The sequence below is a fragment of the Paenibacillus lutimineralis genome, assembly GCF_003991425.1.
GTDB classification, from domain to species: Bacteria; Bacillota; Bacilli; order Paenibacillales; family Paenibacillaceae; genus Fontibacillus; species Fontibacillus lutimineralis.
Window position 1 is genome coordinate 5988186 of record NZ_CP034346.1, and the last position, 230686, is coordinate 6218871.

Here is a 230686-nt window from a genome sequence, read left to right on the forward strand (position 1 = left end):
CTGCTCCTCCCAATCCCAGGCATCGGATAAATACGGAGCATATGTCATGATGAACAGATTGCTATGTCCCTCCGGGGCGGCCCCTTTCTCGGAATAAGAGGAATTGCATATGTATACGGACGGCTTGGAAGGCGGCCTCCGCTGATTGAATATTTCGGTGAATTCTTGCTCATATCGGTCTGAGAAGAAGACGGTATGGTGAAGCAAACGATCATATAATGAGGGGACCCCGGCTAATTGAACGAATGCGGATAATGATGGTTCCATGGAGGCGATCCTGCGATCATTAAGAGAAGGCCTGAGCTTTTCGCTCAACAGCTGTTGTGTAGTAGACAATAAATCCCCGTTAATGACGATCAGCGGTGCTTCATAATATCCCTCACTCGTCTCTACCCCACGGGCTCGTCCTCCCTGAACGTGAATCTGCCTTGCTTCGACCCCCGTTTTAATCTCAACGCCCAATTCCTCCGCAAGTATCCGCAGCGCTTCAACCAAGGCATAAGTACCTCCGCGAATGCTATAAGTACCATGATCTACCTCGCAGCTGTGCATCATCCCATATAGCGAAGGAGCGAGGAAAGGAGAAGAGCCGACCCGAGCCGCATACCTTCCGAACAAGGCCAGCGAATTGGGATGTGTGAAGAAGTGGCGCAGCTCCCGGTTCAGTGATCTCCTGAATAGAGGGACGACGCTTAACAGCTCCATCACCACGCTGAAGTTCCACTTCTCCCTGTGCCCGATCGGCAGTTGATTCATCAATCTTCCCTTGATGCTCTGGAACATCATCCGCGATTCCTGTAGAAATGCTGGATAATGAAGTGCATCTACCGGACTGTAGGTATCAATCTGATGCTGCATCGCCTCAACATCACCGGTCATATCAACAACGCTTCCGTCTGTAAATATGCTCCGTGACCTAGGTTCCAACGGAATCAGAGTTACATAATCCTCCATTCTGCGCCCCACGCTGCGAAACACATTTCGGAACACATAAGGGAGCTCTATCGTGTTCGGCCCGCAATCGAAGCGATAACCGTCGATGGCAATTCGCTGTAACTTGCCACCTACATGTTCCTTACGTTCCAATATAGTCACCTGATAGCCCCGACCCGCCAGACCTATTGCGCAAGCCAGTCCCCCGAAGCCCGATCCAACAATCAAGACCTTACCCTTCGCCGACATGATACCTGCCTCCTCTTGTATCTCTGCTTCAATAAGCCGCAAGCTATAGAAGTTGTTCAAGTCCACTTTTGATAAGAAAACCTGATCGAGGTCCGTTCAAGGATGAGCGACCGCGATTCAAAGGTAGGTTTTCTTGCGATATAGAATTTCATCAGCTACGCTGATAACTTATAAATTCTATATCTAACACAAAGTAAATCATGAAGCTATTCGACATCGAATCTTGAATTCAGCCGGGCCTAAGCAAATGCTTACGAAGCCATGTTTCCTACGGAAACATCTCAGGTGCTCACGTACAAACAAAACGTACGCTACGCTCCTCATGCCCTAGCTTCATCCAACCTTCTTGGTGCTGAAAACCGGCCTTTTTGAACAGGCACTTATAGCAATGGTGACATTAATCTAGCTGCCGATTCCATAAATCGTACATATATTTTTTTGTTCATGAAGGACTTCTTCTCAATCAGCTTGGTAGAGAACAAATCCCGCTCGAAATCCTTCACCATTTTGGCTACACTATCGCTCTGAACGAGCAGCGCATTTACTTCAAAGTTCAAGTGGAAGCTGCGCATATCCATATTGGCTGTGCCTACTGTTGCCACTTCTCCATCGATGATGAGCAGCTTGGAATGAAGGAAGCCCTTCTCATACTCGTAGATCTTTACCCCAACCTCAAGCAGAGCTGGGAAATAGGAGTGGGAAGCGAGAAATGGCAGCCATTTATCCGGTCGTGCCGGGAACAGGATGCGTACATCGATCCCTGACATCGCCGCAACTCGCAGAGCCGAGAGAATATCATCATCCGGTATGAAATATGGGGTGGCCAGCCACACCGATTTCTTTGCCGAAGTAATCATAGCGAAGAACAGGTTTCTCAATGTCTGACTTTCATTATCCGGGCCACTCGGAATAATCTGAATCGCCCCGCCACAGCCGGGAACCAAATTGGGCGATAAATACTGCTGATCCATAATTCGTTCACCATACACGTAATGCCAATCCTGCAGAAATATAATTTGTAGAGACCTTACGGCCTCCCCCTTGACCAGCATATGCGTATCGCGCCAGAAGCCATAGTTCTTATTGCGGCTTAAGTATTCGTCTCCCACGTTAAGCCCGCCAATAAACCCCGTCGTCCCGTCAATGACTACGATTTTACGATGGTTGCGATAGTTCACCCGGCTCGATAGCGCCAAAAAGCGCATCGGACCGAATACACCGACTTTGACTCCAGCAGCCCGCAGTTCATTAATAAATGACTTCGACAGCCCAATGCTGCCAACAGCATCATACATGAAGCGTACCTCAACACCTTCGCGAGCCTTATCGATTAATGTCTTCTGAATCTCCCGACCAATTGCATCGGCGCGGTAGATATAATATTCCATATGGATATGGTGCTTTGCCTGCTTCAGTTCCCTGAGCAGTGTCGAGAACGTCTCGTCCCCATTCGTCAGCACTCTCGTTCTGGAAGCCATGGAGAACGGTGTGCGGGCCAACCGCTGCGACAATTGCAGCATTCTTTGCTGGGCAGGTGTGAACTGGGATAGATCACGGGGCAGCATGCTGCCCCTATTATCAATCCGATCGTGGCTCAATTGATCCTGCTCCGCCTTGCGGTCGAATTTCCTTCTCTTGAAATAATTTTGGCCAAGCAAGAAATAGAGCACCAGGCCGACTACCGGCAGCAGTGCCAACACCAGGATCCAGGCTAAGGTACTGGAAGGATTGCGATTCTCCATGAATATAGCCAGACTGATCGTAATTACCGTCAGCGTCTGAAAAATACTGACTAACATTCCTCCAAATTTACCAAAAATGCCAAATCCGAAAAAATAGAACGCAAATAATATGATTGCGATCAATATGATCTGTAATCCACGTCTCATAACGTACCTCTCTTTAAAAATGCATGATTCTATTGTACATGAAGCTTGTCTTTCTTCCCACAGAATTTATGGTAATCCCTTGTACACCGCCAGTTCCGGCTCATGGGTACAACGAATTTGTATCCGTCATTTTTTTATACTATAATTGGTCTGACCCAAGAGTCATAATGAGTACTTACAAGTCACATTGGGAAGGAGGTCACTCATTGTCTAGCAAAACCGACGACAAAAAACAGTTAATCTTGAGAACCGCCATGCAATTGTTCGCCGCAAAAGGTTCATCTGCAACATCAATGCAAGAAATTGCAGAATTATGTGGAATGTCCAAGGGGAGTCTCTATTTACATTTCAAATCCAAAGATGAGCTGGAACTTAGCCTCTTTGACTACTGCTTCCAGATGCTACAAGCTGAGTTGCTTCAAGTTGAACAAGACGCCGATTTGTCTTCGCGGGACAAATTAGTTCGTGCGGTCGAAGTTCTGCTTGAGCTCGTTCTTGAGCTAAGGGAGTTCTTGCTCATGCAATTTAAGGAATGGATCATTAAAGGAAACATCTACAAGAATCCCAACATCATGAATAAAAATAACGTCAAGTTACTTCATTATACCAAAAAAATACTAATATCCGCCTATGGAGATGTAATTGACCCTTATATGGCTGATCTTATCATCTTCTCGCAAGGCATGATTGGTACTTACGCTAAGCTGGTATTCGATCATAACATGACCACAGACACGCACCGAATTTCCACCTACCTGATCGATATACTGGATTCAACCGTAGAACATCTACTTAAGACCCGGCCTACACCGTTAATACCAGAAGCGCTTATATACGATTATGGAAAATGCGGAGAGAACAGCCGCGAGCCGGATAAGCATCCCCTGCTCACCATTAAAGAGATGAAGGAGCTTCTGGAAAAAGAAAGCGGAATCGCCAGCGAGCGTGGGCAAGGGATTGAAGCGCTGCAAATTCTTGAAGAAGAATTGCTCCGCCCTCGGCCCCGTCGAGTCATTCTCAAGGGTATGGTCGCCACGCTGGAAGATCTTGATCTCCCTCAGATAGAGAGCAGCCTAGACGAGCTGCAAAGATTGCTGCGGCCTTATTATACCCAAGCGTAATAGAAACGACTATTTAAATAGGAGAAACAGAGAGGAGCAGAACCCTGTTTATGAAGAGTGTCATTAATTTCTCAATTCGCAATAAATTTGCGATTTGGCTGTTAACCATTATCGTTACGGTTACCGGTTTATATAGCGGCTTGACTATGAAGCAAGAGAGCATTCCTAATATTGACGTTCCTTTCCTTAGTATTACGACCGTCTACCCAGGGGCAGCGCCAGAAGGTGTTGTTCAGGATGTAAGCAAACCGTTGGAACAGCGATTGCGTAATGTCGACGGTGTTAAGACGATCACTTCAACCTCGATGGAGAATGCATCCTCCCTCTTCGTTGAATTTGACTATGGCAAGAATCTCGATAACGCTACAGCCGCTGTTCGTGAAGCACTGAACGATGTCCAACTGCCGGATGGTGTTCGCAAGCCACAAATTACAAGATTCAGCCTGAGCTCCATGCCAGTCGTGTCACTTAGCGTGTCCGATACGGAATCAGGCAATCTGGAGTCGCTGACCCGACTGATCAACAATGAGATTGGTCCCGCTCTGGAGGATCTTGACGGCGTTGCCTCCGTGCAAATTGCCGGACAATATATCAAAGAAGTCAGCCTGAAGTTCAATGAGGCAAAAATGAAAGAACTTGGCCTTAGCGAGGATACCGTTAAGGGAATCGTACAAGGCTCGGCATTACGTGTTCCGCTCGGTCTGTTCAATATGGAACAGTCACAGAAGGCTGTCGTTGTCGATGGCAACATCACTACCGTGGATGACCTGAAGAATCTGGCCATTCCAGTCATACCAAGCGCATCAGGCGCTCCAGTTGGAAGCGAAGCCGTTGGTGGACAGGGCAATATGCCTGCAGGCGCTCCTGGGGCCGACGCAACTCCACAGGGTGCCATGGGAGCTATCCCAATGGGGATACCAACAGTGAAGCTCGGCGATATCGCTGAGATCAAGACGATCGGCAAGGCCGAATCGATCTCTCGTACGAACGGCAAGGAATCGATAGGCATTCAGATTGTCAAAGATAACGATGCCAATACGGTAGATGTCGTGAACCGTGTTAAGGACAAAGCGGATGAACTGCAGAAGGAATACGGTCATATTAGCTTCTCCGTGATGCTCGACCAAGGACAGCCGATTACAGATTCGGTAAATACGATGCTGATGAAGGCAGTCTTCGGCGCTCTGTTCGCCGTGCTGATTATCCTGATCTTCCTGCGGAACTTCCGTTCAACGATCATCTCGATTATTTCCATCCCGCTCTCGCTGTTGATTGCGGTACTGCTGCTGAAGCAGATGGATATTACGCTGAATATGATGACGCTCGGTGCGATGACCGTCGCCATCGGTCGGGTTGTCGATGACTCAATCGTCGTCATCGAGAATATATACCGCAGAATGTCGCTTACCGGCGAGACGCTCAAGGGCGGCAAGCTGATCGTAGCGGCAACGCGTGAAATGTTCGTTCCGATTATGTCTTCTACGATCGTAACAATCGCCGTCTTCCTGCCAATGGCATTCGTGAGTGGCATGGTTGGCGAACTGTTCAAGCCATTCGCCCTGACGATGGTATTCTCACTAATGGCGTCCTTGCTGGTAGCTATCACTCTTGTTCCGGCGTTGGCCCATACCTTGTTCCGTAAGGGCTTGAAGAGCACTCATGACCATGACAGTAATCCAAAAGGCCTGGCGCTATATTATAAGAAAGCTCTTAATTGGTGCCTGTCCCACAAATGGATCACCTTCGGCTCAGCTATCCTGCTGCTCGTCGGCAGCTTGTTCCTGACCCCGCTGGTCGGCGTAAGCTTCCTTCCTGAGCAAAGTGATAAATATGTGATGGTAACTTATTCCCCAGCTCCTGGCGAGCTGCTTGAAGATGTAGAAGCTAAAATGCTGAAGGCCGAGAAATATGTCCTTGATCAACAAGGAGTAGAGAAAATGCAGTACTCCATCGGCGGAAGCAATCCGCTAGGCATGGGATCATCTAACTCGGCTCTCTTCTACATCGGATATGATAAAGATACGAAGAAATTTGATAAAGCGAAGAATGAATTGATCGAAGGTTTGAAGAAAGAAGTGCCTGAGGGCAGCTGGTCGGATATGTCAGAAGCGATGATGGGTGGCATGGGTGGAAGCTCACTCAGCGTTAACGTATTCGGTGACAGTCTGGAGCAGATCAAGCCAGTCTCTGACCAGATCCTGAAGTGGATTGGGGAAGACACGAAGCAGTTCGAGAAAGGCAAGACCAGCCTCTCCGAGACCTATGATCAATATACATTGGTAGCGGATCAACAAAAGCTGAGCTCGCTCGGGCTTACCGCAGGTCAGATCGCTATGAAGCTTAGCCCAGTTCACGAACGTCCGGTATTAACGGAAGTGGATATTGACGGCAAGAATTATAATGTCTACATTGAAGCGGACAGCAATACCTACTCCAGCGTAGCGGACATCGAGAACGAGACCATTACATCACCGCTGGGTATGCAAGTACCAATCAAGGAAGTAGCAAAAGTCGAGAAAGGAACTTCTCCGAACTCGATCACGCGTACGGATGGCAAGATGGTCGTAGAAGTCAGCGCTAAGGTCCTGACCACTGACGTACAGAAGGCATCTACATCCTTACAGGACAAAATCGATAAGTTGGATTTGCCAGAAGGCGTAAGTGTTAATTTCGGTGGTGTCACCGAGCAAATTAACGACACCTTCGGTCAGCTTGGTATCGCCATGCTTGCAGCGATTGCTATTGTATACTTCGTTCTGGTCGTAACCTTCGGCGGCGGCCTAGCACCGTTCACCATCCTGTTCTCCCTGCCATTTATCGTTATCGGCGCCATTGTCGGTCTGCTGATTGGTGGCGAGACGTTGAACGTATCCGCCTTGATGGGCGTATTGATGCTCATTGGCATTGTCGTCACGAATGCAATCGTATTGATCGACCGTGTTATTCATAAAGAACGCGAAGGTCTTACGACCCGCGAAGCGTTGCTGGAAGCCGGCGCTACCCGTCTGCGTCCGATTCTCATGACAGCTCTCGCTACGATCGGCGCCCTGTTGCCTCTCGTAACAGGACTGGAGAACAGTGCGGGCATTATATCACGCGGCCTCGGCATTACCGTTATCGGCGGCCTCATCAGTTCCACACTACTGACGCTCGTGATCGTGCCAGTCGTCTACGAATTCCTGATGAAATTCCGTCGGCGTGGCCCAGTAACCCACGACTTGGATTAATTCGAATTATTCAGCATAAACAAAGAAGACCACAGCAGCGAATAACTGAACTGTAACCCGTAAGATGGACACTTGAAAAAAGTGACCTCTTACGGGTTTTTGTGTTTTAATCATACTATCGAGAAAACACGGGGAATGAACATCATGAGGAAAATCAGAACAGGATATACTGAAGTAGAGATCAGGCTGTTGGAGTCCAATCCGAACGTAAGCCGCGTATCGGGGAGGAACATCTCGTATGCCCCAGCTTTTAAGCTCGCAGCGGTGCAAGCTAACCAAGCGGGAGAGCCACCAATGGAAATTTTTCTGAAAGCAGGCTTTAATATCGAACTTATCGGTCAGAGGACACCTACAGAGAGCCTATACCGTTGGAGAGAGACCTATGCTAAGTACGGTGAGGCTGGCTTGCTAGCGGAGCGCAGAGGTATAGGAAGTACAGGTAGACGATCAAAACGTGAATCGTCAGCAGAAGAGAAGCTGAAACAAGCAGAAGCTCGGATTAAACTCCTCGAAGCGGAGAACGAGCTTTTAAAAAAGCTAGAAGCGCTCGAAAGGCGAAACAGTAAGGAGTTGACGCCTTCCGAGCGCTTTCAGCTCATTAATCAAACGGTTCGTAAGCATGCGTTACGACGTTTAACACGTTACCTTTGTCGAATTGCTGAAGTTAGTTCGAGCGGCTATTATCGTTGGTGCAGCGCTGAAGAAACACGTCAGCTGCGAGAGACAGCCGATCAATACGACTTCCAGCTTATTAAGGGGCATTTTGAAGCCTTGAACGGAAAAGCAGGCGCATTGGTCATCAAAATGAGGCTGGAGAAATTGAATGGCATAGTAATGAATCATAAAAAGATTCGTCGTATCATGCGCAAGTTCGGATTAGTAGCTACGATCCGTCAAGCCAATCCTTATCGCAAGATGGCTAAAGCGACGCAAGAACATCGTACATGTCCTAACCTTTTGGAGCGCAAGTTTGATCAGGGAGAACCAGAGAAGGTCTTCCTTACAGACATCACATACATGCGCTATGGTAGCGGTCAGTGGGCGTATCTTTCTTGTGTGAAGGATGGTGCTACGAAGCAAATATTGGCGCACTATCTCTCTTCAACTTTGGAGTTAACGTTGGTTGAACGGACCATGGCTCGCTTACTCAAACGATTGGACGGTAATATTCATCCAGACGCCATCTTCCATTCCGACCAGGGGACACACTATACACACCCTAAAACCCGTCTCCTCATCGCCAAGGCTGGGTTTAAGCAGTCGATGTCTCGTAAAGGAAACTGCTGGGATAATGCGTCCATGGAGTCGTTCTTTGGTCATATGAAGGACGAACTTAACTACAAAGATTGTCAATCTCTTAAAGAACTGCGTCTACAGGTTAATGAGTATATGGCCCATTACAATTCAGAACGCTATCAATGGACATTAAAAAAGATGACTCCTGATGAATTCAGAAGCCATCTCTTAGCTGCCTAAGACCATAGTCGCTTTTTCAATGCTGTCCACAAAGGGGGTTACAGTTCAAACGCTGCTGTGGTCTTCTTCTATATTGCCAGAAAATTATTGAAGCTGCGCACGCCAAGCTTGCAGTCTATGCAAATCTTCATTCAGAAATTCATTCATCATCTCAGCCAGCCCGATATACAATGGACTGGTGGTGGCCGCAATCAATCTGGATGTAAATCCTTCCGTCCATTTCAACAAATGGGACTCCAGGAACCTGATTTGCAGATCTAGTCCTTCAAGCAGACTTTCACGCAGATTTAGCTTATCCAGCATCTCCTCGGACATGACAGCCATATACTCCAGCTCCAGGGCGATATGATCATCCCGTTCCCCGTTCAGCTTATTGAAGGCGATACTGCTCTCCATATAGAATGTTCTGATATCCAAAGCACACTCAGAGGCCTCAATGCCTTCCTCTTTAGCCCGATACAAGCTCTCGCAGGTTGGCACCTTCGCGGTTGGACCCATGAACAAGCGTTCAAATTCTTCGACTTCATTATAGCAAACCCGGCGAATCTCATTCTCTGGTATGCTCTCTAAATAGTTAATCAATCTACGACCGCCCTTACTCATAGGTACAGTGTTGTTCAACTCCACTTGTCTATGCCACTGCGCAATCAAAGACATGCGAGGCGGTCTGCCTAAGAAATCCACCAGCAATCGGTATCCCCAGCCTCTAAGCTTCAGCCACTTAGCCTGCTCCTGCGATATGACAGCCTGTTCATTGAACAACATAGCCATTTCGGTCATCTCCCTGTTCTATTCTGCGAAATATATATACAAGTCCAACTTCATTTATGCCAGTTTAAAAAAAGATGACTTCCTTAATCGTTGTCGGAAATCATCTCTCTTCCATATACCGACACATGATTAAGGGGTATCATGTATCCAATTCCATTATATCCTAATGAAAACGCTTTAATCATGATGTTTGTCACAACATTGTTACAGCTCAGAACTGGACATCCTCATTGTGGGAAGTCCCTCCTCGGCTTCTCTCCAGAGAGCATGGCTCTCGCCCATTCATAATCCTCAATATCATTCATATTAAATTGCAACATTCCCTCCGTGTCATCAAACTTATCCGCCAGATCAGCTCCATCAATATATTCAACATGGATGCTTGCCACCCACTCGCTCATTCGGAGTCTGCCACCCTCGAGAGCAAGCTGCAGTCCAGGCAGCACTCCCTGCCTATATGCAGCCAGTAAAGGCTGAATTCTTCCGCCGGCCTTCACAATAATGGCCTGAACACGTTCCTCTTTCTCAATAGAAGCATTCTCCTCCTCTATTCGTGTTACTCGCTCTCTTATCTCTGCAAAGACACCCCTATGAACAAAAGGCAAATCACAGGCCACTACCAGACTCCACTCCGTTGTTGCAGCCGATAATCCGGCATACAGCCCAGCAAGTGGACCCATGTCCGGATATTGATCCATAACAACCTCTGGTCCAAGATGGTTATAATCATGATGCTGGCCGCCTGCGATCAATATCCGCTGCGATACCGACTCTAGCTCCCCGATCATCTTCTCGATCACCGCCATGCCATTCAGCGGGAGCAATGCTTTATTGGTCCCCATCCGGCTTGAACGCCCGCCAGCTATAATAATTGATGTGATATCCACAGATTATCCACCTCCGATTTATAAATAATTGTAAGATTAAAGAAAACTTGGTTTGTATCCCTTTTCATCTGTGTGTTAAATTGATGCTATAGGACTTTTGGAACAAGGTCGATAAGTACCCTCTTCGAACTACCATCAATAGAAAGGAATGGCGCTTTTGCGGGACAATCCACATCATTCGTCCTCTTTGCTATCATTGGGACTACTGAATTTTTTCATCTATGGGACAACGGTTATCTTTGCCGCCTTCTTTCAATTATATTTGCAGGATATTGGAATGAACAAGCTGGAGATTGGTATTCTGATCTCAGCCGGACCGCTCGTTTCTCTACTGGCTCATCCCTTCTGGAGATTGATGAGTGATCGGTTCCACAACATCCGGCTCATCCTGCTTGTCATGCTGATCGGCTTACTGGCGATCGGTCATTTATTGTTCAGAGTAGATACTTTTCAAATGCTATATATTGTAGTGCTGCTGGTCTTCTTCTTCCAAAGCCCCTTGCTCTCACAGAGCAACAGCTTGACTCTGGGATATGCGACCAATAGCAATCAGAGATTTGAGACCTATCGGTTATGGGGCTCCCTCGGCTGGGCAACCGCGGCTCTCGCGGCAGGAATTACGATCGATGCAACAGGGAAGAATGGCTTCTCCTTGCTGTTCAGCATTATGCTTATCCTGTCCATCAGTTCGACTCTAATTCTTCCGTCATCCCGATATACGGCGGACATGCCTTGGGTCAGCGCCAGACAATTTCGACAGGTACTGAAGAACAAATATTTTGTCCTCTTCATCGTACTCGGACTATTTATAGCTATACCTAACTCAATTAATGCGCTGTTTATGCCTTTATATATTAGTGATCTCGGAGGCGATCGGCTTTCGGTCGGAATAGCGGTATTTCTATCTACACTGCTTGAGATGGCGGCTTTCGTTCTGCTAAATCGTTACCTCAAGAATAAAATGACTTATTTTATCGGCACCTTGACGATTGTTAGCATTCTGTTCGCCATACGCTGGGATATGATGGCCGACGCAGCGCTCCCGGTTCAGGTAATTATCATTCAGCTTCTACATGCGATCACCTTCGGCGGGTTCTTCTATGTCGGTACACGGTTGATCGGATTGTTCCTGCCCAGCTCATTACGTGCTGCAGGACAGGCAGTATACAGCTTCATGCTCAGTGGGGTTACCGGCATCGTCGCAGGTCTCCTCGGCGGATTCACCTTCCAGGATTTCGGACCTGTGATCATGTATCAGATGGGGGTGATGATGACCCTCTTCGCAGCGATTGGCTACGGGGCATTATGGTACCATTTTCATAAGAATGGCTATCCGCCAGCGATCTCACAGCCTAAATCATAGCTACGGCCAAAAAAAAGAAAACATCCCTCCGATTGTCACGCCCTTGAACAAGGTAACGCCGGTCGGAGGTTTGTTTTCTTTCTTGCAATTTCAGTTTACACTATGAAATGCATACCAGAGCAAGCCTTTTTTGAAATCGATTTGCGAGGAGATAGCCCATCATGCCGAATATCAAACAAATTGCCGAAGCCGCCGGTGTATCTGTATCTACCGTCTCGCGCGTACTCAATAAACATCCTTATGTGAGTGAAGCGAAGCGAAAAGCGGTAGAGGAAGCGATCGAACGTTTGCAATATGCACGAAATATGAACGCCGTTCACCTTATTAAGGGTATAACACAGACGGTTGCCGTCATTCTCCCTCACATTAACCATCCATACTTCATGCGGCTGATGGAGGGCATCGCGAGTGAAGCTCTTAAATATAACTACCAGTTGATACTGTGCCAATCCCGATATAGTCTCGATGAAGAAATGAAAGTGCTGGAAATGCTAAAGAACAAGCAGATCGATGGGATCATCATCACTTCCCGCTCCGCTTCGCTCGATCAAATCGAGCCTTATTCGGCATACGGTCCTATTCTATTATGCGAGGACGTGAAGGATCGCCGCCTATCCTCCGTCTATTATGATCATTACCTAAGTTTCCAGACCGCTATAACCTTCCTATGGGAGAAGGGGCACCGAAACATCGGATTCGCCTTAAATCGCCTGAACAATTCCAGCGGCCGCAAACGGATAAGTGCTTACTATGACACTCTACAAACATTGGGAGGTAACGGACGTGCAGAATGGATGCTGGATGGTTATCGGGACATGAAGGACAGCGCCGCGATCTTTCCTTGGTTGCACAGCTTGGATGAGAGGCCTACCGCCCTACTGATTGCTGGGGATGAAGTCGCCGCCGGCGTACTGCTCACCGCTCCGCAGTATGGATTCCGGGTACCGGAGGATATTGCCATCATCGGCTTTGATAATCAGCCTATATCTGAATTGCTTGGCATCACGACGATCGATATCCAACTGAGTAATATCGGCGCTCGCGCCTTTGCAATCATTTATAAGCAAATTACGGATCGGACGTTAGAACCTGCATCTGAGAACCTCCAATTCAAATTGATTGAACGTAAGACTGTATGAGGCTTTTAATGTTCAATGTCAGGTTGATTCTGCTGCTGCTTACCAAGCGTAGCCTTCAGCAGTAGCGGAGTCACTAAGGTTGTCAGAATGACGACGATCACGAGAACGGTGAAGTACTCCCGCTCCAGAAGACCACTCTCCAGACCAATTGTCGCTATAATCAACGCCACTTCTCCGCGTGATACCATCCCCGATCCTATCCCAAGAGCAGAACGTCTGGAATAACCGGTCAGTCTAGCGCCTAGTCCGGACCCGATCAGCTTTGTCAGAAGGGCAACTACAAAGAACAGTATGAGTAATCCTATCTGGGAGCCCAGTCCTTTAAAGCTAACGGAGAAGCCCACGCTGACGAAGAAAATGGGCACAAATATCGTATAAGCAATCGGCTGCAATTTATGCTCGACCTCATGCTTGTAGTCCGTCTGTGAGATGGCCAGCCCAGCGGCAAAGGCACCGATAATACCTGCCACGCCGAACTGCTCAGCAACATAGGCAAGGAAGAAGCAGAGGATTAGGCCTGCGCTAATAATCGCCTCGGTCACACGCAGGGGGGCCAGCCAATTCATCACCCATTTCGCGATCTTCCAGATGAATAGAGCTACGATTACGAAGAAAATGAACTTGTAGCCGATCACCATCGCCAGATTCACTTCTTCACCCCCGACCATGCTCATGACAAAAGCCAGCAGAATAACGACGAGAATATCATCAAGGATCGCCGCGCCAAGCATGGTCGTGCTCTCTTTACTCTTAAGCAGCCCCAGATCCTTAAGACTTTGTACAGAAATACTGACCGAAGTAGCCGATAGAAGTAAACCAAGGAAGATGGCCTTGGATGAATCCATACCGATGGCGATTCCCACCAAATAACCTCCAAGCATGGGCAGAGCGATTCCCCCCAGAGCCACTGCGGTCGATGACTTGAAGGAGCGCTTCAAATCCTCAATATTTGTCTCCAGCCCTGCCATGAACATGAGCAGAAGCACACCGATCTCGCTTAACTCCTCGATCATATGCGAGTTCTCTACCCAACCGAGCATTGCCGGACCAATAATGATACCCACTAGCAGCTTACCTACCACCGCTGGCTGCCCCAGCCTTGCGGTTAAATCACCGGCCAATTTGGTAGCTAGTAGAATAATTAGAATAGTCAAATAGAACATTAAATCCCTCCCTGTTTTTTAGGATAGCATGCCCAAAAAAAGACAAAGAGGAGCCTGGTTTGACCAGGCTCCTCCGTAACGAACAGCTATTCACTTATCATTATGATAACTGATGCACTGCCTCAAAATCAACATTATTTATTTGGCAATTGAAAAGAACTCTTCAAGGATACGATCAGATTGAATACCGGATGCCCTGGCTTGGAGTATTTCGAATCGACATTGAAATACCCATGCCGGAAAAATTGGAACTTATCCTGCGGCTTGGCATCGTTCATTCCCGGTTCAACAAAACCGTGCTTGATCGTCAGAGAATTCGGGTTGATCATGTCCAAGAAGGACTTCTCTTCCGCTGACTCCTCATCTGTATCATCATTCTCACCCAGGATCAACGGTTCATACAGGCGGAATTCAGCTGGAACAGCGCTGCTGGCATCAACCCAGTGAATCGTCCCCTTCACCTTGCGGCCGGTAAATCCGCTGCCACTCTTCGTCTCAGGATCATACGTACAATGAATTTCGATCACTTTGCCGTCGGCATCCTTGATTACATCATTACACTTAATGAAGTAAGCATGCTTCAAGCGAACCTCGTTCCCCGGGAACAGACGGAAGTATTTGCTTGGCGGATTCTCCATAAAGTCATCACGCTCGATGTAAATCTCCCGCGAGAACGGAATCTGACGATGGCCCAATTCCTCATTCTCACTATTGTTCTCGGCATCAAGCAGCTCGGATTCTCCTTCTGGATAGTTCGTAATCACGACCTTAAGCGGGTCGATTACAGCCATTGTCCGTGGTGCCTTGAGCTTGAGATCCTCACGAATAAAGTGCTCCAGCATCTTCAGATCAATCTTGCCGTAGGCCTTGGATATTCCTGTCTCGAATACAAAAGCTTTAATCGCCTCTGGCGTATACCCCCGGCGACGAAGACCAGAGATCGTCGGCATACGCGGATCATCCCAGCCATCGACAAAGCCTTGATCCACCAGTAGCTTCAGCTTCCGCTTACTCGTAACGGTTTGCTCCAGATTAAGACGTCCGAATTCATATTGGTGTGGAGTGCAAGGCATCTCGGTCTCTTCGATCACCCAATCATAGAATGGACGTTGATCTTCGAATTCCAGCGAGCAGAGGGAATGCGTTACGCCTTCGATCGCATCCTCTAGCGGGTGAGCGAATGCATACATCGGATAGATGCACCATTTATCCCCCGTATTATGATGGGATGCATGCACGATGCGGTAAATGACCGGGTCGCGAAGATTAATGTTCGGAGAAGCCATATCGATCTTCGCACGCAATACTTTTTCTCCGTCCTTAAACTCGCCATCGCGCATACGCGTGAACAGATCCAGGTTCTCTTCCACCGAACGGTCACGGAATGGGCTATTTTGCCCAGGCTCTGTTAGCGTGCCACGCATTTCGCGGATTTGATCGGCACTCAGATCATCGACATACGCCTTGCCCTTCTTAATCAGCAGAACGGCGCGGTTGTACATCTCATCGAAATAGTCGGAAGCAAAGTGCAGCTCTTCCCAGTTGAAGCCGAGCCATTCGACATCCTCTTTAATAGAATTCACATATTCCGTATCTTCCTTGACTGGATTCGTATCATCGAAGCGCAGATGCGTCCGTCCTCCGAATTCGTCAGCGAGGGTGAAATTAATCCAGATGGCCTTGGCATGTCCAATATGCAGGTAACCATTAGGCTCTGGAGGGAAACGTGTAACGATCGATGTATGTTTGCCTGTTTTCAAATCCTCCGAAATAATATTTTTAATAAAGTTGGGAGGAGTGGTGTTGTTGGTGTTATTCTCCACGGTTATCACCTTTCATTCATTTAAGTCTCTATCCGTTATTGATCACAAATTGTTATAGTGCGTGTTCAAAAAGATCAGTTTTCAGCACCGAAGCTTATGCTTCCGATGTGCGTTTTTTCAAAACGCTTCAGTTGGATGAAGCTAGGGCCTGAGGAGCGGACTTTTTGAACAACCTCTTATAGTTTCCGATTTTTCTTCTTCTAAATATACCTATATCCAAGTTCTATGGCAAGGCGAAGCCAAAGTGGCCATCTTCAATCATAACATACAGTACATCAGAATATCGTCGACATACTTCTCATTCAGATAGAACTCCTGGACGAGTCTCCCCTGTTCTACAAATCCACAGTTCCGGTAAAATTCCACCGCTCCAGGATTAGTGGTCAGTACACGCAGGGACAATTTACGTACCCCTTGTTCGGCAGCCCAAGCTCTTATCGCTTCTATAAGACGTTGTCCGATTCCCTGTCGCTGGAAATCCGGATGCACCGCAATATTAATATCCAGCACATGACGGTTGCTAGACAATGGGGTTGGATAATCGAAGCCAACATATCCACCAATCGCTCCGTTAATCTCCGCTACTAGCTGGTTACCCGGAGGACATTTCTGCAGGTATTGCTCACGCGAGTTCCACTGGATCGGAGCTGGCGTTGTCCGGGTATCCCACACTCGTGAATCAATCTCCATTAATGCACCTGCATCGCGCATTTCCGACAATCTGATTTGAATTGAATTCGACATCCCCTTGTTCCCTTTCCAAAGACTTAAAGTACGTGTTCAAAAAGTATGGATTTCAGCTTAAAAGCGAACTTGTTGAACAACCTCTTAAATTTATATTTATCATTATACCTCGGACATCCTTAGACAGGAACCTGTTACTGATTCTTAGGCCATCCTTCTCACTTTATCGCGATTGAATAAGCCATGTATCATGAAGGAGGCAATCGACAGGATGGAGATCAGTACTGCCAAAGCTGCCACCGGAACGAGACCGTTCCAATCGAACAGAACCCCCATCGCATAAGGACCTACTACCCTTCCCGCTACCCCCATGCCACCAACTAGCCCAAGATAGAACGGGGCAGACTTGCCGGTATGATCCGATATGAAGGAAGGAATCGCCGGGGAGATCAGCATTTCGCCGAGCGTAATCAATACCATCGCCAGCACCATGCTCGAATAAGTATGGAAGCTAAGGATCATGACATAGCCCAGCATATAAAATACAGCACTTGCCGTCATCTGTCTCAGTTCTGTCGCGGCAAAGACACGTTTGATCCACGAAATGAGCGGCTGCGCAACGAAGATCAATATCCCGTTCAGCGTCCAGAGAATACTATAATTCCATTCCGGCATCCCTCGCGAGATTGTGTAGGGTGATACCCCGTTATTCCATACACAGTTAGCCAGCCAGATGAAGAAAGAGCCAAGTCCCATGAAGAAATATATCTTGTAATTTAACATCAAATTCCAGTTATTCTTCTTATCTGCATTCTCTTTCTTCTTTTCCACGTGGAACTTGCCCTGCGTTTTTTGAACTTTGTTCAAATAAACCCAGAAGAAGCCGGCAAATAGGGCCGAGATCAAACCATTCAATATGAAGCTTAGATTATACGAAATTTGCGCCAAAAATCCACTGATGGCTGTTCCCAGAGCTACGCCGATATTGTTAGCTACATAAATAATATTGAATAATTCCGCGCGTCTCTCTGTGAATCGGAAGCCGATAAAGGCCTGAATCGCCGGCAAAGCCATCGAGTTAAAAAAACCAATCAGGCACATCAATAGTAAAAATAAATGCCATTGTCCGCTCCCATAAGGCAGCAACAATAGAAATAGTGCGTTCAGTCCGACTCCACCTACGATCAGGCGCTTTACTCCAAGGCGGTGGTACAAAGAGCCGCCGAGCAGCTGCCCAAATATACCGCCTAATGACATAACCAGCACGGCAAGACCGGCATCCGTTACCGTTCTTCCCAGCTCTTTGAATACAAACATCGTAATCAGCGGCCACATCAACGCGCCGCCCGCAGAACTGATCAAGCTTGCTACCAGAAAAATCTTGACCTCACGCGGATATGAAGCTAGGCCTCTCATGCTGTATTCCTCCTTCTGGAACAGTCCTGTGTGAGGGCAGTTCTCGACCATTTTCTACAGTTCTATCATTTAATCCCGCAACTAAGGCTGTCGCTGTACCTCCACGACCGTAGAGAAGAACACCGCTCCACCGCCCATATCAGCCAACCGATCGGAGGTCAGGGCATTCGCCCTACGCGACTTGCCATCCTGATCCCACCACAGGCCCTGGCTAACTACGGTTCCCGGCAGCATCTTATCCGTTACCGAAGCTTTCACCTGATAGCGTCCACGATCATTCCATACGATGACCTCATCACCATCAGCAATGCCCCGTAGCTCCGCATCCTGTGGATGGATCTGCAGCAGCGGCTGCTTCTCCAACTCAATATGCTTGCCTGCATTACCGAAGGAAGAGTTCAAGAAATTATGGTTAGGGGGAGAAATAAACATCAGCGGATACACATCGCCAGTCCCTGGCCTCCGCTCACCATCATATCCCTCCTGCAGTGGAGTGTAGGTAGGCAGAGGTGGAAGCCCTGCTTCCTCCATCCTCGCTGAGTATAGCTCGATCTTGCCTGATGGCGTCGTCAGCCGCTGCAGAAATTGCCGCTTCGGTTCCATATTGAGTTTCATAAATCGCTGCTGTTTAAGACCTTCCAGCGTGATCCCTTCAAGATAAGGGTTCGCTGTAAAATTGAGAGCCTGACGAATCATATCTTCCTCACGGTCCTTGAAGGCATCCTCCTCGAATCCCATCGCCTCAGCAAGCAGCTTGAACGTCTCCACATTGCTCTTGCTCTCTCCCTGGGCAGGAATGACCGGCTCCTGAAGCTGAACATAGTGATGCCAATATGAATTGTATAAATCCGTATTCTCAAATGAAGATGTCGCCGGCAGCACGATATCGGCATACCTCGCCGTATCAGTCAAGAACAGGTCGTGCACCACCGTGAACAGATCCTCGCGGGACAGTCCTTGCTCCACCTTCACCGTATCCGGTGCTACAACTGCCGGATTAGAGCAATAGACGAACAAAGCCCGAATCTTTGGCGTCAAGGTTAGCAGTGCTTCTCCGATTTGATTCATGCTCACGGTTCGCGCATCAGGGTTAGGGCGCAGATCCGGACACTCCAAGGCATCGTCGTTCACTTTCCCATAGGCACCGTTCGATTTATAAGCTCCGCCTCCAGGCACAAGCCATTGTCCTATGAGGGCTGGCAGGCAGGTAATCGTCCGTACGGTCATGCCCCCGTTATCATGATGTTGAAGTCCATTTCCGATATGAATATAGGCTGGAGATGTCTGTCCATACATCAAGGCAAGCTTGACAATATCCTCCGTAGGAACGCCTGTAATGACCGATACACGCTCCGGCGTATACTGACGAACATGCTCCCGAAGCTGTTCATGACCGATCGTATACTGCTGTAAGAACTCTTCATTCACAAGCTGCTGTTCGAACAGTACATGCATCAATCCTAGGGCTAGTGCGCTGTCTGTTCCCGGATAGACAGGAATGAACCAGTCGGCACGCTGCCCGGTCCGATTGCGATGGACATCGATCACAACCAACTTGGACCCCTGCTTCCGTGCCTTCTCGATCAGAGCGATCTGATGCATATTCGTGCTGACGAGATTACCGCCCCACACGATGATCAGCTTCGCCTGTACCGTCTCTTCGGGGCTAGTCCCGCCGCCGAAGCCCATCGTATATTTCCAGCCAGTGTTACCGGCGGAATTGCATATTCCCTGCTGAAGCTGAGAGGAGCCGAGCCGATGGAAGAACCGGCGGTCCATTCCGTCCACGCTGAGCATCCCCATATTTCCATAGAAGCTGTAAGGCAGGATCGACTCTGAACCATATTCCTTAATCAATCCTTGATACCGCTCTGTAATCTCTGCGATAGCCTCATCCCAGGTAATCCGTTCAAACTTGCCTTCCCCTTTGGCCCCTACACGGCGGAGAGGATATAGCACACGCTCCGGATGATAGATCCGTTCTGTCATATTTCTTACTTTATTACAAATCGCACCCTGGGTGATTGGATGGTCCGGGTTGCCGGCCACCTTGACGATTCGTCCATTCTCTTTGTGCAGCAGCAAACCGCAGGTGTCTGGGCAATCCAACGGACATACTGCAGGAAATACTCCATTCTCCTCTTGAACCATCTCTCATCCCTCCTAATTAGGTAATTGTATTTGATAACAGGCATGAATGTCTATAGATAGGATAACGCCCCAGTTCGCCGATTACATGATGTATAGTTCCTTCAAAACATGTACCTAGAAAAATACAAATGACCCGAGCATGAGGTCCTTCCTGATAAGGAACCTGACATACACGAGTCACTTGCGATGATCTATATTATAGAACTCAATGGATGGGAGTTAAGCCTTCGCGTCGGCCTTGGCAGTCACCGAATCGACTGCAGTTTCCTCCTTGGCATCTTTCAAGTATACAGCCCAATAGGCTCCGGCAACGAACAATGCGCCACCCGTCAAGTTACCGAGCCAAACAGGAATAAAGTTCATGAAGTATTCTCCCCAGGAGAAGTAACCTTCAAATATTGCCGCCGGAATCAGAAACATATTGGCCACAACGTGCTGGAATCCGATCGCCACAAAGGCCATGGTCGGGAACCAGATCCCGAGTATTTTACCGCTGAAGTTGTCTGCGCCATAGGCCAGCCATACCGCAAGAGCTACCAGCCAGTTACAGCCAATACCGGACACAAACGCCTGAAGGAAGTTATCGTCCAGCTTATGTCCTGCCATATCAACCAGCTTGTCGAGGTAAACTCCGCTTGAAGTTAGACCAACAACATGTCCGAAGAAATAAGCAACAAACAAGGCCCCAACAAAATTGGAGATCGTAATCAGGATCAAATTCTTGAACATTTCGCCCGTCGTGATTCTCTTCTTGAACCGTGCCAGGGACACAGCCATCATATTCCCGGTCAACAGTTCGCCCCCCGCCAGCAGCACTAGAATAAGGCCAACCGGGAACACCGCAGCACCAATGAAAGTTGCAATGCTTCCCCACTCTTTAGGCGCGCCAGCAATCACGCGAATATCGAGCAGGAATCCAAGAGCAATAAACGCCCCGCCCAAGAAACCGAGAATAAACACGGTCAAGAGTGGATTATGTGCCTTCTTCACTCCGGTTTCCACCGTTGCTTGAGCAATCTGATCCGGTTTGTAATACGCCATGGAATTTCTCTCCCTTGAAATATTTTTTGTTTTTATATAAAAACTTAGCTTAATATCATTAAGCCAACCAAGTCTCGCCAAGACTAGCTTACAGCGTGATTTTCATTTCGACTTTCATTGTATCGTGGGTCATCCTTTGGTTATGTGATTTTTGTCACAAACTATATGATGGGACTTTTTTGCCTTACAAAAAAGACCCCATCCTCCGCTTGTAAGTGGAAAATGAGATCTTATTCCTTATTTTACTGGCTGTATGCCGATTGAATCTCCTGATATCTCTTCTGTCGATCCTGCTTGCTTAGCTTCGGACAGGTATAACAATATCCATCCCCGGTCAGATAAGCCAGACAGCAGGTCGGCTTCATACGCGTCTGCTCCCCGGGCTGATACGGATCATCCAACCAGATCTCCTTCACATCAAAAGGATTGCGCTTCAAGCCGAAGCAGCTGCAGTTGATATGCTTCGTAAGAGCTCCATAGGCTTCTAGCAAGTGCTCCCGATGCTGCTCTTCATCAAATAAACCGCTCAATAGATTCACGTAATATTCGGCCCCTAGCGGAATTTGCCCCCAGAGCTGGGATAGAGGGAGGTCAGTAACCGCAGAGATTGCTGACATAATTGGCTGCAAAGAGCGATAGAATTGCTCCATTGAATTCCGCTGCCACTCGGTACGCTCGCCTGTAGGCCAAGCCAACTCTGCCGCTGATTTGAGCACAAATAAAAGTTGTGGATATCCGTTCCCGCAATCGATCTGAATCCTCAAATTAGTGGGTGACAGATCCAATCTCACGTCCGTCATTGCCGTCATATAGATCATCGCTGCACAGACTGTCCGCCAGCTCGACGCAAAGTAAGTCCCAGCGACATCGATCTTGCTGCCTTGGATCTGGTGCTTATATTCTAACAGGAGCAGCTTGATCTGCTCCTGATCGGTCAATAACTGCGCATCTACGCTATAAATCGCATCTGGTCTGGGATCCCTTACTACCGATAAATATTGTGAGAGCCACTCATATTGGATGTCTCGCATTCTTATTTGGCCAACTGATTGGCGATTTCAACTTTTCTACCACGAAGCACCTTTCCTTCAGCAGCACGATACAGCTCATATGGAAGACATAATGGCACACCGCTGCGTGGATCTGTAACGATATCTGCTTCTATACCGAATACTTCACGCAGCACTCCTGTCGTCACGACTTCTTCAGGGGTACCTGAGGAGATGGCTTGCCCTTGTTTGATAGCAACCATATATTGCGAATATCGAGCAGCATGATTCAGATCATGAACGACCATAATGATCGTCCGCCCCAAATCATGGTTCAATTGCTCCAGCAGCTGCATCACTTCAAGCTGATGGGCCATATCAAGAAAGGTCGTTGGCTCATCCAGGAACAGAATATCCGTCTCTTGTGCCAACGCCATGGCAATCCAGGCACGCTGCCGTTGTCCGCCAGATAACTGATCCAACCCACGTTCGCTGAATTCGCTCATCTTCGTCGCTTCCAGCGCCCAGTCGATAACGCGGCGGTCCTCCGCTTTCAGGCCACCGAATCCTTTCTGATGGGGGAAGCGTCCATAGGAGACCAGCTCCCGGACAGTAAGTCCCTCTGGAGCGGTAGGATTCTGCGGAAGAATCGCCAACTGCTTGGCAACTTCCCGGGTCGATTGCTTGTGAATCGATTTCCCGTCGAGCAGGACCGTCCCAGACTTAGGCTGCAGAATACGGGCCATCGTCTTCAATATCGTCGATTTCCCTGAGCCGTTAGCTCCGACCAATGCCGTAATCTCCCCTGCGGGGATTGAAATATTTAAATCTTGAACGATCAAGCGATCCTCATAGGCGATATCCAAATGAGAGGTCTTCAATGACACGTTGACGCACTCCCTTTCTCTGTACAACCATAAAACAGCTCCATAATATCTTAAAGATACTGATAATCATTATCATTTGTCAATACATATTTATGTTTGTCAGACCTGTGTACGTGCACAGGAGAACAACCGTTCCAGCCTTATAACCTAAGGCTTCTGGCAATTTTAATGGCGGATCGGAGTCAATCTGGGCTACAAAACAAAGAAAAAAAAGGGCACCATCTTGGCGCCCTTCCTCATTCGGTCATATTCCAACCTTTATTCTAACCTCTTCATATTTACACGCACGCTATCATATAGAATACCCCATTAAGGATTCGCTGTTACGGGAATCGATCCATAATATTCTTCCAGGGTAATTCCCCGATCAGCAATCTCGGATGCGATATCAGCGCCAACATAACGGATATGCCAAGGTTCATATTTGTAGCCAGTAATACTATCTTTGCCTTCAGGATAACGAATAATGAAGCCATATTCCGAAGCATGCTTGGCCAGCCAATCCGCTTCTTTCGTGTCCCCGAAGCAATCTTCTGCAGCACACTTCCCATCGCTACCGGACACATCGATGGCAAGTCCTGTCTCATGCTCACTATGCCCAGGCACAGCGCTGTAGGTCTTAGCTTTCTCTTCTCCATCCCGCTCAACATAGCGATTGAACAACGCAGTCTGCGTCTTATGGGAACGATAGGCCGATACCCCCGCCAAGTAAATTCCATCCTTCTCCGCACCGTCGAACAGATTCTCCAGCGCCTTAGCGGCTTCGCTGCGCATCATTCGTTTCTCTATTTTCTCTTTAAACGTAAAGCGAACATTCGGATATACGAGATCTGACGGATTATAATCATCCGGTAGTGCAAACTCCTTATTGACTAATACTGCAACACTATTCACATCAGAAGATGCCGCCATATCGGGTCCAGTTCCCTCTTGCGAAGAGCCTGTATTATCCGCCCCTGAATTGTCCGTCGACGTATTACCCTGATCTTCATTGTTCTTACTGTTGTCAGCTTCACTATCTCCAGGAGCTGCAGTCCCCTGATTATTCGTACCAGCGTTATTCACAGCCGGCTGATTGCTGCCGGAAGCTGTCTTATTCGTGTCATTACAAGCCGTCACAAGTGCCATCGCAAGCAGTAATGCGGACACCATAGTCAGCGTCTTCACCTTTGTATTCATCCACTAAGTCCCCCTGATACCTATTTGCAAAGTCTTACGATTATTATCAACGAACCTTCATTCGAACGATTCTAAATCGCGGCCTTACTATTGTACCAGAGTTGATCATAAATTTCCTGTCTCATAGACATTCAAGAAGTATCTAAAATCTGCCTGATTTAAAAATAGAATATAACAGCCATATCACCATCAATGTGGCAATGACGAAGCCTATATCGATAACCGGTATGTTCCAGAGCAGAATCGGACTATTTGTCATGGAAGTACCGATAATAACGCCGACCATAATAATGCTGAATGACAGCAGTACAATACTGAAGGAAAGGCGGTTTCCAATCTGATTAAACTTGCGCATGAGCTCTTCCATCCCTGGGATGTCCATCTCCGTCTTAATCTTGCCCTTACCAATGATTGAGGATAAGCGCTGCATTTGCCGTGGCAAATCGGCCAACGATTCACCGAATTCAACAGCTTCGCCCAGCAGCTTCTTCCCTAGCCTGCGTGCGTCCAGCTTCTCGCGCAGCAGCTTCTTGCCGAACGGCTCGGCAAGATCAAGAATGCTGATATCTGGATCCAGACTCTGTAAGACACCCTCCACTGTCAATAAGGACTTACCGAGCAGCAGCAGATCCGCTGGGAGCACCACACCATGCCGCTGCGCTGCAGCGAACAGATCATTGATCGCAGTGCCGATACTGATCTGGGAGAATGGAATATCATAATAGGTCTCCCGTAGTCGCTCCAGATCGAGGCGTAATCCGTTCATATCCTCTACTTCGTCCAGCAGGCCCATTCGTAGGATGGCCCTTGTCATGCCCTCGGTATTACGGCGCATTAAGGCAATAATTAGCGACGACAGCTGTTCCTTCATCTCGGAGCTAATCCGGCCCACCATCCCAAAATCAATAAACACAAGCCGGCCATCATGAAGAACCAGCACATTACCAGGATGTGGATCTGCATGGAAATATCCACTAATGAAGATTTGATGGAGCATGGCATCGACCAAGGTAGCAGCGAGTTCCTTCACATCGATCCCGCTCGCCTTAATCTCCGAAGCTTTATTCAAATGAATACCCTCTACAAAATCCATCGTAAGTACTTTAGAGGTTGTGCATTCCCAGTACACTTTCGGAATGAATATTTTCTTGCTGCCTGTAAACTGTTTACTGACCCTCTCCATATTTCGGCCCTCGCCCGTATAATCCAGCTCTGCCTTAATCGATCTGGAGAACTCCTCTACCATTTGCGGTATTTGATAATGTCCGACCCAACCCCAGCGTTTCTTCGCAATCGCCGTCAGGTTTCTCAGAATATCCAGATCCCGATCAATGATAGGGAAAATCCCCGGGCGTTGAATTTTAATCGCTACTTCTTCTCCAGTTGCCAACCGCCCCTGATGAACTTGGCCAATAGAGGCAGCGGCTAACGGTACTTCATTGAACTCAACCAGAAGCTCCTCTACAGGCATATGGAACTCTCTCTCCAGAATCGCTCTCGCTTCCCTGGCCGAGAATGGAGTAACTTGATCCTGGAGCTTGACCAACTCAGCAATGATAGATTCCGGAAGCAAGTCGGATCTAGTACTGGCGAGCTGTCCCAACTTCACAAAGGTCGGCCCAAGCTCCTCTAGTACGAGCCGAATTCTCTCCGCCAGTGTATGGCTCTCCGGCTCACTCTTCAGAATCCAGCGCAGCGGAACGGAGAACAGCCGGGTGAGTCCAATCTCCTCCGCAATATAACCAAAGCCATGGCGCCCCAGCGCCATGGCTATCTCCCGGTAACGCCCGGCATGCCGTACAGTAACTCGCATTGCCTATGACTGCCCGTTCTCTGCCAGCTTATTCTCCAATTCCGCCACCCGGCCTTTGAGCTCCTCCACTTCTTTTACCGTGGCCAATCCCATGCCCTGCATTACGGATCTAACCTGTTCATTGATCAGTTCCTTGAAGCGATCCTGCTCCTCGGCCCCTTTGTCGATCAAGCGCTCCACCAGTTGCTTCGATTCCGAGGGAGCAAGCTCTCCACGCCTTACCAACTCGTCCACGACACCTTCAATCTTCTCTTTGCTGACAATCGTAAGTCCCCAGCCTAATGAAATAGCCTTCTTCAACAGATCACTCATCGGTTACACCCTTTCCAAAATAAATTTGGTCTATATAACCCCTCTATAATCCATTATATCCCTATTCTTCTGCGTTCGCTGTGTCCAATGCAGCACGATGGACACGGGAACCGTCCTCCGTCTCATAGAACTTGACCAACTCAATGATCATACTGCCCATCCGTTCTTCCTCTGGGTAGACCACTCGCTTGATCCCTGCCTCAATTAGCCCCTGGGCAGTCACTTTTCCCACGGATAGCGCTACGACAGGACCATGTAGGGCATCCATAAGAGCCTGCCTCTGCCCTTGCCTGTCGGCATGCTCCAGGAGGAACCGGACTTGCGGACCACTCGTAAAAGCTACAGCATCAACCTGCCTACTGACGATATCCTGCATCAATTTCTCCAATGCTCCTTCAGGAGGAGCAATATGGCGGTAAGGCAATATCTGCGAGCAGTTCGCCCCCTGCTCCTCAAGCCACGACATCAGCCGCGGGGCAGGATCCCCATGCAACTGGACGATGACAGAGCTATGGCTCAAATCATGCTTCGCCAATCCGCGAATCAACCCTTCGATACTCCCATCGTCATCACGCACGATGGGAACCAAATTTCTTCTCTTCAGCGCATTTACCGTCTTATAGCCCCTGGCAGCTATCGAAGTGTTCCCCAGGATCTCCCACCACGCCTCGGCAACGCCCATATCTTCAGCCATGTCGAACAAAGCGTCGAGCCCCGTGCCCGTCGTGAAGACCGACCATTGCGGTGGATTCTTGATCCACGAGACAATGCCATTGCGCAGATCAATATCATCAAGCAATACCGTTCCTTGAGCTGGTCGGTATAGTGGGGTTCCCCCCAGATTCTCAACCAGCTTGCCTAATTCCTGCGCCCGCCGCGGCCCGGTAAGCGCAACTCTTACACCCTCCAGTCTTCTTGCCATGCTTCTCTTCCCCCCAGTTCTAATAATCGAGCCATGCGAGCTAGTAATTATCGTATAGCATCAGATTATACGACTGAAATGGCGAAGTAAATCCTTAGATATTCAATAGGGGCTAATTTTATCCGGAATGGAGTCTTCGCTTCCTACGCGGCCATAAGGCAAAGAACAACAACAGCGGAATGCCAATCTCGAATACGATGGCGAACAGCATCAACTGTTCATTGAAATTAACCTGTTGCACCGGATTTTTAAAGAACCACATTCCGCACACATAGCTAAGCGCTCCCATCGGGGCCACCATTAATCTCCCCGACACTTTAGGAACAATGATATGCAATAGATTAGCCATCAGATAAATATTAAATCCCAGTTTGCCAAATACAGTCGGCAGCCATAGCGCAACCAACAGTAGATCAAACCGGTCCATGAAATCGGTGACCTGTACTTGACGGACAAGCTCATAAGTCGGATACATCAGTTTAGTAGAAAGAGGGATGCCAACGACCAATTGAACCATGAGCAAAAACACAACCAAATACAAGCCGCTGATCAGCAGGCCGCTGTAGCCGCCTTTGCTCTTATAGTGCTTCCCGGACATGATGAGCGGGAACACGATTATCTCCCCGACACTGGAGAAAATAATCCAGAAACCATGGAATATGCCTGTCCAATGAAAGTGGAAGAACGGCTGAAGATTGCGAATTTCCACGTCCCGCCATGTCGTGACTACAATCATTAGAAGAAGCATGAACCAGATCGGTACATAAATCTCGGCAATGCCGACCAGGGTTCTAATCCCTCCCTGAGCGATAAATACAACGGTAGCTGCAACAATCAGCCCAATAACAACGATAGGCGTCCTATTCAATAACGAAGAATTGGTAAAGTCCACACAAATACGCATTTCCCCAGCTGATAGCAATAGAAGAAAGAACATATACAAAATCGCAATGCTTCTTCCCATAAGAGGATACCTGTCGATCATAGCGGCCACCACATTTCTCCCAGAGAACCGTCTAATTATTCGGGAGACGATCCACAGCATCAAGAGCGTAACCAATACACTCAGCAGATGCGATATGTACCCATGCTGGTGGGCAAACTCCGATAATTTAGCAGCAATATCGAGGTAATTAACCGAGAAAAGATAGAGAACCGCTAACAAGGCTACCTGTCTGGTTGTGATTGTCTTCAACTTTGTCCCCCCTGCTCGTAGATCGATCATTCATTGAAATGGAATCAGTGGCTGAAGAACTTTTTGAACCCATACTGTTGGGTAAAAGATAGGCCCGCTTTTATTGGTATAGCCCAATATCAACAGCGAGATGCCCATAACCAAATAGGAGATCCAGCGATTGACTTTGGACACCCCTCGCATTAACTGCCAATCCCTTCGAAAACTATATAAAATAAGCAGAAGCATTAGGCTTAGCGATTCAATCATTGTTCTGACGCCCTCCCCTGGTAGAGAGTGAATTCATTAGCTGGTTGGTGCTCTCCAGATGAATTGTTGAATGTATCGAGACCTCCACCGTCGGATAAACTTCATGCCATCTGTCCTTGACCTTTTCCCATTCCTGTGGATAGCGGCTCTTAATCACTTGTCCGAATCCAAATATATCCGATTGGTACTCACGTTGAAGTTTCTCCACGACACGACTCAAATTCGCATTGATGTAATTGCGGCATTGCTCCTCTAGTCCGCTGAGGTTCTCATTCTCGATGTCCTCGTTGGAAGTATTCTCAAGAATAGACCCCTTGCCCTGAAAATGGATAGCGATCGCAAATTGCGAATCTTGCACACTAGGGGTCCACCATGTCTTCGGCTCACTCAAATTAATGGTAATTAGCTTGTCCTTGCCTCCGCGAGGAAGGATAATCTTTGGATTTAATGACTCGCCCATTCCCAATAAAGCCATTAGTCCATCTTCTTCATTTAGCAAACCGACAAGTCGATCATCCTTGAATACACCAAGTCCATCAATGGAAATCAAGCTCTTGGATTTATTAGGCACTTCCTTACTGCTATCCTTAACACTCATGACGGGAAGATAAAGATCCACGCCATCACTCAACAATTTATTGACCATTCGCTTGACGTTCATAGGATTTCTGATGGAACTCTTGGCGATTTCCCGCGCCATTTCAGCCGGGAATTGCTCTATAGGGGCCTCTGCGGTCAGAATATCATAGGCCCTCCCTCGAGTAAGCACAACGTACGCGCTCAACCTATTTTGTGGAAATCGGCCAAGAATGTCTATTTTATTCCCAATGCCATCACGGGCAAACCCTTCCCCAAAAATCATGAGTCTGCGGTGGGAAAAATTCAAAATCCGCGACAGGCTATCCTGGATCTCTTTAGTAGCCAAATACATCGTCTGTGCCTTCTTAGAGATCAGAAGATAGTTCTGATTGCCAGACGTTCCTCCACCGCCTCCTTCACTCCCTGTGCCTCCAAGCTGGCTGGGGAGGGCAATTTGTACAGTCGATACAAACTTGTCATTGATTTTATCGAAGGAGGAACCGATCACGAAGGCAACATCGTTGATCTCGACCCTGTCCCAGCATCCGCACAGCATTCCCATTGTGATCAAGCAACAGCAGAGTAATGCACGCTTGGACTTACCAGCCTTCATTCTCTTCGCCGCCCCCCCTCAACTTACGAATTCCGGCCCTTCTTATATTGTCCGGCGAGGACGAATAAGGACGCTCAGACATCTTCCACATAGGAACACGGACGAAGATATCCTTGAAGTCTCTCGGGCGATAAGGAGATACTCCCAGCAAATAAGGAACTCCAAAAGACTTCAATTGGGTCAAGTGGACGAGAATCCAGACCGTACCTATGACAATCCCGAACAGGCCGAATAACGCAGCTAAAATCATGATTAAGAAGCGCAACAGCCTCACCGTTGTCGCGAGATTGAAGCGCGGCAGTGTGAATGAGGCGATCCCTGTCATGGACACCACGATCACAATCGGGGCCGAGACGATACCCGCCTGTACCGCGGCTTGTCCAATAACGAGAGCACCAAGGATACTCACTGCCTGACCGATCGTCTTCGGCAGCCGGATGCCCGCTTCCTGAAGCGCCTCGAACGAGATCTCCATAATTAAGGCCTCGATAATGGCCGGGAACGGAATAGCTTCGCGGGCCGTAGCAATGCTTAGAATGAGAGAGGAAGGAAGCATATCCTGATGATATGTCGTTACGGCGATATAGAGCCCTGGCAGCATTAACGCGAGAAGCAGGAAGAAGAGGCGAATCCAGCGGATGAAATTGGTGATAAAATAACGTTCATAATAGTCTTCGCTGGACTGAAGCAGCTGCCACAATGTTACTGGAGCTACCAGCACGAACGGCGTACCATCGACAAAGATGGCTACCTTCCCCTCCAGCAGCTGCGCAGCAATCGTGTCCGGGCGCTCAGAATATTGTATTTGCGGAAATGGGGAGTACGGATTATCCTCAATCCACTCCTCGATATAGCCTGACTCCAGAATTCCATCCATATCGATCTGATTAAGCCGATCTATCACGCTATCAACCAGATCCTTTTTAGCTAACCCATCGATATATGCAACAGCCACATCCGTCTTTGTGATCTTGCCAACGACGAGCGGCTTTAACCTCATCTTCTCCGTCTTAATCTTGAAGCGCAGCAACGCAGTATTAATCCGCAGCGATTCCGTGAAGCCCTCGCGCGGCCCGCGAATCACCGTCTCCGTAGACGGCTCCTCCACGCTACGCCTGGATCCGCCCTTCACATCGAAGGTCAGCGCCTCATTCGAATCATCCATAAAAATAACGACATGTGCAGTCAGAATCGCTTCAATCACACCCGGCCAATCCGATGCAGCAGCCATCTGTGTTAAAGATATGCGGGTGAAGGGCAGCTCGCTAAGCCGTTCTACCGGCCCCTCTGCCTTAACCAAGCCTTCGATCAGGGGCGATATAATATGCTGCTCGACCCCTTTCGTATCGATAATCCCTTCAATGTATACAACAAGCCCTTTCCGTGATTCGGTAAACTGAACACTCCGGTACACCAGATCAGAGCTGTCCTGAAATATTTTTTTTAGAGCCTCCTCATTCTGTGCAAGCCTGCGACTAAGCTTCTCCTTCATCCGGAAACTCCCTCCTACTCAGGAAACTGTATAGATGTATGATGTTCCAAATAGGGATTAATATGTATTTACTTATTGAAAATCAACGTAAAAAACCGCCAGAAACCATTCTGGCGGCAGTGAAATAAAAGCAATATATATATCAATTTCATATATCTACAATCTCTGAACCTTGAACCTCTTGACCAATTCCTCTAATTGGAGTGCCATTCTCGATAGATCATTAGAGGACGCGGCGACCTCCTGAATAGAGGCAAGCTGTTCCTCAGCCGCAGCAGAAATGGTGCGTACATTATCCAAATTACTCTCGGAAATCGATGAGATACCGTTGATCGACTCGGTTACCTTCTGGGCTCCGTTCTGTAGTTCTTGCGCGGCACCAGATACCTCTTCCATCTTGGATGCGGCTACACGAACCGCTTTACGAATCCTCGAGAAGGAACGGCCAGAAGTGTCTACTGCAACGATGCCTTCATTTACCCCTAGCTTAGCATTCTCCATTGATTGCTGAGCAAGATGGACCTCACTCTGAATATTTCCGATTAAATCTTCAATCTGATGTGCCGAATGCTCGGATTCCTCGGCCAGCTTACGGACCTCGGAAGCGACTACCGCGAAGCCCCGCCCTTCTTCTCCAGCTCTCGCCGCCTCAATCGAGGCGTTCAGTGCGAGTAGGCTTGTCTGCTTGGCGATCCCGGTAATAGCTTCGACGATACCACCAATATTCTCTGACAGCGCGCCGAGTGTCTGTATGACGTTGCCCAGGTCATCCACGGTATGTTGTATATGCTCAATCTTCTCGACAACGCTTAATACTGAAGCATTTCCCTCCTCAGCGGTTGCGTTAGTCTTCTCCATCGTCTCTGTAACCTCTCGAATATGCTCAGTAATCGATAGGATCTGACTCGACATATTGTCCATCTCATGAATACCGATCTCAACACTATCCTTCTGTTGTTCGCTGGCACCCGCCATCTCCTGAATCGCTACCGTTACATCCTCGATGGCTTTCGTCGTCTGCTCAGCTCCGGAAGCAAGCTGCTCAGCAGAACGGGCCACATTCCCCGTCGTATCGCGAACGCTTGTAATCGTATCGCTCAAATTGTCCACCAATCGTTGAAAATGATTGGACAGTTCGCCGATCTCATCCTTCCGCTGTGTACTTGCTATTCTCTTTGTTAAATCCCCCAAGCTTACTGTTTGTGTCATCTCCACCAGACGGCTCAATGGTGAGGCAATGAAATGGATTGTAAACCATGCTGCAACCAACGCGACAACCAATGAAATCCCCAAGATGACTAGACTGCTTACCATGCCGTCATGATTCAATATCATACTTAATACACTTGGCACAGCAGCAACAATGATCATCGAGATCAACAAAGTAATGCGTATGCGTTTCTTCATAGATCATGGTCCTTTCCCGAATAGTACTTACCCTATTATCTGTTCGACATGGATCCATTGATTTCCTCTCCTAGTCCAAAAGTCCGACAATTAAATCCATTGAACCACCTAATCGCTACCGCAAGCATAAAAAAGGCAAGTATCGCCGCCCATTGGACGATACTTGCCTAATCCAAACATTGATTATTAATAGGCATACATACCCGCATGCCATTAATCCGCCAGACGATAACCTACACCTCTCACTGTGGCAATATACAGGGAATCCACTGCCCGGTCGCCAAGCTTCTTACGCAGACTCTTGATATGAACATCAACGATGTTGCTGCCGCCCAGGAAGGTTGTTCCCCAAATTTCTGATAGCAGTTCCTCGCGAGATAGCACGGTTCCTTCATGGTCTAAGAGTTGAATGAACAGTTCATATTCCGTCTTGGTCAGCTCAATCTGTACTCCATCCTTGTATACAGCCATCTTCTTGCGATCAATCCACAGATCCTTATACACGGTTGGGGAGCTGCCATTCAGCACGCTTAAGGATGTACTGCGTTCCCCTTGGTTGCGAATAATCCGCTGCGCGTGGTAGAGGATCTCTCCCTTTCTTGCCGGCCATACGAGAAGCTCATGGTTCATCAGGCCCTGATCCAGCCCGGCAAGGACGGATTCATTGACGAGCAGAAGACAAGGAACATCCCCCGTCTGCTTCATCAAGGTTTGAATGGCTGCAGCATCCCCAATCTCACGGTAGAAGGTAAAGTCGAAGATGAGTAAATCGGCGGCTTGTGCATTGCGTATCCCTTGCTCCAAATGGTGGAACACCAGTACGTCAAAGCAGCCCTCCGATAAATCCCGAAGCAATTCATAAACCTCCGTCGGGTTCGGACTAACGATAATGACCCGCTGCGTTACCGGACAGAAGACCGGAACCCCGGCCATCTCTTCCAGCTTCATTTTCTGCTCTTCCCCCGGGGTCTTGAATGGCTGCGTCGCCGAGCCAAAGGCTCTTTCCGCAGGATTTATTTCTTTGACCGACATGCTGGGCACACCCCCCCGAATACGACATGAGCATGATGAACATCGTATCCGGTTTCTTTGGCAACAGCATTGCTCCAATCATCGGGTACACATGTCATAACTTCATCTACACGTCCGCAAACTTCACACAGAATATGCTGATGGTCATCCAGCTTGGCATCGTAGCGGCTCGCTGCTTCACCGAGCTTCAATTCACGGATCATTTCCTTCTCTGTCAAATATCGCAGTGAATTATATACCGTTCCATAAGCAAAATTGTATCCCTGCTCGACAAGCCGATTCATGACCTCAGCAGCCGTTGGATGGTCATTCGCTCTACGGACGACATCGTAGACAGCTTGGCGCTGAGTCGTTAAATTTAATGATTTCATATATAGGACATCCCTTATTTTATAATTTTAGAATTAGTATAAGTCTTATTCTATTGTTCGTCAATCGTCATATATCACACTGTAATGAGATTTAGATTTCTAACATCAATTGCACAATCTCAATGAACCTCAGAAGAAACTGTTTTATCTTCTAATTATTGGAGACAATTGTACAAGGAATCAAATTGTCAAATCTGAACAATAAGGAGGACCAAGTTAATGAATAACACACCTCATCCTGGATCACTGCCCAAGTTCCCCGAATCGATGTGGAGCCACACCTCTCCCCGCCCTTCATTCCCTCCCCTGAATGAAGACATACAGTGTGATGTGGCCATTGTCGGAGGCGGTATCACCGGGATTATGACCGCCTATGTATTGCTTGAAGCTGGGCTGAAGGTCGCAATTATCGATGCTGGCCAAATCCTGCAAAGTACGACCTGCTTTACGACAGCCAAAATCACTTCGCAGCACGGCATGATATACAACAGCCTGCTAAGTCATTTCGGAAAGAAAGCGGCGCGCCTCTATTATGAGGCCAACGAAGAAGCAATCCGCTTCATCTTCGATACGATTCAGAAGCATAATATCGAGTGCGAACTCCAACGTGACGACGCCTATTTATATGCTGACTCCGAGGATCAGCTTAGTCAGTTGAGACAAGAGTGGGAAGCTTACCGCCAGCTTGATCTGCCGGGCGAATGGGTTGACGAACTGCCGCTACAAGTTGAATCGAAGGGTGCCATCGTCTTGCGTGATCAAGCCCGGTTCCATCCGCTTCTATTTTTGTCTTCCCTCACCAACTATATTGTAGAGAAGGGCGGACGCTTCTACGAGAATACAACCCTTGAAGACTATGCCGAAGAACAGGATGATGGCAACATTATTCTCAAGACCGCAAACAAACACAAAGTTACTTGCGAGTATGCTATCTCAGCCTCCCACTTTCCCTTCTTCGACGGGGGCGGTCTCTACTTCACTAGGCTCCATGCTGAGCGCTCCTATGTTGTCGCCATCAAGCCACAGAAATCCTATCCTGGCGGCATGTATATCAATTGCGGCGAACCGAAGCGTTCTGTAAGATCTGCTACGCTGAACGGAAGCGAAGTCCTTCTAGTTGGGGGTGAATCCCATAGGACCGGGAAGAATGATTGCACGATCGAGCGGTATGAGAAACTGGAGCAATTCGCCAGGGATACCTTTGGGGTAGAACAGATTCCATATCGTTGGTCAACCCAGGACTTGATCACGATCGATGAGGTACCCTATATCGGCAACGTGACCTCCAGACATCCTAGAATCTATGTAGCTACAGGCTTCGCCAAATGGGGAATGACAACCTCTGCTGTGTCGGCGTTACTGATAACCGATTTGATTACCGGAAAAGAGAACCGATATACAGAGTTATTCACCCCCTCCAGATTCAAGGTTGACCCGAGTCTTAAGAACCTAACTGTTCAAAACGCAGAGGTAGCCAAGGAATTGATCAGCGGCAAAATAGAGGCCGTCCATCTGAAGGTCGAGGATCTGAGGGCAGATCAAGGGGCCGTCGTCAAGCACCTTGGCAAGAGGGCCGGCGCCTATAAGGATTCTACTGGTGTCGTTCATTTAGTGGACACCACTTGTAGTCATATGGGCTGCGAGTTGCACTGGAATGAAGCCGAGCGGTCTTGGGATTGCCCCTGCCATGGATCCAGATTCAATTATCAGGGTAGCGTTATTGAGGGTCCGGCCACAGAAGATTTGACCCGGTTGAATCCACATTATGGCGAAGAGAAGTAATATATGACGAATAGGTACGCCGAATTAGCCGTATTCCTTGTAAAGATGGGGAATACGGCTATTGTTTTAAAATGGGCCTTCACTATCTTGCATTAATCAGTACTGCATGTTACTATTTACCGTGTACTAATCATTATTCAGTACTAAGATATTCAATCTACTAATAGCAAATGAGGCGATAATTTTTGGATATCAATGTTCAATTCAAAAAGGGCGCCCTTGAGCTCTGTATACTCGTACTTATTCATGAGCGTGACCGATATGGATACGAGCTGGCTCAATCCGTATCGGAGCATATTGAGATCGCGGAAGGGGCACTGTATCCTCTGCTGCGGCGGCTCGTGAACGATGGATATTGTACAACATATTTACAGGAATCAACGGAGGGACCGCCTCGTAAGTATTACAAGTTAACCGCTCAAGGGGAACTCCATATGAGGGAGCTTATCGTCGAGTGGAAGCATTTCGTCAACAGTGTATCATCCTTGATTGAGAAAGGGAGTAAGTCATGAACAAGAACGAATTTCTAACGATTCTACATGCTCATTTGTCAGTTCTGCCACCGGAGGAACGCAATGAACTGATGAATGATTATGAGACACACTTTGCCTTCGGACTACAAAATGGTAAGACGGAAACCGAGATCGTCCAAGAGCTTGGCGATCCCGAAGAGCTTGCCAAGGAAGCCATCGGCGAACGCCGCATTCCCCAAGAGCAGGTATATTGGTTCCCTCCTGGGCAACAACAACCGCAGCCCGCTTCTCCTCCGGCAGCCATCAAATCCCGTGGATCCTTCGCTACGGTTATGGTATACATTGGACTCTTCTTTTTGAATCTGATCGTCATTCCGTCCCTGATCTCTCTGTGGGGCTTCGGCGTTAGCTTCGTTCTGATAGCTTTCTCAGGATTCCTTAGTCCAATTGCACTTCTGTTTGATTATTTTCTACATGGTGTATTCTTTCCAGCCAAAGGGTTTGCCGTCATTGTCCTTATTGGTATAGGCATTCTATTCACCATCATTTCCCGCTATACCATTAAAGGATTATTGGAAATTAGCAGCAGATACCTTGCCTGGAATATAAGGGCGATCCAAGGAGGAGAAAAGAGATGAGAAACGGAAAACGCTGGTCATTTCTAGCGATAGCGCTCATTATTATTGGCTTTGCCGGTATGGCATATCAAGGGTTCGAATTCGGGGATGACCTCCCCTCCTACAATCAGAAGCTGACTTTTGCCGAGCTGAATTCCTTGTCGATTAACAGTGACTACGATGTGGATGTAACGTTTATTAAGAGTCCGGACGGCACCGATTACGTTGAGGTTAGGGGGAATATGGAGGAGGAGACGATCGATAAGCTCAAAAACGCCGATACATCAACTAAAGACTTCACTCTTGATCTGAAGAGAAAATTCAGATGGAGCTTCATGCAAATCAACTTCCAGTCCAATAATCAGCATATTACAGTAGCGCTGGCCAATCCCACACGACTAGAACAATTTGCTGTCAAATTAGGATCCAACAACGGAAGTTTCTCGGAGTTGAATGCGGGAAATGTCACTATCAACGGTACATCCGGCAATATTAAAGCTAATTCCGTCAACACAAATCACTTCACTATCCACTCCACCTCCGGTAATATTACAACGACTGACATTAAGGCGGATACAGAAATCAAGCTTACTTCAGGAACGATCAAAGTTACCAATCTGGATGGTGCTGCTACGTTGCAGACAACCTCGGGCAATATCAAAGCTGAGAATGTGAAAGGCACAGCTGATGTGTCTTTAAAGAGCGGCGATATCAACTTTAATAACTTCACAGGAGATGGCAAATTCAATAACGTCTCGGGTAATATTACACTGAAAAATCAGCGTTCGGATTCTTTGGACATCTCGCTCCAATCCGGCAATGTTCGACTATCCGCTGATCCTGGATTCAAAGGAATATACGATCTGCGTACGACCTCAGGCAACATTAAGTCTCCCGAATCTCCCGGACAAACCCAAGATTTGATCAAGGTTCGAGCAACTTCGGGCAATATCCGAATCCAAGACTAATAATAATTAACAGAGACTTCAGGTTCTTCCTGAAGTCTTTTTTTATGCAGATGGGAATCTTAACTTTGAAGACATGCCTTATTAAAATTATTATAAATTACCTCTTGCTTTTCTCGTTAAAAGGAGTAAAATTACCTTGTGTTTACCGAGGGAAACTTTTTTGTACATAGGAAAAGGAGGGGCCAGCATGGAAAAAGAGAAGTTTCTACACAAAACACAAAATGGATTAAGCCTAGCTGAAATAAATAATACGGTTCCTATACCTCAGAATGCAGGTTTTTGGAGAAAGCTTCTAGCCTATACCGGACCCGGCGCATTGGTGGCCGTTGGTTACATGGATCCCGGTAACTGGGTTACCTCCATTGCCGGCGGTGCCCAATACGGTTACTTACTCTTGGCCGTTATTCTGATCTCCAATCTGATCGCGATGTTGCTGCAAAGTATGTCCGCCAAACTGGGGATTGTCACGGGTATGGACCTGGCTCAGGCTACACGCCTGAGATCAGGCAAGAAGCTCGGCTTCATCCTATGGATTATAACCGAGCTAGCTATTATGGCTACGGATATTGCCGAGGTTATCGGTAGTGCGGTTGCACTCAATTTATTATTTAATATTCCGCTGCTTCTCGGCGTTATTATCACAGTACTCGACGTCTTCCTGTTATTGATTCTGGCACGCTTCGGGTTTAGGAAGATTGAGGCCATTGTGGCCACGTTAATCGCTACGATCTTAGTGATCTTCCTGTACGAGGTCATTATAGCTCAGCCCAATATAGCCCATATGTTCGGCGGCTTCGTTCCGAAACCGGAAATCGTAACTGACAAAGGCGCCTTGTTCCTCGCACTCGGGATTGTGGGAGCTACGGTAATGCCCCATAATCTGTACTTGCATTCTTCAATCGTTCAAGCGCGACAATATGACCGCAACAACCGTGCTGCTATTAAGGAAGCAGTTAAATTCACAACAATTGATTCGAATATTCAGTTGTCGATCGCTTTTGTCATCAACTGCCTGCTGCTCATACTCGGTGCTTCCCTGTTCTTCGGATACAGCGGTGAACTGGATACCTTAGGACAGCTCTATCGTGCCTTAAGCGATAACGCCATCGTAGGTGCCATCGCTAGTCCGCTGCTTAGCGTTCTATTTGCAGTCGCCCTGCTCGCGTCCGGGCAGAACTCGACGATCACAGGTACATTAACCGGGCAGATCGTAATGGAAGGCTTCATAAGAATGAGGATGCCATTGTGGGCAAGAAGAATGATCACACGTGTTATAGCCATTATTCCTGTTATTGTATGTATCATTGTATTTGGAGACACCGAATCGGTCGTTGAACATCTTCTGATCTATACACAAGTATTCTTAAGCGTCGCCCTTCCGTTCTCCATCATTCCGCTGACAATCTTCACTAGTAATGAGAAGTTGATGGGCGAGTTCAAGAACCGGATGTGGGTTGTCATTTTGGCCTGGGTGATCGCTGTAGCCCTGACTGTACTGAATATTTGGCTAATCATTACGACATTCCAATAAAAAGCAGATAACTTCAATGAAAAAGCTCAGGTGTGAATAAGCATTCGCACCTGGGCTTTTTTTTGCAAAAGCAGCGTGGTCATAGGACTTGTTGCATGTAACTTTACCGCTAAGCGATACGTTAGTATAAAAGGACTTAAAGTCGGATTGGTTGAGTATTCCTTTTTTTGGGCATAAAATCAATAAATACGATCTTTTTCAATCTTAAATATATGAAGGTACTTAGGAGTGAGTGACGTGTCTGCAACATCAACAATGAGTCCACTGGCCAAAAAACTGTTGATCCGATTACTGATCTTCGTCGGGATCGTCTCATGTGCCATTGTTCTCATCTACAACGATTATTTCTTCCTGGGCGACCCCGTTCATCCTAATAATGATGATGTTAAATATATTCAAACCTCCAGATTACTACTAAATGAAGGCGTGCTCGCCTATAATACCAAAGACAAGCCCTCTGCATTTATTATGCCCGGGCTGCCGCTCATCCTGTCCGGCTTGATGGCGGTATTCGGTCAAGACCATGGCGGCGTCATTGCCTTTCGAATCTTTCAATGCTTACAGCAGGTGCTGTCCGTATACTTAATCTTCTGGATTGGCAGGCGGACATTTAACGTTCGTACCGGCTTGATTGCTGCTACAATCAGCGCCTTCTACTTTCCGGATTATTTCTCTTCCGGGGTCATTCTGACGGAGACAACCTTCCGCACTATCCTGCTGCTGCTCATCTGCGTTACCATCCTGGCGATGGAGCAGAACCGAACACGCTGGTATGTCCTGATCGGGGTACTGACTGCTGCCGCCGCTTATTTCAAGCCTCACGCCTCCCTCTATCCGGCCGTATTTCTGATTATTTGGTGGAAGAATAAAATTCCTTGGCGCCTGATGCTGAAATACACAGGTCTCATGATCGGGATCTACATCGTATTGCTTACGCCTTGGTGGATCCGCAACTGGCTGACCTTCCACGAATTCATTCTGTTCACGAATTCTGCGGGAAGCCCGTTCCTGCTCGGTACGAGGTTCTATTGGCAGCTGCCGCCGTCAGGCTTCTTCGAAGTCCATCCGGAATATTCGCCGGAGACTTTGTTCCAGGGGTCAGACCGTAATGCCATTCGCAAAGGCCTGGACGTTATCGCTTATGGCTTCACGCATGAGCCGCTGAAATATATTTATTGGTACACGCTGGGAAGATGGATAGAGCTCTATTTCCATCCCTTTTATTCCCGCCCGATCTGGCCTATAAGCCGGCCCGTGATGAATGTTCTGCAGATCATCCTGATGCTCTTGAACATGGCCGGCATCGTATTTACCTTGATCAAGCGCCGCTATCGCCGCCTGCTCCCGCTTCTGCTTGCGCTGTGTTATTTTACGGTAATTTATATTCCGTTCATTGCTTTTAATCGCTACGGTTACCCTAACATGGCCCTGCTGATTCTATTCGGAGCTTACCTGATTGATCAGGCTATTAGAGGTAGAACTATTACTCCTACATCCACCGTAACCGGCGTGAATTGGAGGAAAGGAGATTGACTACAACATGAAGACACTTGTAATTATTCCTGCGTATAATGAGGAGGGTAGCATCGCCAAAGTCATCAAGGATATCCAACAGCATGCTCCTTCTGTTGATATTATCGTTATTAACGACGGCTCAAGCGATCGGACAGAGATCGTTGCGATAGAAGCAGGAGCCCGCGTGCTGACGCTTCCGTATAATGTCGGAATCGGCGGGGGCATGCAGACTGGCTACATATATGCCCAGAGAATGGGCTACGATATTGCCGTCCAGATGGATGCCGATGGACAGCATCCTGCAGCTGAACTGCCCAAGCTGATCGAGCAGGCCAAGACATACGATCTAGTGATCGGCTCCAGATATGTAGAGGCTACGGATTACCGCTCGCCCTTGCTGCGGCGGACCGGTATCCTGTTCTTCTCGGCACTCGTCTCCCTGGTTACCCGTCAGCGCTTCACAGATACAACGAGCGGCTTCCGGGCCGCTGGCCGGAAGGTGATTGATCTGTACGCTGATTATTATCCGATGGATTATCCAGAGGTTGAATCCATTGTCTACCTTAAGCGAAAAGGCTGTAACATCGTAGAGGTAAGAGCGGAAATGCAAGAACGCCAGGCTGGCAAATCATCGATTACACCGATCAAATCGATATACTACATGATTAAGGTTACGCTGGCCGTATTAATGAGTGCACTGCGTTTTAACCGAACGGCGGTGAGCAAATAGATGCCTATTTACGTATTATCTGTCGGCATTGCAGCCCTCTTCCTTCTCTCCATTCTCGAGCTGGTCAGAAGGCAAAAGCTAAAGGAGCAGTATTCTCTGCTCTGGATTCTATTCAGCATTATTCTGCTGATCATCTCCTTCAATGTCAGTCTGGTCGAACGAATCGCAGAATGGCTAGGTGTGAAATATGCTCCGGCCGTTCTGTTCCTGTTCGGCCTCTTATTCTGCTTCGCTATTATACTTCACCTTACTATCGTCATTACGAGACTCACCTCGCAGGTATTGCGGTTGACCCAAGAAGTGACGATTCTGAAGGAACGGGAGGATTTCCATGGACAAAATGATTAGTTATCTTCTTCTGCTGGGCAATATTGTACTGCTTGTCACCGGTCAAGTTCTGTTCAAGATCGGACTCGGCCGCTCCGGTGGACTCCATTGGGGCAAGCTCATCACTTCCCCGGCCATCGTCGGAGGCGTTGCCCTGTACGGCATCGCCACCTTGCTCTGGTTCGCCGTGCTGACCCGACTTCCCTTAAGTGTTGCCTATCCGATGCAGGCTTTCGCTTACGTTCTCGCTATGATCCCGGCTTATTATATTTTCAAGGAGACGATCTCACCGCTGAAGCTGGCTGGCGTTGCAGTCATTCTAATTGGCGTCTATTTACTAGCGAAATCTTAAATCTATTTCTTCAAAAAAATCCCTGGGTGATTTCATTGATCCCCAGGGATTTTAGTCCGTTTCTTTTCATAACCTTAAATGATGACCGATACCTTCCCATTGATGAAGGCCACTGTATCGAAGTTGGTGTAAACCCATGTTTCTATCGTCTTGCCGCTTTCCATTACTGTGCTTTTTCCGGCAGGCTCCCCCCAAGAAAACAATACTTGCTCCTTTGTCATCCCATAGTCAATTTTCCCTGCCTTGATTTTATTCCAGACCGAAGCCGACCATTTATATTTCTTATATGGATCATAATTCAAGAAGCTGTACCCGTCACTAAACAGCTGTGAGACACTGGCGGAGGACAACACGTCGCTTTTCAGCGTTTTACCTGAAGCAGATTTGAAGACAACCACAAAGCCGCCGGAGTCGTCAGGCAAAATATCCGTGACCGTAACTTTCGAGAAGCGTTCCCATCCCAGAAAATCATTGACCCAGTAGCTTTTTCCGATATATTTAACCAAACTGCCTTGCATGGCTTTTTTGACCAGAGATGCGGTTTCCTGCGATACGATGGTCATTTCGGCGTCGCCAAAAGAAATGTTCGCCTGTCTCCATTTACTATCCCACTTCACGGTCGCGCCAAGCCTATCTGTAAACAGCGAAGCTGGAATCAGCATTTCGCCCTTTTCCGTAACAGGCGCTGTTTTTAAAGCAATATTTTCTCCATTAAGTTTGGCATTCTTATCCTTTACCTTAAAAAATAACGATGTATCGCCAAGTTTGACGTCGAGTCCTCCATTCAGGGCAGAGGTCGTGCCGCCCAAAGCTTGAAACACTGATTTAGCGGGCACGTAGACTACGCCGCCGATCATCTTGGCATATTTCAGATTGCTGCGCAAACTGGCGGAAATCGTAACCGTTTCTGAGATACCACTCGAGGAGATCGTCACCTTTGATACGCCTACGCCTAGCGCCTTAAGACTGCCATCCGATTCGATACGGAGCAAATGAGGTTTATCAACCGTTATGTTAGCGGCGGCGGTGACAACTTTAATGTTTGCTCCGTTCGTGTAGGCTTCTTGAATATTCACATTAACAGTATCACCCACAAAAGGATTTAACTCGGATGTGGACACAGTTAATTTACTCACCCGGGGCACCTCAACTGGCTTGACCTCTCCCCTGGCATACAATAGCCAACTGCCGTCACTCAATTGAGCGTAAAAATTGTCCAAATCAGTAAGTACTCTTGTCTTAACGACTTTGCTTAACCCAGATACTTGGTTAGTGAGTTTGACCCTGTCTTTGTAATTCCCCGTCATCCATACCGTTCCATCCTTGCGAGTTACTAACAGCGCATCTGTAGGATGTTCTGCTGTCTTTGCGGCAAATTCGATATTCAACGCATCCTCAGTGACGGTATAAGGAATAAAGTTGCCTCTATCATCGAATTCGTAGGTTTGATATAAGACAACCTTTCCGCTGCCGTACAACAAGGCAACGCGGCTATCATATACAGCCATTGCTGTTACGGAAGAAGCATCGGGAAGGGTTGCCAGTTTCTTAAAGACCCCTAGTTTATACGGATCTTCAAAAAGCAATTCCCCATTTTTACTTAGGGCCGCCATCTGCTTGCTGCCATAACCAATAAGCGCGATGTTTTCGAGATTTTTGACTTTTCCTGCACTATCCCAGACCGTTCCGTCGCTTTTCAGCCAATAAGGACCCGCAGCCTGCTTCACTCCCGATTGACCCTCTACCGCATGCGGAGCGGTTCCGATATCCCATTCCACAAGCTTCCCGTCTGATGTTACGCCTAAACCGGAATAGACATTGCTGGAAGTAAACGCATCTACATGACCCTGCGTCCGAATCAACCGTTCACCATCGATCGTAGACCAAATTGTGCCGTTGTCCATCAGTATCGTATTTTCTCGGATGATGTCTTTAATTTTCATTTCTCCGTTAGCGCTTGCCGTCCCATTTCCCCAAGTTCCTTGTCCGATTCCAAGAATCAAGCTGATTGAGACAATCCAACTCAACGTTTTTCTCATTGCCTTTGCTCCTTCTTTCTAAGATCGATATAGCCCACTTCCTTTACTTCGAGGGTAGAAAGCCCCAATCCTTCCTATATTCAACAAATACCTAAAATGTCGATCGTTCATTTCCCCCTTCTCATCTCGATGAATTCAGATATAATAGATGTAATTTTAAGACAAAAAGAGGGGTCACAATGAAGCGCTGGCTAGCTAGCTCACTCAAGCACAAACTGTCATTTATGCTCGTCTGCTCGCTACTGATTCCGCTGCTGCTATTAGGAGTCGTCTCTTATCAATTGGCCTCATCGGTCACTGAGGAGAAGGCTAAGCAGTCCGGTATGAACACGTTGCGGCAGATCCGTACCAATCTGGAATTCATCGTCCTGGATGCAGAGAATATGTCGGTATTCCTGATCGGACACAGCGATACGCAGAAATATCTCACCCGGAACGACAATGATGCTAACGAATATTTGAAGATGATTGGCTTCCTCACCAACCTGGCCTTCTCCAAAAAATATATATCCGACATTACGATCCAACCGAATGGTGCAAGGCCCACCCTGTCCACCTTCTTCAACTATACTGTAACCCGTTCCGGTGCCCCGGATCCGTTAAAGACAGATCCCAACTACTATGCGGATCATCCTAAGTATTGGACATCTCTATATGAGAATGAGACGATAAATGGTCCGGAACGAGTCATTTCACTGGTGCGGCCAGTCCGGAATATCAACAACTTCAGAACGCTTGGGACTCTGACAATCAGCCTGAATGAAGAGGTTATCTCCACCTATCTGAAGACATCGGGACTTGTCAGTAACGGGTACGTCCTGCTGCTCGACTCTGACGGCGTCATCATCTCGGGGGGTGAACCAAAGTGGCTGAGGCACAAAGCGACTGATCTGTTTCCTGGTTTAACGATCTCACGTGATGGCAGCGTTGTAAGCGGTTACGGTAAAGGCGAGGACAAGAAGACGATTCTATTTGACCAGATCCCAGGTGTTAATTGGACCTTGATGGGCGTCATTCCTTACAGCGAGTATAAGGCGCAGAACCGCTTCGTACTCTCGCTAACAGCGATCGCGCTGACGATCTCAATCATCCTGCTGGTCGGACTTGTGCTCTATCTTGTACATCGTGTAACAAGACCTCTCTCTCGCTTATCCGCCGTGCTTAAGAGCGCCAACCCGGACGGAGAGATGCCTAGATTCCCAGTAACAACGACGGATGAGATCGGCCAGCTGATGCATACCTATAATAAATTCAGCAACCGAATTGCCCACTTGACCGAACAGGTGAGAGAGAATGAAGCCCGGAAGAAGGAGGCCGATATGAGGGCTTTGCAGGCCCAGATCAATCCCCACTTCTTATACAACACATTGTCTTCGGTCCACTGGATGGCCTTAATGAACAAAGATGAACGGATTGCAGAAATGGTTGGGTCGCTGAGCGATTTTCTCAGATTCAGTCTGAACAGCGGGGAGGAATTCTGTGCCGTCTCACAAGAGATTGCCCATGCCCGGCACTATGCACAGATCCAATCGATCCGCTTCCCCGACCAATTCGAGATTCACTTCATCATTCACCCTGCCCTGGATCAGCAGAGGATGCTGAAGCTTCTGCTGCAGCCTCTAATCGAGAATGCACTGATCCATGGCATCCAGAAGCAACAGCAGCCAGGCACGATCCATGTTATCGCCGATCATATCGACGGTTATATGAAATTCACAGTTGAGGATACGGGCATTGGCATGGAGAAGGAGACGCTAAGAGCGCTGCGAGAGCAGCTTGATTCTGCACTATACCGGGATGATACGTCCGGCAGCTACGGGCTGAGGAATGTCCAACGCAGGCTCGTGCTTCATTATGGTATGGATTCCCGCTTAACAATAGACAGCGTACCGGGTCAAGGCACCAAAGCGACATTTATGATACCGGTCAAGGAGGCAAGGAAATGATTCGATTATTAATCGTAGACGATGAAGTTATCATTCGGAATGGATTAAGCACCGTGATTGACTGGCAGGGGCTTGGGTTCACTTTACTGACCCCGGCCGCATCTGCCGAGGAAGCCCTGGATCGGATCGTAGAGGAGAAGCCGCATGTGATTCTGACAGACATCCGTATGGCTGGCAAGAGCGGACTTGATCTCGCCCGAGAAGCGCAAATGATCAACCCGCAGATCGAGACGATCATCCTGACCGGCTACGATGATTTCAAGTATGCACAGCAGGCTATCCGCTTCGGCGTGAGTGATTATCTGCTGAAGACGAGCCGACCGGAGGAGATCATTCGGACGGTGATGAAGGCGAAGCAGCATATATTGCAGCGTCGCGAGAATGCCCGGCAGGACTATACTCACCGCCTGACCTACCGCAATCGCCTACTGGAGCGTCTGCTGACAGATCAAGTCGGTGAGGATTCCCTGATCGACGAATGCGCTCAGCACCTGCCGCATATTCAGCTCAGTCCTCCAACAGCCGGTTCGCTGCAGGTCGTCATTGTGACCACGAATGGCTGGGGACCTCAAGCGCAAATTCGAAGCCGTCTACTCTTTGCTGTAGATAACTGTCTGAACAATTTATTGGATTGCGAGACCCTACTGCGGAGTGATGACATTGCTTTGGTGCTGAGGAGTACAACCGCTGCGGAAGGTCGGACCCTGCTCAAGCAAGCGGCTTCGCAAATCCGCCAGATTCTAAAATGCGAAATGTCCGCCGCCATCGGTATGGAAGTCAGCCATGTCAGAGACTTGCATAAGTCCTACAATCAAGCGATCTATGCTTCTTCCTTCCAGGGATTGATCGATATGCATGACCTTATTACATATGAGCAGGTGCAAGACCGTAGCGGAGGACGAACCGTATGCTCGCTGGAAGAGGAAGCCGAGTTGGCCCGTCTGCTGCAAAGCGATGGTTCGGTCGAACTGAAGGCGTGGGTAACGGATACTGTTAGTAAGCAGCTTCATAACCCGGAGCTAACACCCGATTCACTGCGCGCATTTCTTATCTCGATTGTCGTATCCGGCCATCGTTGGCTTGAACGAGTGATGCGGGCAATCGGTAAAAGCGATCTCCCCTCGCTTCTATCCGCGAAGGAACTGCCAAAATCATTCCGTCTGGTCGCCGATCCAGCCGAGACCCTGTTCCAGCATTTGATCGCGATTCGCGACGCTTACCACAAGTCCGCCGCAGCTGGCCCATCCTCTTACATACAGCAATCCGTTGCTTACATTCAAGAGCACCTCGATTGCAATATTTCGCTGCAGCAGGTGGCTGGTGCCGTGCACCTGCATCCCCACCATTTTAGTGAAGTGTTTAAGCGGGAGATGGGAATGAACTATTTGGAGTTCGTAACACGGGAGAGAATGCGAAGAGCTGAGGAACTGCTTACCCAATCCCCCGCCAAAATTAGCGATATCGCCAAGCGGGTAGGATATGAAGATATTAAATACTTCGGTCAACTGTTCAAGAAGCATACAGGCAAGACGCCCTCTGAATTCCGCAGCAAAATCTGAAAGTTGGATTCAAGAGTCGATGCCGGGGTCGCTTCCTGATTTGCTTCGTGATTAATAATGAAATTTTTGAACTCCCTTTGAATATCCGAATTTTATCCCCCCTTGTGCTGGATATTGTCCCCTTCTGCCCGGCAGCGCCTGCTCTTATACTGAACCTAATATATAAAGGAGGGGAAGTCGTGAAGAAATTATTGTTACTTACATTGATGTTCGTATTTACGGTTTCATTGATCGGTTGCTCTAGCGGGAATAATCAAACCGCCAATTCGGGGAAAACCCCGGCGTCCAGCAACGGAAATTCCACCAAGAAGAACGAAGAGAAAGTGAAGCTGTCCTTATGGCATAACTTCACCGGGAATGACCTTCGCGCCACGATGATGCGGGATCAAATCGATAAATTCCAGAAGGATCATCCAAATATCGAGCTCGATATTCAGGCCATCCCGCCGGACGGATATAAGACACGTCTGAAGACTGTTGCAGCAGCCAATGAGATGCCGGATGTGTTCATGATGTGGCCAGGAGCGATGACAAAGGAATTCCATGATGGCGGCCTGATTCAGCCAATCAACGCCCTGCTGGATAGCAAACCGGAATGGAGAGACGGATATTTGCCAGGTTCCTTCGATTCCTTCACCATCGACGGCAATATCTATAGCGCTACGCTCGGGCTGACGCCTACATCGATTCTTTTCTATAACAAAGCAATTCTTAATCAGTACAATCTTGAAGTTCCAAAAACCTGGGATGAATTGTTGAATGCGGTCAAGGTAATCAAAGAAGGTGGAATGACACCGATCGCTCTCGGTAATAAGGCCGCTTGGCTCGCACAATCCAGTATCATCAGCTCGCTAGCTGACCGTGTAACCGGAACGGAATGGTTCCAGAAGGCAGCCGCGCAAGACGGGGCTAAGTTTACAGATCCGGAATTCGTGGAAGCGCTAACTTATCTGCAGGATCTCTGGAAAGCTGGCGCCTTCCAGGAAGGCTTCAACAGCATCGACAACACACAAATGGAAGTCATGTTCGCTCAAGGGCAAGCTGCCATGATGATCAACGGCGGATGGGCACTCTCCAACTTGGCCGCCAACGCGACGCCTGAGCAGTTGAAGGATATGGGTGCTACGGTTCTGCCTTCGATCCCTGGCGGCAAAGGCAACCCGAACTCCCTCTCCGGCGCGCTAGGATCAGCCTTTGGACTAAGCAGCAAGGTTGAGGACAACCGACTGCAAGCCGCATATGATCTGATCTATGCCTTGTCTGGACCAGAGGTACAAAAGATGACGCTCGACAGCAGTAACCTAGTCAGCTATAAGGCTGAACTGGATGAAAGCAAGGTATCACCGATATTCAGCGAGGTTTATAAGCTGGTTAACAGTGTCGAACGGACTCCGGTGTACGACGGCGTTATGACTTCCGCCGGTTCAGACGCTGTAAACAACGGCCTGCAGGAACTGTTAATGGGTGGAGATCCGCAGAAGATCGCGCAGAAGATTCAAGATGCGCAGGCAACATCCTTGCAATAAATAGGACGACTACTAATCACCTATCAAGTTCCTTAGCTCGATTCGGAAAGCGCATAACCTTGGCGCTTTCCGAAATTGTTTAGGAGGATGATTATGACAGCAAAGGCCCGTATCCGGGGAGTCATCATTGTCGGCCTCTTGCCGGCATTGCTCATATTTTGTTTCTTCGTGATCGTTCCGATTATATGGTCCGCTTGGTACGGATTCTATGATTGGAAAGGCATCGGCGCGATGAAGTTCATCGGCTTCGGCAATTATGCAGAGATTATCCAGGACCCTGTCTTCGCTAAATCTCTGCGTAACAATCTCATCGTGGTGGCCGCGTCTGTATTCGGACAGGTCCCTATCGCTCTAGCCCTGGCGTTAGTGCTACGGCAGAGCACATTATATCAACGAATTATCCGTTCGGTCGTATTCCTGCCTATGGTGCTGTCTTCCGTCGTTATCGGTATCATTTGGGGATACATTTATCATCCTCAGATCGGGATTCTTAACTCCCTGCTGGACTGGATCGGACTTGGCACATGGAAGCAGGCCTGGTTGTCTAATCCGAGCATATCGATGTACATGTTAGCGATTCCGATCATTTGGAATTTCATTGGTCCCTACATGATCATGTATATCGCTGCCCTGCAGAATATTCCGTCGGAGATCGAAGACGCATCTGCCATTGACGGGGCGAAACCGATGCGGATGCTGTTCTCCATCCGGATTCCGATGATCTGGGATACGATTAAAGTAACTATTGTGCTGTGTATATCCGGCAGTCTGAAGACATTCGATCTAATCTATGTCATGACGGGCGGCGGACCGGCTCATTCAACGGAATTGCTCGCCTCTTATATGTACAACAATACATTCAGTATCTACCGCTTCGGCTACGGCAGTGCAATCTCGACTTCGATAATTATCATTAGTATGGTCTTAATCGCCGGCAGCCAACTTCTCATGAGAAGAAATACTCGATAAGGAGGCCTGAGCCGATTATGCAAACCCCGGTTGAACTAAAAAATGCATTGCCGGAGCACCGGCCTGCTCCTAAGATCAAACTGTCGCGCGGAATTCTCAATGTCCTGTTATCGATCTACGGCTTTGTAACACTCTATCCACTGGTTTGGCTGTTTCTTAGCGCATTCAAGTCAAACCCGGAATTTTATGAATTTCCGTTTGGTCTGCCAAAGGAATGGCATTTGGAGAACTTCGCCGATGCCTGGAACGTGGCCAGAATGGGAGTCTCCTTCAAGAACTCCTTCATTGTTACGATCGTCGCCTTGATACTTACTTTGGTATTTGGCGCAATGGCCGCCTTCGTGTTGTCACGCTTCAAATTCCGTGGCAAGGTAGCTGCTATGGGGCTCTTCCTACTGGGCATGCTGATTCCAATCCATAGTACGCTGGTCCCTTTATTCATTATGATGAAGAAAATACATCTGCTCGACACTTACGGAGCGCTTATTTTCCCATATACCGCCTTTGAGCTGTCTCTAGCTATCTTCGTTACGATCGCATATATGTCTTCGATCCCGAAGGAAATGGAGGAAGCCGCATTAATTGATGGAACCGGCTACTGGGGCTTCTTCTTCCGCGTCATGCTGCCGCTCTCCGCACCGGCACTGGCAACGGTTGGCATTCTCGCCTTCCTGCGCTTCTGGAATGACTTCGCCTTCGCGCTCGTCTTCATCAGCAAGCCAGCATTGCAGACCCTGCCGCTTAGTCTGTCCATGTTCGCCACCGGGTATATGACAGACTACCGTCTCACCTTCGCCGCACTATCGCTGGCCGTCATCCCGACGATTGTCGTGTACCTGCTGTTCCAGGAACAGGTCATGAAGGGAATGGTCGCCGGTGCTGTCAAAGGCTAATCTATAAGAATACAGGACAAAGCAGCCCGCAGGTCATCATTATCGACCTGCGGGCTGCCCTATTTTCGCTCGCCATAGTATATGTTTGAACTACCTCTGAAATTAGCTAACTTCCTGACCTATGCCGCCACCAGTAAACTGGCTATTGTACAGATCGGCGTAGAATCCACCTTCAGCCAACAGCTCGGCATGTGTTCCCTTTTCGATCACAGTACCGTGATTCATGACAAGAATCAGATCGGCATCCTTGATCGTTGACAGACGGTGGGCAATAACGAAGCTCGTTCTACCCTTCATGAGCTCATTCATTGCTCTCTGGATGTAAACCTCTGTCCGAGTATCGACGCTGCTTGTCGCTTCATCCAGAATCAGGATTGCTGGATCAGCCAGAATAGCACGGGCAATCGTCAGCAGCTGCTTCTGACCTTGAGAGATATTGGAGGCTTCTTCGTTCAGAATGGTATCGTAGCCTCCTGGCAATGTACGGATGAAATGATCTGCATGAGCGGTCTTGGCTGCCTGGATAATCTCTTCCTCCGTCGCTCCTTCACGTCCATATGCGATGTTATCACGGATCGTTCCGTTGAACAGCCAGGTATCCTGCAGCACCATCCCGAACAGACTGCGCAGATCCCCGCGTTTCATATCGGTGATGTTCACGCCGTCAACCGTAATCTTGCCATCCGTCACTTCATAGAATCGCATTAGCAAGTTAATGAGCGTGGTCTTACCCGCACCCGTCGGTCCGACAATCGCGATCGTCTGGCCTTTGGACACATCGATATTCATATCCTCAATCAAGATTTTGTCTGGATCATAACCGAACTTCACATGATCGAAAGATACATTCCCCTTCGCTTGCGGCAATGTCACCGGCTTAGCTGCTTCCGCGACTTCCTCTTCTTCATCAAGAATCTCAAAGACACGTTCGGCTGAAGCTACCGTGGATTGAATAATATTAGCGATATTAGCGGTCTGGGCAATGGGTTGTGTGAATTGTCTGGTATACTGAATAAATGCTTGAACATCCCCGATGTTGATTCTGCCCTTTGTCACCAAAATACCACCAACGACAGATACGAGCACATAACCGATATTACCAATGAAATTCATAATCGGCATGATCACGCCAGAGATGAATTGCGCCTTCCAGCCAGCTTGATACAAACGTTCGTTAACCTCATTGAATTCATCCAATGATCTTTGCTCACGGCCGAATACCTTCACCACGTTGTGGCCCGTATACATTTCCTCAACATGGCCATTCAGCTCACCAAGTTCTTTCTGCTGCCGTAGAAACTGCTTCTGCGACTTCTTAGCAATCGAAGTGATGGCCACTACGCTAAGTGGCAAGGTCAACACAGCGATCAATGTCATCAACGGGCTGATCGAGAGCATCATCACGATAACGCCGATAATCGTAAGCACCGAGGTTATTAACTGGGTCAAGCTCTGCTGTAGTGTAGAACTGATATTATCAACGTCATTCGTGACCCGGCTCAGAATCTCACCGTGGGTGCGGGCATCGAAATATTTTAACGGCAGGCGGTTCAGCTTGTCATTGACTTCTCTACGCAGATCATAGACTGTCTTCTGGGCCACACCGGCCATTAGATACTGTTGTACATAACCAAATGCGGCACTTAATAGATAGAGTCCAATAAGAATTAAGATGATTTGCCCTACGTATTGAAAATCAATAGATGCGCCAGGTACACCATTTATTTTTCCCATAATGCCTTCAAACAGCTTCGTTGTTGCGTGCCCCATAACCTTCGGGCTTAGCACACTGAACACCGTACTCAGGATGGCCATGATCAGCACAGCTAGTAGTTGCACTTTATGCGGTGCCAAATAGTGAATAAGACGTTTCAGCGTACCCTTGAAGTCCTTCGCTTTCTCTACCGGACGACCCATCGCCCCATGTCCACCACCAGGGCCGGGGCCTCTATGACCGCCGCCAATCTTTCCTTTTGTCTGCTCTTGGCTCATGCGATCTCCTCCTCCGATAGCTGCGAATACACGATCTCACGGTATACATCGCAAGTCTCCATTAATTCATGATGCGTGCCGACTCCAGCAACCTTGCTCTCGTTCAATACGATAATCCGGTCAGCATTCATAACTGTACTGACCCGCTGTGCCACGATCAAGACGGTGGACTCCTTCGTCTCATTCTTCAATGCAGCGCGCAGCTTGGCATCGGTCTTGAAATCAAGCGCCGAGAAGCTGTCATCAAAGATGTAAATCTCGGCATCTCGTACCAATGCACGGGCAATAGAGAGGCGCTGCTTCTGCCCGCCGGATACATTCGTTCCGCCCTGAGCGATCTGCGAATCGTAGCCATCTTCCATTCTCGATATAAACCCGGCAGCCTGGGCAATCTCAGCCGCATACTGCACTTCCTCATCCGTCGCATCTTCCTTACCATAACGGATATTGTCAGCAATCGTCCCGGTGAACAGCACGGCCTTCTGCGGTACGAAGCCGATCTTCTGACGCAACTCATGCTGCGGAATATCCCGAACGTCTATACCGTCCACAAGCACTCGGCCGCTCTCTACATCGTAGAACCTCGGAATCAGGTTAATCATCGTCGATTTACCTGAACCTGTGCCGCCGATAATTGCAGTCGTCTCACCCGGATTTGCGATGAACGAGATATTCTGCACCGCTGGCTGCTCTGCGCCCGGATAGCTAAAGGTCACATCTTGGAATTCAATATGGCCTCTCATGCTGCTGCTCTTGGCATTAGACTGAGCCGGATCTTCAATGACAGGCTCCATATCCAGCACTTCATTGATCCGTACAGCCGATGCGGAAGCACGTGGAATCAATACGAACATCATAGATACCATTACGAGCGAGAACATGATCTGCATGGCATACTGCAGGAAAGCCATTAGATCGCCGACCGCCATTTTCTCAGCATCAATCCGCAGTCCGCCGAACCAAATGATGGCTACGGAGGAGAGATTCATGATCAGCATGACCACCGGCATCAAATAGGCCATCAGCTTGTTCACTTTGATCATGGTATTGGTTAAATCCCGGTTCGCTTCATCAAAACGCTGTGTCTCATGTTCGATCCGATTGAAAGAACGGATGACGCGGATTCCTGTCAGTCCTTCGCGCATAACCAGATTCAATCTGTCGATCTTCTTCTGAATCGATTTGAACAGTGGAATGCCCTTTCTTACAATCCCGAAAATAATAGCTGCTAATACGGGAATGACTACAACGAGGACAAGCGTCAAAGTAGCGTCCTTAGATACTGCCATAATTACGCCGCCGATACACATCATCGGCGCCATCATCATCATACGGAGCATCATAATTAACACTTGCTGAACCTGAGTAATATCATTTGTCGTCCGTGTAATCATCGAAGCGGTACCGATCTTGTCGAATTCCTCCAGCGAGAAATTCGATACATGATTAAATACCTTGCCACGCATTGATTTACCGAAGCCCATCGCTGCCTTCGATGAGAAGAAGCTGCCACCGATCGCGCAGGCCATCCCGCCGATCGCGACAAGCAGCATATAGCCGCCAATCTTCCAAATATATGCCGTATCACCTTTGACGACGCCCGTGTTCACAATATCGGACATCAGCGTCGGCAAGTACAATTCGGCGAGCGATTGGAAGAACACTAGCGCCATCGCTGCGATGACTAGCCATTTGTATGGTTTCAAATGTCTGAAAAGTTTTATCATTCATTGATCATCTCCACTTAATAAGGTTGTTCAAAAATTCCGCTTTTGATCACGAAGTAATTCAAGAAGTAACTCGGCATCGAATCTTGAACTCACCCGGGCCTTCCGGTGCTCACGTACAAACTACGTACGCTCCGCTCCTCACGCCCTAGCTTCATCCAACCTTCTTGGTGCTGAAAACCGGCCTTTTTTGAACAAACATTTAATAAAATCATTGGTCTTGCTGGGAGCGATGCTGCTGGTCTAAATATTCATATACTTGTTCCAACAGTTCGGCCAACTGACCGCTTTTCTCTTCTCCTAAATGATTAATCAATCCGGTGAATCGACGGGTATAGGCCTCGTGTGCCTTACGAGTCACAGCTTCACCCTGTTCGGTAAGCTTAATACGAACCGCCCTGCGATCCTCTTCATCGGTATAGCGAACTACTAGCCCCCTATTCTCCAGACTACGTACAAGTGGTGTAACTGTCGGAGAGGTTACTTCCATCATGCTGCTAATCGATGAGATCATAACGCCGCGCGGATCATTATGGCTCCCCCTATGAATAAAGAACAATACTTTGACCTCGCTGGGCTTTAGACCTTCCAATGGAGGCTTATGCCATCCGGCTCTTCTGAAGCGGTTGAACACCTCCATTAGACGTTGGGTTTTAGGAGTCTCGCCCACAATTCAACACCTCCTTAATTGTTTATATGATTTAATAATTAGGTATACTATTTATTTGCATGCCTAATTATATTAGCGTCAAATTGCAATGTCAAGCAGACACAAATAAGGGCCGTCTGAAAGCTTCCCAGACTGGCCCTTATATTTCTAATAATCCATTCTTTACTAAGATAGCGGTGGTCTGAATGGATCCATATCCGGTGCGATCTGCAATGCATCCAGACTCTTGAATTCGTATCCCTGCCGCCTGGCCTCATCAATAATAGCTCCTAAGGCCGCTGTGTTATCACTGGAAATGGAGTGCAGGAGGATAACCGCGCCGGGGTGAAGCTGGGATACAACATTTTTATATGCGTAGGCTTCACCCTTCTGGTCATTGACATCCCAATCTTTATAAGCGATAGACCAGAAGACATTTGTATACCCCAAGCTTTTCGACACAGCCAGAGTCCGGTCATTGAATATTCCGCGCGGCGGGCGCAGATAGCTCATCTCTTTCTTGCCCGTAACACGTCCCGCTGCTTCTTTAACCTGATTCAGCTCCTGCTGAATCTCCGAATTGGAGATCGTCGTCATATCGGGATGACTCCAAGAATGATTGCCGACTAAGTGTCCCTCGGCCACCATTCGCTTCATAAGCTCTGGCTGACTTTTAACATAGTGACCGGTTACGAAAAAAATCGCTGGCACCTTCTTGGCCTTCAGCGTGTCCAATATTTTGGTGGTATATCCGTTCTCATACCCGTTATCAAACGTTAGAAACAGTTCCTTGCGGGATGTATCTCCAAGGAATATAGCTCCGTGCTTATCAACCACTTCCTTGAAGCCCTCTTCATTAATAGAAGGAAGTCCACCGCCTATGCTCTTCTTGAATCCGAAATGAAAGGCCTTATCCGAGAAGGCGCTCGCAGCGGCACCATTATCCCCCCACGGTACGGGACCGAAGAGAAAACAGGCCAGCATCGCCACCATCAGGGCAAATTTCATGGTTCGCTCTCTCCCTCATCATAAGTTGTTTCGACTCCCCATTAATTTCTGCCTTTTACCTTAACAATATTCACCCTGTTTATTTCTGCTTCTTCACCGATGGGAGTTGGGATAATTTGCTATGCCTGTAGCCATACAAACTGTATACAGCCAGTCCAATAACCATCCAGATCAGGAAAGCGATCCAGGTGATACCCGGTAAGCTAATTAACAAGTAGCTGCAGCTCAAGATAGCAATTAAAGGAATAACCGGAACGAACGGCACCTTGAAAGAGCGGGTTAATTCTGGATTTGTTCGGCGTAAAATAATGATGCCAAGCGATACAGCGATAAAAGCGAACAACGTGCCAATGCTGACAAGATCAGCAAGTCTGTTCAGCGGAATTAGTCCGGCGAACAGTGCGACGATCACCCCTGTCGACCAGATGCTAGTCGATGGAGCCTCTGTCTTCGGATTAAGCCGCGATAATTGTTCCGGCAACAATCCATCGCGCCCGATCGCGAACAAGAGACGGGATTGCCCGAATAGCAGCACGAACAGCACAGTCGTTATACCGACGATTGCACCTAGTGAAATGAAGCCTGCCACCCAGTCCTGGTGGATGACCTGCAGCGCATAAGCAACTGGATTTTTGACATCGAGCTGAGTATACGGAACGAGACCGGTTAACACAGCCGTTACAATGATATAGAGCAACGAGCAAATAACCAGCGACCAAATGATCCCCAGCGGTAAATCTTTTTGTGGATTTTTCACTTCTTCAGCAGCTGTCGCTACAACATCGAACCCGATATAGGATAGAAATGCGGTAGCTGCTCCCGTAATTACCCCGCTAAAGCCAAAAGGCATGAAGGGGCTCCAGTTCGACGGTTTTACGTAGAAAGAGCCTACAATTACGAAGAGAAGAATAACTGCAATTTTAATAATAACCATAATCGAATTGAGCCGCGTCGATTCCTTACCGCCTCTGGAGACAATGAAGGTGAGCAGCAGAACGATAAGGACAGCGGGCAAATCGATATAAGTGCCCTCCGCAGGATTGAATGCGCTGCTGAGTGCCCGTGGAATATCCAGACCGAAGCCAGAGAGTAATCCCTGAAAATAACCGGACCAGCCACTCGCTACCATCGAAGCAGCGAAACCATACTCAAGGATCAAATCCCAGCCCAGGATCCAGGCAATCAGTTCGCCAAAGGTAGCGTAACTATACGTATAGGCGCTTCCAGATACCGGTACCATCGAAGCAAATTCCGCGTAGCATAGCGCACAGAACGCGCATACGATTCCAGCCAGAACGAAGGAGAGAATTAATCCTGGACCGGCATGATTGGCTGCGGCTACACCGGTTAATACGAAAATCCCCGTGCCAACAACACATCCTACGCCAAGCATGGCAAGATCGAATACGCCTAGTTCTTTCTTCATATGTCTCTTGCCTGCTGCCTGTTGTTCCTCAATCATTGAGGGTATTGATTTTCTTCTAAAGTAGTTCATGCTCGCGTATCTCCCATATAAAAATTTCTACAGGATTATAATTTTAGCAAACTTCCATGGTCACGACATAGAAGGTTGGTTATATTATTGTGTCCAAATTCATGAAATTTTCAGGAAATACACTTGTTTTCAAGAGCCTATCTTCTTCTTTTATTGAATAAGCACCTTCTTCGCAAAACGGATCCATTCCCGCGCCGAGAAGGATAAATAGCGATCCTCACGCCAGACAACGCCAAGATACCATGGAATAACCGGATTGACTAATCCGATGATTTTTACTCTTCTCTGGTCAATCTCACGGCAGATCGTCTCCGGCAGTAGCGTAATACCAAGCCCGGCAGCTACCATCTCACTGATTAGGTCCCACTGTGAACTCTCATATATAACATGCGGCTGAAAGCCCACTTTGGCACACTCGGCGATAATCCGGTCATGAAGCGTGAAGTCCTCACGGAATAATACGAAGGAATCCTCGACCAGTTCATTTAGACTCACCTCCTGCCGACCTGCCAGCGGATGGGAAGGGTGCACAACGAGATTCAGCTTCTCCTCCAAAAACGGGAGAACTGCCAATCCCTCCTGTGTAGCTGGCAATACAACAACCCCGACATCTAGCGTGCCATTGGCAACATCATACTCCACCTTCTTCGCTCCGTCCTCAAAGAGTTGAATCGTAATATCAGGATAGCGTTCGTGAAATTGTCCAATCACCTTTGGAAAAAAGTTCGCACCCACCATAGGCGGCAGTCCGATGCGAATATGCCCACGCTTTAGATTACGCAAATCATCGAGCTCGGCCGTTAAATTCTGAAAGGAAGCAACGATTTGCTGCGCCTGACTGACAATAATCTGGCCCGCATCCGTTAGCTCTATTTTTTTGCCATTGCGGTTGAAAAGGACAACCCCCAGTTCCTCCTCCAGCGATTTAATCGCCTTGCTGATGGTAGGCTGAGTAATAAACAATGCATCAGCTGCCTTTGTGAAGCTCTGATGTCTGGCGACTTCAACGAGATATTGCATCTGTCTTATATCCAAATCAATCTTCTCCTGTCATAGACAAATGGAATGTAAATCATTCTTTATATTCATTTTACTCATGAAAGTGAATGTTGTAATATTTTCATTAACAATTACATGAGATTTGTTATTAGAAAGGAAATGCATATCAATGGGTAAGATAAAAAATTTAAGTATCATCATTCTTCAGATCGCGGCTCTATTTTTTATCTCCCTAGCGATGAATTATATAGCGAAATGGTTGCACTTGCCGATTCCTGGTACGATTCTGGGCATCATTGTTCTATTCATCCTGCTGAAGACGAATGTGATTAAGCTAAGCTGGATTGAACAGGGAGCGAATTGGCTGCTAGCTGAATTACTACTATTCTTCATTCCTGCAGCTGTAGGCGTGATGAACTATATGTCCCTACTGGAGCGTGACGGGATTCGAATTCTGCTCGTCGTCATCTCCAGCACATTAGTCGTGATGGCAAGCTCCGGCCTGGTCGCATCGCGAATCTCTAAAAGGAAGGAGCAGAGAGCACAATGATGTTAGGAATTCTGTGGCTTATTATTACTTTATTGATTTATGGTCTATCCAAAAAATTATACCGGGCTTATCCGAAAGTGTATTTCTCACCGCTTCTGATTACGCCCCTTGCATTAATTATAGGCTTGATGCTTACAAATGTCTCTTTTGATACCTATAACGGAGGAGGCAAATGGCTGAGCTTAATGCTGCAACCGGCGACGATCGCTTTCGCTATTCCTCTATACAAATATTACGATGTGTTGAAGAAGCACGCGATTGAGATATTAGCCAGTGTACTGACCGGTTCTATCGTAGCTATCTTCTCTTCCGCATTGTTTGCCGAATGGCTGCATCTGGATCATCAGTTAATTAGCAGCCTTGTGCCTCGTTCAGTTACGACTCCAATCGCAATGAGCGTCTCGCAGGTCATCGGTGGTGTACCGAATATTACAGCGGTATTCGTCATTATTACCGGTTTGCTAGGTTCCATGATCGGGCCGATGGTCGTAAAAGCGCTGCGCATCGATGGCGAAGTAGCCCGCGGTGTTCTGCTTGGTACAAGTGCACACGGTACAGGTACTTCCAAGGCATTCGAGCTTAGCTCCCTTACAGGTACGATTTCGAGCATATCGATGATTTTGGCCGCACTGTTCACACTGACGACGGCTCCGTTATTAATTGCTCTGATGTTCCACTAATTCTGGTTCCTCCCAAGTTTTATATAGATCTCTCTTTGTTGACCTTTCCGGATGGTAAGGTCCTTTTTCATTTTGGCATATCATCGCATTATACCTATGACCATTTGGATGCAATCTCAATATATTGGATTATTAATCATGGGCTCCTTATAAAACCGCATATATGGTTATTTATTCCTAAAAATTTAAAGGGACACCAAAGTTCATCTCATTTAGTCATATACTTCATCTAAATAAAGCTTTGTTTGTTATATAGTTTAAACATTACAATTGAGTTAGATCATTATCGTGAATTAGACAAGTGTACGTTCAAGAAGGTCGGCTTTAGGAACACTTTGGTTTTCTTATGAAAAGCGGACTTCTTGAACTACCTCTGAAAAAGAAAGGTGGAATCATTCATGGCTATCATGCAAGAGAAAGCTGAGCCAGGATTGGAATCAGCAAAACAGTATGTCAACGAAGTGTATGAAACGGTGAAGAAGCGCAATCCGGGAGAGAATGAATTTCATCAAGCTGTTAAAGAAATTCTTGATTCCTTGGCACCTGTATTTGCAAAGCATGAAAAATACCGCAACAACGCCATTCTCGAGAGAATCGTTGAGCCGGAACGTCTAATCACTTTCCGCGTACCATGGATAGATGACCAAGGCAAAGTTCAAGTTAACCGCGGCTTCCGGGTTCAATTCAATAGTGCTATCGGTCCTTACAAAGGCGGACTTCGCTTCCATCCATCCGTAAATGCCAGCATCATCAAGTTCCTTGGCTTTGAACAAATCTTCAAGAACTCCTTGACTGGCCAACCGATCGGCGGCGGCAAAGGTGGTTCTGACTTCAATCCTAAGGGCAAATCCGATAACGAAGTTATGCGCTTCACGCAAAGCTTCATGACTGAGTTGTCCAGATATATCGGCCCAGATACGGACGTACCAGCTGGTGATATCGGTGTTGGTGCGAGAGAGATCGGCTATATGTTCGGACAATATAAGCGCCTCTGCGGCGGTAATGAAGCTGGCGTCCTGACTGGCAAAGGCTTAACCTATGGCGGCAGCTTGGCTCGTACTGAAGCAACTGGCTATGGCCTTGTCTACTTCACAGCCGAGATGCTGAAGTCCAAGGGTGAGAGCTTTGAAGGCAAGACCGTTGTCGTGTCCGGCTCTGGTAACGTTGCGATCTATGCCATTGAGAAAGCGACTCAGTTCGGTGCCAAGGTCGTAGCCTGCAGCGACTCCAACGGATACATTTATGACGAGAATGGAATTGATCTGGAGACCGTAAAACGTCTTAAAGAAGTGGAAAGAAAACGGATCAAAGAATACACAGAAGTTCATCCTTCCGCTGAATATGTAGAGGGCTGCCAGAATATTTGGGATATCCCTTGTGATATCGCACTTCCTTGCGCCACACAGAATGAAATCGATGAGGCAGCAGCTGAGAAGCTCGTAGCCAACGGCGTTAAGTATGTAGCTGAAGGGGCGAATATGCCTTCTACCCTTGAAGCAATCGAGGTGTATCTGAACAACGGAGTCTACTTCGGACCAGCCAAAGCTGCCAACGCAGGCGGCGTAGCCGTATCCGCGTTGGAGATGGCGCAGAACAGTGCAAGATTGGCTTGGACGTTTGAAGAGGTAGACGCCAAGCTGCAGAATATTATGAAGGACATTTACGACAATAGCGTAAATGCAGCTATAGAGTATGGTCATGAAGGCAACCTTGTAGTCGGCTCTAACATCGCTGGTTTCCTGAAGGTCGCCGACACAATGATCGCCCACGGCGTAGTTTAATAGTGAAAACCGAACTTCTTGAACCTAGATTTAAGATATAAGTAATATGCGGAGGATTTTTTCTATCGCCTGTACATCCCTGATTTCAAGACATCTGTCAATGAGATCAGGGGTTTTTTCTATAAGAGCCTAAGCGCATCAGTAACATGTCCAGCAAGAAGAAGCTCTGATACAGACTTACGTCTATATCAGAGCTTCATTTATTTCAGTCAGATCTATGCCTTGCGATTAATAAGCCAAAGCATCCAGAGATTTAATGTGAGCCAAGTAACGCATGTTACTGGCTTCCTTCATCAAGGTAGCCGGTAATCCGCGCAGCTCGGTGTTGTTGCCGCCGATCGTAGCAACAGCATCCTTACGACCCAAGCTAGCCAGCGTACCGGAGTTCACTGGATGGAATTCTTCAAGATGCTTGCCGATAATTGTCGCATAGAGGTTGTAGCCAACCAATTCGCCCATTTGCCATGCATTCTGAGCTGTAGGAGCATATGGACGTCCATCAGGGCCAAAGCTTACAGCACTGTCGCCAACGACAAATACATCTGGATGGGAAGTGGATTGCAAGAATTCATTGACGGTAGCGCGGCCACGGTTCACTTCAAGTCCCGATTCTCCTACGAGTGGGTTGCCTTGAACTCCGCCAGTCCATACAAAGGTGTTGGCAGTAATCTTCGAACCGTCTTTCAGGTCGATCACATTGCCTTCTACATTGGTAACAGGAAGGCCAGTAAGGAACTTCACGCCGCGTGCTTCGAGGCTAGCTGTAGCGCGCTGGATCAGTACATCAGGCAATACCGGAAGGATCTTAGGACCTGCCTCAACGAGGAACAGATTGATCTTCTTCGGATCAACTCCGTATTTCTTAGCAAGTGCAGGGATTCCATCAGCAATCTCGCCAACCAGTTCAACACCAGTCAGACCGCCGCCACCGATCAGAATCGTTGCATCAGCTTCGTTATTCGTCTTCGCGTATTCCGCAATCTTACCTTCGATATGACGGTGAATACGGTTGGCATCTTCCGCAGATTTCAATACCATGCTGTACTTATCCAGCCCAGGAATTCCGAAATAAGCGGTCACACTGCCCAGACCAACTACAAGTGCATCATAGCTCAGTGTAGTTCCGTCAGACAGCTTCACTTCTTTATTGTCTACGGAGAATTTATCAACCTTGGCGATGCGAAGATCGATATCTTTGCCTTTGAATACCTTCTCCAAAGGCAATGCAACTGCGCGTTCAGAGATATTACCTGCTGCCAGACGATGCAACTCAGTAATAATCTGATGAGTAGGGAACTGATTGATTACAGTGATCCGTGCTTCTGATTTTTGCAAATATTTGCGAACGGTCAAAGCGCTAAGAACACCGCCATAACCGGCACCTAAGATGACAATATGTTTTGACATGACTCCGTCCTCCGTTCATGCATTAGTTAATATTTTGGACTCACACTTATATAAATCTCATTTCTGATTATTACGTTCTCCGGCCACTTGCAGATAAGCATTAAAGAAACGGAAGATCTTCTGTGCTTCAGGATCCTTAAGCATTTTGAGCAGACCAAAAAGACCGATAACCTCTTGGCTCGCATCTGCACGATCCTTGGCTTCGATCACATTGGCAGCGATATGCTTCACCTTGTCCTTAACCGGTCCCGCGATCTCTGTGATAGCCCCAATCGTATCGTTCTTGAGGATCTCGTCTGAAGATACAGATTTAGCAAAATCGTAAGATTTCGTCATCACATTAACAAGCTCGGTCAACTTCGGAAGCTGCTGTACCAGGGCTGTCAATGATTCCTGAACTTCAGGGGTTAACAGTTGATCAATAATATCCCGTCCACCTTGATTGGACGATACTGTCTCTTGCTCAGACTTCGTTTCTGTGATCGCTTCTGACATAGCTAATTCTCCTTTGCGATAAGCAACAATGCTTGAATTTGGGAGAGTTAGAGGCCCCCATAGCCTTTCTCGCTTAATAAAAGTTAGTGAAAAACTGAACAATTCCTCACACTTGAACACCCATAATTAATTTTACCACATTTTCAATAAAAAAAGTCATTAAGTTATGAACTTAATGACAAATATCACAGCGTTTATTTCAAGTTAACAAATTCGGCATATATTGATCCCTAATATCAGGAAACCCAGGTATCATTTATGCATGGCGGCGGAGCCTGCTATCATGCTTATTTCTGATCAAAACTGCTATCGAATCCGAACATATCCGAATTATTCTTCAGAAACTCATAGAACAGCTTCTCTGTCGGCGGCAGCTCACGATTAGCAGGAATAATGACCCCGACATCCCTTGTAACGACGGGTTCAACGACCGGTAAAGTAATAATCGTGGAGGCGAGATGCTCGTTCAAAGCGATCTCCGGTAGAATGGTCAGTCCCATCCCCGCCCCTACCAAGCCCTTGATCGCATCGAGGTCATCACCCTCAAAAGCAACTTTCGGCTTGAAGCCCAACTTCGAGCAAGCATCCACCACAATCTCTCTTAGAATGAATCCTTCCGGGAACAGTACAAAGTAATCGTCCTTCAATTCACTAAGACGAATAGCGTTTTTCTCGGCCAATCGATGATTTGCCGGCATCATAGCCACAAATTTCTCCTGAAATAGAATCTCGCTCTTAATCTGCGGCTCATGCTGTGGTACAGGCCCCATAATCGCCAGATTCATGTCGCCCTGAATCACCGACTCCACAAGCTCCTTGTAGGAACCATGTTGCAATTGGAAATGAACTGCAGGATAGCGTTCACGGAAGGCCGAGACAACCTTCGGAATCATCTGCGCCGCTAAACTACTGGGAAATCCGATGCGAACCGTACCGCGTTCCGGATCCAGGAATTCGTTAATCTCCTGCTGGGCATTGTCAATGACCTTCATTAATTGTTCCATATGGGACAGAAATAGCCGTCCGATCGGCGTCAGCTTCACTTTGCGTCCCTCATGGATGAACAGATCAACTCCCAATTCCGATTCCAGCTTGAAGATTTGCCGGCTTACCGCAGACTGTGATACATGCAGCACATAAGACGCTTCTGTAACATGTTCAAGCTTCGCTACCTCAATGAAATATTGAATCTGTCTCAGTTCCAAAGCCCTTCACCTCCAAATTTCTGGCGGTCATTCATATTGATATCATGGATTCCTGGTTGGTCTCAGGTCTCATGAAGTGTTGATATCCCTTGAGTATATTAATCCTCATTATATCGGCTATCCGTTAGGAGTGAAAGCTATATAAGAAAACCCGTTAGGAACGGCTTGCTCTTATAAAACAAAACCACTAATTATCACCTGATTTTTAAATTTTTTCATATAGAAATTAGTGGTGTTTATTACATATTATTGATCCCCTTGTCGTGTTCAGTTAGTCTGTTGGCAAAGGGTCCATTATTCTCCGTGAGCTTCTAAGTTCGGGGTTGATCCCACTACAAAGGCTTGGGCCTTTCCACAATCCACCTCACCAGGGAGACAGACTTGTATTTCAATGAAAGAAGGTGATAGAAAGAACCGTTGTTCATCGGCCTTTTGAGAATCAAATACCACCTATCTTCCAAAATAATCGAATCGGGAGGTTTTCAAGTTGGGGAATAACAGATTGCTCAGGGGTTTCCATATTATACTGCTTACTATCATCTTAGCGGGAGCTTCCTATATTGAAGCACCCTTGAAAGCACAAGCCGCAGCTGACGAGGCCTATGTGTGGAATAAGGCTGTGACTGGGGGAGGCGGCGGATTTGTCCCTGGTATCATCTTTAATTCATCCGAACCTGATCTGATCTACGCCAGAACGGATATCGGGGGCGCCTATCGCTGGAATCCGGTCGATAATAGCTGGGTCCAGCTGTTGGATTGGATGGGCTTCGAGGAATGGGGCAAGACTGGCGTCGACGCCCTGGCCACAGACCCAGTTGACCCGGACCGCCTCTATTTAGCCGTAGGAACCTATACGAATAGCTGGGATCCTCACAACGGCAGCATATTACGTTCTACCGACCGTGGTGAGACATGGGAAAGCACAAGCTTACCCTTCAAGGTTGGCGGCAATATGCCTGGACGTTCGATGGGAGAGCGGCTCGTCATTGACCCAAATAAGAACAGCACTCTCTATTTCGGTGCAAGAAGCGGCAATGGACTATGGCGAAGCGTCGATTACGGAGCTACATGGAGCAAAGTGACCACCTTCCTGAATCCTGGGACCTATGTCGAGGATCCCAGCAACGAATATCAGAGCGACATCATTGGTCTTGCCTGGATTGCCTTTGATCCTTCCACCGGAGCTGCCAACCAGGCAACCCAGAGCATCTATGTTGGGGTCGTCGACAAAAATGAAAGCGTATACCACAGCTCTGACGGTGGTGCTTCATGGTCAGCTGTACCCGGACAGCCTACAGGCTATCTCCCCCACCATGGTGTCATTTCAGATAATGGGCATTTATTCATTTCTTACAGCAATGGAGCAGGACCCTATGACGGGACTAAAGGGCAGGTCTGGAAGATGAACCTCTCAACGGGAATCTGGACTAATATTAGTCCAGTGTCAAGCACTAGCGATGATAACTACTATGGGTACGGTGGGCTGGCTGTCGATGCTCAACACCCAAATACAATTATGGTGGCTACACTGAATTCCTGGTGGCCGGATGCGATCATCTTCCGCAGCACTGATGGCGGTTCGACTTGGACCCGGATTTGGGACTGGAACGGTTATCCGGACCGCACACTTAGATACACACAGGATATATCTGCCGCTCCTTGGCTGACTTTTGGCACGAATCCGGTACCACCTGAGATTACACCAAAATTGGGCTGGATGATCGGTGATCTAGAGATCGACCCGTTCAATTCCAATCGGATGATGTACGGAACAGGAGCTACCATCTACGGCACGAGCAACCTGACCGATTGGGATCAAGGGAAGAAGATTAATCTGAGCGTCATGGCCAAGGGAATCGAGGAAACAGCTGTCATCGATTTAATTAGCCCTCCTTCTGGGGCCCATTTGATTAGCGGGCTTGGCGACGTTACCGGGTTTCGACATGATGATCTGACACAAGCCCCGGCCAAAATGATGACCCACCCGAACAGCACAACCGACATTGATTACGCCGAGCTTGATCCAAGCTATATCGTACGCGTAGGCACTGCCGATAAATCGGCAGACCCGAACGCCAAATCCATTGGCTATTCCCGGGACGGTGGAAGCAACTGGTATGCAGGTAACAGTGAGCCATCTGGAACGGCTGGAGGAGGAAAGGTCGCTCTGTCGGCCAGCGGTGACTCTCTCGTCTGGAGTACTTCCGATAAAGGTGTGTTTTACTCTAAAAATAACGGCAACTCCTGGACGGCAAGCACTGGGGTACCTGCAGGCGCCAAGATCACTTCCGACCGTGTAAATTCGAACAAATTCTACGCTTGGTCAGCCGGGAAATTCTATAGCAGCACAAACGGCGGTGCTTCCTTCATTCAGACTTCCGCCACCGGGCTTCCTATAGAAGGGGATTTAGACTTCAAGGCCATGCCGGGAGTAGAAGGTGACATTTGGCTGGCTGGAGGCAATGCGACGAGCGGAATCTACGGTTTGTGGCATTCAACCGATTCCGGCACAACTTTCTCCAAGCTCTCTAATGTACAAGAAGCCAATGTTATCGGCTTCGGCAAGGCCGCGCCTGGAGGCAGCTACATGGCGCTGTACACCAGCGCCAAAATCGATGGAATACGCGGCATCTTCCGCTCCAATGACGGCGGAGCAAGCTGGGTCAGAATTAATGATGATCAGCACCAATATGCATCCACTAACTCGGCCATCACTGGAGATCCAAGAATTTATGGCCGCGTCTATATCGGAACTAATGGACTGGGTATCGTATACGGTGATGCTCTGAGTGAGCCGAATCCAGGCGTAAATCCAGCAATTTCACCAACGACGGCCGTCTTTGACAAGAAGCTTGGAAATCAAGCTAACATTCCAGTATCGATGACTTTAAACGGCAACACGCTTAGCAAGATAACGAACGGAACGGTTGCTCTCGTCCAAGGAACGAATTATACCGTCTCGGGATCTACTATTACAATCCTTAGCAGTTATCTTGCCGCACAGCCACTCGGTACGGTTAATTTGACCTTCCAGTTCAGTGCGGGAGCCACAAAGGTTCTTAGTGTTAATGTCATTGATACCACTTCAACTACTAGTGGCAATATCCAGGTGCAAATGTATAACAGCTCGGTTATTTCCAACGTGAATACGATCAGTCCAAGAATCAAATTGACCAATACCAGTACTAATGCAATTAATCTGTCCGACGTTAAGCTTCGCTACTACTACACCATTGATGGAGAGAAGCCGCAGAACTTCTTCTGCGACTGGTCCCAGGTCGGGAGCAGCAATGTCACTGGCAGCTTTGTGAAGATGACGACCGCTAAACCAGGCGCTGACTATTATGCCGAATTCGGGTTCACCAGCGGAGCTGGCAGCCTCGCCACCGGTCAAAGCATCGACCTGCAGATCCGTCTCTCCAAATCGGACTGGACGAATTATAATCAAAGCGATGATTACTCCTTCAATCCAGCAGCATCCGCTTATCAAGACAGCCCGAAGCTCACTGGATACATCCGTGGACAGCTTGTCTGGGGAGTAGAGCCGTAAGAGATTGTTCAAAAAGTCCGCTACCAGTTTCAAATAAAAAAGGTCGAGTCCAGGCTTAAACTTGCCTGATGCTCGACCTTTTGTATACTGCCATTTCTAACGGAAACTACAGGCGTTATTTAGGCAAAAAGAAGTCTTCAAACATATTAACGGAACTAGGAGACGCTATTCAGCCTGATTGAAGGGATTCGATCCTTATTCAGTCCAAATAGCGTACCTGAGTTCCGTTAGATTTATAATACCGATTGTTTTTACCTTAATAGCGGCCTATATTTTCGTTAGCGGCTCCATAACATTATTCACCAATACGAATCGGCCGATCCAAATGATACAGATTGCGGTATCGTGGCTCGCGCTCCATTAATTCAGCATGAGTCCCGCGCATGATAATACGACCATGCTCCATGAATATGATCTCATCCATCTGTTCTGCACCAACCAGATGATGCGTCACCCAGATTAACGATTTACCGGATGTTGCTTGGAAAATCGTAGACAACAGTGCCCGTTCTGTCCGAGGGTCAAGCCCTACCGTAGGCTCATCAAGAATAAGGACTGGCGTATTCTGCAGCAGCACTCGAGCTAGTGCGATACGCTGCTGCTCCCCGCCTGAGAAGCGCTGTCCCGTCTCACGCATCGGCGTGTTCAGCCCTTCTGGAAGCGAGGCGATCAAATCGCCCATACGGGCTTGTTCGGCAGCTTGTAGAATCTCTTCCTCACTAGCCTCCGGGCGACCAAGTAAGATATTGTTCGCTACGGTTGTATCGAACAGATGAGGGCTCTGATTCAATACGGAGATCAGTCTCGGGATCTCCTCACCATAGTCGACGGCAGCCCGATCATTAATCATCACTGAGCCTCCCAAAGGCTCCAGAGCCCCCTGAATCAGCTTAAGCAGCGTCGACTTGCCTGCACCGCTGCGCCCGATCACGGCGATTCGCTTGCCTTGAGGAATATCAATGGATACGTCATCCACTGAATTCGCTCCCTCTTCTTCGTAAGCAAATTTAACATGCTCCAGCTTCAAGTGGGCTTGAAGAGCAGACCCCAAAGAACTCTCAGTTCTGTAACTCGACTTATTCAGAGAATTATCCCCTGAACCTTTGCCACTTTGGCCCTCCATCCGTACCAGACGATCCAGCGACTCCTTATACTCCGGAATTCGCTCTACCGCATCTGCCACAGGTAGAAAGGCATCCGCCAGCGGGAAGACAACCAGCACGAAGGCTGCGATCAAGGTAGGATCGATATGTCCCGCTGCTGCCTGTCCGGTTGACCAATAGATCATCGCAACTGCGGCCAAGCCAATGACAAGCTGGCCGATCAACCCTCTCCATCTTGACCAGACGTGCAGCTTGCGTTCCTTATTGGCAACGATCGCCTCAGCTCGTTCATAATCGGTTAGAAAATCATGATGCCGTCCGCTGATCACCCAATCGCCGATCCCCATAACCGCATCCGTCAACTGCTGATAGAGTCCGTTACGCTCGCGTTTTACCTCAGCATTTGTCCTTCTTGTCAGTCTCAGAGAAATATAAGGAAGCAAAGCAACAAGGATCAAAATATACAGCGCGGCCAAGAGAGCAAACACCACATCGAACATCCCTAGAGCCACAACGACGGTAGCATATAACACGATGGCCACCAGGCTTGGGAACACCGTACGAATATATACGTTCTGAAGCTGTTCAATGTCATCGGCGAGCGCACCGAGAATATCTCCTGTCCGGTAGCGCGAACGGATGAATAGAGCTTGCGGCTCCAGTACACGGTACAGGCGAACCCGCATCCGCGACAATATGCGTAGCACCGCATCATGACCAACTAATCGCTCCACATAATGGATCACAGACCGGCCGATGCCGAACGCCCGAACACCAACGATAGGCACGTATACCAGCAGTATATTATAAGGCATCGTAGACGACTTGGTAATGAGATAACCTGAAGTAAACATCAGCATCGAAGCGGACAGTAGAGTCAGTACACCCAGAATCAAGTACAAAGCAAAACGGCCGCTATAGAGGCGAAAATACGGTGTGATCCAACCCTGATCCGTAAGATTATCCTTCATCATATCCCTCCTGCTGTGAAACCATCAGGTGATAGAAAGCTCCCTTGCCTTCTATTAACTGTTCTGGTGTGCCGTACTCTGCCACATGACCCTGCCCCATAACGACAACTCGGTCCATATCCTGCATCCAGTGCAGGCGATGTGTGGCCAAAATGACCAATTTATGTTCAAACAGAGGGAGCATCGTCTCCTTCAGTTCATATTCCGTCTCGATATCTAGATGCGCTGTTGGCTCATCAAGCAAAATAATCGGCCGCTCGCTAAGCAAAGCCCGGGCCAATGCTACGCGCTGCTCCTGTCCGCCGCTAAGTGGCCTTCCCCCGCCGCCGATTGGCTCGTCAAGCCCAAGCGGCAGACTATCAATCAAGCTCTCCAACCCAGCAGCCTTCGCCGCGTTTGCCACTTCCTCCATGGAAGCTTCCGGCCTGTTGAAGCGGATATTATCCGCCAAGCTACTGCTGAATATATACGGCTTCTGCGGAATATACGTGATCAGATCCCTCCACCCGGAGGCGCTAAGATCACCTAATGTATGACCATTAAGCTCAAAAGTCCCGGAAGTAGGACGCAGGAATCCGCCCAGCACATCGATCAGTGTTGACTTGCCAGCTCCGCTCTCGCCGATGATTCCTATCTTTTCAATGCCGCTAAATGTCAGGTTCACATCCTCCAGAGATGCGCGCCCTGCTTCTTCATGCTTCATGCCAACCGTATGAAGCACCAGCTTGCTCTCCGGCTTCCAGCTAAAATCAGCATCGGCAGGAACAACCGCTGCTTTAGCAGATTCCTTCTCTGCTTCATTAATAATACTCTCCATTGCTTCTCCAGCTTCCTTGCCGTCAAGCGTCGCATGATAATCCGCACCGACCATGCGCACCGGCAGGAAATATTCCGGAGCTAGAATCAGCACCGTCAAACCAGTAAGCAATGTCATTCGTCCATCAATAAGCCTTAAGCCAAGGCTGACGGCAACCGAAGCCACCGACAACATCGTGAAGAAATCGAGCGCGAAAGAAGACAGAAACGCAACGCGAAGCGTCCGCATTGTGGCCGAACGATAAGAGTTGCTGACCCGGTCTATCGATTCGATATGTGTCCGGCTGCGCCCAAGGAACTTAAGCGTCTCCAATCCGCGCAACGAATCTACGAAGTGATTCGATAACATCCGGTACGACTCCCATTGACGATCCATCTGTTTACGAGCCGCAAGCCCGATCAGAATCATAAAGATGATCAGGATCGGCATCGTCACAGTCAGGATAACCCCGGAGGTCACATCCAGTGTAAATACATAGGCTAGAATCAGAATCGGTGTAACTCCTGTAGCCAGCATCCGCGGCAGGAACAGCTCCAAATATTTGCGGAACTTGGCTACTCCCTCAAGAATCAGCGTTACCAAGTTGCCTGTCCCTTCACGGCCGGCGAACCTAGGCCCAAGCTCGAACAGCTTGGACAGCACGCGCTCCCGAAGAGCGCTCCCCGTCTGCTCGGCGAATCGGAAGGCAAGCTTCTGCTCCGCCAGTCCACATAGCTGCCGCACAAGAAAAGCAAACAGGAACAAGCCAACTGTTCCGGCCTGTTCCTGTAGCTTGGCGCCGGCAAACAGAGCGGATACCGCTTCCGCAAGCCATTTTGCCTGCAATATAATCGCTATCGTCTGAATAAAGGTCAAGCCGGCCATTAAGCATAAGACCGGCTTGATTCCTTTGAACTTCATTAGTCCCTTACCCATTAGTATTCCAAATGCTCCTTCTCATGAACACGCTTATGGAAAACAAAGTAACTCCAAATTTGATAAGCTAATACGAATGGAAGCAGCGAAAGTGCCACGATCGTCATTACCTTCAACGAATAGTTCCCGGAAGATGCGTTATAGACCGTCAGCGAGAAAGCCTCGCTGATCGAGCTGACCATGACGCGTGGGAATAAACCAACGAACACGCCAGAGATCGAGAGAGCGATCAATGTCCCTGTCATGCCGAACGCCCAGCCATCTCTCTGCTTGGAAATGAACCATCCAGCCAAGAGGAAGGCAACGAGACCAACGACAGCGAGCAAGGTCAGCGGCAAGCCGCGAACTTCAAATACATCTGTCTGGAAGTAAGTCATAACTGCAAAGATCACGAACAATGCAGCCAGCGGAATCAACATGGTCTTGGCCAGCTTGCGAGCCCGCTTCTGCAGATCTCCTGTTGTCCGCAGCGAGGCGAACAGCAGACCATGCACCAAACATAACACAACTACCGTAATTCCGCCAACCAATGTATACAGGTTGACCATATCGAATAATCCGGCCTTCATCTCCATGTCGCCGTCGATCGGCAAGCCCTTAAGCAAGCCGGAGAACACAACGCCGAGTAGGAATGGTGGCAGTAGACTGCCACAGAAGATGGACAAATCCCAGGCTGCCTTCCACTTGGTGTTATCAACCTTACCGCGGAATTCAAACGCTACGCCGCGGGCAATGAGTGCGAGCAGCAATACGACCAGCGGAGTATAGTAGCCACTGAACATCGTCGCATACCAGTTCGGAAATGCCGCGAACATTGCACCACCGGCTGTAAGCAGCCAGACTTCGTTAGCGTCCCAGAACGGGCCGATCGAGTTAATCAGCACCCGGCGTTCCATATCATTCTTAGCCAGAAAACGGGTACTCATACCAACACCGAAGTCAAAGCCCTCCAGGAAGAAAAAGCCGATAAACAATACGGCGACCAATACAAACCAAAGCTCATTAAGAGACATGGTATCCCTCCTTAGAGAATGGATCGATCGAATGGCTATCATCGGTACCCTCAGCATAAGGGCCTTTTTTAATCGTTTTAACGAATAGATAGACCATCGAAATGGCAAGCACAGTGAAAATAGCGGTAAATGCGATTAGCGAGAACAGGAGCTGCCCTGATGTTACGCTTGGCGATACACTGTCCTTCGTCTGCATTAACCCAAATACCGTCCACGGCTGACGACCGATCTCCGTCATGATCCAACCTGCCGTGTTCGCGATGAACGGAAGTGAAATTGACCATAGCATAATTCTATAGAACCATGTATTTTTGTTATCCAGTTTCTTGCGCCATGCCAGATATGCCCCGTACAGCGATAGCACGATCATTAGCGACCCAGCCGCTACCATGATGCGGAAGCTCCAGAATGTAGTGCGCACCGGTGGAATGTAATCCCCAGGACCGTAGGTTTGTTCATACTCCGCCTGTAGTTCGTTCATCCCCTTAACTTCACCGGAGAAGCTGCTGTAAGACAGGAAGCTGAGCATATACGGAATTTTGATCTCAAAAGAATTCTTACCCGTCTCTGGGTTAATATGTGCATAAACAGTCCACGGAGCCGGATCACCGCTCTTGCCCCACAATCCTTCAGTTGCGGCCATCTTCATCGGCTGAGTCTTAACCAAGTACTGAGCCTGTTGGTGACCATAGAGAGCTGTCCCGAAGGAAGCGATCAAACCGACGATTACGCCGATCTTGAACGATTTCTTGAAGAACTCCATATCTTTACGACGCAGCAGCTTATAAGCACTGATACCTGCGATCATGAATGCACCTGTTGAGAATGCACCCAGCACAGTATGAGGGAATTCAACCCATAGCTGGCCGTTGCCGATCAAAGCGAAAAAGTCATTCATTTCTGCTCGCCCATTGTTCATTTCAAAACCAACCGGACGTTGCATAAATGAGTTTGCTGCCAGAATCCAGAAGGCTGATACAGTCGTTCCAATAGCGACGAGCCAGATGCATAGCAAGTGAACTCGCTTTGACAATCTCTCCCACCCAAAAATCCATAATCCGATGAAGGTCGACTCCATAAAGAAGGCAAACAGAGCCTCCACCGCGAGCGGAGCGCCAAATACGTCACCGACAAAGCGTGAATAATCGGACCAGTTCATTCCGAACTGGAACTCCTGAATAATCCCGGTAACAACACCAACAGCAAAGTTAATGAGGAACAGCTTGCCCCAGAATTTTGCCATGCGCTTGTATTCTTCTTTGCCCTTGACTACGTACATCGTCTCCATGATTGCGATCAGAAGAGCCAGACCGATAGACAACGGAACGAAGAAGAAGTGAAAAATTGTCGTCACCGCAAACTGAAGTCGTGCAAGCACTAACGGATCCATAATTTTTCTTCCCTACTTTCATTCATTTATTAACTAACGTGAATTCTATCACGGATAAATGAAAGTGAACGTTCAAAATTTAATAATTTTGTGACGAGAATCACATGATAAATGTCACAAAGGAATTTTTATCACATAAACGCAGTAATGACGCGGGTTTGGGACTCTCTTCCAAATTGTGAAACTTTTTTGTCTGACTCAGAGTCGTAAATAAAAACGGGTGAATCAAGCCTATTTTTGGCTCTCTTCACCCGATTCATTATTATCATTTTCAAGTGGTTATTCTTGTCCGGCCCTGCGTGTTAATTTGCCGAACAACCTACGGTTCGGGTGCCATACGAAGAAATTAAGCACAATCAGCAGTAGTGTGTACGCATATACCCCGTAATGGATTCGGGTCATAACTAAATGCAGAACTCCAAAACCTCCAAGCAGCAGCATTAACGGGAGAGTCTTCATCCCCGCACTCTGCTGTACAGCCTCGAACGGCCGGGAAAAAGGTAGATTATTATGCAGGAGGAAATGGCAAACCGCTGTATACAGTAGCATTCCTAAGCCTGCAGTAATCAAATCCGGAATAATAACGACCCCGAACAAGAAGCAAAATATAATGCCTTGTAAAATGAACAACGGCATGATCAAGCGGACAAATGCAGCGACTAACGTCCCTCTGTATATTTGCACATCATCGCTGATCGGCAGTGCTTTATATATCCAAGAGGCTTTATATTTGCTGGAATACTGCAGCATCATGATAATGGTAGAGATCATCGCCCCGGAGAAATAAATGAACAAGTATTTCCCGGTTCCCCTGAGCTCTGAGATACCACCTCCTAGCCCGGAGCCAAATAGAAAGATAAACGGGAATATAATCGAGAATCCGAGGATGGGATACACTTTAAGCTTGAAATCCCGTTCATTTCCCATCATCGACCAGGCCAAACGGAAGAACCCTTGCTCCTGCGGGCTAGAACAGAATATGCGGGACAGCCAATAAGGCAGTCTCCCTCTTCCTCTAGAAGGTCGTCCTCCAGGATCGGCCAGCTTCTGCAGGTGGCGTTCCATCGAAGGCATCAGCCGGACATAGATCATAAAGGCTAGGATCGGTATAACAAGACCGAGCAAAGAGAATACGGTGAATATTAAATTCCCGTTGCGATGAAGCACACTCTCGAACGGTGCCGCGAACCATACCGGTATGATATAGAATTGATACCACTTAGGCTGGAAAGTAACCTGAATATCGATAAGATTAAACATCCGCGATAGCAGCTGGTACCCTATCGTCATGGCGATCGTAAGTCCAATTTGGACATAGTTGATAATATCCTTCAGCTTCTCGCCATCAAAAAATTTAAGTACGGTTAAATAGATCAATGCAGTGAGAGCTACAATGAGCAGATTCATAAGAATAAGCTCAACCACAAATATGAGAAAAAATACGATCCCATGCTTAATTAACGCCGTAGCAAGTGGTATAGAAGCAATCGCCCCTGTCAGCATCATCAAGTAAATACATATATGCAGCGCCTTCGCCATCGCCAATGTCCGACGATGCACCGGCTTCGTGGCCAGTATATTGCGATCACGAATATCCAGTAATACGGATGAAAAGTCGGAAATCAGCGATGTCATAATGATAAACATCAGGATACCGAAGGTCAGGCTCATCTGAAAAAAGTAGTTATCTCCCATCCACATGAAAACAGAACATAGTGCTCCATAAATGGCGTAAACCCATAGCGAGCGCACAAATTGATTCCGCTCGTTCATGGCCGAACTATCACTTGATTGCTTCGACTTGCCTACTATCGTCGGTACTCTCCGGGCATCCATCGTCAGCTTCACTTGTAGAATGCGCCGCATAACAGGATAATCGATGTCTAGCCGAGAGAATAATCCTTGAAACCGATCAAGAAGCTTCAGGGACCTTGGCTCATACATCCGCCTCACCTCTCACAATGGCCACGAATTGCTCAGCAATCTGTTTATGCTCATTGAAGCCTGTCAACTGATTGAATATCTGCTCCAGTGATCCCTCCTGACTCTTTCCCTTCAGCTCTTCGAAGCTGCCATCCGCAACAACTCGTCCCCCATCGAGCAGAATAATACGGTTGCTAATCTTCTCCACTACATCCATCATGTGCGAGGAATAAAAGATCGTCTTGCCCGACGCAGCCAGCAACGCCAATATCTCCTTCACTACCATAACGCTGTTAGCGTCAAGGCCGCTAAGCGGTTCATCCAGAAACAGAATATCCGGATTATGCAGCAGGCTGGATATGATCAGCACCTTCTGCTTCATCCCTTTGGAGAAAGATGCAATGCGCTGATTGAACACCTGTTCCATCCCGAAGCGGTTCATCAATTTGCGCGCCTTATACTCTGCTTCATCCATCGATAAACCGTACAACTCACCAATGAAAGTCAAATACTCTCGAGGTGTTAGCGTATCGTACATCTCAGCAATCTCCGGCACATAACCAATTCTGCGTTTATACTCCACGTCTCCAGCGTCAGGGCTTTGGCCTATTATGCTGACTTCGCCTGAATATTCCCCCACAAGTCCAAGCATGATCTTCACTGTCGTGCTCTTCCCAGCGCCATTCGGTCCAATGTACCCGATAATTTGTCCGGGGTAGACATCCAGGTCGACCCCGTTAAGTACGTATCGATCCCCGTAGCGCTTACGTAAATCCCGAATTGTTATGATCGGCTTTACACTGTTCATCACTTCATCTCCTTCAAATCGTATTGGAGGGATAGTTCCATTTGGATCATTATGTTAGATTATACGTTCTTGCTCCATTCTTGCTTCACTATATCATGACTTTAGATAGTTTCGCAGAATCGGAAAAGGCATTATTCAGAGTTTATCGACGGCTGCAAAGCAGCGAGTATTGGTATGTACCATCTCTACTTCATTTGCCTGTACACGACAAATAAAGACCGTAGGTACCGCGATACACAGCAAAAAAACCGCCGACAGTTGTCAGCGGCTCTTTCCGATTTTTATTCATATGATAGATTGCATCTGCTTATCATTTCCCTTGAGCTATAAATCCGCTAATATCAACGCCAAGCTCCTGTGCCAGCCGCATGCCATATCCACTGTCGGCGCGGAAGAAATTGCAGATCGCCCGCAATTGAATCTGCTCATTTGTCTGGCGCAGGTCACTCACCAGATTTGAGATCAGATGGTCACGCTCCTCGGATGTGAAGCTTCGGTACAGTTCTCCGGCCTGCGTGAAATCGTCTGTCTTGGCAATCCGTTCACGGCCCGCCTGACCACTTAGCGGCACTACACTGTCCTGATACTCTGGCGCTTCCTTAGGACTGTCCTCGGAGCTATTCGGTTCGTAGTTGACAGGCGAAGGGTCCTGCTTCACATTCATTAAACCGTCACGCTGATGATTCCGTACCGGAGCATAGGGGCAATTCACCGGAATCTGCAAATAGTTGGCTCCAAGACGGTAGCGCTGTGTATCCGGATAAGAGAACAGCCGCCCTTGCAGCAGCTTATCCTCAGAGGGCTCAATTCCCGATACGAGTACACTTGGTGAGAAGGCAACCTGTTCGACTTCAGCAAAATAATTGACTGGATTCTGGTTCAACGTCATCGTGCCAACCTTAACGAGCGGGTAATGATCCTCTGGCCATACCTTGGTAGGATCAAGCGGATCGAAGCCCCAGCGGTCCAGATCCTCCACTGGCATCAACTGCACATTTAGCTCCCACTGCGGGAAATCCCCTTGTTCAATATGATCGTGCAGATCACGGGTCGCATGGTTGAAATCACGCCCCTGTACTTCCTGTACCTCCGCAGCCGACAAATTCTTTACCCCCTGCTTCGATCTCCACGTATACTTCACATACGTCATCCTGCCCTTCGCATTGATCCATTTAAAAGCATGAACACCAAAGCCGTCCATCTGCCGGTAATTAGCTGGAGTGCCGTTATCCGAGAATAACCAGGTCATCATATGCGTCGATTCCGTAGATAAAGTCATGAAGTCCCAATAGCGGGCCGGATCCTGAATATTCTTATTCGGGGCAGGCTTTAGCGAGTGTACCATATCCGGGAATTTGATCGCGTCGCGGATGAAGAAGACGGGAAGATGGTTTCCGACCAGATCATAGTTGCCCTCCTCCGTATAGAACTTGACAGCGAAGCCCCGTGGATCACGGGCGGTCTCCGGTGAGCCTGTTCCATGAATGACTGTAGAGAAGCGAACGAAGACCGGAATCTCACGGCCAATCTCTTGCAGGAAATGAGCCTTCGTATACTCCGACATGCTCTGTTCCGTCACAAATACTCCGTGCGCCCCCGCACCACGGGCATGAACGACACGTTCCGGAATTCGTTCACGATCGAAATGTCCCAGCTTCTCCAGCAGGTGATAATCCTCAAGCAATGTTGGTCCTCTCTGTCCTGCTGTACGCGAGTTCTGATTATCGCCAACCGGCGCGCCTTGATTTGTCGTTAATCGGTTATTCATATATGATCCATCCTTTCAGGTTTTCTATATTTAGACTTATTCTAAGTTCTAAAATAAATTCTAACATTTTCACCTGAAATTTTGCGTGTAGATCATATGTAAATCATGTGTAGGTCAAATGAAGATACATGAAGATACACGAAGATTTATAAATTCTATATTCATAAAAAAAGAGCGAAGCCCTTGTAGTTATTGTCTTCTAATCATTGCAAATGGAATAGCATTTTATAACTAATAAATCGCTATTGGCCCATAAGGACCATCGATAATTTCTATTTTCGTTTCAAAAATATCTGTCAAAATTTCTGGATCCATAACCTCTTCTACTGTTCCAAAAGCGGCAATTCGTCCATCTTTCATAGCACAGATTCTATCAGAATATTTGGCTGCAAAATTTATATCATGCATAACAGTCAGAATTGTTCTTCCAAATTCATTAGCAGCATGCCTCAAATGCTCCATCATTTGAACAGAACGAGCAACATCAAGATTGTTCAGAGGCTCGTCCAAAAGTACATATTCAGTCTCTTGGCACAAAACCATTGCTACATATGCCCTTTGCCTTTGACCACCAGAAAGCTCATCTAAATATCTATTTTCTAGATCAGTCAAGTCTAAAAAATCGATATATTTAGATATAATAGCCTCATCCTCTTTAGTTAATCTTCCCTTTGAATAAGGAAAACGTCCAAATCCAGCTAGTTGCCTAACAGTTAGCTTCGTTACAAAATGATTTTCTTGTCGCAAAATAGTCAAAATTTTTGCTAAGTCTTCTGATTTCGTTTTAGAAACATCCATATTTGCCACCTTAATTTGACCTTCATCCATATCCAAAAGTCTTCCGATCATCAAAAGTGTCGTGGACTTTCCAGCGCCATTTGGCCCAATTAAAGAAGTAAGACCCGCTTTTGGTATTTCAATATCCAAAGGTCCTATATTTACCTCATTCGTATACAACTTTCTAACATTATCAATTTTTATCATAAAGCCCTCTTCCTTAAGACTACAATTAGAAATGTTATTCCACCAAACAGTTCGATGATAACTGAAACTACACCTTGAGCATTGAATACATGGTACATAAAAAAGTATGCAGCCGTTATTATCAGGAATCCGATAGCAAAAGCCATTGGAAAAATATATTTGTGATCATACGTTGGCGCTGCTAGATAACTCAAGGTTGCCACTAAAAATCCATAGAAAGTAAGTGGTCCGACTAAAGCCGTTGAAATGGCCATCAACATAGAAACTAATACAAGAGTATAAATTACGCCAAATTTATGATTAACTCCCAAAGAAGGGGAGACATCCTTCCCAAGTGACAATACATTTAATTTCTTGGAATAAGCAAAAATAAGGAATGCTACGATGATTACAATTGGAATTGCAATAGGAAAATAGCCAACATCCGCATTATTGACAGAAGCAAACAATCTTGCCTGTAAAATATCAAACTCAGACGGCGCAAGAAGTCTTCTCATAAAAGATGATAAAGACTTCAGCCCAATTCCAATAATAATTCCAACCAAAAGCATAATTTGTAAATTTCCATACTTTCCAGAAAGCAACCATCCATATAGTATCAAACTCAGCAAAACCATAAGGACAACTTGAAATACGAATGATCCAACACCAGTAAAACTTATAAATGCACTAACACCAAAGAAAAACATTGTACTAGTATGAATTGCTGAGTAAAGTGCCTCAAAACCTAAAAGTGAAGGAGTTATAATCCTATTATTCGTAATCGATTGGAATGCAACGGTCGCCAAACTTTGACAAATTGCTGCAATAATCATTGCACCAAGAGCTACCATCCTTCTTTTAACAACTGGAATAAAAGAAGGAGAATCTATTGGAACTGGATTGTTATAAACCAGAAGTCCATACGCTGAAAGAATGCCCAAAGCAATCAATGTTATCAGCAAAATCCAATAACGTTTTTCTTCCTTCCTAGAACGAAAAGCTCTAGCTGATCTATTTTTATTATGAAGGCTAGGATTGATTTTGACATTTTCTTTATTACTATATTCTAATGTGCTCATCTTAGCCTCCTTTGTCTCAATAAAATAACAATAAATACGACTGCTCCCACTGTTCCAAGTATTAAAGAGACAGGTACTTCAAAAGGCATTATAATGGTTCGAGAAATAATGTCACAAACCGTTATAGTACCCATTCCTAATACACATACCCAAGGCAAATTACTCCTCAAATCATCTCCTCTATACATGGAAACAATATTGGGTACAATCAACCCTAAAAAAGGTAAATTCCCAATAACAGCTGCAACAATTCCAACTGCAAAAGAAATAAGACCCGTACCAAGAAGAACGATCCTATTATAATTTACTCCAAGACTTGTTGAAACATCTTCCCCTAGTCCAGCTATAGTCAACCGATCAGCAAACATAAAAATAAGAAAAGTAACGATAATAATGAACCATAGATATTCATATCTCCCAACTTGGACCGGTGCAAAAGAACCTACAAACCAAGTTTCAATATTTTGCGTCATTCGAAAGACGAGGCCAACAAAAGTGGAAACTGCGGAAATAATTGCTCCAAGCATCATTCCAATAATCGGAACAATTAAAGACGAACGAAGTTTAACTCTTCTTAAAAACATAAAGAAAATCATCGTTCCTATAAAAGAAAAAATGATTGCACCAGTCATTCTTAGAACTAAAGATGGTGCAGGAAATAATATATAAACAAGAAGAAGTCCCAAACCTGACCATTCAATTGTTCCTGTTGTGGTAGGTTCAACTAAACGATTCTGTGTAATAAGTTGCATTACGAGTCCTGCCATGGACATGGCGGCTCCAGTAAGCATTAGTGCAGCTGTTCTTGGAACACGGGTGATGAAAAACATATCCATTCCATCCTCTTGTTCCTTTATATCATAAGCTCCAGTAAACAGTGATATAATTCCTAAAATAATAACAACTATAATCGCTAATATAAAAGGTTTTGTCCATATTTTATTGTGGTTATAAAGCTGGGGTTGAGAATTTTTCTCAACCCCGGCAATTATATTTTTCGGCACTATGGTTATACTCCTTTAAACTACTTAGCTAAAGTATTTGCAAGGTTTTCAAATACTTCTATAAAAGTTTCGATGGATTCATTTGTGTAAGTGTCATTTGGTGCATAAACAATCTGCCCTTTAGAAACAGCGGTTACTTTTTGAAGAGCAGGTGAATTATCAATAACATCCTGAGCAGGAACGGCATCAGTTGTAGAAGATACTGCAGCATCACGATCTAGTACAAAAAGCCAATCAGGATTACTTTGTGCAATAGCTTCAACAGAAACTTCATCACCTTGATGATCTGAAGAGGAACCGTCAACTTCTAATGCTGGAACCCATCCGAAAATCTCATACATTGGTCCCCAAACACGTCCAGAATGAGGAGCTGAAAAACCAATATTTCCACCAGAAACTACAACACTCATAACTGTATCTGTTCCATTATATGCAGACTTAGCACCTTCAACAGCTTTATCAAAATCAGCTATCAATTGTTTAGCCTCTTCATTTTTATCAAAAATTTTTCCCAAAGAGATTGTAGAATCCTTAAGTCCATTTATTAAGTTTTCTCCCGGTGTAGCAGCTTTCTCAGAAACATCAAAATTAAGATCAATAACAGCTGCATTTGGCACTAATTTTTTTATCTCTTCATAATAGCTAGCAAATCTTTGACCGATAATTACAAGTTCAGGGTCTGCCGCTGCTAAAACTTCAAGATTTGGTTCACGGTGATTTCCAATATTCTGAACGGAATCATCCTTTACATATGGTGAATCCGCAGGCATTACATCCTTTGGAGCAGCCGCTAATTTAATTCCCCAATCAGCTAAAGTTTCAAAAGTCCTACTATCCAATGAAATTACATTTTTGGGGTTTACAGGAACAGTAACCGTTCCATGTGCATCAGTGATTTCAACCGTTGAAGGTTTCTCAGGTTGACTCGACGCAGCAGGTTGATTCGATGCGGCAGGTTTATTATTTGAATTCGAGCAAGCTGATAAGACCAAAGCAAAAATGGCAAGCATGGCAACTGTTAACTTTAAGTAATTAGATTTTCTCATATACCCTCCTAAGATATAAGCCTAATAGGCAAGCAAATTATTAAATTAATGAAATTAATATCTATATTATATTTTTATGTGCTTTTTATTCAGATGGCCGCTGACGAGAGCGATGAAGCTGATTAAGGAAGCGCCTAAGATCAACGTCTTAAGGCGGTAAGTACTTAAGAACTGATAGGCTACATTTGCAGCCAGCAGTCCCAGGAAAGTAATTGGACCAACCAGAGCGGTCGAGATCGATACGAGGATCGCTACGACAATGGGTACCCGCTTTGCTACGTATTCGTAGCTGATGCCCAGATTCACAGACAATTACCTACGAGGGAGCATACAAAGGCGATACTCGTCTTCACCAGCGGTCCGGCTGAGTTGGACAGCATCAGCGATACCATAATGCCACGGAATCCCCCGTAAAATGGGTGAAATATCCTTAACCCCGATAAATAGGGAAGCTATGGATAATAGAATTAACAAAGCTGCTAAATATCTCTTCTTCATCTCTCGTCCTTACTTTCCTTCCCCTGGCCTAGAGGAAGTCAAAGTTAATGCTGCCGGCAAGACAGACGGGTTTGTTGATCAATAATGATAATCATTATCAATTCATCATAATTTAGCCTAAATTATACCGTCGCTTTTGTCAACCATTTTAAATTTTATTTTTAGTAAGTTCTTATTCTAATCATAGCAGCTACAATCATTGGCTGTTCGGCATGAAATAAAGGCAATTGAGGCATAGTAACGTCTGACACAGACTATAGAAGACAGACCATCGAGGAGGATGCTTCAAATGGATAACACGCATGAGTTCGTTGAGAAGCTGCATGATAAGCAGGCCAAGGATGAAGCTAATAAACGACGCCAGGGAAAAGGAAACCCTGCAGGCCAGCTCCCCAGCAAACCGCACGGCACGCAGAAATAACCTCAGCGATCAATTGTACGCCAAAAAGCCGCACTCGCAGGCCAATCTGCAAGTGTGGCTTTTTAGACAGTTCACTTTTCAGCACCGAGAAGGTTGGGTGAAGCTAGGGCCAGAGGAGCGAAGCTACACGTTTTCGGAGAAAACGGCCTCGGAAGCATTCGCTTGTAGTTGGTACGTGAGCACCTAGATGTTTCCGTAAGAAACATGACTTCGTAAGCATCTGCCTTTAGCCGCGGTATTTGTCGGTTCCGGATATGAAATCATCCGAAGCACCCTTCCCGTCCTTAGAATGGTTCTTGAACTGGCTTAGACGTCCAGCTCCGCCTTCTCCACCGTTGCCGGTGGTTGCATTCTGTCCGTTACTGCTGCCATTGCCAGCCTTCCTGTCTCGCTTCGCCACGCTGCGATTCACCTCCAGATCATACATGCTAAGAGTGCCAATCGCTAGTTAGCGTCTGCCGCAGGAGCAGTTTTTATACCCTTGCAGGAGCCCTTCCAGGCCAGAATAACAAGTAGGGCTTAGTTATTGTCCTTAATCGTTACCGTTACAGGTGAATACTCTGCAATAACGGTCTGGCCATGCACGGACACACTGCCTTCCGGGGAAATATCCTTCTCAGTCATGATGCCCAAGGCAATCGTAAAGCGGTTGAACTTGATTGGAACACCGCTCTCCCGGCGAACTTCTTTCCCGTTGAGATAGAAGATAACCTCATCCTCAGCACGGTTATAAGTGATTTTATAAGTATTGAATTCACGCGCTTCGAAGTCGGTATCCTCCTTGAACACACAGAAATACTTCGTCTTGTCACTATCCGGCACTTTAACACCCGGGAATGGCAATACTGCGTAGACACTCGCGTATTTATCATTACCTGCGAAGAAGTCCAGCGCCGCGCCCGTCGTGAAGTCAAGCAGGTTCAGCGACACATAACCATCGTACAGGTCTCCAGGCACCGTATTCTGTGTACGGGCACGAATTTGCAATTCGAAGCTGACTTCTCCCTCTTCCGGAACAATGACATCCTCAACGGAATAATACATATGCTTGGCATTATCGAGAATTTGAATTTGATTGTTCTGACGGCTTAATGGTGCGCGGACATACAGAATTCCATTGCGCACAATGACAACCGCCTCAGGCTCACGGTATTCCCAGAACGAACCATCGGGAAGCGGGAAACCGCCCATTTTCCAGACTTGTCCTTCATTTAGAATCGTATGAAAATCTCCGAATATTTTTTGCTCTTCCATGTATGTTCGTCTCTCTTTCTCTTAGAAATTATTGAATAATGCCTTGGATCAATAATGTTACAATCATAATCAGGCCACAGCGGACCGATGCCTTCTGTGAAGCCCCCATTAGCGGCAAATATGCCGTAGAAGGATTATGCTCCTTCAATCTGCCATATACCCGATATAACGGAATCGCCGTTATTAGTCCAATCAGGGAATAGAACGGCAGGATTCGTAGTACAACACAAAGCACCAGTGAAGCATAAGCAAGCAGCAGTAACATTTTGGAGAAGGCCAAAGCCCGTTTCTCTCCCCATACGACGACCAATGTATTTTTGCCGGCCTGCTTGTCCGCTTGCCAGTGTAAGAAATGGTGATTAAACAACAGCAGTGTCGTCAGAATCCCGATCGGCAGCGACAGCAGGGCTGAGCGAAAGCTCAAATCTCCTGTCTGCACGTAATATGACCCCATAATGGGCAGAACGCCAAAAGAGAGCAGGATTGCCAGCTCACTAAGGCCTTTGCCCCTGTATCCAAACTGGATAGGAGGCGCCACATAGTAATACGCGATCAGTCCCCCCAGTGCCGAGAAGACAAGAATGGGCCAGCCGCTGAATATACTAAGCACGACGCCGCAGAGTACAGCCGAGCCGAGCAATGACCAGGTGATTATAGCAAAGGTTCTCTCAGACATTGTACCGTTATCCAGATAACCGGAATTGGTCGAGATCACCTCAGGAGTGTTGTTGGCTGCCGTATCCGCTCCACTGCGGTAATCCCATAGATCATTGATCATATTCGAGAACAGATGCGCCGCACCTGCACCGATTAATGTAATTATAAAAAGCATCGGATGAAATATGCCCTTCCACACGTAGGCCCCAAGCGCTCCGAGGAATACAGGAACCAACATGACGGGAATGACTTTGAACCGTGAAGCCTTTTTGAATCTTGTCCATACGCTAACCAGCTACTCCACGCTCCTTTCATAGTTGTATGTGATATTTATCACTTTTCATTATACACCTTTTCATGGAGAGGGATAGTGGAAAAATAGATCACCTAGCAACTGGACTAAAGTCTAGATTTTTTCTTCCCCCGAGACCGAAGTGAGGCATGGACTTTTATGGTACGATGTTACCAGATAGTATTTGAAGTGTGTGTTCAAAAAGTGCGGTTTTCAGCACCGAGAAGGTTGAATGAAGCTAGGGGCTACGGACTTTTTGAATTACCTCTTGAAAGGACGGAAATAAATGAATAAGAAATCATGGTTTGGCCCGGTGCTCATTCTACTCGGCTTGTACCTACTCTTCTTCCGTAGAGAAGCGATTAGTGCCGGCACCCTGTTCGGGCAATTCTGGCCGACGATGTTCGTGTTGCCCCTCGGTCTATTCTTCCACTGGATGTACTTCTCTGTAACCAGCCGCAGAGCAATCGGACTACTAATCCCTGGCGGCATTTTGTTCACCGTAGGACTTGTCTGCCAAATCTCCACCCTGTTCGATAGCTGGCAGTATTTATGGCCAGGCTTCATCCTTGCTCCTGCAGTCGGACTGTTCGAGTTCTACTGGTTCGGCAACCGTAACAAGTACCTGCTCATCCCGATTAACATTCTGGCCGGTCTCTCCTTGCTGTTCTTCGCTGTATTCTCGCTCGGAGCGCTGTACAACCGTATGATCTTCGGACAACCTGTGTTGGCTATTGCCCTCGTGGTCATCGGCGCCGGAATTATGATTGCACCAAAAAAGCGGATCTAAATGATCCGCTTTTTTATTTCGGCTATGTGTTCAAATAAACCTGTTTTCAACTTGAACTCCCTCTTTATAGGGATATAAGGATTGCTGCAGATAGGATGATTATCCTCGCTCCATTCATCATCATGAAGTTTTTGACCGCGAGTCCGAACGTATCCTTCTTCGTCTGAAGCTTGGTGAAACGTCCGATATTTTTATTGATGGGAAACAAGGTTAATAAAGTCAGCAGACAGAGCAGCGGGTTAACCCCCAGGAAGATCAGGACGATCAGATCGATGAAGGCCGCGTAATACATCAATCTAAACAGCATTAAAGCATTCGCTCTGCCAATATAGACTGGAAGTGTATATCTCTTGTTCTCAATATCCTCTTCGATATCACAGATGTTGTTGGCCAGCATAATGTTCGCAATACCGAGAATTGCCGGAACCGATACGAGGAAGAGAAGCACGATCTCCAAAAGATGCACCTGAAGTACAGCAACTCCCCCCTCTAGCGTTAGAGAGGCCAATCGATCCCCGGCCTGAATATAAGCAGATATGAACATAATAACAAAGCCCATGAATAGCCCCGAGAAGATCTCCCCCAACGGCATTCTTGAAATCGGGATTGGCCCGAACGAGTAGAGAATCCCTACCGCGAAGGAGAGTCCGCCTAGCAGCAGGATCAGCAGATCCGTCTGTAACACTAACGCGATACCGGCGCTTACCGCAATGAGCAGTAATATACCAATCAGCAATACGACCCGAGCTGGCTTCATACGATAGCTTACGATCGGATTATGGATCTCATAGCCATAGCCATGCTTCCTGGCTGCTTTTTTATAGTCGTAAAAATTGTTCAAGGCCGTAGTGGCCATATCGAAGCTGAGCAATGAGAACAGCATTAACAAAAAATGCTCTAGCTTGAATTCCTGAAAACGAAATATCGCATATACCGTTCCGAACAGGAAGGGTATCATACTCGCCGTCTTCGTCTTGATCTCTACTAGTTGCAAAAATTTCTTAATCGCCATACTTAGTGTCATTCCCTCTATTCTAAATATCCTTGACAATTCATAATAATTACACACTTTTCGACATGAATCCAGTTTTCCATCCATACTTTTTTCTATTTTTTCCGAGTAATTTGATGATGATGGAGGATAATTCTGTAAACATGTAGAAATTAAATGAGTGTGTTCGATACACTAATCTCCTACATTTCCAATAATTCTCTGTTCCATGGGGGGCACTAAATGATGCAAAGGAGATCACGAAACCTGCTGCTCGCCGTGGCTTATCTGGCCGGCCTAGCACTCGCCCTCTATTGCGAGTCGCATGAGCTGCACCTTATTTTCAGCATCTCATTGTCGTTCACAAACGTCATCCTGCTGCTGCTGCTTCGCTGCTATGGCAATGCATACGGTCTTGCTGCGGCCGTTCTTGTCTATGGTGTATCCATATTCATGTTGGGCAGACCTTATATTGTGCTGCTGTCTCTGCTTGAGATCATAGCCATTGGCCTTTCACTGAAGTGGAGCAAGAGAGACCGGATGCTGCGCACGGATGCATTGTTCTGGATGGTAATCGGTATCCCAGCTATTTTCCTGGCTTATTGGACGATGTACCGCACCGTCTCTATGGAGCTATGGCTGCTGATCACGATTTCTGCAACCAACGGGCTGTTCAATGTGATGTTCGCCGACATCATATGGAAATACTTGCCCAAGCGCTGGCTTAAGCCGGGAATTTCATTCCGGATCGAGCCGCTATTTTTCAGTAAAGTGTTGTTCCATATCATTATTGTATCTATTGCACTGCCGTTTCTCATCTTTATCTTAAATAACAGCTGGAGCAGCTATGCTTCAGTATCGCAGTATTCTTACAAGCTGGCAACCAGTGCAGCTAGCTCGATATCCAAAGAATTATCCGCCTTGCAGCAAATGAAAAGCGAGCCGCTGTCCACAGACGATTACCGAATCTATATTCAGGAACTTACAGAGCAGCCAGTGTCGGACGGATACTATCAGATCGCCATCATCGACCACAACAACTCCATCATTGCTTCCAGTCATACTCCGATTCCATCAGAAGGCTCCCATCACTACGATATCGATCCGCCTCACACATCAAGCAAGCATGAGTTCTATATGAATGTCCCTGCCTATGAAAGCCGGATCTTTCCGATTCAAGGGTGGAACGAAGCATCTTATGTGTATAAAATACCGCTGGAGATTCAGTCCTCAGAAGCACTACAATTATTCGTTTATGTTCCGATGAAGCATGACCAGGAACTGATCTATAAACAATTTCTAATTCAGTTTCTGAGTCTGCTGTTGTTCGTCATCTGCGGCTCAACGATCGGCCAATGGCTGAACCATCGCCTGCTGCGCGGATTGACACAGCTCGCTACTCTGACGACGGATCTGCCCGATAAGCTGTATACCGTCCAGAAGATCAAGTGGCCGGAGAGCTCGATCTACGAGATCCGCTCACTGATCCACAACTTCAAATATATGTCCGGCAATTTGATTCATATGTTCCAGAACTCCCTCAAGAATACTAGATTGTTGGAGGAACAGACGACCCGACTCATTAAATCAGAGAAGAAGCTGCATCATTTAGCGTACTATGATGAATTGACTGGACTGCCTAATCGTCTTCACTTCCAGGAATATATCAAGACGTTGGGGCTCGATAAACCGATCGACGATACACCGGAGGATTCGCCCGCCTTTGCTATTATGTTCGCCGACTTGAACCGCTTCAAACAGGTCAACGACACGCTCGGACATGCCATTGGTAATGAACTGCTGCATGACATAGCCCAGCGCTTCTCCCGAATTATTTCGGAGCAATGTAAGGTGTTCCGACTTAGTGGCGATGAGTTCTTGTTCATTCTTCATTACGAGCATATTTCCGATGTTCAGCAAATCGCCCAGACTATCTGCGATATATGCGAGGAACCGTTCGAAATTAATGGACGGGCACTCTACATGTCAGTCAGCATCGGCATCAGCGTATACCCTTACGACGGAGACGATATCGATGCTGTCATGCGCAACGCTGATATCGCAATGTATGTAGCCAAGGAGCAAGGCGACGGACTATATCATTTCTACGATAGTCTGATTGAGAACCAGCGCGAGGAGAATATGAGGCTCGAGAATGAGCTCAAGGCTGCTCTTCTGGAAGGTCAATTCAAGCTTTACTACCAGCCTAAGATCGATGCTTCTTCAGGCGAAGTAATCGGAGCGGAAGCCCTGATCCGTTGGCTCCATCCGGAATACGGCATGGTGTCTCCTGCTAAGTTCATCCCGCTCGCGGAGAATTCCGGGGTTATACTTGATATCGACGAATGGGTGCTGCAGGAAGCCTGCCGCCAGAACAAGATCTGGCAGCTCGAAGGAATGCCTCGCTTCCCGGTCGCCGTCAATATTTCCGCCCGGCATTTCTACCAGAGCAACTTGATTCCGACAATTACCCGGATTCTCCATGAGACCGGTTTGGAGCCACAGTACCTCCTGCTTGAGATTACCGAGGGGACGCTGATCAGAAACGTAGAGTATGGCGTACGGATGATGGAAGATCTGAAGAAGATGGGGATCCATATTTCTATGGACGATTTCGGAACCGGTTATTCCTCGCTCAGTCAGTTGGACCGCCTGCCGATTAGCGAGATGAAGTTGGATCGCTCCTTCATTCAAGGAATTACCGAAGACAGCCGGAAATCCTCGATCGTACGAGCCGTTATTGAACTCGGGCACCATATGGATCTACGGGTCGTTGCCGAAGGAATCGAATCGCCGGATGAGCTTAAATATTTGACCGATCTGGAATGCGATCAATTTCAGGGTTATCTGTTCAGCAAGCCTCTGCCAGAGTTGGAGTTCTCCCGATTCGTGCTGCGATGGGATGGAAGCTCGATGCCGATAGATGGATCAGCCTCTGCAGGATAACAGTTTACGGATAGGGCTGCCATCAGTTACAATCCAGATTAGATAAGCATCTCATGTGCCATGCAACCCATGCCGTTAAGCTCGGCATCTTATTATTCGGCCAAGGGAGGCTTATTAGCGGCATGAAATTGAGAAATTGGAAAATCAAGAAGATCTATATTTATTTAAGTGCAGCCTTGCTTATACTCATAGGAGCAGGCCTCTATATGTATTGGAAGTTCGAGCCTTCTGCTCACTTCCGCAATGCCGCTATTCCAGTACTTGCTGTACCAGAGCAGGAGGAGGCCGCCCCAAAAACACAGAACGAGACAGGGCATACGGACCCTTCACCTCAGAATCCTACTCCAACTGATTCCAAACAGACCCGCTTCAATATTCTCATTCTCGGAACCGATGCCAGAGACAATGAGGCATCACGAACCGATGTCATTATGCTCGCTCACGTGAATTCTGATAAGAACACAATTAGCCTAATATCCATTCCCCGAGATACTCAGGTGAACATTCCCGGGGTCGGCTACACCAAGATTAACCACGCCCATATCCTCGGAGAAATGAACGGCGATACCCATACCGGTACCCTGGCTTCGATTCAGGCTGTCAGCAATCTCTTCTCCTGTTCGATCAACTACTATATCAAAACTGACTTCGAAGGCTTTGAACATTTCATTGATACGATCGGCGGACTCGATGTCAATCTCGATAAACCCGTTAAGCTGACGTATGGCCATAAGACCTTCCCTGCCGGGGATAATCACCTCAGTGGTGCTGAAGCGCTGGATCTCGTACGTGAGCGCAAATCGCTACCGGGAGGCGATTCCGGCAGACAGGCCAATCAAGCCATGGTGTTGAAGGAAATTGTTCGGACGGTTATCAGACCTCAGAACATTACCAAGCTTCCTTCCCTAATCAGCCAGGTTAGAGAGGATATTCTCGACACAAACTTAAGCGACAGCGATATCATCAGCCTGGCCTGGATGGCCAAAGACATGAAAGAAGACGATTTCCAGTATGTACAGCTACCCGGGCATAGTGGTAGAGCCATGGATCCGATCGTCAAATCGAATCTGTACTATTGGATTCCTGATATGGAGGAATGGGCTGAATCTTCACAGCACTTATTGGAGGACTAAGAAATGAAAGGACATGAAATGAAAAATTCTAAATCTTTTATCGTATTGTTGATCATCATGACCTTCTGTTATCTCATTCCCGCCTCGGGAAGCGCTCTAGCCGCGGAGCAGACAGCCCCATTTACGATTAACGTAAAAGATGCAGGGGCCAAGGGGGACGGAATCGCTAATGATACCGAAGCCTTCTTAAGCGCGTTGGAGACCGTGGCGGACAAACCTGGGGGAGGCAAGGTCCTCGTTCCTGAAGGAACATACCTTATTGATTTGGATGAGCCTCTCCGTGTAGAGAGCCATGTCCAAGTGATTGGCAAGGGCAGGCCAGTACTGAAATTTACCAGACTCTCCTCCTCCGCTTCTTTTGGCTATGAAGCCTTCTGGATCACTGGACAGCATATCCGCATCGACGGGATCCATATTGATGGGAATCACAAATTAATAAGAGGAATTGGCGTCCACACCGGCTCGAAGGATGTGACGATCACCAATTCCTCTATTAAAAACATTACCCAGTCGGATGATCCGAAGCTACCGCAGTACAATGCCTTGATCTCCGGGATCCTGATCTACGGCAATACCGAACGTATTACCATCCAACAGTCGACGATCACCGGTATCTCCGCGATTCATAGCGATCCGATCGCCCGGGGGATTTTAGTGTGGAGCGAACCTGGACAGCCTTTTGCCCGTAACGTGAAAATTATTAACAACATCTTCTCCTACATTACTCCCCGTGAAGATGCAGACGCTATCTACTTCGACAAGACTCCCGCGGGAACCAGCCTGTCAGACTCGTTGATCCAAGGAAATCGTATCCACCATGTAGCCAAGAGAGGCATCAAGATTGCTGCCCCAGGTGTTACGGTCAAGGACAATCACATCACGAACTCCTATAACGGAGATAATCCATACCGCTTCTTCCCGGTTCGGGACCCGATTCCGCAGGACATGTTCGCAGCCATATCCGTGTATGCCAGTCATGTGCAGGTCACGAACAATACGATCGATGGCGTAGGCAGCTACTATTCGGCAATCGAAGCAGACATGGGGAGCTTGACGGACATCGCCATTGAAAATAATAAAATATCCAATGGTGCAAACACCGATCTTACTGACACCAATGGTATACGCTTGGGGAGCATCCGCAATTTCAAAATTGCCAATAATACGATCTCCAACATGCGCTCGGGAATCTTCTCACCGATCAGTCAGAGCCAGAGCGGCATTATATCGAATAATACGATCTCTAATGTGGAATACGGCATTTTGTTCCTCGCTCCTACGATGTCTTATACCGAATCGAAGGTACAGGTCAAAGATAATAAGATCAAGGCCAATCAGGACCGTATTCTCTCACTCGCTAATCTGGATTAATCCAGCCAACCTTAATCCCCCACCGCAGCAATCTCAAGCTCGGCGTCCTGCAGATACTGCGCCACATCCATGGGCGCCGAGGCTTCCGGGGTCTCCAATCCCTTAGACTGATCGCGGCGCAGAACAACTCCAATCGTCTGAACCAGAATCTTCAAGTCCAGGATCGGTGAATAATTCTTGATATACATCATGTCATACCGCAGTTTATCCGATGGTGTCGTCGTGTAATTGGCCATAACCTGGGCCAGACCGGTAAGTCCTGGCTTCACCATTAAACGGTACGTGTAATGAGGCAATTCTAGCTTGAACTGCTCCACAAAGTAGGCCCGTTCCGGTCTTGGACCAACTAGGCTCATCTCACCGCGCAGCACATTAATCAATTGTGGAAGCTCATCAAGCCGAGTCGCGCGGATGAATTGTCCGAAGCGGGTAATTCTTGCGTCTCCAGCCCCGGCCAGAACCGGCCCTGTATGCTGCTCCGCATTATCGACCATACTGCGGAACTTAAATACACGAAACTCCTGACCATGCAGACCGACCCGCTCTTGCATGAACAGCGCCTTGCCCTGCGACGTCATCGGGATGATCACCCACATCAGCAGCATGATCGGTGAGGCTATCAATAACAGCAGCGAAGAAATCACGAGATCGATGCAGCGCTTGGCGAACCGCTCCCAGATTGTCAGCTCAGGCGGCATCATCGAATAGACCATCAGATCGTCAATCTGTTGCATCTCGGCTTTCATTAAATATAGCTCATAGAAATCAGGAATCAGCAGAACCTCGATATTGCGCTGGCCTGCGGCCTGGATCAACTCTGTCTTCACCTGATCCGGAATATCTGGTCCAAACATCAGCACGTCGACCTCCTCCCAGAAGGAAGAGTTCAGTTCCCTCTCTCCACTGCCTACAATGAACACCCGCTGGATACGGAACCATATCTGCCCCCCGGTTATCACCTTACGCAGCGTATGGATGGACGACGGCTCGGCATTAACAACAAGCAGCACCCGCTTCTTGCCGAAGCCGCGAATCTGAACGAAGAACAGCAGCAGCCTCAGACTGAATGTCAGCACGAGTTGAATTAGAAAAGCGATCACGACGACGCTTCGCGGCAGACTGAAGGTTCTAACCCAATAGTTCAATACAATCAGCTCAACGACGAAGACCACATGGGCAACGATCAAATTGAACAGCCATTTGGTCGGCTTCTGCCTTCCGGCAAAATCATATAGATTGAAGAAATAATAAGTAATGGCTGTGAACAAGCCTAACCAAGGAGCATAGTGGAAGAAGGACTGCCATTGCTCCTGCGGAACATTTCCCTGAAATTTCAGATTATAGGCCAGCAAATAGCTGACATAAATAAATAGGCAATCCAAGATCAACACGACGACCTTCGAGCCACTTAACCGAATCAACTTAATCACGGTTCATACCCCCGGCGATAAACCCTTTTGTTCATATATACTGGTCCACTGCGTAACAATAACCTCTATATCAAATCGTTCTTTCACATATTTTCGGGCCTGTTCCCCCATCTCCTCAAGCTCGGCTAAGGATGACGACATCAATGTAAGCATACGTTGGCTTAACTGACCGCTGTCCCCAGGTAGAGCCAGCAAGCCTGTGATCCCATCTTGCACCGCTTCTCGATTACCGCCTACATCCGTCACAACCATCGGGAGACCGCTAGCGGATGCCTCCAGAAGCACCATAGGGAAGCCCTCCCATTTCGAGGACATCACATAGGCATCGGCAAAATTCATCAAAGCGGGGATATCTCTGCGTATCCCGAGAAGCATCACATTCCGTTCGATCCCCAGCTCCCTGCTATACTGCTCAAGCGCCGCACGCTCTGGTCCCGTCCCAGCTATAAGCAGTACACTATTGGGGTGCCTTGTAAGTACTGCCGTGAAGGCATCTAGCATATTCGGATAATCCTTCTCTGGAACAAGCCGCCCGACCGCCAACCATACGAACTGACCAGTTTCAATCCCCAACTCCTTGCTCAATAACTCACTAGCTTGTTCCTGACCGAAGCTGTCCAGTGTGATTCCGTTCGGAACGAACCTGATCTTATGGGCAGGAACGACCTTGCGCGCTACATACTGTCTGACTGCCTCTTCACTCACATTTGTCGTCAGCTCACAGAGCGGATCCGTTACACGATAGAGCCACTCACGAGCTCTGCCCCCTTCATTGACATTATGGGCAGTGCAGATTAGTACCGGCATAGATACGAATAGACGAGTCACCCGTGCCAATATATTGGCATGAACCAGATGACTGTGCACAATATCCGGCCGAAATTCCTGCACAATCCGCCGCAATCGGAATACTGCCCGCGGGTCGGGTATCCCTTTCGTCATGCCAAGTGTCCGAACTTCTACTCCAAGTTCACCAAGCTCATCCAGGTAGGCTTCTGGCTTAATCATGCTGACAATCATAGGCTGGTGGCCCCTATTGAGGAATCCCCTGCAGAGCTGAACCACCTGATTCTCGGCCCCGGCATAATTAAGACCGGTGAGTATGAACATAATTTTGAGCATGATCCTGACTGACCTCCTTATCTTTGCCCGGGGCAAGTGCACAAGCCAGCAGAGCGAGTAGCAGATATTCAAAGTTAAAGCCCATATCTCCGCTAAGTAAGGCCGTTCCCAGTGTCTGCAGTAGCAATACAGCCAAAGCAAGCGAGTGGCGGGCTGACACCAGTGAGAAGACATACGCCAGGAACCAGAGACCAAACCCGATGATTCCCAGCTCGGAGGCGATCTCCAGCACCACATTATGAGGGAAATCGTGGGCCAGCGGAGGAGTCACGCTCCCTATACCGGCACCCATAAAGGGATGGGCGCTCCATTGATCCATCGCCTTGGACTGTAAATCAAGCCGTCCGATATAATTGGCGTCGCCCACCAACTGACTTCGATCAAAAAATATAGTAAATCTGCTTGTACTCACCAAGGTCTGAAGCTCATCTGCATAATGAGCCGCCACTAGGCCACCGATACAAAGCACAAATAGCATTCCGGCAACATATCTGCGTAAATATCGAAGCTCGCCGCGCTTATATTTTCCGTATAAGATATAGGCAACAGCCAAGCCGTTAGCGATCACAAATGCAACGATCGGGCCGCGGGATTGTGTAGCAAATGCCGATGCGCCCGCTACAGCGATCGTAATTATCCGAATTGGCCACGGGATTCTCTTGCCCCATATACAGACGGTTATCGTGATCAGCGACATGCGGGCATTAAAGATCGGATTGCTGTTCGGCAGCGACAACCGACCCGGATACATCTCCGAATATTCTCCAAACAGGAGATGAACAAGTGCAAAAGCGAAGCCGAATAGCGCCAGCACGGTCCAGGAGAACCTGCGATATTTCTTGTAGATGATATAGGCGTACAGCCCCGGAATGACGGCATGGACGGCAAGAATAACCAGCTTGTTGAGCCCCGCCGAGCCTGGTACGGTCCAGACCAGACTAGCCAACCCATAGAAGAACCAGATTCCCCATAACCACACGCCTTGGTCCTTAAGCAGCACATGAGCCTCTCTCTCCCGACTGAACCAGGCAATGACCGCAGGTACGAAGGGAATAGCTAGCAGCAGGAATAGAGCATTACCAGGGAACACCTGCTTATAGAAATACCCGAACATATCAAAATAAAGACAGAAGCCGATCACATAAGCAGCATCGATCTTCAGCTTAAAATACAGGATGCATTGCAGCAGGAAGAGGATGATTATCGCAGCCAGCACAAACAGCAATGCTATATGCAGACTCATCTTGAGGCATCCTTCTTCATAATCCGCTCCATATAGTCCACCCTTTCCGCTTCTTTCGATGCCGTATCCAGATGCTTGATCAAGCTTCGGTCTACTCTATTTCCGCGCCATTTCTCAATAAAACCTTCGATTCGTTCCTGATCCATGCTTGTGCTGTCCGGCACATTCTTCAATTCAAGAATGAAAGGAACTGGTTCCGGGAAATCCGTATCCTTATAGCCAATGATAACGGGCAGCCCATATGCCAGATACTCTCTTACTTTAAGCGGAGAAGCCTCAGCCATTCGTTTTCGGTATAAGGCCAACGTTCCAATAGCAACATCCGCCTCGTTCATCAATGGCTCATATTCTTCACGCACTAAATTGCCATGGAAGATCATATTAGCGGGTGCAGGACCTTCCAAGTGAGAAGCATAGATCCCCACCAGATCGAACCGCCAGTCCGGATGAGCCTGTGCGAGCTGGGCAATCTCATCAACCCCATGCCAGGATTGGCCATGGGTTCCTATGAAGATAATTCTTGTATCCTCTCTCTTCTCTGGCGGAGACGAAGCTACACCGGACAGGTCGAACCCGTTGCCGATAATTACCTTATCCTGGACATACTTCTGGAAATGCACTTCTTCAGCCAGCTCAGCACTTACGAACACATATCCTGACGTTGCCTTTAGTACGGCGGCCCGGGTCAGACGATGGTACAAATATCTGAGTTTGCCTCCACTCTGCATCTCTGTCAAATCATTTGTGTTCACTTCTATAACAGAAGGTATACGTCTCAACAAAGACGGCAGTCCGGGATAATATAGATCGAACCGATGATATACGACATCCGGCTCCCACCGCTTAACCTCGGTAATTAACCGACGGAAGTCTGATAATCGTCCGAATCCTCCCCGATAACGCTGTACATGCAGAGGAATGTCCTGGAATTCCTGATTCCAGTCTTGTTCCCAGTGATGCGTATACAGAAACAGGCTTACATCATGGCCGAGCCTGGACCAAGCCGTGACTTGGCCTAGCACCTTCTTGAACACGCCACTGCCTGGTCCTTCATTCCAATGAATCAGATAGGCGATCTTCATCCTGTCTCCTTCTTACGATTAATTTCATCTACACCATAGGCGTAGACCGTAACTACTGTAGTTCTTCAATACAACGTCTGAATACTTTTCGGTCTAGGGAACGGACCAGACGGCTGTTGTGCCACAGCAGCGTGAAATCCCCCTTATATTTGACGCATTCCCGATAATAGTGGCTGATCTCGGCGAAAGCTTGTTCTTCGTCTGATCCGCTGCGCATCGCATCAAGCACAGTTAGTTCCATCACGACCAAAGGCCGCTCCCTGAGATTCAGCGCCATTCCCGTGCGAAGGTTGAATACCGGATATTCGTAGCAAGTTCCGCAGCGGAATCCCGGTCTGTCCGAGTAGCCGAGCGTACTGTCATACTGCAGTCCGGCCTCCTCCCATCCCTGCCAGGTATCTGGGGCCTTCCATCTCAGAAAGTGCTGACGTCCTCCCCATTGCTCCTGGTGTATCCCGGCTAATTCGGCCTCATTGCGTAAGATTCGGAACTCCCGCTTAATCTGCTGGGGAGATAGATATGTCCGATAGCTGGGATGCAAGCCTATCTCGTGCCCTCGCTCATGGATACGGATCATCAAGGAATGGATCTCTGGATCATTAATCGAGTAATTTCCATCAATATCCGCCTCTGTCTGCTCTGTAATAAAATAGAAGCTGCTGCGGATTCCGGCCCGTTCACTAAGTTCCATCATCCAATCAAAGGTATTGAACGGGTCCCGTTCCAGCGTCGTTACCCCTGAGCCGATCATTCTCGCCTTACGCATCGCCGATTCAAGCTGTCCCCGCTTAATGACATCGCCAAGACTCTCCTTGGCGATGCTGAAGTTACTGCGGCGGAACGTGAAGAACGGATAGTCGACATCATGGCTGATCACTTTGCGGCTCTCCCTCTGCTTCCGCTTCAACCCCGGCCATAGAGCGCTCAGCATACTCCACAACAGTTCTGTATAGCGGTTCACGATCGGATAGTTGAGGAACCCCTCTTGATAGGCTAGAGACTGCTCGGATGGGAAGCGGTCATGGCCGTCCCGTTCCTGGCAGACCAGTTCCTCATATCTTGTCAGCATGAAGAAGCAGCTGCCGAACAGATCCAGACTGCACTGAATGAACGGCGGATCCGTATGTAAGATCATGGACTGTACAGATGAATCCCTCAGCCCATAAATCATCGGAAAACTCCCCATCCCTGCCACATCCAGCTTAGCCAGCGGCCTATTGGGAAGGGATCCGGGTTTCAGCCATTCCTCTTCACGCTTTGAGAACAGTACATCGGCTAGCACCAATCTGTGCTCATTTCCTTCCGGTAGAGTGATCTCTACATCATTACGCTGCTCGAATTCAACTTCATAGTTGATTCCCAGAAACTCTGTGAATAGAACATGAAAGATATACTTCCGTTCTGCAGGTTTGGATAATGGACAACTGATCTTAAGCATCCCTTCAATTAACCTCCCTGTTCCGCTCCCTGTTCTGCAGCATGATAGCGATACTTCTTCACGGCAGTCCAGGACAATCCCAAGTGAATCAAATAACCCAGCGTAGAAGCCAAGCCGTATATTAATATTGCAGTTCCAGCGCTCTGACCCGTATATTTAGCCAGCAACAGAGCTCCGAGCACGATGGTTACGCGAGCGATCTCACGATATAGGTGCAGATCCTGCCGCTCCATCACATCAATGGTTGAGCCGACGGAATTCGCTACAATTTGGCTTAAATACATGAACCCGAGCAACCTGACATAATTCCCGGCACTTGCCCATTCGTTCCCGAATAATGTTGAGAACATGGACGGCAACAGCACGACCATAACGAATATAATCAACACACCAATTAAAAAAATGTTGCGTACTGTCTTGATAAACAAAGGGTACAGCTTATGTCTGGCATGCAGCATATACCCGGACGACTCCGATAAATAGACGTTCATCACCGATGAGGTAATCAGCGTCATCGGTGAACCGAGAATCCGTTGACTGAGCGCGAACCACCCGGCGACCTGCGGTCCATAGAAAGCAGCCAGCAGAATCGTCGGCAGATAGATTCCCAGACTATTCAGCATATTCGAGGCTAACGATAACTGAGGGAAGCGGCGATACCGGTAGGCGCTCTCCTTAAGATCCTCCCGGTTCACTTCAATTTGCTGCTGCTTCACATCCCTGCGCCATAATCTCCACTGCGGGATAAGGCCACCAAGACGGCCGAGCACATCGCCGATGATGAGTCCGGATGGCCCTGGCAGCAGGCGGGCCAATGCCAGCTGTGAAGATACGAGTGTAATGCTCTGTGTGTATTTGGTTCGTGAGATCTGCCTGAAATACTTTTTGCGCACAGACCAGGTATTCAAAATCTGATAAAAGCCAGCGAAGAACAAGCTGATAATAAAAAAGGGGAAATATTGCTTAATATCCGCTTCATTCGTCCATACGGATAGCGGATGGGCCAGGAAATAGACACCCACTCCGCCCAGAATGCTGACAACTACACAAATTCGCAAGGATAGACTTAACAGGCTGCTGGCCATTTTGTCCTCTTCAGGCAGGGTAATCGCATTTTCATAGGAGAAGGATACAAGCATGAGCATGATGGAGATGATGGAAGTGTACATAGAATACACGCCGTATTCAGTGGGACTATAGAGGCGGGTAATGAACGGCAATGCAATCAAGATGATGACTTGACTCACCATGGTACCGCTGGCTAAGATGACGACATTACGAAAAAAACTATCCAGAGATATTTTTTTGAGATATTTCCACATAACCCCTCGACTAATAAAGTGACGCCCTGATAGTCTCAGCGATAAACTGCTGGGTTGATTCCTCAATTTGCGGCCAAATCGGCAAAGATAAGACTTCAATGGAGAGTCGTTCCGCGACAGGCATGCTTACATTCATAGATCGATAGACAGGCAATTGATGGACCGGCAGCGGATAATAGATCATCGTGCTAATTCCTTCTTCAAGCAGCCTGGCCTGTAATTCGTCACGCTTGCCGTTACGGACACGAATCGTATATTGATGGTAGACATGACTGCTATACTGCTCTTCCACAGGTAGAATGATGCCTTCGAACTCGCCAAGCAGTCGTCTGTAGCGTGCCGCTGCCTGATGGCGACCTTCGTTCCATTCATCGATATGCGGCAGCTTCACTCTTAGAATGGCAGCCTGAATCTCATCGAGCCGAGAGTTGAAACCAATCAGCTCGTTATAATACTTCTTCTTGGAGCCATGTGCACGAAGCATCACAGCTTGTTCTGCCAGGTCAGGATCATTCGTTGCCACGAGCCCTCCGTCCCCGTATGCACCAAGATTCTTGGATGGGAAAAAGGAGAAGCAGCCCATATCGCCGATCGTTCCGACTTTGCGGCCTTTATATTCCCCCCCGAACGCTTGGGCAACATCCTCAACAACGATCAAATGATGCAGCCTTGCCAGTTCCATGATCGGGTCCATATCGGCGGACTGGCCGAACAAGTGGACAGGAATGATCGCCTTGGTCTTCTCAGTCAGAGCAGATTCAAGTAAATTCGTGTCCATATTGTACGTATCCGGGTCAATATCTACGAACACAGGAATGGCACCTACCTGGCTGATCGCCTCAGCCGTCGCGAAGAAGGTGAATGGGGTCGTGATAACCTCATCTCCCTCTCCAATTCCGCATGCTAGCAGAGATATAACCAGGGCATCCGTGCCGGAATTTAGGGCTACGGCATAATTTACCCCTAGATATTCAGCGACTTCACGCTCGAAGTCCTTGACATTCTGGCCCATAATGAACGCTCCGCGATCAAGGACACTCTCAATCGCACTCATAATTTGTGGCTTCAGCGCCTGAACCTCGCAGCTAATATCCAGTACAGGAATCTTGCCAGGAACAGCTATCTCTCTACGATCCATCCTCTTCTCACACTTCCTTCGCTATACGTACTGTCTCTTCTATCACTTCATACTTCCGACCACATTCCGGGCATGTCGCCCTCTGATTTCGAAAAGCGAGGGTAATCCCGCATTGGCACACCCAGCCAATCTGTCTGGCTGGAACCCCTGCTACCATGGCATATGGCGGCACATCCCGATTAACAACCGCACCCGCAGCAACAAGTGCCCATTCGCCGATCGTCGTACCGCAGACCACGGTGGCATTAGCACCGATGGAGGCCCCATATTTTACAATTGTGGCGCGATAATCCTCACTCGTATTTCTAGGAAAAGCAGAGCGTGGTGTGCGCACATTCGTGAATACCATACTTGGGCCGCAGAACACATAATCCTCCAGCACAACCCCTTCATATACCGAGACATTGTTCTGAATTTTAACGCCATTACCTATCTCAACATTTGGAGCTACATACACGTTCTGGCCAAGGCTGCAAGAGGATCCGATACTTGCCTTGGTAGAAATATGCGAGAAATGCCAAACCTTTGTGCCTTCCCCAATGCTTGCTCCTTCATCAACAATCGCCGATGGGTGTGCCCAATATTCGTTCATAGTCATAGAGTAATCACCCTACCCCATTTGTTGTAGTAAAATAAAACTTTTATTTAAGAACTTATACTGAATATTCAAAAGGTCCAGTTTTCAGCACCGAGAAGGTTGGATGAAGCTAGGGCTTGAGGAGCGCAGCGTACGTAGTTTGTACGTGAGCACCGGAAAGCCCGGGTGAATTCAAGATTCGATGTCGATTTCACTTCCTGACTGACTTCGTGATCAAAAGTGGACTTTTTGAATTTCCTCTTAAAGCAGATGGTAGTTGGTTGGCTTGGTGTAGGCGCTCATCACATTACGTGTATCGAACAGGCTCTCGCTGGTACGTCCGATCAATTCATAATCAAAACTTGTGTGATCTGTTGCAATTACAGCAATATCGGATTCCTTCAGACGATCCTCCGTAAGCTCCACCGTCTCATAGCTGCGACCACGGTACTTGAAGGAGGTAATATGCGGATCACTAACCCATACAGTCGCGCCTCGCTCCTGCAGGAGCTCGATCATCTTCAGCACCGGGGACTCCCGGTAATCATCGATATCTTTCTTATAAGCCACGCCCAATATATAAACCGTGGAGCCGTTGATTGGCTTCTTATTCCGATTCAGGATCTCAGCAATCTTCTGCACGACAAACTCTGGCATCGCATTGTTAATCTCGCCAGCGAGTTCGATTAAGCGGGTGTGATAATTGAATTCCCTCGCCTTCCAGGTCAGGTAGAAAGGATCGATCGGAATGCAGTGCCCACCTAGACCCGGTCCTGGATAGAAGGCCATAAATCCGTAGGGCTTGGTCTTAGCCGCATCGATGACTTCCCATACATTAATTCCCATCCGGTTGCACAATACCGCCATCTCATTAGCGAGGGCGATATTGATATGACGGAACGTATTTTCATATATTTTCTCCATTTCGGCGACAGCCGGACTGGACACCGCATGCACCTCACCATCCAGCACATGACGGTACAGCTCCATGGCCACCTTCGAGCAGGCTTCCGTTACACCCCCGACTACCTTCGGAGTATTTTTCGTATTGAACGATTTATTGCCTGGATCAATCCGCTCTGGTGAATAAGCAAGGAAGAAATCCTCTCCGCATACGAGCCCCGTCGATTCAAGAATGGGCCTAACCAGTTCCTCAGTTGTACCAGGGTATGTCGTACTCTCAAGCACTACCAGCATCCCGGGATGCAAGTACTTGGCAATCTCCCGAGTGGAATTCTCTACATAACTCGTATCCGGCTGCTGATATATATCGAGAGGAGTCGGTACACATATCGCTACGGTATCAACCTTGGACAAAAAGGAGTAGTCATCCGTTGCTTGCAATTGGCCTGCGTCGACCATAGTCCTTAAATCTTCATCAATTACATCACCGATATAATTGAACCCACTGTTCACCATTGCAACCTTCTGTTCCTGAACATCGAAGCCAATCACGCGATAACCGGCCTTGGCCTTCTCAACAGCCAATGGCAGCCCCACATAACCGAGGCCAATCACACCGATAACCGCTGTCTGATTACCCAGCTTCTCCAGCAACTCCGCACTATGCTCCCGAGTCCTGATTGCTCTTTCGTTCATACAGCTCCTCCCATCCGTTTAACTTCTCACCTGCATCCCCTGATTAGCGATATCGACAACGAGCTTAACGGCGCTTCTCCCGTCCTGCAACGAGATGGCCGGTTTACGATCCTCCAACAGCGCCTGCACCATGTCACGGATTATGCATTGATGCCCGGGGACGCCGAACGGGTTCTGCTCGACTTCGTCCACGAGTTGTCTAATGTCATCTTCCGTCATGGAGGCGCACTTCCAATCTTTGATCCAATTGGCCGTTCTTCCCCCGATAATGGCGTAACCATGCTCACCGAATACCGTCAATGTCTCCTCAAGGTTCTGCTCATACACCGTCGTGCATGCTTCCACCGTTCCTAATACACCGTTATCAAATTTGAGCACTGCTATCGCCGTATCCTCAGCTTCGATATTCCTTAACCGAGTATCTGCAAATGCCTTCGTCTCGGATACCGGTCCGAATAGCCATAGGAGCAGATCCAGACTATGAATAGCCTGATTCATCAACACGCCGCCATCCATTGCTCTGGTACCGCGCCAGGGCGCCTGATCATAGTAAGCCTGATTGCGATTCCAGCGCACCGCAGCACTGATATGACTGAGCTTGCCGAACGCTTCATGTTCGAGCGCAGCCTTTAAATGCTGTATCGCCGGGCGATAACGGTTCGGATGTACTACCGTTGCTTTGACACCGAATCTGGCAACTGCAGCAATTATTCGGTCCGTGTCCTCAAGCGTGAGCGCCAGCGGCTTCTCAATAATGAGATGCTTCCCCGCAGCAGCGGCCTCAATCGCCAGGTCTGCATGCAGACCGCTAGGGGTACATATGCAGATGACATCAAGATGGGGAAGGTGCTCTAGCATCTCCGACATCGATGTAAAGACTGGAGCTTGCCAAGTTAATGCCAGCTTGGTAAGTCTCGCTTCATTCGTATCGCATAGCCCTGCCAATACGGCATTCTCTGTTCTTTGAATGGCCTCGATATGCTTGATAGCAATATGACCACAGCCTACAATTGCAAAATGGATCATTTCTGTTCCTCCACCTCGCTTCACTGGACTATCAAAATTTACATAGATTCTGTATTTATGTGACGCAGCGGACGTCTGCGGGAGCCTCTCTTCCGTTCCAGATATAACACAATAACTAATCCCGCGAAGAAGCCAATAAAGGTGCCAATCGCCAGATTCAGCATCTTGCGCGGACTTACCGGAATCGATGCGTCCTCCATGTTGGCATAATCCAGTACAATCACATTCGCATTAGGAACGATATCTGTAGATTTTTCTATAAATGCATCCGCAAAGCTGTTAGCGATATCTACGGCCTCCTGGGGATGATCATGCTTGGCATATAGGATGATAACCAAAGTGCCAGGGTCTGTTCTGACCTTAACCCTCTCCAGAAGCTCATATGCCGTCTCCTTCGTATTCAATTTCTTCTTCGCTTCATTGGCGATATAACGACTCTGGATCGCATCCTCATATGTCTTCGTCAGGGCCTGGCTGGCCAAGAAGTCGTTATAAGTCCCCGATTCCGCCGAAGCCAGAGTTGCTACTAGACTAGCAGTGGCCTGATATTGAGGCTTTACAATTGCATTCAACAAAAAAACGCCTCCCACACAAATTAGAAGCGTAATCAAGAAGGCAATCATATGTTTCCTTACGGATTTGAATAAATAACTAAGATCCAAGCGGCGGTTCACCCCAAACTGTGGATTAATATGACAAATAATGAAGAACTGTGTCGACTAGGAAAAAAGTCACCAATTTAACACTTTTATATTAACACAAAACAAAAATCTTGGTACCTTTTTTTTCCTAACATTCTATTTTATTTTTGCATATATATAATATTCCTCACTTCGAAGAAATCTGGATTAAAGCAAAAAAAACCTTCCGGACAGCGTAACTGCCCAAAAGGTTCTCATCAATATTTTATATAAAAACATGCTTAGAAATTATCAGCGGATACCTCTACATTAACATTCGACTTCGCTAGCAAAATATTGAAGGACTTACTCTTCACTGTATTGTCCTTAACAACAATGTCCTTCTGGACACAGTTCTCCAAATAGGTGGATAAGTCGATTCCGCCCTTTGTTGTCTGAATCATGTTGCCTTTGATAGAGCCTTTCTCCGCATTCTGCCAAGTCCATATCCCCTTCTCGGCATTCTCAATCGTATTGCTGGTGATCTGGAATTGCTTCGTATTGCCGACCCGAATCGCTGTCGTGCCTTCTACTGCACTCTTGGAGCCCATCTTGATCTTATTGCCGTGAACAGTAACATTGCTGACGGTCTGCGACGCACTTACCTCAATCGCCGCATAATAGCTTCCTTCGCCACTGATCGTATTGTTCCGAATCGTATTGTCGGAGCCGTATACACTAATGCCCGAGTACATGTCCGGAGCCAGCTTGCCACTGTCCTTGCCTTTGTAATAGTTGTTGTTCAGATACGAATTCGTAATCCGGTTATTCTCAACGGTGATCCCTTGCGCATATATCTTAATGGCCCGTTTGGCATTATGATCGAATGTATTGCCGACAATGACACTCTTCGTATTCGTGCCCTGCTTGCTATCCACATTCGGATCCTCGTAATAAATACCGTCTCCATCATCCGCCGGTCCAATATGATGAATATGAGAGTTCTTGATAGCAACGTTCACCGCTGCCTTCTCCTTGGAGCCCCAGGTCGTCGTCACGTAAATTCCTCTTGAAATCAAGCTGCCAGCAGTTAGATTCACCGCGGAGATATTCTTCACTTCTGTGGAATCAATCTCTATCTGATTGGAATTCCCGTACACGACGATTCCCGACACAACGCCAGTATAATAGTCACTGGCCGGGTCCTTGCTATGCGTAGCGTTCGAGACAATACTCTTCTTGACCTTCACATCGCTGCTTCCACCGCTGATAACAAGCACGCGATTCACAGCCATATTGCCGTCCAGTGTGATGTCGCTGATCGCAATATGACTTCCCGTAGCCCTCATCATCTCCCAGCCGAAGCTGCGATTGCTGGCTTGAATTACAGAGCTTGCTCCATCACCGATAATCGTCGTATTCCCTTCGACAATCAGCGTCTTCTCCGGATTCACCTTATACGTTCCAGCCGGAAAATACACGCGGCCCCCGCGGCCCGCTGCCGCATCAAGCGCCTGCTGTACAGCGGACGTATCGTCCGTGCTTCCATCGCCAACTGCACCATAATTCTTCACATTCAATTCCGTACTTCCAGCTGCCGATGCAACTGCTGCAGCGTTACCTGGAACAGGCATGATTACACCGCTGAGCACTATAATTAAAGCTATGAAAACTATGTTTCTGAATACACGGTTCATCATCATAATCACTCCTAGGATAAAAAAATAGAAGGCCCCTTGTCTCAGGACCTCCTACTCTCATATCCTAAGAACCTTCGGGAACTGGCTGGCATGTGAGAGTTGTCGTCTCACGAAGCCCCTATAGCTTTGCGTCCCGCGCTTTCACGCGGTTTGCCGTTTCGTCGTTCTCATATTCAATTCGGAGTTTCATAGATTCATAGTTTTATAGTATGCGAGTAATCTATCAAAGTTGAATCGAAATCAGCCTTTATTTCAACAATATTAGTCTATTAAATATTAACATATTCTCTCATAATCTGTAAATCTATTTTCCTATTTCTCTCTCATTATATTGATAGGTCGAGTCCTTCTTATTACCCGGGTTCCTCTCCTTAATATCCCACTGTCTCGCCGCATCGGTGTATATTGGAATCACCTCGCCTAATACATGAGACACTGAATAGAGAGAGATAAGTCTGTCGCGGTTCGTGCGAATGTCGGCTCTCAGTTGTGGATTGTCGAACAGCTCCCAGATACGTTCAGCGAATATAGACGGCTCGTCCAATCCAACTAGAAAGCCGTGTGTCCCCGGCTCTACCAAATCTCGATTCCCCCGCACATCTGTAGCGACTACAGGCAAACCGGTAGCGATTGCCTCCATAATATTTACAGGCAGCCCTTCCTGTCTGCTGGACGACACGGCGATATCCGCCAATGCATAGATCTGATCCATATCCGTACGATGGCCGAGAAAGGTAACGAGATTTTCCAATCCCAACCGGCTCACCTGCTCCCGATATTGTCCTTCCAATGCACCTTGCCCAGCCAAAAGCAGCCGAAAACGGGGAATTCTCTCTCTCAATAGAGACACAACCTCCAGGAGATAGGCCTGATTCTTACGTTGACTTAACTCGGCAGCATAAATCATGATGAACTCGTCAGAATCGATGCCATGCATTTCCCTTAGCTGCCTCTTCTCTTGTTCATGGGCAGGCTTATATTTGTCAAAATCGATTCCGACCCCATGTACATAAGCGATCGCTCCTGCCTTGAATTGATGGTCTAGTGCCCGGTTGTAATCCTCCGCATTCATTGTTAATAAACAGTCAGTATAGCGAGATAAATACTTCTCTACCGGATAATAGAGCAGCCAATTCTGGAATGAAGCGCCCTTGAAGAAATGGAATCCATGAGCAGTATAGAGAACCCGCGTGCCTGTGCGGCGGGCCTGTCTCGCTGCAAGTCGGGTCAATACTCCTCCCATCGGAGTGTGGCAGTGGATGATCTCATAATTATTTTCCCGTACAATATCCTTCAACTGCCGATAAGCCCGCCAGTTATCCAGCTTGAATGGAGAACGCTGAATCGGAATATTGAACTGCTTGTCCACATAGGGAACGGCCTCCGTTCCATAAGTTGCAGCGTGTACCTCCCAACCCTGCTCCTGAAACCAGCGCAGATACGGTAAATGGAAAGCTTTCAAATGGGAGATTACAGTAGCGCAGAATAATACCTTTTTAGGCACAATACTCACTCCAAATTCGTTATTTTATGCGAATTATGGTGGAGTCTAGCTGACTTGTCTAAAATATATCAATGAAAAAATAGAATTACAATAAAAACCAGTTAGTACTCAAAAATTGCATGACTTGTCCGTCTACGTTTGCTATATTGTTCATAGATAATTCCAGATATAACTAACCTCGCCACTTTATCATAATCGGAGGCGATTTATGGGAACTCTTCATCAAGAGCACGAGATGCTGACTAGATGGGCCGACTTTAATCATCTTAAATGGGGATGCAGCGCCAACATTGTCAAATTTCAGAACTCTGATTCGAATGCCTATATTGAGAGCCTGTTCTTCTTCAATCAAAAAGGCAAACTCTTTCTTCCGCCTCTCAATCCGTTCCACCCTACCTTCTTTCACCCGACGCCGACGGATAAGCCTTACCGAATCAACCAGCAATGGCGGCAGCTGTCACATCAAATGATCGAGGAGATCATTCGTCACGGGGGAGCTGCAAGCTTTGTTCTTCCGCCAGATATCACTGACATTCGCCCATTTCTATGGCGTGGATTCAAGGCCAATGTTAAATACACTTATCATCTCAAACTGCCGTATTCGCTTGAGCAGGCTAGCACCGAGATTCGCAGCAAGATCAAGAAAGCAACACAAACTGGCTACAGATCTGCATTGACACAAGACATGAATAAGATATTTCCATGTCTGATTGCCACAGAGAACCGGAAGGGATTTCACCATGATCTGACCTTGTCCGATCTCCAGCTTGCCCAACAATTGCTCGGCCACGACAACTTCCGCTGTTATGTCTGCTATTCGCCAGAGGGTGAAGCTGTCAGCGCCAGCATCATTATCGTGATGAACGAGGCTTGGTCCTTCGGCTGGGCAGCCGGCAGCAAGACCAATCATTTAACAAATGGAGTTGTTCAGCAGTCTCAGCATTTTGCCTTTGAGGATTTGACCAGAATCGGCATACACAACGTCGACCTGGTCGGAGCAAATCTTCCATCGGTAGCTGGTTCTAAGTCAGGATGGGGTGGAGAACTGGTCCCTTACTATCAGGTTAGACTGCCCGTATTCAAGGAAACCCTCCGTTCATGCCGTAATTGGCTGAACAATAGAAAGGGCCAGAAATTATAGATATATAGGGGGGACTATATTGAAAGTCCTTATAACCGGCGGTTACGGCTTTATTGGTTCTTTTGTCGCTGCGAAGTTCTATGAAGAGGGCAGTGATGTGATCATTATCGATAATATCTCTTCCGGCAATGTCAGACATATTGAATTCCCACACACCTCGTACATCATTGATGTTGAGAGTCCTAACTGCGATGCCATATTCGCTGAGCAAAATATCGATATCGTCGTTCATTTGGCCGCTCAGATCAATATCGTTACTTCTATGGAGAACCCTTATGCCGATACAAAGTCGAATATTCTAGGCCTGACGAACATCCTGCAGCTCTCTGCCAAGCATCATGTTAAGAAGTTCCTCTTTGCTTCATCGGCGGCTGTCTACGGTCTGAGTGAGGAAACTCCGCTGGGCGAGAATTTACCTTGCAGGCCCGTCTCGACCTATGGCATCAATAAGCTGTTGGGGGAGTATTACTGCGGTAAATGGAGTGAACTCTATCAATTGAATACACTTTGTCTCCGATTCGCGAATGTGTATGGCCCGAGACAAGGATTGACTGGAGAAGGCGGCGTAGTGTCCATGTTTATGGAGAGGATGCTTTACGATCAAAGTCTTACCGTCTATGGTAGTGGCGAACAGACACGTGATTTCATCTATGTGGAGGACGTAGCTGAGGCTATTTACCGAGCTAGCCAATCTCCACAGTCAGGGGTCATGAACCTGTCGACAGGCACAGAGCACTCCATCAACACATTGGTACGCATCTTATCTGATCTTCATCCGCTGGCAGGGATCCGTAGAGCAGAACCACGACCCGGAGATATATTCAGATCTGTTCTCGATAACAGCTTGCTGTGTAATGCACTAGAATGGGAGCCCCGATTCTCGCTGGAGGAAGGGCTGCGCAGAACCTACGAATGGTTCACTGTGTCCGCTCCGATTGCACCAAGAGAAGTGGCAGCAGCAAGTTCGAAGGCTGCTCTGAACGAAGAGCATATTCAGAACGAACTGCTGAACTCCTCGATGTCGCGTCATGTCCGCAGCTTGTATCTGAATCAAAGCGAACACTATATGGAAGGCTCGCCTGTGTTGAAATCGGAAATATTTACCGCAGTCCTCCGCTCCAGAGAACAAGCCAAGCGGAAATTCAATACGGATTATACGATACTGACGCTATCCAACTTATCCAATGGACATCTTGAAGACCTTCATACCGTAGATTCCTACTTGCGCGAGAATGATTATATCGGGCTGAATCCCGTTAATGAGCTGCAGATCCTGTTATCGAATGCCTCCTCTATGGAGGCGGCACATGTCGTGAACCGTCTGAAGAAGAACGGGATCTTCACCGAGCTTGCGTTCAGCTCCGACCATGAAGGGAGGAATAAATAAAGAGAATGATAGAACAAACAACATTGGCCAAGTGGGCAGAATTCAACCGCCTGAAGTGGAAATGTGATGTTGATCTGCTCCGGTTCCAGCCGCCGAAGTGCGATGATTATTATAGCGAGTGCTTGCTGTTCAGCAGATATGGCAAGTTTTATTTTCCACCTCAGAATCCGTATCATCCCGTCATATTCCATGCCACTCCATCGGCCAAGCCATTCCGCACAAACAAGCAATGGCATGAAGTCGCAGAGCTGATGATCGAGCATCTAGTGAAGCTGAGGGGCGCTGTAACGATAACTTTGCCCCCGGACATTACCGATATCAGGCCGTTCACTTGGCGAGGCTTCCAGGTGGATGTCCGTTATACATACATTTTGAACCTCCCCTACTCGGTAAGTCTGGCCAGCAAGGCTATCCGAAATAAAATCAAGAAAGCCAATGCCAGAAGCTATTCCAGCAAGAGGACCGAGAATATGAAGCATGTCTATGAATGCCTGCTGGAGACGGAAAGAAGGCAAGGCTTCAGCCATCAGATTACGGCTGCTGACCTGGAGCTGGCGCAGAGTATTTTGGGAGAAGACAGCTTCCGATGCTATGTCTGTTATTCCGAGAGCGGTGAGCCGGTCAGCGCCAATGTTACGTTGCTCTTGAACCCGGGGCAAGCGATCGGCTGGGTTGCTGGAACCAAGACAGACCACCTGTCCAATGGGGTAGTCCAACAGCTGCAGCTCTTTGAATTTGAGGACCTCGCCTCCCAAGGGATTAAGCATTTCGATTTTAGCGGGGCCAATATCGCATCGGTGGCAGAATCGAAGGCGGACTGGGGCGGAGATCTTACGCCTTATTATGTGGTCAGGAAGCCTGGCTTCAAGGATATTCTCCGCTCTGGGCGGGACTGGCTGCAATTTAGACGGGGATTCTTCAGAATTTAAAAAGAAGCCTTTCTCACCGTTACCAATAAATACATGTTCGAAAATTGGATTTTTCGAACTTCCTCTATACGGAAGAAAGGCTTCTTGTGCTTCATGTATGATTAATAGCATATTGGTTGCGCCCGCTCCGCTTGGCTTCATACATCGCTTCATCGGCCAGGTTAATCATCTGATCCAGCTCTTCACATCCGTCCGCTGAATAATAGATACCAATGCTTGCTGTCGCCTGAAGCCGATGATGGTTGCAATGAAAAGGTACCGCCAGGCTGGCATTAATCCGCTGCGCTACTGTACTGGCATGCGTCTCATCACTATTCGTGAGTAAAATCAGAAACTCATCCCCGCCAAGCCGGCAGATCAGATCACTCTCTCTGATTTGTCGGGATAGGCGATCGGCAAGCTCCTGTAACAACCTATCCCCGATATGATGCCCATATGTGTCATTGATGTCCTTGAAATTGTCCAGATCGATAAACATTAATGCCATGTTCATGGCACCTTCACTCCTGTACTGTTTAAGCCGCATATGGAAGTACGCACGATTCGGAAGCCCTGTCAGATCATCGTGATACGCCAGATATTCCATATGCTCTTCGCGCTCCTTGCTCTCCGTAATATCAATAAGTACTCCTTCGAGATGGACGAGGTGACCCAGTTCATTCAGCTGCGGCGTGCCGCGAAGCTGAACCCAGCATATGTCTCCGTTAATTCGTCGCAATCTGCATTCTAGCAAGACCTCTTTCCGATCTATAATCATCTCTTTCAGAGAGAGCTGTACAAGCGGTAAATCCGCCGGCTCCACAAGCTCAAGTAAAGCACGGAAGTCCGTGAATGTATCTGCTGGTAGACCCGTCAGCCTTGTAATCCCGGGTGACAGGCTGAGCCGGGATGAACCCAGATCATAGACCCAGGTCGTAATATCGATATTCTCCAAAATATGATTAATGCTTGTCAGACCGCGCTCGGATTTGCCCCATCTTCCTTGGACGAGATTGATGAGCACCCATGAGAAGGCTATCACGTACAAGTCGAATATAACTACATAGAGTAGGTCACTGCGCTCTGATCCTGCGACCATCTCAGCCCCATACAGCACTCTGGACCAATACATGGCAGTTAACAAGTACAGGAGACCCGAGAGCATTACAAGACGGATATCAAGATAGATCAAGCTTAACAGCAACGCGAAGCCTAACAGAATGAAGTTGAACGGATTCAATCCGGTGGCCATCAAGGAAAGAAGATACAAATAAGGGGAAGAGATCATCAGAAGCATCGCAACCACTGGATAGCGCCGATATAACCCGAGCAGGATCAAGACACTGCCCAGAGCAACGCTAACCGGTATAAGCAAATCGGCAAGACTCCCTCCCGTCAGGAGGTGAACACCCAACGATACCGTATAGAAGCCGCTAAGTATTTTTAGCAATATATTATTCTTGAAGTGAACATCATGTACCCTGTTCATCATTCGATCCACGCTCTCCAAAAAAATAGTTAAAAAGAACTAGATTCATCTATTTTCCATATTACACCTTCTCTATAGATATAGATACCATTTCCTGCGAATCCATGCTCTATTCTGCGGATGACACTATTTTTACTTAAATTCAAACACCCTTCGACCAAGACTTAAGTCCCTGATTGGATATCTTCGTAATAACATAAATATCAAAAAAGACCGCAAGCAGCGGTCTCTTTATGTGAAGTTCACAGATATCGGCTTAAGAAGGCTCAAATCAAGGAATATATTGTTGAACGATGGATGTAATCTGACCATTCTCAATCGTAATATGATACGGGAAATTGCTTAAATCAAACAGGTCGCTCTGACCAAAAACATGAATGAATTTCTCCAAACTGATGGGTTCATTCCATGATATATCGCTGTCCACTCCGCCGCGGTTATAAATTTGCATCAGCACTTCAGCATTGGGAGCGACAGGATAAATTGCCAGCGTATCGTCAGGATTCACGATATAATAGCCATCCAAAGGGCCATCAATACCAGCATCCGGTTCATACTTGGCAAAGGCTTTTTGTGCAGCCTCCCCCTCATACCACTCAATGGGATCAACCACAACATGAACGCCACTCTTATCCGAACGAAGCTCATGTATGTACACGGTCTCGGTTTGTGTGCCGGACTTCGCAGTAAACGGTTTATATGCAGGCTCTGCGGCCTCGGAATTCGAAGCCATCGATGACGACATTACGATAATCAGAAGCAGAGGCATCACCAACAAAGCAAGTTTCTTCATGTTTCTCAACCACCTTTTCCAGTTCGAAACAGTAACCTACGTTACTATCTCCATTATATTACTTAGGGGAGAAAAAGGATCACAACAAAGTTTAAAAGGGGTGACAAAATCTTAATTCCCTCCTCCATGCGCCTTCACCAAAATATGTTCTTTAAATTCTTAAAAAAAAATTTAGGGAAATTCGTCCTATCTTCTGGTACATTTGAAATAGTTCAAAGGATACATATACAAAATATGGGAAAAAGGAGTTCTTAGCATGAGCAGTAAACAACCCTCCACCAAAGTTGCCTTGATCACCGGGGCAAGCCGGGGAATCGGAAAAGCCATCGCACTTGAATTCGCAAAGGCTGGAATCCATGTCCTGATTAACTACTATGGGGACGACAAAGAAGCGCTTGATGTTAAGCATCAGGCAGAAAACTACGGCGTTCAAGCAGAAATATTCCATGGCGATGTTAGCGATCCGCAGCAAGTACAGCAGATGTTCGCCGAGCTTGATCGCTTATTCGGCAAGATCGATATACTTGTTAATAATGCCGGAATTGCGAAGACCGCCAAAATTACCGAGATGACCCATGAGGAATGGGATCGGATGATCCGCATTCATTTATATGGTGCCTTTTATACTTCGCAGGAAGCTGCCCGCCGGATGCTACCGCAGAAATCAGGCAAGATCATTAACGTAACCTCTGATCTGGCTAGCCAGGGCGCAGCCGAACTGTCGCACTATGCAGCCGCCAAAGGCGGTGTTACTGCTCTGACCAAATCATTGGCCCGCGAGCTGGCACCTTATATTCATGTTAACGCAGTTGCGCCTGGAGGTACTTTCACGGATGTCCGCTCTTCGCTTGAGGAGAGTCATAACAACTCCCGCTATTTGCTGGGACGTCTGGCATTCCCTCAGGAAATCGCCAAGTCTGTTCTCTTCCTCGCTTCGGATGACGCTAGCATGTTCACTGGCCAAATTCTAGGAGCAAATGGCGGCAGCGTCATGAACGGATAATGTATTAAGATCAGTTACCATCACACCTCTTGAGCCGCTCTTAGAAGCGGTTTTGGAGGTGTTTTTTGGATGAATCCCCTTAAGCATCCTTATCTTATTCACCGTTGCCCTGGATTAACGAGGTAAAGCAGATGTTTGAAACGTTCACAAATCCGTAATAAATTTATAATAGAAGGACAATTTAGCGGGAAGGAAGTAATAATTATGCGCGTAGGAATTCCCAAAGAGATTAAAAATAACGAGAATCGAGTGGGCATTACACCTGCTGGAGTGAAGACGCTCGTTAATGCCGGACATGAGGTTGCCGTAGAGAAGTCCGCTGGACTCGGCAGCGGCTTCAGTGATGAAGAATATCGGACTCACGGAGCAGTCATCATGGATCAAGCTGCAGATGTATGGAATTTTGCAGAAATGATCATGAAAGTAAAGGAGCCGCTGCTTGAAGAATATAGCTTCTTCCGAGAAGGCTTAATTCTGTTCACTTATCTTCACCTTGCTCCTGAGCCGGAACTGACCAAGACGTTGTTATCCCAGAAAGTACGGGCCGTTGCCTATGAAACCGTGCAATTAAATGACGGCTCATTGCCACTGCTCACTCCAATGAGTGAAGTAGCTGGTCGAATGGCTGTACAGATTGGTGCACAGTTCCTCGAGAAGCCTTATGGCGGCAAAGGGGTGCTGCTTGGTGGGGTGCCCGGCGTACAGCAGGCTGAGGTCGTCATCATTGGCGGCGGGGTCGTCGGTACAAATGCAGCCAAGGTTGCGCTGGGCATGGGAGCTCATGTGACTCTGCTGGATCTCAACGCTAACCGATTAAGATATTTGGATGATATTTTTGAGGGAAAGGTCGCTACGCTTATGTCCGATTCATACCATATCGAACAGGCGGTAATCAAAGCAGACCTCGTAATCGGAGCAGTGCTTATTCCAGGCTCCAGAGCACCGAAGTTGGTAAAGGATTATATGGTTCAGCAGATGTCAGAAGGCTCTGTTATTGTCGATGTCGCGATTGATCAAGGCGGTTCAATTGAGACGATCGACCGCGTCACGACACATGCCGATCCAACTTATGTGAAGCATGGCGTCGTCCATTATGCCGTTGCCAATATGCCGGGAGCCGTCGCTCGTACGTCGACGCTCGCCTTAACGAATGTAACGATCCCCTACGCGCTGAGGATAGCTAATCAAGGGCTGGAGGCCTGCGCCAAGCTCCTCCCTGAAGTTGCAAAAGGCATCAACGTCTACGACGGTCATATTACGAATGCGGGCGTAGCCGACAGTCTCGGGTATCCATATACCAAGATCGAGGAATTGTTCTAACCTCTACCACGGTCATTACTGACGTTCAGGCAGCAGATGCTTATCTGCTTGCCTGAACGCTCATCAACCCTCCCCCTTTTGGATCAGTCTGGGCTATGATATATTAGTTATATAGTTATATACCCTACTGGGTATACTATTTAGAAGAAGTTCTACTCTTAATAATATTCCTAATCTCAGGAGGGATTGATTTCATGACGGAACGAATAGATATCCACTCAGCATCACAATCGACAAGCTTATCCGAGATTCCCTTCTCCATACTGGATCTCGCTCCAATTACGGTTGACAGCACAGCAGCTCAATCATTGAAAAATACGTTAGACCTTGCACAGCATGCTGAGGAATGGGGTTATACTCGCTACTGGCTCGCTGAGCACCATGGCATGCCCGGGATCGCCAGCTCGGCGACATCCCTCGTCATCGGCTATGTGGCCGGAGGTACCAAGACGATTCGCGTCGGCTCAGGTGGAATTATGCTCCCTAACCATGCCCCATTGGTCATTGCCGAGCAATTCGGTACCCTCGAATCACTGTATCCTGGCCGCATCGACCTCGGCTTAGGCAGAGCGCCCGGCTCCGACCAGCTTACCTCCTTCGCTCTACGGCGCGGGGCTGGCAGCGATGGACAGGATTTCCCGCAACGGCTGCGAGAGCTGCGCGGTTACTTCAAGCCTGATTCCCAGTCATCGCTGCGTGTTCGAGCCATTCCTGGAGAAGGGCTCGATATTCCAATCTGGCTGCTCGGCTCCAGCGGCTTCAGTGCCAGGTTATCTGCAGAACAAGGCTTGCCCTTTGCATTTGCCAGTCATTTCGCCCCGGATTATCTGTTGGCAGCCCTAGAACTATATCGCAATCAGTTCACGCCTTCGGAGACGTTATCTGCACCTTACGCCATGATTGGAGTAAATGTCGTCGTTGCCGATACCGATGCCGAAGCCGAGCGGCTCGCCACATCACAGGCTCAACAATTTCTTAGCCTGATTCGCAATCGTCCTGGTCAATTGCGGCCTCCCGTGGATGATATGGATTCGATCTGGACTGCCCATGAGAAGGCGCTCTTCGAGAAGCAACGCGCTTATGCAGCTGTCGGCTCACCCGATACAGTACGGCAGCGCCTGAACGATATTTGGCAAGAGACAAGGGCCGATGAGATGATCGTGGCCTCGCAAATCTATGACCATTCTGCCCGCCTGCGCTCGTATGAGCTGCTTGCTCACGAAGTCATTGGTCTGAAACAACAATAATCCTATACCTTTTAAGCAGCTATACAGAGATGAACGAGCCTCCGCCTGATCCGGCAGAGGCTCGTTCATCTTTTCCCGATAAAAAAACGTATAATATCAAATATAAATCGTGATCTTTCAAAATCTTTTCCTGCTCTAAGTATGATAGTATGAAATTTAAGAGGTTAGAGCATTTCCGTGTCATTACATATTCAAGATGTTGCCCATTGTTAGCCATTCTATCTGATTATCAAGAAGGAGGCATTCTTCGTTATGAGCCTATTACCCAAACATACTTCTCTAGATGGAAAGACGGCCGTCATTACAGGCGGCTCCGGTATACTCTGCCAAGCCATGGCTCTTGAACTCGCACGGCAAGGCGTAAAGGTTGCAATTCTTAACCGCACCCGGGAAAAGGGCGAACAGATCGTTGCCCAGATTACAGCCCAAGGAGGGGCCGCGATTGCCGTATCGTGCGACGTTATTGATGAGGACAGTGTAAGACGTGCAGAGCAAGAAGTAACCCGCCAATTTGGACCTTGCGATATCCTGATCAACGGCGCTGGCGGCAATCAGCCTAGTGCGAACACGACAAATGAGACTTATCGTGAAGAGGATCTGGCGGACGCTAATGTGACGAGCTTCTTCGATCTGAGCTTCTCCGGTGTACGCAAGGTATTCGATCTCAATTTCGTCGGTACCCTAATTCCGACGCAAATCTTCGCCCGGGGTATGATCAATCGTCCCGGGGCGACGATCCTGAATATCTCTTCTATGAGCTCTTATAGCCCGATGACCAAAGTACCTGCATACAGCGCAGCCAAGGCTGCGATCAACAACTTCACCCAGTGGTTGGCCGTTCATCTGGCGGATGCTGGAATTCGCGTTAACTCGGTAGCGCCTGGGTTCTTCCTGACAGAACAGAACCGTGATCTGTTGACCAACAAGGACGGATCGCTTACTGAACGTTCCCATAAGATTATTACGCACACACCTATGCGCCGCTTCGGTGTTCCTGAGGATCTACTCGGTACGATGCTATGGCTGGTCGATCAGGATACATCAGGCTTCGTAACCGGAACAGTTATTCCGGTTGACGGCGGATTCATGGCCTACTCTGGAGTATAATCCTCTCATAGCAAGAACCTTCAAATCAGCAATGCGCTGAATTTGAAGGTTCTTTTTTACGAACATATATATTGTTCTCTAGCCTCGGACCAACCTAGCGATGCGCTCATAGGCTGCAGTTATCTATTCTTTGACACTACCCACGTTGAGACCAACCACAAAATACTTCTGCATGAACGGATACACGAGAAGAATCGGTACAGAAGCGACCACCGTTACTGCTGCCCGAATGGACAATGGTGTAACCATCGACGCTGCAGCTTCCCTCGTCATTCCTGCTCCTGCAGCTACCGCTGGATTGTTGTTCGCATTCATACTGGATGAGAGCAGCTTCATCAATTCATATTGCAAGGTACTAAGTTCCTGCCTCGAAGAGGTGTAGATGAATGCATCAAACCAGGAGTTCCACGCCCCCACGGCCACAAACAAAGCAATCGTAGCCAATACGGGCTTACAGAGCGGAAATATGATACGTATAAAGATTTTAAATTCGCCCGCCCCATCAATTCTCGCTGACTCGATCAAACTTTCTGGAATTGTCCCGATATAAGTACGGATAACAATCATATTAAAGGCACTGATCATTGAAGGTATTACATACACCCAAAATGTATTAATCAAGTGAAGCTCTTTCATCAGGAAGTATCCTGGAATCAAACCGGCGTTAAAGTACATCGTTAAGATAAATATCAGTGTAATCGGTTTGCGGAACACGTATTCCCGACGGCTTAGCGTATAAGCAAGCATCGTCGTCAGGAATAAGTTCAGCACTGTCGAGAGCACCGTTCTTGCCACAGAGATCCAAAATGCATTGTAGATCGTACCTGAAGCGAAGACAGCTTTGTAGTTCTGCCATGTGAACTCCCGAGGCCACAAGTAGATTCCACCGCGGATCGTATCATTCCCTGCGTTCAGGGATACGACAATCGTATTCAGGAACGGATACAGGGTAACAATGACAAGCACAATCATGAAAATAGCATTCAAAGTATTAAATACAATGGGCTCGATACTTCCTCTTCTGATTCTTTTATTCACTGCGGCAGCAGATGCTGGCCCAGGGGTGATGGTTGGGTTCGCCATAACTATAACAGCCTCTCTTCCCCTAGCCGTTTCGCGATCCAGTTGGCAAATAGCAGCATCGTCACGCTAACGACCGTTTTAAATATACCGGCAGCAGTGGCTAATGAATAATTGCCTTGAGCAAGCCCGTATTTCAACACGAAGATATCGATTGTCTGCGACCAATCCACAACAAGCCCGTTGCCCAACAGATATTGAACTTCAAAGCCGGCTTCCAGGATGTGACCGATGGACATGATCAGCAAGATGATAATCGTAGGCTTTATGCCTGGCAAAGTAACGTGAAACATTTTACGGTAACGGCTGGCTCCATCGATTTCAGCAGCTTCATACAGCGCCGGATCGATCGATGCCATAGCAGCCAAATATATAATCGTATTCCAGCCAACTTCCTTCCACACATGCGAGGCTCCGACAATCCCCCAGAAATATTTCCCATCACTGAGCCATTGAATCGGCTCTTTAATAAGATGCAGCTTAAGCAGAACATCATTAACGATTCCGTCGGAAGCCAGTGATGTCGCTACAATCCCGGTAACGATAATCCAAGACAGAAAGTGTGGAAGATATGAAATCGTCTGTACCGTTCTTTTCCAGAATACTTTTCTGATCTCATTCAGTAATAGAGCGAGAATAATCGCAGTTACAAATCCAAGAATGAGGTTTATTACACTCATCGCAAGCGTGTTGCGCAGCACCTGCAAGAAGCTATCGTCTTTAAACAAGAATTCAAAATGCTTGAATCCTACCCATTTCTGATCACTGAAGCTCTTAGCCGGTTTGTAGTCCTGAAAAGCCATTGTCCAGCCCCAAATCGGAACGTAGGCGAATAATACAATGTAAGCCAGCAGAGGTACTGACATGTAAATCAGCTGTCTCTGGTCCTTAATGAGTGACCAAGTCATTTTCTTATGTTTCTTAGGCTTTCGGACGGTACGGCCATTTCTCAAGGTCTCTTCCATAAGTTTGTTCTCCCCAAAACCTATATTTCGGAAAAGGAAGGCAGGATGCCTTCCTTCTCCGATTCATGCACCTATACCACCTTATTTAACAGTCCAGGTATCTCTTCTCCATTGCAGCACTTCATTAATGCGATCTTCATATGCTTTGATATTGAGTTTACCGATTTCCTTGGTGTACTCTTCCCACACGCTGTCGAAATCAGCTGATTTTGCAAGAATCGCTTTCGGTAAATATTTCGTAGACAACTCATTCTGCTTCGTATTCACGATCTTCGCTTCAGATCCGTCAACCAAGTCAACCGACCAAGCAGGGTAAGCAATATCATTTTCCGGAGCTTCACTGAAGAAATCTACATAGCTGTTAAAGCCATATTGGGCAAGGAAGTTCTTGTCATACTCTTTCAACCCTGCTTGGTATTCCTCTGGTTGGGCAGCTGCGTCCGTGGAGTTGCCATCCGAGAATTTACCTTGCATTTTTGGAGCTCTGCCAAAGAATGCGTCAGCTTTGTTAGCCAATTTCCAAGTTCCATCCGTAAACTTATCGCGTTGTTCTTGCGTCTTCATGTAACGACCTTGTTCATTGACATAGTAGTCTTCGCCTTCAATTCCCCATGTGAATATTTTCTGCCAATCTTCTGCAATTAACGTATCCAGCAGCTTAATAATCTTCTCAGGATCTTTGGCATTAACCGTGATTCCGAAACCGTTATCCAGGTTGAGCGCCGGGCGTTCTTTATAGTAATCTCTTATGCTTGTATCGTATACGAGAGGGAGACCTACATATGTTCTCTCAAGCTTCTGTTGCGTAGTCAGAGAGTCTTCTGCACTTTGGAAGTTCCAGTGCTGGTCGAACATCCCGAGAACAGCACCGCTAGATATCTTCGCCATATACTGGTCATAGTTCTGTGTAAAAGTTTCCTTGTCGATTAGACCATTCTGATTCACTTCATTCAGCTTCTGATAGTATCTCTTCGCGTAATCTTTATCGGCGAAAATTTGCGCTACGCCGTTCTCAACGACAACTCCACCATCGTTCGGATGACCGATCAAATGCTGTGGAGCGTTAAACAGACCCCAGTTTCTCCAGTCATAGTTCAGAATTTCAAAACCAATCGTCGGGGTACCGTCGATCGTAGAGTGCTTCTCTTTATATTTAGCGATGATGTCAAAGTATTCATCCAATGTTTTCACTTGAGGATACCCTGCTTCAGCCAAAACATCCTTTTGAATCCAGAAGGCGGGACCAGAATACCAAGTGGAGTCCGGGTCAGAGTTATACACCCCGTAGTTCGGTAGAGTATAGATATGGCCGTCTGAGTCCTTCATCATGTTCCAGTACTTCTCATAATGCTTCTTCAAGTTTGGAGCATGTTCTTCAATTAAGTCTTCGAGCGGAATAAATGCACCTGCCCCGGTCAATTTTTGATTCGCCGTCATCATATCAGGATAATCGGACCCGGCAATCATAACACCAAGCTTCTGGTCAATATCGCCTGCCAGGAACTCAAATTTAAACGATGCGCCCGTCTTATCTTTGATCATCTTGTAAATCTTGTTGTCAGGTGTAGGCTGTTGACCGGCTTCACCGATGAAAACCGAGATTTCGAACGGTTCCACCGTGTCTCCGGCTTTTTCCGTCGTTGCCTGTCCATTATTTGCATCCTTCGTGGTATTCTTCGCGGCATCCTTCGTGTTGCTTCCACCACCGCAAGCTGATAAGACGAGGCCAAGCGAAAGCAGCAGCATCATGCTGAACCGGAGTACAGACTTTTTGTTGCCCCCCATTTAATGCACCTCCGAAATGTTTTAGTTATCCCAGGGTTATGTAAGCCCTTTCAACAACTTATTTATATTGTAAAAGCGCTGCCAAGGGCCGGCTATGGCTCAATTAAAGCATTACCCCCAAATATTTTAGAACTTACTATTCTTGTATTGGTTGGGCGACATCCCCATCCGGCGTTCAAATTGCTTCGCGAACTGCCCATAACTGCTGTAACCGACCCGCTCCGCGATTTCACTATTCTTGTAACTGTGGTCGCCAAGCAATCTCACCGCTTCTTCGATTCTAAGTTTATGGATCATATCATTGAAGCCCATGCCATTCCTCTTGATTAGCAGTTGGCCTAAATAGACCGGATGAAGGAAAAAGACTTCGGCCAGCTTCTTAATCGTCAGACCTTCCCGATAATGCTCATGAATATACTGATTAATCTCAAAGATGACCCCCTGCGCCTGCTGGGATTGCTCCTGCAATAATAAATGGATGACTTCCATTCCTATAGCCCGCAGCCGCCCCATTAACTCATCTAAATTCAGGACACTACCTGCGATTTCATAAACCCCGTACTTCTCTATGATCTCTTCCTCTGAAATGTCCTTGATCATGCAGGTAAACTCTGCAATTCTATACATCATGTGGACGACAAGCTTCTTGACAATATCCGGCTGCGTTGAGGAAGTGTGGAAAACTTCCCTTGCCCGGTCCACGGCTCCTGTGAACTCATCCTGATCCATAAGCTCCACAGCTCGCAATATCGTATCCATGAGCTGTAGTTGATTGTATGGATGACTGAACTGCAGACCCTCAATGTTCTGATAAAGTGTTATGCCATCGTAACCCTGTTCGTAAAACTTATATTTTACTGCTGTCTTTGCAGTGCGATAGCTTCTTCCGATCTCTAATAGCGATGACTGACTGTACCCGGCCCCGACAAATATGCGCTGACCCTTATAATCCTGGACGATCTCTATGATCTTGCTCCAATTATTACTCTCCAATTCCTCTCCGTTAAAACCATAGATGATAGCTAGATGGCCCTGATCGCCATCGACCAGGAACATGGATGAAGCTGTGGAAATGACAGACGAAGCTGTCTCTCTGAATTCAGTCAGAATCGGAGAATCCACCTGCAGCAGGCATATATTCCAACGCTCCTGCAGAGCTGACATTCCCCGGATTATAGTCTGCTCCCCTTCTTCTAACGGCTGTGCCGTTATTAGCTTCTTGAGCACGGTAACCGTCTCTTCATAATCAGCGATTTGCTCCAAGCGCTGCCGCTTGGATCTTCGTATCAACTCTGCACGGATATCGCGCAGTTCCTTCTCTGCCTCTTCGGCGATCAACGGCTTCAACAAATAATGGTGCACTCCATAATGCATGGCCTTCTGAGCGTATTCGAAATCGGAATACCCGCTGACTACGACGAAGCTCACCTCTGATTTGCCTTGTTCCCGCCAAGCCTTGATCATCTCAAGTCCGCTCATGATCGGCATATTCACATCGGTAACCACCAGATCGGGCTTCAGCTCACGAATCTTCTCCAATCCTTCCATCCCATTGTCACTGGTTCCGCAGATCTCAAAGCCTATTTCCTCCCAAGGGACCCATAGCTCCATTCCCTCTAGTGCCCCCGGCTCATCATCAATTAGCAGTACTTTGAACATCATCTTCTTCCCCCTTTATTTAAGTGTGTGTTCAAAAAGGTCAGTTTTCAGCACCGAGAAGGTTGGATGAAGCTAGGGACTGAGGAGCGGAGCGTACGTAGTGGGTACGAGAGCACCGGAAGGCCCGGCTGAATTCAAGATTCGATGTCGAATAGCTTCATAATTTTCTTCGTGATCAAAAGTGGACTTTTTGAACTACCTCTTTAAGTGAACTTACGCTCAAGGAGATTCACCGGGATCTCAAAAGAAACAGTCGTGCCCTGACCCGGCTTGCTAACGATATCAAAACCTGCCTGGTTGTTATAATTCAGTTCCAGTCTCCGGTATACATTTCGGATCCCGATACTGGTCCCAGATGAATTCTCATTGCGTACCGACAGAATAATCTCACGAAGTTTCTCTGGTTCGATTCCTTTTCCGTTATCGCAGACAGCTACGCGAAGCTTCCCGTCCACTATTTTTACACTGACTTTCACCAATCCTTGTGCATTAATCATCTGAATCCCGTGTTTACAGGAATTCTCCACGAGAGGCTGGATGCTCATCTTAGGAATTTTATATAGCAAGGCCTCCTCATCGATTTCGAACTCATAATCGATTTTGTCGCGGAAGCGGAACTTCTCGATTTTCAGATACATTTCAATGAACATGATCTCTTCCTGAATTGTGACGATATCCTCTTTCCAACTCAGCAATCGACGCAGCAACCGGGATAAGCTCTTGATCACATCGGTCACATCATCATAGTTATTCTTCGTACAGACGACCAGAATCGCATTTAATGTATTGAACAGGAAATGTGGATTCATCTGACTCTGAAGCAGATTCAGCTCAGCTCTTACGCGCTCCATCTCCAGGTTCTTCTTCTGAATTTCCAGCTTATATACATTATTAATCAATGAATTGATCCTTGACGTCATGCTGTTGAAGTTCTGTATCAATCCGCCGATTTCATCTCTTCCCTCTTCAATAGAGATCAGATCAAACTTCTCATTCGTGACCTTCTGCATATGTCTTGATAAGCGTTTGACCCGGTAATTGTACGATCTCAGCATAATATAGATAAAGAGCATTGCTGCCAGGGTTACTGCAACTGCCAGCAGCCCAACAAATACACGCATCTCCACTAACGCCTTGTTGATTCTTGTTCCCTCCGGCAAACCAACCAGCTTCCAGCCTTTGACGTACTTCGCTGTCCCGATCGAAATAGTATGAACGTCTTCCTCGCTGTACTGCTCTGGCAGCTCGAATATAGAGTATTGATCGGAAATCAATCCCTTTCGATAGCCGCTGCCCGCTGACATAATCACCTGATTGTTCTCATTCAGCAAATACAAATTCAAATAGTCCTTCTCGCGCATAATGACGTCATAAATTTTGTTAAGCTCAATATCGATGCGCAGCACCTTCTCATAGGTGTTGTATTTATCGTAATAGTCCATTCTCTCCATAACGCTGAGATAGGGGACCGTAGACGCAAAATTGTTCGCTTCTGTCGCTATATAGGCCGCGACATATACCGGATCCGAATTATCTTTCCATAGACGATACCAATCGCTGTTCTTCACAGTAGCATTGATGAATTGGTAGTTCCCTCCGGATACGATCGTTGGATTGTTCGTGAAGATCGTAATTCGTTCGATCTGATTATTAACTGGTATGTAACTGGTTACCCGATTTCTAAGCTGTTCATCAAAGGTCTCATAGAATTCCAATTGTCCTTCGTATGTGCGATCCAGCATTTCATTCAATGCTTTATCGGTATTCAACGCATGACTTACAGCCACGCCGCCATCAATATAATCATGTATATCCTTCCGGGCCCGCTCTAGTGAAATATCAAGGTTCTGCTCCTCTCTTGCCCGGATGAAGTCCGACATCCGATCCATGAACATGAGATTGATAATAATAATAGGCAGTAGCACACCTATAACCAGAATCATTAGAAACTTATAGTTCAACGGAATGTCATTAATGATTCTTCTGAGCCTGAATTTCCCGAGCTTCATATGCACACCTCCTGCATCATTGCTGCCCGTTCTCGGTCACACCTCGGTATACGGAGGGCAGAACGCCCGTATATTGCTTGAATTTATTGTTGAAGTAGTCTGCATTGGGATAGCCGACCTGTAGTGCAACTTTGGATATTTTGGTCTGTGTTCGCTTCAGCAGTCTCTTGGCCTCCTCAATCCGCTTCTCATTCAAATATTCATTGAACGGCTTGCCCGTATATTGCTTGAAGAGTTGCCCCAAATAAGCGGAATTCATGTGGAATTTAGTAGCCAATTCCCGAAGCTGCAGCTTGTTCCTGAATTCCTGATCCACATATTGAATGACCTGAAAGATTGTGTTGTGCTCATTCTCCTCCCTCAAGGCCTCCAATTTGGCGGCTCCTAACAGACATAGAGAGTGTACGTATCCCTTGAGCGTTCTAACCTCATCCCGCTCATCCTGTCCTTCATAATCGACCTGAACCTGCCGCATAAATTCGGCCGGATCTCCATTCATTTCCGTTAACAATTTGCATATTTTCAGCTCCAAATCGGATACGGATACGCGCACCATTTCCATATCCGGCAGGCTATTGAACCAAGGTTCGAAGATACAGGCGACATTGCTCTCGATTCCGCGGAAGTTCCCGGATTCCACGGATTCTATAAGCTGTTTGAACTTCATTTTAGGAAAGTTGGGCTGCTCTATTCTATGGATGTCCCGATAATAAAATATGCCCTGCTTCTGCTGATTCCGCCTAATTCTTCTCACTTCAACGCTCTGCAGGTAAAGCCCTCGGATCGATTCGATCCCCGTATCTCGATTACTTATGGCAATGACGCCGGACCCGCCCGTTCTGGCTCTTAGGTCAGTTAGCAATGATTGGGTGATCTCAAAGAGCTGTTCATCGGATATCATCTCCCCCAGTACAATAAACCCACATCTTCCTGCGCTGTCCTGAAAAGGAAAGACAAGGTTGAGAGGGAAGAAGCTCATGCCCCAAGGGCCAAAGTCAACTAGATCATGAGCCGTCTCAATGATCATGCATAACATCTGCTGTCCGCCAGTCAGGTTCATGGATAGACTCGCCTGCTCCGCAAGCGACGAACTGTACTCGCCCAGAATCAACCGATTAATGACATGATTGACCGCAAAAAGCTGCCTGTTCGCCTCAAGCTTCTTCGACGCTGTCTCCTCCCGAATTTGCTCGGCAAGCTTGAGCAGCAAGGTCTCAATCTCTTCGTCATCAATCGGTTTGAGCAAATATTCTACAACTCGCTGCTGCATCGCAGTAAGAGCATACTGAAAATCATCATACCCGCTTAATACTACAAATTTGGGTGGATGCGGCAGGAGCCGATTCGACTTCTCAATAAGCTCGAGACCGCTAATCTCAGGCATATTAATATCGGTTATGACTAGCTCCGGCTGGTGTTCCTGAATCTGCTGGAAGGCATCGTTGCTGTTAATTGCCTCCCCGCACACCTGGAACCCAAGCCTGTTCCAATCAACCATTGTTCTTAATCCTTCCAGAACCCAAGGCTCATCGTCTACCAGAAGAACATTCATCATGGCTAATTAACCCCTTTAATCAATCAAGTATTGAGAGCGCATTCAAATATTAGTATTCTGGACATAGAAATTCATATTGTCTAAATGACATTATACATGATGGCTGGGAAAAAAGGAGCAGCAGAGGTTTAATAAGGATATTACTCGCTGACACAACTAAGGAGGCAGCGCAGCCCGGAAGCATATTATTGTTCCATGACGGCTATGGGGATCGCTCGCAGACCATCGAGGCTGTTCGCCAACTTGTATCTGACTTTACCGCAGATGGTTATAAGCTGGTAACCGTGAGCAAATTGCTGCAAGATACCTCCCATTATAAATAGAGCGTTTACATATCAAATATATGGAAATTATTGTTTTAAGTTAATATTAAAACTAAAGCTCTTACCGCGATAATTATAGGTCGTTTTACACTTTCTAGAATTTCTAGATAAAAAAGAATCGCTAACGTCCTTCGTTAGCGATTCTTCCTATGATTGGATAGATCAAATTATACAAAATTACGTTGGAACCATTTTGCGGCAGCATCCACTTCAGAAGGCGACAACTGATGTCCAAAATGCTCCCAGTGTAGTTCGACTGAAGCGCCTGCAGCCGATAGCAATTGATTCAATTCCTCGGTCTCCTGCGCAGGAGAGATTGGGTCATTCTTTCCGGCCCCCATAAAGACCGGTATGCCGGATAGTTGCGGAAGTTCAATGCCACGGCGTGGTACCATCGGATGGTGCAGAATCGCCCCACGCAAAGCATCTTTATAGTGGAACAACAGTGATCCCGCAATGTTAGCCCCATTGGAGTAGCCTACGGCCACAATATTGCTGCGGTCAAATTGATGCTCGGCGGCCGCCTGATCCAGGAAATCATTCAATTCCTTCGTACGAAAGATAAGATCCTCTTCATCAAATACGCCTTCCGCCAAACGGCGGAAGAATCGCGGCATACCATTCTCCAGCACATTTCCTCTTACGCTAAGAACCGAGGAGGATGGGGATATGATTTGCGCCAGTGAAAGCAAATCCCGTTCGTTCCCCCCGGTACCGTGCAGGAGCAACAGTACCGGAGCATTAGTATCAGATCCCTGTTGGAATATATGTCTCATTCTTGATCCTCCTTCAGCACACGAACTTCAAATTGCTCAAGATTCTTCTCAATTAATTCGCGATGATCTTCATACCATGGTGGCAGCATAAGCTTCACGCCCAATTGCTCCAAAGGCTCGTCACGAGTGAAACCTGGAGGATCTGTAGCAATCTCGAACAGTATGCCGCCTGGCTCCCTGAAGTATAGGGCATTGAAGTATTGACGATCGACAACTGGTGTTGGATGCAGTCCGCTGGCCGATACCTTAGTGCGCCATTCCGCATGCTCTGAGTCATCCTTTGCCCGCCAAGCGATGTGGTGAACCGTGCCTGAACCCGCTTTGCCAGCAGGTACCGATCCGATATTCAAATCGATGATATTACCAATTTCACCAAACCCTTTATAACGGGCATACCCACCCTCAACACCTATTTTCTCCAGACCTAACACACTCTCTAATACCATTTCTGTATCTTTTGGTGTGGTGCTGTAAAGAACTGCGCCTCCGAAGCCCATAATCGCTTTATCTGCAGGTACTCCGCCAAAGCTCCATGTGCTCTTTGGTCCTTTGCGTTCCACAAGCTCAATTTGCAAGCCGTCTTTATCCGCGAAGTGCAGCGATTTCTCAGAGAATCTTGTTCTTTCTGTGAAAGATACATTAAATTTCTTCAACCGCTCCTCCCAGAAATCCATTGAACCTTCCGGAATTGCATAGGTTGTAATTCCAACCTGTCCGTTGCCGACAATACCACGACGGGATTCTGGCCACGGGAAGAAAGTAATGGCTGTTCCAGGGCTACCCACTTCGTCACCAAAATAGAGATGATATACTTCCGGAGCATCGAAGTTGATGGTCTTCTTCACCAGACGAAGTCCCATTATGCCCGAATAGAAATCCGTTGTATTCTGTGCGCTTCTTACAAAAGCCGTAATATGATGAATACCTGCTGTTGCTTTAACCATGTGTATCCACTCCTCATGTGTAATTTTAGGTTAGTTCAGATCTAGCTATTTCAACTTACAGGATCGCATCCAGCGAATATACTCCTGCACCAATTAGGCTGACTCCAACAACCACTGCAATAATCAACAAATTCATCTCATAACCATTGGCCGTGTTCCAGTACCCGTTCTTTCCGTGTACACTGATGATCGCGAACAGCATTGTAATGGCAATCAACCCTGCGCCAATCGGGGTGAACAATCCGGCTGCAAACAACAATCCACCTACGAATTCACCTAATCCAGCCATCAAGGCCATCAGAATACCTGGCTTCATGCCGAGTGAATCCATCCAGCCCCCGGTCCCTTTAAGACCGTAGCCGCCAAACCATCCAAACAACTTTTGCGCCCCATGCGCTATGAAGGACAAACCTACTACCAAACGGATAATTAATAAACCTAATGCTATACTCACCTTGAAAACTCCTTTTTATTTAATTTATTTATACTAAGAATCTTTATATTAAGATATATGGTTAAAAAAAGGGATCTTTCCGTCAATTTCTTATTGACCTATTTATATCCCTCTTGTGCATGCTTCCCTAACTTCTTCAACAAAGATGCCACCAATTGCTGCTCTTCTACAGTCAAACCAGCTACCGATTGCTCGATAACATCAACATGATTCGGGAACACTTCTTCAACAAACTTAGCACCCTCATCTGTAATCTCTGCATAAATGCAACGGCGATCCTCGGTAGAAGCATTACGACGAACAAAATCTTTCTGAACAAGCTTATCTACTACATAAGTAATATTGCCGCTGCTCATCAGCACTTTATCGCCAATTCGTTGTATAGGCTGGGCGCCTTTATGATACAATAACTCAAGTACACCAAATTCGGTGCGCGTTAGACCATGATCACGAATGTTGCGGTCGCTTACAGCATTCACCCACTGGCTCGCCCGAGACAGAGCAATAAATAAATTCAAGGCAACATCTTTCTTGTTCATATTCCTTAACCTCCTCCCAAAAATCTCAGCATCAAATATCTTGATATAAAGATAATACAAATGTTTGGACCTGTCAACACCTGACTTATACTTTTTTCACCTATCTAAGAAAATAATAAAACAGGCGCCGCTGATATACCATGGCACCTGCTTCCATAAAACAGATTGACTCCTCACTTCAGTAGCAATACTTTATCTACTGCCTGCTTTCGTTCCAACATTAAGGAACACATTGATCGCAAATATAATAACGCTTACAACAACCAAGGTAGAACCAACGCCCATGAAGACCTCAACTTGATCGTTACCTTTTAACAATAATGTAAGACAAATCATCATGACCGGTAGACTGATCGTATGCACCCAGAACTGAATTTTGCTTAGAAGATGATTCCCTGCTTTTGGGAACAGCCAGTATATCACTCCGGCTAATGCAAACGAGGCCCATCCAAGCAAATTAATATGAACGTGCACTCCAGTTAGTGTGTAATCGTGAGCCATCGACATGTAAACACCAAGCCCCACTCCAATGACGAAATAAACCAAGGCGACCTTAATATAAGCAATCCCCATGCTTTACCTCCATTCTCCATAGATTGAGACATTGTATTCTACTTTAATAAGAATAATGTTAAATAAAATGAAAAAGACCTCGGATATCTAGCGATCCAAGGTTTAGCTTTCCTATAGCATTGGCGCCTTCCTATTATTCTGTTTTCGCGTATAATATATAACTGTTCCTATCCGTATTCTAGTCCAATATTTATTCATAGAGAGGTTGATCTACTCAGCATGAACTCACCACAAGTTGTTACCGCTGAAAGTACCGTCACCAAGGAGCGTTTTCCTATCGCTCTGTTGTCGTTGACCGTTGGCGCTTTCGCGATTGGTATGACCGAATTCGTCATTATGGGCCTGCTTCCGAATGTTGCAGAAGATCTGAACGTATCTATCTCATCTGCGGGACAGTTGATTACAGCCTATGCGATGGGAGTAGCGATTGGTGCGCCAATCCTGACCATGGTAACCCATCGGCTTCCGCAGAAGCTGCTGTTATGCCTGCTAATGATTTTATTTATTGTCGGCAACGGCATCTCGGCCTTTGCTCCTAACTATGCCTTCTTGATGACGGCAAGAATTATTACAGCATTGACCCATGGCACATTCTTCGGAGTCGGGGCTGTGATTGCAGCCGGTCTGGTTCGCCCGGATAAGAAGGCTGGGGCAGTGTCGATTATGATGGCTGGGCTGACTATCGCCAATATTATTGGTGTCCCGTTCGGTACCTTCGTCGGACAGCATATGGGCTGGCGCGCTTCCTTTACTGCTATCGCTATTGCTGGAGTCATCGCTTTATTAGGAATCCTATTGTTCATTCCCAAGCTCCAATCCGGACAGGGCAGCAATATGGGAGCACAGTTAAAAGCTCTAATACGGCCAAAATTGCTGTACTTCCTCTTGATCTGTGCACTGGGAAATTCCAGCTTGTTCGCCGTATTCACTTATATCGCCCCGATGCTGCAGCAAATCTCCGGCTTTGCCGAGCATAGTGTAACCTGGATTCTCGTGCTGTTCGGATGCGGAGTTACGATCGGCAATATTGTTGGCGGTAGGCTGGCCGACTGGAAGCTGATGCCTTCCATCCTCAGCATTTATGTCGTGATTTGCGTGCTTCTTACGATTTTTACTTTTACGGTCAAGCAGCCGATACTCGCCGTTATTACCATCTTCCTGTGGGGCGCAGCTTCCTTCAGCATTATGCCAGGTCTGCAGATCAAGATTATGAGTCTGGCGGAGGCCGCTCCGGCGCTAGCCTCGACCTCAAGCCATTCAGCTGGTAATCTGGGTAATGCCTGCGGTGCTTTTATCGGTGGTCTCGTCATTACTCACCTGGGGCTATCCTCGCTCCCTTGGGTTGGCGCACTGCTCGCCGCTTCGGCCTTGACGCTCGGCTCAATTAGCTATATTCAAGAGCGCAAGCATGGCGCAGCATAACCTATTAATTTAAGCGAACATAAAAAAAAGGGGAGTTCTGTTACGTACAACAGGACTCCCCTTCTGCTATTCTGCTTCTCTTAACCTCGCTACTACAGTGTCTTTTGCCAGCACCTTATATGCGATTACTGTAATGACAATAGAGATAACAGCCAGGATCGGGATAGAAGCTGCGATCGGCAATACATCCATATGAAATACAGTGAAGGCAATATTCTCAGTAATGGTCTTGATTAAGCCATACGTTAACAGCACTCCAATGGTCCCCAGAATGACAGCCGTGAACAAGACTACATACAGCCCTTCATAGATAAGCATCTTCCTTAGCTGCTTCTTCGACATCCCGATACTCTCCAATATCGCAAATTCATGTCGCCGAGCAATCATCCCGGTAATCATCGTGTTCATAAAATTCATTAGCCCGATCAGTCCTATGATAAAGCTAAGTCCGTAACCCACAGTCTGAAAAATCGTAATGAATCCGTTCATCTCAGCCTTATAGTCATCCCGAGATTTCATCAGCAGTCCGGGAACTGAATCAGTGTAGGCACGGATAGCCGACTTCGCTTGATCTGACTTATTAGGTTCGAGATGTAGTGTAGCTGACAGAATAATACTGTCCGGCTCCGCTAACTTAGACTCCCGTGTCGGGAGAAAGGCTCTAAAACCGGCAATACTATAATACTTAACCCCGGCCGCATAAAGGCCATCTGATTTTAATACAGCCATTACTTCGTAATCTCTGCCGTCCACTCCCAATTCGACCTTATCTCCTGGCTGATAGTAACTCTTATATCCTTCATCCAGCAGCGCTTCTGTAACCAGTACATACTTGCCTGTATTGAACTTCTCCCGATCGAACTGACCAGCAACAATCTCGCTTGGGTTAAGCACATCGTACCAACCCTCATCCAACCCATAGATCTGTAAAGGCATCCGTCCTGACGTCAAGATCGGTGAATACATCGGCATTTCGGGTTTCTCCGTCTCAGCCAGAGGCTCCAGCAGAACTCTAATTCTATCGCTGATCGGCAGAGTGTCCTCCTTGAAATACACTTTGTCCAGACGCTCTACCCCGTTGAGCTCCTCCAAAGCCTGGCTGACCTCCTCAGTTAGGGCATAGGATTCGTTATCCGTCACCCACATATTGGCTTCTGTGGCCTCATCCTTCACGACATAATCGCCGGAAATAAAAGCATTCAAATATTTATTCACATTTAAGGAAGAAATCAGCGTGTAGATCATACTGAACAAAATAAGGCCCAAGGATAAAGAGGCTAGCATCAGAAACAGCTTCTTCTTGCTGCGTAGCAGATTGCCCAGAGCCATTTTATATATTTTAGCGCCATGTCGTGTTCGCTTGAAGCCCCTCATGCTTCCTTCACTAACACCTGCGTATTTGACGGCCTCAACAGGGGAAACCCGCGCCGCCATCCTGCCGGGCTTACTGGCCGAGATCCGCAATGTAATATAAGAGAATATCGCCGCACCAATGAAGATCCATGGACTTATTGAATAGGAAATTTCTCTAGGCTCATCCGAGAACGAGGACAACATCGGAATCAAAAGATAACCAAGCCCATACCCAAGAGCAAGACCAATCGGCAATGCGACGATGAACAATAAATTGGCTCCAGTCACTATCATCCGCTTGAGCTGCCGCGGCGTCGTTCCAATCGTCTTCAGCAGCCCGTAGAATTTAATATCCCTCACTACGGAAATATAGAAAATATTATAGATCAGCAAATATCCACTTAGCATGATGACTAAAATCAATGCCGCATACGGTAATAGGTTCATCGGATCATTGAACAGAGAAACGCTGGAATATGCCCAGTTCACACCTGTAGGAACGTCGAGACCCGTATCCGCCAGTACCTTGTCCACCTTCTCCTGAATATCCCAGGAATTGTTGAACATGACGTTCAAGCTGGTCGTGTTCACATAGGTCCCGCTGAGCTTGGTCTGCTTGGGATCCATTTGGGCTACATATTTATCCACAAAATTTTGCGATACGTATGCTAATCCAGCCATCGCGACATGTTGATCCGCCTTATAATAACCGGATAATTTAAAATCCTTACTTAGCTTCTGGCCGTTAATATCGATTTCTAATGGAACATCAGCACCAAGCTGGAGCGAAACACCAAGCTTCTCAAGCGCCCATGTATTCATGACGATTCCGTCCTCTTCAACAGGCAACCCGCCCTCGATGAACTGAACGAAGCTGTGTTTGGCCATAAGATCATCAATTAAATTAACTTCAATGGGAGAGGTCTTAAATACTTCATTGGCCACCCAACCCACGACGAGAGAAGTCCCGTATTCCTTGATCGATGGATGCTGCTTCAGTGTATCAACCTGTTCCTTAGTCAAATATTTGAAGCTTCCGTGGTAATCCCCTCCAGCCGTCTTCATCTGTGTTCGTTCCATCGACTTATTCAAGCTTAGAGTAATTGTGAAGATCGAGGTAATCATCAGCGTGGTCAACACGATGGCTCCGATAATGATCCAGTTCCGTAATGGGCTGGCACGCAAGCTCTTCTTGGCCAACCGAAATATCGTACGCCGATTATTCGTTCCGATCATGATCTCACCTCGGAGCCGGTAGTATCCGCCCCCGCTATTCTTCCGTCCTCGATCCGTATGATCCGGTCTGCGGTCTGCGCAATCTCTTCGTTATGCGTGATCATCACGATGGTCTGATTAAACCTCTCGCTTAATTGCTTCAAGAGAATCAGCACTTCCTGGCTAGTCTTACTATCCAGATTCCCCGTGGGCTCATCGGCTAGAACGATCGACGGCTTCGTCGCCAGCGCCCGGGCAATCGCTACCCGCTGCTGCTGTCCTCCGGACAAGCTGGACGGAAGACTATGTATTTTCTCCTTCAAGCCCAACGTACTGATGATCAAGTCCAGATATTCCTGGTCCACCGACGCCCCATCCAGTTCGATAGGTAGTACAATATTCTCATATACATTCAGGATCGGAATCAAATTATAGCTTTGAAATACAAAGCCAACTGATCTGCGCCTAAATATCGTTAGATTCTCGTCGTTCATAGCGAATATATCGTTGCCATCCACGATGACCTTGCCCTCGGTCGCGCGATCAAGACCGCCAAGCATGTGCAGGAGCGTGCTCTTACCGCTGCCGCTGGTTCCGACAATCGCTACGAACTCCCCCTTCTCCACGGAGAGTGACACGTCATCTAGCGCTTTTACACGAACCTGGTCTTTTCCGTAGTATTTCTTCAAATGCTCTATCTGCAAGATCGGCATCTCATCATCCCCTAAAAAAAAATAGTCTGTACATGATCATCCATCGTACAAACTAAATGTAACAAATGATTCTGTCATTCCCGTGACGCAAATATAACAGAAGTGACAGATTCGCCGCTATCGGTCAGCTGTCTGCAAGCAGGAATATAGAGAATGTCGCACCTTGCTCCAGCTTTGAAGATACCTTGATATATCCGCCCTGTGCGCTTATGATCTCCCGGGTTAGAAACAGCCCGATGCCCACGCCTTCAAATCCCGCGGTTCTCTGGCAGCGGTAGAAGCGTTTGAATATATGAGTCAGTTCGCACTCCGCGATCCCCATACCCGAATCGGCAATATCAACCCGTACGAATAACTCATAGGTTGCAACTGAGATCCTAATCCTACTACCAGGCTCGCTATATTTCACCGCATTGTCGAGAATATTGAACAGCGCCTCTCCCGTCCACTTCTGATCATGGTATGCATATATAGAAGAGGCGCAGTCTATCGTCACATCAATTCCCTTCTGTTCTGCCTGTTTATAAGCTTGCGACATCGCCTCCGTAATCGTCCCGATCACGGGCGAGTAGCTAGGATGTATTGTTATGATCCCCGTCTCTAATCTGGACATCTTGATCAAAGATTGAATCAGCCAGTCTAATTTATTGGCCTGAATACTGATCTGCTCCACCCACTGCTGCGTCTCCCCTTCGAATCCAGCTTGCTCCGCGAGTAACTGGCTATAGAGCGTGATGTTGGATAACGGGGTCTTCGTCTGATGTGAAATATCAGAGATGAGCTGTTTAATCGTATTCTTCTCCGCCTCCATCTTCTGCTCATGAGCAAAGGAGAGGTCAATATAGCGAATCAGCTTGTTCTCTAGCGATGATATACTAGTCTCACTGTAGCCTGTTACCCGCTCTTCTCCACGGATTGCCCCTTCAATAATCTCGTCCAATGTATCGACGATACCGGCAAGCTTGCTTCGCAATCCCCAAATTAACAGCACACAAAGAACGGCGAAGATACAGATGAATAAAATAGACAGCCAAATTACACGGCCCGTCAAACCTGTCATGTACATCATACATCCCGCATACCCCAATATAAGCAAACCAGCCGCTGCCGAAAAACTATAATAGAGTTTGTTAAAATGCCCGGCATTTTCACCTCTGTTCATCTTGAGCCCCCGCCTTCTGCAGCCCACACATAACCTAAACCGTAGACCGTCTTAATATACTCTGGGGCTGAGGGCTCATCCTCCAACTTTGCGCGAAGCCGTTTGATCGTAACCGTAAGTGCGTTCTCATCAACGAACTCTGCTTCGCCCGACCATACCTGATCCATAAGCTGTTCACGGGTGAGAATCTGGCCGGGATGATGGACCAGCGTTCGGAGCAGCTTACACTCCGTCCTGCTTAGTGCAAGAGCCTGCCCCCGTCTATGAAACTCTAATCTCTCAAAATCAAGCTCCAAGTCACCATAGATCAGCTTCTCACGCTCCTGGGGTTCCAGCCTTCTTAATACAGCCATGACCCGAGCGCGCAGAACCATCAAGCTGAACGGCTTCGTAATATAATCGTCCGCACCAAGCTCTAGCCCAGTTACGATGTCGATCTCCAAATCATTCGCTGTCAGAAAAATAATCGGTATGCGAGACTCCCGACGTATCTGCTCACATAGATCCAGCCCGCTGCCATCCGGAAGATTGATGTCTAGCAATACGAGATCTACCTTCTCTGCCTTCAGCAGCATCTCCGCACCAGCAACATCATAGACTTGCCTAATAGTCACGCCATCCTGGGCTAGCGTCAGTGCAATCCCTTTATTCAAACTCCTGTCATCTTCAACCACAAGTATCGTTGTCATATCAGGGCTCCCGTACAATGAATTTGTTAATTCTATTCTACAATACCCTTGCTCTGAACAGGCAGTACTTGTATGAAAATGGAGCTTTCCTGCTACTCCTTACGCTTTTGCTCCTTGCTGGATACTAACTCTCCAATTGTAGTTGCAGCTTGCCTGAATGACTTGATGCTCCATAATATAATCGCTCACCAGATCAGCCATATCGGTCATAATCTCCTTGACAACCGGTTTCCCCTGGTACATTTCGTAATCTCCGCCCCCGCCGGCGCGATAGCTGTTCATAACGACATCAATCTCCGCCTCATCAGCCAGCTCTGTGCCGTTGTAGTTCAGCTTAACTACCCGCTCTCCTGCCGGACGAGAAATATCCAGCTCGTATTCAATGCCCTCCCACATATCATAGTTATAATGTTGGGCCTTCGGCTCCAAGAAGGACGGGTTAATCATTAGTTCTCCGTCAGAGCCCAGCTGCCAATAGGTAGCAGTCTGCTCCAGCGCCGCGCGAATATCTTCACCGGTTAGCTTCAAGACGGTAAGTGTGTTGGGATATATAAAATTAGCCAACACGTCCCGACGCGTAATTACACCCTGGAAACCAAGCGATTGCTCGTTGAGCAGCGCGGTATTGGATGCCTCAGCACCACTGACCTCCATCTGAACCCGGTTGACGAACTCGATAAAAGGATGATCCTCCAGGCGGCAATCGAGTGAGCTTAATACGCTCATATCGCCATCTACTGTTCCGATCGGCTCATCCAGCCAGGCTTGTGTCTCATGCTCGAGCTCCTGACATAAATCGAGTACTCCCTGATCCGCTTCTACCGACTCATCCGGGACAATCAGGTCAGCACGCCGTTCTGTAATCTCCCAGTCTCCGCTCTCCCCTCTGCGGAAGCTAACATTAATTCTGCCCAGTGCCTGGCCTAAACAACTAGGCTGCACGATCGTTACCCCATTCACCTCCCCAGCAAGACTACGATGCTGATGGCCTGTGATAAGGATATCGATCCCCTCCACCTCCGCGCACATCGCATAGGCCTGATTTTCTCCAGTCAGGCGCTCCACCGGCTCGCCGGTCCACAGGTCGCGTTCAAATCCGCCGTGATAAGCCACAATCAGCAGATCTGGCCGCTCCTCTCTACGAATCATCGGTACCCAGAAACGAACCGTCTCCAGCGCATCGGTGAACTCCAGCCCCGTGATATGCTGAGGGTTCTCCCAATGCGGGATATAATGCGTTGTCACTCCCAACACGGCGAGCTTTAATCCGTTCTCCAGAACCTTCGTTATATACGGTTGCCCGAACGCAGGCTTGCCTGCTCCTTTCACCGTTATCCCTGCAGAAAGCCATGGAAATTGCGAATCCTCAACCACCTGGCTCAAAGTGCTTAGTCCATAATTAAATTCATGATTTCCCGGAACTGCTGCATCATAACCCAGCCGATTAAGCACCTCAATCGTCGGGTGGATCCCTTGCTTGTTCTTCACAAAATACGTCGACAGAGGTGTCCCTTGAATAAGATCCCCATTATCAAGTAACAACAGCTCTGGTTCAACCTGCCTCTCTCTTCCGATCAATGTCGCCAGTTTAGCTAATCCCAATTGGCATTCGCTAGTTGAACGGTAATCTGTCGGATAAATATGTCCATGAATATCGCTGGATACTAGAATCTCACATGTTGCTTCTTGTTCCATCCTCTAACACTCCCTTTTAGTGTTTTTCTTGATTCTATCAAGCGAAATGCAGATTTATATTAAATTCGGTTAAATGCATGTTCAAAAAGTCCGATTTTCAGCACCGAAGCTTATGCTTCCGATGTGCGTTTTTTCAAAACGCTTCAGTTGGATGAAGCTAGGGACTGAGGAGCGGAGCTACACGTTTTCGTAGAAAACGACTTCGAAAGCATATGCTTGTAGTGGGTACGTGAGCACCGGAAGGCCCGGCTGAATTCAAGATTCGATGCCGATTTGGCCTCTTGAATTACTTCGTGATCAAAAGTGGACTTTATGAACTTCCTCTAATTTACAAATTTTTATCATTCCACTGACGATCCGTTAATAAATGAGCATTATATTTAAGCCAGCACCAAAAAAATAGATTCTATGGAGGTCATCTCGCTTGAAAAAATTAGCTATGCTTGCTCTTCCTTTATTCTTATCCATTGCCGTCCTTGGGGGATGCGGACAGAACTCCGCCTCCGTTAACAATACTGATGGCAAAGCTGCAGCAAACTCCGGTCAGACCAAACAGACCAATCAGACCGAAGAGAAGAAAGATACAGGTTATGTTCCAACTACACTGACTGTTCAATTCGTACCTTCGCAAAATGCTGACACATTGGAAGCAAAGGCTAAGCCGCTTGAGAAGCTGCTCTCCGACAAGATCGGCATTCCTGTCAAAGTCAGCGTATCCACTGACTACAATACAATCATCGAAGCTATGGCTTCTAAGAAAGTTGATGTAGGCTTCCTGCCTCCAACCGCTTATGTATTGGCCAAAGAGAAAGGCGCAGCAGAGGTTATTCTGCAAGCTCAACGTTTCGGTGTGCAAGATGATACAGGTGCTCCAACGACGGATCTGGTTGATTTCTACAAATCGATGCTCATCGTGAAGAAAGATTCCAGCATTCAATCTGTTGCCGATCTGAAGGGCAAGAAGATTGCTTATCAAAATGTAACTTCCTCCGCTGGATTCGTATGGCCTGCCGCTAAATTGATGGACGCAGGACTTGACCCACTGAAGGACGTAGAAGCCATTACCGTTAAAGGTCATGACCAAGGCGTACTTGCTGTACTGAACGGCGATGTGGATGCAGCCGCAATCTTCCAAGATGCGCGTAACACAGTGAAAAAAGACTATCCTTCCGTATTTGAAGATACACGTGTCCTTGCTTTTACAGAGCCTATCCCTAACGATACGATCAGTGTTCGCTCGGATATGAGTCAAGAATGGATTGAGAAGCTGCAAAATGCCTTTATTGAACTTGGCAAAGATGAAGAAGGTCATAAAATTATTTCCGAAATTTACACCCATGAAGGGTATGTAAAATCCGATGACAGTCGTTTCGATATCGTCCGCGAATATGGGGAAAAGGTAAAAACAGAATAGTCCCTGGTCTCTAGCATTCATATAATCACCCTCTCGCAACACCGCCAGCCGGAGTGCTTCCGCACTGCAGCTGGCCTCTTCTATTTCACGATTATTTATTGAAAAAGGGGAATCGCCAAGTGATTGAATTACGCAATGTAACCAAGACATACCCCAATGGCACCAAGGGTCTAAATCAGATCAACCTGACGGTTGAAAAAGGGGAATTCATCGCCATTGTTGGCTTATCCGGCGCGGGTAAATCCACACTGCTGCGCTCTATTAACCGACTTCATGATATTACAGATGGCGAGATTCTCATTGATGGGAAATCGATCACCACAGCAAAAGGCAAAGAACTGCGGATGATTCGCCGCGATATTGGTATGATATTCCAGGGTTTCAACCTGGTGAAGCGTACGACTGTGCTGCGCAATGTATTAGCCGGACGGGTAGGGCACCATTCGGTTCCACGCACCTTGCTGGGCCTATTCCCAAAGGAAGATATTGATCTTGCCTTTGAAGCGCTCGACCGCGTCAACATCGTTCAGAAAGCTTATGCACGCGCCGATGAATTATCTGGCGGACAGCAGCAGCGTGTCGCAATTGCCCGCGTTCTTGCCCAGAAGGCCAAAATCATTCTCGCCGATGAACCGGTCGCTTCACTGGACCCCCTTACGACGAGGCAAGTCATGGACGATCTGAAGCGGATCAATATGGAGCTCGACATCACAACGATCGTCAATCTACATTCCATTGATCTGGCTAGGCAGTATGCGACTCGCATTATCGGGCTGCAAGCAGGCGAAGTCGTCTTTGACGGTCCAGTATCAGAAGCGACAGATGAGCGCTTCGCCGAGATTTACGGACGTCCGTTCCATGAGGAGAATCATTTATTGGAGGAAGCCGTCGTATGAAGGCGCAAGTAGAATCTTCACAGCAGACGCTCCGGCCCAAGGCGCCGGGTAAGATTAAACATTACTTCACAGTAGCGATTGTTATTCTATTATTATGGGGCAGCGCGGTCCAGACTGAGGCCACCTTCGGAGAGCTGATTCAGGGTCTCCCGAATATGCTCGATCTTTTGAAAGAAATGCTTCCACCCAAATGGGGCTATCTAAGTAAAATATGGTCCGCTATGCTGGAGACGATCCGCATGGCGCTTCTTGGCACTACGTTCGGCGCGATCATGGCTGTGCCTATTGCGCTGCTGAGCGCCTCCAATATCGCTAGGCATAAATGGATCTACTATCCCGTTCGCTTCATCCTGAACTTGATTCGTACCATTCCCGATCTGCTGCTCGCAGCTCTCTTTGTAGCCATATTCGGACTAGGCGCTCTGCCAGGTATACTCGCACTCGCGTTCTTCTCGCTAGGAGTTATCGCCAAGCTGACTTACGAAGCCCTGGAGACGATCGATCCCGGGCCGCTAGAAGCAATGACGGCCGCAGGAGCACATCCGCTGCAAATCATCAAATTTGGTGTCGTTCCGCAGATCAAACCTCACTTCATCTCGTTCCTGCTCTACACCTTCGAGATTAATGTCCGTGCTGCGGCCGTGCTCGGCTTGGTCGGCGCCGGGGGTATCGGCCATTATTATGAAGTTACTTTAGGATTCCTGGAGTACGACAAGACCTGCATGATCATTATTGTCACTCTGGCCGTTGTACTGGCCATCGATTATATCAGCTCTAAGCTGCGGGAGAAATTGTTATGACAAAATCATGGAATGATATCATACCTAAGCCTAAGAAGAACCGTTATCGCCTACTCATCTATATCGCACTCATTCTTGTCTATATATGGGCTTTTGCCGGCATACCCTATTCCGGTATTAAAGAAACAGCCGGACAAGTGAGTAAGTCGATCCTGGCCGGACTGTTCTCTCCGGATTGGGGTTACGTATACCTGCCGGATGGAGAGGATTTACTGAGGGGACTATTGGATACGCTAGCTATCTCTGTTCTTGGTACCTTCATATCGACGATCATCTGTATTCCGTTCGCCTTCTGGTCGGCGGTTAATATGAGCCGTGGCAAGGTAATATCCGGCTCCGGTAAGATATTCCTTAGCCTGATCCGTACTTTCCCGGAAGTGGTTATGGCGATCCTATTCATCAAAGCGGTAGGCCCCGGATCATTCGCCGGAGTTCTGGCGTTAGGCCTGCATTCCGTAGGGATGCTCGGTAAATTGTTCGCCGATGAAGTTGAGAATATCGACAACGGCCCGCTGGAGGCGCTTATGGCAGTGGGAGCAAGCCGTTTGCAAATTCTATGGTTTGCAGTCATCCCGCAGGTTCTGCCTGGCTTCTTGTCATATACACTCTACCGCTTCGAGCTTAATCTCCGTTCCGCGACGATTCTTGGCATTATAGGCGCTGGCGGTATCGGCACGCCTCTGATCTTCGCCCTGAGCACGCGGAACTGGGATCGCGTAGGCATTATCCTGCTCGGTATCATTATCATGATCACAACCATAGACCTGATCTCTGGAACACTCCGCAAGAAGCTGGTCTAATAGAGGTTGTTCAAAAAATCCGCTTTTGATCACGAAGTAAATCATGAAGCTATTCGACATCGAATCTTGAATTCAGCCGGGCCCTCCGGTGCTCGCGTACCAACTACGTACGTTGCGCTCCTCGCGCCCTAGCTTCATCCCACCTTCTCGGTGCTGAAAACCAGCCTTTTTGAACACGCACTAATGATTTTGTTAAGAATCAATGGAAGATAATATCGTTATCAGCCTTACTCTTTAATACAAGGGTAAGGCTATTAGCTATTTATAATATTTGTAAAAAATCCATAGAAAAAGTGACGCCAATCACTCTTTACTATTTGATTACTAGGTAACATAATTTAAAACATGTGATTTCATTCACAAGGATATTGGAGGAGTAAGGATGAGAAGTCATTTGGTGATGATCGGCAATGGTATGGCAGGTGCACGCTGCATTGAGGAAATCATAAAGAGAAATCCTGATTTGTATGACATCACAATGATTGGGGATGAACCTTACCCGAACTACAATAGGATCATGCTCTCCAACGTGCTGCAAGGCAAGACAACCTTTAATGAAATAAACATTAATGACTGGGATTGGTACGAAGCAAATCAAATTCGTCTGGTCTCTAACGAGCATGTTACGCAAATTCGCCTTGAAGAACAACAAGTTATTACGGATAAAGGAACGATTGTTTCGTACGATAAGCTCATTATCGCCACCGGTTCAAGCGCCTTTATTCTGCCTGTTCCAGGGCATGACTTGGAAGGCGTTGTCGGCTTCCGAACGATAGATGATACGCAGGCGATGATGGATGCTGCGGGACAGTATAAAAAAGCCGTCGTCATTGGCGGAGGCCTGCTTGGATTAGAAGCTGCTCGTGGATTGCTGGATCGAGGCATGGAGGTTCATGTGGTTCATCTATTGGCTGATCTGATGGAAGTGCAGCTTGATCATGCGGCGGCAGCCTTATTGAAGCGCGATCTTGAGAAGCAAGGCATGAAGTTCCTGATGGAGAAAAAGACGACAGAGATTTATGGTGATGAGCGTGTACAAGGCATACGATTCGAGGACGGGACGAGTGTCGAATGCGACCTTGTCGTAATGGCTGTAGGGATACGTCCGAATGTGGCGATTGCAAGGGATACGGGTCTGGAAGTAAAACGTGCTATTTGCGTTAATGATGTTCTACAGACTTCAGATCCAGCTATTTATGCGGTAGGAGAATGCGCTGAGCATCGGGGGATTGCCTACGGTTTAGTTGCCCCTTTGTATGAGCAAGCTATTGTGCTGGCTGACTATTTGACCGGTAATCCTACAACAGGCTATCAGGGAAGTATCTTATCAACACAGCTTAAGGTTGCAGGCTGCGACCTGTTCTCTGGAGGCGAGATCCACCCATGTGAGAATACGAAGGCGATCGTCGTGCAAGACGAATGCTCAGGTACGTATAAAAAAGTGCTCGTTCGCGACAACAAGGTCGTCGGCGTAGTGCTCTACGGTGATGCTTCAGATGGAACCCGATTGTTCAGCATGCTGAAGAAGCAATCCGATATCTCGGAGTTTACAAATGCTTCAGTGCTTCATAAGGCAGGTGAAGAGAGCGGTCTGGATGTTGCCTCCATGAGTGCCGACGAGACGGTATGCGGTTGTAATGGGGTAACCAAAGGGACGATCGTAGGAGCGATCCTCGAGCATGGGCTAACGACCTTTAACGAAGTGAAGACGATCACCAAGGCAGGTGGATCTTGTGGCAAATGCCGCGGCATGGTTGAAGCGATCCTTGCCCATACGTTAGGGGATAAGTTTGACGCCTCTGCTGAAGTCAGCGGAATGTGTGGGTGCACTTCGTTGTCTAGAGATGAAGTCGTTGCTGCTATAAAAGAAAAGGGCCTGCAAACTCCTAAAGAGGTTCGCAATGTGCTTGGCTTCAAGAATGAAGAGGGCTGCTCCAAATGCCGTCCTGCATTGAACTATTACCTGCGTATGATTCGTCCTGACGAATATGAGGATGACAAGGCCTCGCGCTTCGTTAATGAACGGATGGAAGGCAATATTCAGAAGGACGGTACCTTTTCAATCATTCCTCGGATGTACGGCGGGACAACCTCGCCAGACGACCTGATTCGGATCGGAGAAGTCGCCAAGAAATACAATGTCCCTCTCGTCAAAATCACGGGGGCTAGCCGGGTTGGGCTCTATGGAGTGAAGAAAGAGGATGTGCCGAAAATATGGGCTGATCTCGAGATGCGTTCAGGCTATGCTTACTCCAAATCACTTCGCAATGTGAAGTCTTGTGTTGGCTCTAGGTTCTGCCGCTTCGGTACCCAGGATTCGCTCGGACTTGGCATTCGCCTGGAGCAAGAAATTGAAATGGTAGACACGCCTCACAAAATGAAAATTGGCGTATCCGGCTGTCCACGCAATTGCGCAGAGGCGCTGACGAAGGACTTTGGCATTGTCTGTGTCGAGAATGGCTACCAGCTTTATATCGGAGGCAATGGCGGAACGGAAGTGCGCCAATGCGACAGCCTTACGACGGTAACGACAGAGGATGAAGTGCTCCTAATGGCGAAGGCCTACGTGCAAATGTATCGCGAGACAGGGATTTATGGGGAGCGTACAGCACCATGGGTAGAGCGTATCGGTGTGGATACCGTTCGCAGGGCGCTTGCCGATCAAGAACAGGTCGCCTCGCTTGCGGCAAGATTCGAACATGCACGGGATACGTATGCTGAGGCCTGGGGCGAAGCTTTGATAGACGATCAGCGTAAGCAACTCTATACAGTTGAGAAGCGATAAGGGAGGAGATCACAGTGAGCATGACGACAGATAAGGTGAAAGTAATGAAGCTTGAGGATTTACCCGTACAGATCGGTAAGGAGGTGCAGTTGAACGGTCAGTCTATCGCGGTCTTTCGTTTGTCAAATGGAGATGTTCGTGCCGTAAGCAATCGCTGTCCCCATAAGAACGGGCCACTCGCTGAAGGAATTGTCTCAGGGGAATTTGTCTTCTGTCCGCTTCACGATTGGAAAATTTCCCTTGTGACTGGAGAAGTACAAAAACCAGATGACGGCTGTATACAAACCTACGAGACTGAGATCATCGATGGATTTGTTTATATAGGAGGGGTATAAGTCAGGTGAATGATATCATTCAGCAGATCAACCAGGCCGGGCTTGGCAAAGTCAACCTGCTTAAACAGAGTAAAGGTAAATATTTGGTCTCTTCCATGCTTGCTGGATTGTTCGTTGGTCTTGGCATTATCCTTATTTTTACGATAGGCGGTCTTTTAACCCCTGCTCAAGTTCCAAGTACGAAGATCATTATGGGCGTCTCTTTTGGAATCGCCTTAAGCCTTGTCATCATGGCCGGAAGTGAACTATTTACAGGGAACAACTTTGTGATGACGGTAAGTACACTTGAAAGAAAGACATCATGGCTCGAGACTTTGAAAATATGGCTTTATAGCTACGTTGGCAATTTTGTAGGCTCATTTCTGGTTGCCGCCATCTTTGTCCTGACAGGACTTGCGACTGGCGGGGTTGCTGAATTTATTAATTCGGTGGCAAGCGTGAAGATGAATGCGCCTTTTATGGAACTGTTCATGCGAGGAATTCTATGTAATATTCTTGTATGTCTAGCGGTATGGTGCTCCATAAAAATGAAGGAAGAAACCGCAAAGCTGATTATGATCTTCTGGTGCTTGTTCGCGTTTATCACCTCTGGCTTTGAGCATAGTGTTGCGAATATGACGCTCCTATCCATCTCGCTGCTGGTTCCCCATCCGGAAACTGTAACACTGGCAGGTCTTGCCGCAAATTTGATTCCGGTATCACTGGGCAACATGGTAGGAGGGATCCTGTTTGTAGGGGTACCCTATTGGTATATTGGCAAGGCTAAGCGGGTTTAATGTAAATTTACGATTCAGAAGCTGTGACCATCAATGAAGCTTAGCCAAAGTCCCCCATATACAAAATGACCCGATTGAAAGCACTTGTCATAAGTGTCTCAACTCGGGTCATTATTTAATTCGTATACAGTTTACTCCGCTTCGGTCCGCGACCAACGGAAGCACCTTGCACTAGCGTTACATAAATCCGTTCATGCTCAACAGCCTCTCCAGAAATGATCTTGATGAGCTGTTCGGCAGCGAGCGCGCCCCATTTACGCTTGGAGTAATCAATCGTGGCTAATCGCGGCTGCATATACCGGCTGAGCTCGATATTATCAAAGCCAATTAAGTGTACATGCTCGCCAATGATGAAATCCGTATCCGCCAGGCGGTTGCACAGACCGATCGCCATCTCATCATTCAGGCAGAAGACAGCAACCGGCTCTGTATACTCCTGAATAATCCGTTCGGCAGCCCTCTCGCCTCCGCTCTTCTTGAAATCCCCGGGCAGCTCAATCCATTCCACATCATCGGCCCGACTCGCCACCAGATTAACTGCCTTCATCCGTTGAATCGAGTCGAACGAATCGTCTGGGCCGGTTACGACATAAATCTTCTTATGCCCCTGTTCAACAAGGTATTCCGTGGCCAGGGTCGCTCCCGCTTTATTATCAAGCAGCACCTGATTAATGTTCGGATGCTCCAGCTCCCGGTCCAATACGACGATCTTATGGTTGCGCTGTGCATGCTTGAGCAGTTCCTCACTAGAGAAGGTATGGTCAAGAATGACTGCACCGTCAATCATCCGTTCTGGAAGCATACGGTGAGATTGTTCCCCACTGCATACGATTAGGTCATAGCCCTGCGAGTTGCATACCTCCTTCATCCCATCAAGTAACTCCCCGTACACATCCCCCTTGAAATCGGTAAGGAACACGCCGAGTATCCTGGACTCCTTCTTCTTCAACGTTCTTGCCGCCGCATTGGGGATATAATTCAACTCGTTGGCGATATGAAGAATTCTGGACCGTGTCTCATCCGTCACTTTGCTGCTGCCATTAAGGGCATAGGATACTGTTGAGATCGAGACACCAGCCCTTTTGGCAATATCTTTAATGCTTGTCAATTTACCCTCGCTCCTTCATCTTCTCAACCAAAGACATAAGGCTGAACTAATGGTCGTATGAGTGAAGCCAAGTTCAACTCCTATAGTTATGGAAAAGGGCGATCTATACAGATCGCCATAAATTTACATAAAAATGTCGATGACATGATCCTCTTGGTTGATCACCTGTTCGAAGACGGATCTGGATAGCCGTATTCCGCCTTGACGATAAGGATTTGCCAGTCTCACTGTATCTATTTGATTCCCGTTCAGGGCCACTGCGTTCACCGGTCCGCCGGTTATATGATAGATGAAAGTAATCTTCATTCCAGCATATTGGAAATCGAAGTGCAATCCATCCAGTTCGGTTGGCAATACCGGATCAATTACGAGATCGCCCTGTTCCTGGCGAATTCCAAGCGCATTGGAGATCAGCTGATTCATATAGATCCCCGGGCCGCTGGAGTAGATTCTCCACCCACCCTTGACTTGAACCTCGCCGCTACGCAGCTGTTCAAAGCCCGTCTGAGCATCATATCTCGTATTGAACTTCCCGTCCGAGCTACTGAAGTAGGCATTGCTCTGACGAATCTCCGCATTTGGAACTACATCCTGGATGCCTACAGGATTAATAGCCTGCAAACCATGCCATACGTCCTCTGCATGTCCCAGCTTGGCCATTGCTTCTACGAAGCGGATATGAGCATGGACATATTGAAGTCCGACCTCGCGGCCAAAGTTGGCAGCTTGCTCCGCCCGTTTGAAATGTGTGCTGACTCCACCGGCATACTGAGCTGGACGATTCATCAAGCGCACACCATCCGGGAAGAACAGCTTCTCCTTAATGAGCTCATAATGCGATGCCGCACGTTGCGGATCAAGCAGTTCGGCAATCATGCTCCGAGTCATTGGAAGCAGACGATACTGAATACCTGTCTCCGTATCTGAAGGATGCAGCATCAGCTTCGCCGACTCGGGATTTTCCAAGTAGAGGAAACCCGGGATCACATCCGTCTGCAGCATATAATGATAGTAATCTTGTCTGATCCGGTCGGTCATCTCCGCAAGCTCAGCAGCCAAATCTGGCTGAACGGACGCCAATGCCTTGGACAATTGATTCAGAGACTGGTAAGTCAGAGCAACGGTCCAGCTGCTGACCATATACTTCTTCAACTGTGCATTTGCTGGCTGCAGCGTATCATCCCAATCCCCGTCCCCATATGAGGATAGATGCGTATCATGCAGGAAGTGGCTGCGGATATAATCAATCTCTCGATTCATATGATCGAGGATAGTATAGGCTTGATCCGTAAAGCTGAAGCTTCCCTTCACTGTGTATGGTACTGTTTCCTCCAGAATGCCATAGTCCTGTGTAGCCGCTAAGTAATCGCTAAGCACCTTCAACGGCCAGACGATGATATCGCCGTGGCTCTCTTCCTGCTGTATCTGAGCATAGCGGTCAAACATGAACCACTGCGGCCAATTCCCGTCATCTTCAAATTGATGGCTGTATACCGTCAGCAGAATATCGCGCACCTGTTCGAACTTCTGAGTGGCCATGAAATATTCTGTCGGACCTTGGCATACATCGCGTGTTCCCCAGGCTGCGCCTCCGTATTGCTCCAGTCCATGAGGTACTGAATAGTGCACCAACATATTGTGCGTATACCACCAAGTCAGTGCATTGAACTTGAACAAATCATCTCGATCCTGCCCATCCGCATCTCTAAGACGGAACCCGTTCATGACATTATTCAGGAAGCTGCGGTAAGCTTCGATCTCTGTCATGGCATTCGATATCGCGTCCATAGCGATCTCTTCACCCTCAAGCAGCCCTTGCATGGTAAGGCTCCACTCACTTGTAGATGCCAGCTTCATATTCACCAGCGATGCAGAGCCAGAAGGAATCCCGTCTATCAGCATAGCCTCATCGCCAATTTCGACATCAGTTCCATGCACCTGCATCCGGTATTTCAGGTTCGGATAAGCCTGGGCGCGGATCTCATCCTGGCCGCCATAGAACGTCAGGACACCCTGTTCCTCCATCATACGGACTGAAGACCCGTATTCATTAACATCCATCGTAATTTGGTTGGTTATCAGGAATTTGTACTTCTTGCCGTTGTTCGACTTCACATGCAGGCGAACGACTGGCAATTCCGCTGCTGTGTAATTCGTGATCACTAGAACATCATCGGACAGCTTATAATGCCAACGTACATAATTGAAGCCGATCTCGAACATGGATGGCATCGTCAGTAACTGATACTTGCCCCCGAGCTCTACATAGATCCGCTGTCCGGCTGTCTTCGGCACATTAAGCGCACTTCGGGCGTTGCTCATCATTTTATTAAGGTTCGTATTACCGACAACAAGATGAGAATTGAAAATACCGTACAAGTATGAGGTCGTCGTAACAACCTTAGCTCCTAGTTCTACATTGCTGCCGCTCATCAGGATATGTCCATGCGGGCGTTCGACGAGCAGTTCTTTCTCTTTCAGAATCACATGCTCATAAGCTTCGGTGAAGAAAGCGAGCAGCTTTCCATCTTTGCGCTCTTCCTGATGTCTCAATGATTGTGGGAACAAGGCATCTACTTCTTCTTGCGTCATAGCAAGAGCCTGGACTGGTTGACCGAATTCAGGCTTGAAACGCATAGGCTGTAGACGTCTCAGTTCGCTACTTCCCGCTTCCGAGTTATATGCCTGCCACGCCTTAACAATCTCTTCTTTATATTCCAACTCCGTCACAGCGGCCGCATGATCTGCCTTGAAGAGACCATAGAACACAAAGCGTGCTTCGCCATCCAGCGAGACCAACTCTGACTGAAGCGCTGTATATGCAAATTCATATTGATAAATCTCATTAGCCAATTTAGGTTCGCTCAAGCAGGATGGTTCATTGGTCTCTTTATAAGAGAGCCCGAAGAATTGAAATCCATCCGTAGAGAACCCCGCCGCACGGGTTAGCGAGCCCTGCTGTAAATATGGGAAGCCTCCGCTTTGCAGCATATTTTGCCTGGAGCAGACGACATAGCCATAGTCCTTATCTTCGAATACGGAATGATCTATATATTGCGATAAATATGCTTCATTACTACGTACAGCTCCGATATCAGCATTTCCGATATCCTGCCCATAAATCACATCTACAGTAACGCCCTTGCCTTGAACCGTTACATCCCAGAACCAGATGCCCTGAGGCGACAATGCGAAGATTACACGGTATTCTACCCCTGCGACAGCTCCTTCCCACACAATACGATCCCTGCCGACGCTTACTGTACTTCCCGATTGAATGCCCAGCAACGGGTAAAAGGAAATACCTGATTCGCTATGAACGCGCAAGTATATATTGTTCAGGGATCCTTCCACAGGGCTAGTCATAAGCTGATTAATCATGGTTGAACCACTAACAGCCTGATGCAAATCTCCGCTCTCCCAAAAAGTAAAGCTCAGATCTCCGGCCTGAATGCTATATTTCGAATCTGTAATGGTGGCTGCCATATCTCTCTATTCCTCCTATCCTTCATGAAAAGAAACCCGGCTGCATCCTATCCTGCATGCCGGGTTCCATTGACTCGGACTGCGGACATTCGCCTCAGCCTGAATCTGATTGAAGCGGTATCCTACTTATTCAAGTTGTTCAGCTCATCCAGAAGCGGTTGAACCAAGGACTGCTTGCCTTCAACCCACTTCTTCCAGTTGGCTTCCAGATCACCAGGTTGCAAAATCAAGTTAGCATACTCATTCTGATAATCAAACGACGCTTGGCTCTTCGCCTTGGAGTCATACAATTGTAAATCCCAATCGTAGGTAGCCAGCGTACCGCCTTCTACTCCCAGCTTCGCTTTGTCTTGATAAAACTTCACAGCTCTATCACGGTATTCCTTCTTGATTGCTGGATTGATAATGCTGAAGTCATCGCCAAGAACATATAAACCTTCAAACCGGGCTGGATATTTATCTTCCAGAGAAGTTCCTTCAGGAAGCAAGCTCACCAGTTCTTTGTTATCATCATATTTCCAGTCCGTGCCTTCAAAGCCCATATTCAATAGCAATTGGCCTTCCTTACTTGTCGAGTAATCAATCAGATCCATAATGCGCTCGAAGTTCTCTTTGCTAATATCCGGAGAGAAGATCAACGATGACCAGAAGTTAGGCATTTCCAGGTTGCGGTACTTACCGTCATCCCCAAGAACGATAGCTGTCTGAACAAGCTCGTCACTGTCTACCCCGAGATTTTTCTTCATTTGCGTATCCATGTCTTTTCTGTATGAAGCCAGACCGCCAAGGCTTGTAATAGCCCCTACACCCTTCACTCTGAAGTTATCGTTGCCTTCATTGTTCTTCCAAGTATAGAACTCTGGATTCAAGAGGCCTTCCTTGTAGGCTTGTTGCATCAATTTAAGACCCGTCAGCGTCTCAGGGTCAGCAGGACCCCAATGGTATTGGCCGTCTTCGCCTTTGTAGAATGGAGAATCGGTCATGGCATGCACGTTGTTTGGCATGATGATGTTTGTCATCGCGTCAGCTGCATTGTATGAGATCGGAACGAGCTTGGAGCCCAGCTTGCCAGGATCCTTCTCTTTTACTAATCTTGCATATTCCATTAATTCACTAGTTGTATAAGCATCCTTCAGCTCAAAGCCAACTGCCTCGGCCCAGTCCTTACGCAGTGCGATAACACCGATCTGGTTCGTAAGCGGATCCGCAGGTTTATTCTCGAAGTATATTGGTTTTGGCAGAATGTAAGTCCCACCAGTCAACTCTTCTAGCTTGTCTCCAAGTCCTGTCAGATTGTAAGCAGCCGCAACATTCGGCCAACGCTCTTTCCAATCATCCGGGAATTTATATAGAAGTCCTTGATCTACATAGTTCATGAAATCGCCGTGTACATAGTTCCAGCTTGCTATATCAGGAAGGTCGCCGGAGTTGATCCAGAGGCGCAGCTTCTCAGCCCAAGAATCCCATTGTACATAACTGTAATCCCACTCGATATTGAACTTGTCCGTCCAGAACTTGTGGAATTCATTGTCCATCTGGCCGTCCTTAATCTCAGTCAACTGTGCAGTGGAAATTTTCAGCTTATCTTTGTATCCACCGTTCTCATCCTTGGCATTGCCTCCAGCATTGGACGCATTATCCTGCTTCGTGGAGCATGCCGTCAGCATCATCGTTAGTGCAAGTACGACGGCCAGAAGAGGTTTTACTGACAACTTTTTGTTCGTTTTCATACTTTACCCCCGTGTTAATAAGATTTTTGTTACAAGTTCAGTTTTCAGCACCGAGAAGGTTGGATGAAGCTAGGGCTCGAGGAGCGCAGCGTACGTAGTGTGTACGTGAGCACCGGAGGGCCCGGTTGAATTCAAGATTCGATGCCGAATTAGCTTCCTGATCCACATCGTGATCAAAAGTGAACTAAAAATCTATTGGTTATCAGGTCTTGATTGCCCCTGTTAACACCCCTTTGGCGAAGTGTTTCTGCAGCATCGGGAAGAAGCACATAATTGGCACCATCGATATAAAGACTGAGGCCATCTTCATGCCTGTGGAGAAGCCCGATTTGGCCAAGGCATCCACACTGGCAGCGTTGGATACGTTCGTGGTAGATTCTACAATGATTGTTCGCAGGACGTTCTGCAGCGGGAGCTGCTCCGCCTTGCGCAGGAAGATCATCGCATCATACCATCCGTTCCAGAAAGACACGCCGTAGAACAATGTAATTGTCGCCATAATTGGAGCCGCAAGTGGCAGTACTATGGAGAAGAGGATCTTCCATTCCCCCGCTCCGTCAAGCCTCGCCGATTCCATCAGCGATTCCGGCAGCCCCTGGAAGTAGTTCATCATCAGTATCATATTGAAGGCACTGAAGCTTCCTACCAAGATGACGGACCAGAGCGATCCAGTCAGGTGGAGCGACTTCATAACCAGGTATAGCGGAACAATCCCACCGTTGAATATCATTGTGAACAGGACGATGAAGAAGATGCCCTTCTTGCCGGGGAACTTATTCCGGCTTAGACCGTAGGCCATCGTGCTCGTCAGGAACAAGCTGAGCGGCAGGCCAACGAGCAAAATCTTGAACGTGTTCAGGAAGCCCCCGAGAAGTCTTCCATCTTGGAATAGTGCCCGATAAGCATCCAGCGTAGGGTGCTTCGGCCACATCAACAACGGATTATTCGCATATTCCTTCTGGGTCGCGAACGAGATCATAATGACGTTCCAGAAAGGAATGATGATCATCAAGGACAATACCGTTAACAGGACCAACAGAAAATAATCCAAAAACGTCATTTTTCCGACCCGGAATTTATGTTGTTTCGCAGCTTTCGTACTCATCTATCACTACACTCCTTTCCTAACGGAATAATCCGTCTCCACCCATCATTTTTGCAACCCGGTCCGCAGACAGCAGCAGAATCATGTTGACCAGTGACCGGAACAAGCTGACCGCCGTAGAGAACGAGAAGTCCGTTGAAGACTGGAACGTAATCCGGTAAATATACACGTCCAGTACCTGAGATACGTTCTGCGTAGCTGCATTCGCCAGGTTGAAGATCTGATCGAAGCCGGCTGACATCAGACCGCCTACGTTCAGAATGAACATGACCGTAACGGTTGGCAGAATGTTCGGAAGCGTAATTTTGAATATTTGTTGCATCCGTGAGGCGCCATCGATCTGCGCTGATTCATATTGATCCTGATCGATCCCGGAGATCGCCGCCAGGAAGATGATCGCTCCCCATCCTGTTGACTTCCAGATATCTGTAAGGATCAGCATCGGCAGGAACATTTTCTCTGAGCCGAGGAAATTGATCGTCGACAGCCCAAGCATCGAGAGCGCACTATTCAGCAGACCGTCATAAGATAGAACATTGATAACAATCCCGGACACAATAATCCATGACAAGAATTGCGGGAAAGTAAATACCGTCTGGAAGACTTTCTTCATCTTACCCATCCGCAGCTCATTCAGTAGAAGAGCAAGCAGAATCGGAAAAGGAAACGAAATCAAGAACTTGATGATGTTGACGTATAACGTTCTCCATATCGCATCGATAAAGGTAGGGTCGCGGAAGACGTATTTAAAATTCTCCAATCCCACCCATGGGCTTCCCCAGATCCCCATATTGGCTTTGTAATGCTTGAAGGCGAGCGACAAGCCGCCCATCGGCATATAAGCAAATACAAATAACCAGATCAAGCCGGGTAGGAGCAGCGTATAGGTCATCCGGTGCTTCCAGATTTCCATGAACCAGGACCGTGGTTTTGAACGCGTATTTATTTTTTGTTCAGGTCCTATGGCAGCAGGTTTCAAATTGCATCCCCTCACTCTTCTTAATTCTTATCATCAAACAGGAACTCAAAAGTCGTCTTGAGATGTTCCTCCCAGAAGAACCAATCATGGGTTCCCGGGCCTTCCACATACTCGAAGTCAAACGGTGTAGACCGCATATGATCGGCGAACTCACGGTTCATCCCGATGAAGGGATCCTCCGTCCCGCAGCAGCAGAGCAGGGCTGGGAGCTTCGCACCTTCTTCAATCCGTTTGGCAGCAAGAGCATATAAGTCCTGTTCCGGCTTAACGAGGAGCTCGGTTCCAAAGACAGCCTGCATCTCTCTGGCCATCCCCAGCTCCATCTTCGGATCACGAAGACGCTGCTGAATATCGGTTACCCCTGACAGCGATACAGCCTTGGCATATCGGTCCGGATAAGTGAGAGCAGCCTTCAACGCGCCATACCCACCCATGGACAAGCCTGCAATATAGGTGCGCTGCGGATCATCGTTCAGCTTGAACAGACGAGAACAAAATGCTGGCAACTCTTGCGTGACATAATGGAAATAATCCAAGCCATACTCCATATCGGTGTAATAGCTGCGATTCACTTGCGGCATGATAACCGTGCAGCCGTATTGGGCTGCATACAGCTCAATCGTAGTCAGGCGATGCCAGGTACTCGAATTGTCACCTGCACCATGCAGCAGATATAAAGTACTATCTGTGGTAATTCCACTATCAACGGGGGAGATCACATGGATATTAGTTGTCATTCGGAGTGTCGGCGATCCTGTATCTATCGTGATGTGCGCCATATGTAACCCCTTTCATCAACACGTGATTTTAGCGGCTTCTCTACAAGCAGCCACAATGATCTATTCACGTAATCCAAGTGCTACTGGACTACAAGATCGAAACAGAAACGAAACGTTTCTCACTTCACACGAAATATAAAAAAAACAGCTGAAATCCTTCTACTCTCCCATACCATTAGGGTACATGCCTATAATACTCATGTTATTCAGGCCTGAATACAGGAAAATTAAGGGTGATGTAAGCGATTAACTCGAATCGTTTCGATAACATCATATTCCTGTTCTTAGATCGTGTCAACCCTATTTTTTATAAACATTTCTGATCATCCTATGACTGCAAAATCACCAAAAAACGATGTTCTATCATGCATTTACACCCCGAAACAGGCCTAGAGTACGCCACACCCATGGCTTCCATCGCGGCGGTTGACACCTTGATGAAAATGTAATAAATTCTTTTTTGACAGCGTTTATATGAAACGTTTCTATTTATTTAAACAAGAAAGAAGGCTCCCTAACCATGACTCTGTCACTTACAGGTTTTGTCGATCGTGTTACTGAGCAAGGATTGAACGTATTGTCCACGCGTGTGCTTCAACATGGAGAGTTCGCTGCACAGTGGGATCTGACCATAGATGAGCGACGTATTCAGCACTCTATCAGCAAATCCTTCACTTGTATGGCGGTAGGACTAGCGATCGCCGAAGGGAAGCTGTCATTACATACGAAGTTGAATGAATTTTTCCCGCAATATGTCATTGAAGACGCTAATATAGAGCCGGCCATGCGCCCTGGCGATCTAACCCTGTATGACCTGCTCCGCATGACTTCTGGACATGACAACCCCCCGCTTACCGCACCGGAGAGGGCTAGTCTTAAGGAGAAGGATTGGGTGAAATACTATATGTCCTTGCCTCTGGACAGAGCTCCAGGGGAGCTGTTCACCTATAGCAGTGGAGATACTTTTATCATCTCGGCATTAATCCAGGCTGCCACAGGACAGACCGTACAGGAATATCTGACCCCTCGCTTGTTCGAGCCGTTGGGGATTCATCATGCATACTGGGAGACCTCCCCGCTCGGCATTACGCTCGGATGTGCTGGATTGGTCATTAACAACGAGGAGCTTAGCCGCTTTGGGCAATTTTTGCTGCAGAGGGGCATGTGGGAGGGCAAGCAGCTAGTGCCTGCGGAGTGGATTGACTTTGCAACGCGCAAGCAGATCGACAACCAGGGTAGCGTAGATTGGAACCAAGGCTACGGATGCCAATTCTGGATGTGTACCCATGACGCCTACCGCGCCGATGGAGCCTATGGTCAGTTCTGCATCGTATTGTCCGATAAGGACGCTGTCATTGCCATCAACAGCCAGGAAGATCATATGCAAGAGATTTTGGATATCGTGTGGGCTGAAATTTTGCCACAATTATAGAGGAGCCCGCTTTTGATCATGAAGTAACACTGAGAGCTTATTCAAGATCGAATCTTGATTCAGCCGGGCCTTCTGGTGCTCTGTAATTTTGCTGAATAACTTTACATCGAAAACTGCCATAATATGCGTGTTAAGGACTGTCCCGAGGACAAAAATCATGCGAGTCCAATCGAAATATTATGGAGGGTGTTAGACCATGTTAGAGGATATTAATAGCAATTATGACTGCTCTCAATCGGGAGATGATCTTCATCAACTGATACAAGAGCTTGAATCCCTGCGCGGACAAGGCGCAGCGAGCAAGGATATTCAAGAACACATTCATCGTCTTGAGAACCAAATCTCATTTATCAGGAACAAATGCGATATTCCATAATGCATCATTAAGGACCCGGGAACTTCCGAGGTCCTTTCTCGTTTTATCTGAGCTAGGTTCCACTTATTTGAATGTATATATTTGACCATCAAAGCGCATTTTTCAACTAGCTGGATCACTTGAACTGTGATATTCTCTCTCTTATTCATACATCATTCATGGATTAGGGAGGGCATTTTGATTACGTCATCAAAAGCTTCAAAGCGCAATTACATATTCCAGGTGCTGACTGTATTTATCGGTTTTCTTGTATTCGGTTTCTCTGAGAACGTTAAGGGCCCAGCCATTCCACGAATTCAGACTAATTTCGGTCTGGACGAGATGCAGATTGGAACGCTGCTGTCGCTGAATTCACTCGGCTACTTATTAGCCTGTTCATTTACCGCCATCCTGGTACGTAAATGGGGCGTCAAATGTGTAACATTAATCTCTTTTGGCTCGATGGTTGCCTCCGGAATTTTCATATTCCTGTCCCAGAGCTATCCTGCGTTAACCGGCTCCTATTTCTTCATGTACCTCGGCAACGGGATGCTGGAGATCGCGCTAGCCGTGCTGGGCGCGCAGATCTTTGTCAAAAATACCGGTACAATGATGAACTTATCGCATTTCTTCTACGGCTTAAGTTCAACGGTCGCCCCGATGCTGGCATCCGGCTTGATGACGGTCACTCTGTTCGGACACACGCTGGATTGGAGAGGCATGTATTTGGTCGTGTTGTCCTTATGTCTTATCCCGATGATCCCGGCCCTGCTTGGACGATTTCCGGACCAGAACGATTCGGGGGAAGAACGCACGCCGATCAAGGCATTTCTGCGCGACCCGGTCATGTGGCTGCTCGTCACCATTTTGTCCTTTGGCGTCGTATCCGAATTGGCCGTAGGCGGATGGCTCGTTAACTTCCTGGAGAAGGCCTATCACTGGGATACGACCGCAGCCGCAGGGATGCTCTCCGGCTTCTTCCTATGCTTCACCGTGGCGCGTCTGCTCGTAGGCCCCATTGTTGACCGGATCGGATTCACGTTATCTTTAATTATTCTGGCGGCCTTCGCAGGAGTATGCACCTTCGCTGCCATCCTGGTCGGCGAGCCAGGAGCGGTTCTGTTCGCGATTGCTGGGATTGGTATCGCTCCGGTATATCCGACCATCATGGCGCTGATCGCCAAGCGATACCGCAGTAACAGCGACACTGCCATTACCTTCATCGTCACGCTGATGGGCGTCGGCAGTGTCATCGGCAACTATCTGATCGGTGCGATTACCGACGGGATCAAACGGCTGTTCATGACCAGCCAAGGCTCAGAGCTCGGCTTACTACGCGGACTGCAGGCCGGATACAGCTTTATCGCTCTGTGTGCGATTATCTGCTCGTTGGCCAGCCTCGTCCTATATCGCCATTTGAAGCGAAGAAACGAGTTGCTCTAAAACAGGATTTTTGAACACGCAATGTAATAACGGGATGGAGAAAATGGGCATCTGTTGGCCCATATACTTCTTCCCTTATTGAATAGGAAATAGAAATAGCTGCATCTCTGCAGCTATTTTGTATGTTTTAGACCCGATATGAAATTGATCGCGCAAATAAGTGTATAACCTACACTTAAAATCTACAGCGAAGGGATCTTAACTAAATTAGTTGTACAAAGTACACTTAAATTAGCGGATGTTCGAAGAATCCGTGAAAGTAGAAATTTTAAGTGTATATTTTGCAGTTAAATCCTGAGTTACGCCGATTCTTACTCATTTAGTTGTACTACTTACACTTAGGTAAGATACGAGCGGAATTCCCTTTACCGTTCATCGGTTCCCATTTAATAAAATGACTACCGAAGCGCCTTCTTCACCGATTGTCCTGGCTCCAGTCTTACTTCCTCGTCATAAAGCTTAATCGCGATAGCCTCTCCTTCGACAAGTTCAAGCATTACACTATCTTTGCCAATCGATACACCGATGAGGCGACCACGGAAATTAAGGCGGAAAGCATATTTCTGCCAATCCTGCGGAATCGCTGGTGCGAGTGAAAGGCCGCTCTCCTTCAGACGCATACCGGCAAAGCCATATACAATCGACATCCACGTGCCGCCCATGTTCGCCATATGCAGGCCATCCTTTGTATTGCCATGCGTATTGTCCAGATCCAGACGCGCGGTCTCGATAAAGTACTCATACGCCTTCTCCACATTGCCGATTTTCGACGCCATAATGCTGAAGATACAGGAGGACAAGGAAGAATCATGCGTCGTGATTCCTTCATAGTAGTCGTATGAACGCTCGATAGTCTCTTCGCTCTGTTCATCCTCGAGCAGGAAGTGAGCCAGCACCGTATCTGCCTGTTTACACACTTGATAGCGGTAAATGGTCAACGGATGATAGTGCAGCAACAACGGATACTTCTCCTTCGGCGTGTTGTCGAAGTCCCATACCGCCTTGCGTAGGAACGTATCATCCTGCGGATTTATACCCAGTGCTTCATCATATGGCAGCAACATAGCATCAGCAGCCTTCTCCCAAGCCGTAATCTCCTCTTCAGTAATTCCGAGACGGACACAGAGCGCCTTAAAGCCGGCAGGATTATAATCTTTTAGAATCGCACAGCTCTTGGCCGCCCACTTCAGGTTATGCTTGGCCATCACATTTGTGTAATAGTTGTTGTTCACGCAGCAGGTGTATTCATCCGGTCCGGTCACCTCGTCGATATGGAAGGCACCGTTATAATAATGGCCAATCTCAGCCCATAGGCGGGCGGTCTCAATCAGCACCTCTGCGCCATTGGACAGAAGGAAGCCTTTGTCCTGCTCAGCAAGATAATACTGAATATAGCTGTATGCGATATCCGCACTAATATGATATTGCGCCGTTCCCGACGGGAAGAACGAGGAGCACTCTGTGCCCGCAATTGTGCGCCATGGGAATAACGCGCCCTGCTTATGCCCCATCTCACGCGCTCTGGCTCTGGCCTGATCGAGTGAAGAATAACGATACAGCAACAGTTGACGGGCAATCTCCGGTTGTGTCATCAGGAATACCGGGAACATGTAAATTTCCGTATCCCAGAAATAATGGCCCTCATAGCCTTCACCGCTTAAGCCTTTGGCAGAAATATTGCTGTGCTCATCCCGGCCCGCCGATTGCAGCAGTTGGAACAGGTTGAAGCGGATTCCTTCCTGCAGCTGCGCATCATTCTCGATCACCACATCTGCGGATTTCCAATATTCCTGCAAATATGCCGTCTGTTCAGCTAGCAGTTGCTCAAAGGATAGCTCCTTCAGACTTTCCTGCAGCCGGGTCCCTTGTTCGACAATCGCCTCGCCATGGCGGAGGCTGTCTGTGTACAGGTTATACTTCGTCAGAGTTACCGCTTCTTCCAAAGTGAAGGAAGCTGTGTAAGTCACTTGGCCCTCATCAGCCTGCAATTGAACATCGGCATTGGTGCTCAGATCATGACGGGTTACGCAAGCCGCACGCAGCTTGGATACAAACGTCTCATCAACGACATAGCCCATATCGCCTTGAACATCCGTATCGATGACCTTCATCCTTTCGGCATGTCCGGCACCAACGCGGGGATCATTGGCATTGGTATAATTCGTCACTTTACCGTTCACGGTCGAGACGATTCTCACCGGGCCATTATAATTTACTGGCTCGATCCGTACCTGAATTGCAAACAATTCCCGGTGAGTAAAGGATACGAGACGGCGGAAAGTCAGCTTGATCTCTTTGCCATCTGGTGATCTCCACTGCACCATTCTCTCCGCGTAGCCTCTATCCATATGCAGACTGCGTTCATGAGCTGTAACCGTTCCTTGATCAAGACGGAACGGTTCCTCTTCATCACCCAAATAGATCAGAATCGTCTGAGCATCGATATTGTTAACAAGCTTCTGTTGTGTATCAGGAAAGGCGAACAATTTCTCGCCGTAAGGAATTTCAATGACATCGTGAAAAGCATTCAGATAAGTACCACGAATCGTAGACATATCTGCTCCATAACCTTCTTCAAAGTTGCCGCGCACTCCCAAGTAACCGTTACCAAGTGCAAAAATACTTTCCATATTGAGCAAAACTTGCTGTGACAGTTCAGCGTTTGATATTTTCCAGGTCATGATCTGCCCTTCCTCCCTAACAGGTTATGCTTGAATTTTAGTGCGAAAAGAGGTTATGTTATACTAAAATATCAAGTTTTTTATCAATATTTTTAGGTGGTGGGAAATAATGAACAAGTCCTCCCGTCCGGACAATCCGCCGTATTATGTATCATCCCGGATGCAGTATTTGCGCGACAATTTCATCCATCCCCCTTTCGATTATGAGCATGAGCTGCTGGAAGCAATCCGCTTCGGCAATGAGCATAGAGCCATGGAAATGCTGCACAGAATCAATGAGCTAGAGGCCGCAGTTCTTGCCGCCTACCCGCTTCGTTCCAAGAAGAATGCCTTGATCGCTTCCTGCACTTTATTTACTCGCGCGATTATTAAGGGCGGTGTTGACCCGGAGGTCGCCTTCCATTTGAGCGATACGGTGATATTGGAAATCGAGAAGATCGTGGATGTCGAGCGGCTCATTCATTTCGAATATGAAATGCTAGTGCAGTTCGTGGCGATGATCCGCTCTGAGAAAGCTGAACTGCCTTACTCACATATCGTGAATCTGGCGATTCGCTATATCCGCGAGCATATCTTCGAGGAACTGACCCTGCATAAGATTGCCGATGTTCTCAAGGTTCATCCCAGCTATTTGTCAGACCGCTTCAAACGGGAGACTGGCTCACCGCTCACCACGTTCATTAACCGTCGTAAGATCGAAGAATCCAAGCACCTATTGATCCATACGAATCAATCGATCTCTGAAATTGCCTTTACGTTCAAATTCTGCAATCAGAGTTATTATACGCAGTTGTTCAAAAATTTCACCGGAATGACCCCAAGAAAATTCCGGATTAGCGGCGCAGAGAGAGGGTAGTTAGCGTAGATGAGATAGATGAGCGCAATGGAGCGTAATGGAGTCTAAATGGGCAATCCACCATTCCTCGGATCTCTAACGAAACTATAAATCGTTATTTCCATAAAAACGAGGGGATATAGAATCTAACGAAACACCATATCGTTATTTGGGAGAAATATCGTACTTTTACCCCTTATTGACCCCAATAGCGATACCAAGTTTCGTTAAAATTTCTAACAGCCCATTTTGAGGCAAATAGCGAAACCCTGTTTCGTTAAAAGTCCGAGCGTAGTCAATATTAGCAAAAAAGCAGCCCTTCCTCTTCAGGAATTGGGCTGCTTTTTGTTCGTTTTTCGACCAAGTTATAGATTAAGCCTGCTGCTTCATCTGCTTGCTTCTGAGCTGTCCACAAGCGGCATCAATGTCGGAGCCATGTTCCATCCGGACGCTGCAGCTAATGCCTTGCTTCTTCAGCTCGTCATAGAACTCAAGCACGGATTCTTTATCGCTGCGCTGATACTGGCTGTGCTCATCGACCGGATTGTAGGGAATCAAGTTCACATTGACATAGGATCTGCGACTGTCCAATAGCTCAGTCAATTCCACAGCCTGCTCCCGGCCATCGTTCACATCCCGAAGCAAAATATACTCGATCGTAATCCTCTGATTCGTACGCTCCAGATAATAGTCGATGGCTTCCATCAGCTTCTCGATCGGAATGCCGCGATTGATCTTCATGATCCGGGTCCGCAGTTCATTGTTCGGAGCATGTAGAGAGATTGCCAGATTGACACGCAGGTTGAGATCGGCAAACTCCTTAATTTTGTCCGCTAGACCGCTGGTTGAGACCGTAATATGTCTTGGTCCAATCGCCAGTCCCTTATGATCGGTCATCACCTTCAAGAAATTAACGACATTGTCGAAATTATCGAATGGTTCACCAATCCCCATAACTACGATATGGCTAACCAATTCTCCGCGCTGCGCCTCATCCAGATAGAGCTGAACCTTCATAATCTGTTCGACAATCTCGCCGGTGGACAAGTCCCGGCTTTTCTTCAGCAATCCGCTCGCACAGAAACTGCAACCGATATTGCAGCCCACCTGGGTCGTTACACAGACGGACAGACCGAATTTATGTCTCATCAGCACCGTCTCGATCAGATTGCCGTCCTGTAATTTGAACAGAAATTTAACAGTGCCGTCCTTAGACTCTTGGCGAGTATGCTCGGTCATCGTCTGCATTGTCATATGGTCGCTTAGCAATTCTACACACGGAGCCGAAACATCCACCATTTCTGAAATACTCTTAACCCGCTTGCGATATAAGTTATCCCAGACGAACCCAGCTCTTGATCTCTTCTCACCATGATCCTCGAGCCAATCTCCAAGTTGTTCTAATGTAAATCCATAAATGGATGTGTTATTCATGCCAGTTCCTCTTTTCAAAACTGTAAAATAGCCTCTCGTCTGTCACTCCGAAAAGGATGTAATCTGTACTATTGTCCCAAATTTTTAGTTTTAACACAAGAGCTAGGTCCCGCTTGCCAACACTTGCATCCGTCCGTTTTCCATAGTAATCCGTCATAACGTATATTCCGCTCCAATCCACGCCTTTTTTGGCAGAAAAGAGTTGACTATTCACCCTATTAGATTTATTTTTAATAGTAGATAGATTCATATTTTTTCCAATTCTATCAATCTCTCAAATCGATCAAGGCAAACTCTTCGAAAGAAGGGGACGCAAAGCTATAGGGGCTTCGTGAGGATGATTCCTTCACATGCCAGCCAGTTGCCGATATAGAAGCTGTTGAGCGTAATCATCGCTTGAACCGTCCTTCTTACTCGGTAAGAAGGATTTTTTTGTTCTATGAAAATTTGAACTATCTTGCTATTTTCATATTGCTCAGGGCAAACCCTTCGAAAGACGGGGGCGCAAAGCTATAGGGGCTACAGCGGATCTACCGCCAGGCCAGCCAGCTGCCGATATGGAAGTGGATGAATACTTCATTCATTTCTTCCGACTCGGTGAACCATGCAAAATTTATGAGATGAATGGAGGGATTATTATGAAGCTGATCCGACGCATCCCGATCCTATTTCTTACCTGTCTGCTCATCGTTATGAGCTTCTCTACCCCATCAAGCTATGCTCAGGGTGATACTGGCCTGCTTCAAGATATTGTCATATTGCCTCAGGGCAATTACGATAAGCTAGAAGCCGATAAGATGATGAATCACCTGGCATTAATTCCCGCCCCGCTTCTGCAAGCTCTTAAGGATAAACAAATAAATATTAAGCTCGTTACCGGAAAAATCACCGATGAGCCTGAATTCTCGCAATATAAGGGAGTCACCCCACGGGGATGGGAGAATACCGGTCTCACTTGGGACGACGTTCCTGGCGTTAGCTCCAATATCGTTATTGCCAGAATCGGCTACAGCGACAAAGGTAAAGGCCATAACGGGCAAAACCTGGAGCTACATGAGACACTCCACGCCATAGATCGCCTTGTACTGGGCAACATCAGTTCCTCCTCCAAGTTCACGGATATATGGAAGAAAGAAGCTGACATCGACTATAAGGGAGATGGATATGTATCAGCATACGCTACAGAATATTTCGCAGAAACCGCGACGCTGTATTTATATAGTGAACAGACACAAGCTAGGCTTAAGCAGGACATGCCTTTAACCTATCAATTTATGAAGGACTTATTCTCTAAATATCAATAATAATGCATAAAGAGGCTCCCCGACGGGAGCCTCTTCTTACGTTAAATCACTCATTCATTAGGGTTCAACTCTATGTGGCTTAAGCTGTTCCCAAGTCTCATAGTCATCCGAATTCCGTGAATAATCATGGTTGTTTGTCGCTTCAATGACATCTTCGTAATACCAGCTCGTTGCCGAATTATCCGGCCACTTCTTGGCATCCTTATGGATTCCGGACTCCTTCACTTTACGATTCAATACACTATTGATGAAGGACATTGCCTCGGCTCTAGTAATATATTGATTCGGTTTGAAGGTACCATCCGTATACCCTTTGATCCAGCCCTTGTTACCTGCCGAGAGGATGTACTTCTCAGCCCAATGTCCGCTAATATCCGTGAACAGTCCGCTTTCTCGCTCATCCAGCTTATCGAATCGGGCTGCAATAGCAGCAAATTCAGCTCTGGTGATTGCCTGACCCGGTCTGAAAGAGCCGTCCGGGTAGCCCGTAATAATTCCGGCATTGGCCATCGTCGAGATATGCTTGTTGGACCAGCGAGTATCCTTCACATCGTTATAGGAATTCGTTGTTGAGTAGTAGTTCGCCCGGCTCTCGCCTTCCATCAGACGATAGAAGATCGCCGCCACTTCTTCGCGGCTGATATTGTTCTGCGGCTTTACCATACCGTCCGGATAGCCCTGGATATAATCAAAGTGATTCTCGGTGTCGAGCTTAGGCGGTACTGGTGGTAATGGCGGCACTGGTGGTGCTGGTGGTGGCGGAGGTGAAGGTGGTGTGTAAGACGTGTAAGAGCCTCCTGAGCTAGGACTGCCCGGACCGCCAGTCGAATTCGCTGTGTAGTAGAAAATATATTCTTGCGATTCGCCATTTCCGATCTTATACGTATCGCTGGACTTCGTTGGAGTATAGCCGGATATGCTTACCGCCGTTAAGGTTAGTGTATCTCCTATCTTGCCTTTCACCGTGGTAGGATTGGCAAGCTGACGATTGCTACCCTGCTCAAGGTATTTCACAGTTACCGTGCGCTCAGCTGGCTCTGGGTCTACTTGTTTGTTGTAGTAGAAAGTATACTCTTGCTCCAGATCACCGTTAAAGGTATAAGTAGCACTCTCTAACTCAGGTACATATACCGCATCCGTTACAGTCGGAGTCTTAGGCAACAGAGTAATCTCCTTGCCTTCGATTCCGAACACCGTATCCGATGCTGCCACGGGCTCTCCAGTTGCCCGATCAAGATATTGAATCGTAAGCTTCAAATTCTCTTCAGAATCACTCTTTTTGTAATAGATAGGGTAGTCCTGAACTTCTTCGTTTGTAATCGTATAGCTGTGATTGAGCTGGACCGGAGCATATACCGTATCCGTTACCGTAATGTTCTCAGCTGTCCAGGTCAATGTTTCTCCGACCTTACCTGATTTAACCTCTGGGTCCTTCAGCACAGCTTCCGTGCCTTCTTCAAGGAAATGGATCGTTACGGCACGCTCTTCAATAGGCTGTTCATCTTGGACATAGTAGAAAATGTACTCATTGGCTCCTGCATGGAACGTGTACGTAGCTTCCGCTTTATCTGGAGTATAACCTGAGACGATTGCAGCCGTTAATTTCACGGTCTCTCCCGTCTTTCCTGGTACGGAAGTTGACGGAGATAGTTCCTTGTCCGTTCCCTTCTCCAGATATTTAACAGTAACGGTTTGTTCACCCGCCGTGTAGTAGAAGATATACTCATTACCCTCTGCTTTCACTGTGTACGTATCTTCTGCTTTCTCTGGAGTATAACCAGGAACAGTGGCGGCTGTTAACTTCACAGTCTCTCCCGTCTTTCCTGGTACGGAAGTTGACGGAGATAGTTCCTTATCCGTTCCCCGCTCTAGATACTTCACAGTCACTGTCTGCTTATTAGCCGTGTAATAGAAAATATGTTCATTATTATCCTTATTCTCTACAGGATAATTAAAGGTTGTAGGCTCCTCTGCCGTATATCCCGGAATTTGCTTCGCTTCGAGCTTAATCTGCTCACCGACAATAGCCTTCTCAATCACATCCGGGTCAGCAATTTCCTTCCCCGAATCGCGATCTACGTATTTCACTGTCACCGACTTCTCGATTACTTTGGCATAACCGAACAGAACGATATTATCTGCGGTCGCTTGCAAAGTAACCATTGTTGGGTCGACCCCAACCTTGAGTTTGTATCCATCAAGCGATTTGGCTGGTACTGAGATCGGATCGCCACCAACTGGGAATGAATCCTTACTATCAACGGAATAGTATTCGGAATATAGCTGTTCTGCTAGTGCTGGACTAGCAACTTCATCCCCAGCTTTGTTGATCGGCTTTCCTTGCAGATTCACCGCGTAGCCCTTAACAAGAATCTTCACCAGGCCGATCTTCACTTCAGGTACAGTAAATTCCTTCACAATATGCGTATTACCGTACACATTCGTGTAATCAATCGTCGTTTTCCCGTTCGTCGGATACAGTGTATCTGACACCGGGTTCGAAGATGGATCGATCACGACAACATAAGTTAATGTCGCCGATTTGCCTTCAGAGACCGTGCCGACATTCCACTGGAATGTCTCTGTCGCCGGGTTCCAGACCACCTCGCCTTGGGACGCTTCGTAATCCTTGCCATCCAGCGCACCCGGCTGGAGATTGAACTTCTCGCCCATCGGATCTGTCACAACTGCATCTCTGGCAGCAAATTTGATATCGCTGGAGATCTCCGCAAATACCTTCTTCAGCTCATCGCTGTTCGCTGAATAGTAGCCTCGATTCTGACTGTTGTTGAGTACATACACAGCATTGCTGTTGTTGCCTACTTCCAGGCCAATGCTATAAATACCAATACCCTTATCGTACAGCAATTTTGCGTGGGAAATGGTCGGAAGTCCATTATCCGTGACCTTGTAGGTACCTGCTCGATCAATATTATAGCTGGATAATGAAAAACTGCTACCCGTCCCTTTCAAAGACGTGAAGTCAAAATCAGTAATTATGAAGCTGTACTTCATATTAGGCCAATCGTTGTAACTTGTAGCAGCCGTACCCTTATAACTGTAGGTCGGCTCTCCATCGCTTAGCAGTACGATATACTTCTTGTCAGCCGGACTATTTTTCAATAGATCATCAGCAGCTTTAAGTCCAGCTTGAATATTTGTTCCGCCAGTTGCACTGATTTTATCAATGGCTTTCTTGAAGTCATCCTTCTTGGAAGCATCTGCAAAGCCATACACCGGTGGATCAGAAGCCGCATTATTAAACGATACCGCCGCCAAACGTACACCCGAATCACTCGTTAGCAGTGAATCCGCGAAGCTCTTGGCCGCTTCTTTGGCACTTGCCAAACGCTTCCCATCGTTCATACTGCCCGATTTGTCGATGACGAGCACAATGTCCGTGTTTGTCTTCAATTGCTTGCCTTCCACCGTCAGCGTTACCTTCCATTCTCCGAAGTTATCGGTAGGCGTCGCCGTCTTGTTCAACTGGATCGACCCCGGGTTTGGCCACACCGGATCGCTAGGACTGCCGCCTGCTCCCAACGCCATCGAAGGCATCCCTAGTATAAGGGAGATCATGCACAACCAAGTAACAATTAATCGAATTCCGCTTTTCATAGCTCCTCCTCATTTTGTTATCTTCACTCCTAGGCTACTTTCCCTGCATTAATCCCCTCCCTTTTCAGGCACTAATACTTATCTTACGAAGGCTATTCACTGGGAATGCCTTCGCAACCAGGAAGAAAACAAAAAAATCCGGCTGCATCAACAATAAGCATTGTGAATGCAGCCGGACTGTCATTAGCCGGATCAGTATTCTGATCAGAACCATTAGACTCCAAAGCTTTGCGACCTAACCTTTCGATTAGTGTGCCTAGATATGAAATATAACAAAGAGGCCCTTGTTCTCTGGATGAAGAACAACGACCTCTGTGTGACATTAATATATTTCACATTTAGAACTGGAGTCAATCGCTAAAAAAGGTAAAATAATACTAGTTTTGTCGAACGCAAACCACTAGTTTTGTCTAATCACGGCTCCAAATCTTGGCGATCAGACGAAGCAACTCAAGATACAGCCAGACAAGCGTTACCATCAGACCAAAGGCTCCATACCATTCCATGTACTTCGGAGCCCCATTCTGTGCGCCGTTCTCGATAAAGTCAAAGTCCAGCACCAAATTCAGTGCAGCAATGATTACGATGACGACGGAGATTCCGATACCGATTGGTGTACTGTCATGCAAATAAGGAATTTGAATACCGAACCACCGCAATACAATGCTCAGCAGATAGAGCAGTGCTACGCCGCCAGTTGCCGCGAATACACCAAGTTTGAAATTCTCTGTCGCTTTAATAATTCTTGTCTTGTATGCAAGCAGCAGAGCAAGGAAGACACCCATTGTCAGCAAGGCTGCCTGTAAAGTGATTCCATAGTATAAAGTCTCGTATGTAGCTGAAATGGCTCCAAGGAAAAAGCCTTCACAAAGTGCATAAATCGGTACTAAATAGGGAGAAATCGCTGGTTTAAAAGCAAGGATTATCGCAATAATAAGCCCGGCAACAGCTCCGCCGATAGCGAAAGGAACTACATTCTTCCCATCGAAGAACATCATCCATGTACTGAAGGCACTTGCCAGCAAAATAATGAGCGTAATAAACGCCTTATTCACTGTGCCTCCAATTGTCATCCGGTTCAAATCACTAAATTGACCGGCTCTTTCAAAAGTCTTGTCATTAAGAGTGGGGTTACCGCTACGACCTATCAAGAATCAATCACCTCATTATGAATTTGCTTATATATTACCATAATACTCAAACTAGTCCCACAAAATCCCTACAAATTTGAAAATATAGCCATACATAAGCAAACCATCTACCGGGCTCCACCGATTCAAGCTATGACGCTCTCGCCCCTGACGCTCCATGGCTTTTCATGATCTTCTGCATACCTTTCGTTGCCTTCACAGTGCCGTCAGGCATTACCCAGAGCACCTCGACTCCATCCAGCTCCTTTACAAGAGCAGCGCTCTGTTCATATGGCAGCAAGAATACAACCGTCGACAAAAAATCCGCCAAACCGGAATCTTCGGTAACGACCGTCACCGCCCGATAGTAATTTCCCGGCAGCAAAGTTTTTGGATCGATCAAATGGTGGTATTTCACGCCATCCACCGCGTAATAACGCTGGTAATCCCCACTGCTGACGACAGAAGCATCACGGATAAATACCGTATCCAGCAGATTATCCTCTTCCATCGCGATGAATTTATTCGGATTCTGGATACCGACACCCCAGCGCTGCCGTACCCCATCCAACGGCTTCCCTACGGAACGGATATTCCCACCAGCGCTGATCATGAAGGAGTTCATCCCCTGCGCTTTCATTTCCTTGGCTACCAATTCAGTCGCGAAGCCCTTGGCCACAGCACCGACATCCAGCGACATTTTTGCATCTGCCAAAAAGACTGTGCTATTCGCTTCATCGATAATTACCTTGCTGAAATCAATATGCTCCGCGGCCTTCTTCAACTCTTCCATCGGCGGCAGCTTGGCCTGATCCGGGTTGGCAATACCCGCTTCTCGATAGTCATGCCACAACTCGAGAACCGACCCCATTGCTATATTGGTCTCACCAACCTTGTCATACCACTTCTTGGAGAACTGGATTAAGTCGATGATCTCCTGGCTGACCTTAACAGGTTCAATCCCGGCTTGATCATTTATCGTCTTCACATTGTTAAGACTTTCATAATTGTTATAAATATCATATAATCGGTGCAGCTCCAAGAACCGCTTATGGATTTGCTCGACGTATTGCTCGAATTGCTCCTCACTCTCTGTGTACGCTACAACCTGGGTCATCGTATCGAAAGCATCGAAGAAACTGTCACTATATTTGGGATATACCACTTCCAGTTGATCCGCCTTGGCTGTGCAGCCGGTCAATAACAAGGCCGTAAGTATAACCCCTACCCACCATTTTGTCTTTTCCACTACTCTATACATAAATTCACCTCTTAAGCGCCTCGTTGCCGGACTTCTCCAATCCTATCTCGGTTTTAAGCAAAACTCCCCCATAAGCATGGGGGAGTCCATATTGTTCGATGATTAAAGAACCTTATTATTTAGCGTTGTCGAAGGATTTTACCAAGCCTGCGATATAGTCCTGAACACTGATTGTAACCGAAGAAGTCAGATCCGCTTCATCCGGAACTGCAGGATGAGCGTCATCTTTTTGCTTCGTCTTCATGCCTTTGATCTCATCAACGGACTTGCCTACCATCCAATCGCCAAGCGCTCTCGCTTGCTCATACCAGTCCTTGCCGATCGAGGAAGCCTTCTTCATGCCGTACTCATCGCCAAGCTCTACCTTCGTCTTGATCTCTGCATTCTTATCGGATGTCACTTTACCGTTCTTGTCAAAGTTCACCTTTGTCTGTGCGTTATCAATAATCGTACCTGCTACCTTGCCATCTTTATCAAAGGCTGTAGCTACCATTACTGTATTAACCTCAGCTGCTGGAAGCACTTCTTGACCATCATTCGTGGACAGACCCTTAGACTTAGCAAGGGAAACGTTATTTCCGAGGCCGAATTTTTCAGCACCAGCCTTCACATCAATCGCATTATCGTATGCCTCAGCCACGGCTGCAATGAAATCAGATACGTTCATCGTTACAGTAGAAGCCAAATCCGCTTCATCCGGAACAGCCGGGTGATGATCATCCTTTGCTTTGGTCTTCATGGCTTTGATTTCATCGACACTCTTGCCTACCATCCAATCGCCGAGCGCTTTCGCTTGTTCATACCACTCTTTGCCGATGGACGAAGCCTTTTTCATTCCATAATCTTCGCCAAGCTCTACCTTGGTTTTATTGTCGGCATTCAAGTCAGTAGCCACTTGCAGATCTTTATCGTAGTCTACCTTCGATTGTGCATTATCGATCTCAATCTTGACTACCTTGCCATCTTTATCAAATGCTGCTGCAACAATCGTTGTGTCCACTTGTGCAGTAGCCAGTGTGTCGCCTTCCATATCCTTCGAGCTGCCAATAGATGTAATATGACCCAGACCAATCTTGGCAATTTGTCCTGAAGCTGCAGTATCTGCGTTATTTGTTGCTCCATTGTTCGTGGAAGCATTGTTGGTTGATTCGTTAGATGCAGATTGGCCAGAATTAGCAGAATTTGAATTTGAGTTCTTGGAACCGCAGCCAGCCAGCATGGAGATAGCAACCATAGATACTAACAACGCATACATCATTTTCCTCATTTTCATGAAAGCCCCCTAAGATAGACATTTTTAAATTAAGTGAAATATTTCACTATATAGGTGAATTCTATCACAAACTTTTTTGGTATACAATACCTCCATTTCCTATTTGAAAAGTGAAAGCTCTGTGAACAACAAGAAACGACTATCTTCTGGATAGCCGTTTTTTTGCAGATATTTCAAATGGCATTTTACAACAAAAACATAGCGACAATTGTAGTCACCCCGAGCCCGATTAAGACAGGCTTCAAATTGCGCCGAGCCAGTTCAAATGGGCTTACTCCGCAAATTGCTGCAGCCGGAATTAATGCCCATGGAATCAATGTACCACCCCCAACCCAGATCGCGGCGACTTGCCCTAATGCGGTCAAGGTGGCTGCCCCTGTATGGGTCGCTGCGGCAAATAATTGCGCCACTGAACCCGCAAGTGAGATCCCAGAGAATCCAGATCCATCCAAACCGGTAATGGCTCCGATGATCGTCAACGTAATAGCACCTACAGCTCCGTTCAGAGGTACAACTCCTGCCAGCGCCACCCCGAGATCATTTACAATACCATGGGAAGCCTCGGGCAATACCTGACCGAATAATTCCGTAAATGCCGAGTCGCCCAGATAGAAGAAAGCTGCGATCGGGATGACCGGGCCGAATACTTTGAATCCGAACACAAAGCCATCGATCAGATATGAAGTTACCTTCTCCAATCCACGGTTGCGATGAGCCAGCAAAGTGACAACGATCAGGATGAATACAGCTGTTCCGCCAACCAGCGCTGTCGCATCTCCGCCCTGTAAATGGAGCAAGAACATCGCGAGAACGTCGATCAAGAACAGCAGAGGTATCGCAATCGCCAGTCCTTTCTTCACGTCAGGAGAGATAATTGCCTGCTCCTCTTCCTCCGCTGATAGCTTAGGAGTCAGATTCTTGCTCGTCACCAGCCCGTCACGCCACGTTCCACGTTTGATATCTCTGCGCATCATCCAGAATGCCGTAACGGTTGTGACCAGCCCCATCACGATAACGAGCGGGACACTCGCCTCCATCACGCTGGATACTGGCAGTCCAGCTGCGTCCGCCGTCAGCTTAGGCGCACCTTGAATAATATAGTCGCCCGATAGAGCAATACCGTGACCGAACAGGTTCATGGCCATGGCTGCTCCAAGTGCTGGCAGACCGACCCGAACAGCCACTGGCAGCAGAACCGCGCCGATGAGAGCGACTGCCGGTGAAGGCCAGAAGAACCAGGAGGTCACCATCATAATTAGACCGATACCCCAGAAGGCTACTGCAGGAGTGCGAATAAACCGCGTCAACGGTGCTATCATCGTTTCATTAATTCCCGTCCGCATTAGAACCTGGCTCATCGCTACGATGATGGAAATGATCATGATCGTTCCAAGCAGTTCCCTCGTCGCGTATACAAATGAATTAAAGACACCGGATACTGAGCCGCTGAGAGTCTCCGTGGCGATTAAGCCTAATACAAAGATGCCCGCTACGCAGATCATCGTCGTATCGCGGCGTCTGATCAACAGCGCCATAATCAATACAATGAAAGCCAAATACACATAATGGATTGCCGTTAAATGAATCCCCATTCCAGGCACACCCTTTCCCCGCTAACAAAGTGGTGCTATATGCTATGCATGGGCCTGGGCTTGTGTTCAAGTAGCGCTTTGGAATTCACCTTTGGAACACGTTATATGAAAATGGCTGTCCATAAGATCAAGATAGACGATAAGTTGCGAACGGTTCGCTGTAGCGGCTTCTCTGGCTTAAATTGCCCAGTGCCTCTACGAGCCCTGTATTTAGTTCAATCTCCAGGCTACGGAGATTCTCCCTCAGCTGCTCTGGACGGGTGGCGCCAACAATAACCGTGCTTACAACGGACTGGCTCATCAGCCAGGCTAGAGAAAGACTGCTAGGTGTATGTCCGTGTTCAGCCGCCAGCTTGCTCACTTGATCGGCGAGCGTCAACGTTCGTTCATTAATGAAGCGATTGAAGCTTGGGTCTTTATCCGCACGGGAATGTTCCGGAATTTTGTCTGACAAGCTGTACTTCCCACTAAGAATCCCACCTGCGAGTGGGAAATACGGAATAATGCCAACGCCCTGATCCAGGCATAGCGGTACCATCTCCTGCTCCGGGGTTCGATCGGCTAAAGAATAGCTAACCTGCAGGGATACGAAGCGGTTCAGCCCCTTCAGTTCACTGATGCCTAGTGCCTTCATCAGCTCCCACGCCGCATAGTTGGAAGCTCCGATGTAGCGAACTTTACCCGCACGCACCATATCGTCCAAAGTGCGCAGCGTCTCCTCAAGCGGAGTGTTCGGGTCAAAAGTATGGATCTGATACAGATCGATATAATCGGTATTGAGCCGCTTCAAGCTACCTTCTAGTTCCTGCTGCAAATGATACCGCGAGGAGCCGCGCTGGTTCGGCCCTTCCCCTCTTACCAATCCGGCCTTCGTAGCCAGAACGACATGCTGTCTTTTGCCGGCTAGAGCCTGTCCGATAATTCGTTCCGACTCTGTTCCAGCGTAGATATTCGCCGTATCTATGAAGTTAATGCCGTTGTCCAGCGCCTCCTCCATAATGCGAATTGAGGTGGATTCGTTGGCTCTTTTACCAAATGAATTTGTCCCAAGCCCGATCTCCGATACTTCAAGCCCGCTATTTCCGAGTCTACGATACTTCATACTACATCAGCCCCTTTACCCTATATTTAGCACAATAATATGATATGGCGATTTCATCCGCCTTTACCCACAGCTTAACATATCTACAATACGGTACCGTGACATGGTGAGCACCCGATAATATCAGGGGTTCTTATCCTTATAAATATCAGTTTGACTTTTAATTTATTATTGACATCCACCGCTTGGAACTATATTATTTATATCAGTCCGCGAATGATAATCATTATCATTTAAAACATATAAAGGGAGTTTAACGAAATGAAGAAAATTTTTCTACCTATAATGCTGCTCTGTGTCCTGCTGGTCAGCGCCTGTGGCAACCAAGCACCTAGTCAGAATGGCACAAAGGCAAATTCAAATACAACTGCTAACCAGACAGAGGGCGGTTCCAATGATACGATTACTTATCAATCGGAGGATGGTCCCATCGAAGTTCCAGCGAATCCGAAGCGCGTTATCGTGCTATCCTCTTATACCGGTGACGTTCTGGCCTTAGGTGTCAACCTGGTTGGCGTCGATTCCTGGTCCAAGATGAATCCAAACTTCAAGGATAAATTGGAGAACGCCGCTGAAGTGTCAGATGAGAATCTGGAGAAGATTATTGAGGTTAACCCGGACTTAATCATCGGCCTGTCCAACACTAAAAATTTGGATAAACTGAAGGAGATTGCTCCTACGGTTACCTATACCTATGGCAAGCTGGACTACTTAACACAGATCTTAGAGATCGGCAAACTGCTTAACAAAGAGAAAGAAGCTGAGGCCTGGGTCAACGACTTCAAGCAGCGTGCGGAAAAAGCAGGCGACGAGATCAGAGAGAAGATTGGCGAGAATGCAACGGTATCTGTATTCGAGAACTTCGACAAGCAAATTTATGTCTTCGGCGACAATTGGGCCCGGGGCACGGAAATTCTGTACCAAGCCATGAAGTTGAAAATGCCGGAAAAAGTGAAGGAAACCGCGTTGAAGGATGGATATTACGCGCTATCCCTGGAAGTATTGCCGGAATATGCCGGGGACTATATTATATTAAGTAAAAATAGTGAGACCGATAATTCCTTCTTGGACACGGATACGTATAAGAACATCCCGGCGGTCAAGAACGACCATGTCTTTGTAGCTGATGCGCAGAACTTCTACTTCAACGATGCGCTTACCTTGGATTATCAACTCGACTTCTTTATTAAGCACTTCCTTGGAAAGTAAGCCAATTCATAAGAAAATGAGAGACTAAACCAAATGATAAGATCAAATTCACGTTCCATATCATTCATATTCAAGCTGATAGCTGGATGCATATTATTAGTACTCATATTTGCTGTAGCTATGGCATTCGGAGCGGCCAACACACCGCTTCGAGATGTCTGGCTGGCCCTGACTTCCCACGCAAGTGGGGAGTCTATTTCCATCATCCGTGAAATCCGTCTGCCACGGGAGATTGGAGCTATGGTTGTGGGTGCTGCCTTGGCGATATCCGGTGCGATGATGCAGGGCATCACAAGGAACCCGCTCGCCGATCCCGGCTTGCTTGGTCTGACGTCAGGTGCCAATGCAGCCTTGGCCATCACATTGGCCTTCATCCCGGCGGCGAATTACTTCGGGATTATGATTGCCTGCTTCATCGGAGCTGCTCTGGGCGCTACATTCGTACTAGGCATCGGAGCCGTCAAGAAGGGCGGCTTGTCCCCGCTGCGCCTCGTACTTGCGGGCTCGGCTGTATCTGCCTTCCTGTATGCGATTGCTGAAGGTGTGGGAATCTACTTCAAGATCTCCAAGGATGTCTCGATGTGGACCTCGGGCGGAGTGATCGGTACAACCTGGGGGCAGCTTCAGGTCATCGTTCCTTTCATTACCGTCGGCATTATTCTGTCCCTGCTCTTCTCCAAGCAGCTTACCGTTATGAGCCTCAGCGAAGAGGTTGCTGTTGGCTTGGGGCAACGGACAGCGCTAATCAAAGTGCTAATGATTGTTCTTATCATCATTCTCGCCGGTGCCTCAGTTGCACTGGTAGGGAACCTGGCTTTTATCGGATTGATGGTGCCGCATTTGATCCGCGGTATTGTTGGAACCGACTACCGTTACATATTACCGATGTCCGGTATAGGCGGTGCGGCGTTCATGCTGATCGCTGATACGCTCGGCCGCACGATCAACGCTCCCTATGAAACACCGGTAGCCGCGATCGTCGCCATGATTGGCCTGCCATTCTTCTTGTATATCGTACGTAAAGGAGGTAAAGGCTTATCATGAACCAGCACATCGCAGCCAGAAAGCAGCGCCGGATCGTCGGCATCCTGGTTCTGCTCATTATTGCAACCATTATTATCGGCATGGGGATGGGCTATTCCTCATTGTCTTATAACCGCCTTCTACCAACTTTGTTCGGACAAGGAACGTTCAAGGAAGAATTCGTCTTATTCTCAGTTCGTCTGCCGCGTATTGTCATTACCATGCTCTCAGGGATGGCCCTAGCGCTGTCAGGAGCCATACTACAGAGCGTATCGCGCAATGATCTGGCAGACCCCGGAATTCTCGGCATTAACTCGGGGGCCGGCGTTGCCATTGCTGTCTTCTTCTTGTTCTTCCCGATTGATGCAGGCTCATTCATCTATTTACTACCTGTGGTCGCCTTTATCGGGGCCGTAATTACGGCCATCTTAATCTATGTCTTCTCATATAGCCGAACTGAAGGACTTCAGCCGACCCGCCTTATATTAACGGGCGTTGGGTTCGCCATGGCGCTATCCGGTATCATGATCGTACTGATCTCATCGGCAGAACGTTCTAAGGTAGACTTTATAGCCAAATGGATCGCCGGAAATGTATGGGGCACCGACTGGCCCTTTATCTTAGCGATGCTTCCTTGGCTGCTTATCCTCGTTCCGTTCACCTTCTATAAGGCGAATCGCATGAATCTCCTGACGCTGGATGAGCATGTCACCATCGGTGTCGGTGTGGCCGTGGAGAGAGAAAGGCTCGGCCTGCTGCTGGCAGCTGTTGCTTTGGCCGCCTCAGCAGTCTCTGTAACCGGAGGTATTTCCTTCGTCGGTCTAATGGCGCCGCATATCGCCAAAGCTCTGGTTGGCCCAAGGCACCAGCTCTTCCTGCCAGTCGCCGTATTAACTGGAGGATGGATGCTGCTGCTGGCGGATACGATTGGTCGTAATCTGGCCGATCCGAGCGGTATTCCCGTCGGGATTGTTATCTCCTTCATCGGCGCACCTTACTTCATATATCTGCTCCTGAAGAAATAATATCAACGGCATAGTTCATAATAAGGGCCTCATCACCACCACCAGTGGAGGATGAGGCCCTTCAACTTATCCGCACCAAAAAACCTGCAGAGCCCATAGGCCCTGCAGGCTGAACAGAAAACGATTAGCGTTCTGAAAGTCTCTATTGCTGATTCAGCTTAGCAAGTCTACCCTTCTCATCGGCCAGCATCTCTTCGGCCATTTCAACCCCTTGAGGCCCTAATGAACGGTTCACCTGCTGAATAGATTGTTCAGCATGATCAAGGCTGTTCTGCGCTTGCTCAACGGTCTGTTCATTGGGGTGGCTTAGCGCTTGAGATACGGCATTGTGCAGCTTGTTAACAGAATTTTGCGCACGAGCTACAGTGCTGTCTGCTTGCAGACTGGAATCGTAACGTTTCATGAATGAGATACTCTCCCTTCTGAAATGTCTCTGTTCCCCATTAGCATGTTGTAACTCAGTGCTTCTTATACCTTCCCCCGTGCGAACCGTATAACGTGCAGAAATTCAGCTTCTCAAGCGCCTACCCGAATATATCCCGATGTGCCTTCCTAGGTTTGCAGAACAATGGGAAAATCAAAGAGAACGCAAGCGCTGCAATAACCATAAGCGCACCCGCCATCCCCAATGTCATCAAATAGTAGACAAGATAGCAGATCGGCGTTAGCAGCACGAAGGCAGGTACAGCGAATAGAGTGGATAGCCAGTTCCTCGCCTCTTCCTCCATAAAGAAGAACAAATTTAGGCCAATAAGGCTGAAGACCAGCGGCCAAATGAATACATAGCTGCCTCCCGGTAGATAAATACTCGTTCCTACACATAACAGGAGCCATAACGTCAATGCACCCAACCATATATTTTCCGACCGGATAAATCGGGAACCTACCCTAACTATTAAAATAGCCAGCAGCAGCGTAACCAACAGCGACCCTGCCAAATAATACACGCTCACCTGTGGATCCATAAGAATTTGTTGATATCGTTCCTCCGATATCCTAGAGCGGAGCAGTCCCCATAGCAAGGTATTTATCCCATATATGACGACCAAAGTAAGCAAGCTCACGAACAATCCACCAACTAGCTCCGTCCATTGAACTCGGCGGGCATATATTCCATGCCATACGGTCGCAATGAACAGCAATACGGCAAAGCCAGTGAACCATGGTATCCAGGACTCCGGATAACTGATCATGCTCCAGCCGATGGTATTGAAGTAGACCCGATCCTGCTGCTGCACCTGATTTAAATCGAGATTACCAAAATGACGAGCCAGATTTAACATATAGTCGCCTTGGTGCTGCAAGCTGGACGGATCCAGATTAGCCGCTGTATCCAGCTCAGTGTGATAAGCATTCAAACCGACCCCGAAGGCAAAGTTCAAACCGGGCATTCCACCGTCCTTGAATTTCGTTAAATCTGTATCATTTGGCATCAATTTATACATGTTGTATATGAGTGAATAAGCTACCGGACTCGGAGCGGCCCTGGTAAACTCCCGAATGATCCACCCGTTCTGATCGCTGGTCTCGAACATAAATGAAGGGCCCTTATTGCCTCGCGCTTCGAAATTCAATACCAGGCCCACATCACCGGCCCACGGGTGCTCACTCACGAACGCCTTGGCTCCAAGCATTCCGTGCTCTTCACCGTCCGTCATGAGCAGAATCAGGTCATTCTTCAGAGGGCTAAATGCCTGCAGCGCCCTTGCTGTCTCAAGCATAGCGGCAACTCCTGAACCATCATCAGCCGCCCCTGGTGCTGTCGCAACGGAGTCATAATGGGCTGCCAACATGAGCGGCTTGCTCGAATCAGTTCCAGGAATGCGGACGACAATATTCTCGAGCTTACCTGAATATCGCTTGGACACTCCTGGCGCAACGTTAGCCTCCTGAATTTCCGGATGCAGACCGAGGATTTCCAGCTCCGCGATAATATAATCACGCACCTGTGCGTGCGCAGAAGAACCTGAAGGGTGTGGTTCTCTGGCAATCATCTCTACCTTCTCCATCGCCCGTGCAGATGAGAAAGATCCTGGCGGCGCGTCTATACCGACCGGACGCGGGGATCGAATCTGCAGCAGACCCGCCAATACAGCTGCGATTAGAATGACGGTTATTATGATTCGCTTTATCCATATCGCATATCTCGGGCCAGTACGGTGGCTTGTTCGAATCGGTGTTCCATAATAATTGGGCTTCACGGTGTCCCCCCTATAATCATCATAAATTTATTAGCATCGTTTATTTATTCTATGTTTGGGTTAAATTACCTTTACAAAATTCCCAAATATGACAAAAGCCGACGATGTCGAAATCGTCGGCTTCTTATGAATATTAATATTATTTCCAGGTAGCGACATCCTCCACTGGCAGGCGGACCGATTGGAACCCTTCCTCAGTGACCTTGCCTATTGAAACAATAACGACCGGATAATAGCGCTACGAATCCAAAACAACTTTAAGGAAGATATCTCACTCAGAACTTTCCCCTTAACAAAAGGGAATTTTCTGATACAATAATGAAAAACTATCAAGCGGGGGGAAATCATTCTATGCACTATAAAAGCACGAGAGGCCAAGTCGCTGGAATCGGCTTCATCGATGCCATCCTAATGGGTCTGGCTGACGACGGCGGCTTGCTTGTACCAGAACACATTCCGCAGGTGTCTGACGAGACGCTGAAGAACTGGCAGTCTCTTAGTTATGCGGAACTTGCTACCGAAGTATTCTCGCTCTTCGTGAATGACGAAATACCACGCCCTGATCTGGAGAAGCTGGTCCATGACAGCTACGGGACATTCCGCCATCCTGATGTAACGCCAGTCCGTAAACTTCGTGACGACCTTCATATTATGGAGCTGTTCCATGGCCCCACCTTTGCCTTCAAGGACGTTGCTCTGCAATTTCTAGGCAATCTGTACTCTTACGTATCCCGTAAGACCGGCTCGGTCATTCATATTCTAGGTGCAACTTCAGGCGATACAGGAGCATCAGCGATCGAAGGCGTTCGCGGCAAAGAAGGAATCCGCATCTGTATCCTGCATCCGCATCAGAAGGTAAGCAAGGTGCAAGAACTTCAGATGACAACGGTCGATGACGAGAATGTACTCAATCTGGCCGTAAATGGAACCTTCGACGATTGCCAACGGATCATCAAGGAACTATTCGCAGACGTAGACTTCAAACATCAATATCATCTGCGCGCGATCAATTCCATCAACATCGCTCGTATACTCGCGCAGACCGTTTATTATTTCTATGCCTATCTGCAGCTCGCGCAGCAAGGCATAACTGGCAAGCTGAATTTCAGTGTACCGACAGGTAATTTCGGCGACATCTTCGCCGGTTATTTGGCGCAGCGCATGGGCTTGCCCATCCATAAGCTCATCCTCGCTACGAATGAGAACAATATACTGGAACGCTTTGTGAACGAGGGAATCTATCAGCCAGGTGAATTCCGCGGTACTTATAGCCCTTCTATGGATATTCAGGTTGCCAGCAACTTCGAACGCTACCTATTCTATCTGTACGGGGAGAACGCATCAGAAATAGCTTCATTGATGGATCTGCTCAAAGCGGAAGGCAAAATTGTAATCCCTGAAGACAAGAAGACTGCCGTTAACGCAGAGTTTGCTGCACACGCTGTGGAAAACGACGAATGTCTCGCAGTCATTAGCAAATATTACGATGAGTACGACTATCTGCTCGATCCGCATACGGCCTGTGGAGTAGCAGCTTCTGATGAGCTTACGACGGCGGGCGAAGTGACAGTAACGCTGTCCACTGCGCACCCAGCCAAGTTCAACGAAGCTATTGCCCTATGCGAAATTAAGCAAACTTATCCTGAGCAAATTGAGGCGCTCTTCACCAAGCCGCAGCATCAGACCATCGTCGATGGGACGAACGAAGCGGTGCGAGATAAGCTCGTCCAATTTTTCTAGTTGCCACGTGGAACAATTAAAAAATGGCCATCCCCCCGGGATTGGCCATTTTTATTTTTAAACTGTAAGCTTATTGGGGTTCAGCATTAAAGCCCCTTGATCATCTTAACGGCAGACTCCAGAGCATGAATGACGCTATCACACCATACATCGAACTCCGGATCTTCCACTTGAAATTCCGGATGCGCCATAATATGCTCTACTGTCCGTTTAATCCCCTGATCCAGGCGCGTGGTGGCCACGAATTCTGGAACGAGCCGCTTCAGCTTGGAGTTATCGAAGACCACAGAGTTAGCCTTATCCCCCAACAAGCCCCCACGGAAATCCTCATCACTGCTAGCATCAAGGAATTCCGACGATACATGTACCGCATGCAGCTTGACCCCGAGGGCGTCAGCGATGATCTCGTAGATTTGATTCCAGGTTACCGTCTCATCGGAAGTAATATGAACGGCTTCCCCAATCGCGTGAATATTGCCCATCAATCCAATGAAGCCTTTGGCAAAATCGCTGTTATGTGTCATTGTCCACAGAGAGGTACCGTCCCCATGAATAATAACTGGTTTGTTCTCCAGCATCCGCTTCGCCACTTGCCAGCTTCCCTTGCTTCCGTGGACACCGAGTGGGATCGAACGCTCATCATACGTATGGCTTGGCCTTACAAGTGTAATCGGGAAGCCATGGTCCCGGTACTGCTTCATTAGATATTCCTCGCAAGCTATCTTATTCCGGGAATATTCCCAGTATGGATTGGATAGCGGGGTTCCTTCTGTAATTCTATAATCCGATAACGGAGTCTGGTAAGCAGAAGCCGAGCTGATGAACATATACTGCTTGGTTTTATCTTTAAACAGTCGATAATCCCGTTCAACATGCTCAGGATGAAATGCGATAAACTGTGCCACTACGTCGAATTGCAAACCTTGAATCAATTCCGCAACCTTGGCCTCATCGTTAATATCGGCTTGGATGATTTTCGCTCCAGCTGGCATAGAATCGTTACGTGTTCCTCTGTTCAACAGATAGAGCTCGCAACCCTTGTCCAATAACTGTCTGGTAATCTCCGAACTGATCGTACCTGTTCCTCCGATAAATAGCGCCTTCATATTCCACCTCCGTAAAAATATAAACTCTCTATTCCTGTCAATGCAGGGCATTACAGCTCTAACGATAGCACCAGTCCCTTGGGTTTACAAATCCAATCCACAACACGAAGACTGATCGGTGTCAGTTTGTATCAGTTCAATATGGTTGACAGAATAAGGAAGAGGGATTAATATATTCATTGAAATATTATTCAATGAATATATTTTCAACGAAAGGTGACCCATCATGAATAAACGTACCCAACATAAAGAACAGCGCAGGACAGATATTCTCCACGCCGGATTAAACTTATTTATTCGGAAGGGCTACGGCTCAACCAAGATAGCCGATATTGCTGAGGAAGCAAATATGAGCATGGGGCTGCTGTTCCATTATTTCGCTTCCAAAGAGAAACTGTATGAGGAACTGATTCGTCTTGGCTGCGCGGGAACGCAATTAGAGCTCGATAATACCGATGTATGCCCATTACAAACATTGAAGACCGCGGCGGACGAAATACTAAAAAATCTTAAAGAGAACCCCACCTATGCGAAGATGTTCGTTCTCATGGAACATGCCCAGAACAATGACATCATACCGGAAGCGGCTAAAGCCATGCTGTCTCAAGTAAACATCATCCAAAGCAGCATCCCTCTTATTTCTGAAGGACAGAAGCTAGGCGAAATCCGTGAAGGTAGCCCCTGGGCATTATCGGTTGCCTTCTGGTGTTCTCTCCAAGGTATCGCCGAGGAATTAGCACTCCATCCCGAAACCCCATGCCCTGAGGCGGATTGGCTGATCGATATTCTCAAAAATCAAAGTTGAATGAGGTATTGTCCATGGGAAAGAAAAAAACAAAAAAAGTGATTCTATCTGCATTGATCCTATGCGTATGCATTGCCCTTGTCGGATTACTGGTTAAGCAGGCGATGTGGAGAGAGAAAAGCACAAATCAAAGACTGGACATTATATTCAATAATACACTGGATCATAAAAAGGTATTTGATATGATGGTCAATGTAGAGTCTGGTGATGGGAGCTTCTCCTATATCCGTTCAGCTGGCCAGATGAAGGATGACACTCCTTTTGCTATTGCCAGCATTACAAAGATGTTTACCACTGCGGTTATTTTCAATTTAGTGGATTCTGGCCAGCTCTCCTTCAATGATAAGCTGGATCAATTCTTTGATCCCAATCTGATCGCCGGACTGCATGTTTACAAAGAGAGTGACCGGACCGGTAACATTACGATAGAGCAATTAATATCTCAAACCTCCGGGCTACCTGACTATTACACAGAAAAAGGTCATAATGGTACTTCCTTTGAAGCAGAGATACTCAAGAAAGATACCTCAATTGATTTTGAACAAATTTTATCCCGAAGCAAGCAATTGGAAGCACATTTCATTAATGGGGATGAGGGCAAAGCCTATTACTCCGATCTCAACTTTGAACTATTAGGAAGAATTGCGGAGCAGGTGACCGGCGAACCATTGGAGGACCTGTACAAAAAATACATCATCAAACCGCTTAATCTGAAGTCTACCTATTTAAGCAAGCCCGATAGCCTTTTCGTTCCGATCCATATTGGCAAAGAGCCGGTTCATCGTCCAATGGCAATTTCAAGCCAAGGGGCTTCCGGCGGCATGATATCTAATTCAACGGATTTAATGAAGTTCTTGAAGGCGTTCTTCCATGGCGAGCTATTCTCACCTGCCAATATTACCAATGTAAATTGGAACAAAATCCAGTACTTCCCGCTGCAATACGGTAAGGGGATGATGCGTGTCAAAATGTCCCGGCTTATGTCGCCGTTCTTCCCAGCACCCGAAATACTCGGTCATTCTGGCTCGTCAGGCAGCTTCGCTTTCTACTGTCCATCCAGGGACCTCTTCATTGTCGGGACAATGAACCAGACTGAGAAGAATCCTTTCCAGCTTATATATCAAATGTTAGATAGTGTTGATTGAATTCGATCCGCCCCCTACTTCGCTTCTACTATTCTGCTATAATATCGACAAATACAATTCGCATAAAACTCTTGGTGGTGGACAATTTGTTCAAGATCATGCTAATAGAAGACGACGCGAGTCTCTTCAGTGAAATAAGAGACCGGTTATCACAATGGTCCTATGACATCCATGGGATCAGCGATTTCAGCAATGTGATGCAGGAATTCACGGCGGTGAAACCTGACCTCGTCATTATCGATATCCAACTGCCCAAATTCGATGGCTTTCATTGGTGCCGGATGATTCGAGCACATTCGAGTGTGCCGATTATTTTCCTATCCTCACGCGATCATCCGACCGATATGGTGATGTCCATGCAGCTTGGTGCCGACGACTTCGTGCAGAAGCCATTCCACTTCGACGTCCTAATCGCGAAGATTCAGGCGACACTGCGCCGCGCATACGACTATAACACGGAAGCGATCTCTCTAAAAACCTGGTGCGGGGCCGCTGTCGATTACGAGAAGAATACCATAACCAATGAGCGAGGATGTATCGAACTAACCAAGAACGAGATCTTCATTCTCAAGCAGCTGTTGGAACAGAAGAACAAGATTATAACTCGGGAAGAGTTGATCCGGAATCTATGGAATGATGAACGCTTTATTAGTGACAACACCCTTACCGTGAATGTGAATCGCCTGCGCAAGAAGCTGGAGACGATCGATTTGGGCCGAATGATCGAGACCAAGGTTGGACAAGGCTATATCGCGATTGAAGAAGGGACTCTGTAAATGATCAGAAAATTCCTGATAGAGCGCCACAGCTGGATTATCCTGTTCCTCTGCCTGCAGCTCCTAACCTTATCCATGGCTTATTTGGATCAGGATATTCCTATTGGCCCCCTGCTCTATGTCGCCTTCATATCAGCGATCATCTTTGTCATTTTCCTGGCGATTCGCTATTCAAGAGAGACTCGCTTCTACAGGAGCTTGGAAGAGTGGGATCCTCATCTCGATCTAACTGAATTATCGCCGGGCAGCAGCCCATTCGAGCAGATCGTACAGACCCATCTCTATGACCAGACGAAGCGGCTTAGGCAGGAAGCCGCCCTGAATCGCAGCATGCTGGAGGCGGAGAAGGATGAACTGCTATCCTGGATTCATGATGTGAAGACGCCCCTAACCGCGATGCAGCTCATGATAGAGCGTCTGGATGATCCTACTGCCCAAGAGCAACTCACTTATGAGTGGCTGCGCATCCACCTCCTGCTCGACCGTCAGTTGCATCAGAAGCGTATTCCTTTTATGGAGAATGACCTGTTCATTGAACAAGTGGAGCTTCATTCCCTGCTATCCCAGGAGATTCGCACGCTCCGACCATGGTGTATGCGCCGCGGGATCGGCTTCGATGTAGATCTTGAGATAAGAGAGGTGTTGTGCGATGCCAAATGGCTCGCCTTCATCGTCAGACAACTCCTCACCAATGCCGTAAAATATAGTGAGAACGCAGATATCGTCATTACAAGTTACCTTCATTTAGAGCACCCGGTTCTTGAAATCAGGGATAACGGACGGGGCATCGATCCCAAGGATCTGCCACGCATATTCGACAAGGGCTTCACTTCAACCTTGGTGCATAATGATCCGAAAGCGACCGGCATGGGCCTTTACCTTGCTAGAAGAGCGGCTCAGCCAATGCATATTCGGATCAAAGCCAGCTCACAACCTACCGAAGGCACTAGTATGAAGTTGATCTTCCCGACCAAGAACGAGTTCGTACAGATTAGAGGGATGTGACAACAATGTCACATGCCTCTATCTTTTGTTCGGTGAATCGAAGGATCGGTGCGGACACCTCGCCTTATAATGGAGCTACCAAGTGAAGGAGTGTGGGGTAATGAATATTCTTGAAGCAACTAAAATTCATAAAAGCTACGGCAATAAATTCAATAGACAAGAAGTATTAAAGGGAATTGATATGGCGATCGGACAAGGGGAGTTCGTCAGTATTATGGGCGCCTCCGGTTCGGGGAAGACGACCCTGCTGAATGTGCTGTCCTCGATCGACAAGGTCAGCGAGGGTAGCGTCATCATTAATGGTCAGGAGATGACCACGCTTCGAGAGAAGCAATTAGCGGAGTTCCGCAAGCAGCATCTCGGCTTTATTTTTCAGGATTATAATCTGCTCGATACGTTGACTGCCAAAGAGAACATTCTGCTCCCGCTATCGATTACAGGGGTCACAAAAAAAGCAGCGAACGAGAAGTTCCAGGCACTAGCAAATGAGCTGGGGATATATGATATCAAGGATAAGTACCCTAATGAAATCTCAGGGGGACAGAAGCAGCGGACGTCGGCCGCCCGGGCGTTCATTCATGAACCGAGCGTTATTTTTGCAGATGAGCCGACCGGGGCCCTCGATTCAAAATCGGCCTCCGATCTATTGAACAAGTTGAGTCAATTGAATCAGCAGCGTCAAGCCACCATTCTGATGGTCACCCATGATCCAGTTGCGGCCAGCTATTGCAGCAGGGTCATCTTCATCAAGGATGGGCGGATCTACACCCAGCTTCATCGCGGGAACGAGTCGAGACAGGCCTTCTTCAAGGATATTATGAAGACCCAAGGGGTTCTGGGAGGGGTACAGGATGAACAAGCTGAGTATTAATTACATCATCGCCCGTAACTTCCGGAAAAACATCAAAAACTATTATTTATATGTCTTTGCTCTCGTCTTCAGCGTGGCGCTCTATTTCGCCTTCGTCACCTTACAGTTCGACCCGGCGCTTGAGGAGATCAAGGGTAGCATTAAGGGAGAAGCAGCCATCAAGGCAGGCTCCGTTCTGTTGATTGCTATCGTGACCGTCTTTCTGCTCTATGCCAATAAATTGTTCATCAAGAGACGAAGCAAGGAAATCGGTCTGTATCAATTGACCGGCCTGACCAAGCAGAGGATCTTCCGTATTCTATCCGCCGAAAATTCTATCCTCTATTGCGGTTCCCTGGTGATCGGTATCTTTATCGGGTTCTCCTTCTCCAGGCTCGTTGCGATGGTCCTATTCAAAATTACGAACGTGAAGACCTCTACAACACTGCAGTTCTCTACGAATGCACTTATTCAGACGGTAATTGTTTTTCTGATCATTTTCTTACTTATACTGCTGATGAATTATATATATATCCAACGACAGAGCATCCTATCTCTGTTCAGAGTACAATCCTCCACAGAGGAGACAGTGAAGCGTGTTACACTGAATGAGATGGTTGTTGGTCTGTTCGGGATCGCTTTGATTCTAACCGGGTACTACATCTCCACCAGATTGTTCTCCGGTCACTTCAACAGTGTCAATCAGCTTGTGCTGGCTATGATTACGATTCTGGGCTCGGTCATCCTCGGTACCTATTTATTCTACCGTGGTTCCGTCCGCTTCATCTTCTATCTAATTCGCAGACAGAAGGGTGGATATCTGAACATCCGCGAGGTGCTGTCCCTTTCTTCGATCATGTTCCGCATGAAATCGAACGCGATCCTGCTTACCGTCATCACAACGGTATCAGCGCTGGCAATCGGTCTGTTGTCCCTCTCCTACATCTCTTATTATTCTGCAGAGAAGATGGCGAAGAGTGATTCTCCAGCTGATTTCTCCATCGTAAACGAACAAGATGCGGAGCAGTTCAAGCAGAGCTTATCAGACCAAGGCATTGGTTACAAAGAAACCAGGATCGATGTGATTCGTAGCATCGCCGATCTCAGTCAAATCATTGACATCTCTATGGACAACGTTATTCTTAAACCAGATCAGGCAGAGGTGTCCGTAGTAAGCGCCAAAGACGTGGAGAATGTCCAGCTTGCCGAAGATGAGATGTTGATGGCAGGCTTCAGCGATATGCTCAAGTCCATGTTCTCCTATAAAGGATCTGGGCCTGTTCAATTTCACGGGCTGCAAAAGACCATTTCCCAACAACTGGTTGGCTTAAAAAAGGAATCAATCGTCTCCTGGCCGTTCGCACACGGAAGAATGCCGATTGCCATCGTCTCGGATGCCACCTTTGAACAATTGAAGCAGGATCTTGATCCGCAGCTTCAGGCGAAATTTACTACCTATTTTGGCATCGATATTACGAACCGGAAACAGCTTGAAGAAGCGGACAAAATCTTTCAAACTCTGCCGCCCGGAGATGAACGATTCAGTAATCAGTCCCAACTTGAGTCAACTAATGAGCAGAAACAGATGATGGGGTTGATTATGTTCATCGTTGGCTTCCTCGGCCTGACCTTCCTCATCACGTCCGGCTGCATTCTTTATTTCAAGCAGATGGATGAAGGTGAAGAAGAGAAGCCAAGCTTCACAATTCTGCGCAAGCTTGGCTTCACCCAAGGGGATCTATTAAGCGGAGTACAGATCAAGCAGCTATTCAACTTCGGCATTCCGCTTATCATCGGCCTGTCGCACAGCTACTTCGCCGTCAAATCCGGCTGGTTCATGTTCGGAACTGAGCTGTGGACGCCGATGTTCCTGGTCATGCTGCTGTACACCGCGCTCTACTCCATCTTCGGTATCCTATCGGTCATCTATTATAAGAAAATCATTCGTACGGCCCTGTAAACACAGGGCCTCTTCTCTATCTGCGATAAGCAGCACCTGCGGCTCTTACTCCTCTGGCTCGCCAGCGGCTTCCCAACGCGAGATTTCATCCCGCACCCGCGGTGCAACCTCAGTGCCAAGCAGCTCAATCGCGCGCATCACCTCTGCATGTGGCATCGTACCAAGCGGTACATGCAGCATGAAGCGGGTAATGCCTACCTTCTTGCGCAGATGAATAATCTTGCTAGCCACCGTGTCAGGATCGCCAACATACAGGGCGCCCTCCGGACTTCGAGCCGCGTCATAGCTGGCTCGGGTGTAATTCCCCCAGCCCCGCTCACGGCCGATCACATTCATGCTTGCCTGAGTAGGCAGGAAGAACTTCTCTACCGCATCATCCAGATGATCGGCAATGAAGCCATGCGAATGCGAAGCGACTGGCAGCTTCGACACATCATGGCCAGCCTGGGCTGCCGCTCTCTTGTACAGCTCCACTAACGGTGCGAACTGTACAGGTCGTCCACCGATGATCGCCAGTACCAGTGGCAGACCCAGGAGTCCGGCACGTACGACGGATTCCGGATTGCCCCCGCTGCCGATCCAGACCGGAAGCGGATGCTGCACCGGGCGTGGATACACGCCCAGATTATGTATCGCCGGGCGGTGCTTGCCTTCCCAGGTAACAAATTCGGATTCACGAAGCTTCAGCAGCAGCTCCAGCTTCTCATCGAACAACTCGTCATAATCATCCAGATCATATCCAAAGAGCGGAAAAGATTCGATAAAGGAGCCCCGCCCAGCCATGATCTCCGCACGTCCGTTAGAGATACCATCCAGGGTCGCAAAATCCTGGAATACGCGTACCGGATCATCTGAGGATAACACGGTGACGGCGCTGGTCAGCCTGATCCGCTTCGTCTGCGATGCGGCCGCCGCCAATACAAGCGTAGGTGAAGAGGCCGCGTAGTCCTTGCGGTGATGCTCACCTACTCCATATACATCCAGCCCCACCTGATCGGCGAGCACGATTTCCTCCACAACCTCGCGCAGTCTCTGCGCATGGCTCATCACTTCGCCAGTATGCACATCAGGTGATGTCTCAGCAAACGTACTTATTCCTATTTCCATCCTCAATTCCTCCGATTCTGAAGTCTATCTATTGCCAGCAGTTATAGCTTGTTTACCACATTCGCTTCCAAGTCGCGGAACTTATTCAATATTGTCTATATTGTGACGCTTTGACGGAACTTTTACAAGCAATTAGGAGAAAAGCATTAAGCCCTCTCGAACTTCATTTCTCACCTAAGAACAGTGTACAATGGAGTGTGTACTTACTTTCAGTCATTAGAGAAAGGAAACATGGCAGCGATGGAATTGCATTCGAAGGAAAAATTGGACATGGACAGACTGCTCCGGCAAGCCAAGCGTGGCGAAGCCGAAGCTCAACTGGCTCTAGGTGAGGTATACCTGAATTTTAAAGATTATTGGCGTGCTATTTATTGGTTAAAGAAGGCCGCGAAGCAAGGGTCGGCTGAGGCCGGACTAGCCATTGCCGATATTTATCGTTCCCAGAACAAGCACAAGAAGGCGGAGAAATGGTACAGTCTTGCGGAACAATTGGGCTTGGACGCTACTAATCTGGAAGATCACGATGATCATGAGCACGACGAGGATTCAAGTGCGTATGACTCGTCCAACGATGGACCAGAATCATTTGAGGACTGTGAGATCGCAGCGGCCGAAGGTGATGTGGAAGCGATGTATCGCCTTGGAACTTATTATGAGGATCAGAATAACACCCAGATGGCTGTCCATTGGTACGACCTGGCCGTCGTAGAAGGACATATCCAGGCCGCATTTAATCTGGCCCTGATCTACTCCAAGGCAGGACAGAAGAAATACGCCCTGGAGCTATTCAAGCTGGCGGCTGAGGAAGGGCATGATCAAGCCCAGTACCGGCTATCGCTGCTGCTGATTGGGGAAGGACAGAGGGATGAAGCCAAGAAATGGTGCGAGATGGCGGCTAGACAAGGTCTGATCAGCGCACAATTCCAGATGGCCGCCCTGCTGGAAGAAGAACAGTACTTCGATGAAGCGATTGAATGGTATAAGGCTGCTGCTAACAAGGGAGACATTGACTCCCAATATAATCTCGCCAATTTGCTAGCCTATAAGGGTGACCGCGAGGAGGCCATGAGATGGTATCAAGCAGCGGCTGAGCAAGGCGATGCCATGGCACAGCATAACTATGCCATCCTGCTGCAGCAGGAAGGACGGATTGAGGAAGCGTTAACGATGTTCAAGGCGGCGGCCAGACAAGGCCTGGAGGTTAGTCAGCAAGTACTGATGAGAAACAAAGAAACCTGGTAGAGGTTTTTACAGTTATAGTTAGACGTCTTTGCGGTGTAGGAGACATCGTAAAGACGTCTTTTTTATAAGGAGATGTAGGCCTGAGTATCGTTAATTACTCACTGCTTGGAAATATCGATGCACCCGCTCCAGCTTCTGTTCCTGCCTTCCCTTAGCACTCTCCATATTCCCAAATTCAAAAAATTTAATGTTGCGAATGCCGACATATTGGAGTAAGGCCTTACGCATTAACACCTTATGCGCATTGTTCAACCAGAACATCGGATAGAGCGCCGGTCCCATCATCGACGAGATACAGACGGCTGATTTCCCCTTCAGCAGCCCTTCCGGAAGTAAACTGCCCTTGTCCTGATAAGCAAAACCGGAGGCGAACATCCTATCGATATATCCAAGCAGCATCGCTGGGGGACGTCCCCACCATATCGGATAAATGAATATAATTTTATCTGCCCAGATTAATTGTTGCCGGTATATCTCAAGGCTCGGTTCCTTATGCATATCTCTCCTGCGCTTCTGTTCATTGAAGACAAGCACAGGATCGAAGCCTTCCTCATATAAATCAAGCACTTTAATTTCATCTATCTCCTTGTTCTCTTGGCAGCCCTCGATCGTTCTCTGTAGAAATGCATAGCTTAGACTTTGATGGTTCGGATGTGTATATATGATCAACACGTTCATCCTTTCCCCTCCTTTACTTATCATTTGATAACAATATCATATCCATTCAATAATTAGTTGTCAAATGATAATTGTTATTTGATAATTAGTTTGTTATCTTGTGAGGGAGGTGATTCTGTTGGACAAAGCTCTACTGTTCCAAAAATTTGTAAAGTTTACGACGTCTGTACATCAACTGACTCATGAGATCACAATGGGTGTCAGAGAAGATACAATCACTCCCCTGCAATACAGCATTTTGGAATACGTTGCCGTGACTGGGCTTGTTACTCCAAGCCAAATCAGCGATTGCCTGTATATCTCTCTACCGAATACGAGCCGCGAGATCAAGAAACTGGCTCAGAAGGGGCTATGTGAGAAATATACGGCTCCCGAAGATCGGCGCATGCAATACATCCGCCTTACCGATCAAGGAGAGGTGATGATGAATAAGGCATTTGCCACCATTGAGGCTCGCTTCTGGGAACGGGCCGGTCATATGTCCGCAGAGGAGCTGGCCGAGATCGAGCAGGCTATTGAATTGCTGAAATCAAAGGTATTCCATGATAGACAGCCACTGTAGGCAGTCCGTGGCAAAACCCCAAGATCATGTTCATATACACGAAGAAGAGCCCCTATCAGGATTTGATAGGGGCTCTTATATTCATACTCTAGAAGTTATAACCAACTCTCAATGGAAGCATCGCCTCAACGGAATTATCGATCAGCTTCTTCTGGTCCTTCCCACGGTATTCCCACAGATCTCCAGATTCCTTACTGTCGTTGTAATCCGTAATATAGAAGAGATGATTACCTTTATCGTAATTGTAGAAGCTCACATCGTCATTGACTTTGACAGCCTCGCCTTGCCCCTGCTTCAAGTATAGGGAGCCCATATGACGCTTGCTGTTGAAGTCAGCAATATAGAGAACTGTGTTATCCTCCGGATAGATGCTTGTACTGCCTACTTCAACATCGAAGGCAATCTTCGTCTTCTTACCATCTGAGTAAGAATCCAGCTCGCCCTTGCCATCTTTCACATCTTTGTAATACCAGATGACATCGCTCAGAATCATGTAATAGCTAACATTCTCATCAACCACCTTACGATTGCTTAGCTTGCCATCCAGCACATCGTAAGCGACTAGAGTACCGGAAGTACTGCTTGCAGCCCCTTCCATATAGTACAGCTTCTTGCCATTCCCACTGAATTGGAAGCTATAATAGTCATCAGCTTCCCCGGCAATCTCTTGCTCCTGGCCATCATTCAGAATGATATAGCGGCCCTTGCCCATCATATCAGAAGAATCGCCCTCGAAGCGGTCTCTAACGTCATAGAGGCTCTTTATCTCCGACATCTTAATCTTGCCAACCGGTCCCTTCTCCGTATCTGCTTTGGAATAGATCACTGATTTATTAGCAACATCTGCGAAGTTCACCCAAGCGATATTATTGGACAACTCTTTCTCCTTCCCAGCCGAATAGAGGAACAATTGCCTACTTGTCGTGTTGATCTCCTCTTCCTTCAAGCTGCTGCGGAGACTGTCGCGGTCAAGCTTATCCATATACAAGTCATAAGCTTCATAATATTTATCATAATCAACCTCAGTGGATGTGTACTCATATCCCCATACATCATAGGTATCTTCATACTCAAAGTCACTATAGTGAGGCTCAGTGATCTTCAGATCACTCTCAGCCATATCGTCCTCAACCAGATCGACAAGCTTGGTCTTCTTCTCATTCGTGCGCGTGAAATAGAATACGCCATTCTGGTCGCTGGACTCTATGCTGGTGAAGTCAGAGATCAGCTTCTGCTTATCCTTGCCCTCTTCTTTCAGATAGAGCGAGTTATAGTTCAGATCGTCGATATCGCCATTATTTTTGACATAGTAAACCTTCTTGAAATCATCGCTGTAATTGACGACATAGCTGATATCGCTATCGATCTTCACCTTATCGCCCTTCCCATGTAGGGACTTAATATACAAATCATAGTTGTAGGAATCCGAATCCGCAGCCTTCGTATACATCACCGTCGACTCGTCTTTGGAAATAAAATAGAATCCATATACGTCATTGTCGATCAGCTGTTCCTCTTTCAAATCGTTGATATACAAGCTACCGCTATACTCTTCCTCATCATAGTTCTTGAAATAGAGTACACGATCCCCGGACTCACTAATTTGAAATGGAGCATACCGGTTCGCGCCGATACTTACATTCGAAGCCACCCGTTCGCCCGGCTCGATATCTTCCTTCTTGGACTTGGCCAGCTTGGATGGATCATTATAATACAAATTAGCTGTTCCATCGTCCGTAACCTTGCCCAAATAGAACATACGCGTGCCGCTCTTATTGAACTTGATCCAGCGTCCGATGCCATCGCCCAGCATGGAGAACTCCATACCTTTGGCGCCGCTGTCACCATCATAGTATGACACGTTAAGGTAGTCTTCTTTGATGCTATCATCTATATCCAGCCATTTATTCACCGCTTTGACCGGTTCGCTCTTCTTGCCGGCAGACAGCATCAAATCCTTATCCTTAACATATATCAAGGCTGGATTGGAGCTTGAAGCATTTAACGAGATCATTGCCCATACTGCACCGCCAACGAGCAATAGACCGATTAGAATGGAGCCGATAATGAGCGGAAGCTTCAGCTTCGACTTCTTCTTTCCAGTGCTTTCAAGAGCATCGGCTATTTCGTTCCAGGCTGGTGTCGGTGTCGCTGCAGCCGTAGTCCCATTCACACCGTTCACGCTCTGCATGGTCGGAATATTTCCCGCTGGAGGAACGACAGGTGGGAAAGAGTTTGGCACAGGGTTTGGTACAGGCGTAGCTGGAGGCACCTCAGTAAACGATGCAGCTTGTGAAGCGTCATTTGCAGTTGATACAGGCATCTCTACAGATGCTTCTGGTTGAGGTTGAATAGGCGCTGCCTGTTCTACCGGTGTATCAACGCTTTCGGGAGCAGAATGCTCTACCGAAGGTGTCGATACTGGGGTCACGTCAGACGGAGCAGGAACCTCCGTCATCGTTGGCTCAGCTGCTGGAGTTGATGCCGCCTCTGTGACTGGTTCTGTGGTCATCGGTGCTACAGGCAGTTCCGGATGTACGGGAACGGTAGATTCTACCTGAGGTTCGATGCCTTTCGGGGCTGCTTCTACAGGAACAGCCTCCGCCTGAGGGAATGGTTGGCCGCATTCTCTACAGAATTTAGCACCCTCCCTCCTAGGCGCACCGCAATTTTCACAAAACTTATCCATACTTTTTATCAATTCCCCTCTTCTTCTTCTTATTGTCCGTCCTCCAACAAATACTTAGTGGATGAAAGAACAAACCAGGAGACGACTATACTGTGGGCCTATCTCATTCGGTTAGAGCATAGTGCTCCATCTATCAAAATGTCATGTCATCCAATTGCTAGCCATAGAAATTCGTCTCGCGAGGCATAAGTAAGCAGCAATTCCCGATTCGCATTGATGAAGCATGCCTCTGTATCAGGCAAATAGGGAGGTTCCTTGAGGGGTATACGGTTGTTGAAATAGTTATGTATTTGAACTTATGTATGTATTTATCTTGATGAGACGAGCTTCCCCCTAGATCACGACAGATCTGCTAGCAAGAATCACTTGAGTTCCCTGACACTTTATAGATAGGATAAGATTACCCAAACTTTCCAGTCTCCTTTCAGAATATAGTATATATAGTTCAATAATCCTGCGCCATAGTTTTACTTAAAATTTCTTGATTCGACATTTTGCGAGATCATATTCTAAGCCTCCTCTCGCCTACAATGCTATATAATCATCATAAAAACACACTGTTCTTCCAAGGAGGGGACATTCACAAAATGATCAGACTGACACTTAAAGGCATCATCTGGATTCTACTTGCTCTCATCGCGATAATAGTCGTCTTCCTCATCTATGTCACTGCATCTGACTACAAACCCGCAGCCGAGATCAAGCTCACGGTAGACCGCAATCCTGAAGCCAGACTCGAGCTGGGCAAGCCTTTCTCCGTTACGACGTTCAACATCGGTTATGCCGGACTGGATCAAGGGCAGGACTTCTTCATGGATGGTGGCAGCATGTCCCGCTCCAGTAGCCGTCAGCAGACAGAGACCAATCTCCAGGCGATCACCCATGTTCTCGAAAATGCGGGCTCCAGCTTCTACCTGCTGCAGGAAGTAGATGTCGATTCCTCAAGGAGCAACCATATCAATGAGGTCAAGCCGATCAGCGATGCGCTTCAGAGCTACAGTTATACTTTTGCTTACAACTACAAAGTACCGTGGGTCCCCGTCCCTATTACTAAACCAATGGGCTCAGTACGGAGCGGCCTGTTGACCTTATCCTCCTTCCATAGCACAAGCCAGGCCCGCTTCGATCTGCCCGGTAAGGAGAGCTGGCCAGTTCAACTATTCGAACTGGATCGCGCCTTCGTAGAGAGCAGAATTCCGGTAGATCAAGGCAAGGAACTGATCCTTATTAACCTGCACTTGTCAGCCTTTGATAAAGGCGGCAAGATCCGCAAGCAGCAGCTTGAGTTCCTGGAGCAGTATATCCAGCGGGAAATGGAGAATGACAATTATCTGATCATCGGTGGCGATTGGAATCACGCCCTTCCAGGCACGGACCCCGCCATTTTCAAGACACAGCAGGAATGGCCAGAATGGCTGCAGCCCTTCCCGGACAGCTTCGGCCCCGGTGATTTCAAATGGGCCGTAGACCCGAACATCCCCAGTGTACGAACTCTGGACTCCGCGTATCATGAGGGAGTCAATTTCCTGGCCGTCATCGATGGCTTCCTCGTATCCCCCAATGTCGAGGTCATAAGTGTCACTGGACACGATCTAGGCTTCAGCAACAGCGATCACAATCCGGTGACTGGGCAATTTATTCTGAAATAACGATCGAACCCGTGAAGGGGCTGTCTCAAAAGTTGATTTCCCGACTTGGAGACGGCCTTTTTGCGTGCCCCAAAATGTTGAATACACCCAAGTTTTGACCTGATCATCCGGACATTATTGACCGTTAGCGTTGGACCTTTGGTACGCTGCCCTTGTAACGGACAATTATGTCCATTACAAGGGGGAAATGTCGTTGCCCTTTCTGGACAGGGCTTCTTCCCTTTCCGATGATTACTAATGACCTCTTACTATGAAAATGAAAGGGGTTTCTCTTTTCAGAACAGGTCATGTATATTAAATTAGGATACTATCGAAGGGGAGTGTCACTGTTTGAACAAGCTACATGGATGGAATACACTGCGAAACCAGATCTTCATCGGGTTCATGCTCGTGATGATTATCGTACTGACTGCTATTGGAGTCTTCACCTATAACCAAGTCTCCGTCCTGTTGCGTGCAAGTGCTGAACGACATATTAAACAGACCGCTGTTCAGACGACTGGCAAACTGGATGCTTTGTTCCAGCAGATCGATTCCTTGATGATGCAGGTTTCTACCAATAGCTTGGTACAGAAGAAGCTCGCGCAGGAAATGGACGGGCAGATCCTAAGCTTCTCCGAGCGTCAATCGCTCCAGGAAGAAGTGCGCAGCTATGAAGCATATGCGACCGGAATCCGATCTCTGGAGCTGTATACCTCGGATTACCGCAGATTGCTGCCGCTAGATGATGTTCAGCTCAATGATCGGGTTCCGAAGCCCTGGATTAAACTAGCCGACAAAGAGAAAGGCCGGCTTGTATGGCTCGGACTTGATCCGCTGGATCCGAATACGATCATTGCGATCCGCAGCGTTAGATTAATAGATCGTTCCTATATGCATGCCGGGTATTTGATGCTGCGCATCGACCGCAATTATTTCGAACTCACTGGAACCGCCGTGGGGGAATCCGGGGGTGATAACCGTGAAACGATGCTATTGTTCGATCGCGCAGGCCATGAGATCATCGCTGATTCTCCACTCAGGCTGAACAAAGATATATTGCTCGATATGGATCATGATTCGATAACGATCGATGGCGAGACATTCATTGAAGTCAGACATCAGTCGGAGCTAAGCGGCTGGACGCTGGTCATTCTAACCCCGGCCAGATATACGACCGAAGGCATATCGGTCCTACAGACAGCGATTTTCGTGTCTATTGCCGTTGGCGGGTTCCTATTCCTGATCTGCTCCTTTATTCTCTCAACGATGATTACTAGACCGATCCTGAACCTGATCCGCACGATGCGCGGAGCTCGCTTCGGTACCCTGCAGCGCAATCCGGACAAGTCATCGACGATGGAGCTAATGGAGCTGAATCATACGTATAACCAGATGGTAGACTCGATGAATGAGATGATTCAGGTCGTCTATCAGAAGGAGATCATTCAGAGCCGCACCGAACTGAAGGCACTGCAGGCCCAAATCAACCCGCACTTCCTCTTCAACACCTTGGAGGCTTTCTTCTGGGCGCTGGACGAGAAGGGCGAAGATGAGCTGGCCGACAACGTACTGGCCATGTCGGGATTGTTCCGTTATGTCATCAATCGTTCCGATGATGTCGAATGGGTAACCATCGGGGATGAGGTGGATCATGCGGAGCTGTATTTTAAAATTATGGAAATGAGACTCATCGACCGACTGGAATGGAAAATTGACATTGTGGAAGCCTTCCGCCATATCCCTATTCCAAAGCTGATGATCCAGCCTCTGGTTGAGAATGCCATTATGCACGGCGTTGAGAAGAGCAATGAGCCAGGCACGGTGGTCCTGTCGATCCAGGCTTCAGACCGCGAGGGTTACACGAGAGTTACTGTCTCTGATAGCGGTCCTGGGATGGATGAAGATAAACTTAATGAGCTGTACAACACCTTACAGACGGATGAGATGCATCCTTCCGGCAAACAAGGCATTGGCTTGATTAACGTCGAGCGCAGACTTCGTCTATATTATGATTCCAAAGAGTCCGGGTTAACGATAGAAAGCCAGCTTGGACAAGGAACCTCAATCATGTTCGAAATTCCCAATGAATTTCAAGGAGGGCTAAACACATGAAGACTATTCTTATCGTTGATGATGAACCGCGAACAAGACAAGGAATCAAGAGGACTCTGGAGGCATGGTCTCCCGGACACTATCAGTTTGAGGCCTTCGCCAGCGCTCAGGAAGCGATGGACTGGCTGGAGTCGAATGAAGCAATTCTGCTTATTACAGATATTCGTATGCCTGAAATTAACGGACTCCGGCTGATCGAAGAAATCAGCGAGAAGCACCCTGCTCTCTTCGTCATCGTCATCTCAGGGTACTCCGAATTTGAATATGCCAGAACGGCTCTGCAATATGGGGTAATCGATTATTTATTGAAGCCCATCGACAAGAATAAATTAACTCACGCCGTTGAAGTAGCACTGGAACGGAACGACCAGAAGCAGAGGATCGAGCGCATGGAGAAAATCGTCGATACCCGGCTAATGAGCACCTCAGACGGAAATAATCAATACAGCGAGCCAGTAAGGGAAGCTATCAACTATATCGAGACCCATCTGGAAGAGCCGATCTCCTTGCGCGAGCTGGCAGAGGTGTCGCATATGAACGCTAATTACTTCAGCGTACTGTTCAAAGAGCATACCGGACTGACCTTCAGCGACTACTTGACCAGACGTAGAGTTCAACGAGCCAAGGAATTAATCGTAGGCACAACCTTGTCCGTGAATGAAATCTCCGAACGCGTCGGTTATCAGACTGCAAAATACTTCATCAAGGTTTTCAGGAAACTTGAGGGCATGAGCCCTGGACAGTACAGACAACAAATGAATGAGAGCAACAACTGATAAAAGTGGTATTAGTCCTAATCTCAGTTACCTTACATGTCTTTCACTCTAGCGATACAATTTAATTATTAAAGCGTTTACAGAAAGCGCTTGATAATTTCTTTTAGAAAAGGGGACTTTCAGCATGAAGAAAAAGACATGGTCAGTACTCTTGCTCACGATTTGTATGGCAGTCATTGTCTCGGCTTGCGGTGGTGGCGGTAAGAACAATCAAGGTTCGAAAGGAAATGATACCGCTTCCGGTGGCGAGAAAGTAACCGTTAAGCTGATGCACTTGTGGCCTGAAGGCGTATCGGCCGGTCAGAACAAAATTGTTAACCAAATCATTAAAGAATATCAAGATGAGAACCCGAATGTCACAATCAAGCAGGAAGTACTGGACAACGAACAATATAAAAATAAATTAAAAGTTCTGTCCGCTTCCAACGAGCTTCCTGATGTCGGTGTAACTTGGGCAGCAGGCTTCATGCAGCCTTATGTAGAAGGCAATCTGTTCACTCCACTCGATGACTTGTTGAACGGTGAACTGAAAGACAAATTCGTAGCTGGTACCACAGAGGCTTATGCTGTTAATGGCAAGACTTACGCGCTCCCAATCGAATTCAACATCGCACCGATCTATTACAATAAAGACCTTTTCGAAAAGAACGGTCTCAGCGTACCAACAACCTATGATGAATTTAAGAACATTGTAAAAACACTGTCTGATAAGGGCATCGCTCCAATCGCTCTTGGCAATAAAGATCGTTGGACAGGCTCCCTCTGGTATATGTACCTGGCAGACCGCATCGCTGGACAGAAGACGCTCGCTGACACCATTAGCGGTTCCGCTTCATTCACCGACCCAGGTCTGGTTCAAGCAGCGAATGAAATACAATGGCTCGTTGACAACAACGCATTTATCAAAGGCTTCAACGGCCAATCCAATGAAGAAGCGAAATCGGAATTCTTGAATGAAAAAGCGGCAATGTACCTGATGGGTTCTTGGGATATTCCAAACTTCACAACGAACGAAGAAATTCCGAAGGAATTCCGTGATAAAGTTGGATTCTTCAAATTCCCGACTGTCGAAGGCGGCAAAGGCGATATTAATAGCTGGGTAGGCGGTCCTGGAGTAGGCTTGTTCGTAGCTGAGAACTCCAAAGTGAAAGACGAAGCCAAGAAATTCGTAGAATATTTCGTCACAAAATGGGGCGAGCAATCCGTTACTGATGCTGGCGTAATTCCAGCAACGAAGGTTGATGCAGAGAACATGGATTTACCGCAGCTCTACAAGGATCTGTTCGCAGAAATGAACCAAGCAAGCAGCGTTACTCTATTCGCAGACGTTCAAATGCCAGCCAAGGCAGCTGAGACACATTTGAACTTGATTCAGGCATTGTTCGGCAAGGCTATCACTCCTGAGGAATTCGCAGCTGAGCACGATAAAGCGCTCGCTAAATAATTACTGGGATTATAGGCCAGGAGGACTTATCTCTCGGAAATACTAAGGGGATAGGTCCTCTCCTCCAATGATTGAAAGGAATGGAGCTGAACGATTATGGATAAAGTGCTATCCAACAAGAAAATGATTGCTCTTTACGTTCTCCCCTCATTATTGCTTATTTTAACGATTGTCTATATTCCGATTATTCTTACCGGATTTTACGGTCTGCATGAATGGAATGGCATTGGCAGCATGAAATTTATTGGGCTGGAGAATTACGCGAATTTAATGAAAGACGGGAAGTTCTGGGATAGCGCATGGCATTCCTTGCTGTTGGCCCTATTCTCAGGTCTGAGTCTCATCATCTATTTGATGATTTCCATGGTATTGGCTGCCCGGATCAAGGGGGCAAATGCATTTCGTAAAATTTATCTTATTCCTATGCTGTTATCTTCCGTTGCCATCGCTCAGCTGTGGCTCAGAATTTACAATCCGTCCAACGGTATTTTGAACAGTGTCTTGCAATCCATTGGAGTTGATAATCCTCCCGCTTGGCTGGCAGAGCCATCATTGGTATTGTTCGCTCTCTTCATTCCAATCCTGTGGCAATATGCGGGTTTTTATATTCTGATTTACTATGCTGCACTTAAGAATATTCCGACGACCTTGGATGAAGCAGCACGAATTGACGGTGCCACTTCCTGGCAGATCGCCTGGAAGATCAAGCTTCCACTAATTATGGAGACGGTGAAGGTAACGATTGTACTTGCCGTTGTCGGTTCACTGAAGTATTTCGATCTTATCTTCGTGATGACGGACGGCGGCCCGAACGGATCCAGTGAGGTTATGGCTTCATATATGTATCATACCGCGTTCAGGGCTTATGACTTCGGATACGGTAGTGCGACTGCCTTCTCCCTGCTTGTCATCTGTCTTATAGTCACCTGGATCATTCGCTGGTTAACCAGATCGAAAGATACCATTCAATATTCATAAGAGGGAGGCGTTAATGATGACCGGAAACATAGAGCTTCAATCGACTACTAACCATGGAACATGGCGTTGGCTGGGACGTATAGGCTATGCGATCATGTACATCGTCTTAATTCTCGTCGCTGTCTTTCAGTTATTCCCGCTCGTCTGGCTGATGTTCTTCTCGCTCAAGAACAATCAGGAAGTCTTCAACCTCCCTCCACTCTCTTTGCCAATGCATCCGCGCTGGGAGAATTATTCGAAGGTATGGAATGCCGGGAATATTGATGTATATTTCCTGAATAGCTTATGGGTTACCGTCGTAGCAACAGTCCTAACTGTAGTATTGGGCAGCCTCGTAACTTATGCGATTACGCGAATGAAATGGAAGGGCAGCTCACTCGTACTCGGCCTGTTCATGGTTGCGATGATGATCCCTGTCCATTCTACATTGATTCCGCTGTTCAATTTCTTCAATAAAGTAGGATTGACGGACCATCCTTTATCATTGGTTCTCTCTTATGTCGCATTTAATATGCCGATTACGATCATGATTCTGCTCGGATTCTATTATTCGCTACCGCGCGAGGTAGAAGAGGCAGCAGTCATTGACGGCTGTTCCGTCAACCGGATGTTCTTCCGGATCGTACTGCCAATGACCGGTTCCGTCATTGCCACGACAGCAATCATTAATATGATCTATAACTGGAACGAATTTATATTTGTAAATACATTCATCAGCTCTGATTCCTATAAGACACTTACCGTCGGCGTTCAGAACTTCATCGGACAATATACAACGGATTGGGGCGCAATCGGAGCAACGCTGATGATCAGCATCCTCCCGATCTTGATCATGTTCCTGTTCCTGAGCGATCGGATCGTAGAAGGTATGGCTGCTGGATCTGTTAAGGGTTAATAAAGACTAACCCCCATATCATATATTATTCAGGGTGAGTATCTCCTAATCGGATGCTTGCCCTGATTTATTTTGTAAGTTGATATTTGAATCATGGATTATATTAATCTCCCTCCCGGAATATAATTTCTAAAAATTCGCATTTATAAAAACACTACACTACGGGGAGGGAAGCTGTATGAAGCGTAGATGGATCAATTCACCATACACCTTTGCGTTTGGTATGTTTGCCATGATGGTCCCGAGTCAGGCCTTCAGTTCCTTCTATAGTTATTTCTATGTGGAGAAGCTAGGTCTAGGCATCGGGCTGGCTACGCTGGCAAGAACGATCTTCCTGATCTGGGATGCGGTGAACAATCCGTTATTCGGATATTGGTCAGATCGCACGAATACCCGTTATGGACGTCGGCGTCCCTGGGTATTCGGCACAATTCCGTTGTTCATGCTGTTCTTCATCATGGTCTTCTCCCCTCCCGGCGGTTTAACACAAAATACGCTCTTCACCTGGTTCCTGACGGCGCTTATTCTGTTCGAGGCCGCAGCTACGGTACTATGGGTGAACTATGGAGCCCTGTTCCCCGAATTATTCCGCGGCGATCGGCTGCGGGCCAAGGCTTCAGCGATTCAGCAAGGCTATCAAGTGGTGGCACTGCTTATCGCTTCCGCATTGACTCCTATTATTTATACCGCACTTAACTTCCCGAGCATGGCTCTGATCTATGCCCTGATCTTTGGCGTATTTATGTTCCTCTGTATGATGTATGTCCGAGAGCGGCCTGAAGCCTCGCAGGAACAACCGCTAAAGCTTGCTAAGGCCTTCAAGATAACATTAAGCAATAAGAAATTCTGGGTATTCAATATATCCAATTCCTTCGCTCAAACGGTCAATGGCCTGATCAGCTCGATTATCCCCTTCTATGCCAAATACGTTCTGAGAATACCTGAAGCCCAAGTCTCAATCCTGCTGGCCTCCGTGTTCGTCTCGGTCATTCCCCTCGTATTCGTATGGTATTGGATTATCCGCAGAATGGATGGGGTCAAGGCGTGGAGATTATCCCTTATTATATACGCCCTGTCTGTAATTCCGCTCTGGTTCGGCTCTGATTTAGTCAGCGGCGTCATTGCCGGTGTTATCGTTGGCTTTGGATTGGCTGGATTCCTCGTTACTCCTGCGATAGTCAGCGGAAGAATCATTGATGAGGACGCTGAGAAGACGGGATTACGTAGAGAAGGCATCTATACTGCAGTCGCCGGATTTATTACACGCTCAAGCGGCCTGATCTCGGCGTTAGCCTTCTTCATTGTTGGTCTTATATTCGGTTATGAGAGCGGCGATAACCCCGGTCCTGATCCTGGGTTAACCTTCCGCTACCTCATTAGCGTCGTACCCCTCTGCCTGCTAATCGTATCTATACTGATCTCCTACTCTGCCAAATTCAAATTCAAGGATCATCCATCATCCGAGTAAACAACGTTAATACAAAATAAAGACCGGTAGGGCTTCGAAGCCCTATCCGGTCTTATTTATATAATGAAGATACTTTTGATAGCTCATGTAACGATTCGACCTCTATTTGGTAATATAGTAATAGCGTTAAAAAAAAGTTAAGTGATTCTTAAGAAAAAAACTCGAATGGAAATGTTATAGTTTTTTTAGAGCATCCTAATACATATATATTATATTTAGCCAGGAGGATCTTCATGTCTGCTAGAGGAACCATATTACTTGTCGATGACGAGAAAGAAATTATTAAATTGATGGATATATATCTTAAGAATGAGGGATACAACCTGTTAAAAGCATCCGATGGCCAAGAAGCGCTTGATATTCTGGAACGTCATCCGGTAGATCTGATCGTGCTGGATGTGATGATGCCGCGAATGGACGGGATTGAAGCCTGCATGAAAATCCGTGAGAATCGGAACATGCCCATCATCATGCTATCAGCGAAAGGTCAAGATATGGACAAAATTGCTGGGCTCAGCATTGGGGCCGACGATTATGTTACGAAGCCATTCAACCCGCTTGAGCTAATGGCTCGCATTAAATCACAACTACGACGCTACCATCAATTTAGCGGTCCGAATCAGCCCCAAATGGACGAGAACGAGATTGAAATCGATGAGCTTATCATCAACATATCTACGCATCAAGTCACTATAGAAGGACAAGAAGTACAATTAACGCCTCGGGAGTTCGCTATTCTGAAATTGCTGGCCGTTAATCAGGGAATTGTACTGAGCATGGAGAAGATCTATCAAGAGGTGTGGAATGAGCCATTCATGGAATCGAAAAATACAGTCATGGTTCATATCCGCAGAATTCGCGAGAAGATTGAGAAGGATACCCAGAATCCTAAATTCATTAAGACCGTCTGGGGAATCGGTTATAAGATGGAACGACTCTAAATACCCCGAGGAGGAGAATCATCATGAATTTAAAATGGGTCAATACGGTGCGGTGGAAATTCTTAGCGATCGTACTGGCCAGTTTAGGGTTAACGGCAATTCTGTTATATCTCGGGTACCAGCTTGGCGTTTACCTTATCACGGTCCCGCCGTTCACCTATTATCTAAACTTCATCATCGTTAACTATGGTTCTCGCATGGTTATGAGTATAGTGGGTCCTATCCTATTCATTATTCTGTATTATTTATTAACGCGGACAATGATTCGTCGTCTAGAGAATGTTAACAATAGCTTGCAGCAGATGGTTGCCGGTAACTTCGATCAAGAGCTTCACATCTCATCACACGATGAGATTGGGCGAATTGCCCATAGTATAAGTGATCTAACCCTGCAGTTACGCACCAATCTAGACAAAATTTCCTCCGGATTAGGCCAGGTAGCGAACGGTCAGTTGGACCATCGTCTTCTTCTGGAGGATGATCCATCAAACGAATGGATGAAATTAGCGGATAGCATTAACCGAATGGCGGAACAGCTTGACCGCTCGATTCAAGAAGAGCGGAATGCTGAGAAGACCAAGAATGATCTGATTACGGGTGTCTCCCATGATCTTCGGACTCCGCTAACGTTGATCCTCGGTTTCCTGGGGGTTATTGAGAATGACCGTTATCATGATGAAGTAGAACTACGCCATTATGTCAACATTGCCTATGACAAATCACTCACCCTGAAGAAGCTGGTTGATGAGTTGTTCGAATATACCCGTATCAACAACGGCATGCCCCTACATGTGGAGGAGCTGGATATGGTCGCCTTCCTGCGACAGCTCACGGAAGAATTCGTACCTAGTCTTAAAAAGGCCGATATGACCTGCCGTATCTCAACGGAACTTAGCTCCCTTATGATCGAGGGGGATGGGGACCTGCTTGCTCGCGGATTTGAGAACTTGATCTCCAATGCCATCCGATATGGCCGCAAAGGTGAATACGTCGATATCGATATTAGCCGCTCCGAAAATTATGCGATGATCAAAGTGATCAATTACGGGGAGCCGATACCGCAAAGCGACCTGCAATTTATTTTCGAACGCTTCTATCGGGGCGACCGCTCCAGATCGTCGGGAGGTACAGGCCTCGGACTTGCCATTGTGAAGAGCATCATGGAAGTACATGGAGGCAATATTTCGGCCAAGAGCGATCGCTCACAGACAGAATTTATAACAAGACTTCCTTTGCCTTTATCCAAGGCTACTAGCTGAATTTACTATCACTCGATATGACCGATTTTTATGCTCACAAAATCCGTGGGTATAGAATCGGTTTTTTTTGCGCCATTATTTTCAGAGCATTGTTAAGAAAATATTAAGACTTTAGATAGGTAGTTATTAAGGATTCCTTTATGGGGCAATAAGAACTCTTCTATATGCTTAATATACCGCAAGTCGGACTGGAATATAGAGAGGAGTACACACACACCCATGTTTACGAATATTACCCATAGGTTAAAGCGCTTGGCTAACCTGAAGACCTTAATATGTATTTTCATTTTTGCAACGGCTTTATTTGTCCGCATCGATTTTGTGAACTCAGTTGAGCATCATATCCCTCATGACAGCTTGAACTATGACATTATGGTCAGACAACTGCTGGAGAAGGGTGTTTACGCATATAAGAGTGAAGAACCGAACGCTCAAGTATCGCCCGGTTACCCTTTATTTATGGCAGGGTCCTACTTGCTTGCCGATTACAAGAATCATGATCCCTATCCATTGATCAGATACATTCAGATCGGATTCAGCATGGTGACCCTATGGCTGGTCTACTTGACAGGTCGAAGGTTAGGCGGGCAATGGGCCGGCATAATTGCAGCAGCCATCTTAGCCATATATCCCCCCTTCGTCTGGGCGAACGGAGCCATATTAACCGAGACGATGGCCGCTATGCTATTCATGCTATACGTATACCTGCAGCTCAGAGTCTTCGAGAAAGAGACAGCATTATCCGCCATACTGGCTGGAGGAGTACTTGGTTTATTAGTCCTTACCCGACCGGAGTTTCTCATTCTTATTCTGCCAGCGTATGCCTTCTACTGGCTGTGGCGGAAAAGATCCGCTCACGTGGTGAAGCTGGCAGCGGTCTCTTGTCTGGGGATCGCCATTGTATTGTCGCCCTGGATTGTACGCAATATGGTCACGATGCACCAATTCATTCTGGCTTCTACGCAGGTTAATCCATTTGCAGCCGGTACCTATCCAAATAAGAACTATGATGACAAAATGGTTGACCGCGAAGGTAAGACTCAGATGGAAGTCGCCAAGGAACGCTTGAAGGTAGGATTCACCGAGCATACCTGGACCTTCGTTAAATGGTACACCATTGGTAAGACACGCTACATTTATGGAAAAATGTTCTTCGGAGCCGGACATGCACCAGTATATCCTGTGATTCCGCTCGGCAATTGGTACCATAGAACGATTCTATTAGGTGGATTTATATCCGCGGTTGCTCTACTGCGCAGATGGCGTCAGCCTGCCGTTCTGCTGGTCATCCTGGTGGTAGCGATCAGCATTACAAGATTGGCCTTCGTTCCAGAATTTCGTTATAACTTTACAGCGATGCCGCTGTTCATCATACTCGCCAGCCTGCTTGCTGCCACAGCTCTGGACTATTTGTTCGGGCGGCGATCAAATAAAGAACCATTACTTGTCGGAGAGGAGCTCTGAGAATGAATCAAAAAGTACTTATTATTATTCCCGCCTATAACGAAGCAGAGGGGATTCGGCGAGTGATTGCCGATGTCCGTCACCATATCCCCTATGCCGATATTCTGGTCGTGAATGACGGATCGAGTGATTTGACAGGAGATGAAGCCGCCAAGGAAGGCGTCCTCGTCGTCAATCTCAGCTGCAATCTAGGCATCGGAGGTGCCGTTCAGACCGGTTATAAATATGCACAAAGACACGGATACCAATATGCAGCCCAATTAGATGGAGATGGGCAGCATAACCCGCGAGACTTCGACCGATTGCTTGGAGAGCTACAGCAAAGCCGCACGGATATGGTTGTTGGCTCCCGCTTCATGGAGAAGCAGGGGTTTCAATCCACCTTCGCTCGCAGGATCGGTATCGATCTGCTGTCAGGGCTGCTGACGTTGCTGCTACGCCGCAAAGTGACGGACCCGACATCAGGTTACCGCATCTGTGGTCCACGAGCCATCGCATTATTCGCTCAGGAGTATCCTGCCGATTATCCGGAAGTAGAGGCGCTTGTCCAGCTTGACAACTGCGGCTGTACCTTTAGTGAGGTTCCTGTCGTCATGCGCCAGCGGTTAACCGGAAGCTCCAGCATTCGAGCTCTGGGCTCAGTCTACTATATGGTTAAGGTAATTCTGTCCGTTCTAATTACAAGAACGAAGAAGAAAGAAAAGAAGTGGGATCTAGGCTATGAAAATTGATGTTTTTATTCTCAGTTTTATGATCTGTATGATTTTTCTAGGCATCACCATATATTTGATCCGCAACGGGAAGCTGCGTGAACAGTATGCCATTCTCTGGCTTATTCTTACGGCCGTCATGATGCTGCTGTCGCTATTCCCTTCATTGATTGACTTCATGGCCAAGCAAATCGGCGTATCTTATGCGCCTTCCCTGCTCTATCTGCTTGGTCTGATCAGCGTTCTATTCATCCTGCTTCATTTGACGATAGCCGTATCTTCTCTAACCGCACGGTTTATTGTCTTAACGCAAAAGATAGGGATGCTAGAGCAAGAGAACCTCGCGCTTCGCCAAGGAAATAAAGAGATCTCTGCCGATCCAGCAATTCAGATGATCGAAGCTGAGAACTAATCAAAGTTGCAAGAAGGATCTAGTCCGTTTTTTATAAGTCGAACTTCAGTTCAGACCTAATATATCAGCTATGTAAGTGGAGAGGAGAAGTGGAAGACATCAAGAATATGTGGAAAATAACGGCAGGACTGGCTGCGCTGTTGATTACAGGCCAATTGGCCACGGCCATCCCTTCTGCGAAAGCGGAGGCTGCTTCTACAGAGCCTTTGCAAGAGAGCAAAGTACCGTTGGAGGAGTCAAATTGGAAGCAAATCCTTATTTATATCGATAGCAGCAAAGTGGAACAGGACGGCAAGGCTTACCAAGCCCCCCGCCCTGCCATCGTCAAGAATGGAGCCACCTATGTAGGACTTCGCTTTATGGCCGAGCGCCTGGGAGCAACGGTAACCACAGACTCCAAGACTAAGGAGACGATCTTTCAGCTTGGCAGTGTAGAGCTGAAATACAAGAACAATAGCAAGAGCTATAGTCTGAACGGAACGGCTTACCCGTTAAAGACAGCTCCTTATACGGACAACAACGTTCTAATGGTCCCTTTAATCCCATTCATTCAAAGCTTGAATATTCCTTATACCGTAGATAACAAGACCATCACCCTGCAGCGTTCCACTAAGCCAGTTGCCTCGTTCAAGGTGCAACCACAAGAGATTGTTGCCGGTGAGACGACTGTAACTTATGAGACGAATTCATATTCCCCGTTGGGACTGGATCTTGTCGATGAACGCTGGGAAGGGAAGGAAGAGATCTACGGCAAGCCGGGCGTATATTCTGTCAGTTACTCCGTACAGGACTCAGAAGGAGTCTGGAGTGATCCTTTTACGCTGACCCTGAAAGTAGTAAAACCCAACGAGCCTCCGGTAGCCAATTTTACTACTGATAAAGACGTATATCGAATGGGTGAACCTATCATTTATACGGATCTGAGCTCGGATGATGAAGACGCCATTGTCGACAGGGTATGGTCAAATCAGGAAGAAGCTTTCTTTACACCGGGCAGCGTTACAATAAGCCTTGAAGTGAAGGATCGGCACGGAGCCTTAGGTGAGTTCAGTAAAACGATCAAAATTGCCGATGAGACGCTTTACACCCGTGAAGAGTTCTACAAGCTCTTTACACCGGTAGGAAATAAACTCGCTGTTGATGGCTACTCGGTTAAAACAATGGAGGCAATTCCTTATAGTTACCAGACAGAACCAGTGACCTTGTTCCGCAGCAGCGGTCCAGAATCAATCAGTTCGGAAGGAATTCTCTATCAGGATACGATTACCGGCGATGCCCGCTTTCTGCTGCATCATAAGAACCAACTCAGTAAGCCGGCCAAACTCTATGTTCTTGCTGAAAATCCAGGCACTTCCCCAGCTACCGTAACACTCAACAATGAGGCAATGGCTGGTCCTACATCCTATGCTGAATGGGCAGGGCGTGTTTCACTAACCCGTTATTTTGAAGGCTTATTGGTCGCGAAGAGTCCTCAGAAGATAACCCTACAACCGGGAGAGAAGCGAATCATATGGAATAGTATCAATAAGAATCCAATGAAGCCTGAAGAGATCATCACCTTCACCGGAGACTTAAGCAGTGATGCGCCCGTTCGCTACACTTCTTTGTTGGTCTTGGCCAACCGTGACCCGATCGCTGACCTGGAGAAGTTGCCTTATCTAGACCCGAATGAATCTATCGTCCGAGGTACTTTTGCGGATTCGACCCGTGTCTTCGTATATAATGATCCCGTTGGTGCCCGCTCAGTCAAGCTCTCTTTAACCGACAATAGAGAAGATCCTTTTCAACAAGGATTAGATGGGATCAAAGGAACCGAGGCCTTGAACTCTGGAAATTACGGCTTAGTTTACAAGTTGAAATTAAATCATGTTGCTGCGAATACGCTTATTTTATTTAATCCACGCGGCGGACTGTTTGTCGGATCTGCAGTCGTAAATGGTGAAGTAGTGACCTTCGGCCATAGCGGCAAAGAAGATATATCCAGCACAGCCAGTGTTCTGTATCGGACTGGCAATCAAGAGGAGAGCGTAGAAATTTGGATCAGCCCTGCAGCAGGCAGCAATCTTCCTTTTGTCTTGCTGTTCGAGCCTATTCCAAAGAAAAGAAATTAGATTAGACAGTGCTAGCGTCACAAATTTTATTATTTCGGAGCAGGGTAGGCATCTTTGACGACGGATATGAATCCTTCTACACGTATGCCTATCCCGCACTGAAGGAAGTTCATGCGACAGGCTCCGAATTCGTCATCGGGGCTTATATCGATATGTTCAATCCCGACGCCCTTAGAGACCACGGAAGATTTCATTAAGAGAGCCTGCAGCGATTTGGCTTTCATGGAGAAGCAGCTGAAGGAAGAGCTTGGAGAGAAGGGCTGCTGCTTCTCCATTTCTTATGGCGCTTATACTCCGGAGTTGCTGGAAGCGGGTAAACCGAATTTCAGCGGCGAACAGATGCTAAAGAAGCTTGAAAAGCTTCAGAAAGCTCACCAGACATCGAAGTAAAAGGAGCATTTCTGTGATTTTCTCAACCTATACCTTTATTTTGCTATTTCTGCCCATTACGTTTTTTGGATACAGGATGCTTAGCCTGATGAACAATAGCCTATACGCCAAAATTTGGCTCGTCATCGCTTCGTTATACTTCTACGCGCAGGGCAGCGGTAAATTTTTCTACATTTTCACCGTTATCGTGCTGTTCAATTACGTGATTGGGACGATGATCGTTCGCTCTTCAGGCCCTATGCTCCGACGGCTTCTTCTTGGGGTAGGGCTTTTCGAGAACATTGCAACTCTCGCCTATTACAAATATACGAATTTCTTCTTAGAGAACCTGAATGCCGTATCTGGGCATTCTTATTCTTTAAAGAACATCATATTGCCGATAGGCATTTCGTTCTTTACCTTTCAGTTAATCTCTTTTCTCGTCGACTGCTATCGGAGGAAGGTCGAGCAGTTCAGTCTCGTCAATTATTTGGTATTCATCACCTTCTTCCCTCAGCTTGTTGTCGGACCGATTGTCCATCACAGCGATATCATCCCCCAGCTTGAAGAACGGCAGCAGCGGCTGTTCCATAGCGAGAACTTCATGCGGGGCGTGTTCCTGTTCTCGATGGGCTGCGCCAAGAAGATTGCGCTTGCGGATCCGTTGACCGCCTTCGCCCAAGGCTTCTATTCCGATGTCGCCTCGGCAGACTCGATAACGGCCTGGCTGGCTGTTATAGGTTACACCTTCTCTTATTATTTCGATCTGTCCGGCTATGCAGACATGGCGATCGGCATTGGATTAATGTTCAATATCCGTTTGCCGTCCAACTTTAATTCTCCTTACAAGGCGCGGAACTTCCGCGTTTATTGGCAGCGATGGCATATAACGCTGTCCCGATTCTTGTCCGATTATATTTTTCGAGGGATATATAAAAAGGGGCGCGGCAGCTTCAACTTCTATTTTGCTGTCATGGTCACCTTCTTCGTGTCCGGTATGTGGCACGGTGCAGGCTGGACGTTCATTCTATGGGGCATTCTGAACGGCGGCTTTGTCTGCGCCTCCCACTTCATGTACAGGAACAAAATCGCTCTGCCATTCGCTCTTGCATGGACGCTTACTTTTATCGGAATTATTGCGACAAGAATTTTATTCGTCTCTACCGACCTCCCACATGCTGGCGAGGTTCTGAAGGCGCTATTCCAATTCCATGAATTTGCTGGCCTGGGCGCGATGGGCATTGCCAAAGAGATTGTCATCTATACCGCCTATCATCTGTATACCTGTGTGCTGCTACTGATTGCTGCTTGCATCATCTATTTTGCCAAAAATTCAGAGCAAATCTTGGACCGTTTCAAGCCCAACTTTCGATATGCGCTGGCAACAGCATGTTTGCTAGTGCTTTCCTTGTCTCAAATGACGACCGTTTCGGATTTCCTATACTTTCAGTTCTGAGGTGCAATGCGATGCAATTCTGTAAATGGATCCTGAAGTTCGCCTTGGCTCTCGTCATTGCGGGGTTGCTGCTATGCGGTCTCAACGTTGTCGTGGACCCGTTTGGTGTGTTCGGAGATCGCATATTAAAGTGGTATTCCTATGACATGGTCAACAACCCGCGCGTAGCCAAGATTGGCTACTTGGATCAGTATCACGGTAACTATGATTCTTTCATCATCGGAGGATCCAAATCGAGCTCTATCTCGCCGGCGCTGCTGAACAAATATTACGGCGACGCCCGCTTCTACAGCATGCTCATGTACGGCGGCGACTTCCATGATTATGAGAAGACGCTGTATTACATCGTCGATCAATACCATCCGAAAAATATCGTGCTCCACATGAGCCTGCAGGAAATCGGACATTATCATGAGACGCGCGACGAAATCAAAAAATCGATGCACGCCAAAGTGATGAAGGAATCGCAGTTCCTTTTTTATCTCAAATATTTGACCTTGAACCCGGTGTATGCCTACGAGAAGCTTGAGGCTTATGGCAAAAGGGCGATCGACTCCTTCGAATACTCACAGATTGTTCCCGAAAGCGGCGTCTACAATAAAGTGCGGAGAGATGCTGAGGATTTAAACGATCTCGACAAATATTTGGAAGCAAATCCACAATTCAAGCACGGCTTCGGTAAGATCGAGACAGTGGCGCTCGATAAGAACGTAGAGTCGCTTAGACGGATGAAGGAATATTGCGAAGCGAGAGGTATCAGCTTCATGATGATTACAGGGGCAACCTACACGCTCGAGATGAAGAGCTATAACCTAGAAGACTTGAAGGAATACTGGGCCAAGCTCGCGAGCGTAACCGATTTCTGGGATTTCACTGGGTATACGCCCGTCAGCGACGAACCGCGCAACTTCTATGACGTGATGCATTACCGAAATCCGATCGGCGTTATGATGCTGGGCTATATTTTCAACGATCCGAACGTTGAAGTGCCCCCAGGCTTCGGCCATTATACGACGAAGGACAATGTCGCAGCGCATGCCGAAAAAGTATTTACGAAGCCAAGTGAGCATTAATCCTGTAGAGGTAGATTGACCAAATTCAGAGCGAGATGGCGGAGCTTATTCAAATTCTCCGCTCCCCGCTTGCTATTACTATCTTTTTGGCACAACCTGCTCCTTCTTTGACTCTCCGTTAACTTTAAGACTCCCCCGAAATCCGTGCAACCCTCATATGTATTAACTGATATTGCATCATAATTTATATTGCTGATCATAACGTTTTGCTAAAGGAATAGGCCCCTTTATGCCGAATTCTATGGTTATGCGAATAAAAAATACTTCAGTCCTAAAATATATAGCTATTATTACATTGTTTATCAGTATTCTACTTAGCCTCCGGTGGATTTGGTCCGAGGTGATCTTTCCTCCGGCGGAACGCCTTATCGCCGTCAACGGTGTGATTGATCTGCGCGGCAGAGAGTTTGACAACACCTCCACCTTTGCTCTGAATGGGCAATGGGAATTCTATCCTGGGCAATTGTTATCTCAGCAGGATCTGCAAGCGAGTAAACATACGGCAAGCTATATCCAGGTTCCAGGGAACTGGGAACAGCCCATATCAGAAGGATCGAATCTATCCTTTGGTTCAGGAACGTATCGACTTCGAATTCTGTTTGATCCATTGAAGGAGCCCGTCGCATTCTGGCTGCGGGGCATTCAGGCTTCTTCCGCTGTACAATTAAACAGTGTGTCAGAGGCCACCTTCGGCAAGCCCGCTATAGACGCGCGGCATTACACGCCCATGAGTTCTTCCTATACCGCTTCCTATTCAGAGACAGGAACGACCGAAATTGAACTTATGATCCAAGTAGCTAACTTTGATGATCCTTATAATGGAGGTATTGTACAATCGATTCGCTTCGGCTCCCAGGCCGCAATCGATTATATACGCTGGTACTCGATCGGGTTCCAGTTGGTTACATTTATTACGCTGCTGCTCCATGGACTATATGCATTTATATTTTATCTGTTCAACCCTAGAGAGAGAACTCTGGCCCTAGTCTGCTTATTAACGATGGCAGTAGCCACAGCGACAATAGCGGGCTATGACAATATACTCTTAATTTGGCTTCCAATTAACTATACATGGGCACTTAAGGTGAGACTGCTGGCTCAGTTGTGGCAACCCCTGCTTATTCTGCTTGTATTCAGAGGGCTTACTCCTATTAAACTGAACATTGTCTGGTTAAAAATCTGTACCCGATTGCTTGGTATATATACGGCATTCATACTGGTTGCACCAGCTGTATTCATTAACGGATCCGTCGAACTAGGGGTATTTGAAATATTGTATCTCTTTCCCTTCCTCTGGTTCATTTACGTAATAACCACAATGATTCTGAAAGGAAATAACAACAACGGTCGCGTATTTCTGCTACTATCGGCGACAGGTATCATATCGAACATCCTATGGACCATATGGAACTCCTATAATGATACGTCTCTAGTCTACTATCCCTTGGACATGATTGCGGCGATTATCGGTTTCGCAGCGTACTGGTTCAGAGAGTTCTTCCTCCAATCCGCCGAGAATGCCAAGCTCAACGAGAAGTTGAGAAAGGAAGACAAGCTTAAGGATCAATTTCTTGCCAACACTTCGCATGAACTAAGAACACCGCTGCATGGGATTATGAATATCGCTCATACCATCCTGACTAAGGAACAGCAGAAGCTTGACCCTACGAGTCTAAAAAATATGAACCTGCTTATCACGATCAGCCGCCGTATGTCACATATGCTCGACGATCTGCTGGATGTCGCCCGCCTTCATGAGCACCGTATCATTCTGCAGAAGGAGCCGCTGAAAATTCAAGCCATTGTTCCTGGAATTTTTGAAATGCTTCGGTATATGGTAGATGACAAGCCTGTCCGGCTCGACATGAACATTGCTGAATCGTTGCCAGCCATTATAGCGGATGAGAAAAGGCTCGTACAAATCTTGTATAATTTATTGCATAACGCGATCAAATACACGGAGGAAGGCAGCATCTCTATATCCGCGGCAGTTAAGGATGGCCTTATCCATATTCATGTATCCGATACAGGGGTCGGCATGGATCAAGAGACGCAGAGCCGTATATTCCTTCCTTACGAGCAAGGCGCACACGGAATAAGTGATGGAAGAGGGATTGGACTCGGATTAAGTATATGCCAACAGCTCATAGGGCTGCACGGAGGAAGATTGAGTGTTCACTCGAAGGTCGGCAAAGGCTCTGTATTCAGCTTCGACCTGCCATTGGCCAACTCAGCGGACACCCTTGAACCGCACAGTTCTCCATATCACCAGGACATGATCAACCGGATTAAAGGAGATTATGCTGAGCTGGTAATTACAGACGTCTCGGCTGGTGAGTTGCCAGCAACCGGGATGAGCCCTGCTCTCCTGGAAGGTGAAACCATGCATATCCTTGCTGTTGATGATGATCCACTCAACCTGAATGTGCTTATCGGCATTCTCTCTATGGAACCATACTGCATTACGAAAGCTCACTCCGCCCGAGAAGCTCTGGAATTGCTTGGTACCAGGCAATGGGATTTGGTGATCGCTGACGTGATGATGCCACATATGTCCGGGTATGAACTGACACGGCGGATAAGAGCCAATTATTCCTTATCCGAACTTCCCGTTCTACTGCTGACCGCGCGCAGCCAGCCAGCTGATATCTATACAGGCTTCCTCTCGGGCGCCAATGATTATATGACCAAACCTGTGGACGCCATGGAACTGAGATACCGAGTCGAGGCACTGACCATCTTGAAAAGGTCAATCAAAGAACGCCTTCGTATGGAAGCCGCCTATCTGCAGGCACAGATTCACCCGCATTTTCTGTTCAATACGCTGAATTCCATCATGGCGCTAAGCGAGGTAGATTCTGAGAAGATGTTAAGACTGGGAGATGCGTTCGCCTCTTACCTGCGCATCAGCTTCGACTTCCTTAATACAGGAGAGCTCGTCCCGTTATCCCACGAGCTTAAATTGGTTGAAGCCTACTTATACATTGAAAAGGAACGATTCGGGAACAGGTTGTCTATTGTGTGGGAGGTTGAGCAGAACATTCAACTGCTGCTTCCTCCACTGTCCGTACAGCCACTGGTTGAGAATGCTGTCAGACACGGCCTGCTAAGCCGTTTACAAGGCGGTACTGTACGAATTCGCATTGTTCAGCAAGAGGTGGGTACACTTATCGAAGTGGACGATAACGGCAAGGGTATGGATCAGGATAAAATCGACCAATTACTTAGTCCAATCATGCAGGGTAAGAGCGGTATTGGAGTAGCGAATACTCATCGGCGATTGATCCAATTGTACGGCCAGGGATTGTCCATTAGCAGCAAGCCCGGTCAAGGTACGACGGTATCCTTTATTATACCGAATCATCGAAATCGCTAGAACAGTCAATAAAAGCACAGAGCAAGCATAGCTAATAGCCAGCATGCTTGCTCTGTGCCTTTTCGTTTCCCCTAAAACGCTTGTGGTCTTCTCAATATGATAGGTTATGAGTCAGAGTTAATCCGATGATTTCTGTAAGTAAGCTTTGGCAATCGTAAGCAAATCATCCTTGGCGACTCCCTTTGTAGCTTCAATATAATAATTAATGTGAAAGTCGCTATTAGGAATATTGTAAATAAAACGTATGCCCTGGCTGCCATCTTCGTATACTGAATACAACATTTCACTACCGTCTACCATAATTGTATCTGCGGGCGACTCCTCGGAAAGATGTACAGTCACCTTTTCGTTCGTTCTTATGGGCTGAACAAGAATGGTTTGCCCTTCACCCTTATAAGTAGCCATCATGCTCCAAGACTCTTTGGACACATCCAGCAGTTTCATCGCATATTCTTGTTGGGAATCCCGGGCTTCTTTCGCTAATTGATCTGTCAGCCCAGCTCTTTCTTGATCGGTAAGCTCATTAGGGTTATATCTCAAAGAACTGCCGACAAAACCATACTTATCTTGGAGTTTATCGAAAATATGTGCACCAGCCCCCTTCAGCTCATTGCGAAGTGAAGCAGCATTTGAAAATCCAAATCCTGATCCTCTAACGATATGAAGCTCTCCTTCAGAGTTATCTCCTGCCATATAAAATGCCGCTGCTTGGTCTGGCTGCAACAAATCTTGTCCTAAACCGTATGCCTTCAAGCTGCGCATCTGCTTTTCCTTCGTATTGCCCGGAATGACTGAATCCTCAAACTTCTTCTGTTCATAGACAATATCACCTTTGCTGTTACTCAATGTGTTCAGATGCGTAGCCGCAAAGGCTGATGAAGCTATCAACAGCGTCCCTATAGCAACAAGAGTACTCACCTTATATTTAGCAATAAATTTAACGCGTTTGTTCATTTGATCTTCCTCCAATTTATTCATTACAGATCTCGTTACATCTGCATCGGGTATTTTGACACTATAAAATATGGTTTTGAGGTCTTGATGATTGTCGTGCTCCATCCGATATCCCTCCTGTAGTATGAGCATGATACTTTCTGAATTTGGCGGCCGTTCGTTCAAATTTCTTACGGAGACTGCTGCTGTTCTGCTGCAGAATTTCACCAATCTCCTTATAGCTCTTATCCTCTACACAACGCAGGATCAGCAGGCTTCGTTCCTCAGGCGTCAGTTTGGACATCGTCCGCAGAACATGCTCGTTGTAGTAGTTATCCTCGATGGCTTGATCTACATGTTGGTTATGTTCATCGCTTCGATAGAGGAATGGGAGATATTTAGCAAGCCTTCGCTTGCGAATAATATCAATGCAGGTGTTATGGGCTATTGTGTACAACCAGGCTTCAAAAGGCTTCTCCAGCTTATATTTGCTTAAGTGCCGGAACGCCTTAATAAATACCTCCTGTGTGCCATCCTCCACATCTGTTCGACCTAACATATGGTAACAGTACAAAAAGATCTGTTTCTGGTATCTACGCATGATCTTTTCAAACTGAGAAGCATCCCCTTTGAGGATATCCGGGATAATCTGATGTAAGTCAATCTCATCCATTTCCCCACTCCTTTCCTGGATATATTGATCCTTAATACCATAGTCATTTTTCAAATCAATAGATCTTCTGATGCGCTAGGTGGAAAAGTTACATTATTTGTTCTGCGTAACATCAGAAGGATCAGGTTCTTTTAGGCGCCTGTTTGAACCCTTTCTATTCTGTACTACGCACGAGCCCAGCCCTAATGTGACAAGCCCGGGGAAAAAGATAAAATTCCATTACACATCCAAGCTTGAATGAATATGGCTACTGTAACAAAGGTTTAGGTACTGCAATGATAATAGACAAAAAAATACCGGATGGAGGATCTAAATACAACAGTACATTTGGCATAAGTAGATACAGTTGCAATGGCTGTACTACTTGTACTGCTGCAATTAGATTCGTTTCTCCATCCGGTCTTCTTAATTTTAGTTATCCTTCCGCTTTCATTAATCCTTGAATAAAGGCTTCAAAGTTATCGGCCAGCTTGATGGTCTTGTTATTACTCTCACGGTCCACATAGATAACCTCTGGCTCGCCGTCATTTCCAGACGGACGGTAATCCAGCATCACCGCATCGCCTGCGGAAGAACAGTCGCAAATGACTACGCCTATTTCGGGATAGTTATAGTTCTCAATCATATATCGGCTGCCCCGTTTTCCGCATAGCGACTTGGGCTTGTCCCGTCCGATTCCGAAAATGCCCGAAATAACGATGTAGTCTTTACCATGAGAGGTTGGCTGCCCTACCGGGTATCGCGTAGCGTGAGGAATCCCTCCATTATGTATCTTCATCATGTTGATATAGGAAGCGGGCAGCTTGAAGACCAGTTGTTCTTCCACAGAGCTAATCTGCTCATCCGTAACCGGCTTGGAGATATACTCCTTCGCCTGTTCGCTATCCTCCCAGAAGTCGTTCATATTGGTATTCTGTGAGGAAGATGAACTCTTATCCAGACTTGCCTCCGTATGGCTCTCCGATTCAGCCTCCAACTCTTCACGGGACTCCGGCACAGATCCTCCAGCAGTCTTATTCGCAATCCACTCCAGGAATTCCAAGGTATCCTGATCCCCTGGTTCTAATCTGTCAGCCATCTCAAACTCCCTACGAGCATTCTCATACTGTTCGAGATAATAATAGGCTAGTCCTATGCGGTAATGCCACAAAGGGTCATCCTGGCCTTCTTCGGCGATGGTCAGAAACTGTTCGACGGCCTCTTCATACCGCTCCAGATTATTCATTGCACGGCCTAAATGACTGGTCAGCTCATAATCTCGATCTTTTGTAGGGATTTCCATTATGGTATTTACGATTTCTTCGAATTCATCTGCTTCATGCAGCTCGTCCAGCTTAGCTATAAGATCGTCTCTCATCATTTATACCTCCCAGGGCAATAACTCTAATTATAGAAAGTATACCATTCCAGGCAGGACAAAACGAAATCCTCACTGACGTTATGTAGTCAAATCACCATGAAAAAGGGATAAATTTGTGACAAGCGAATGGAGGCAAGCCTTTCGGAACTCTAACGAAACTCCATATCGTTATTTTCACGAAACCAGCACCAACTCAAATCTAACGAAACACCATATCGCTATTTGGTTAAAAATCTGCCATTTAGCCCCTTATCTGCTCCAATAGCGATACCCAGTTTCGTTAGGTTTATAAATTGCTCCTTTTGACGCAAATAACGATACCTAGTTTCTTTACAATTTAGGGCAGCAGGGGCTCAAGGGACTCACAGCAACCTAATTCTGCTCCCGACTCGAGCAGCTTCCGCTGCAGCTCCTGCACGGATATATCCCGCACCCCGACAACGCTCTGACTCGCCAGCGCCGCTGCCGTTCCGGCCGCCTGGCCAAGAGCCATACAACTCGGCGTCAGACGGGTCGTCGCCTGTGCCTCATGCGTAGTCGAGATACAGCGGCCGGCAAGAAGCAGATTCTCAACCCGTACAGGGATAAGAGAGCGATAAGGAATGTCATAGGCACCGCCGCCTTTAATGAAATTGGCCGTTACTCCGCTCCCCTCCGGATTATGGATATCGATCGGGTAACCACTGCGGGCAATGACATCCTCGAAGGCTCGGGCACTCAGCACATCGACTCCGTTCAGTACATATTCACCGACCACCCGGCGGGTCTCCCGAACACCGATTTGCGCCCCGGTCTGAGCCACATAAGCTGCCGAGAAGCCGGGAATATGCGAGCGGAAGAATTGCTCCAGGAGCTGAACCTGCTCCCGCCCCTCGATTTCTGCGGCGGTCAGTTCCTCCGGCTGTGTCGGATCAAGGCCAGATACGCGAGACACATTAATGAGCACCTCGTCGGGCTCGGGGCCTGTGAAGAACAGGACGCCGTCTCGCTGAATTGGTAGCCCAGCCTGACGCCATTTGCTATAGAAGCCCATCACGCCTGTCAATGGCAGCTGATCCAACTCTGAAATTAGTGATTTCTCGTAGAACTCCTCTGGATGCCTTTTCATATAATCAATCACTTCATCCAGCCTGACCCCCTTCATTCGGAACTTCATCGTCATCGGCTGAACCTTGCCGGCTTCATTCCCCTGCTCAAAGCTCGCTCCGGCTAAATAAGCAATATCCGCATCACCACTCGCATCGACAAAGACCCGCGCCTTGATCAGCATCCGCCCACCCTTGTTCCATACAGCGATTCCTTCCAGATGTCGGTCAGACATCTGCACCTCAGCTGCGAACGAATGCAGCAGAAGCTTCACCCCCGCTTCCTGCAGCATATGGAAAGCCAACCATTTAAATGTCTCGGGGCAAAATGGAGTCAGTGTATGCACGAAGCCGATCGTATCCCGCAAATGGCCGGGAGATGCTCCAAGGGCGACGAGGCGGTCAACAATCTCTTGCGCGATCCCCTTAACAGCCTGTTCACCGGAAGCTGTATGAAAAGTCATCCAGGGATAGACCAGAGATGCCGTGGACATTCCCCCTAAAAAACCATACCGCTCCACCAATATCACGCTCGCTCCGCTGCGAGCTGCCGCCATTGCCGCTGCAACCCCTGCCGGTCCTCCGCCCAATACTGCTACATCGTACGCCACTTTATTCAATCATCCCGCTCCCCTTCCCAGGTATTGTCATGTGTCCATTTCCACGATGGCCGATCACGGGGGATTGCCCCGCCCACGAGGCCCTGAAATCCCCAGGAGTTGCACCATGAATTCGCTTGAATACGCGAATGAAGTTCTGCGAATTGTTATATCGCAGCTTCTCGGCGATCTCCGCCACCTTCATATCTGTCGATATCAGCAGTTCCTTGGCCTTCTCCATCCGGCAAGCGATCAGATAATCGCTGAACGTCAGGCCAAGCTCCTCCTTAAAGATATGGCTGAAATGCGATGGCGGCATGCCTGCCAGCTCGGCCATCATCGGCTGTGACAGATCATCGTCATAATGCTGCTCGATATACTGCTGCACGGTCGCAATCGATTTATGGTTGCTGTCCTTGCGGCGCAGCATAATATGGCGCGATATGATCGGGAATACTCCCTCCTTCAGCCAGGCGATCATCTGGCTCATCGTCCGCAGCTCATTTACTCGCTCGTACAGACTGTACGTGAATAGCAAGGGTCCACCGTCCGGATCAAGCTCATACAGCTCGCGCAGCAGTCGTGATACGAGCTGCATGAACGCCATTCGCACATGCTCCGTCGAGATCCCGCCCCGCTGCTGCAAGTCTTGGCCGAACTCATCAAGAAGTACAGCTAGTTGCTGTTCATTGCCCAGCTTAACCTGCAGCATCATCTGCTGCTCCAGCTCAGATGGATAAGAAAAGGCTTGCTGCTGTCTATTAGGTTCCACCTGCTCCACATAGATAACCTTGCCACTGCCGAGGATAAGGCGATACTGCAGCGCATCCATCGCCTCCTTGAACGAGTGACGAATGCTGCTCAGCCCTTCATGGCATCTTCCGACGCCAACAGTTGCCGTTATATTCAATACACACTCTACCATCGTATGGATTTCCTCAGCCAGCTGGAAGACCTCCGTCTTCCTGGAAGCAGCTGTCCCCGATGGTTTATGATTGATGAGTAATACGACATCCGCCCGCATTTTGATAACAGTACCGCTAGCGACCCCACCAAGAATTTCTTCAGAAATATTCTTGACTGCATACACGAACAGGTTAATATCTCGCTCCGTTTGCCCCCTGACATCATCCAGCTCAATGCACATGACGGTATAAAACGGGCTGATGCGCGGCAGGTCATAATAATCGAACTTCTCGGTCAGTTCATGTACTGGCACTGCTTCCGTCAGGACATGCTGCATAAATCCGGCGGCGAGCAACGGCTTCGAGTCCTCAATCTGATCATTCAATGAGTCATTAACTGTATGCAGCGTTTCAACATAATGGCGGATGAGACCAAATTCATCCTGCTTGCCATTCGAGAGCGGGAGCCGGTTCACCCTGCCGCGAATCAAGTCCAATATGCTTTTGATCAAACGGTAGAAGTGCTTGGAGAGCAGCAATGCAGCCGTTAAGCATCCCACAATAAGCGTCAGGCATAAGATCAGCGTTAGCTCCTTAATCCGGACGAACATAGGCGTCAGTTCCTTGACCGGTACGATCGATACATAGATCCATCCGTTATGAGGGGACTGCCAATAATTAATGAGCATATCCTGCCCATCCACCTTCTCAGTATAGCCGCTCTCCTTCAGCCCGCTCCTATGGATGTCCGATAAGAATGAATAGGAGGCGAGATCATCCTGCAGCAGACTTTTGTTCCAATCGGAGAAAATATTGCCCGACGCCGTCAAGACGAGCATCTCACTGTTTACTTCCCGGTCCATCTCACTATATACCTGAAAGAACGCTCTATCATTCAGCTTGACTATAATATAACCGCGCGGACTATCTCCACGAACGGGAACTTCGCGCACATAGGTAACCTCCTGCGAACCACCACGCGTCATTCTGCTATCCGTCTTGCGATCAATCCAGAAATAGGGCGCAGAGCGGCTGCGAAGCCTGGCCTTCAGCTCAGGATCCATGCTATTAGCCGGATTCAGACCATTCGTGACAGATAGAATTTTATCCTCCCGTACAAAATACAGCTCTGCCGAATCGACGTTATCGACCAGAACCTCGATGGAATTTAGATTGGCTATCGCCTCTTGATACAGCTTGATATTCACATATGGATCATCCAATTTTAGAAATTCGTCCAAGGAAGGATTGAATAAATGCTGCAGGATTGTTTTATTCAAAGCAATGAGCTTATCATCGATTCTCTGTTGAACCTGCTTCAGCGTCTCACGCTTGGCCCGGCCTACTTCCTGCTGCAAGCTGGTCGACGCTATGGTATACGTTCCAATGCTAATAATTAGCACCGGAACGATCGATAATAGACACGCCGCCAATATCAGCTTCAAGCGGATATTGCGCTTTACGGAAAACCGCTTCATGAATGCTCACTTCCTCGGATCGTAGTCGGCACTGCTCCAGTACAAGCAAAATGGGGGACCTGAAGTCCCCACATATAAGCAAATCCGCCCTATTGCAACTCTATTGCTGGCTATACCATTCGTTTACTTCCTCCGTCATTTTCTTGCCGCCCTTATTCATCCATTCCTCGACATATTGGTCGTACGAATCAAGCGGCTGTCCGCCGGTCACGATCTTGATAAATGTCTCTGTACTATATTTCTCAAGATCAGCCATCTTCTCCTGCATCGTAAGAGTCAAAGCCGCAACCGCCGGATTAGGAACACCAAGCTGCTCAATATTCTTCCATTGATCGAGCTGGGCTTGCGCAACCTCTTCTGTTGCCCCAGGTGTAGTGAAATAAGGATTATACTTGTTATGCGCTATCAGATTGATTACTCCATCGGCGTTATATTGCTCATTCACTACAGGAACACCGTTCTCCAGCTTGTGATGCACACCTTCTATTCCTTTTCGCTTGAATTCCAGCGCTTCATCGGTGGCCTGCCAATCAAGAATCTCCATGATCTTATCCACCTTCTCCGGTGAGGTCTTGGCATTGATTACCCAATGCCCGTAGAATCCGGCGGATTGCGGCGTGCCCTTCGTACCACTCGGTCCTGTAGGCGGATCAATCATTATAATCTCCGCATTCGGATTTAACTTCTTCATGTCCACAACGAATTGTCCATAATTTGCAATACCGCCGCCGATCAGAATACCGGACTTACCGGCGATAAATTTCTCATTCACCTGTGTATACTTCAGAACCGGGAAATCTTTATCGATGGCGCCCTGTTTATATAGGTCGGTCAGCCAGCCCAACGCCTCTTTGCGCCCCGGCGTAACATCCGAGTTCATCAACGTGCCATCCTCCATCTTGCGCCAGCCATTCCCCGCATCAAAAGCAAGCCATAACTGCTCCAGGAAACTCAGATTCTCTCCTACTCCAATACCGAATGTATCCGCCTTGCCATTCTTATCAGGGTCCTCCGTCGTAAACTTGAGTGCCACATTCGCGAAGTCCTCTGTCGTTACTGGAACCGGCAGTCCAAGATTGTCAAGCCAATCCTTGCGGATCAATACAGCATTCGTCTGAAGCGGACGTGTGCGCGGAATCGAATACAGCTTCTTGTCGATCTTCACATTATCAAAGGCCTGCTGCGGGGTCTCCATCAGGTTCTTATAATTTCCGACCAAATCATCGAACGGCAGAAAAGCATTCTGCTTCACATATTTGATCAATTCAGGGTCCGGGTATGTCGTCCAGACCATCATGTCCGGCAGGTCGCCCGAAGCGACCGTCAGCCGCAGCTTCTCGGCATAGCCGTTAGCCGGGATCGCCATCAGATCAAGCTCTACATTAAACTTATCCTCCATCCACTTCCAGGCTTCCCCCTTCTTCGGGGCATCTCCATTCAGCGGATACATCATGCTGATCTTAAGCCGTTCCTTCGTATCCTTTCCGCCGCTCCCCCCCTCGCTCTTGTCGGCCTTGCTCCCGCAGCCGACGATAATCGTCGCCAGCAGGGACATAACTACAGTGAAGCTAACGACCTTTCTCCAGTTCATGTTCATCTTTGGTTGACCCTCCTTAAATGGTATATATCGAAAGCAGATTACTCTGCGGCTTGCCAATCATGTATGCGCATTCATTTTCAAGTAAAGCTCTTAATTATCCCTTGACCGAACCCAACAGCACACCCTTGGCGAAATGCTTCTGCAAGAATGGATAGACGAGAAGAATCGGAACTGTAGCAACGACAATCGCCGCCATTTTAATCGTCATCGGGATGACCTGAAGGCTCTCATTGGCAATAGCCGCTTGATATTCCTCGGTAGAACCTTCGATAATCATCTGCCTTAGGATGACCTGAATCGGCCATAGGCTCGAATTGGTCACATACATAATCGACTGGAAGAATTGATTCCAATGTCCAACCGCATAAAATAATGTAAAAGTAGCCAATGCAGGCATCGAGAGCGGCAACACAATTTTCAACAATACTCCGAAGTGGCTGCATCCGTCAATGCGCGCTGATTCCTCCAATGCCTCGGGAATACCCTGGAAGAAGTTCTTGAGAATAATCAGGTTGAACGCGCTGATCGCTCCCGGCATAATGACCGACCAGAATGAATTGAGAAGGCCCAGCCACTTCATCACCAGGTATCCTGGAATCAT

At 47.5% G+C, this 230686-nt stretch carries 185 protein-coding genes, 2 pseudogenes and 4 riboswitches (2 of these 191 only partly in view); of the genes and pseudogenes, 80 read left to right on the plus strand and 107 right to left on the minus strand.

Annotation, left to right across the window (positions count from 1 at the left end; translation table 11 throughout):
- Together EI981_RS26715 and cls are read right to left on the minus strand one after the other, a co-directional pair.
- Positions 1–1182, minus strand: partial view of a phytoene desaturase family protein gene (locus EI981_RS26715; RefSeq protein WP_127005041.1) — the 5' portion only. Its footprint begins 309 nt before the window's first position; only the first 1182 of its 1491 coding nucleotides appear in the window; its start codon is at positions 1180–1182; its stop codon lies off the left edge, out of view.
- 380 nt (positions 1183–1562) lie between these two features.
- Positions 1563–3071, minus strand: coding sequence for a cardiolipin synthase (gene cls / locus EI981_RS26720; RefSeq protein ID WP_127003430.1), 1509 nt, complete (start codon positions 3069–3071; stop codon positions 1563–1565).
- 206 nt (positions 3072–3277) lie between these two features.
- Between cls and EI981_RS26725 the strand changes: the two genes are divergently transcribed.
- The 3 genes from EI981_RS26725 (at position 3278) to EI981_RS26735 (ending at position 8895) form a co-directional block, all read left to right on the plus strand.
- Complete coding sequence (locus tag EI981_RS26725) at positions 3278–4192, plus strand: TetR/AcrR family transcriptional regulator (protein ID WP_162616283.1); 915 nt, start codon at positions 3278–3280, stop codon at positions 4190–4192.
- Between the two features lie 50 nt (positions 4193–4242).
- A complete protein-coding gene (locus EI981_RS26730; RefSeq protein ID WP_127003434.1) occupies positions 4243–7419 on the plus strand; it encodes an efflux RND transporter permease subunit in 3177 nt (1058 codons plus the stop codon).
- A gap of 144 nt (positions 7420–7563) precedes the next feature.
- The gene (locus EI981_RS26735; protein WP_127000076.1) at positions 7564–8895 is read left to right on the plus strand and encodes an IS3 family transposase; all 1332 of its coding nucleotides are present in this window, start codon (positions 7564–7566) and stop codon (positions 8893–8895) included.
- A gap of 84 nt (positions 8896–8979) precedes the next feature.
- Here EI981_RS26735 and EI981_RS26740 read toward each other — a convergent pair whose 3' ends face one another.
- Together EI981_RS26740 and mobA are read right to left on the minus strand one after the other, a co-directional pair.
- Entirely contained in the window at positions 8980–9666 is a 687-nt protein-coding gene (locus tag EI981_RS26740) for a TorD/DmsD family molecular chaperone (RefSeq protein ID WP_127003436.1), read from the minus strand.
- A 227-nt stretch (positions 9667–9893) separates the two neighbouring features.
- Positions 9894–10553 (minus strand): molybdenum cofactor guanylyltransferase, encoded by a 660-nt coding sequence (mobA, locus tag EI981_RS26745; RefSeq protein WP_127003438.1) that lies wholly within the window; start codon positions 10551–10553, stop codon positions 9894–9896.
- Between the two features lie 148 nt (positions 10554–10701).
- Here mobA and EI981_RS26750 point away from each other — a divergent pair, with 148 nt between their 5' ends.
- Both EI981_RS26750 and EI981_RS26755 read left to right on the plus strand, forming a co-directional pair.
- Complete coding sequence (locus tag EI981_RS26750) at positions 10702–11916, plus strand: MFS transporter (RefSeq protein ID WP_127003440.1); 1215 nt, start codon at positions 10702–10704, stop codon at positions 11914–11916.
- Positions 11917–12077: 161 nt separating this feature from the next.
- Positions 12078–13055 (plus strand): LacI family DNA-binding transcriptional regulator, encoded by a 978-nt coding sequence (locus EI981_RS26755; protein WP_127003442.1) that lies wholly within the window; start codon positions 12078–12080, stop codon positions 13053–13055.
- Between the two features lie 5 nt (positions 13056–13060).
- Here EI981_RS26755 and EI981_RS26760 read toward each other — a convergent pair whose 3' ends face one another.
- The 18 genes from EI981_RS26760 to EI981_RS26845 all read right to left on the minus strand — a co-directional run bounded on the left by EI981_RS26760 (position 13061) and on the right by EI981_RS26845 (position 34373).
- Positions 13061–14218, minus strand: coding sequence for a cation:proton antiporter (locus EI981_RS26760; protein WP_127003444.1), 1158 nt, complete (start codon positions 14216–14218; stop codon positions 13061–13063).
- A gap of 134 nt (positions 14219–14352) precedes the next feature.
- Positions 14353–16050, minus strand: coding sequence for a glutamine--tRNA ligase/YqeY domain fusion protein (locus tag EI981_RS26765; RefSeq protein ID WP_127003446.1), 1698 nt, complete (start codon positions 16048–16050; stop codon positions 14353–14355).
- A 249-nt stretch (positions 16051–16299) separates the two neighbouring features.
- Positions 16300–16785: a GNAT family N-acetyltransferase gene (locus tag EI981_RS26770; RefSeq protein WP_127003448.1), complete on the minus strand. Its 486-nt coding sequence runs from the start codon at positions 16783–16785 to the stop codon at positions 16300–16302.
- Positions 16786–16929: 144 nt separating this feature from the next.
- Entirely contained in the window at positions 16930–18141 is a 1212-nt protein-coding gene (locus EI981_RS26775) for an MFS transporter (protein WP_127003450.1), read from the minus strand.
- An 81-nt stretch (positions 18142–18222) separates the two neighbouring features.
- Positions 18223–20292, minus strand: a complete 2070-nt coding sequence (locus EI981_RS26780) for a molybdopterin-containing oxidoreductase family protein (RefSeq protein ID WP_127003452.1) — start codon at positions 20290–20292, stop codon at positions 18223–18225.
- Between the two features lie 219 nt (positions 20293–20511).
- On the minus strand, positions 20512–21333 hold the full coding sequence (locus tag EI981_RS26785; protein WP_127003453.1) for a formate/nitrite transporter family protein: 822 nt from the start codon (positions 21331–21333) through the stop codon (positions 20512–20514).
- Between the two features lie 242 nt (positions 21334–21575).
- Positions 21576–22364, minus strand: a complete 789-nt coding sequence (locus EI981_RS26790; protein ID WP_127003455.1) for a hypothetical protein — start codon at positions 22362–22364, stop codon at positions 21576–21578.
- A 2-nt stretch (positions 22365–22366) separates the two neighbouring features.
- A complete protein-coding gene (locus EI981_RS26795) occupies positions 22367–23209 on the minus strand; it encodes an ABC transporter ATP-binding protein (RefSeq protein WP_127003457.1) in 843 nt (280 codons plus the stop codon).
- A 309-nt stretch (positions 23210–23518) separates the two neighbouring features.
- Positions 23519–24388, minus strand: a complete 870-nt coding sequence (locus tag EI981_RS26800) for a M15 family metallopeptidase (RefSeq protein WP_127003459.1) — start codon at positions 24386–24388, stop codon at positions 23519–23521.
- A 142-nt stretch (positions 24389–24530) separates the two neighbouring features.
- On the minus strand, positions 24531–26201 hold the full coding sequence (locus tag EI981_RS26805) for an AarF/UbiB family protein (RefSeq protein WP_127003461.1): 1671 nt from the start codon (positions 26199–26201) through the stop codon (positions 24531–24533).
- A 3-nt stretch (positions 26202–26204) separates the two neighbouring features.
- Positions 26205–26513 (minus strand): phasin family protein, encoded by a 309-nt coding sequence (locus EI981_RS26810; RefSeq protein WP_127003463.1) that lies wholly within the window; start codon positions 26511–26513, stop codon positions 26205–26207.
- A 61-nt stretch (positions 26514–26574) separates the two neighbouring features.
- Positions 26575–27435, minus strand: a complete 861-nt coding sequence (locus EI981_RS26815) for a uroporphyrinogen-III synthase (RefSeq protein ID WP_127003465.1) — start codon at positions 27433–27435, stop codon at positions 26575–26577.
- A gap of 118 nt (positions 27436–27553) precedes the next feature.
- Positions 27554–28630: a GerAB/ArcD/ProY family transporter gene (locus tag EI981_RS26820; protein WP_162616284.1), complete on the minus strand. Its 1077-nt coding sequence runs from the start codon at positions 28628–28630 to the stop codon at positions 27554–27556.
- A 241-nt stretch (positions 28631–28871) separates the two neighbouring features.
- Complete coding sequence (locus EI981_RS26825) at positions 28872–30071, minus strand: Ger(x)C family spore germination protein (protein ID WP_127003469.1); 1200 nt, start codon at positions 30069–30071, stop codon at positions 28872–28874.
- A complete protein-coding gene (locus EI981_RS26830) occupies positions 30058–31563 on the minus strand; it encodes a spore germination protein (RefSeq protein ID WP_127003471.1) in 1506 nt (501 codons plus the stop codon). Before EI981_RS26830 ends, EI981_RS26825 begins: the two co-directional genes overlap by 14 nt.
- A 156-nt stretch (positions 31564–31719) precedes the next feature.
- A complete protein-coding gene (locus EI981_RS26835; protein ID WP_127003473.1) occupies positions 31720–32970 on the minus strand; it encodes a methyl-accepting chemotaxis protein in 1251 nt (416 codons plus the stop codon).
- A 213-nt stretch (positions 32971–33183) separates the two neighbouring features.
- A complete protein-coding gene (locus EI981_RS26840; protein WP_227011602.1) occupies positions 33184–34002 on the minus strand; it encodes a winged helix-turn-helix transcriptional regulator in 819 nt (272 codons plus the stop codon).
- Positions 33984–34373 (minus strand): Fur family transcriptional regulator, encoded by a 390-nt coding sequence (locus EI981_RS26845; protein WP_127003475.1) that lies wholly within the window; start codon positions 34371–34373, stop codon positions 33984–33986. Before EI981_RS26845 ends, EI981_RS26840 begins: the two co-directional genes overlap by 19 nt.
- Before the next feature lie 219 nt (positions 34374–34592).
- Between EI981_RS26845 and EI981_RS26850 the strand changes: the two genes are divergently transcribed.
- The 9 genes from EI981_RS26850 to EI981_RS26890 all read left to right on the plus strand — a co-directional run bounded on the left by EI981_RS26850 (position 34593) and on the right by EI981_RS26890 (position 42668).
- On the plus strand, positions 34593–36155 hold the full coding sequence (locus EI981_RS26850) for an FAD-dependent oxidoreductase (protein WP_127003477.1): 1563 nt from the start codon (positions 34593–34595) through the stop codon (positions 36153–36155).
- 185 nt (positions 36156–36340) lie between these two features.
- Positions 36341–36667 carry a PadR family transcriptional regulator gene (locus tag EI981_RS26855; protein WP_127003479.1) on the plus strand — a complete coding sequence of 109 codons (327 nt, stop codon included), beginning with the start codon at positions 36341–36343 and terminating at the stop codon, positions 36665–36667.
- The gene (locus EI981_RS26860) at positions 36664–37266 is read left to right on the plus strand and encodes an HAAS signaling domain-containing protein (RefSeq protein ID WP_127003481.1); all 603 of its coding nucleotides are present in this window, start codon (positions 36664–36666) and stop codon (positions 37264–37266) included. Before EI981_RS26855 ends, EI981_RS26860 begins: the two co-directional genes overlap by 4 nt.
- Positions 37263–38213, plus strand: coding sequence for a DUF4097 family beta strand repeat-containing protein (locus tag EI981_RS26865; protein WP_127003483.1), 951 nt, complete (start codon positions 37263–37265; stop codon positions 38211–38213). Before EI981_RS26860 ends, EI981_RS26865 begins: the two co-directional genes overlap by 4 nt.
- Before the next feature lie 187 nt (positions 38214–38400).
- Positions 38401–39744, plus strand: a complete 1344-nt coding sequence (locus EI981_RS26870) for an Nramp family divalent metal transporter (protein ID WP_127003485.1) — start codon at positions 38401–38403, stop codon at positions 39742–39744.
- 237 nt (positions 39745–39981) lie between these two features.
- Positions 39982–41277 carry an ArnT family glycosyltransferase gene (locus tag EI981_RS26875; RefSeq protein WP_227011603.1) on the plus strand — a complete coding sequence of 432 codons (1296 nt, stop codon included), beginning with the start codon at positions 39982–39984 and terminating at the stop codon, positions 41275–41277.
- A gap of 7 nt (positions 41278–41284) precedes the next feature.
- Entirely contained in the window at positions 41285–41989 is a 705-nt protein-coding gene (locus tag EI981_RS26880; RefSeq protein ID WP_127003487.1) for a glycosyltransferase family 2 protein, read from the plus strand.
- Positions 41990–42337, plus strand: a complete 348-nt coding sequence (locus EI981_RS26885) for a DUF2304 domain-containing protein (protein ID WP_127003489.1) — start codon at positions 41990–41992, stop codon at positions 42335–42337. It begins immediately after the preceding gene.
- Positions 42321–42668, plus strand: coding sequence for an EamA family transporter (locus EI981_RS26890; RefSeq protein ID WP_127003491.1), 348 nt, complete (start codon positions 42321–42323; stop codon positions 42666–42668). The genes EI981_RS26885 and EI981_RS26890 overlap by 17 nt, the downstream gene beginning before the upstream one ends.
- Positions 42669–42742: 74 nt before the next feature.
- Here EI981_RS26890 and EI981_RS26895 read toward each other — a convergent pair whose 3' ends face one another.
- The gene (locus EI981_RS26895) at positions 42743–44707 is read right to left on the minus strand and encodes a copper amine oxidase N-terminal domain-containing protein (RefSeq protein WP_127003493.1); all 1965 of its coding nucleotides are present in this window, start codon (positions 44705–44707) and stop codon (positions 42743–42745) included.
- 179 nt (positions 44708–44886) lie between these two features.
- Between EI981_RS26895 and EI981_RS26900 the strand changes: the two genes are divergently transcribed.
- The 5 genes from EI981_RS26900 (at position 44887) to EI981_RS26920 (ending at position 51600) form a co-directional block, all read left to right on the plus strand.
- Complete coding sequence (locus EI981_RS26900) at positions 44887–46653, plus strand: cache domain-containing sensor histidine kinase (RefSeq protein WP_127003495.1); 1767 nt, start codon at positions 44887–44889, stop codon at positions 46651–46653.
- Positions 46650–48212 (plus strand): helix-turn-helix domain-containing protein, encoded by a 1563-nt coding sequence (locus EI981_RS26905; RefSeq protein ID WP_227011604.1) that lies wholly within the window; start codon positions 46650–46652, stop codon positions 48210–48212. Before EI981_RS26900 ends, EI981_RS26905 begins: the two co-directional genes overlap by 4 nt.
- Positions 48213–48418: 206 nt before the next feature.
- On the plus strand, positions 48419–49738 hold the full coding sequence (locus EI981_RS26910; RefSeq protein ID WP_127005049.1) for an extracellular solute-binding protein: 1320 nt from the start codon (positions 48419–48421) through the stop codon (positions 49736–49738).
- A 93-nt stretch (positions 49739–49831) separates the two neighbouring features.
- Positions 49832–50707 (plus strand): carbohydrate ABC transporter permease, encoded by an 876-nt coding sequence (locus EI981_RS26915; RefSeq protein ID WP_127003497.1) that lies wholly within the window; start codon positions 49832–49834, stop codon positions 50705–50707.
- A gap of 17 nt (positions 50708–50724) precedes the next feature.
- Positions 50725–51600 carry a carbohydrate ABC transporter permease gene (locus tag EI981_RS26920; RefSeq protein WP_127003499.1) on the plus strand — a complete coding sequence of 292 codons (876 nt, stop codon included), beginning with the start codon at positions 50725–50727 and terminating at the stop codon, positions 51598–51600.
- A gap of 102 nt (positions 51601–51702) precedes the next feature.
- Here the strand turns inward: EI981_RS26920 and EI981_RS26925 are convergent, their stop codons facing one another.
- The 6 genes from EI981_RS26925 to cidR all read right to left on the minus strand — a co-directional run bounded on the left by EI981_RS26925 (position 51703) and on the right by cidR (position 59506).
- Positions 51703–53592 (minus strand): ABC transporter ATP-binding protein, encoded by a 1890-nt coding sequence (locus tag EI981_RS26925; RefSeq protein ID WP_127003501.1) that lies wholly within the window; start codon positions 53590–53592, stop codon positions 51703–51705.
- Positions 53589–55319 (minus strand): ABC transporter ATP-binding protein, encoded by a 1731-nt coding sequence (locus EI981_RS26930; protein WP_127003503.1) that lies wholly within the window; start codon positions 55317–55319, stop codon positions 53589–53591. The genes EI981_RS26925 and EI981_RS26930 overlap by 4 nt, the downstream gene beginning before the upstream one ends.
- Before the next feature lie 211 nt (positions 55320–55530).
- A complete protein-coding gene (locus EI981_RS26935; RefSeq protein WP_227011605.1) occupies positions 55531–55989 on the minus strand; it encodes a MarR family winged helix-turn-helix transcriptional regulator in 459 nt (152 codons plus the stop codon).
- A 165-nt stretch (positions 55990–56154) separates the two neighbouring features.
- The gene (pdaA, locus tag EI981_RS26940; protein WP_127003505.1) at positions 56155–56976 is read right to left on the minus strand and encodes a delta-lactam-biosynthetic de-N-acetylase; all 822 of its coding nucleotides are present in this window, start codon (positions 56974–56976) and stop codon (positions 56155–56157) included.
- Positions 56977–57055: 79 nt separating this feature from the next.
- Positions 57056–58471: a branched-chain amino acid transporter BcaP gene (locus tag EI981_RS26945; RefSeq protein ID WP_127003507.1), complete on the minus strand. Its 1416-nt coding sequence runs from the start codon at positions 58469–58471 to the stop codon at positions 57056–57058.
- Positions 58472–58621: 150 nt separating this feature from the next.
- Positions 58622–59506 (minus strand): cidABC operon transcriptional activator CidR, encoded by an 885-nt coding sequence (gene cidR / locus EI981_RS26950; protein ID WP_193556410.1) that lies wholly within the window; start codon positions 59504–59506, stop codon positions 58622–58624.
- A 142-nt stretch (positions 59507–59648) separates the two neighbouring features.
- Between cidR and EI981_RS26955 the strand changes: the two genes are divergently transcribed.
- From EI981_RS26955 to gdhA, 3 genes are all read left to right on the plus strand, one after another.
- Positions 59649–60020, plus strand: coding sequence for a CidA/LrgA family protein (locus EI981_RS26955; protein WP_418789085.1), 372 nt, complete (start codon positions 59649–59651; stop codon positions 60018–60020).
- On the plus strand, positions 60020–60700 hold the full coding sequence (locus EI981_RS26960) for a CidB/LrgB family autolysis modulator (protein WP_127005055.1): 681 nt from the start codon (positions 60020–60022) through the stop codon (positions 60698–60700). The genes EI981_RS26955 and EI981_RS26960 overlap by 1 nt, the downstream gene beginning before the upstream one ends.
- 398 nt (positions 60701–61098) lie before the next feature.
- Positions 61099–62481, plus strand: a complete 1383-nt coding sequence (gene gdhA / locus EI981_RS26965) for an NADP-specific glutamate dehydrogenase (RefSeq protein ID WP_127003511.1) — start codon at positions 61099–61101, stop codon at positions 62479–62481.
- Between the two features lie 228 nt (positions 62482–62709).
- On the opposite strand, the gene EI981_RS26970 is transcribed toward gdhA, so the two are convergent.
- The 3 genes from EI981_RS26970 to EI981_RS26980 form a co-directional block, all read right to left on the minus strand.
- Positions 62710–63888, minus strand: coding sequence for an NAD(P)/FAD-dependent oxidoreductase (locus EI981_RS26970; protein ID WP_127003513.1), 1179 nt, complete (start codon positions 63886–63888; stop codon positions 62710–62712).
- A 57-nt stretch (positions 63889–63945) separates the two neighbouring features.
- Entirely contained in the window at positions 63946–64383 is a 438-nt protein-coding gene (locus EI981_RS26975) for a DUF1641 domain-containing protein (protein ID WP_127003515.1), read from the minus strand.
- Between the two features lie 287 nt (positions 64384–64670).
- Positions 64671–65588, minus strand: coding sequence for a glutamate biosynthesis transcriptional regulator GltC (locus EI981_RS26980; RefSeq protein WP_127003517.1), 918 nt, complete (start codon positions 65586–65588; stop codon positions 64671–64673).
- A gap of 520 nt (positions 65589–66108) precedes the next feature.
- Between EI981_RS26980 and EI981_RS26985 the strand changes: the two genes are divergently transcribed.
- A complete protein-coding gene (locus EI981_RS26985) occupies positions 66109–69138 on the plus strand; it encodes a X2-like carbohydrate binding domain-containing protein (protein WP_418789086.1) in 3030 nt (1009 codons plus the stop codon).
- 295 nt (positions 69139–69433) lie between these two features.
- Here EI981_RS26985 and cydC read toward each other — a convergent pair whose 3' ends face one another.
- The 12 genes and pseudogenes from cydC to EI981_RS27045 all read right to left on the minus strand — a co-directional run.
- Complete coding sequence (gene cydC, locus EI981_RS26990; protein WP_127003519.1) at positions 69434–71212, minus strand: thiol reductant ABC exporter subunit CydC; 1779 nt, start codon at positions 71210–71212, stop codon at positions 69434–69436.
- Positions 71202–72944: a thiol reductant ABC exporter subunit CydD gene (gene cydD / locus EI981_RS26995; RefSeq protein WP_127003521.1), complete on the minus strand. Its 1743-nt coding sequence runs from the start codon at positions 72942–72944 to the stop codon at positions 71202–71204. Before cydD ends, cydC begins: the two co-directional genes overlap by 11 nt.
- Positions 72944–73957 carry a cytochrome d ubiquinol oxidase subunit II gene (gene cydB, locus EI981_RS27000; RefSeq protein ID WP_127003523.1) on the minus strand — a complete coding sequence of 338 codons (1014 nt, stop codon included), beginning with the start codon at positions 73955–73957 and terminating at the stop codon, positions 72944–72946. The genes cydD and cydB overlap by 1 nt, the downstream gene beginning before the upstream one ends.
- Positions 73947–75347 (minus strand): cytochrome ubiquinol oxidase subunit I, encoded by a 1401-nt coding sequence (locus tag EI981_RS27005; protein WP_127003525.1) that lies wholly within the window; start codon positions 75345–75347, stop codon positions 73947–73949. Before EI981_RS27005 ends, cydB begins: the two co-directional genes overlap by 11 nt.
- A 279-nt stretch (positions 75348–75626) precedes the next feature.
- On the minus strand, positions 75627–77291 hold the full coding sequence (locus EI981_RS27010; protein ID WP_127003527.1) for a hypothetical protein: 1665 nt from the start codon (positions 77289–77291) through the stop codon (positions 75627–75629).
- A complete protein-coding gene (locus EI981_RS27015; protein WP_127003529.1) occupies positions 77284–78078 on the minus strand; it encodes an ABC transporter ATP-binding protein in 795 nt (264 codons plus the stop codon). The genes EI981_RS27010 and EI981_RS27015 overlap by 8 nt, the downstream gene beginning before the upstream one ends.
- Positions 78079–78388: 310 nt before the next feature.
- Positions 78389–79846, minus strand: coding sequence for a catalase (locus EI981_RS27020; RefSeq protein WP_127003531.1), 1458 nt, complete (start codon positions 79844–79846; stop codon positions 78389–78391).
- A gap of 231 nt (positions 79847–80077) precedes the next feature.
- Positions 80078–80830, minus strand: coding sequence for an iron ABC transporter ATP-binding protein (locus EI981_RS27025; protein ID WP_127003533.1), 753 nt, complete (start codon positions 80828–80830; stop codon positions 80078–80080).
- A complete protein-coding gene (locus tag EI981_RS27030; RefSeq protein ID WP_127003535.1) occupies positions 80827–81891 on the minus strand; it encodes an iron chelate uptake ABC transporter family permease subunit in 1065 nt (354 codons plus the stop codon). Before EI981_RS27030 ends, EI981_RS27025 begins: the two co-directional genes overlap by 4 nt.
- Positions 81888–82895: an ABC transporter permease gene (locus EI981_RS27035; protein WP_127003537.1), complete on the minus strand. Its 1008-nt coding sequence runs from the start codon at positions 82893–82895 to the stop codon at positions 81888–81890. The genes EI981_RS27030 and EI981_RS27035 overlap by 4 nt, the downstream gene beginning before the upstream one ends.
- A 20-nt stretch (positions 82896–82915) precedes the next feature.
- Positions 82916–83941, minus strand: a complete 1026-nt coding sequence (locus EI981_RS27040; protein WP_127003539.1) for a siderophore ABC transporter substrate-binding protein — start codon at positions 83939–83941, stop codon at positions 82916–82918.
- Positions 83942–84031: 90 nt separating this feature from the next.
- Positions 84032–84250: pseudogene (locus tag EI981_RS27045) on the minus strand (iron chelate uptake ABC transporter family permease subunit); the annotation flags it as partial.
- A 145-nt stretch (positions 84251–84395) separates the two neighbouring features.
- Between EI981_RS27045 and EI981_RS30035 the strand changes: the two are divergent.
- Together EI981_RS30035 and EI981_RS27055 are read left to right on the plus strand one after the other, a co-directional pair.
- Entirely contained in the window at positions 84396–84524 is a 129-nt protein-coding gene (locus tag EI981_RS30035; RefSeq protein ID WP_257792043.1) for a hypothetical protein, read from the plus strand.
- 204 nt (positions 84525–84728) lie between these two features.
- The gene (locus EI981_RS27055; protein WP_127003543.1) at positions 84729–84860 is read left to right on the plus strand and encodes a DUF4023 domain-containing protein; all 132 of its coding nucleotides are present in this window, start codon (positions 84729–84731) and stop codon (positions 84858–84860) included.
- Between the two features lie 226 nt (positions 84861–85086).
- On the opposite strand, the gene EI981_RS27060 is transcribed toward EI981_RS27055, so the two are convergent.
- The 3 genes from EI981_RS27060 to EI981_RS27070 all read right to left on the minus strand — a co-directional run bounded on the left by EI981_RS27060 (position 85087) and on the right by EI981_RS27070 (position 86946).
- Positions 85087–85287, minus strand: coding sequence for a hypothetical protein (locus tag EI981_RS27060; protein WP_127003545.1), 201 nt, complete (start codon positions 85285–85287; stop codon positions 85087–85089).
- Positions 85288–85379: 92 nt separating this feature from the next.
- Positions 85380–86114 carry a DUF6081 family protein gene (locus EI981_RS27065; protein ID WP_127003547.1) on the minus strand — a complete coding sequence of 245 codons (735 nt, stop codon included), beginning with the start codon at positions 86112–86114 and terminating at the stop codon, positions 85380–85382.
- A gap of 28 nt (positions 86115–86142) precedes the next feature.
- The gene (locus EI981_RS27070) at positions 86143–86946 is read right to left on the minus strand and encodes a prenyltransferase (protein WP_237172637.1); all 804 of its coding nucleotides are present in this window, start codon (positions 86944–86946) and stop codon (positions 86143–86145) included.
- 403 nt (positions 86947–87349) lie between these two features.
- Here EI981_RS27070 and EI981_RS27075 point away from each other — a divergent pair, with 403 nt between their 5' ends.
- A complete protein-coding gene (locus EI981_RS27075) occupies positions 87350–87853 on the plus strand; it encodes a hypothetical protein (RefSeq protein ID WP_127003551.1) in 504 nt (167 codons plus the stop codon).
- Between the two features lie 64 nt (positions 87854–87917).
- Here EI981_RS27075 and EI981_RS27080 read toward each other — a convergent pair whose 3' ends face one another.
- Positions 87918–88865 (minus strand): 1,4-dihydroxy-2-naphthoate polyprenyltransferase, encoded by a 948-nt coding sequence (locus EI981_RS27080; RefSeq protein ID WP_127003553.1) that lies wholly within the window; start codon positions 88863–88865, stop codon positions 87918–87920.
- A 222-nt stretch (positions 88866–89087) separates the two neighbouring features.
- On the opposite strand from EI981_RS27080, the gene EI981_RS27085 reads away from it, so the two are divergent.
- From EI981_RS27085 to EI981_RS27095, 3 genes are all read left to right on the plus strand, one after another.
- The gene (locus tag EI981_RS27085; RefSeq protein ID WP_127003555.1) at positions 89088–91790 is read left to right on the plus strand and encodes an EAL domain-containing protein; all 2703 of its coding nucleotides are present in this window, start codon (positions 89088–89090) and stop codon (positions 91788–91790) included.
- 122 nt (positions 91791–91912) lie between these two features.
- Entirely contained in the window at positions 91913–92923 is a 1011-nt protein-coding gene (locus EI981_RS27090) for an LCP family protein (RefSeq protein WP_162616285.1), read from the plus strand.
- 3 nt (positions 92924–92926) lie between these two features.
- Positions 92927–94294, plus strand: coding sequence for a right-handed parallel beta-helix repeat-containing protein (locus tag EI981_RS27095; RefSeq protein WP_127003559.1), 1368 nt, complete (start codon positions 92927–92929; stop codon positions 94292–94294).
- Positions 94295–94305: 11 nt separating this feature from the next.
- Here the strand turns inward: EI981_RS27095 and EI981_RS27100 are convergent, their stop codons facing one another.
- The 13 genes from EI981_RS27100 to EI981_RS27160 all read right to left on the minus strand — a co-directional run bounded on the left by EI981_RS27100 (position 94306) and on the right by EI981_RS27160 (position 110098).
- Positions 94306–95724, minus strand: a complete 1419-nt coding sequence (locus EI981_RS27100) for a sugar transferase (RefSeq protein ID WP_127003561.1) — start codon at positions 95722–95724, stop codon at positions 94306–94308.
- 3 nt (positions 95725–95727) lie between these two features.
- Positions 95728–96846 (minus strand): glycosyltransferase, encoded by a 1119-nt coding sequence (locus tag EI981_RS27105; RefSeq protein ID WP_127003563.1) that lies wholly within the window; start codon positions 96844–96846, stop codon positions 95728–95730.
- Entirely contained in the window at positions 96812–98089 is a 1278-nt protein-coding gene (locus EI981_RS27110) for an O-antigen ligase family protein (RefSeq protein ID WP_127003565.1), read from the minus strand. The genes EI981_RS27105 and EI981_RS27110 overlap by 35 nt, the downstream gene beginning before the upstream one ends.
- Positions 98086–99171 (minus strand): glycosyltransferase family 4 protein, encoded by a 1086-nt coding sequence (locus tag EI981_RS27115; RefSeq protein ID WP_127003567.1) that lies wholly within the window; start codon positions 99169–99171, stop codon positions 98086–98088. Before EI981_RS27115 ends, EI981_RS27110 begins: the two co-directional genes overlap by 4 nt.
- Positions 99172–99223: 52 nt before the next feature.
- Entirely contained in the window at positions 99224–100609 is a 1386-nt protein-coding gene (locus EI981_RS27120) for a polysaccharide deacetylase family protein (protein ID WP_127003569.1), read from the minus strand.
- A gap of 8 nt (positions 100610–100617) precedes the next feature.
- Positions 100618–101931: a lipopolysaccharide biosynthesis protein gene (locus EI981_RS27125; RefSeq protein ID WP_127003571.1), complete on the minus strand. Its 1314-nt coding sequence runs from the start codon at positions 101929–101931 to the stop codon at positions 100618–100620.
- Positions 101932–101941: 10 nt separating this feature from the next.
- Positions 101942–103069, minus strand: coding sequence for a DegT/DnrJ/EryC1/StrS family aminotransferase (locus tag EI981_RS27130; RefSeq protein WP_127003574.1), 1128 nt, complete (start codon positions 103067–103069; stop codon positions 101942–101944).
- A gap of 7 nt (positions 103070–103076) precedes the next feature.
- Positions 103077–103661: an acyltransferase gene (locus tag EI981_RS27135; RefSeq protein ID WP_127005059.1), complete on the minus strand. Its 585-nt coding sequence runs from the start codon at positions 103659–103661 to the stop codon at positions 103077–103079.
- A gap of 246 nt (positions 103662–103907) precedes the next feature.
- Entirely contained in the window at positions 103908–105245 is a 1338-nt protein-coding gene (locus tag EI981_RS27140) for a nucleotide sugar dehydrogenase (protein ID WP_127003576.1), read from the minus strand.
- An 18-nt stretch (positions 105246–105263) separates the two neighbouring features.
- A complete protein-coding gene (locus EI981_RS27145; protein WP_127003578.1) occupies positions 105264–106271 on the minus strand; it encodes a Gfo/Idh/MocA family protein in 1008 nt (335 codons plus the stop codon).
- 38 nt (positions 106272–106309) lie between these two features.
- Positions 106310–106894 carry a YveK family protein gene (locus EI981_RS27150; protein WP_237172683.1) on the minus strand — a complete coding sequence of 195 codons (585 nt, stop codon included), beginning with the start codon at positions 106892–106894 and terminating at the stop codon, positions 106310–106312.
- A gap of 299 nt (positions 106895–107193) precedes the next feature.
- Positions 107194–108591, minus strand: a complete 1398-nt coding sequence (locus EI981_RS27155; RefSeq protein ID WP_162616286.1) for a glycosyl hydrolase family 28-related protein — start codon at positions 108589–108591, stop codon at positions 107194–107196.
- Between the two features lie 73 nt (positions 108592–108664).
- A riboswitch (cyclic di-GMP riboswitch) is annotated at positions 108665–108756 on the minus strand.
- A gap of 139 nt (positions 108757–108895) precedes the next feature.
- The gene (locus EI981_RS27160; protein WP_127005061.1) at positions 108896–110098 is read right to left on the minus strand and encodes a glycosyltransferase family 4 protein; all 1203 of its coding nucleotides are present in this window, start codon (positions 110096–110098) and stop codon (positions 108896–108898) included.
- A gap of 232 nt (positions 110099–110330) precedes the next feature.
- On the opposite strand from EI981_RS27160, the gene EI981_RS27165 reads away from it, so the two are divergent.
- The 3 genes from EI981_RS27165 to EI981_RS27175 are packed head-to-tail and all read left to right on the plus strand — an operon-like array spanning position 110331 to position 113552.
- Positions 110331–111236, plus strand: a complete 906-nt coding sequence (locus EI981_RS27165) for a hypothetical protein (protein WP_162616287.1) — start codon at positions 110331–110333, stop codon at positions 111234–111236.
- A 19-nt stretch (positions 111237–111255) separates the two neighbouring features.
- Positions 111256–112623, plus strand: coding sequence for an NAD-dependent epimerase/dehydratase family protein (locus EI981_RS27170; protein WP_162616288.1), 1368 nt, complete (start codon positions 111256–111258; stop codon positions 112621–112623).
- 5 nt (positions 112624–112628) lie between these two features.
- Positions 112629–113552 carry a GNAT family N-acetyltransferase gene (locus EI981_RS27175; protein WP_127003588.1) on the plus strand — a complete coding sequence of 308 codons (924 nt, stop codon included), beginning with the start codon at positions 112629–112631 and terminating at the stop codon, positions 113550–113552.
- A gap of 91 nt (positions 113553–113643) precedes the next feature.
- Here EI981_RS27175 and EI981_RS27180 read toward each other — a convergent pair whose 3' ends face one another.
- Both EI981_RS27180 and EI981_RS27185 read right to left on the minus strand, forming a co-directional pair.
- The gene (locus tag EI981_RS27180) at positions 113644–115023 is read right to left on the minus strand and encodes a sensor domain-containing diguanylate cyclase (protein WP_127003590.1); all 1380 of its coding nucleotides are present in this window, start codon (positions 115021–115023) and stop codon (positions 113644–113646) included.
- 268 nt (positions 115024–115291) lie between these two features.
- The gene (locus EI981_RS27185; RefSeq protein ID WP_127003592.1) at positions 115292–115813 is read right to left on the minus strand and encodes a hypothetical protein; all 522 of its coding nucleotides are present in this window, start codon (positions 115811–115813) and stop codon (positions 115292–115294) included.
- Between the two features lie 256 nt (positions 115814–116069).
- Here EI981_RS27185 and EI981_RS27190 point away from each other — a divergent pair, with 256 nt between their 5' ends.
- From EI981_RS27190 to EI981_RS27205, 4 genes are all read left to right on the plus strand, one after another.
- Positions 116070–116816, plus strand: coding sequence for an SDR family NAD(P)-dependent oxidoreductase (locus tag EI981_RS27190; protein ID WP_127003594.1), 747 nt, complete (start codon positions 116070–116072; stop codon positions 116814–116816).
- Positions 116817–117020: 204 nt separating this feature from the next.
- Positions 117021–118136: an alanine dehydrogenase gene (ald, locus tag EI981_RS27195; protein WP_127003596.1), complete on the plus strand. Its 1116-nt coding sequence runs from the start codon at positions 117021–117023 to the stop codon at positions 118134–118136.
- Between the two features lie 194 nt (positions 118137–118330).
- Positions 118331–119383, plus strand: coding sequence for an LLM class flavin-dependent oxidoreductase (locus tag EI981_RS27200; protein WP_127003598.1), 1053 nt, complete (start codon positions 118331–118333; stop codon positions 119381–119383).
- A gap of 252 nt (positions 119384–119635) precedes the next feature.
- Complete coding sequence (locus EI981_RS27205) at positions 119636–120490, plus strand: SDR family oxidoreductase (protein ID WP_127003608.1); 855 nt, start codon at positions 119636–119638, stop codon at positions 120488–120490.
- A 123-nt stretch (positions 120491–120613) separates the two neighbouring features.
- Here EI981_RS27205 and EI981_RS27210 read toward each other — a convergent pair whose 3' ends face one another.
- The 6 genes from EI981_RS27210 to EI981_RS27235 all read right to left on the minus strand — a co-directional run bounded on the left by EI981_RS27210 (position 120614) and on the right by EI981_RS27235 (position 129543).
- Positions 120614–121573 (minus strand): carbohydrate ABC transporter permease, encoded by a 960-nt coding sequence (locus EI981_RS27210; RefSeq protein WP_127003610.1) that lies wholly within the window; start codon positions 121571–121573, stop codon positions 120614–120616.
- A gap of 2 nt (positions 121574–121575) precedes the next feature.
- Positions 121576–122535 carry an ABC transporter permease gene (locus tag EI981_RS27215; protein WP_127003612.1) on the minus strand — a complete coding sequence of 320 codons (960 nt, stop codon included), beginning with the start codon at positions 122533–122535 and terminating at the stop codon, positions 121576–121578.
- 81 nt (positions 122536–122616) lie between these two features.
- Positions 122617–124320 (minus strand): type 2 periplasmic-binding domain-containing protein, encoded by a 1704-nt coding sequence (locus EI981_RS27220; RefSeq protein ID WP_127003614.1) that lies wholly within the window; start codon positions 124318–124320, stop codon positions 122617–122619.
- Positions 124321–124446: 126 nt separating this feature from the next.
- On the minus strand, positions 124447–125982 hold the full coding sequence (locus EI981_RS27225; protein ID WP_127003616.1) for a response regulator transcription factor: 1536 nt from the start codon (positions 125980–125982) through the stop codon (positions 124447–124449).
- 200 nt (positions 125983–126182) lie between these two features.
- Positions 126183–127988, minus strand: coding sequence for a sensor histidine kinase (locus EI981_RS27230; RefSeq protein WP_127003618.1), 1806 nt, complete (start codon positions 127986–127988; stop codon positions 126183–126185).
- A 16-nt stretch (positions 127989–128004) separates the two neighbouring features.
- Entirely contained in the window at positions 128005–129543 is a 1539-nt protein-coding gene (locus tag EI981_RS27235; RefSeq protein WP_127003620.1) for a response regulator transcription factor, read from the minus strand.
- A gap of 176 nt (positions 129544–129719) precedes the next feature.
- Between EI981_RS27235 and EI981_RS27240 the strand changes: the two are divergent.
- Positions 129720–129866 (plus strand): annotated as a pseudogene (locus EI981_RS27240) (polysaccharide deacetylase family protein); the annotation flags it as partial.
- Between the two features lie 167 nt (positions 129867–130033).
- On the opposite strand, the gene EI981_RS27245 reads toward EI981_RS27240, so the two are convergent.
- From EI981_RS27245 to EI981_RS27265, 5 genes are all read right to left on the minus strand, one after another.
- Positions 130034–130642 carry an alpha/beta hydrolase gene (locus EI981_RS27245; protein WP_127003622.1) on the minus strand — a complete coding sequence of 203 codons (609 nt, stop codon included), beginning with the start codon at positions 130640–130642 and terminating at the stop codon, positions 130034–130036.
- Positions 130639–131586, minus strand: coding sequence for a ring-cleaving dioxygenase (locus tag EI981_RS27250; RefSeq protein WP_127003624.1), 948 nt, complete (start codon positions 131584–131586; stop codon positions 130639–130641). The genes EI981_RS27245 and EI981_RS27250 overlap by 4 nt, the downstream gene beginning before the upstream one ends.
- 55 nt (positions 131587–131641) lie before the next feature.
- Positions 131642–132040, minus strand: a complete 399-nt coding sequence (locus EI981_RS27255) for a DoxX family protein (RefSeq protein ID WP_127003626.1) — start codon at positions 132038–132040, stop codon at positions 131642–131644.
- Positions 132041–132138: 98 nt separating this feature from the next.
- Positions 132139–132579, minus strand: a complete 441-nt coding sequence (locus EI981_RS27260) for a MarR family winged helix-turn-helix transcriptional regulator (RefSeq protein WP_127003628.1) — start codon at positions 132577–132579, stop codon at positions 132139–132141.
- 192 nt (positions 132580–132771) lie between these two features.
- A complete protein-coding gene (locus EI981_RS27265; protein WP_127003629.1) occupies positions 132772–133152 on the minus strand; it encodes a cytochrome-c oxidase in 381 nt (126 codons plus the stop codon).
- A gap of 219 nt (positions 133153–133371) precedes the next feature.
- Here EI981_RS27265 and EI981_RS27270 point away from each other — a divergent pair, with 219 nt between their 5' ends.
- Positions 133372–134574 carry an MFS transporter gene (locus EI981_RS27270; RefSeq protein ID WP_127003631.1) on the plus strand — a complete coding sequence of 401 codons (1203 nt, stop codon included), beginning with the start codon at positions 133372–133374 and terminating at the stop codon, positions 134572–134574.
- Positions 134575–134640: 66 nt separating this feature from the next.
- Here the strand turns inward: EI981_RS27270 and EI981_RS27275 are convergent, their stop codons facing one another.
- From EI981_RS27275 to EI981_RS27295, 5 genes are all read right to left on the minus strand, one after another.
- Positions 134641–137163 carry an ABC transporter permease gene (locus EI981_RS27275; protein ID WP_127003633.1) on the minus strand — a complete coding sequence of 841 codons (2523 nt, stop codon included), beginning with the start codon at positions 137161–137163 and terminating at the stop codon, positions 134641–134643.
- On the minus strand, positions 137160–137855 hold the full coding sequence (locus EI981_RS27280; RefSeq protein WP_127003635.1) for an ABC transporter ATP-binding protein: 696 nt from the start codon (positions 137853–137855) through the stop codon (positions 137160–137162). The genes EI981_RS27275 and EI981_RS27280 overlap by 4 nt, the downstream gene beginning before the upstream one ends.
- A 124-nt stretch (positions 137856–137979) precedes the next feature.
- Complete coding sequence (locus EI981_RS27285) at positions 137980–139017, minus strand: sensor histidine kinase (protein ID WP_127003637.1); 1038 nt, start codon at positions 139015–139017, stop codon at positions 137980–137982.
- Positions 139014–139706, minus strand: coding sequence for a response regulator transcription factor (locus EI981_RS27290; protein ID WP_127003639.1), 693 nt, complete (start codon positions 139704–139706; stop codon positions 139014–139016). The genes EI981_RS27285 and EI981_RS27290 overlap by 4 nt, the downstream gene beginning before the upstream one ends.
- A 99-nt stretch (positions 139707–139805) precedes the next feature.
- Positions 139806–141401, minus strand: coding sequence for a bifunctional metallophosphatase/5'-nucleotidase (locus EI981_RS27295; RefSeq protein WP_127003641.1), 1596 nt, complete (start codon positions 141399–141401; stop codon positions 139806–139808).
- A gap of 439 nt (positions 141402–141840) precedes the next feature.
- Here EI981_RS27295 and EI981_RS27300 point away from each other — a divergent pair, with 439 nt between their 5' ends.
- The 7 genes from EI981_RS27300 to EI981_RS27330 all read left to right on the plus strand — a co-directional run bounded on the left by EI981_RS27300 (position 141841) and on the right by EI981_RS27330 (position 149207).
- Entirely contained in the window at positions 141841–142815 is a 975-nt protein-coding gene (locus EI981_RS27300; protein ID WP_127005063.1) for a phosphate/phosphite/phosphonate ABC transporter substrate-binding protein, read from the plus strand.
- 119 nt (positions 142816–142934) lie between these two features.
- Entirely contained in the window at positions 142935–143711 is a 777-nt protein-coding gene (gene phnC / locus EI981_RS27305) for a phosphonate ABC transporter ATP-binding protein (protein ID WP_127003643.1), read from the plus strand.
- Complete coding sequence (phnE, locus tag EI981_RS27310; RefSeq protein ID WP_127003645.1) at positions 143708–144511, plus strand: phosphonate ABC transporter, permease protein PhnE; 804 nt, start codon at positions 143708–143710, stop codon at positions 144509–144511. The genes phnC and phnE (EI981_RS27310) overlap by 4 nt, the downstream gene beginning before the upstream one ends.
- Positions 144508–145311, plus strand: a complete 804-nt coding sequence (gene phnE, locus EI981_RS27315; protein WP_127003647.1) for a phosphonate ABC transporter, permease protein PhnE — start codon at positions 144508–144510, stop codon at positions 145309–145311. The genes phnE (EI981_RS27310) and phnE (EI981_RS27315) overlap by 4 nt, the downstream gene beginning before the upstream one ends.
- A gap of 382 nt (positions 145312–145693) precedes the next feature.
- Positions 145694–148096 carry a nitrite reductase large subunit NirB gene (nirB, locus tag EI981_RS27320; RefSeq protein ID WP_127003649.1) on the plus strand — a complete coding sequence of 801 codons (2403 nt, stop codon included), beginning with the start codon at positions 145694–145696 and terminating at the stop codon, positions 148094–148096.
- A 14-nt stretch (positions 148097–148110) separates the two neighbouring features.
- Positions 148111–148431 (plus strand): nitrite reductase small subunit NirD, encoded by a 321-nt coding sequence (gene nirD, locus EI981_RS27325; protein ID WP_127003651.1) that lies wholly within the window; start codon positions 148111–148113, stop codon positions 148429–148431.
- A gap of 5 nt (positions 148432–148436) precedes the next feature.
- Complete coding sequence (locus tag EI981_RS27330; protein ID WP_127003653.1) at positions 148437–149207, plus strand: formate/nitrite transporter family protein; 771 nt, start codon at positions 148437–148439, stop codon at positions 149205–149207.
- A 115-nt stretch (positions 149208–149322) separates the two neighbouring features.
- Here EI981_RS27330 and EI981_RS27335 read toward each other — a convergent pair whose 3' ends face one another.
- The 6 genes from EI981_RS27335 to EI981_RS27360 form a co-directional block, all read right to left on the minus strand.
- Positions 149323–150315: a LacI family DNA-binding transcriptional regulator gene (locus EI981_RS27335; protein WP_127003655.1), complete on the minus strand. Its 993-nt coding sequence runs from the start codon at positions 150313–150315 to the stop codon at positions 149323–149325.
- Between the two features lie 123 nt (positions 150316–150438).
- Entirely contained in the window at positions 150439–153801 is a 3363-nt protein-coding gene (locus tag EI981_RS27340) for a GH36-type glycosyl hydrolase domain-containing protein (protein ID WP_127003657.1), read from the minus strand.
- Positions 153802–153923: 122 nt separating this feature from the next.
- The gene (locus EI981_RS27345) at positions 153924–155531 is read right to left on the minus strand and encodes a type 2 periplasmic-binding domain-containing protein (RefSeq protein ID WP_127003659.1); all 1608 of its coding nucleotides are present in this window, start codon (positions 155529–155531) and stop codon (positions 153924–153926) included.
- A gap of 202 nt (positions 155532–155733) precedes the next feature.
- Positions 155734–156636 carry a carbohydrate ABC transporter permease gene (locus EI981_RS27350; RefSeq protein ID WP_127003661.1) on the minus strand — a complete coding sequence of 301 codons (903 nt, stop codon included), beginning with the start codon at positions 156634–156636 and terminating at the stop codon, positions 155734–155736.
- A 19-nt stretch (positions 156637–156655) separates the two neighbouring features.
- Positions 156656–157615 (minus strand): ABC transporter permease, encoded by a 960-nt coding sequence (locus tag EI981_RS27355; RefSeq protein ID WP_127003663.1) that lies wholly within the window; start codon positions 157613–157615, stop codon positions 156656–156658.
- A gap of 20 nt (positions 157616–157635) precedes the next feature.
- Positions 157636–158352 (minus strand): alpha/beta hydrolase, encoded by a 717-nt coding sequence (locus tag EI981_RS27360; protein WP_227011608.1) that lies wholly within the window; start codon positions 158350–158352, stop codon positions 157636–157638.
- 562 nt (positions 158353–158914) lie between these two features.
- Between EI981_RS27360 and EI981_RS27365 the strand changes: the two genes are divergently transcribed.
- The 3 genes from EI981_RS27365 (at position 158915) to EI981_RS27375 (ending at position 161624) form a co-directional block, all read left to right on the plus strand.
- The gene (locus tag EI981_RS27365; RefSeq protein ID WP_127003667.1) at positions 158915–159826 is read left to right on the plus strand and encodes a serine hydrolase domain-containing protein; all 912 of its coding nucleotides are present in this window, start codon (positions 158915–158917) and stop codon (positions 159824–159826) included.
- 196 nt (positions 159827–160022) lie between these two features.
- On the plus strand, positions 160023–160202 hold the full coding sequence (locus tag EI981_RS27370) for a DUF2524 domain-containing protein (protein WP_127003669.1): 180 nt from the start codon (positions 160023–160025) through the stop codon (positions 160200–160202).
- A 177-nt stretch (positions 160203–160379) separates the two neighbouring features.
- Entirely contained in the window at positions 160380–161624 is a 1245-nt protein-coding gene (locus EI981_RS27375; protein WP_127003671.1) for an MFS transporter, read from the plus strand.
- 398 nt (positions 161625–162022) lie between these two features.
- Here EI981_RS27375 and EI981_RS27380 read toward each other — a convergent pair whose 3' ends face one another.
- Positions 162023–164305, minus strand: coding sequence for a glycoside hydrolase family 65 protein (locus EI981_RS27380; protein WP_127003673.1), 2283 nt, complete (start codon positions 164303–164305; stop codon positions 162023–162025).
- A gap of 109 nt (positions 164306–164414) precedes the next feature.
- On the opposite strand from EI981_RS27380, the gene EI981_RS27385 reads away from it, so the two are divergent.
- Positions 164415–165161 (plus strand): helix-turn-helix domain-containing protein, encoded by a 747-nt coding sequence (locus EI981_RS27385; RefSeq protein ID WP_127003675.1) that lies wholly within the window; start codon positions 164415–164417, stop codon positions 165159–165161.
- 351 nt (positions 165162–165512) lie between these two features.
- Here the strand turns inward: EI981_RS27385 and rlmN are convergent, their stop codons facing one another.
- Positions 165513–166574, minus strand: a complete 1062-nt coding sequence (gene rlmN, locus EI981_RS27390) for a dual-specificity RNA methyltransferase RlmN (RefSeq protein ID WP_127003677.1) — start codon at positions 166572–166574, stop codon at positions 165513–165515.
- Positions 166567–166824, minus strand: a complete 258-nt coding sequence (locus EI981_RS29840; RefSeq protein ID WP_227011609.1) for a hypothetical protein — start codon at positions 166822–166824, stop codon at positions 166567–166569. Before EI981_RS29840 ends, rlmN begins: the two co-directional genes overlap by 8 nt.
- Before the next feature lie 27 nt (positions 166825–166851).
- A riboswitch (cyclic di-GMP riboswitch) is annotated at positions 166852–166943 on the plus strand.
- 100 nt (positions 166944–167043) lie between these two features.
- Positions 167044–167131, plus strand: a riboswitch (cyclic di-GMP riboswitch).
- On the opposite strand from EI981_RS29840, the gene EI981_RS27395 reads away from it, so the two are divergent.
- Positions 167132–167878, plus strand: coding sequence for an anthrax toxin lethal factor-related metalloendopeptidase (locus EI981_RS27395; protein ID WP_227011610.1), 747 nt, complete (start codon positions 167132–167134; stop codon positions 167876–167878). It begins immediately after the preceding riboswitch.
- A 57-nt stretch (positions 167879–167935) separates the two neighbouring features.
- Here the strand turns inward: EI981_RS27395 and EI981_RS27400 are convergent, their stop codons facing one another.
- From EI981_RS27400 to EI981_RS27425, 6 genes are all read right to left on the minus strand, one after another.
- Positions 167936–171496 (minus strand): S-layer homology domain-containing protein, encoded by a 3561-nt coding sequence (locus tag EI981_RS27400; protein WP_127003681.1) that lies wholly within the window; start codon positions 171494–171496, stop codon positions 167936–167938.
- 164 nt (positions 171497–171660) lie between these two features.
- Positions 171661–171763, minus strand: a riboswitch (cyclic di-GMP riboswitch).
- A gap of 143 nt (positions 171764–171906) precedes the next feature.
- Entirely contained in the window at positions 171907–172647 is a 741-nt protein-coding gene (locus EI981_RS27405) for a Bax inhibitor-1/YccA family protein (protein WP_127003683.1), read from the minus strand.
- Positions 172648–172777: 130 nt separating this feature from the next.
- A complete protein-coding gene (locus EI981_RS27410) occupies positions 172778–173887 on the minus strand; it encodes an FAD:protein FMN transferase (RefSeq protein ID WP_127003685.1) in 1110 nt (369 codons plus the stop codon).
- Between the two features lie 115 nt (positions 173888–174002).
- Positions 174003–175160 carry a hypothetical protein gene (locus tag EI981_RS27415; RefSeq protein WP_227011611.1) on the minus strand — a complete coding sequence of 386 codons (1158 nt, stop codon included), beginning with the start codon at positions 175158–175160 and terminating at the stop codon, positions 174003–174005.
- Positions 175161–175345: 185 nt separating this feature from the next.
- A complete protein-coding gene (locus EI981_RS27420; protein WP_127003687.1) occupies positions 175346–176752 on the minus strand; it encodes a hypothetical protein in 1407 nt (468 codons plus the stop codon).
- Between the two features lie 127 nt (positions 176753–176879).
- Positions 176880–177854: an aldo/keto reductase gene (locus EI981_RS27425; RefSeq protein ID WP_127003689.1), complete on the minus strand. Its 975-nt coding sequence runs from the start codon at positions 177852–177854 to the stop codon at positions 176880–176882.
- 261 nt (positions 177855–178115) lie between these two features.
- Between EI981_RS27425 and EI981_RS27430 the strand changes: the two genes are divergently transcribed.
- From EI981_RS27430 to EI981_RS27440, 3 genes are read left to right on the plus strand one after another with little or no spacing between them, the layout of a single operon-like run.
- Positions 178116–179063, plus strand: a complete 948-nt coding sequence (locus EI981_RS27430; RefSeq protein ID WP_127003691.1) for an iron-hydroxamate ABC transporter substrate-binding protein — start codon at positions 178116–178118, stop codon at positions 179061–179063.
- 33 nt (positions 179064–179096) lie between these two features.
- Complete coding sequence (locus tag EI981_RS27435) at positions 179097–180107, plus strand: FecCD family ABC transporter permease (RefSeq protein ID WP_127003693.1); 1011 nt, start codon at positions 179097–179099, stop codon at positions 180105–180107.
- A complete protein-coding gene (locus tag EI981_RS27440) occupies positions 180104–181111 on the plus strand; it encodes a FecCD family ABC transporter permease (protein ID WP_127003695.1) in 1008 nt (335 codons plus the stop codon). The genes EI981_RS27435 and EI981_RS27440 overlap by 4 nt, the downstream gene beginning before the upstream one ends.
- Positions 181112–181253: 142 nt before the next feature.
- On the opposite strand, the gene EI981_RS27445 is transcribed toward EI981_RS27440, so the two are convergent.
- Entirely contained in the window at positions 181254–181514 is a 261-nt protein-coding gene (locus EI981_RS27445; protein ID WP_127003697.1) for a hypothetical protein, read from the minus strand.
- A 121-nt stretch (positions 181515–181635) separates the two neighbouring features.
- On the minus strand, positions 181636–183312 hold the full coding sequence (locus tag EI981_RS27450) for a M20/M25/M40 family metallo-hydrolase (RefSeq protein WP_127003699.1): 1677 nt from the start codon (positions 183310–183312) through the stop codon (positions 181636–181638).
- Positions 183313–183663: 351 nt separating this feature from the next.
- On the opposite strand from EI981_RS27450, the gene thrC reads away from it, so the two are divergent.
- The gene (gene thrC, locus EI981_RS27455; protein ID WP_127003701.1) at positions 183664–185052 is read left to right on the plus strand and encodes a threonine synthase; all 1389 of its coding nucleotides are present in this window, start codon (positions 183664–183666) and stop codon (positions 185050–185052) included.
- An 86-nt stretch (positions 185053–185138) separates the two neighbouring features.
- On the opposite strand, the gene EI981_RS27460 is transcribed toward thrC, so the two are convergent.
- Positions 185139–186158, minus strand: coding sequence for an SDR family oxidoreductase (locus EI981_RS27460; protein WP_127003703.1), 1020 nt, complete (start codon positions 186156–186158; stop codon positions 185139–185141).
- Positions 186159–186384: 226 nt separating this feature from the next.
- On the opposite strand from EI981_RS27460, the gene EI981_RS27465 reads away from it, so the two are divergent.
- The 6 genes from EI981_RS27465 (at position 186385) to EI981_RS27490 (ending at position 192699) form a co-directional block, all read left to right on the plus strand.
- Entirely contained in the window at positions 186385–186963 is a 579-nt protein-coding gene (locus EI981_RS27465) for a TetR/AcrR family transcriptional regulator (RefSeq protein ID WP_127003705.1), read from the plus strand.
- Positions 186964–186977: 14 nt separating this feature from the next.
- Complete coding sequence (locus EI981_RS27470; protein WP_127003707.1) at positions 186978–188108, plus strand: serine hydrolase domain-containing protein; 1131 nt, start codon at positions 186978–186980, stop codon at positions 188106–188108.
- A gap of 86 nt (positions 188109–188194) precedes the next feature.
- A complete protein-coding gene (locus tag EI981_RS27475) occupies positions 188195–188884 on the plus strand; it encodes a response regulator transcription factor (RefSeq protein WP_127003709.1) in 690 nt (229 codons plus the stop codon).
- Complete coding sequence (locus EI981_RS27480; RefSeq protein WP_127003711.1) at positions 188885–189889, plus strand: sensor histidine kinase; 1005 nt, start codon at positions 188885–188887, stop codon at positions 189887–189889.
- Positions 189890–189989: 100 nt separating this feature from the next.
- Complete coding sequence (locus EI981_RS27485; protein WP_127003713.1) at positions 189990–190760, plus strand: ABC transporter ATP-binding protein; 771 nt, start codon at positions 189990–189992, stop codon at positions 190758–190760.
- The gene (locus EI981_RS27490; protein WP_127005067.1) at positions 190750–192699 is read left to right on the plus strand and encodes an ABC transporter permease; all 1950 of its coding nucleotides are present in this window, start codon (positions 190750–190752) and stop codon (positions 192697–192699) included. Before EI981_RS27485 ends, EI981_RS27490 begins: the two co-directional genes overlap by 11 nt.
- Positions 192700–192744: 45 nt before the next feature.
- Here EI981_RS27490 and EI981_RS27495 read toward each other — a convergent pair whose 3' ends face one another.
- Positions 192745–193806, minus strand: a complete 1062-nt coding sequence (locus tag EI981_RS27495) for an LLM class flavin-dependent oxidoreductase (RefSeq protein ID WP_127003714.1) — start codon at positions 193804–193806, stop codon at positions 192745–192747.
- Positions 193807–194037: 231 nt separating this feature from the next.
- Here EI981_RS27495 and EI981_RS27500 point away from each other — a divergent pair, with 231 nt between their 5' ends.
- On the plus strand, positions 194038–195048 hold the full coding sequence (locus tag EI981_RS27500) for an SEL1-like repeat protein (protein WP_127003716.1): 1011 nt from the start codon (positions 194038–194040) through the stop codon (positions 195046–195048).
- Positions 195049–195138: 90 nt separating this feature from the next.
- On the opposite strand, the gene EI981_RS27505 is transcribed toward EI981_RS27500, so the two are convergent.
- A complete protein-coding gene (locus EI981_RS27505; protein ID WP_127003718.1) occupies positions 195139–195726 on the minus strand; it encodes an NAD(P)H-dependent oxidoreductase in 588 nt (195 codons plus the stop codon).
- 109 nt (positions 195727–195835) lie between these two features.
- Between EI981_RS27505 and EI981_RS27510 the strand changes: the two genes are divergently transcribed.
- Positions 195836–196288: a MarR family winged helix-turn-helix transcriptional regulator gene (locus EI981_RS27510; RefSeq protein ID WP_335926391.1), complete on the plus strand. Its 453-nt coding sequence runs from the start codon at positions 195836–195838 to the stop codon at positions 196286–196288.
- A gap of 88 nt (positions 196289–196376) precedes the next feature.
- Here the strand turns inward: EI981_RS27510 and EI981_RS27515 are convergent, their stop codons facing one another.
- A complete protein-coding gene (locus EI981_RS27515) occupies positions 196377–198977 on the minus strand; it encodes a zinc ribbon domain-containing protein (RefSeq protein WP_127003722.1) in 2601 nt (866 codons plus the stop codon).
- A gap of 587 nt (positions 198978–199564) precedes the next feature.
- On the opposite strand from EI981_RS27515, the gene EI981_RS27520 reads away from it, so the two are divergent.
- The 18 genes from EI981_RS27520 (at position 199565) to EI981_RS27600 (ending at position 221452) form a co-directional block, all read left to right on the plus strand.
- On the plus strand, positions 199565–200626 hold the full coding sequence (locus EI981_RS27520; RefSeq protein WP_127003724.1) for an endonuclease/exonuclease/phosphatase family protein: 1062 nt from the start codon (positions 199565–199567) through the stop codon (positions 200624–200626).
- Positions 200627–200956: 330 nt separating this feature from the next.
- Positions 200957–202720 carry a cache domain-containing sensor histidine kinase gene (locus EI981_RS27525; protein ID WP_335926280.1) on the plus strand — a complete coding sequence of 588 codons (1764 nt, stop codon included), beginning with the start codon at positions 200957–200959 and terminating at the stop codon, positions 202718–202720.
- A complete protein-coding gene (locus EI981_RS27530) occupies positions 202717–203496 on the plus strand; it encodes a response regulator (RefSeq protein WP_127003726.1) in 780 nt (259 codons plus the stop codon). Before EI981_RS27525 ends, EI981_RS27530 begins: the two co-directional genes overlap by 4 nt.
- Before the next feature lie 124 nt (positions 203497–203620).
- Positions 203621–204940 (plus strand): extracellular solute-binding protein, encoded by a 1320-nt coding sequence (locus tag EI981_RS27535; RefSeq protein WP_127003728.1) that lies wholly within the window; start codon positions 203621–203623, stop codon positions 204938–204940.
- A gap of 96 nt (positions 204941–205036) precedes the next feature.
- Positions 205037–205918 carry a carbohydrate ABC transporter permease gene (locus EI981_RS27540; RefSeq protein WP_127003730.1) on the plus strand — a complete coding sequence of 294 codons (882 nt, stop codon included), beginning with the start codon at positions 205037–205039 and terminating at the stop codon, positions 205916–205918.
- 16 nt (positions 205919–205934) lie between these two features.
- A complete protein-coding gene (locus EI981_RS27545; RefSeq protein ID WP_418789026.1) occupies positions 205935–206813 on the plus strand; it encodes a carbohydrate ABC transporter permease in 879 nt (292 codons plus the stop codon).
- A gap of 178 nt (positions 206814–206991) precedes the next feature.
- Positions 206992–208281, plus strand: coding sequence for an MFS transporter (locus EI981_RS27550; RefSeq protein ID WP_127003733.1), 1290 nt, complete (start codon positions 206992–206994; stop codon positions 208279–208281).
- Positions 208282–208514: 233 nt separating this feature from the next.
- The gene (locus tag EI981_RS27555; protein WP_127003736.1) at positions 208515–209222 is read left to right on the plus strand and encodes a response regulator transcription factor; all 708 of its coding nucleotides are present in this window, start codon (positions 208515–208517) and stop codon (positions 209220–209222) included.
- 23 nt (positions 209223–209245) lie between these two features.
- The gene (locus EI981_RS27560) at positions 209246–210481 is read left to right on the plus strand and encodes a sensor histidine kinase (RefSeq protein ID WP_127003738.1); all 1236 of its coding nucleotides are present in this window, start codon (positions 209246–209248) and stop codon (positions 210479–210481) included.
- A gap of 219 nt (positions 210482–210700) precedes the next feature.
- Positions 210701–211945, plus strand: a complete 1245-nt coding sequence (locus tag EI981_RS27565; RefSeq protein WP_127003740.1) for an ArnT family glycosyltransferase — start codon at positions 210701–210703, stop codon at positions 211943–211945.
- A gap of 2 nt (positions 211946–211947) precedes the next feature.
- A complete protein-coding gene (locus tag EI981_RS27570) occupies positions 211948–212676 on the plus strand; it encodes a glycosyltransferase family 2 protein (RefSeq protein WP_127003742.1) in 729 nt (242 codons plus the stop codon).
- Positions 212666–213067, plus strand: coding sequence for a DUF2304 domain-containing protein (locus EI981_RS27575; RefSeq protein ID WP_127003744.1), 402 nt, complete (start codon positions 212666–212668; stop codon positions 213065–213067). The genes EI981_RS27570 and EI981_RS27575 overlap by 11 nt, the downstream gene beginning before the upstream one ends.
- 89 nt (positions 213068–213156) lie before the next feature.
- A complete protein-coding gene (locus EI981_RS27580) occupies positions 213157–215178 on the plus strand; it encodes a copper amine oxidase N-terminal domain-containing protein (RefSeq protein ID WP_127003746.1) in 2022 nt (673 codons plus the stop codon).
- 8 nt (positions 215179–215186) lie between these two features.
- Complete coding sequence (locus tag EI981_RS27585; protein ID WP_127003748.1) at positions 215187–215375, plus strand: polysaccharide deacetylase family protein; 189 nt, start codon at positions 215187–215189, stop codon at positions 215373–215375.
- A 25-nt stretch (positions 215376–215400) separates the two neighbouring features.
- Positions 215401–215568, plus strand: a complete 168-nt coding sequence (locus tag EI981_RS29150) for a hypothetical protein (protein WP_162616290.1) — start codon at positions 215401–215403, stop codon at positions 215566–215568.
- Between the two features lie 88 nt (positions 215569–215656).
- Positions 215657–217003, plus strand: coding sequence for an MBOAT family O-acyltransferase (locus EI981_RS27590; protein WP_162616291.1), 1347 nt, complete (start codon positions 215657–215659; stop codon positions 217001–217003).
- 11 nt (positions 217004–217014) lie between these two features.
- Complete coding sequence (locus tag EI981_RS27595; protein ID WP_127003752.1) at positions 217015–218076, plus strand: hypothetical protein; 1062 nt, start codon at positions 217015–217017, stop codon at positions 218074–218076.
- 247 nt (positions 218077–218323) lie between these two features.
- A complete protein-coding gene (locus EI981_RS27600; RefSeq protein ID WP_127005071.1) occupies positions 218324–221452 on the plus strand; it encodes a hybrid sensor histidine kinase/response regulator in 3129 nt (1042 codons plus the stop codon).
- Between the two features lie 117 nt (positions 221453–221569).
- Here EI981_RS27600 and EI981_RS27605 read toward each other — a convergent pair whose 3' ends face one another.
- The 7 genes from EI981_RS27605 to EI981_RS27635 form a co-directional block, all read right to left on the minus strand.
- Positions 221570–222406 (minus strand): hypothetical protein, encoded by an 837-nt coding sequence (locus EI981_RS27605; protein ID WP_127003754.1) that lies wholly within the window; start codon positions 222404–222406, stop codon positions 221570–221572.
- A 61-nt stretch (positions 222407–222467) separates the two neighbouring features.
- On the minus strand, positions 222468–223058 hold the full coding sequence (locus tag EI981_RS27610) for an RNA polymerase sigma factor (protein ID WP_127003756.1): 591 nt from the start codon (positions 223056–223058) through the stop codon (positions 222468–222470).
- 415 nt (positions 223059–223473) lie between these two features.
- Positions 223474–224415, minus strand: a complete 942-nt coding sequence (locus EI981_RS27615; RefSeq protein WP_127005073.1) for an SMI1/KNR4 family protein — start codon at positions 224413–224415, stop codon at positions 223474–223476.
- A gap of 340 nt (positions 224416–224755) precedes the next feature.
- Positions 224756–226123 (minus strand): FAD-dependent oxidoreductase, encoded by a 1368-nt coding sequence (locus EI981_RS27620; protein ID WP_127003758.1) that lies wholly within the window; start codon positions 226121–226123, stop codon positions 224756–224758.
- Positions 226116–228485, minus strand: coding sequence for a helix-turn-helix domain-containing protein (locus EI981_RS27625; RefSeq protein ID WP_127003760.1), 2370 nt, complete (start codon positions 228483–228485; stop codon positions 226116–226118). Before EI981_RS27625 ends, EI981_RS27620 begins: the two co-directional genes overlap by 8 nt.
- A gap of 100 nt (positions 228486–228585) precedes the next feature.
- On the minus strand, positions 228586–230082 hold the full coding sequence (locus tag EI981_RS27630) for an extracellular solute-binding protein (RefSeq protein ID WP_127003762.1): 1497 nt from the start codon (positions 230080–230082) through the stop codon (positions 228586–228588).
- Positions 230083–230179: 97 nt separating this feature from the next.
- Positions 230180–230686, minus strand: partial view of a carbohydrate ABC transporter permease gene (locus EI981_RS27635; protein WP_127003764.1) — the 3' portion only. The gene runs 372 nt beyond the window's last position; 507 of the gene's 879 nt are visible here — the last part of the coding sequence; its start codon lies off the right edge, out of view; its stop codon occupies positions 230180–230182.

Bases quoted from the DNA above. Each gene is read 5' to 3' on its own strand.
- EI981_RS27445 (WP_127003697.1), bottom strand. From the start codon at position 181,514: ATGAAACGTTACGATTCCAGTCTGCAAGCAGACAGCACTGTAGCTCGT.
- EI981_RS27515 (WP_127003722.1), bottom strand. From the start codon at position 198,977: ATGGATAAGTTTTGTGAAAATTGCGGTGCGCCTAGGAGGGAGGGTGCT.
- EI981_RS26915 (WP_127003497.1), top strand. From the start codon at position 49,832: ATGACAGCAAAGGCCCGTATCCGGGGAGTCATCATTGTCGGCCTCTTG.
- EI981_RS27180 (WP_127003590.1), bottom strand. From the start codon at position 115,023: ATGATGAACAGGGTACATGATGTTCACTTCAAGAATAATATATTGCTA.
- EI981_RS27025 (WP_127003533.1), bottom strand. From the start codon at position 80,830: ATGATAAAAATTGATAATGTTAGAAAGTTGTATACGAATGAGGTAAAT.
- EI981_RS27300 (WP_127005063.1), top strand. From the start codon at position 141,841: ATGCTTGCTCTTCCTTTATTCTTATCCATTGCCGTCCTTGGGGGATGC.
- EI981_RS26960 (WP_127005055.1), top strand. From the start codon at position 60,020: ATGTTAGGAATTCTGTGGCTTATTATTACTTTATTGATTTATGGTCTA.
- nirB (WP_127003649.1), top strand. From the start codon at position 145,694: ATGAGAAGTCATTTGGTGATGATCGGCAATGGTATGGCAGGTGCACGC.
- EI981_RS26880 (WP_127003487.1), top strand. From the start codon at position 41,285: ATGAAGACACTTGTAATTATTCCTGCGTATAATGAGGAGGGTAGCATC.
- EI981_RS27075 (WP_127003551.1), top strand. From the start codon at position 87,350: ATGAATAAGAAATCATGGTTTGGCCCGGTGCTCATTCTACTCGGCTTG.
- gdhA (WP_127003511.1), top strand. From the start codon at position 61,099: ATGGCTATCATGCAAGAGAAAGCTGAGCCAGGATTGGAATCAGCAAAA.
- EI981_RS26805 (WP_127003461.1), bottom strand. From the start codon at position 26,201: ATGCGAGTTACTGTACGGCATGCCGGGCGTTACCGGGAGATAGCCATG.
- EI981_RS27410 (WP_127003685.1), bottom strand. From the start codon at position 173,887: ATGTATAGAGTAGTGGAAAAGACAAAATGGTGGGTAGGGGTTATACTT.
- EI981_RS27360 (WP_227011608.1), bottom strand. From the start codon at position 158,352: ATGACAACTAATATCCATGTGATCTCCCCCGTTGATAGTGGAATTACC.
- EI981_RS26845 (WP_127003475.1), bottom strand. From the start codon at position 34,373: ATGAAATCATTAAATTTAACGACTCAGCGCCAAGCTGTCTACGATGTC.
- EI981_RS27125 (WP_127003571.1), bottom strand. From the start codon at position 101,931: ATGTGGAAATATCTCAAAAAAATATCTCTGGATAGTTTTTTTCGTAAT.
- EI981_RS26900 (WP_127003495.1), top strand. From the start codon at position 44,887: ATGAAGCGCTGGCTAGCTAGCTCACTCAAGCACAAACTGTCATTTATG.
- EI981_RS27285 (WP_127003637.1), bottom strand. From the start codon at position 139,017: ATGAACAGAGGTGAAAATGCCGGGCATTTTAACAAACTCTATTATAGT.
- EI981_RS27415 (WP_227011611.1), bottom strand. From the start codon at position 175,160: ATGAAAATGAGGAAAATGATGTATGCGTTGTTAGTATCTATGGTTGCT.
- EI981_RS27150 (WP_237172683.1), bottom strand. From the start codon at position 106,894: ATGATTGCCTTCTTGATTACGCTTCTAATTTGTGTGGGAGGCGTTTTT.
- EI981_RS27535 (WP_127003728.1), top strand. From the start codon at position 203,621: ATGAAGAAAAAGACATGGTCAGTACTCTTGCTCACGATTTGTATGGCA.
- EI981_RS27040 (WP_127003539.1), bottom strand. From the start codon at position 83,941: ATGAGAAAATCTAATTACTTAAAGTTAACAGTTGCCATGCTTGCCATT.
- EI981_RS27605 (WP_127003754.1), bottom strand. From the start codon at position 222,406: ATGAACAAACGCGTTAAATTTATTGCTAAATATAAGGTGAGTACTCTT.
- EI981_RS27230 (WP_127003618.1), bottom strand. From the start codon at position 127,988: ATGAAGCTCGGGAAATTCAGGCTCAGAAGAATCATTAATGACATTCCG.
- EI981_RS27345 (WP_127003659.1), bottom strand. From the start codon at position 155,531: ATGAAAACGAACAAAAAGTTGTCAGTAAAACCTCTTCTGGCCGTCGTA.
- EI981_RS27005 (WP_127003525.1), bottom strand. From the start codon at position 75,347: ATGGATCCGTTAGTGCTTGCACGACTTCAGTTTGCGGTGACGACAATT.
- EI981_RS27215 (WP_127003612.1), bottom strand. From the start codon at position 122,535: ATGGAAGAGACCTTGAGAAATGGCCGTACCGTCCGAAAGCCTAAGAAA.
- phnE (WP_127003647.1), top strand. From the start codon at position 144,508: ATGACAAAATCATGGAATGATATCATACCTAAGCCTAAGAAGAACCGT.
- EI981_RS26970 (WP_127003513.1), bottom strand. From the start codon at position 63,888: ATGTCAAAACATATTGTCATCTTAGGTGCCGGTTATGGCGGTGTTCTT.
- EI981_RS26850 (WP_127003477.1), top strand. From the start codon at position 34,593: ATGAATAACACACCTCATCCTGGATCACTGCCCAAGTTCCCCGAATCG.
- EI981_RS27265 (WP_127003629.1), bottom strand. From the start codon at position 133,152: ATGGGGATTGCTTATATTAAGGTCGCCTTGGTTTATTTCGTCATTGGA.
- EI981_RS27385 (WP_127003675.1), top strand. From the start codon at position 164,415: ATGAACAAGTCCTCCCGTCCGGACAATCCGCCGTATTATGTATCATCC.
- EI981_RS27365 (WP_127003667.1), top strand. From the start codon at position 158,915: ATGACTCTGTCACTTACAGGTTTTGTCGATCGTGTTACTGAGCAAGGA.
- EI981_RS26780 (WP_127003452.1), bottom strand. From the start codon at position 20,292: ATGGTTCAAGAGGAGAATGGAGTATTTCCTGCAGTATGTCCGTTGGAT.
- EI981_RS27600 (WP_127005071.1), top strand. From the start codon at position 218,324: ATGCGAATAAAAAATACTTCAGTCCTAAAATATATAGCTATTATTACA.
- EI981_RS26865 (WP_127003483.1), top strand. From the start codon at position 37,263: ATGAGAAACGGAAAACGCTGGTCATTTCTAGCGATAGCGCTCATTATT.
- EI981_RS27505 (WP_127003718.1), bottom strand. From the start codon at position 195,726: ATGAACGTGTTGATCATATATACACATCCGAACCATCAAAGTCTAAGC.
- EI981_RS26750 (WP_127003440.1), top strand. From the start codon at position 10,702: ATGGCGCTTTTGCGGGACAATCCACATCATTCGTCCTCTTTGCTATCA.
- EI981_RS30035 (WP_257792043.1), top strand. From the start codon at position 84,396: ATGGATAATAGAATTAACAAAGCTGCTAAATATCTCTTCTTCATCTCT.
- EI981_RS27460 (WP_127003703.1), bottom strand. From the start codon at position 186,158: ATGAAGGCGCTATTTATCGGAGGAACAGGTACGATCAGTTCGGAGATT.
- EI981_RS27380 (WP_127003673.1), bottom strand. From the start codon at position 164,305: ATGACCTGGAAAATATCAAACGCTGAACTGTCACAGCAAGTTTTGCTC.
- EI981_RS27440 (WP_127003695.1), top strand. From the start codon at position 180,104: ATGAACCAGCACATCGCAGCCAGAAAGCAGCGCCGGATCGTCGGCATC.
- cydB (WP_127003523.1), bottom strand. From the start codon at position 73,957: ATGTCTCTTAATGAGCTTTGGTTTGTATTGGTCGCCGTATTGTTTATC.
- thrC (WP_127003701.1), top strand. From the start codon at position 183,664: ATGCACTATAAAAGCACGAGAGGCCAAGTCGCTGGAATCGGCTTCATC.
- EI981_RS27470 (WP_127003707.1), top strand. From the start codon at position 186,978: ATGGGAAAGAAAAAAACAAAAAAAGTGATTCTATCTGCATTGATCCTA.
- EI981_RS27115 (WP_127003567.1), bottom strand. From the start codon at position 99,171: ATGAAGATCGCCTATCTGATTCATTGGAATGAAGGACCAGGCAGTGGC.
- EI981_RS27500 (WP_127003716.1), top strand. From the start codon at position 194,038: ATGGCAGCGATGGAATTGCATTCGAAGGAAAAATTGGACATGGACAGA.
- EI981_RS27010 (WP_127003527.1), bottom strand. From the start codon at position 77,291: ATGTATGAGCCAAGGTCCCTGAAGCTTCTTGATCGGTTTCAAGGATTA.
- EI981_RS27595 (WP_127003752.1), top strand. From the start codon at position 217,015: ATGCAATTCTGTAAATGGATCCTGAAGTTCGCCTTGGCTCTCGTCATT.
- EI981_RS27070 (WP_237172637.1), bottom strand. From the start codon at position 86,946: ATGCTTTTTATAATTACATTAATCGGTGCAGGTGCGGCGCATCTGTTC.
- EI981_RS27055 (WP_127003543.1), top strand. From the start codon at position 84,729: ATGGATAACACGCATGAGTTCGTTGAGAAGCTGCATGATAAGCAGGCC.
- EI981_RS26735 (WP_127000076.1), top strand. From the start codon at position 7,564: ATGAGGAAAATCAGAACAGGATATACTGAAGTAGAGATCAGGCTGTTG.
- EI981_RS26755 (WP_127003442.1), top strand. From the start codon at position 12,078: ATGCCGAATATCAAACAAATTGCCGAAGCCGCCGGTGTATCTGTATCT.
- EI981_RS26835 (WP_127003473.1), bottom strand. From the start codon at position 32,970: ATGAAGAAACGCATACGCATTACTTTGTTGATCTCGATGATCATTGTT.
- EI981_RS26885 (WP_127003489.1), top strand. From the start codon at position 41,990: ATGCCTATTTACGTATTATCTGTCGGCATTGCAGCCCTCTTCCTTCTC.
- EI981_RS27425 (WP_127003689.1), bottom strand. From the start codon at position 177,854: ATGAAGTATCGTAGACTCGGAAATAGCGGGCTTGAAGTATCGGAGATC.
- EI981_RS27610 (WP_127003756.1), bottom strand. From the start codon at position 223,058: ATGGATGAGATTGACTTACATCAGATTATCCCGGATATCCTCAAAGGG.
- EI981_RS27190 (WP_127003594.1), top strand. From the start codon at position 116,070: ATGAGCAGTAAACAACCCTCCACCAAAGTTGCCTTGATCACCGGGGCA.
- EI981_RS27280 (WP_127003635.1), bottom strand. From the start codon at position 137,855: ATGCCGATCTTGCAGATAGAGCATTTGAAGAAATACTACGGAAAAGAC.
- EI981_RS27520 (WP_127003724.1), top strand. From the start codon at position 199,565: ATGATCAGACTGACACTTAAAGGCATCATCTGGATTCTACTTGCTCTC.
- EI981_RS27615 (WP_127005073.1), bottom strand. From the start codon at position 224,415: ATGAGAGACGATCTTATAGCTAAGCTGGACGAGCTGCATGAAGCAGAT.
- EI981_RS27200 (WP_127003598.1), top strand. From the start codon at position 118,331: ATGACGGAACGAATAGATATCCACTCAGCATCACAATCGACAAGCTTA.
- EI981_RS27155 (WP_162616286.1), bottom strand. From the start codon at position 108,591: ATGATGAACCGTGTATTCAGAAACATAGTTTTCATAGCTTTAATTATA.
- EI981_RS26785 (WP_127003453.1), bottom strand. From the start codon at position 21,333: ATGGCGTATTACAAACCGGATCAGATTGCTCAAGCAACGGTGGAAACC.
- EI981_RS27260 (WP_127003628.1), bottom strand. From the start codon at position 132,579: ATGAACAAGAAAGATGTTGCCTTGAATTTATTTATTGCTCTGTCTCGG.
- EI981_RS27545 (WP_418789026.1), top strand. From the start codon at position 205,935: ATGACCGGAAACATAGAGCTTCAATCGACTACTAACCATGGAACATGG.
- EI981_RS27420 (WP_127003687.1), bottom strand. From the start codon at position 176,752: ATGGGGATTCATTTAACGGCAATCCATTATGTGTATTTGGCTTTCATT.
- EI981_RS27590 (WP_162616291.1), top strand. From the start codon at position 215,657: ATGAACAATAGCCTATACGCCAAAATTTGGCTCGTCATCGCTTCGTTA.
- EI981_RS27165 (WP_162616287.1), top strand. From the start codon at position 110,331: ATGCTGACTAGATGGGCCGACTTTAATCATCTTAAATGGGGATGCAGC.
- EI981_RS27105 (WP_127003563.1), bottom strand. From the start codon at position 96,846: ATGCTCAAAATTATGTTCATACTCACCGGTCTTAATTATGCCGGGGCC.
- EI981_RS27085 (WP_127003555.1), top strand. From the start codon at position 89,088: ATGATGCAAAGGAGATCACGAAACCTGCTGCTCGCCGTGGCTTATCTG.
- EI981_RS27495 (WP_127003714.1), bottom strand. From the start codon at position 193,806: ATGGAAATAGGAATAAGTACGTTTGCTGAGACATCACCTGATGTGCAT.
- EI981_RS27275 (WP_127003633.1), bottom strand. From the start codon at position 137,163: ATGATCGGAACGAATAATCGGCGTACGATATTTCGGTTGGCCAAGAAG.
- EI981_RS27340 (WP_127003657.1), bottom strand. From the start codon at position 153,801: ATGGCAGCCACCATTACAGATTCGAAATATAGCATTCAGGCCGGAGAT.
- EI981_RS27220 (WP_127003614.1), bottom strand. From the start codon at position 124,320: ATGGGGGGCAACAAAAAGTCTGTACTCCGGTTCAGCATGATGCTGCTG.
- EI981_RS27530 (WP_127003726.1), top strand. From the start codon at position 202,717: ATGAAGACTATTCTTATCGTTGATGATGAACCGCGAACAAGACAAGGA.
- EI981_RS26840 (WP_227011602.1), bottom strand. From the start codon at position 34,002: ATGTCGGTCAAAGAAATAAATCCTGCGGAAAGAGCCTTTGGCTCGGCG.
- EI981_RS27625 (WP_127003760.1), bottom strand. From the start codon at position 228,485: ATGAAGCGGTTTTCCGTAAAGCGCAATATCCGCTTGAAGCTGATATTG.
- EI981_RS27370 (WP_127003669.1), top strand. From the start codon at position 160,023: ATGTTAGAGGATATTAATAGCAATTATGACTGCTCTCAATCGGGAGAT.
- EI981_RS26730 (WP_127003434.1), top strand. From the start codon at position 4,243: ATGAAGAGTGTCATTAATTTCTCAATTCGCAATAAATTTGCGATTTGG.
- EI981_RS27135 (WP_127005059.1), bottom strand. From the start codon at position 103,661: ATGAACGAATATTGGGCACACCCATCGGCGATTGTTGATGAAGGAGCA.
- EI981_RS26810 (WP_127003463.1), bottom strand. From the start codon at position 26,513: ATGAGTGATCTGTTGAAGAAGGCTATTTCATTAGGCTGGGGACTTACG.
- EI981_RS26760 (WP_127003444.1), bottom strand. From the start codon at position 14,218: ATGTTCTATTTGACTATTCTAATTATTCTACTAGCTACCAAATTGGCC.
- EI981_RS27080 (WP_127003553.1), bottom strand. From the start codon at position 88,865: ATGGCGATTAAGAAATTTTTGCAACTAGTAGAGATCAAGACGAAGACG.
- EI981_RS27015 (WP_127003529.1), bottom strand. From the start codon at position 78,078: ATGAACAGTGTAAAGCCGATCATAACAATTCGGGATTTACGTAAGCGC.
- EI981_RS27145 (WP_127003578.1), bottom strand. From the start codon at position 106,271: ATGATCCATTTTGCAATTGTAGGCTGTGGTCATATTGCTATCAAGCAT.
- EI981_RS26815 (WP_127003465.1), bottom strand. From the start codon at position 27,435: ATGGCAAGAAGACTGGAGGGTGTAAGAGTTGCGCTTACCGGGCCGCGG.
- EI981_RS27175 (WP_127003588.1), top strand. From the start codon at position 112,629: ATGATAGAACAAACAACATTGGCCAAGTGGGCAGAATTCAACCGCCTG.
- EI981_RS27225 (WP_127003616.1), bottom strand. From the start codon at position 125,982: ATGATGTTCAAAGTACTGCTAATTGATGATGAGCCGGGGGCACTAGAG.
- EI981_RS26825 (WP_127003469.1), bottom strand. From the start codon at position 30,071: ATGAAGGCTGGTAAGTCCAAGCGTGCATTACTCTGCTGTTGCTTGATC.
- cls (WP_127003430.1), bottom strand. From the start codon at position 3,071: ATGAGACGTGGATTACAGATCATATTGATCGCAATCATATTATTTGCG.
- EI981_RS27095 (WP_127003559.1), top strand. From the start codon at position 92,927: ATGAAAGGACATGAAATGAAAAATTCTAAATCTTTTATCGTATTGTTG.
- EI981_RS26925 (WP_127003501.1), bottom strand. From the start codon at position 53,592: ATGAGCCAAGAGCAGACAAAAGGAAAGATTGGCGGCGGTCATAGAGGC.
- EI981_RS27205 (WP_127003608.1), top strand. From the start codon at position 119,636: ATGAGCCTATTACCCAAACATACTTCTCTAGATGGAAAGACGGCCGTC.
- EI981_RS27140 (WP_127003576.1), bottom strand. From the start codon at position 105,245: ATGAACGAAAGAGCAATCAGGACTCGGGAGCATAGTGCGGAGTTGCTG.
- EI981_RS27295 (WP_127003641.1), bottom strand. From the start codon at position 141,401: ATGGAACAAGAAGCAACATGTGAGATTCTAGTATCCAGCGATATTCAT.
- EI981_RS27065 (WP_127003547.1), bottom strand. From the start codon at position 86,114: ATGGAAGAGCAAAAAATATTCGGAGATTTTCATACGATTCTAAATGAA.
- EI981_RS27395 (WP_227011610.1), top strand. From the start codon at position 167,132: ATGGAAGTGGATGAATACTTCATTCATTTCTTCCGACTCGGTGAACCA.
- EI981_RS26895 (WP_127003493.1), bottom strand. From the start codon at position 44,707: ATGAGAAAAACGTTGAGTTGGATTGTCTCAATCAGCTTGATTCTTGGA.
- EI981_RS27185 (WP_127003592.1), bottom strand. From the start codon at position 115,813: ATGAAGAAACTTGCTTTGTTGGTGATGCCTCTGCTTCTGATTATCGTA.
- pdaA (WP_127003505.1), bottom strand. From the start codon at position 56,976: ATGAAATTTGCCCTGATGGTGGCGATGCTGGCCTGTTTTCTCTTCGGT.
- EI981_RS27245 (WP_127003622.1), bottom strand. From the start codon at position 130,642: ATGAGACATATATTCCAACAGGGATCTGATACTAATGCTCCGGTACTG.
- EI981_RS26775 (WP_127003450.1), bottom strand. From the start codon at position 18,141: ATGAGAGGCCTAGCTTCATATCCGCGTGAGGTCAAGATTTTTCTGGTA.
- EI981_RS26740 (WP_127003436.1), bottom strand. From the start codon at position 9,666: ATGGCTATGTTGTTCAATGAACAGGCTGTCATATCGCAGGAGCAGGCT.
- EI981_RS27210 (WP_127003610.1), bottom strand. From the start codon at position 121,573: ATGGCGAACCCAACCATCACCCCTGGGCCAGCATCTGCTGCCGCAGTG.
- EI981_RS26800 (WP_127003459.1), bottom strand. From the start codon at position 24,388: ATGAATACAAAGGTGAAGACGCTGACTATGGTGTCCGCATTACTGCTT.
- EI981_RS27480 (WP_127003711.1), top strand. From the start codon at position 188,885: ATGATCAGAAAATTCCTGATAGAGCGCCACAGCTGGATTATCCTGTTC.
- EI981_RS26910 (WP_127005049.1), top strand. From the start codon at position 48,419: ATGTTCGTATTTACGGTTTCATTGATCGGTTGCTCTAGCGGGAATAAT.
- EI981_RS27400 (WP_127003681.1), bottom strand. From the start codon at position 171,496: ATGAAAAGCGGAATTCGATTAATTGTTACTTGGTTGTGCATGATCTCC.
- EI981_RS27560 (WP_127003738.1), top strand. From the start codon at position 209,246: ATGAATTTAAAATGGGTCAATACGGTGCGGTGGAAATTCTTAGCGATC.
- cydC (WP_127003519.1), bottom strand. From the start codon at position 71,212: ATGAAGGATAATCTTACGGATCAGGGTTGGATCACACCGTATTTTCGC.
- EI981_RS27110 (WP_127003565.1), bottom strand. From the start codon at position 98,089: ATGAGTCTGCATATAGCATTGCTGTTTGTGCTGGCTGCGATAATCATC.
- EI981_RS26860 (WP_127003481.1), top strand. From the start codon at position 36,664: ATGAACAAGAACGAATTTCTAACGATTCTACATGCTCATTTGTCAGTT.
- EI981_RS27435 (WP_127003693.1), top strand. From the start codon at position 179,097: ATGATAAGATCAAATTCACGTTCCATATCATTCATATTCAAGCTGATA.
- EI981_RS26930 (WP_127003503.1), bottom strand. From the start codon at position 55,319: ATGATAAAACTTTTCAGACATTTGAAACCATACAAATGGCTAGTCATC.
- EI981_RS26770 (WP_127003448.1), bottom strand. From the start codon at position 16,785: ATGTCGAATTCAATTCAAATCAGATTGTCGGAAATGCGCGATGCAGGT.
- EI981_RS27555 (WP_127003736.1), top strand. From the start codon at position 208,515: ATGTCTGCTAGAGGAACCATATTACTTGTCGATGACGAGAAAGAAATT.
- EI981_RS29840 (WP_227011609.1), bottom strand. From the start codon at position 166,824: ATGAATCTATCTACTATTAAAAATAAATCTAATAGGGTGAATAGTCAA.
- EI981_RS27630 (WP_127003762.1), bottom strand. From the start codon at position 230,082: ATGAACATGAACTGGAGAAAGGTCGTTAGCTTCACTGTAGTTATGTCC.
- EI981_RS26870 (WP_127003485.1), top strand. From the start codon at position 38,401: ATGGAAAAAGAGAAGTTTCTACACAAAACACAAAATGGATTAAGCCTA.
- EI981_RS27060 (WP_127003545.1), bottom strand. From the start codon at position 85,287: ATGTATGATCTGGAGGTGAATCGCAGCGTGGCGAAGCGAGACAGGAAG.
- EI981_RS27020 (WP_127003531.1), bottom strand. From the start codon at position 79,846: ATGAATAACCGATTAACGACAAATCAAGGCGCGCCGGTTGGCGATAAT.
- EI981_RS29150 (WP_162616290.1), top strand. From the start codon at position 215,401: ATGGAGAAGCAGCTGAAGGAAGAGCTTGGAGAGAAGGGCTGCTGCTTC.
- ald (WP_127003596.1), top strand. From the start codon at position 117,021: ATGCGCGTAGGAATTCCCAAAGAGATTAAAAATAACGAGAATCGAGTG.
- EI981_RS27465 (WP_127003705.1), top strand. From the start codon at position 186,385: ATGAATAAACGTACCCAACATAAAGAACAGCGCAGGACAGATATTCTC.
- EI981_RS27030 (WP_127003535.1), bottom strand. From the start codon at position 81,891: ATGAGCACATTAGAATATAGTAATAAAGAAAATGTCAAAATCAATCCT.
- EI981_RS27235 (WP_127003620.1), bottom strand. From the start codon at position 129,543: ATGATGAATGTTCTTCTGGTAGACGATGAGCCTTGGGTTCTGGAAGGA.
- EI981_RS27430 (WP_127003691.1), top strand. From the start codon at position 178,116: ATGAAGAAAATTTTTCTACCTATAATGCTGCTCTGTGTCCTGCTGGTC.
- phnE (WP_127003645.1), top strand. From the start codon at position 143,708: ATGAAGGCGCAAGTAGAATCTTCACAGCAGACGCTCCGGCCCAAGGCG.
- EI981_RS26830 (WP_127003471.1), bottom strand. From the start codon at position 31,563: ATGAAGGAGAAGCTTAGTCGCAGGCTTGCACAGAATGAGGAGGCTCTA.
- EI981_RS26975 (WP_127003515.1), bottom strand. From the start codon at position 64,383: ATGTCAGAAGCGATCACAGAAACGAAGTCTGAGCAAGAGACAGTATCG.
- EI981_RS27570 (WP_127003742.1), top strand. From the start codon at position 211,948: ATGAATCAAAAAGTACTTATTATTATTCCCGCCTATAACGAAGCAGAG.
- rlmN (WP_127003677.1), bottom strand. From the start codon at position 166,574: ATGAATAACACATCCATTTATGGATTTACATTAGAACAACTTGGAGAT.
- EI981_RS26790 (WP_127003455.1), bottom strand. From the start codon at position 22,364: ATGCGAGACATCCAATATGAGTGGCTCTCACAATATTTATCGGTAGTA.
- EI981_RS27090 (WP_162616285.1), top strand. From the start codon at position 91,913: ATGAAATTGAGAAATTGGAAAATCAAGAAGATCTATATTTATTTAAGT.
- EI981_RS27120 (WP_127003569.1), bottom strand. From the start codon at position 100,609: ATGCTTAAGATCAGTTGTCCATTATCCAAACCTGCAGAACGGAAGTAT.
- EI981_RS26890 (WP_127003491.1), top strand. From the start codon at position 42,321: ATGGACAAAATGATTAGTTATCTTCTTCTGCTGGGCAATATTGTACTG.
- EI981_RS27350 (WP_127003661.1), bottom strand. From the start codon at position 156,636: ATGAGTACGAAAGCTGCGAAACAACATAAATTCCGGGTCGGAAAAATG.
- EI981_RS27550 (WP_127003733.1), top strand. From the start codon at position 206,992: ATGAAGCGTAGATGGATCAATTCACCATACACCTTTGCGTTTGGTATG.
- EI981_RS26905 (WP_227011604.1), top strand. From the start codon at position 46,650: ATGATTCGATTATTAATCGTAGACGATGAAGTTATCATTCGGAATGGA.
- EI981_RS27250 (WP_127003624.1), bottom strand. From the start codon at position 131,586: ATGGTTAAAGCAACAGCAGGTATTCATCATATTACGGCTTTTGTAAGA.
- EI981_RS27290 (WP_127003639.1), bottom strand. From the start codon at position 139,706: ATGACAACGATACTTGTGGTTGAAGATGACAGGAGTTTGAATAAAGGG.
- EI981_RS27130 (WP_127003574.1), bottom strand. From the start codon at position 103,069: ATGGATCGTAGAGAGATAGCTGTTCCTGGCAAGATTCCTGTACTGGAT.
- EI981_RS26920 (WP_127003499.1), top strand. From the start codon at position 50,725: ATGCAAACCCCGGTTGAACTAAAAAATGCATTGCCGGAGCACCGGCCT.
- EI981_RS27270 (WP_127003631.1), top strand. From the start codon at position 133,372: ATGAACTCACCACAAGTTGTTACCGCTGAAAGTACCGTCACCAAGGAG.
- EI981_RS27565 (WP_127003740.1), top strand. From the start codon at position 210,701: ATGTTTACGAATATTACCCATAGGTTAAAGCGCTTGGCTAACCTGAAG.
- EI981_RS27575 (WP_127003744.1), top strand. From the start codon at position 212,666: ATGAAAATTGATGTTTTTATTCTCAGTTTTATGATCTGTATGATTTTT.
- cydD (WP_127003521.1), bottom strand. From the start codon at position 72,944: ATGGGTAAGGGACTAATGAAGTTCAAAGGAATCAAGCCGGTCTTATGC.
- EI981_RS27485 (WP_127003713.1), top strand. From the start codon at position 189,990: ATGAATATTCTTGAAGCAACTAAAATTCATAAAAGCTACGGCAATAAA.
- EI981_RS26945 (WP_127003507.1), bottom strand. From the start codon at position 58,471: ATGAACTACTTTAGAAGAAAATCAATACCCTCAATGATTGAGGAACAA.
- EI981_RS27540 (WP_127003730.1), top strand. From the start codon at position 205,037: ATGGATAAAGTGCTATCCAACAAGAAAATGATTGCTCTTTACGTTCTC.